213 protein-coding genes, 2 tRNA genes, 1 other RNA gene and 1 pseudogene (2 of these 217 cut by a window edge) are annotated in these 230686 nt (G+C 59.8%); 125 read left to right on the top strand and 92 right to left on the bottom strand.

From position 1 onward, the window contains the following. A protein-coding gene (gene purL / locus ABD806_RS00540) for a phosphoribosylformylglycinamidine synthase (RefSeq protein WP_344953502.1) crosses the window boundary here: on the top strand, positions 1-2988 show its 3' portion. 903 nt of this gene lie to the left of the window's left edge; only the last 2988 of its 3891 coding nucleotides appear in the window; its start codon lies off the left edge, out of view; the stop codon is at positions 2986-2988. 173 nt (positions 2989-3161) lie between these two features. Further along, on the top strand, positions 3162-4913 hold the full coding sequence (locus ABD806_RS00545; protein WP_344953504.1) for a putative bifunctional diguanylate cyclase/phosphodiesterase: 1752 nt from the start codon (positions 3162-3164) through the stop codon (positions 4911-4913). Between the two features lie 421 nt (positions 4914-5334). On the opposite strand, the gene ABD806_RS00550 is transcribed toward ABD806_RS00545, so the two are convergent. Next, on the bottom strand, positions 5335-5877 hold the full coding sequence (locus ABD806_RS00550) for a YceB family lipoprotein (RefSeq protein ID WP_344953507.1): 543 nt from the start codon (positions 5875-5877) through the stop codon (positions 5335-5337). A gap of 70 nt (positions 5878-5947) precedes the next feature. Between ABD806_RS00550 and cls the strand changes: the two genes are divergently transcribed. Beyond that, a complete protein-coding gene (cls, locus tag ABD806_RS00555; protein WP_344953510.1) occupies positions 5948-7405 on the top strand; it encodes a cardiolipin synthase in 1458 nt (485 codons plus the stop codon). Positions 7406-7469: 64 nt separating this feature from the next. On the opposite strand, the gene purU is transcribed toward cls, so the two are convergent. The 3 genes from purU to ABD806_RS00570 form a co-directional block, all read right to left on the bottom strand. Further along, positions 7470-8306, bottom strand: coding sequence for a formyltetrahydrofolate deformylase (purU, locus tag ABD806_RS00560; RefSeq protein WP_344953512.1), 837 nt, complete (start codon positions 8304-8306; stop codon positions 7470-7472). 32 nt (positions 8307-8338) lie between these two features. Next, a complete protein-coding gene (locus ABD806_RS00565) occupies positions 8339-8809 on the bottom strand; it encodes a YchJ family protein (RefSeq protein WP_344953515.1) in 471 nt (156 codons plus the stop codon). A 107-nt stretch (positions 8810-8916) separates the two neighbouring features. Beyond that, positions 8917-9870, bottom strand: a complete 954-nt coding sequence (locus tag ABD806_RS00570) for an OmpA family protein (protein WP_344953518.1) — start codon at positions 9868-9870, stop codon at positions 8917-8919. A 429-nt stretch (positions 9871-10299) separates the two neighbouring features. Between ABD806_RS00570 and ABD806_RS00575 the strand changes: the two genes are divergently transcribed. The 7 genes from ABD806_RS00575 (at position 10300) to carB (ending at position 18813) form a co-directional block, all read left to right on the top strand. Then, positions 10300-10560 (top strand): helix-turn-helix domain-containing protein, encoded by a 261-nt coding sequence (locus tag ABD806_RS00575; protein ID WP_116473631.1) that lies wholly within the window; start codon positions 10300-10302, stop codon positions 10558-10560. 49 nt (positions 10561-10609) lie between these two features. Next, entirely contained in the window at positions 10610-11446 is an 837-nt protein-coding gene (locus ABD806_RS00580) for a M48 family metallopeptidase (RefSeq protein WP_344953523.1), read from the top strand. A gap of 9 nt (positions 11447-11455) precedes the next feature. Further along, positions 11456-12367 (top strand): ROK family protein, encoded by a 912-nt coding sequence (locus ABD806_RS00585; RefSeq protein ID WP_344953526.1) that lies wholly within the window; start codon positions 11456-11458, stop codon positions 12365-12367. 64 nt (positions 12368-12431) lie between these two features. Next, entirely contained in the window at positions 12432-13043 is a 612-nt protein-coding gene (gene bamJ / locus ABD806_RS00590; protein WP_344953528.1) for a BamJ family beta-barrel-assembly machinery protein, read from the top strand. A 161-nt stretch (positions 13044-13204) separates the two neighbouring features. After that, complete coding sequence (dapB, locus tag ABD806_RS00595) at positions 13205-14017, top strand: 4-hydroxy-tetrahydrodipicolinate reductase (RefSeq protein ID WP_344953530.1); 813 nt, start codon at positions 13205-13207, stop codon at positions 14015-14017. A 415-nt stretch (positions 14018-14432) separates the two neighbouring features. Continuing rightward, the gene (carA, locus tag ABD806_RS00600) at positions 14433-15569 is read left to right on the top strand and encodes a glutamine-hydrolyzing carbamoyl-phosphate synthase small subunit (protein ID WP_344953532.1); all 1137 of its coding nucleotides are present in this window, start codon (positions 14433-14435) and stop codon (positions 15567-15569) included. Positions 15570-15585: 16 nt separating this feature from the next. Further along, positions 15586-18813: a carbamoyl-phosphate synthase large subunit gene (gene carB / locus ABD806_RS00605; protein ID WP_344953535.1), complete on the top strand. Its 3228-nt coding sequence runs from the start codon at positions 15586-15588 to the stop codon at positions 18811-18813. 80 nt (positions 18814-18893) lie between these two features. Here carB and ABD806_RS00610 read toward each other — a convergent pair whose 3' ends face one another. Further along, complete coding sequence (locus ABD806_RS00610; protein WP_344953538.1) at positions 18894-19871, bottom strand: AraC family transcriptional regulator; 978 nt, start codon at positions 19869-19871, stop codon at positions 18894-18896. 303 nt (positions 19872-20174) lie between these two features. Here ABD806_RS00610 and antA point away from each other — a divergent pair, with 303 nt between their 5' ends. The 22 genes from antA (at position 20175) to ABD806_RS00720 (ending at position 42703) form a co-directional block, all read left to right on the top strand. Further along, positions 20175-21563 carry an anthranilate 1,2-dioxygenase large subunit gene (antA, locus tag ABD806_RS00615; protein WP_344953541.1) on the top strand — a complete coding sequence of 463 codons (1389 nt, stop codon included), beginning with the start codon at positions 20175-20177 and terminating at the stop codon, positions 21561-21563. Between the two features lie 3 nt (positions 21564-21566). Continuing rightward, positions 21567-22052: an anthranilate 1,2-dioxygenase small subunit gene (gene antB / locus ABD806_RS00620; protein WP_344953544.1), complete on the top strand. Its 486-nt coding sequence runs from the start codon at positions 21567-21569 to the stop codon at positions 22050-22052. A 16-nt stretch (positions 22053-22068) separates the two neighbouring features. Then, positions 22069-23082 carry an anthranilate 1,2-dioxygenase electron transfer component AntC gene (gene antC, locus ABD806_RS00625; protein WP_344953547.1) on the top strand — a complete coding sequence of 338 codons (1014 nt, stop codon included), beginning with the start codon at positions 22069-22071 and terminating at the stop codon, positions 23080-23082. Positions 23083-23223: 141 nt separating this feature from the next. Beyond that, positions 23224-24132, top strand: coding sequence for an acetaldehyde dehydrogenase (acetylating) (locus tag ABD806_RS00630; protein ID WP_344953550.1), 909 nt, complete (start codon positions 23224-23226; stop codon positions 24130-24132). A 12-nt stretch (positions 24133-24144) separates the two neighbouring features. Then, positions 24145-25167 carry a 4-hydroxy-2-oxovalerate aldolase gene (dmpG, locus tag ABD806_RS00635; protein ID WP_344953553.1) on the top strand — a complete coding sequence of 341 codons (1023 nt, stop codon included), beginning with the start codon at positions 24145-24147 and terminating at the stop codon, positions 25165-25167. Next, positions 25167-25958: a 2-oxo-3-hexenedioate decarboxylase gene (dmpH, locus tag ABD806_RS00640; RefSeq protein WP_344953556.1), complete on the top strand. Its 792-nt coding sequence runs from the start codon at positions 25167-25169 to the stop codon at positions 25956-25958. Before dmpG ends, dmpH begins: the two co-directional genes overlap by 1 nt. A gap of 12 nt (positions 25959-25970) precedes the next feature. After that, positions 25971-26162 (top strand): 2-hydroxymuconate tautomerase, encoded by a 192-nt coding sequence (locus tag ABD806_RS00645; RefSeq protein ID WP_344953559.1) that lies wholly within the window; start codon positions 25971-25973, stop codon positions 26160-26162. A 269-nt stretch (positions 26163-26431) separates the two neighbouring features. After that, a complete protein-coding gene (locus ABD806_RS00650) occupies positions 26432-26752 on the top strand; it encodes a 2Fe-2S iron-sulfur cluster-binding protein (protein ID WP_344953562.1) in 321 nt (106 codons plus the stop codon). Positions 26753-26761: 9 nt separating this feature from the next. Beyond that, positions 26762-27685: a catechol 2,3-dioxygenase gene (locus ABD806_RS00655; RefSeq protein WP_344953565.1), complete on the top strand. Its 924-nt coding sequence runs from the start codon at positions 26762-26764 to the stop codon at positions 27683-27685. 112 nt (positions 27686-27797) lie between these two features. After that, complete coding sequence (locus ABD806_RS00660) at positions 27798-29258, top strand: 2-hydroxymuconic semialdehyde dehydrogenase (protein ID WP_344953568.1); 1461 nt, start codon at positions 27798-27800, stop codon at positions 29256-29258. 353 nt (positions 29259-29611) lie between these two features. Next, a complete protein-coding gene (gene dmpE, locus ABD806_RS00665; protein WP_344953571.1) occupies positions 29612-30397 on the top strand; it encodes a 2-oxopent-4-enoate hydratase in 786 nt (261 codons plus the stop codon). A gap of 116 nt (positions 30398-30513) precedes the next feature. After that, positions 30514-31500: a TRAP transporter substrate-binding protein gene (locus tag ABD806_RS00670; RefSeq protein WP_344953573.1), complete on the top strand. Its 987-nt coding sequence runs from the start codon at positions 30514-30516 to the stop codon at positions 31498-31500. Positions 31501-31558: 58 nt separating this feature from the next. Next, positions 31559-32107 (top strand): TRAP transporter small permease, encoded by a 549-nt coding sequence (locus ABD806_RS00675; RefSeq protein ID WP_344953576.1) that lies wholly within the window; start codon positions 31559-31561, stop codon positions 32105-32107. Then, complete coding sequence (locus ABD806_RS00680) at positions 32104-33363, top strand: TRAP transporter large permease (RefSeq protein WP_344953579.1); 1260 nt, start codon at positions 32104-32106, stop codon at positions 33361-33363. The genes ABD806_RS00675 and ABD806_RS00680 overlap by 4 nt, the downstream gene beginning before the upstream one ends. A gap of 365 nt (positions 33364-33728) precedes the next feature. Further along, the gene (locus ABD806_RS00685; RefSeq protein ID WP_344953582.1) at positions 33729-34172 is read left to right on the top strand and encodes a MarR family winged helix-turn-helix transcriptional regulator; all 444 of its coding nucleotides are present in this window, start codon (positions 33729-33731) and stop codon (positions 34170-34172) included. A gap of 33 nt (positions 34173-34205) precedes the next feature. After that, on the top strand, positions 34206-34643 hold the full coding sequence (locus tag ABD806_RS00690) for an acyl-CoA thioesterase (protein ID WP_344953585.1): 438 nt from the start codon (positions 34206-34208) through the stop codon (positions 34641-34643). 70 nt (positions 34644-34713) lie between these two features. Next, positions 34714-35235 carry a TRAP transporter small permease gene (locus tag ABD806_RS00695; protein ID WP_344953588.1) on the top strand — a complete coding sequence of 174 codons (522 nt, stop codon included), beginning with the start codon at positions 34714-34716 and terminating at the stop codon, positions 35233-35235. 11 nt (positions 35236-35246) lie between these two features. After that, positions 35247-36551, top strand: a complete 1305-nt coding sequence (locus tag ABD806_RS00700) for a TRAP transporter large permease (RefSeq protein WP_344953590.1) — start codon at positions 35247-35249, stop codon at positions 36549-36551. Positions 36552-36600: 49 nt separating this feature from the next. Then, entirely contained in the window at positions 36601-37566 is a 966-nt protein-coding gene (gene dctP / locus ABD806_RS00705; protein WP_344953593.1) for a TRAP transporter substrate-binding protein DctP, read from the top strand. A gap of 189 nt (positions 37567-37755) precedes the next feature. Further along, complete coding sequence (locus ABD806_RS00710) at positions 37756-38928, top strand: alpha-hydroxy acid oxidase (protein WP_344953596.1); 1173 nt, start codon at positions 37756-37758, stop codon at positions 38926-38928. A gap of 5 nt (positions 38929-38933) precedes the next feature. Beyond that, on the top strand, positions 38934-41096 hold the full coding sequence (locus tag ABD806_RS00715; protein WP_344953599.1) for a thiamine pyrophosphate-dependent enzyme: 2163 nt from the start codon (positions 38934-38936) through the stop codon (positions 41094-41096). Continuing rightward, entirely contained in the window at positions 41096-42703 is a 1608-nt protein-coding gene (locus ABD806_RS00720) for an indolepyruvate oxidoreductase subunit beta family protein (protein ID WP_344953602.1), read from the top strand. Before ABD806_RS00715 ends, ABD806_RS00720 begins: the two co-directional genes overlap by 1 nt. 367 nt (positions 42704-43070) lie before the next feature. On the opposite strand, the gene ABD806_RS00725 is transcribed toward ABD806_RS00720, so the two are convergent. Next, positions 43071-44066, bottom strand: coding sequence for an AraC family transcriptional regulator (locus tag ABD806_RS00725; RefSeq protein WP_344953605.1), 996 nt, complete (start codon positions 44064-44066; stop codon positions 43071-43073). A gap of 344 nt (positions 44067-44410) precedes the next feature. Here ABD806_RS00725 and ABD806_RS00730 point away from each other — a divergent pair, with 344 nt between their 5' ends. The 5 genes from ABD806_RS00730 to ABD806_RS00750 are packed head-to-tail and all read left to right on the top strand — an operon-like array spanning position 44411 to position 49254. Next, entirely contained in the window at positions 44411-45646 is a 1236-nt protein-coding gene (locus ABD806_RS00730; protein ID WP_344953608.1) for a dienelactone hydrolase family protein, read from the top strand. 3 nt (positions 45647-45649) lie between these two features. After that, positions 45650-46513 carry an SDR family oxidoreductase gene (locus ABD806_RS00735; RefSeq protein ID WP_344953611.1) on the top strand — a complete coding sequence of 288 codons (864 nt, stop codon included), beginning with the start codon at positions 45650-45652 and terminating at the stop codon, positions 46511-46513. Further along, entirely contained in the window at positions 46510-47751 is a 1242-nt protein-coding gene (locus ABD806_RS00740; protein ID WP_344953614.1) for a styrene monooxygenase/indole monooxygenase family protein, read from the top strand. The genes ABD806_RS00735 and ABD806_RS00740 overlap by 4 nt, the downstream gene beginning before the upstream one ends. A gap of 1 nt (position 47752) precedes the next feature. Beyond that, complete coding sequence (locus ABD806_RS00745; RefSeq protein ID WP_344953617.1) at positions 47753-48292, top strand: flavin reductase family protein; 540 nt, start codon at positions 47753-47755, stop codon at positions 48290-48292. A 53-nt stretch (positions 48293-48345) separates the two neighbouring features. After that, positions 48346-49254: a SphA family protein gene (locus ABD806_RS00750; protein ID WP_344953620.1), complete on the top strand. Its 909-nt coding sequence runs from the start codon at positions 48346-48348 to the stop codon at positions 49252-49254. A 58-nt stretch (positions 49255-49312) separates the two neighbouring features. On the opposite strand, the gene ABD806_RS00755 is transcribed toward ABD806_RS00750, so the two are convergent. After that, positions 49313-50245, bottom strand: coding sequence for a LysR family transcriptional regulator (locus ABD806_RS00755; RefSeq protein ID WP_344953623.1), 933 nt, complete (start codon positions 50243-50245; stop codon positions 49313-49315). Between the two features lie 103 nt (positions 50246-50348). On the opposite strand from ABD806_RS00755, the gene kynA reads away from it, so the two are divergent. From kynA to ABD806_RS00780, 5 genes are all read left to right on the top strand, one after another. After that, positions 50349-51206: a tryptophan 2,3-dioxygenase gene (gene kynA, locus ABD806_RS00760; protein ID WP_344953626.1), complete on the top strand. Its 858-nt coding sequence runs from the start codon at positions 50349-50351 to the stop codon at positions 51204-51206. A 172-nt stretch (positions 51207-51378) separates the two neighbouring features. After that, positions 51379-52011, top strand: a complete 633-nt coding sequence (kynB, locus tag ABD806_RS00765) for an arylformamidase (protein WP_344953629.1) — start codon at positions 51379-51381, stop codon at positions 52009-52011. Beyond that, on the top strand, positions 52008-53249 hold the full coding sequence (gene kynU / locus ABD806_RS00770; protein ID WP_344953632.1) for a kynureninase: 1242 nt from the start codon (positions 52008-52010) through the stop codon (positions 53247-53249). The genes kynB and kynU overlap by 4 nt, the downstream gene beginning before the upstream one ends. A gap of 133 nt (positions 53250-53382) precedes the next feature. Continuing rightward, positions 53383-54792, top strand: a complete 1410-nt coding sequence (locus ABD806_RS00775) for a sodium-dependent transporter (RefSeq protein WP_344953635.1) — start codon at positions 53383-53385, stop codon at positions 54790-54792. Positions 54793-55042: 250 nt separating this feature from the next. Continuing rightward, positions 55043-55246: a cold-shock protein gene (locus tag ABD806_RS00780; RefSeq protein ID WP_116473585.1), complete on the top strand. Its 204-nt coding sequence runs from the start codon at positions 55043-55045 to the stop codon at positions 55244-55246. A 92-nt stretch (positions 55247-55338) separates the two neighbouring features. Here the strand turns inward: ABD806_RS00780 and ABD806_RS00785 are convergent, their stop codons facing one another. The 11 genes from ABD806_RS00785 to metK all read right to left on the bottom strand — a co-directional run bounded on the left by ABD806_RS00785 (position 55339) and on the right by metK (position 62918). Beyond that, positions 55339-55776 (bottom strand): nucleoside deaminase, encoded by a 438-nt coding sequence (locus tag ABD806_RS00785; protein ID WP_344953641.1) that lies wholly within the window; start codon positions 55774-55776, stop codon positions 55339-55341. 35 nt (positions 55777-55811) lie between these two features. Continuing rightward, the gene (locus ABD806_RS00790; RefSeq protein ID WP_344953644.1) at positions 55812-56126 is read right to left on the bottom strand and encodes a DUF3303 family protein; all 315 of its coding nucleotides are present in this window, start codon (positions 56124-56126) and stop codon (positions 55812-55814) included. A 196-nt stretch (positions 56127-56322) separates the two neighbouring features. Further along, positions 56323-56790 (bottom strand): DUF695 domain-containing protein, encoded by a 468-nt coding sequence (locus ABD806_RS00795; protein ID WP_344953647.1) that lies wholly within the window; start codon positions 56788-56790, stop codon positions 56323-56325. A 317-nt stretch (positions 56791-57107) separates the two neighbouring features. Then, positions 57108-57530 carry a Holliday junction resolvase RuvX gene (ruvX, locus tag ABD806_RS00800; protein ID WP_344953650.1) on the bottom strand — a complete coding sequence of 141 codons (423 nt, stop codon included), beginning with the start codon at positions 57528-57530 and terminating at the stop codon, positions 57108-57110. Next, positions 57527-58084, bottom strand: a complete 558-nt coding sequence (locus ABD806_RS00805) for a YqgE/AlgH family protein (protein WP_344953653.1) — start codon at positions 58082-58084, stop codon at positions 57527-57529. The genes ruvX and ABD806_RS00805 overlap by 4 nt, the downstream gene beginning before the upstream one ends. A gap of 46 nt (positions 58085-58130) precedes the next feature. Then, positions 58131-59078, bottom strand: a complete 948-nt coding sequence (gshB, locus tag ABD806_RS00810) for a glutathione synthase (protein WP_344953656.1) — start codon at positions 59076-59078, stop codon at positions 58131-58133. After that, a complete protein-coding gene (gene rsmE / locus ABD806_RS00815; RefSeq protein WP_344953659.1) occupies positions 59075-59806 on the bottom strand; it encodes a 16S rRNA (uracil(1498)-N(3))-methyltransferase in 732 nt (243 codons plus the stop codon). Before rsmE ends, gshB begins: the two co-directional genes overlap by 4 nt. Beyond that, positions 59784-60488 (bottom strand): endonuclease, encoded by a 705-nt coding sequence (locus ABD806_RS00820; protein ID WP_344953662.1) that lies wholly within the window; start codon positions 60486-60488, stop codon positions 59784-59786. Before ABD806_RS00820 ends, rsmE begins: the two co-directional genes overlap by 23 nt. Before the next feature lie 192 nt (positions 60489-60680). Then, positions 60681-61154 carry a peroxiredoxin gene (locus ABD806_RS00825; protein ID WP_344953665.1) on the bottom strand — a complete coding sequence of 158 codons (474 nt, stop codon included), beginning with the start codon at positions 61152-61154 and terminating at the stop codon, positions 60681-60683. A 76-nt stretch (positions 61155-61230) separates the two neighbouring features. Then, positions 61231-61719 carry a SprT family zinc-dependent metalloprotease gene (locus ABD806_RS00830; RefSeq protein WP_344953668.1) on the bottom strand — a complete coding sequence of 163 codons (489 nt, stop codon included), beginning with the start codon at positions 61717-61719 and terminating at the stop codon, positions 61231-61233. Between the two features lie 47 nt (positions 61720-61766). Beyond that, positions 61767-62918 (bottom strand): methionine adenosyltransferase, encoded by a 1152-nt coding sequence (gene metK / locus ABD806_RS00835; protein WP_344953671.1) that lies wholly within the window; start codon positions 62916-62918, stop codon positions 61767-61769. A gap of 227 nt (positions 62919-63145) precedes the next feature. Between metK and tkt the strand changes: the two genes are divergently transcribed. The 15 genes from tkt to proX all read left to right on the top strand — a co-directional run bounded on the left by tkt (position 63146) and on the right by proX (position 85071). Further along, positions 63146-65143, top strand: a complete 1998-nt coding sequence (gene tkt / locus ABD806_RS00840) for a transketolase (protein ID WP_344953674.1) — start codon at positions 63146-63148, stop codon at positions 65141-65143. A gap of 260 nt (positions 65144-65403) precedes the next feature. Beyond that, the gene (gene epd, locus ABD806_RS00845) at positions 65404-66426 is read left to right on the top strand and encodes an erythrose-4-phosphate dehydrogenase (protein WP_344953677.1); all 1023 of its coding nucleotides are present in this window, start codon (positions 65404-65406) and stop codon (positions 66424-66426) included. A gap of 43 nt (positions 66427-66469) precedes the next feature. Beyond that, complete coding sequence (pgk, locus tag ABD806_RS00850; protein WP_344953680.1) at positions 66470-67633, top strand: phosphoglycerate kinase; 1164 nt, start codon at positions 66470-66472, stop codon at positions 67631-67633. Between the two features lie 74 nt (positions 67634-67707). Continuing rightward, positions 67708-68787, top strand: coding sequence for a class II fructose-bisphosphate aldolase (fbaA, locus tag ABD806_RS00855; protein WP_344953683.1), 1080 nt, complete (start codon positions 67708-67710; stop codon positions 68785-68787). 175 nt (positions 68788-68962) lie between these two features. Then, positions 68963-71107 carry a type I secretion system permease/ATPase gene (locus ABD806_RS00860; protein ID WP_344953685.1) on the top strand — a complete coding sequence of 715 codons (2145 nt, stop codon included), beginning with the start codon at positions 68963-68965 and terminating at the stop codon, positions 71105-71107. Further along, positions 71100-72506 (top strand): HlyD family type I secretion periplasmic adaptor subunit, encoded by a 1407-nt coding sequence (locus ABD806_RS00865; RefSeq protein ID WP_344953688.1) that lies wholly within the window; start codon positions 71100-71102, stop codon positions 72504-72506. Before ABD806_RS00860 ends, ABD806_RS00865 begins: the two co-directional genes overlap by 8 nt. A 21-nt stretch (positions 72507-72527) precedes the next feature. Further along, a complete protein-coding gene (locus tag ABD806_RS00870) occupies positions 72528-73853 on the top strand; it encodes a TolC family outer membrane protein (RefSeq protein WP_344953691.1) in 1326 nt (441 codons plus the stop codon). 17 nt (positions 73854-73870) lie between these two features. Next, positions 73871-74464 (top strand): OmpA family protein, encoded by a 594-nt coding sequence (locus tag ABD806_RS00875; protein ID WP_344953694.1) that lies wholly within the window; start codon positions 73871-73873, stop codon positions 74462-74464. After that, the gene (locus ABD806_RS00880) at positions 74464-75171 is read left to right on the top strand and encodes a transglutaminase-like cysteine peptidase (protein ID WP_344953697.1); all 708 of its coding nucleotides are present in this window, start codon (positions 74464-74466) and stop codon (positions 75169-75171) included. The genes ABD806_RS00875 and ABD806_RS00880 overlap by 1 nt, the downstream gene beginning before the upstream one ends. Before the next feature lies 1 nt (position 75172). Further along, on the top strand, positions 75173-77083 hold the full coding sequence (locus ABD806_RS00885; protein WP_344953700.1) for a bifunctional diguanylate cyclase/phosphodiesterase: 1911 nt from the start codon (positions 75173-75175) through the stop codon (positions 77081-77083). Positions 77084-77212: 129 nt separating this feature from the next. Next, positions 77213-80665 (top strand): retention module-containing protein, encoded by a 3453-nt coding sequence (locus ABD806_RS00890; RefSeq protein WP_344953703.1) that lies wholly within the window; start codon positions 77213-77215, stop codon positions 80663-80665. Positions 80666-80680: 15 nt separating this feature from the next. Then, on the top strand, positions 80681-81208 hold the full coding sequence (locus ABD806_RS00895) for a hypothetical protein (RefSeq protein ID WP_344953705.1): 528 nt from the start codon (positions 80681-80683) through the stop codon (positions 81206-81208). A 55-nt stretch (positions 81209-81263) separates the two neighbouring features. Next, positions 81264-81959, top strand: coding sequence for an SIMPL domain-containing protein (locus ABD806_RS00900; protein WP_344953708.1), 696 nt, complete (start codon positions 81264-81266; stop codon positions 81957-81959). Positions 81960-82106: 147 nt separating this feature from the next. Then, a complete protein-coding gene (serA, locus tag ABD806_RS00905; protein WP_344953711.1) occupies positions 82107-83336 on the top strand; it encodes a phosphoglycerate dehydrogenase in 1230 nt (409 codons plus the stop codon). Between the two features lie 712 nt (positions 83337-84048). Next, a complete protein-coding gene (proX, locus tag ABD806_RS00910; RefSeq protein WP_344953714.1) occupies positions 84049-85071 on the top strand; it encodes a glycine betaine/L-proline ABC transporter substrate-binding protein ProX in 1023 nt (340 codons plus the stop codon). Positions 85072-85143: 72 nt separating this feature from the next. Here the strand turns inward: proX and ABD806_RS00915 are convergent, their stop codons facing one another. Both ABD806_RS00915 and rimK read right to left on the bottom strand, forming a co-directional pair. Continuing rightward, positions 85144-86163, bottom strand: a complete 1020-nt coding sequence (locus ABD806_RS00915) for a succinylglutamate desuccinylase/aspartoacylase family protein (protein ID WP_344953717.1) — start codon at positions 86161-86163, stop codon at positions 85144-85146. After that, entirely contained in the window at positions 86163-87065 is a 903-nt protein-coding gene (gene rimK / locus ABD806_RS00920) for a 30S ribosomal protein S6--L-glutamate ligase (RefSeq protein WP_344953720.1), read from the bottom strand. Before rimK ends, ABD806_RS00915 begins: the two co-directional genes overlap by 1 nt. Before the next feature lie 358 nt (positions 87066-87423). Here rimK and acnA point away from each other — a divergent pair, with 358 nt between their 5' ends. Beyond that, entirely contained in the window at positions 87424-90153 is a 2730-nt protein-coding gene (gene acnA / locus ABD806_RS00925) for an aconitate hydratase AcnA (RefSeq protein WP_344953723.1), read from the top strand. Positions 90154-90168: 15 nt separating this feature from the next. On the opposite strand, the gene ABD806_RS00930 is transcribed toward acnA, so the two are convergent. Beyond that, positions 90169-90954, bottom strand: coding sequence for a TOBE domain-containing protein (locus tag ABD806_RS00930; RefSeq protein WP_344953726.1), 786 nt, complete (start codon positions 90952-90954; stop codon positions 90169-90171). Between the two features lie 188 nt (positions 90955-91142). Between ABD806_RS00930 and modA the strand changes: the two genes are divergently transcribed. From modA to modC, 3 genes are read left to right on the top strand one after another with little or no spacing between them, the layout of a single operon-like run. After that, complete coding sequence (gene modA / locus ABD806_RS00935) at positions 91143-91910, top strand: molybdate ABC transporter substrate-binding protein (RefSeq protein WP_344953728.1); 768 nt, start codon at positions 91143-91145, stop codon at positions 91908-91910. Positions 91911-91919: 9 nt separating this feature from the next. Beyond that, complete coding sequence (gene modB, locus ABD806_RS00940; RefSeq protein WP_344953731.1) at positions 91920-92603, top strand: molybdate ABC transporter permease subunit; 684 nt, start codon at positions 91920-91922, stop codon at positions 92601-92603. Next, positions 92600-93664 (top strand): molybdenum ABC transporter ATP-binding protein, encoded by a 1065-nt coding sequence (gene modC / locus ABD806_RS00945; protein ID WP_344953734.1) that lies wholly within the window; start codon positions 92600-92602, stop codon positions 93662-93664. The genes modB and modC overlap by 4 nt, the downstream gene beginning before the upstream one ends. Before the next feature lie 207 nt (positions 93665-93871). Here the strand turns inward: modC and rpiA are convergent, their stop codons facing one another. The 5 genes from rpiA to zapA all read right to left on the bottom strand — a co-directional run bounded on the left by rpiA (position 93872) and on the right by zapA (position 96092). After that, a complete protein-coding gene (rpiA, locus tag ABD806_RS00950) occupies positions 93872-94531 on the bottom strand; it encodes a ribose-5-phosphate isomerase RpiA (protein WP_344953737.1) in 660 nt (219 codons plus the stop codon). Between the two features lie 68 nt (positions 94532-94599). Further along, complete coding sequence (locus ABD806_RS00955; protein ID WP_344953740.1) at positions 94600-95178, bottom strand: 5-formyltetrahydrofolate cyclo-ligase; 579 nt, start codon at positions 95176-95178, stop codon at positions 94600-94602. A 34-nt stretch (positions 95179-95212) separates the two neighbouring features. Then, entirely contained in the window at positions 95213-95446 is a 234-nt protein-coding gene (locus ABD806_RS00960; protein ID WP_344953743.1) for a VF530 family protein, read from the bottom strand. A gap of 84 nt (positions 95447-95530) precedes the next feature. Then, positions 95531-95713, bottom strand: a non-coding RNA gene (gene ssrS / locus ABD806_RS00965) — 6S RNA. Between the two features lie 82 nt (positions 95714-95795). Beyond that, positions 95796-96092, bottom strand: coding sequence for a cell division protein ZapA (gene zapA / locus ABD806_RS00970; protein ID WP_344953746.1), 297 nt, complete (start codon positions 96090-96092; stop codon positions 95796-95798). Positions 96093-96246: 154 nt separating this feature from the next. Between zapA and ABD806_RS00975 the strand changes: the two genes are divergently transcribed. From ABD806_RS00975 to gcvP, 6 genes are all read left to right on the top strand, one after another. Further along, complete coding sequence (locus tag ABD806_RS00975) at positions 96247-96813, top strand: UPF0149 family protein (protein WP_344953749.1); 567 nt, start codon at positions 96247-96249, stop codon at positions 96811-96813. A gap of 26 nt (positions 96814-96839) precedes the next feature. Next, on the top strand, positions 96840-98030 hold the full coding sequence (ubiH, locus tag ABD806_RS00980) for a 2-octaprenyl-6-methoxyphenyl hydroxylase (protein ID WP_344953752.1): 1191 nt from the start codon (positions 96840-96842) through the stop codon (positions 98028-98030). Between the two features lie 3 nt (positions 98031-98033). Further along, the gene (locus tag ABD806_RS00985; protein ID WP_344953755.1) at positions 98034-99239 is read left to right on the top strand and encodes an FAD-dependent monooxygenase; all 1206 of its coding nucleotides are present in this window, start codon (positions 98034-98036) and stop codon (positions 99237-99239) included. Between the two features lie 320 nt (positions 99240-99559). Beyond that, the gene (gcvT, locus tag ABD806_RS00990; protein ID WP_344953758.1) at positions 99560-100663 is read left to right on the top strand and encodes a glycine cleavage system aminomethyltransferase GcvT; all 1104 of its coding nucleotides are present in this window, start codon (positions 99560-99562) and stop codon (positions 100661-100663) included. A gap of 32 nt (positions 100664-100695) precedes the next feature. After that, the gene (gcvH, locus tag ABD806_RS00995) at positions 100696-101085 is read left to right on the top strand and encodes a glycine cleavage system protein GcvH (RefSeq protein ID WP_344953761.1); all 390 of its coding nucleotides are present in this window, start codon (positions 100696-100698) and stop codon (positions 101083-101085) included. A gap of 222 nt (positions 101086-101307) precedes the next feature. Next, positions 101308-104190 carry an aminomethyl-transferring glycine dehydrogenase gene (gene gcvP / locus ABD806_RS01000; RefSeq protein WP_344953764.1) on the top strand — a complete coding sequence of 961 codons (2883 nt, stop codon included), beginning with the start codon at positions 101308-101310 and terminating at the stop codon, positions 104188-104190. A 169-nt stretch (positions 104191-104359) separates the two neighbouring features. Here the strand turns inward: gcvP and ABD806_RS01005 are convergent, their stop codons facing one another. Beyond that, on the bottom strand, positions 104360-104584 hold the full coding sequence (locus tag ABD806_RS01005) for an MDR/zinc-dependent alcohol dehydrogenase-like family protein (protein WP_344953767.1): 225 nt from the start codon (positions 104582-104584) through the stop codon (positions 104360-104362). Between the two features lie 74 nt (positions 104585-104658). Between ABD806_RS01005 and ABD806_RS01010 the strand changes: the two genes are divergently transcribed. Further along, complete coding sequence (locus ABD806_RS01010; protein ID WP_344953770.1) at positions 104659-104808, top strand: hypothetical protein; 150 nt, start codon at positions 104659-104661, stop codon at positions 104806-104808. Continuing rightward, a complete protein-coding gene (locus ABD806_RS01015) occupies positions 104805-105113 on the top strand; it encodes a GNAT family N-acetyltransferase (protein ID WP_344956398.1) in 309 nt (102 codons plus the stop codon). Before ABD806_RS01010 ends, ABD806_RS01015 begins: the two co-directional genes overlap by 4 nt. 15 nt (positions 105114-105128) lie before the next feature. On the opposite strand, the gene ABD806_RS01020 is transcribed toward ABD806_RS01015, so the two are convergent. Then, a complete protein-coding gene (locus ABD806_RS01020; protein WP_344953773.1) occupies positions 105129-105971 on the bottom strand; it encodes a DUF2279 domain-containing protein in 843 nt (280 codons plus the stop codon). Positions 105972-106327: 356 nt separating this feature from the next. Between ABD806_RS01020 and ABD806_RS01025 the strand changes: the two genes are divergently transcribed. From ABD806_RS01025 to ABD806_RS01040, 4 genes are all read left to right on the top strand, one after another. Next, positions 106328-106801: a hypothetical protein gene (locus tag ABD806_RS01025; RefSeq protein ID WP_344953776.1), complete on the top strand. Its 474-nt coding sequence runs from the start codon at positions 106328-106330 to the stop codon at positions 106799-106801. Positions 106802-107138: 337 nt separating this feature from the next. Further along, positions 107139-107456: an ElaB/YgaM/YqjD family protein gene (locus ABD806_RS01030; protein ID WP_344953779.1), complete on the top strand. Its 318-nt coding sequence runs from the start codon at positions 107139-107141 to the stop codon at positions 107454-107456. Between the two features lie 101 nt (positions 107457-107557). After that, positions 107558-107953 carry a phage holin family protein gene (locus ABD806_RS01035; protein ID WP_344953782.1) on the top strand — a complete coding sequence of 132 codons (396 nt, stop codon included), beginning with the start codon at positions 107558-107560 and terminating at the stop codon, positions 107951-107953. Positions 107954-107957: 4 nt separating this feature from the next. Then, on the top strand, positions 107958-108200 hold the full coding sequence (locus ABD806_RS01040; RefSeq protein ID WP_344953785.1) for a hypothetical protein: 243 nt from the start codon (positions 107958-107960) through the stop codon (positions 108198-108200). Between the two features lie 31 nt (positions 108201-108231). On the opposite strand, the gene ABD806_RS01045 is transcribed toward ABD806_RS01040, so the two are convergent. The 7 genes from ABD806_RS01045 to ABD806_RS01075 form a co-directional block, all read right to left on the bottom strand. Continuing rightward, positions 108232-108717, bottom strand: coding sequence for an Lrp/AsnC family transcriptional regulator (locus ABD806_RS01045; protein ID WP_344953788.1), 486 nt, complete (start codon positions 108715-108717; stop codon positions 108232-108234). 377 nt (positions 108718-109094) lie between these two features. Beyond that, a complete protein-coding gene (locus ABD806_RS01050) occupies positions 109095-110522 on the bottom strand; it encodes a carbon starvation CstA family protein (protein ID WP_344953791.1) in 1428 nt (475 codons plus the stop codon). 143 nt (positions 110523-110665) lie between these two features. Further along, positions 110666-111382 (bottom strand): two-component system response regulator BtsR, encoded by a 717-nt coding sequence (gene btsR / locus ABD806_RS01055; protein ID WP_344953794.1) that lies wholly within the window; start codon positions 111380-111382, stop codon positions 110666-110668. Beyond that, positions 111379-113055, bottom strand: a complete 1677-nt coding sequence (locus ABD806_RS01060) for a LytS/YhcK type 5TM receptor domain-containing protein (protein ID WP_344953797.1) — start codon at positions 113053-113055, stop codon at positions 111379-111381. Before ABD806_RS01060 ends, btsR begins: the two co-directional genes overlap by 4 nt. A 375-nt stretch (positions 113056-113430) precedes the next feature. Further along, positions 113431-114945 (bottom strand): tripartite tricarboxylate transporter permease, encoded by a 1515-nt coding sequence (locus ABD806_RS01065; protein ID WP_344953800.1) that lies wholly within the window; start codon positions 114943-114945, stop codon positions 113431-113433. Between the two features lie 22 nt (positions 114946-114967). Next, positions 114968-115441 carry a tripartite tricarboxylate transporter TctB family protein gene (locus ABD806_RS01070; protein WP_344953803.1) on the bottom strand — a complete coding sequence of 158 codons (474 nt, stop codon included), beginning with the start codon at positions 115439-115441 and terminating at the stop codon, positions 114968-114970. 50 nt (positions 115442-115491) lie between these two features. Then, positions 115492-116499, bottom strand: a complete 1008-nt coding sequence (locus ABD806_RS01075; RefSeq protein WP_344953806.1) for a tripartite tricarboxylate transporter substrate binding protein — start codon at positions 116497-116499, stop codon at positions 115492-115494. A 218-nt stretch (positions 116500-116717) separates the two neighbouring features. On the opposite strand from ABD806_RS01075, the gene ABD806_RS01080 reads away from it, so the two are divergent. After that, a complete protein-coding gene (locus tag ABD806_RS01080; RefSeq protein ID WP_344953809.1) occupies positions 116718-116924 on the top strand; it encodes a dodecin in 207 nt (68 codons plus the stop codon). 8 nt (positions 116925-116932) lie between these two features. Here the strand turns inward: ABD806_RS01080 and ABD806_RS01085 are convergent, their stop codons facing one another. The 4 genes from ABD806_RS01085 to ABD806_RS01100 form a co-directional block, all read right to left on the bottom strand. Beyond that, positions 116933-117640, bottom strand: a complete 708-nt coding sequence (locus ABD806_RS01085) for a response regulator (RefSeq protein ID WP_344953812.1) — start codon at positions 117638-117640, stop codon at positions 116933-116935. Continuing rightward, entirely contained in the window at positions 117637-119277 is a 1641-nt protein-coding gene (locus tag ABD806_RS01090; RefSeq protein WP_344953815.1) for an ATP-binding protein, read from the bottom strand. The genes ABD806_RS01085 and ABD806_RS01090 overlap by 4 nt, the downstream gene beginning before the upstream one ends. 90 nt (positions 119278-119367) lie before the next feature. Further along, positions 119368-120213: a DnaA ATPase domain-containing protein gene (locus ABD806_RS01095; RefSeq protein WP_344953817.1), complete on the bottom strand. Its 846-nt coding sequence runs from the start codon at positions 120211-120213 to the stop codon at positions 119368-119370. Beyond that, positions 120197-120871: a DnaT-like ssDNA-binding domain-containing protein gene (locus tag ABD806_RS01100; RefSeq protein WP_344953819.1), complete on the bottom strand. Its 675-nt coding sequence runs from the start codon at positions 120869-120871 to the stop codon at positions 120197-120199. The genes ABD806_RS01095 and ABD806_RS01100 overlap by 17 nt, the downstream gene beginning before the upstream one ends. A 136-nt stretch (positions 120872-121007) precedes the next feature. On the opposite strand from ABD806_RS01100, the gene ABD806_RS01105 reads away from it, so the two are divergent. Then, entirely contained in the window at positions 121008-122000 is a 993-nt protein-coding gene (locus ABD806_RS01105; RefSeq protein WP_344953821.1) for a response regulator, read from the top strand. 154 nt (positions 122001-122154) lie between these two features. On the opposite strand, the gene galU is transcribed toward ABD806_RS01105, so the two are convergent. The 5 genes from galU to ABD806_RS01130 form a co-directional block, all read right to left on the bottom strand. Next, positions 122155-123060, bottom strand: a complete 906-nt coding sequence (galU, locus tag ABD806_RS01110) for a UTP--glucose-1-phosphate uridylyltransferase GalU (protein ID WP_344953823.1) — start codon at positions 123058-123060, stop codon at positions 122155-122157. Positions 123061-123138: 78 nt separating this feature from the next. Further along, positions 123139-123435 carry a ComEA family DNA-binding protein gene (locus ABD806_RS01115; protein WP_344953826.1) on the bottom strand — a complete coding sequence of 99 codons (297 nt, stop codon included), beginning with the start codon at positions 123433-123435 and terminating at the stop codon, positions 123139-123141. Between the two features lie 172 nt (positions 123436-123607). Continuing rightward, a complete protein-coding gene (locus tag ABD806_RS01120; protein WP_344953831.1) occupies positions 123608-123907 on the bottom strand; it encodes a YciI family protein in 300 nt (99 codons plus the stop codon). 4 nt (positions 123908-123911) lie between these two features. Next, a complete protein-coding gene (locus ABD806_RS01125; protein ID WP_344953834.1) occupies positions 123912-124463 on the bottom strand; it encodes a septation protein A in 552 nt (183 codons plus the stop codon). A gap of 97 nt (positions 124464-124560) precedes the next feature. Then, complete coding sequence (locus ABD806_RS01130) at positions 124561-125589, bottom strand: sensor domain-containing diguanylate cyclase (RefSeq protein WP_344953837.1); 1029 nt, start codon at positions 125587-125589, stop codon at positions 124561-124563. A gap of 135 nt (positions 125590-125724) precedes the next feature. Between ABD806_RS01130 and miaE the strand changes: the two genes are divergently transcribed. Then, positions 125725-126483, top strand: a complete 759-nt coding sequence (gene miaE / locus ABD806_RS01135) for a tRNA isopentenyl-2-thiomethyl-A-37 hydroxylase MiaE (protein WP_344953840.1) — start codon at positions 125725-125727, stop codon at positions 126481-126483. Between the two features lie 76 nt (positions 126484-126559). Here the strand turns inward: miaE and ABD806_RS01140 are convergent, their stop codons facing one another. Genes ABD806_RS01140 through pspF form a run of 6 tightly spaced genes read right to left on the bottom strand, consistent with a single transcriptional unit; the run spans position 126560 to position 132853 of the window. Continuing rightward, positions 126560-127369, bottom strand: a complete 810-nt coding sequence (locus ABD806_RS01140) for a peptide ABC transporter ATP-binding protein (protein WP_344953844.1) — start codon at positions 127367-127369, stop codon at positions 126560-126562. Then, positions 127366-128367 carry a peptide ABC transporter ATP-binding protein gene (locus ABD806_RS01145; protein ID WP_344953847.1) on the bottom strand — a complete coding sequence of 334 codons (1002 nt, stop codon included), beginning with the start codon at positions 128365-128367 and terminating at the stop codon, positions 127366-127368. Before ABD806_RS01145 ends, ABD806_RS01140 begins: the two co-directional genes overlap by 4 nt. Next, entirely contained in the window at positions 128367-129260 is an 894-nt protein-coding gene (gene sapC, locus ABD806_RS01150) for a putrescine export ABC transporter permease SapC (RefSeq protein WP_344953850.1), read from the bottom strand. The genes ABD806_RS01145 and sapC overlap by 1 nt, the downstream gene beginning before the upstream one ends. After that, the gene (locus ABD806_RS01155; protein ID WP_344953853.1) at positions 129244-130209 is read right to left on the bottom strand and encodes an ABC transporter permease; all 966 of its coding nucleotides are present in this window, start codon (positions 130207-130209) and stop codon (positions 129244-129246) included. Before ABD806_RS01155 ends, sapC begins: the two co-directional genes overlap by 17 nt. 34 nt (positions 130210-130243) lie before the next feature. After that, positions 130244-131842, bottom strand: a complete 1599-nt coding sequence (gene sapA / locus ABD806_RS01160) for an ABC transporter substrate-binding protein SapA (protein WP_344953856.1) — start codon at positions 131840-131842, stop codon at positions 130244-130246. Positions 131843-131851: 9 nt separating this feature from the next. Continuing rightward, complete coding sequence (gene pspF, locus ABD806_RS01165) at positions 131852-132853, bottom strand: phage shock protein operon transcriptional activator (RefSeq protein WP_344953859.1); 1002 nt, start codon at positions 132851-132853, stop codon at positions 131852-131854. Between the two features lie 188 nt (positions 132854-133041). Here pspF and pspA point away from each other — a divergent pair, with 188 nt between their 5' ends. Genes pspA through ABD806_RS01190 form a run of 5 tightly spaced genes read left to right on the top strand, consistent with a single transcriptional unit; the run spans position 133042 to position 136709 of the window. Further along, positions 133042-133707, top strand: a complete 666-nt coding sequence (gene pspA, locus ABD806_RS01170) for a phage shock protein PspA (protein WP_344953862.1) — start codon at positions 133042-133044, stop codon at positions 133705-133707. Beyond that, entirely contained in the window at positions 133707-133940 is a 234-nt protein-coding gene (gene pspB, locus ABD806_RS01175; RefSeq protein ID WP_344953865.1) for an envelope stress response membrane protein PspB, read from the top strand. The genes pspA and pspB overlap by 1 nt, the downstream gene beginning before the upstream one ends. Then, a complete protein-coding gene (pspC, locus tag ABD806_RS01180; protein WP_344953868.1) occupies positions 133925-134314 on the top strand; it encodes an envelope stress response membrane protein PspC in 390 nt (129 codons plus the stop codon). The genes pspB and pspC overlap by 16 nt, the downstream gene beginning before the upstream one ends. Then, positions 134311-135714, top strand: a complete 1404-nt coding sequence (locus ABD806_RS01185; RefSeq protein WP_344953872.1) for a YcjX family GTP-binding protein — start codon at positions 134311-134313, stop codon at positions 135712-135714. Before pspC ends, ABD806_RS01185 begins: the two co-directional genes overlap by 4 nt. Continuing rightward, positions 135711-136709, top strand: coding sequence for a TIGR01620 family protein (locus tag ABD806_RS01190; protein WP_344953874.1), 999 nt, complete (start codon positions 135711-135713; stop codon positions 136707-136709). The genes ABD806_RS01185 and ABD806_RS01190 overlap by 4 nt, the downstream gene beginning before the upstream one ends. 26 nt (positions 136710-136735) lie before the next feature. Here the strand turns inward: ABD806_RS01190 and ABD806_RS01195 are convergent. Both ABD806_RS01195 and ABD806_RS01200 read right to left on the bottom strand, forming a co-directional pair. Then, positions 136736-136811, bottom strand: a tRNA-His gene (locus ABD806_RS01195). Positions 136812-136820: 9 nt separating this feature from the next. Further along, a tRNA-Arg gene (locus ABD806_RS01200) sits at positions 136821-136897 on the bottom strand. 181 nt (positions 136898-137078) lie between these two features. Between ABD806_RS01200 and folD the strand changes: the two genes are divergently transcribed. Together folD and ABD806_RS01210 are read left to right on the top strand one after the other, a co-directional pair. Next, positions 137079-137936: a bifunctional methylenetetrahydrofolate dehydrogenase/methenyltetrahydrofolate cyclohydrolase FolD gene (gene folD / locus ABD806_RS01205; protein ID WP_344953877.1), complete on the top strand. Its 858-nt coding sequence runs from the start codon at positions 137079-137081 to the stop codon at positions 137934-137936. A gap of 12 nt (positions 137937-137948) precedes the next feature. Then, a complete protein-coding gene (locus ABD806_RS01210; RefSeq protein ID WP_344953879.1) occupies positions 137949-138782 on the top strand; it encodes an ion transporter in 834 nt (277 codons plus the stop codon). Between the two features lie 38 nt (positions 138783-138820). Here ABD806_RS01210 and ABD806_RS01215 read toward each other — a convergent pair whose 3' ends face one another. Continuing rightward, the gene (locus ABD806_RS01215) at positions 138821-139189 is read right to left on the bottom strand and encodes a hypothetical protein (RefSeq protein ID WP_344953881.1); all 369 of its coding nucleotides are present in this window, start codon (positions 139187-139189) and stop codon (positions 138821-138823) included. A gap of 423 nt (positions 139190-139612) precedes the next feature. Then, on the bottom strand, positions 139613-140992 hold the full coding sequence (gene cysS / locus ABD806_RS01220; RefSeq protein ID WP_344953884.1) for a cysteine--tRNA ligase: 1380 nt from the start codon (positions 140990-140992) through the stop codon (positions 139613-139615). Positions 140993-141138: 146 nt separating this feature from the next. On the opposite strand from cysS, the gene ABD806_RS01225 reads away from it, so the two are divergent. The 7 genes from ABD806_RS01225 (at position 141139) to ABD806_RS01255 (ending at position 149335) form a co-directional block, all read left to right on the top strand. After that, positions 141139-141636: a peptidylprolyl isomerase gene (locus tag ABD806_RS01225; RefSeq protein ID WP_344953887.1), complete on the top strand. Its 498-nt coding sequence runs from the start codon at positions 141139-141141 to the stop codon at positions 141634-141636. A gap of 249 nt (positions 141637-141885) precedes the next feature. Further along, positions 141886-142617, top strand: a complete 732-nt coding sequence (lpxH, locus tag ABD806_RS01230) for a UDP-2,3-diacylglucosamine diphosphatase (RefSeq protein WP_344953889.1) — start codon at positions 141886-141888, stop codon at positions 142615-142617. Between the two features lie 45 nt (positions 142618-142662). Then, the gene (locus tag ABD806_RS01235) at positions 142663-143337 is read left to right on the top strand and encodes a response regulator transcription factor (RefSeq protein WP_344953892.1); all 675 of its coding nucleotides are present in this window, start codon (positions 142663-142665) and stop codon (positions 143335-143337) included. Next, positions 143330-144601 (top strand): sensor histidine kinase, encoded by a 1272-nt coding sequence (locus ABD806_RS01240; protein WP_344953895.1) that lies wholly within the window; start codon positions 143330-143332, stop codon positions 144599-144601. Before ABD806_RS01235 ends, ABD806_RS01240 begins: the two co-directional genes overlap by 8 nt. Before the next feature lie 256 nt (positions 144602-144857). Next, positions 144858-146489 (top strand): phosphoethanolamine transferase, encoded by a 1632-nt coding sequence (locus ABD806_RS01245; RefSeq protein ID WP_344953898.1) that lies wholly within the window; start codon positions 144858-144860, stop codon positions 146487-146489. 474 nt (positions 146490-146963) lie between these two features. Next, a complete protein-coding gene (locus ABD806_RS01250) occupies positions 146964-148940 on the top strand; it encodes an LTA synthase family protein (protein WP_344953901.1) in 1977 nt (658 codons plus the stop codon). 11 nt (positions 148941-148951) lie between these two features. After that, positions 148952-149335 carry a diacylglycerol kinase gene (locus ABD806_RS01255; protein WP_344953904.1) on the top strand — a complete coding sequence of 128 codons (384 nt, stop codon included), beginning with the start codon at positions 148952-148954 and terminating at the stop codon, positions 149333-149335. Here ABD806_RS01255 and tyrR read toward each other — a convergent pair. Next, positions 149295-150851, bottom strand: coding sequence for a transcriptional regulator TyrR (gene tyrR / locus ABD806_RS01260; protein ID WP_344953907.1), 1557 nt, complete (start codon positions 150849-150851; stop codon positions 149295-149297). The two genes, ABD806_RS01255 and tyrR, sit on opposite strands and share 41 nt — an antisense overlap. Before the next feature lie 346 nt (positions 150852-151197). Here tyrR and ABD806_RS01265 point away from each other — a divergent pair, with 346 nt between their 5' ends. From ABD806_RS01265 to ABD806_RS01275, 3 genes are all read left to right on the top strand, one after another. After that, positions 151198-151758, top strand: coding sequence for an acyl-CoA thioesterase (locus ABD806_RS01265; protein ID WP_344953910.1), 561 nt, complete (start codon positions 151198-151200; stop codon positions 151756-151758). Positions 151759-152063: 305 nt separating this feature from the next. Continuing rightward, on the top strand, positions 152064-153275 hold the full coding sequence (locus ABD806_RS01270) for a M24 family metallopeptidase (RefSeq protein WP_344953912.1): 1212 nt from the start codon (positions 152064-152066) through the stop codon (positions 153273-153275). Positions 153276-153625: 350 nt separating this feature from the next. After that, positions 153626-155095 (top strand): sodium:solute symporter family protein, encoded by a 1470-nt coding sequence (locus ABD806_RS01275; RefSeq protein ID WP_344953914.1) that lies wholly within the window; start codon positions 153626-153628, stop codon positions 155093-155095. Between the two features lie 47 nt (positions 155096-155142). On the opposite strand, the gene ABD806_RS01280 is transcribed toward ABD806_RS01275, so the two are convergent. After that, positions 155143-156483 (bottom strand): sensor histidine kinase, encoded by a 1341-nt coding sequence (locus ABD806_RS01280; RefSeq protein WP_344953917.1) that lies wholly within the window; start codon positions 156481-156483, stop codon positions 155143-155145. Continuing rightward, a complete protein-coding gene (locus ABD806_RS01285) occupies positions 156464-157138 on the bottom strand; it encodes a winged helix-turn-helix domain-containing protein (RefSeq protein WP_344953920.1) in 675 nt (224 codons plus the stop codon). The genes ABD806_RS01280 and ABD806_RS01285 overlap by 20 nt, the downstream gene beginning before the upstream one ends. A gap of 166 nt (positions 157139-157304) precedes the next feature. Between ABD806_RS01285 and ABD806_RS01290 the strand changes: the two genes are divergently transcribed. Continuing rightward, a complete protein-coding gene (locus ABD806_RS01290) occupies positions 157305-157784 on the top strand; it encodes a GlcG/HbpS family heme-binding protein (protein ID WP_344953923.1) in 480 nt (159 codons plus the stop codon). A 38-nt stretch (positions 157785-157822) separates the two neighbouring features. Here the strand turns inward: ABD806_RS01290 and ABD806_RS01295 are convergent, their stop codons facing one another. Then, positions 157823-158680, bottom strand: a complete 858-nt coding sequence (locus ABD806_RS01295; protein ID WP_344953925.1) for a LysR substrate-binding domain-containing protein — start codon at positions 158678-158680, stop codon at positions 157823-157825. A 173-nt stretch (positions 158681-158853) separates the two neighbouring features. Here ABD806_RS01295 and ABD806_RS01300 point away from each other — a divergent pair, with 173 nt between their 5' ends. The 4 genes from ABD806_RS01300 (at position 158854) to ABD806_RS01315 (ending at position 162002) form a co-directional block, all read left to right on the top strand. Continuing rightward, positions 158854-160272: a glycine cleavage T C-terminal barrel domain-containing protein gene (locus ABD806_RS01300; RefSeq protein ID WP_344953928.1), complete on the top strand. Its 1419-nt coding sequence runs from the start codon at positions 158854-158856 to the stop codon at positions 160270-160272. Positions 160273-160371: 99 nt separating this feature from the next. Next, complete coding sequence (locus ABD806_RS01305; RefSeq protein WP_344953931.1) at positions 160372-160863, top strand: cupredoxin domain-containing protein; 492 nt, start codon at positions 160372-160374, stop codon at positions 160861-160863. 2 nt (positions 160864-160865) lie between these two features. Continuing rightward, on the top strand, positions 160866-161492 hold the full coding sequence (locus tag ABD806_RS01310; RefSeq protein WP_344953934.1) for a LolA family protein: 627 nt from the start codon (positions 160866-160868) through the stop codon (positions 161490-161492). 27 nt (positions 161493-161519) lie between these two features. Then, positions 161520-162002 carry an SRPBCC family protein gene (locus ABD806_RS01315; RefSeq protein ID WP_344953937.1) on the top strand — a complete coding sequence of 161 codons (483 nt, stop codon included), beginning with the start codon at positions 161520-161522 and terminating at the stop codon, positions 162000-162002. A gap of 23 nt (positions 162003-162025) precedes the next feature. Here ABD806_RS01315 and ABD806_RS01320 read toward each other — a convergent pair whose 3' ends face one another. The 6 genes from ABD806_RS01320 to ABD806_RS01345 all read right to left on the bottom strand — a co-directional run bounded on the left by ABD806_RS01320 (position 162026) and on the right by ABD806_RS01345 (position 168289). Continuing rightward, a complete protein-coding gene (locus ABD806_RS01320) occupies positions 162026-163075 on the bottom strand; it encodes an NADP(H)-dependent aldo-keto reductase (RefSeq protein WP_344953939.1) in 1050 nt (349 codons plus the stop codon). Between the two features lie 64 nt (positions 163076-163139). Beyond that, positions 163140-163943 (bottom strand): biofilm regulation diguanylate cyclase SiaD, encoded by an 804-nt coding sequence (siaD, locus tag ABD806_RS01325; RefSeq protein WP_344953943.1) that lies wholly within the window; start codon positions 163941-163943, stop codon positions 163140-163142. Further along, on the bottom strand, positions 163936-164322 hold the full coding sequence (gene siaC / locus ABD806_RS01330; protein WP_344953946.1) for a biofilm regulation phosphoprotein SiaC: 387 nt from the start codon (positions 164320-164322) through the stop codon (positions 163936-163938). Before siaC ends, siaD begins: the two co-directional genes overlap by 8 nt. A 20-nt stretch (positions 164323-164342) precedes the next feature. Further along, positions 164343-164885 (bottom strand): biofilm regulation protein kinase SiaB, encoded by a 543-nt coding sequence (siaB, locus tag ABD806_RS01335; RefSeq protein ID WP_344953949.1) that lies wholly within the window; start codon positions 164883-164885, stop codon positions 164343-164345. A gap of 117 nt (positions 164886-165002) precedes the next feature. Then, positions 165003-166976, bottom strand: coding sequence for a biofilm regulation protein phosphatase SiaA (siaA, locus tag ABD806_RS01340; protein ID WP_344953952.1), 1974 nt, complete (start codon positions 166974-166976; stop codon positions 165003-165005). A gap of 410 nt (positions 166977-167386) precedes the next feature. After that, complete coding sequence (locus ABD806_RS01345; RefSeq protein WP_344953955.1) at positions 167387-168289, bottom strand: LysR family transcriptional regulator; 903 nt, start codon at positions 168287-168289, stop codon at positions 167387-167389. A gap of 154 nt (positions 168290-168443) precedes the next feature. Between ABD806_RS01345 and ABD806_RS01350 the strand changes: the two genes are divergently transcribed. From ABD806_RS01350 to ABD806_RS01380, 7 genes are all read left to right on the top strand, one after another. Beyond that, positions 168444-170201: an acyl-CoA dehydrogenase family protein gene (locus ABD806_RS01350; protein WP_344953958.1), complete on the top strand. Its 1758-nt coding sequence runs from the start codon at positions 168444-168446 to the stop codon at positions 170199-170201. Next, positions 170198-171379, top strand: coding sequence for a CaiB/BaiF CoA transferase family protein (locus ABD806_RS01355; RefSeq protein ID WP_344953960.1), 1182 nt, complete (start codon positions 170198-170200; stop codon positions 171377-171379). The genes ABD806_RS01350 and ABD806_RS01355 overlap by 4 nt, the downstream gene beginning before the upstream one ends. Positions 171380-171417: 38 nt before the next feature. Further along, on the top strand, positions 171418-172548 hold the full coding sequence (locus tag ABD806_RS01360) for a TAXI family TRAP transporter solute-binding subunit (RefSeq protein WP_344953963.1): 1131 nt from the start codon (positions 171418-171420) through the stop codon (positions 172546-172548). 105 nt (positions 172549-172653) lie between these two features. After that, the gene (locus tag ABD806_RS01365) at positions 172654-174618 is read left to right on the top strand and encodes a TRAP transporter permease (protein WP_344953966.1); all 1965 of its coding nucleotides are present in this window, start codon (positions 172654-172656) and stop codon (positions 174616-174618) included. Positions 174619-174731: 113 nt separating this feature from the next. Then, positions 174732-175502 (top strand): enoyl-CoA hydratase, encoded by a 771-nt coding sequence (locus tag ABD806_RS01370; RefSeq protein WP_344953969.1) that lies wholly within the window; start codon positions 174732-174734, stop codon positions 175500-175502. 1 nt (position 175503) lies between these two features. Further along, positions 175504-177048: a 3-hydroxyacyl-CoA dehydrogenase gene (locus ABD806_RS01375; protein ID WP_344953972.1), complete on the top strand. Its 1545-nt coding sequence runs from the start codon at positions 175504-175506 to the stop codon at positions 177046-177048. Next, positions 177041-178243 (top strand): 3-oxoadipyl-CoA thiolase, encoded by a 1203-nt coding sequence (locus ABD806_RS01380; protein ID WP_344953974.1) that lies wholly within the window; start codon positions 177041-177043, stop codon positions 178241-178243. Before ABD806_RS01375 ends, ABD806_RS01380 begins: the two co-directional genes overlap by 8 nt. 245 nt (positions 178244-178488) lie before the next feature. On the opposite strand, the gene ABD806_RS01385 is transcribed toward ABD806_RS01380, so the two are convergent. Genes ABD806_RS01385 through ABD806_RS01395 form a run of 3 tightly spaced genes read right to left on the bottom strand, consistent with a single transcriptional unit; the run spans position 178489 to position 180744 of the window. Continuing rightward, positions 178489-178671, bottom strand: a complete 183-nt coding sequence (locus ABD806_RS01385; RefSeq protein WP_344953977.1) for a YbhB/YbcL family Raf kinase inhibitor-like protein — start codon at positions 178669-178671, stop codon at positions 178489-178491. Positions 178672-178715: 44 nt separating this feature from the next. Beyond that, positions 178716-179738: a DUF2157 domain-containing protein gene (locus tag ABD806_RS01390; protein WP_344953980.1), complete on the bottom strand. Its 1023-nt coding sequence runs from the start codon at positions 179736-179738 to the stop codon at positions 178716-178718. 28 nt (positions 179739-179766) lie between these two features. Further along, positions 179767-180744, bottom strand: coding sequence for a LysR family transcriptional regulator (locus ABD806_RS01395; RefSeq protein WP_344953983.1), 978 nt, complete (start codon positions 180742-180744; stop codon positions 179767-179769). Positions 180745-180923: 179 nt separating this feature from the next. Between ABD806_RS01395 and ABD806_RS01400 the strand changes: the two genes are divergently transcribed. The 6 genes from ABD806_RS01400 (at position 180924) to ABD806_RS01425 (ending at position 185996) form a co-directional block, all read left to right on the top strand. Then, complete coding sequence (locus ABD806_RS01400) at positions 180924-181859, top strand: sodium-dependent bicarbonate transport family permease (protein ID WP_344953986.1); 936 nt, start codon at positions 180924-180926, stop codon at positions 181857-181859. Between the two features lie 8 nt (positions 181860-181867). After that, positions 181868-182362, top strand: a complete 495-nt coding sequence (gene purE / locus ABD806_RS01405) for a 5-(carboxyamino)imidazole ribonucleotide mutase (RefSeq protein ID WP_344953989.1) — start codon at positions 181868-181870, stop codon at positions 182360-182362. Further along, a complete protein-coding gene (gene purK, locus ABD806_RS01410) occupies positions 182359-183426 on the top strand; it encodes a 5-(carboxyamino)imidazole ribonucleotide synthase (protein ID WP_344953992.1) in 1068 nt (355 codons plus the stop codon). The genes purE and purK overlap by 4 nt, the downstream gene beginning before the upstream one ends. 127 nt (positions 183427-183553) lie before the next feature. Next, the gene (locus ABD806_RS01415; RefSeq protein WP_344953994.1) at positions 183554-184135 is read left to right on the top strand and encodes a DJ-1/PfpI family protein; all 582 of its coding nucleotides are present in this window, start codon (positions 183554-183556) and stop codon (positions 184133-184135) included. Between the two features lie 166 nt (positions 184136-184301). Continuing rightward, a complete protein-coding gene (locus ABD806_RS01420) occupies positions 184302-185018 on the top strand; it encodes a helix-turn-helix domain-containing protein (RefSeq protein WP_344953996.1) in 717 nt (238 codons plus the stop codon). A 102-nt stretch (positions 185019-185120) separates the two neighbouring features. After that, positions 185121-185996 (top strand): EamA family transporter, encoded by an 876-nt coding sequence (locus ABD806_RS01425; protein ID WP_344953998.1) that lies wholly within the window; start codon positions 185121-185123, stop codon positions 185994-185996. 49 nt (positions 185997-186045) lie between these two features. On the opposite strand, the gene ABD806_RS01430 is transcribed toward ABD806_RS01425, so the two are convergent. After that, a complete protein-coding gene (locus ABD806_RS01430) occupies positions 186046-187209 on the bottom strand; it encodes a Na/Pi symporter (protein WP_344954000.1) in 1164 nt (387 codons plus the stop codon). A gap of 346 nt (positions 187210-187555) precedes the next feature. Here ABD806_RS01430 and ABD806_RS01435 point away from each other — a divergent pair, with 346 nt between their 5' ends. Beyond that, entirely contained in the window at positions 187556-187909 is a 354-nt protein-coding gene (locus ABD806_RS01435; protein ID WP_344954002.1) for a DUF1428 domain-containing protein, read from the top strand. A 62-nt stretch (positions 187910-187971) separates the two neighbouring features. On the opposite strand, the gene ABD806_RS01440 is transcribed toward ABD806_RS01435, so the two are convergent. The 3 genes and pseudogenes from ABD806_RS01440 to ABD806_RS01450 form a co-directional block, all read right to left on the bottom strand. After that, positions 187972-188454 carry a GNAT family N-acetyltransferase gene (locus tag ABD806_RS01440; protein ID WP_344954004.1) on the bottom strand — a complete coding sequence of 161 codons (483 nt, stop codon included), beginning with the start codon at positions 188452-188454 and terminating at the stop codon, positions 187972-187974. A gap of 211 nt (positions 188455-188665) precedes the next feature. After that, the gene (locus ABD806_RS01445; protein WP_344956400.1) at positions 188666-189061 is read right to left on the bottom strand and encodes a cell wall hydrolase; all 396 of its coding nucleotides are present in this window, start codon (positions 189059-189061) and stop codon (positions 188666-188668) included. After that, positions 189035-189220, bottom strand: a pseudogene (locus tag ABD806_RS01450) (antibiotic acetyltransferase); the annotation flags it as partial. The pseudogene ABD806_RS01450 and the gene ABD806_RS01445, both read right to left, overlap by 27 nt. Before the next feature lie 298 nt (positions 189221-189518). Between ABD806_RS01450 and ABD806_RS01455 the strand changes: the two are divergent. Then, entirely contained in the window at positions 189519-191252 is a 1734-nt protein-coding gene (locus tag ABD806_RS01455; protein WP_344954006.1) for a potassium/proton antiporter, read from the top strand. 25 nt (positions 191253-191277) lie between these two features. On the opposite strand, the gene ABD806_RS01460 is transcribed toward ABD806_RS01455, so the two are convergent. The 6 genes from ABD806_RS01460 to ABD806_RS01485 form a co-directional block, all read right to left on the bottom strand. Next, entirely contained in the window at positions 191278-191637 is a 360-nt protein-coding gene (locus tag ABD806_RS01460; RefSeq protein ID WP_344954008.1) for a rhodanese-like domain-containing protein, read from the bottom strand. A gap of 124 nt (positions 191638-191761) precedes the next feature. Further along, positions 191762-192211: a YtoQ family protein gene (locus ABD806_RS01465; RefSeq protein ID WP_344954010.1), complete on the bottom strand. Its 450-nt coding sequence runs from the start codon at positions 192209-192211 to the stop codon at positions 191762-191764. 82 nt (positions 192212-192293) lie between these two features. Next, positions 192294-193376 carry a PQQ-dependent sugar dehydrogenase gene (locus ABD806_RS01470; RefSeq protein WP_344954012.1) on the bottom strand — a complete coding sequence of 361 codons (1083 nt, stop codon included), beginning with the start codon at positions 193374-193376 and terminating at the stop codon, positions 192294-192296. A gap of 84 nt (positions 193377-193460) precedes the next feature. Further along, positions 193461-194369, bottom strand: a complete 909-nt coding sequence (locus ABD806_RS01475; protein ID WP_344954014.1) for a transglutaminase family protein — start codon at positions 194367-194369, stop codon at positions 193461-193463. A gap of 37 nt (positions 194370-194406) precedes the next feature. Continuing rightward, positions 194407-197010 (bottom strand): circularly permuted type 2 ATP-grasp protein, encoded by a 2604-nt coding sequence (locus ABD806_RS01480; RefSeq protein WP_344954016.1) that lies wholly within the window; start codon positions 197008-197010, stop codon positions 194407-194409. Positions 197011-197066: 56 nt separating this feature from the next. Next, positions 197067-200396, bottom strand: a complete 3330-nt coding sequence (locus tag ABD806_RS01485; protein ID WP_344954018.1) for a transglutaminase family protein — start codon at positions 200394-200396, stop codon at positions 197067-197069. A 646-nt stretch (positions 200397-201042) separates the two neighbouring features. Between ABD806_RS01485 and ABD806_RS01490 the strand changes: the two genes are divergently transcribed. After that, the gene (locus tag ABD806_RS01490) at positions 201043-202488 is read left to right on the top strand and encodes a circularly permuted type 2 ATP-grasp protein (RefSeq protein WP_344954020.1); all 1446 of its coding nucleotides are present in this window, start codon (positions 201043-201045) and stop codon (positions 202486-202488) included. Between the two features lie 11 nt (positions 202489-202499). Further along, positions 202500-203474 (top strand): alpha-E domain-containing protein, encoded by a 975-nt coding sequence (locus tag ABD806_RS01495; protein ID WP_344954022.1) that lies wholly within the window; start codon positions 202500-202502, stop codon positions 203472-203474. 40 nt (positions 203475-203514) lie between these two features. On the opposite strand, the gene ppnP is transcribed toward ABD806_RS01495, so the two are convergent. Both ppnP and ABD806_RS01505 read right to left on the bottom strand, forming a co-directional pair. After that, positions 203515-203829 carry a pyrimidine/purine nucleoside phosphorylase gene (ppnP, locus tag ABD806_RS01500; RefSeq protein WP_344954024.1) on the bottom strand — a complete coding sequence of 105 codons (315 nt, stop codon included), beginning with the start codon at positions 203827-203829 and terminating at the stop codon, positions 203515-203517. 71 nt (positions 203830-203900) lie between these two features. Beyond that, on the bottom strand, positions 203901-204593 hold the full coding sequence (locus tag ABD806_RS01505; RefSeq protein ID WP_344954026.1) for an aspartate/glutamate racemase family protein: 693 nt from the start codon (positions 204591-204593) through the stop codon (positions 203901-203903). A 252-nt stretch (positions 204594-204845) separates the two neighbouring features. Between ABD806_RS01505 and ovoA the strand changes: the two genes are divergently transcribed. Next, a complete protein-coding gene (ovoA, locus tag ABD806_RS01510) occupies positions 204846-206960 on the top strand; it encodes a 5-histidylcysteine sulfoxide synthase (RefSeq protein ID WP_344954028.1) in 2115 nt (704 codons plus the stop codon). Positions 206961-207061: 101 nt separating this feature from the next. Here the strand turns inward: ovoA and ABD806_RS01515 are convergent, their stop codons facing one another. Continuing rightward, positions 207062-207229, bottom strand: coding sequence for a hypothetical protein (locus tag ABD806_RS01515; protein WP_344954030.1), 168 nt, complete (start codon positions 207227-207229; stop codon positions 207062-207064). An 11-nt stretch (positions 207230-207240) separates the two neighbouring features. Next, the gene (locus tag ABD806_RS01520) at positions 207241-208380 is read right to left on the bottom strand and encodes a porin (RefSeq protein ID WP_344954032.1); all 1140 of its coding nucleotides are present in this window, start codon (positions 208378-208380) and stop codon (positions 207241-207243) included. A 499-nt stretch (positions 208381-208879) separates the two neighbouring features. On the opposite strand from ABD806_RS01520, the gene ABD806_RS01525 reads away from it, so the two are divergent. Then, complete coding sequence (locus tag ABD806_RS01525; protein WP_344954034.1) at positions 208880-209368, top strand: prolyl-tRNA synthetase associated domain-containing protein; 489 nt, start codon at positions 208880-208882, stop codon at positions 209366-209368. Positions 209369-209374: 6 nt separating this feature from the next. On the opposite strand, the gene ABD806_RS01530 is transcribed toward ABD806_RS01525, so the two are convergent. After that, positions 209375-211330, bottom strand: a complete 1956-nt coding sequence (locus ABD806_RS01530) for a PhoX family protein (protein WP_344954036.1) — start codon at positions 211328-211330, stop codon at positions 209375-209377. A gap of 95 nt (positions 211331-211425) precedes the next feature. Between ABD806_RS01530 and ABD806_RS01535 the strand changes: the two genes are divergently transcribed. Beyond that, on the top strand, positions 211426-211776 hold the full coding sequence (locus ABD806_RS01535; protein WP_344954038.1) for a hypothetical protein: 351 nt from the start codon (positions 211426-211428) through the stop codon (positions 211774-211776). A gap of 57 nt (positions 211777-211833) precedes the next feature. On the opposite strand, the gene ABD806_RS01540 is transcribed toward ABD806_RS01535, so the two are convergent. Further along, a complete protein-coding gene (locus ABD806_RS01540) occupies positions 211834-212667 on the bottom strand; it encodes a PhzF family phenazine biosynthesis protein (RefSeq protein WP_344954040.1) in 834 nt (277 codons plus the stop codon). A gap of 102 nt (positions 212668-212769) precedes the next feature. Between ABD806_RS01540 and ABD806_RS01545 the strand changes: the two genes are divergently transcribed. Next, positions 212770-213726, top strand: a complete 957-nt coding sequence (locus ABD806_RS01545; protein ID WP_344954042.1) for a LysR substrate-binding domain-containing protein — start codon at positions 212770-212772, stop codon at positions 213724-213726. A 37-nt stretch (positions 213727-213763) separates the two neighbouring features. Here ABD806_RS01545 and ABD806_RS01550 read toward each other — a convergent pair whose 3' ends face one another. The 4 genes from ABD806_RS01550 to ABD806_RS01565 form a co-directional block, all read right to left on the bottom strand. Further along, entirely contained in the window at positions 213764-214441 is a 678-nt protein-coding gene (locus ABD806_RS01550) for a Dph6-related ATP pyrophosphatase (protein WP_344954044.1), read from the bottom strand. 196 nt (positions 214442-214637) lie between these two features. Further along, positions 214638-215213, bottom strand: coding sequence for an LEM-3-like GIY-YIG domain-containing protein (locus ABD806_RS01555; protein ID WP_344954046.1), 576 nt, complete (start codon positions 215211-215213; stop codon positions 214638-214640). 112 nt (positions 215214-215325) lie between these two features. After that, on the bottom strand, positions 215326-215889 hold the full coding sequence (locus ABD806_RS01560; protein ID WP_344954048.1) for a cysteine dioxygenase family protein: 564 nt from the start codon (positions 215887-215889) through the stop codon (positions 215326-215328). A 147-nt stretch (positions 215890-216036) separates the two neighbouring features. Next, positions 216037-217143 (bottom strand): peptidase C39 family protein, encoded by a 1107-nt coding sequence (locus ABD806_RS01565; protein WP_344954050.1) that lies wholly within the window; start codon positions 217141-217143, stop codon positions 216037-216039. Between the two features lie 137 nt (positions 217144-217280). Between ABD806_RS01565 and ABD806_RS01570 the strand changes: the two genes are divergently transcribed. From ABD806_RS01570 to ABD806_RS01580, 3 genes are all read left to right on the top strand, one after another. Beyond that, positions 217281-218747: a RimK family protein gene (locus ABD806_RS01570; protein ID WP_344954052.1), complete on the top strand. Its 1467-nt coding sequence runs from the start codon at positions 217281-217283 to the stop codon at positions 218745-218747. Positions 218748-218784: 37 nt separating this feature from the next. After that, positions 218785-219522, top strand: a complete 738-nt coding sequence (locus tag ABD806_RS01575; RefSeq protein WP_344954054.1) for a 5-oxoprolinase subunit PxpA — start codon at positions 218785-218787, stop codon at positions 219520-219522. Between the two features lie 151 nt (positions 219523-219673). Continuing rightward, positions 219674-223663, top strand: a complete 3990-nt coding sequence (locus tag ABD806_RS01580) for a bifunctional diguanylate cyclase/phosphodiesterase (RefSeq protein WP_344954056.1) — start codon at positions 219674-219676, stop codon at positions 223661-223663. 14 nt (positions 223664-223677) lie between these two features. Here the strand turns inward: ABD806_RS01580 and ABD806_RS01585 are convergent, their stop codons facing one another. Together ABD806_RS01585 and trhO are read right to left on the bottom strand one after the other, a co-directional pair. Continuing rightward, entirely contained in the window at positions 223678-224025 is a 348-nt protein-coding gene (locus ABD806_RS01585; protein WP_344954058.1) for a carboxymuconolactone decarboxylase family protein, read from the bottom strand. Positions 224026-224206: 181 nt separating this feature from the next. Beyond that, positions 224207-225193 (bottom strand): oxygen-dependent tRNA uridine(34) hydroxylase TrhO, encoded by a 987-nt coding sequence (gene trhO, locus ABD806_RS01590; RefSeq protein WP_344954060.1) that lies wholly within the window; start codon positions 225191-225193, stop codon positions 224207-224209. 217 nt (positions 225194-225410) lie between these two features. On the opposite strand from trhO, the gene ABD806_RS01595 reads away from it, so the two are divergent. Continuing rightward, positions 225411-226667 carry an MFS transporter gene (locus tag ABD806_RS01595; protein WP_344954062.1) on the top strand — a complete coding sequence of 419 codons (1257 nt, stop codon included), beginning with the start codon at positions 225411-225413 and terminating at the stop codon, positions 226665-226667. A gap of 15 nt (positions 226668-226682) precedes the next feature. Here ABD806_RS01595 and ABD806_RS01600 read toward each other — a convergent pair whose 3' ends face one another. Next, positions 226683-227555, bottom strand: coding sequence for an oxygenase MpaB family protein (locus ABD806_RS01600; protein WP_344954064.1), 873 nt, complete (start codon positions 227553-227555; stop codon positions 226683-226685). A gap of 232 nt (positions 227556-227787) precedes the next feature. Here ABD806_RS01600 and ada point away from each other — a divergent pair, with 232 nt between their 5' ends. Both ada and ABD806_RS01610 read left to right on the top strand, forming a co-directional pair. After that, complete coding sequence (gene ada, locus ABD806_RS01605) at positions 227788-228861, top strand: bifunctional DNA-binding transcriptional regulator/O6-methylguanine-DNA methyltransferase Ada (RefSeq protein WP_344954065.1); 1074 nt, start codon at positions 227788-227790, stop codon at positions 228859-228861. A gap of 66 nt (positions 228862-228927) precedes the next feature. Further along, positions 228928-229836, top strand: a complete 909-nt coding sequence (locus ABD806_RS01610; protein ID WP_344954066.1) for a DNA-3-methyladenine glycosylase family protein — start codon at positions 228928-228930, stop codon at positions 229834-229836. Positions 229837-229861: 25 nt separating this feature from the next. Here ABD806_RS01610 and ABD806_RS01615 read toward each other — a convergent pair whose 3' ends face one another. Further along, positions 229862-230206, bottom strand: coding sequence for a DOPA 4,5-dioxygenase family protein (locus ABD806_RS01615; protein ID WP_344954067.1), 345 nt, complete (start codon positions 230204-230206; stop codon positions 229862-229864). 203 nt (positions 230207-230409) lie between these two features. Beyond that, on the bottom strand, positions 230410-230686 hold the 3' portion of the coding sequence (msrB, locus tag ABD806_RS01620) for a peptide-methionine (R)-S-oxide reductase MsrB (protein ID WP_344954069.1). 194 nt of this gene lie beyond the right edge of the window; the window shows 277 of its 471 coding nt (coding positions 195-471); the start codon falls outside the window, past its right edge — the gene reads right to left on this strand; its stop codon occupies positions 230410-230412.

Here is a 230686-nt window from a genome sequence, read left to right on the forward strand (position 1 = left end):
ATTTCTCCCTATCCGGGTGCGGCCACCGGCTCGGGCGGCGAGATCCGCGACGAAGGCGCCACCGGCCGTGGCTCCAAGCCGAAGGCCGGCCTGGTCGGCTTTAGCGTATCCAACCTGAGGATCCCCGGCTATGCCCGCCCCTGGGAGCAGGATTTCGGCAAGCCCGAGCGCATCGTCAGCGCCCTGGATATCATGCTGGAAGGCCCGTTGGGTGGTGCCGCCTTCAACAACGAATTCGGCCGTCCGGCGCTGCTCGGTTATTTCCGCACCTATGAAGAGCAGGTGAGCAGCTTCAACGGCGAGGAAGTGCGCGGCTATCACAAGCCGATCATGATCGCCGGTGGCCTGGGCAACATCCGCGGCGAACACGTGGAGAAAGGCGAGATCGCCGTCGGCGCCAAGCTGGTGGTGCTGGGTGGCCCGGCGATGAATATCGGCTTGGGCGGCGGTGCGGCATCGAGCATGGCGTCCGGCCAGTCCAGCGAAGATCTGGACTTCGCCTCGGTGCAACGGGAAAACCCGGAAATGGAGCGCCGCTGTCAGGAGGTGATCGACCGCTGCTGGGCGCTGGGTGAAGACAACCCGATACTGTTTATCCACGATGTGGGAGCCGGCGGCCTGTCCAACGCCATGCCCGAGCTGGTCAACGACGGCGGCCGCGGTGGCCGTTTCGAGCTGCGCAACATCCCCAACGACGAGCCGGGCATGAGCCCGCTGCAGATCTGGTGTAACGAATCCCAAGAACGTTACGTGATGGCGGTGGCCAGCAGCCGGATGGCCGAGTTCGAGGCTATCTGTCGCCGGGAGCGGGCGCTGTTTGCCGTGCTGGGCGAAGCGACCGCCGAGCGTCACCTTAGCCTGCACGACAGCCATTTCGACAACCAGCCGATCGACATGCCGCTCGATGTGCTGCTGGGCAAACCGCCCAAGATGCAGCGGGATGTCACCACTGCCAGCCATCAGAGCCCGGCGCTGGAACTGCACGGCATCAACCTGAAGGAAGCGGCCGAGCGGGTATTGACCTTGCCGACCGTGGCCGATAAGGGCTTCCTGATCACCATAGGGGACCGCAGCGTGACCGGCCTAGTGGCCCGGGATCAGATGGTGGGTCCCTGGCAGGTGCCGGTGGCTGACTGTGCCGTGACCGCCGCCGCCTTCGACACCTATGCCGGCGAAGCCATGTCGATGGGCGAACGGGCGCCGGTGGCGCTGCTCGACTTCGCCGCCTCCGCCCGACTGGCGGTGGCGGAAGCCATCACCAACATCGCCGCCACCGAGATCGGCGAGCTGAACCGCATCAAGCTGTCGGCCAACTGGATGTCCGCCGCCGGCCATCCGGGTGAGGATGCCGGTCTGTACGAAGCGGTGAAAGCCGTGGGCGAGGAACTGTGCCCGGTATTGGGGCTGACCATTCCGGTGGGCAAGGACTCCATGTCGATGCAAACCCGCTGGTCCGATAACGGCGAAGACAAGTCGGTGACGGCGCCGATGTCGCTGGTGATCTCCGCCTTCGCCCGGGTCACCGATGTGCGCGCCACCGTGACCCCCTGGCTGCGTACCGATCTGGGGGAGACCGATCTGATCCTGGTCGACCTGGGTAACGGTAAGCACCGCCTGGGTGCCTCCTGTCTGGCCCAGGTGTATCGTCAGCTGGGCAACCAGCCCGCCGATCTGGACGATGCCGAGCAGCTGAAAAGCTTCTTCTACGCCATTCAGGCGTTGCTGGCCGACAACAAGCTGCTGGCCTACCACGACCGGGGTGATGGCGGCCTGTTCGTGACCCTGACCGAAATGGCCTTCGCCGGCAACACCGGCCTGGATATCGAGCTGGATCTGCTGGGCACCGATCTGTTGGCCTCCCTGTTCAGCGAAGAGCTGGGTGCCGTGCTGCAGGTCCGTCGTGAAGACAAGGAAGCCGTACTCACCTGCCTGGCCGGCCATGGCCTGGCCGCCTGCAGCCATGTGCTGGGCAGCCCCAACGCGGACGATCAGCTGCGCTTCTTCCATGACGGTAACGAGGTCTTCGCCGAGTCCCGCAACCAGTTGCGCAAGCTCTGGTCTGAAACCAGCTACCGGATGCAGGCGTTGCGCGATAATCCGGACTGTGCCCTGTCCGAGTTCGAGGCCAAGCAGGATGCGACCGATCCGGGGCTGTCCGTGTCGCTCAGCTTCGATCCCAAGGAAGACATAGCCGCGCCCTTTATCGCCAAAGGCGTACATCCCAGGATGGCCATCCTGCGCGAGCAGGGGGTCAACTCCCATGTGGAAATGGCGGCCGCCTTCGACAGGGCCGGCTTTACCGCCGTTGATGTGCATATGAGCGATTTACACAGCGGCCGCTATCGTCTGGACGAATTTGCCGGCCTGGTGGCCTGTGGCGGTTTCTCCTACGGGGATGTGCTGGGTGCCGGCGGTGGCTGGGCCAAGTCAGTGTTGTTCAACGAGGCTCTGCGCGCTCAGTTCGCGGCCTTCTTCGAGCGGCCCGACAGCTTCGCCCTGGGCGTGTGTAACGGTTGTCAGATGTTGTCCCGCCTGCGCGAGCTGGTACCCGGCGCCGCGCACTGGCCGGACTTCGTACGCAACACCTCCGAACGCTTCGAAGCCCGCTTCAGCCTGGTGGAAGTGCAGGAATCGCCCAGCCTGTTCCTGTCCGGCATGGCGGGCTCCCGCCTGCCGATCGCCGTGTCTCACGGTGAAGGGCGGGTACAGCCGGTACACGCGGATATCAAAGCCATCGAGGCCAGCGGCACGGTGGCACTGCGTTATGTGGACAACCAGGGTCGGGCGACCGAGCGTTATCCGTTCAACCCCAACGGCTCGGCCAACGGTATTACCGGTCTGTCGAGCCAGGACGGCCGGGTGACCATCATGATGCCGCACCCGGAGCGGGTATTCAGAACCGTGGCCAACTCCTGGTATCCCGCGAGCTGGGGAGAGGACGGCGCCTGGATGCGGATCTTCCGCAACGCCCGCCGCAACCTGGGGTAATTTCCCGGATTTTAGAAAGCCCGCCGCGATGCGGGCTTTTTATTTTCCGTTTGAGTCTATATGATGAGGATGCCCGAAAAATAACCAGTCACGCCAAGCAGGTGTGTCGATTAATAAGCATGGGTGGGCAATGCATAGTGAACCTTCCTTCATTTCACTTATAGAGCATGTACATGGATGAATCCTATTTGCCGTCGGTAAGCTACTGCGATTTGCAATCGGATTATGCCGAAGACCTGTTGGCAACAGCTTCTGCCGAAATGGCCCTGACCGAACACATCATGACCCATACCCGGGAAGGGATAGTGGTGATGGATGCCCGGGGTATGGTCGAACGGGTCAACCAGGCTTTTTGCAGCCTGAGTGAACGGACGGCGGATGAGGTCCGGGGGCGGCACATCACCAGCATAAATCATGATCTGCATGAGCGGCGCTATTACCGCCGGATCTGGCTGCAACTCCAGGAGCAAGGCCATTGGCAGGGAGAGGTTCAGCATAAGACCAAGCAGGGACGCCTGGCGACTCACTGGTTGATGCTGCGGCTGATAAAAAACCATCGGCAGCAGGTGGTGAACATCATCGGCATATTGGATGATATCAGCCGGCTACGCCAATCCGAGGCCCGGCTCAGTTTTCTGGCGCATCATGATGCGCTCACCGGTACCGCCAACCGTACCCAGCTGCTGGCATGGTTTGCCAAAACCAGCACCGTCCTGCCTGTCGGTCAGCAGTTGGCCCTGCTGTTTATCGATCTGGATCGTTTCAAGCCGATCAATGACAGCTTTGGCCACGGGGTGGGCGATCGGGTACTCAGGACCCTGGCTCAGCGACTGCTCGGGCTGGTCGGCGACGATGAACTGGTAGCTCGGATCGGCGGCGATGAGTTTGTCATGGTTTGGCAGGGGGAGCATACAGAAGCTTCCCTGTTGCACAAGGCGCAACAGTTGCTTGAGCAGCTGGAAGTACCGGTCCCGGTGGATGACTACGAGCTGAGCGTGGGCGCCAGCATCGGTGTGAGCCTGTATCCCAGACATGGGCTGGAGATAGAAACATTGCTGCGCTACGCGGACACCGCCATGTATGAGGCCAAAAAACTGACCAGTGCCAAGGTCTGCGTGTTTGACAAGGCACAGTTCACCCGCCTGGAGCAGCAATACCTGCTGACCAGTGAGTTCCGGGAGGCGATCGAGCAGGAACAGTTGTTCCTGGAATACCAGCCCAAATTCGTACTGGGCGCCAGTCATACCAACGGCCTGGAGGCTCTGCTCCGTTGGCATCACCCCCGCCTGGGTATCCTCTACCCCGAGCAGTTTATGCCGGCGGCCCAGAATGCTGGCCTGCTGTGCCGGTTGGCGGAGTGGGTATTGTGCCAGGCGGTCCGGCAGGTCGATGACTGGCAGCGGAACCACGGCTGGCAGGGCACGGTTAGCCTCAACCTGACCGGGTTGGAGCTGGAGCAGCATTGGGCCTCGCGTCTGTTGCAGTTGCTTGAACAGGAACGGATCGCACCGGAGACGTTCTGCCTGGAATTAAGCAGTGATTTTATCATGCGGCGCTGCGAGTCGCTGGGGGCGGCCCTGGCCATGCTGCGTCAGGCCGGCCTCTCCATCTACTTGGATAATGTAGGGATAGGCAGGATGAGCTTCGACAAGCTGAGGCAACTGCCGTTGGACGGCATCAAACTGGACCGGAGCCTGTTTTCCGATCGTTTCGATGCCAGTGACCAGGCCCTGGTGAAGGCGTTGATGCTGCTGTCAGATTCCCTCGGGCTGGATGTGGTGGCCTGTGGCATTGAAACCCAGGAACAGCTGGCCTTCTTGCAGCGTCATGGTTGCCGTACCGCGCAGGGCTGGCTGCTGGCCAAGCCGATGGCGGCACATCGGGTGATCACCTTCTATGCGGATGGTGACCACCATCCTAGTTGAATGGCCGGATACCTGTCACTCTAAACATATGATCATATTTGGGCCATCGTTTCAGAAGCAACACAGCCGTCTCCCACGACACGCCATAAACCATCCCTGGGGCTCGGGAAATGCCGTCTGACCGCCAGGATGGCGGGAATGCCGAAACGGCAGGAACATTTCCGGCCATGGCATTTCACGGTCGTGGGAGGCGGCTGTGTTGCCTTTTCTGGAGCAGCGAGTTGCCTGCAGACAGCAGCAACAGGCGACGCCGGAGTATCAAGAAGAACAAAGGGATCTGCTCAGCCGACCATCCGTGTTACCGATGGCACGGCTGAGCCTTCAGGGAGGATGCACGGCGAGTCGGCGGAGCTGGCCCTTTGTTCAAGATTGATATGACAATCAAACAGATCGATTTTTAATGGGATCGGTATGATAGCCCCTAATCGCTCCCCTGCAGGATCAATCGGCCCGGCTGGACCTCAAGCCGGACCAGTCGCTGTTTGATTTGGGCCTGCAAGGGATCGGCTTCATCGAGCACATACACCGGATAGCGGGACAAATACTGCGCCAGCCCCTGTAGCAGATAGGGCATGAACATGCTGGCCTTGGGTTGTGAACTGTTTTCGAGGCGATATTCCAACAGCTCGAATTCGTCCAGGAACAGGGCGCCCTGCTGGTTGTCGTAACGGGGCCTGGCGGAGAAATTGCCGTCTAGCAGCCAATTGTAGCGGGTATCTGGTTGGGCAAGCTGGATCCAGAGCTTGCCGCTGACCCGGACTTTGTCGGCCTCGGGCTGACCCAGCGTCATGGCAATCTGCTGCAAACGCATGTCCGCACTCAGCCAGTCGCCTAAGGTAAAGGGGTATTCCTTATTCAGGCTGGCGTTCAGCCGTTGATTCAGTTGCTGCTCGGTCAGGATAAGGGTTTGTGCCTGGGTGAGCTGACTTATCCCAAAGACAACTAGAAACAGTATAATTTTCATAAGCCTATATAACCCATATTGGTTCAGTCATGTCGGGGACTATAACCCGGCCAAGAGGAGCAAGGCATCATTGAGTGATTATCTTTACACATTACTGGGGTGGTTGCTATTTCTTGCCCATACCAGCCTGGTGATAGGTGTGACGCTCAGAGTCATCATGAAGCGCCGGCCCGTCGGGGTATCCCTGGCCTGGCTGGCGCTGATTTTCGCTATTCCCATCCTGGGGGTCGCCACCTATATCCTGTTTGGCGAGGTGCGGCTGGGTCGTAAGCGGGCGGAGCGGGCCAAGTCCATGTACCGGCCTCATGCCGACTGGATCAACGTGCTGGTGTCCCGTTTTCCCGGCCAGCAGTTTCAGGTCAATGAGCAGGTCAAGCCCATCCATGAACTGGTGAAGGCTCGCCTCAACATGCCGATGCTGAACGGCAATGAGATGAGCCTGCTGCAACAGCCCCATGCCATACTGGCCTCCCTGCTGGCCGATATTTCCTGGGCCCACAGCTCCTGTTATATGGAATTTTATATCTGGCACCCGGGCGGGCGGGCCGATGATATCGCTTTTGCCCTGATGGCGGCGGCGCGGCGCGGCGTGGACTGCCGGCTATTGCTGGACTCGGTCGGCAGCGCCGATTTTTTCCGCAGCCGCTGGCCAAAACGGCTGCGTGATGCGGGTGTCAAGGTGGTGGAGGTGCTGCCGGTGGGTGCCTTCCGGGTGCTGTTGGAACGGCAGGATCTGCGCATGCACCGCAAGCTGGTGGTGATCGATGACGATGTCGCCTACACCGGCTCAATGAACCTGGTCGATCCGGCCTGTTTCAAGCAGGACGCTGGGGTGGGCCAGTGGGTGGACATTATGCTGCGTATTCGCGGGCCCATAGTGCCAATCATGTGGTCGCTGTTTGTGTGGGACTGGGAGATGGAGACCGGGGAACGACTGCTGGAGCAGCTGGAATATCACCCGGTGTCTTTCCTGGACAAGCAGCTCAAGCTGCAGCTGTTACCTTCCGGCCCCTTCATGGGCGGTGATGCCATCCAGCAGAGCCTGCTGACCGCCGTGTATCAGGCCCGGCACCGGCTGGTGCTGGTTACCCCCTATTTCGTACCCGATGACCCCCTGGTGGCGGCGTTGTGCTCTGCGGCGGATCGGGGAGTGCAGGTGCAGCTGGTGCTGCCGGCCAGAAACGACTCGCGCATGGTGAATTACGCCTGCAACGCTTTCTTTGACGAGTTGCTCAGCGCCGGGGTTGAGATCCATCTCTATGCCACCGGCCTGCTGCACGCCAAATGCGTGCTGGTTGATGAGCAGTTCGCCCTGGTCGGCACGGTGAACCTGGACAGGCGCAGCCTGTGGTTGAATTTTGAGATGAGTCTGCTGATCGACGATGGCGACATGGTCAGGAAATTGCTGTGGCTGGCCGATACCTACCTGGCCGAAGCCGAGCCGGTATCCTGGCTCAGCTGGCGACAGCGACCGCTGCGCCAGCGGGTGCTGGAAAACCTCTTCTACCTGCTCAGTCCCTTGCTGTAACTTTTGGGAATAGGGAGCTTATCCCACTCCCCACTCCCCACTCCCCACTCCCGGTGATGGCGGGTTATTTAAACACCACGGTGCGATTGCCGTAGACAAACACCTTTTCTTCCAGTACTAGGGCCAGGGCCCGGCTCAGCACCGACTTTTCCACATCCCGTCCCGCCTTGGCCATATCCTGGGCCGAGAAGGTGTGATTCACATGGGTCACATCCTGTTCGATGATAGGACCTTCATCCAGATCATCGGTGACATAATGAGCGGTGGCGCCGATCATCTTTACGCCGCGTTCATAGGCCTGGCGGTAGGGGCTGGCGCCGACGAAGGCGGGTAAAAACGAATGATGGATATTGATCAGACGCTGACGATAGCGGGCCACGAACTCAGGGCTCAGGATGCGCATGTATTTGGCGAGGATCACATAGTCAGGTTGGTAGCGGTCAATGGCTTCGGCCAGCTGCTGCTCATGCTCGACCCGGTTCAGGCCCTCATGAGACACGGTATGAAACGGGATATCGAACTTTTCGGTCAGTGATGACAGCACATCATAGTTGCCGATCACGGCGGCGATATCCAGGTCCAGGGCCCCGGCATAGCGTTTCATCAGGATGTCGCCCAGGCAATGAGCCTCCTTGGTCACCAGGATCACGATACGCTTGCGGCCAGCCGGTACCAGGCGCCGTTGGCTGCCGGTCGGCAGGGCGCTATCCAGATCGGCCAGCAGGGTGTGCTCATTGAAATAGCCTTCCAGCTCGGTGCGCATAAAGAAGTGGCCATTGTCGTAATCGACAAACTCATCATTACGCATGATGTTGAGCTGATGCTTGTAGCAGATATTGGTGATTTTCGAGATCAGTCCCTTGGCATCGGAACAGTGGGTCAACAGTACTTTTCTTTCCATGGTGGCGGTCTGATTAAATTAAAAAGTGGGGATCATGCCCGGCGCTGGGCACAGCATTGTTTATATTTTTTATGGCTACCGCAGGGGCAGGAGGTATTTTTGCCGATCTTCGGCGGACTAAACTGGCCTGAATGATACGTCCAGCGACCCTGGGAGCGGAGAAATAAAGAACGTTCATGGAGTTGCTGAATGCGGCCCTGAACTTTATAGCGCGCCTTGAACTCTACCTCACCCCGTTCGTCATCCGGTCCGCCCCGGGAGTAGACAATCTCCAAGCTGAGCCATTCGCTGTTCAGGCCGGACTCGGTGAGCAGTTCCGGTGTCAGTTCGCCGCGGGTCTCCGGGTGCCAGGTTTGATACAGATACTCGCCCAGGCCCAGCCGATAGGCGCTATAGCGGGAACGCATCAGCGCCTCCGGGGTAGCGGCCTTGGCCTGGCCTCGCAGCAGGGGCGCGCAGCATTGTTCGAAAGCGGCTGAACTTTGGCAATAACAGGGTTGCATATCAGATACCTAACCTGGGAGCCAGCCAGTATGCCATGGCGGCAGGCAAAGCGAAAAATAAAAAAACGGCTCCGTGGAGCCGTTTTATACACCGTATTCAGGCTGGATTACTGGGCCATTTCAACCTGGATGGTTGCCTGCGCCTTGGCATCGACCCGACGGTCCAGCTGACGCTCGGCGTCGGTGACGCCCTGGGCCAGCTCGTTACCGTACCAGGCGGTTTGGATGTTTTCACCGGCTACACCGCGCTGCATCAGGTATTCACGGGCGGCCATGGCACGACGCATGGACAGGTCACGGTTGTATTCGGCGCTACCGATACGGTCGGCGTAACCGGCCAGTTCAACCTGGTACTCAGGGTTGTCCTGGGTGAAACGGGCTACTTCGTCCAGGGTGGCCCGGGATTCGGCGGACAGATCCGATTTGTCGAAACCGAAGTAGATAGCGGCATCGGCAGTCACGGTACGGGTTTCGTAGGTGGTTTCAGCCTGGGGCTGGGGGGCTACCGGCGCAACAGGGGGAGGGGCTGTGTCACCACGGTTGGGGTGCAGCACCAGCTCCAGCATCAGGTTGTTGACGTCGGTTTCAAAACCGTTGTTTTGCAGATCGCCCAGGTCTTCGATACGGCGATAGCGTGCCTGCACGTCCACCAGGTCGGAAACCTGGTAGGTCAGACCCAGGCCAGCCAGGGGGGCGACACCGTCATCACCGGCTTGGGCGTCGGAGTCCCAGCCCAGGGCGCCCAGCTCACCAAACAGGGAGACTCTCTGGCTCAGGGGCAGGCGGCCGATGGCTGACAGGTTGAGGGCATTGGTGTCTACAGCACCGCGGTATCTGTTAACGCCCAGTTCGGCACCGACGTACTGGTTGAAGTTGTAACCGCCGAACATGCTGACGGCGGCCTCATCGTTATCGGCATCAGGCTGGTCACGTTTGATATCTTCGTACTGAGCATAGCCCGCGCCCGCGCCCAGATACCAATCGTTAGCCTGTACATGGGTTGCTACACCGGCCGTTGCCAGGGCAACGGCGATCAGAGAAGGAGCCACTGTCTTTTTCATATCGTCTTCCTCATTTATGAAAATTCGGCAATGCCGAAATACATGTCACACCCCACCATGGGTTTCGATGGCGTTGGTGTAATGCGGGCGAGTCCTTTTCTTATCTTTTTAGTATAACCGGGAGTGTCCATCATGCTGCTAACGCCCGACCAGTGTACCCGCATGAGACTTAGACTAGCGGTTTTGGCTAGGCCGGACAAGAAATGGATTGAGGGCCGGGGCTAAATTTGTCGCAGGTTTTGCCGGTTCCGGCTCGGCGGCAGGGAATATCTGGCCTGGGTATTGATTCAGATAGCGCTTCATACGAAGCTTTTTTACCGTAAGATGACAAAATTTGTCCAGTTCATAACGAGTCTCTTTGTCAAATATTAACTAGAATAAAAAAGAAGCGATAATGTTCTCGGTATCCCCTATAGGAGTAGCTAGGTTATGAATCCTGATACCAGTCTGGTCGGAAAGAAAATCCGGCAAATCCGCGAGACCATGGGACTCAGCCGCCCTAAGTTTGCTGAGCTGCTCCAGGTTCCACCCACCACCCTGAAAAATTATGAATTGGGATACAGGGAGGTGGGAGGGGCCTTTTTGGTGGCTCTGGCCCAGCACCCCGAGCTGCATAAATATACCCTGTGGCTGTTGTCCAATAAGACCCTGAGTGAAGTCGGGCAGGTGAGCCCGGAACAGTTACACTGAGCCGTAACCGGATCAGGGGCTGCCTTCATCACCTGCTTTATGCTAAAAGATGCAGCATGCTAATTTTTCGCAGCTGAGGTGTGTTGTGGGTATCATCCGTTCAATATCTGTCATTTTTGTTTCAGGGCTGCTTTTCTCCTGTACCCAGTCGCCTACCGGCAGGAGTCAGGTGCTGTTGTTTTCCGAAGCCGAAATGGCTTCCCTGGGGCAGTCTTCATTTGAACAAATCAAGGGGCAGGAAAAGGTCAGCACCAGCAGTGGGGACAATGCCTATATCCAGTGTGTGACCAACCAGCTGGTGACCGTACTGCCCCCCTCCTATCGCCAAAGTCCGTGGGAAGTGGTGGTGTTCGACTCTCCTGAGGTGAACGCCTTCGCCTTGCCCGGCGGTAAGATCGGGGTTTACAGCGGCCTGTTGAAAGTGGCCAAAACCCAGGACCAGCTGGCTTCCGTGATTGGCCATGAGATGGCGCATGTGTTGGCCAAACACAGCAATGAGCGGGTTTCCCGCACCCAGCTGACCAACATGGGACTGGGAGTTGCCGATGCGGCCCTGGGACAGTCGGGGCTGCGCGAACCGGCGATGGCGGCCTTGGGGCTGGGGGTCCAGGTGGGCTACCTGCTACCCTATGACAGGCAGCAGGAAGTCGAGTCCGATCGCCTGGGTCTGGAGTTGATGGCCCAGGCCGGCTTCAGGCCGGAAGAAGCCGTCACCATGTGGCGCAATATGTCGGCGGCCTCATCGGGACAGCAGCCTCCCGAACTGTTGTCCACCCACCCCTCTCACGGCTCCCGTATCCAGGAGCTGAATGCCCTTATGCCCCAGGCGCAGTCTGTCTATCAACAAGCGCACAGCCAGGGCAAAGTGCCTTCGTGTCGTCGTTAAGGCCGGTTCATGTATTACGGTTTTGATATTGGTGGCACCAAGGTTGCCTTTGCCGTCTTCGACGATGATTTTAACGAACGGGAGCGGGAGACCTATGCCACTCCTGGCGAGGATTACCCGGCGTTTGTTGCGCAGATCGGCCGACGGGTTGCCGCCGCCGACAGCCGGTGGCACTGCCGGGGGCGAGTCGGGCTGGGCTTTCCCGGTGTGCTCAGGCCGGACGACAGCCAGGTGCTGGCACCCAATGTGCCGGTGATCCACGGTCGGGCGTTACTGGCCGATTTGCAGCAACGCCTGGCGCGGCCTATTTTTGCCGGTAATGACGCCAACTGTTTCCTGCTGTCGGAGTATCACCAGGGGGCGGCAGCCGACATCGACTTGGGTCTGGCCCTGACCCTGGGTACCGGTGTGGGTGGTGCCCTTATCCATCAGGGGCGCCTGCTCGCCGGCCGGCACGGCGGTTGTGGTGAATTCGGCCATGGCGGTATTAACGCGACCCTGTTGCGGCGCTATCCTGAATTGCCGCTCTTTGCCTGCGGCTGCGGTCGGCAGGGGTGTCTCGAGACCTATGTTTCGGGTACCGGCCTCAGCCGGCTTTATCTGCACTGCAGCGGCCGTTCCCTGCCGGGGCAAGAGATTATCCGGGTCTGGCAGCAACAGCAGCCGGAGGCGGCTCGGTGTCTGGACATGTATCTGGATATTCTGGCTGCGGGAATAGGTGACTTGGTTACTCAGTTGGATCCGGGGCGGGTAGTGCTGGGGGGCGGGTTAAGTGAATACGACTGGTTGTATCGGCAGCTGGCAGAGCGACTGCCCGGCTATTTGATGAATGGCGTCCGGCCTCCGGCCATAGTAGCCCCCCGCTTTGGTGGTGCCGGTGGGGTCCGTGGCGCCGCATTATTGGCCAAGTACGCCGCTTAAGCGTTTAGCTAGCCCCGTTAATTTGTTAACATGACTTTTTTTGTACCCAAACAGAGGGAATGTCATGTCGTCATACGAGACTATTGAGCAACAGGCGAGCTACGGAATTGGTCGTCAGATTGGTGATCAACTGGCCCAGCAATCATTTGAAGGGCTGGATATTGCTTCCGTACAGCAGGGTCTGGCCGACTCCCTCAATGGGATCGACTTTGCGGTATCCCGTGAAGACATCAATGCGGCCTTCCAGGTGATCGGTCAGCGCATGCAAGAGCAGCAGGCGGCCCAGTCTGCCAAGGCACAGGAAGAAGAAGCGGCGTTCCTGAGCGCCAACGGCGAGCGGGCTGAAGTACAGCAAACCGCCTCCGGCTTGCAGTACGAAATTCTCAGCGAAGGTACCGGTGCCAAGCCTGCCGCTACCGATACCGTGCGCGTGCATTATCACGGCACCTTTATCGACGGCTCCGTGTTCGACAGCTCCGTGCTGCGTGGTGAGCCCGCCCAGTTCCCGGTAAACGGTGTGATCAAAGGCTGGGTAGAAGCCCTGCAGCTGATGCCCGCGGGCTCCAAGTGGAAGCTGTATGTGCCTTATGAGCTGGCCTATGGCGAACAGGGGGCCGGCTCCATCCCGCCCTGCTCCACCCTGGTATTTGAAGTGGAACTGCTCGAAATCGCATAAATACCCAAGCCGGCAACCGCCGGCTTTTTAATGAGTGGGGCTGGGGATGTCAGCCTTCGCTTATCCCCGGTACCCATTGCGGCCAGAGAATTTGCAAGCCTCGGCTTATCTGGCAAACTTTGGGTCTATTCTTCATCAAAAGTAAGTGAAAGGAAAACAGCATGACAAATCCGGTTCGCATTGCCGTGGCTGGCTGTAACGGACGCATGGGTAAAGTCCTGGTGGAGTCGGTCAGCAATACCCCTGGTGTGTTACTGACGGCCGCCATCGAACATGCCGGCTCGAGTGTGCTCGGTGCCGATGCGGGTGAGCTGGCCAATGTGGGCAAGCTGGGCGTGATCGTTCGTGACGATCTGGCGGCCATCATCGATGATGTTGATGTGATCATCGATTTTACCCGTCCCGCAGTGACCCTGGGCAATATTGCCCTGGCCAGGCGACACGGCAAGCGACTGGTGATCGGTACCACCGGCTTTGATGAAGCCCAGAAGGCCGAAATCCATGCTGCCACCCAGGAGACCGCCATGGTGATGGCGTCCAACTACAGTGTGGGTGTGAACCTGGTGTTCAAGTTGCTGGAGCAGGCCGCCAGGGTGATGGGCGATTACACCGATATCGAAATCGTCGAGGCCCATCACAGATACAAGGTCGATGCCCCATCCGGCACCGCACTTAGCATGGGTGAGGTGATTGCCGACACCCTGGGACGGGATCTGAAAGCATGTGCCGTCTATGGCCGTGAAGGGATCACCGGTGAGCGAGATCGCAATACCATCGGCTTTGCTACCGTGCGGGCCGGCGACATAGTGGGCGAACATACCGCCATGTTCGTGGATATTGGCGAACGGGTTGAAATCACCCACAAGGCCTCAAACCGGCTGACCTTCGCCAATGGTGCCGTACGGGCCGCGGCCTGGATTGCCGGCCAGCAACCTGGCCTGTATGACATGCAAGATGTGCTTAACCTGAAGTAAACTGCAAATATTCACTGAGACAGGTCATGAATTCAGTTATTCAGCGATGAAAAAACGTTTTTGTGGCCTGATGTGTTTTATTTTTAATTTTTAATGCTTTGTTTTTGTTATAAAAAACGATCGCTTTTTCATTTTTATTGATTTTTTCGTAAGGTTTGAGTCAATAACATCTTTTTTGTCTTCAATTAGAGTTTTTTGACTTTTTATGCTGCATTTATGAATTGTAATTCAGATAAGCTATTGACCTTGCACCGGAAAACAGTAAAGTGCGAAAAAGTTTGTCGAAAACACGGCTTTTATATAAAATACGCAGAATTTGCCCAGTATTAGGCCGAGATGCAGTAAATTTTTTTTGTCTGTAACTCGGGACAGCCAGGTAAATTGTTGATTTATAAGAATTAACTTGGAGGTTGTCTTGACTCATTCAGCGCTGCTCGTATTGGAAGATGGTTCCGTCTTCCGCGGTACAGCAATCGGTGCCGACGGTTGTTCCGTTGGTGAAGTGGTATTCAATACGTCGATGACGGGATACCAGGAAATCCTCACCGACCCATCATATTCCCGTCAAATTGTAACTCTTACTTATCCACATATAGGCAATACCGGCACTAATGCTGAAGATGAAGAGTCAGATCAGGTTCATGCCCAGGGTCTGATTATCCGCGATCTCCCCATTATCGCCTCCAACTTCCGTAATCAGCGCTCCCTGTCCGATTACCTCAAAGCCCATAACATAGTGGGTATTGCCGATATCGATACCCGCAAGTTGACCCGCATCCTGCGTGAAAAAGGTGCCCAGGCCGGCTGTATCATCGCCGGCCCGGCGCTTGACGAAGCCAAGGCGCTGAACGAGGCCAAGGCCTTCCCCGGCCTGAAAGGCATGGATCTGGCCAAGGAAGTCACCACCGCCAAGGCCTATCCCTGGTGTGAAGGCAGCTGGACCCTGGACGAAGGCCACAGCCAGCCAGCCGAGGGTGACCTGCCTTACCATGTGGTGGCCTACGATTACGGCGTAAAACGCAACATACTGCGCATGCTGGTGGACCGCGGCTGTCGGCTGACCGTGGTGCCGGCCCAGACCCCGGCGGCCGAGGTGCTGGCGCTGAATCCGGACGGCATCTTCCTGTCCAACGGTCCGGGCGACCCCGAACCTTGTGACTATGCCATCGAGGCTATCAAGACCTTCCTGGAAACCGATATCCCGGTATTCGGCATCTGCTTGGGCCACCAGTTGCTGGGCCTGGCCAGCGGTGCCAACACCGTCAAGATGAAATTTGGTCATCACGGTGCCAACCACCCGGTCAAAGACCTGGACAAGGGGGTCGTGATGATCACCAGTCAGAACCATGGCTTTGCGGTGGACGAGGCGACGCTGCCGGCCAATGTGCGGGTCACCCACAAGTCGTTGTTCGACAACAGTCTGCAGGGTATTCATCGCACCGACAAGCCGGCATTCAGCTTCCAGGGCCACCCCGAGGCGAGCCCGGGTCCGCATGAAGCCGCCGACCTGTTCGACCATTTTATCGATTTGATTAAGCAGTACCGCGCGTAAGGAGTAGGGAAGAGTCATGCCAAAACGTACAGACATACAGAGCATTCTGATCCTGGGCGCAGGCCCGATTGTGATCGGTCAGGCCTGTGAATTCGACTACTCCGGCGCCCAGGCCTGTAAAGCCCTGCGTGAAGAAGGTTACCGCGTCATCCTGGTGAACTCCAACCCGGCCACCATCATGACCGATCCGGAGATGGCCGACGCCACCTATATCGAGCCGATCCACTGGGAAGTGGTGCGCCGGATCATCGAAAAAGAGCGTCCCGATGCCATATTGCCGACCATGGGCGGCCAGACCGCGCTGAACTGTGCCCTGGAGCTGGAAAAACACGGCGTGCTGGCAGAGTTCGGCGTGGAGATGATCGGTGCCACCGCCGATGCCATCGACAAGGCCGAAGACCGTCACCGTTTCGACCAGGCGATGAAAAGCATCGGCCTGGCCTGTCCCCGTGCCGGGATCGCCCACAACATGGAAGAGGCTTACAAGGTACAGGAAGAGGTGGGTTTCCCCTGTATCATCCGTCCGTCCTTCACCATGGGCGGCACCGGCGGTGGTATCGCCTACAACCGGGAAGAATTTGAAGAAATCTGTACCCGTGGCCTGGATTTGTCGCCCACCAACGAACTGTTGATCGATGAAAGCCTCATCGGCTGGAAAGAGTACGAGATGGAAGTGGTGCGCGATCGCAACGACAACTGCATCATCGTCTGTGCCATCGAAAACTTCGACGCCATGGGTGTGCACACCGGTGATTCGATCACGGTGGCGCCGGCCCAGACCCTGACCGACAAGGAATACCAGCTGATGCGCAACGCCTCTATGGCGGTGCTGCGCGAAATCGGCGTGGAAACCGGCGGTTCCAACGTGCAGTTCGGTATAGATCCGAAAACCGGCCGCATGGTGATCATCGAGATGAACCCGCGGGTATCCCGTTCTTCCGCCCTGGCCTCCAAGGCGACCGGTTTCCCGATCGCCAAGGTGGCGGCCAAGCTGGCTGTCGGCTACACCCTGGACGAGCTGCAGAACGACATCACCGGCGGCCTGACTCCGGCCTCATTTGAACCGGCCATCGACTATGTGGTCACCAAGATCCCGCGCTTCAACTTCGAGAAGTTTGCCGGCGCCAACGACCGCCTGACCACCCAGATGAAGTCCGTGGGTGAAGTGATGGCCATCGGCCGCAACTTCCAGGAATCGCTGCACAAGGCCTTGCGTGGCCTGGAAACCGGCCAGACCGGCTTCGATCCTGTGGTCGATCTGAACGATGCGGACAGCCTGTCGCGCATCCGCCATGAGCTGCAAGAGCCCGGCGCCGAGCGTATCTGGTACATCGCCGATGCCTTCCGGGCCGGCATGAGTGTCGATGGCATCTTCAAGCTGACTAATGTGGATCGCTGGTTCCTGGTGCAGATTGAAGAGCTGGTCAAGCTGGAAGAGCAGGTTAAGGAGCTGGGCTTTGCCGGCCTGACCGCCGACTGGCTGCGCACCCTCAAACGCAAAGGCTTCTCCGATGCCCGCCTGAGCAAGCTGCTGGGGGTGGCCGAAGGCGAAGTACGCAAACAGCGTCACCGTCACGAGATCTTCCCGGTCTACAAGCGGGTGGATACCTGCGCCGCCGAATTCTCGACCAACACCGCCTACATGTATTCTTCCTATGACGATGAGTGCGAAGCCCAGCCCACCGACAAGGACAAGATCATCGTGTTGGGTGGCGGCCCCAACCGTATCGGTCAGGGCATCGAGTTCGACTATTGCTGTGTGCACGCCTCGCTGGCCCTGCGGGAAGACGGTTACGAGACCATCATGGTCAACTGCAACCCGGAAACCGTGTCCACCGACTACGACACCTCGGATCGCCTCTACTTCGAGCCGGTCACCCTGGAGGACGTGCTGGAAATTGTGCGCGTCGAGCAGCCCAAGGGTGTTATCGTCCAGTACGGCGGCCAGACCCCGCTGAAACTGGCCCGTGCCCTGGAAGCGGCCGGCGTGCCCATCATCGGTACCAGCCCGGACGCCATCGACCGCGCCGAAGACCGGGAGCGCTTCCAGCAGGCGGTTGAACGGCTCGGTCTGAAACAGCCGGAAAACGGCACCGTCACCGCCATGGAGCAGGCGGTAGCCATCGCCGAGCGTATCGGTTATCCCTTGGTGGTGCGGCCCTCCTATGTACTGGGTGGCCGGGCCATGGAAATTGTCTACGACGAGCAGGATCTGCGCCGCTATTTCAACGAGGCGGTGAGCGTCTCCAACGAGTCACCGGTGCTGCTGGATCGCTTCCTCGACGACGCCACCGAGGTGGACATCGATGCCATCTGCGACGGTAAGGACGTGGTCATCGGCGGCATCATGGAGCATATCGAGCAGGCCGGCGTGCACTCCGGTGACTCCGGCTGCTCCCTACCGCCCTATACCCTGAGCAAGGGCATTCAGGACGAGATGCGCGAGCAGGTGCGCAAGCTGGCCCTGGAACTGGGGGTGGTCGGTCTGATGAACGTACAGTTCGCGGTGAAGGGCAACGATATCTACCTGATCGAAGTCAACCCGCGTGCCGCCCGTACCGTGCCCTTCGTCTCCAAGGCCACCGGTGTGCCCCTGGCCAAGGTCGCGGCCCGGGTGATGGCCGGCAAGTCGCTGGTTGAGCAGGGTGTGACCAAGGAGATCATCCCTCCCTATTACTCGGTGAAGGAAGTGGTGCTGCCGTTCAACAAGTTCCCGGGGGTGGATCCGCTGCTGGGGCCGGAAATGCGCTCCACCGGCGAGGTGATGGGTGTGGGCGAGACCTTCGCCGAGGCTTTCGGCAAGGCCCACCTGGGCGCCGGCAAGGCGGTGCCGAAAGAAGGTCGAGCCCTGCTGTCGGTGCGTCACAGCGACAAGCAGCGGGTGGTCGACTTGGCCGCCAGCCTGGTGGAAGCCGGTTACCAGCTGGACGCCACCCACGGCACCGCTGTGGTGCTGGGCGAAGCTAACATCAACCCGCGGCTGGTGAACAAGGTGCACGAAGGTCGTCCTCATATTCTGGATCGCATCAAGAATAACGAGTACACCTACATCGTGAACACCGCCGAGGGCCGTCAGGCCATCGAGGATTCCCGCCAGCTGCGCCGCGGCGCCCTGAGCCAGAAGGTGTCCTACACCACCACCCTGAACGGGGCCTTCGCCACCGTGATGGCCATGGCGCATGACGCCACCGCTTCTGTTATTTCCGTGCAGGAAATGCACGAGCGGGTCGCCAACGGCAAGTAACAGCGGCCAACCGGCCAAACGAATAAAAAGGCGCCTGCGGGCGCCTTTTCTGTTTGGGTATCAGGAAACTATCGGCTTTATCAATGTTTGCCCTTGAAGCTCTCGGAAGGCAGTTCACCGAAGCGTTGCTGATACTCCTTGGCGAAGCGCCCCAATTGGGTGAAGCCGCAGTCCATGGCGATACTGGAGACGCTTTCATTGGCGGCCGGCTGTTGCAAGCGGGCCCGGACCTGCTGGAAACGCAGGCTGCGGAAATAGGCCATGGGCGAGCAGTCGTAGAAGGTGCGGAAATCCCGATAGAGTTTCTCCCGGCTGACCCCGACCGCCTTCTCGAAATCATGCACCGACAGGGCCTGGTCGAGATGGGTTTTCATCATCGACTCAAGCTCGGACAGATAGGCCGGACGGTTCAGCTGGCGGTCTTCCAGATCGCGGGAATAGTTATGGGGTTGAGCATAGAGCAGCCCCGTGATCAGGGTATCCTGGAAAGACGACCAGACATCGGGAAAATCGAACAGACTGCTTTGGTTCTTCAGCATCCCCTGCAAGGTTGCCACCGTATTCCACCAGTCTCCCATGCCTCCATTCAGACGGATGCCGGGCTCAAAAATAATCGGGGCAGAGATGTCCTTATGCAGCAGGGACGCCAGTTTCTGCTCCACCGCCGTGCGGGAGATGCGCACCAGCTGCTTCCGGCAGTCCGCGCCCAGCGTTAGGCTGACCGGGTTGCCGGGAGAGACGATCAGGCCCGTCTGGGCGTTGGATTCAATCCTGTCTTTTTTATGCTCTATATACTGGGAGCCGGTCAGGGGCAGGCTGATGCTGTAGCTGTGCAACAAGTCCTGAGTCTTCACATGGGCGGGGGTGGAATACTCGATCACACCGAAGGATATCTGCCCCAAAGAAGCCCCCTGATGGCGGAACAGCAGCTCCTGGGGCTTGCTGATCTCGAGGTTGTGGGGACCACATATTCTGCCCATCCAGTCGCGGGCCGAGCCGATGCTGCTCAGCTCTATAGCCAAAAACTGCCTCTGTACCCTGTTACGGTGCTGGTTCATATGCTTCCCTTTCGACAGTGTCCATATCGTCAGCAGCGTCCGCTGTCGTTGATCCGGAAATGGCTCAACAGCATTCGATTCAATATTTTTTACGCCGAATCCCGTGCCGTTCAAGGCGTCGTGCCGGCTCTCCTTCGACGCTTCTGCGGGAGAGTAAGATAATGCGTTTTACCACAAAAAACGATCTGTTAACAAATGGATTACCAGGAAGTGCATATGGTTAACAGGCAAACTGCATATCGACTCTCCTGCTCGGGCGCTAGATTGAACCCATATCAATCAGGCTCAAAAGGAGAGGACCCCATGACCACCCACAGAAGCGTTGCCCAGTGGCAGGAATTTGTCCAGGGCTGTCTCGATTTCAGGCCCGAGCAGGGCGTTTATCGTATAGCTCGGGACATGTTCACCGATAAGGCGCTGTTTGAGCTCGAAATGGAACTGATCTTCGAGAAGCAGTGGATCTTTGCCTGCCATGAAAGCCAGATAGCCAATCCCAACGATTTTATTACCATGCAGGCCGGCCGCCAGCCGATGATCATCACCCGCGACGGCAAGGGCGAACTGCATGCCCTGGCCAATACCTGCCAGCACAGGGGCGCCACCCTGACCCGGGTATGCAAGGGCAACCAGTCGACCTTTACCTGCCCGTTCCATGCATGGTGCTACAAGTCGGACGGCCGATTGGTGAAGGTCAAGGCACCGGGCGAATATCCCGCCGATTTCGACAAGTCCAGCCGCGGCCTGCGCGAGGCGCGCATCGCCAGCTATAAGGGATTTGTGTTTATCAGCCTGGATCTCGAGTCCGATCTGAGCCTGGAAGACTTCCTCGGCGATACCCGGCTGTTTTTCGACATGATGGTCGAGCAATCGGTCGATGGCGAACTGGAAGTGCTGCCCGGCCAGTCCGCCTATACCTTCAACGGTAACTGGAAACTGCAGAACGAAAACGGCCTGGATGGCTACCATGTCAGCACGGTGCACTACAACTATGTGAGCACGGTGCAGCACCGCCGGGAACTGGAGGCTAGTAAACATGGTGCCAGCGGCGACACCCTGGATTACAGCAAGCTGGGTGCCGGCGACAAGGACACGGACGACGGCTGGTTCTCTTTCCATCATGGCCACAGCCTGCTGTTCAGTGACATGCCCAATCCCAAGGTTCGGCCGGGCTATGACAGCGTCATGCCTCGTCTGCTGGATACTCACGACGAAGAGCGCGCCAAGTGGACCATGCACCGGCTGCGCAACCTGAATATCTATCCCAGCCTGTTCTTTATGGATCAGATCAGCTCCCAGCTGCGCATCATTCGTCCGGTAGCCTGGAATAAAACCGAGGTGATCAGCCTGTGCCTGGGTGTTAAAGGCGAGTCGGCCGCCGATCGGGAAAACCGCATCCGCCAGTTCGAGGACTTTTTCAACGTGTCCGGCATGGGGACTCCTGACGATCTGGTGGAGTTCAGGGAATCCCAGCGCGGTTTTGAAGCCCGGATTTCGCCCTGGAGCGATATCTCCCGTGGCTATGAGACCTGGCAATACGGTGAAACGCCCAACAGTAAGGTGCTGGGGATCAAGCCGGTGATCACCGGGGTCGAGTTTACCCAGGAAGGGCTTTATGTGAATCAGCACGGGGCCTGGCAGGAAATGATGTTGCAAGGTCTTGAAAAGAAATCACGGCACTCTGAAGAGGTGTAAGTCATGGAATACCAACACTCACTCGAACAGTTTTTTTATCAGCTTTCGGCATTGTGCGATGATCAGGACTGGGACAATTACCTGGAGCAATTTTCTCCCGAGGCCGAGTTCCATATTCCCCAATGGGAAACGGAGCATCAGCACACCACGGATCCCAAGCGTGAAATGTCCCTGATGTATTATGCGGACAGGGGCGGCATCGAAGACCGGGTATTCCGCCTGCGCACCGGCAAGTCGGCCGCCTCTACACCCATGCCGCGCACCCTGCACCTGATTAATAACGTGCGTTATCAGGAAGAAGCCAATGGTCTGTTTACGGCCCGGGTGAACTGGGTCACCCATTATTATCGCTTCGGTGAGAGCTATCATTTTTTTGGCACCGCCAATTATCGGCTGCGTCGTGAACATGACGGCTGGAAAGTCACCTATAAACAGGCCATTTTGCTCAACGATAAAATAGATTCCGTACTCGATTTCTATCACGTTTAAGCTGACTGGGGTGATTATGTCTTATACCGCCGCTATCGTTTTTCGTGATGGCAATACTCGCTTCGTCGAGGTTAAGGAAAACGAGTTATTAATGGATGCCTCTTTGCGCCAAGGAGTTAATTTACCGGTTGACTGTCGTGAGGGGGTCTGTGCCACCTGTCGCGGTCTTTGCGAGTCCGGTGAGGTTGAACTGGATTATGTGGACGAAGAGGCGCTGAGCGAAAAAGAAATAAAAGCCGGCCATATACTGGCCTGTCAGACCCGGCTCAAGTCGTCCGGTTCTTTTTATTTCGATGTGGACTCCACATTGTGCAGTGTGTCCAGCGAGTGCTTCACGGGCACCGTCACGGTTTTTAAGCAGGTATCCGATGCCGCCGCCCTGATCGAGATCAAGCTCGACGGGGAAGGCAGCCGGTTGCGCTATTTGCCAGGGCAGTATGCCCGCATCCGGATCCCGGATACGGATCAATGGCGCGCCTATTCCTTTGCCAATCATTCGGCGGCGGAAGGTTATGTCCGGTTTTTAATTCGGCTGCTGCCCAATGGTGTGATGAGCGACTATTTACGTTATCGGTGCCGGGTAGGGGATGAAATAACCTTTGAGGCGCCCATGGGCTCTTTTTATCTGCGTGAAGTAGAAAGACCCTTATTGATGGTGGCCGGTGGTACTGGTTTGTCGGCTTTCCTGGGCATGTTGGAAGACCTGGCCGCGCGGGGGGATTGTACTCAAACTGTTCGCTTATGTTATGGCGTGACACAGGATATGGATTTAAGCGAGCTGGACCGGCTCGATTCATTTAAGACGCAGCTGGCCGATTTCGATTATGAGGTCATAGTGATGAAACCGTCTGAATATTGGCAGGGCAAACAGGGGGTGGTTTGCGATCTGTTTGATAAAGATTATCTGCAGCAGCCTTTCGATGCCTATTTGTGTGGCCCTCCGCCCATGATAGACGCGACTCAAACCTGGTTGGAAGTAAATCAGCTGCCCGAATATAAATTGTATTTTGAAAAATTTGTTTCCAGCTGATGCCGAATAACTGTTCCTAATAGTACTGAATAAGTGTCGACGGTGCGCCTGTCGGTTTATGACTTAATGACAACAAAGCATCTCGGCACAGCAGTTATTTATTGGGCGATTAACAGCAAAAAGAATAGGGGAGTGTTCGAAATGACAAAACTCAAGGCAGCCATCATCGGGCCGGGCAACATCGGCACCGATCTGCTGATGAAGATGCTGCGCTCGGACTGGGTCGAGCCGGTGTGGATGGTGGGCATAGACCCCGCATCCGACGGCCTCAAGCGCGCCCGCGAGCTGGGGATCAAGACCTGCGACACCGGCGTCGACGGCCTGCTGCCCCATGTGCTGGAAGACGATATCCGCATCGCCTTCGATGCCACCTCCGCCTATGTGCATGCCGAGAACAGCCGCAAGCTGAACGAGCTGGGGGTGATCATGATCGACCTGACCCCCGCTGCCATCGGGCCCTTCTGCGTGCCGCCGGTCAACCTCAAGCAGCACGCCGAGCAAGTGCAATTGAACGTCAACATGGTCACCTGCGGCGGCCAGGCCACCATCCCCCTGGTCGCCGCCGTCAGCCGGGTGCAGCTGGTGGCCTACGGCGAAATCATCGCCACAGTATCATCCCGCTCGGTCGGCCCCGGCACCCGCCAGAATATCGACGAGTTCACCCGCACCACCGCCGGCGCGGTGGAATCGGTAGGCGGCGCCCGCCAGGGCAAGGCCATCATCATCATCAACCCGGCCGAGCCGCCGCTGATGATGCGCGACACCGTGCACTGCCTGGTCGAGGGTGAACCCGACCAGGACGCCATCACCCGCTCGGTGCTGGACATGGTCGAGCAGGTGCAGCGGTACGTGCCCGGTTACCGGCTGGTCAACGGCCCGGTGTTCGACGGCAACAAGGTGTCGATGTTCATGGAGGTGGCCGGCCTGGGCGATTTCCTGCCCACCTATGCGGGCAACCTGGACATCATGACCGCCGCCGCCCTGCGTACCGCCGAGCTGTTTGCGGAAGAGGCCGCCAGCGGCGCCATTCACCTGCCGGCCCGGGGCTAAGGAGACATCATCATGGATTTACAAGACAAGAAGGTCGTGCTGCACGATATGAGCCTGCGTGACGGCATGCACGCCAAGCGCCACCAGATAAGCCTTGAGCAGATGGCCGATATCGCCACCGGCCTGGATGAAGCCGGCATGCCGCTGATCGAAGTGACCCACGGCGACGGCCTGGGCGGCGCCTCGGTCAACTACGGCTTCCCGGCCCACAGCGACGAGGAATACCTGCAGGCGGTGGTGCCCCGGATGAAGCAGGCGAAAATTTCCGCCCTGCTGCTGCCCGGCATCGGTACCGTCGACCACCTGAAGATGGCCCGGGACTGCGGGGTCAGCACCATCCGGGTGGCCACCCACTGCACCGAGGCGGACGTGTCCCAGCAGCACATCGGCCTGGCCGCCAAACTGGGCCTGGACACCGTCGGCTTCCTGATGATGGCGCACATGGCCACCCCGGAGAAGCTCCTGGAGCAGGCCCGGCTGATGGTGGACTACGGTGCCAACTGCATCTATGTCACCGATTCCGCCGGCTATATGTTGCCCGCTGAGGTGAGCCAAAAAATCGGCCTGCTGCGTGCCGAGCTGCCGGTGGCGCTTGGCTTCCACGGCCACCATAACTTGGGTCTCGGCATCGCCAACTCGCTGGCGGCCATCGAGGCTGGCGCCACCCGTATCGACGGCTCGGTCGCCGGGCTGGGTGCGGGTGCCGGCAACACCCCGCTGGAAGTGCTCTGTGCCGTGCTCAGCCGCATGGGCGCCGACACCGGCATCGATCTGTACCGGATCATGGACGTGGCCGAGGATTTGGTGGTGCCGATAATGGACCAGCCGATCCGTGTCGACCGGGACGCCCTGACCCTGGGCTATGCCGGGGTGTACTCCTCCTTCCTGCTGTTTGCGAAGCGCGCCGAAGCCAAATACGGCGTGTCCGCCCGCGACATCCTGGTGGAGCTGGGGCGCCGCGGTACCGTCGGCGGCCAGGAAGACATGATTGAAGACCTGGCGCTGACCATGGCCAAACAACAAGGACTGAAGTAATGGGAAACCTGAATAAAGAACAGATCGCCAAGCTTGCCGAGCACCTCGAAACCGCCGAGCTGGAAGCTTTTGAGGTGACCAAAATCACCGACGAGTTCCCGGAGATGACCTATCAGGATGCGTTCGATATCCAGTGGGAAATCCGCCGCCGCAAGGAAGCCCGCGGCACCAAAATAGTGGGCATGAAGATGGGCCTGACCTCCTGGGCCAAGATGGCGCAGATGGGGGTCGAGCAGCCCTGCTACGGCTTCCTGGCCGACTACTTCAGCGTGCCGGAAGGCGGCGACATCAAGCACGACGGACTGATCCACCCCAAAATTGAAGCCGAGCTGGCGTTCGTCACCAAGCATGAACTGACAGGCCCGGGCTGCCATATCGGCGACGTGCTGCGCGCCACCGATTTCGTGATGCCGGCGGTGGAGGTGATCGACTCCCGCTACAAGGACTTCAAGTTCGACCTCAAGAGTGTGATTGCCGATAACTCGTCATCCAGCCGCTTTATCACCGGTGGCCGCATGGCCGATGTCGCCGAGCTGGATCTGAAGAATCTGGGGGTGGTGATGGAAGTCAACGGCCAGGTGGTGCAGACCGGCGCCGGCGCGGCGGTGCTGGGTCACCCGGCTGCCTCGGTGGCCATGCTCGCCAACATGCTTGGCGAACGTGGCGAGTCTATCCCAGCGGGCAGCTTCATCATGATCGGCGCCATCACCGCCGCGGTGCAGATGAACAAGGGCGACAGCTTCGTGGTGCGCTATCAGGGCCTGGGTAGCTTAAGTGGCCGCTTTGTATAAGGAGAGCCGGACATGCCGATTGTACAGGTGAACATGATGGAAGGCCGCAGCGACCAACAGAAGGAAGCGGTCATCGAGGAAGTGACCGCCGCGCTGATGCGCAGCCTGGACGCGCCGCGCGAGTCGGTACGGGTGCTGATCAACGAGCTGCCCAGGCAGCACTTCGGCATCGGCGGCCGCTCGGCCAAGGCGCTGGGGCGGTAGTCGACCAACATGCTGGGCAACATCAGGGACGAGGCCAAGCGGCGAAAGGGTTGACTACGCCGGCTCGCCGTAAACCCTCCCTGGGGGCTCAGCCGCGCCCTCCCTGGCGCGGATGGCCGGCTTCGCCAATCCCTTCCTCCGCCCTGCTGGATAGGATGTGAGGTCAGGCTTTTAGCAAAAAATGCTGTAGGTCGGGCCTGGGCCCGACAACCACATAAAACCGTCGCGTAGGTCGGCCCTTGGGCCGACATAAGAACAAGGAGGTCAGGATGACAGCACACCGTATCACCCTGCAACGGGACGGCCAGCCGCCGGAGCAGTTTATCGTACAGCCGGGGCAGACCCTGCTCGCCGGCGCCGAAGCCGTGCACAACCGGCCGGTGCCGGTCGGCTGCCGCGGTGGCGGCTGCGGCCTGTGCCGGGTGCGTATCCTGGCCGGAGACTATCAACGCGGGCGCATGAGCCGCGCCTATATCAGCATTCAGGACGAACAAGACGGTGTTGCCCTGGCTTGCCGGGTGCTGCCGTTAACCGACATGGACATAATGCTGGCGCCACTGACAGTGCCAGCACCGGCGATAACCGCCTAAGGAGACAGCATGAGAAAAGGTGTAATGAGACCCGGTCACGTACAACTGCGGGTGTTGAATATCCAGGACGCGCTGGCCCACTATCGGGACCTGCTGGGACTGATCGAGGTTGAAACCGACGCGCTGGGCCGGGTCTACCTCAAGGGCTGGACCGAAGTGGACAAGTTCTCGGTGGTGCTGCGCGAGTCCGACACCCCGGGCATGGACTTCATGGCGTTCAAGGTACTGAACGAGGCCACCCTGGACCGGCTGCATCAGGACCTGCTCGGCTACGGCGTGGCGGTGGAAGACATTCCCGCTGGCGAACTGAACGGCTGTGGCCGCCGGTTGCGCTTCGTGGCTCCCACCGGCCACCAGTTTGAACTGTTCGCCGAGAAGGAGCAGCCCGGCCGCTACGGCGTGGGTAACCACAACCCGGAAGCCTGGCCGCGCGATCTGACCGGCATGAAGGCCCAGCGTTTCGACCACTGCCTGCTGTACGGCGACGATCTGGACGGTACCTTCGCGCTGTTCAAGGACGTGCTCGGTTTCGATCTGTGCGAACAGGTGTTGACCCCGGATGGCGAGCGGGTGGCCCAGTTCCTCACCGTGTCGATGAAGTCCCACGACGTGGCCTTTATCAAGCACGCGGAGAAGAACAAGTTCCACCACGCCTCCTTCTTCCTGGAAACCTGGGAGGATGTGCTGCGCGCCGGTGACCTGATCTCCATGACCGACACCGCCATCGACATCGGTCCGACCCGCCACGGCATCACCCATGGCCAGACCATCTATTTCTTCGACCCCTCGGGCAATCGCAACGAGGTGTTCTGCGGCGGCGACAGCTTCTACCCGGACCATGCCCCCATTACCTGGGATGCAGACAAGCTGGGCAAGGCGATTTTTTACCATGACCGCCAGCTCAATGAGCGTTTCCTGACCGCGCTGACCTAAGGGCAGGCCAGTGTCGGCCCTTGGGCCGACGGGAGAGGTAACAACGCCAGCGCGGTCAACCGGCAGGCGGAATAAGACAGCCGCCATCAACACGAACACGAGATGAGTAGAGATGAACGAATTCAAACATTTTATCAACGGCGAGTATGTCGCATCCAGAAGCAGCAAGACCTTTGAAAACCGCTGCCCGGTGGACAACAGTCTGATTGGCCGGGTCCATGAGGCCGGTCGCGACGAGGTCGATGCCGCGGTGCGCGCCGCCAGGGCGGCGCTCACCGGCCCCTGGGGCCGGCTGACCCAGGCCCAGCGCATCGCGCTGCTGAACAAGGTGGCCGAGCGCATCAACGCGCGCTTCGACGAGTTCCTCGAGGCCGAGTGCCGCGACACCGGCAAGCCCCACAAGATAGCCAGCTATATCGACATCCCCCGCGGGGCGGCCAACTTCACCGCCTTCTCCGAGACCCTGGCCAACCACTCCACCGAGGGTTTCCGCCTGGATACCCCGGACGGCAAGGGCGCGCTCAATATCGGCCATCGCACCCCCAAGGGCGTGATTGCGGTGATTTCTCCCTGGAACCTGCCGCTGCTGCTGATGACCTGGAAAGTGGGCCCGGCGCTGGCCTGCGGCAACACTGTCGTGGTCAAGCCTTCGGAAGAAACCCCCGCCACCACCACCCTGCTGGGCGAGGTGATGAACGAGTGCGGCGTGCCGCCCGGGGTGTTCAACGTGGTGCACGGTTTCGGCCCGGATTCGGCCGGTGAGTTCCTCACCCGCCACCCGCTGGTCGACGCCATCACCTTCACCGGCGAGACCCGCACCGGCGAGGCGATCATGAAGGCGGCCTCGGTCGGCCTGCGCAATATCTCCCTGGAGTGCGGTGGCAAAAACCCCGGCATCGTGTTCGCCGACTGCGATATCGAAAAAGCGGTCGAGGGCACCATGCGCTCGGCCTTCGTCAACTGCGGCCAGGTGTGCCTGGGTACCGAGCGGGTCTATGTGGAGCGGTCCATCTTCGACCGCTTCCTGGCCCGCATGAAAGAAGAAGTGGCCAAGCTCAAGCTGGGCCGGCCGGAAGACCCGGAGGCCAACTTCGGACCGCTGGTCAGCCAGGCGCACAGGGACAAGGTGCTGTCCTACTACCGGCTGGCCGAGCAGGAAGGCGCCACCGTGGAGATCGGCGGCGGCATCCCGGACATGGGGCCCGAGCTCAACGGAGGCGCCTGGATCGAGCCGACCATCTGGACCGGCCTCGCCGACGACGCTCGGGTGATCCGCGAGGAAATTTTCGGGCCCTGTTGCCACCTGCGGCCCTTCGACAGCGAAGAGGAAGTGGTTGCCTTGGCCAACGACACCCACTACGGCCTGGCGGCGGCGATCTGGACCGAGAACAGCAGCCGGGCGGTACGGGTGGCCGAGCAGATGGAAGCGGGCATCGTGTGGGTCAACAGCTGGTTCCTGCGCGATCTGCGCACCGCCTTCGGCGGCGCCAAGCAGTCCGGCATCGGCCGCGAGGGCGGGGTGCACGGCCTGGAGTTTTATACCGAGCTGAAGAACATCTGCATCAAGTTGTAAGGAGGACAGTGCGGCAATCCCTGCTGCCTCTTTCAAGCCCCGCTGTGGTCTGACAGTCATGCTGGCAGGCGGCACTGGCGCTTTGGGGAGGGCGAAGGGGGCTGCTCTACCGACCCTCCGCGCCTGGGATGGCACGGCGGAGCCTCCAGGGGCAGCGTGCTGCCTGCACCAAGTTGGGTGACGGACCGAACATTCAGTGAATGTTCGCAGCCGTTATCCAGCGAAGGTGGCCTTAGACCACGGCGTGTCGGCGGAGCAGTGCGTTTTGGCCGGATACGCCACGTTAACACTGCGAGTCGGCGTGCGGCTTCCGGCAGACCCGTATTTCGATGGACCATATAGCAGGAAATACTATGAACCAAGAACAGATTATCCAGTGCGGCAACGAGCTGTATCAGGCGCTGCGCCAGCGCGAAACCCTGGCACCGCTGACCGACCGCTTTGCGGACATCAGCATGGATGACGCCTACAGCATCTCGCTGCAGCTGCTCAACCGCCGGCTGGCGGACGGCGAGCGCATCATCGGCAAGAAAATCGGCCTCACCTCCAAGGCGGTGCAGACCATGCTCAAGGTCGACCAGCCCGACTTCGGCTACCTCACCGACGCCATGGTTTACAGCCAGGGCCAGGATGTGCCGGTCAGCGAGCTGCTGATCCAGCCGCGCGCCGAGGGCGAAATCGCCTTTATCCTCAAGAAAGATCTGCTGGGCCCGGGCGTCACCAGCGCCGACGTGCTGGCCGCCACCGAATGCGTGATGCCCTGCTTCGAAGTGGTCGACTCGCGCATCGACAACTGGCAGATCAAGCTCCAGGACACCATCGCCGACAACGCCTCCTGCGGGGTGTTCGTGCTCGGCGACACCGCCGTCAGCCCGCGTCGGGTGGACCTGGCCACCTGCGGTATGGTGGTGGAGAAAAACGGCCAGCTGCTCAGTACCGGCGCCGGCGCGGCGGCGCTGGGCAGTCCGGTGAACTGCGTGGCCTGGCTGGCCAATACCCTGGGCAGGTTCGGCATCGGCCTGAAGGCCGGGGAAGTGATCCTGTCCGGCGCCCTGGTGCCGCTGGAGCCGGTCAAGGCCGGCGACCATATGACGGTGTCCATCGGCGGCATCGGCAGCGCCTCGGTGCGGTTTATCTGAGCGGGGATGCCAGCCCCGCATAGACAGTGACCGCAGGGTCGGAAGGTGGCATCGGTCACCGCCGGCCCGCTTCTGGTTAAGCAATGAATGGATTGACCATAACAATGGAGTTGAACATGACCACACTTAAACACCTGCTGATTGCCGCCACCGCAACGACCCTGGCGCTGTCCTCGCTCACCGCCCAGGCCCGGGACTTCCGTCTGGGGTTGATTACCCCGCCACCCCATATCTGGACCCAGGCCGCCAACGACTTTGCCCAGGAACTGAACGAAAAATCCGCCGGCCAGCATAAGGTAGCCGTCTTTCCGGCCCAGCAGCTGGGTAATGAGGCGCAAATGGTGCAGCAGTTGCAGACCGGCGCCCTGGATATGGCCTTTTTGACCATCGCCGAAATCTCCAACCGGGTACCGGATTTCGGTGCCCTCTATGCCCCCTACCTGGTGGATGACATCGATCAGGCCGCGGCGCTGTTGCGCTCCGACACCGCCACCCGCTTGCTGGACCAGTTGCCGGGCGGGGTCGGCATGGTTGGCATCGGCTACGGCATGGCGGGCATGCGCCAGGTGTTGAGCCGGGAAGCGGTGGCCAGTCCGGCCGCGTTGCAAGGCAAGAAGCTGCGCATCACGCCATTCGAGCCGATCCGTGACTTTTATACTGCCCTGGGCTCGGCACCGACCCCGCTGCCGTTGCCGGGTGTCTATGATGCCCTGGCCAATGGTCAGGTCGACGCCATCGACATGGATTTCGATTCCATCCTGATCCTCAAGTTTTATGAGCGGGCCAATAACCTGCTGATCTCCAACCATATGATGTTCCCCATGGTCGGGGTGGTGTCGGGCCGGGTATGGCGCGAGCTGAGTGCCGACGACAAGACCCTGGTGCGGACCCTGATGAAGTCCCATCTGGATTCGGTTATCGACCGATTCCAGCAACAGGAAAAAAGTCAGGAGCAGGAGCTGCGCGCGCTGGATATCCAGATCACCGAAGCCGACCGCAGCACCTTTGCCGACGCCATCGATAGCTGGGAAGCCACCTGGTCCAAGAAAGCTGGCTCACTGGGCGACTTGCGTCAGGCTGCGGCCGACGTCAAAGGCAGCTGATCACTCATCGATAGGGGAGGGCCCCGGTGCCTTGGGCAGCGGGGCCGGAGGGTATTTGATGTTTAAGCGTTTATCGAATGCGATTGCCTCGGTGGAGATGTTTGTTGCGGCCCTGCTCGCCGCGGCCGTGACCCTGCTGGTATTGCTGAACATTGTCAGCCGGGCCATGGGCCAGGCGATTTACTGGGTGGATGAGCTGGCCATCTACAGCATGGTGTGGATGACCTTTCTGGCCACCTCCACCGTATTGAAAAAACGCCAGGGTGTCTCCGTCACTATCTTGACCGACTGCCTGCCGACCAGGAGCCGGCACTGGTTGGCGGTGTTCAGCGACCTGATGATACTGGTGTTTGCGGTCGCCCTGTTCGCCCTCTGTTGGCGCTGGTACAGCCCGGTGGCCTTATGGCAGGCCGGTTTCGACTTTCAGGCCTTCCAGGCCGAAACCTTCAATTTTATGTACTCCGAGAATACCAGCACCATAGGGATCAAAAAGTTCTGGGTATGGCTGGTGTTGCCGGTGTTCGCCCTGTCCCTGGCCGTGCACGCCCTGATTAACCTGTATGACAGTATCCGGACAGCCGGATCCGCGGCGGGAGAGCCGGTATGACCTTGCTGATTTTTTTATTGCTGCTGTTTACCGCCGTACCCATTGCCCTGGTGTTGGCGCTGACCGCCATCTGGTATATAGGCTCATCGGGGAATACCGTACTATTCGAGTCTTACCCCCAGCAGCTGTTCGGCGCCATCGAAAGCTACGGCCTGCTGGCCATCCCGCTGTTCATGCTGGCCGGCGAGCTGATGAATGAAGGGGGTCTGACCAGGCGGCTGATCGATCTGGCACGGATCCTGGTGGGTGGTTTTCGCGGCGGCCTGGCCTACATCAACCTGGTGGCCAATATGATGATGGCCGCCATCATGGGCTCGGCCGCTTCCCAGATCGCCATCATGTCCCGGGCCATGGTGCCGGCGATGGAAAAAGAGGGCTACGACAAATCCTATTCGGCGGCCATTACCGCCGCCGGCGGGCTCTTGTCGCCCATTATTCCGCCGTCCATGCTGTTTGTGCTGTTCGGCGTGCTGGCCCAGGTGCCGATCGCGGAAATGTTTATCGCCGGTATCATTCCCGGCCTGCTCATGTCCCTGCTGTTTTTTCTCACCATCAGCCTGATGGGGCTGGTGCATCAGTACCCGAAAGGGGAGTGGCCGACCCGGCGGCAGGCCTGGCACTTTTTGCTGATGGGCATTCCCGCCGGTTTCATTCCCCTGGTGATCATCGGCGGCATCCTCACCGGACTGGCGACCCCGACCGAATCGGCGGCCATGGCGTCGCTGGGCGCCTTGCTGATCGGCAAGTATGTGTACAAGGATCTGCAGTTTTCCCACCTGTTCGGCATCTTCAAACGTACCGCCATCAACTCCGGCATGGTGATCATGCTGATCGCGGCGGCCGGGGTGTTCGGCTGGGTGATCGTCTTCGAACAGATACCCCAGAATGCCGCCGCCTGGATTGCGGGGCAGACCTCGGATCCCTTTGTATTCCTGCTGATGGTGGTCGGTATCCTGCTGCTGGTGGGCATGGTGATCGACGGCATAGCGGCGCTGATCCTGGTGGTGCCTATCCTGTTGCCCATCGCCCAGTCCCAGTTCGGCATCAGTCCCTTCCAGTTCGGGGTGGTGGTCTGCCTGACCCTGGTGATGGGCCTGTTGACCCCCCCGGTCGGGGCCGGGCTGTTTATCGCCTCGTCCATGACCGGCGCCTCGCCCATGCGCATTTTCCGCTCCCTGCTGCCTTTCCTGGCCGCCACCCTGATCACCCTGGTGCTGTTGAGCTGGCAAGGCGGGCTGGTGACCATGTTGTTATGAAAAAGGCCCGGCAGCGGAGCCCTGTTCCGCCGCCGGTTGCCCGCGTGCAACCGGGAAGAATGGCTCTCGGGGAGGAGGAACTCATTCCCGGGATGCCGGTTGGCTTGTTTTTACACTGATGAACCGGAGCGGCTGGGATGGCCGGCCCAGCCGTTTGCTTTGACCAGGCATGAGGCCATGGACACAATAGGTCTCAGGTGAGTTATGAAAAATAAATGTTAATTTTATGTATAAATGTTTTAAGTATGAAATATATTGGTGTAAAGTAAATCAACTAAAAGACTCCCGTGCCAGGTACAACCGCCTGCGCAACGAGGAGGCCAAAGCAAGCGGCAATCTGTGTTTCGAGGGTAAGTGGTAAAGATATGAAAGACGAAATCGCACTCAAGGCCTGGTTCAGGATGTTGTCCAACACGGCACTGATTGAACAGGAATTACGCACGCTGTTTATACAGAAATTCAATGTCACCCTGCCGCAGTTCGACCTGATGGCGGCATTGCACCATGCGGGCGGGACGGAAAAGATGTCCGCCCTGTCCCAGCGGATGAAGGTATCGAACGGCAATATTACCGGCGTGGTGGATCGCCTCGAGCGTGACGGCCTGGTGGAGCGGCAAGCCCAGCTCGAAGACCGGCGGGTCAAGCTGATCAGCTTGACGAGCCTGGGTGCCGAGACCTTTGCACTCATGGCCTCGGCCCATAAAAGCTGGATTTCAGAGGTGCTGGCGGAAATGAGCGCCGAAGATCTGGATGTCCTGTATCAGCAATTATTTAAAATGAGCAGGATCCTGAAAGAGAGAGCGAAATAACATGGTGTCGTCGATAATCCGTGGGGTGAGGTCATGGTTTTTCATAAAGAAGAGATAATACGATTCAGACACTGCGATCCGGCCGGTATTGTTTTTTATCCAAGGTACCTGGAGATTCTCAATGATATGGTTGAGGACTGGTTCGAGGCAATGGGGTATCCATTTGATGAAATGGAAAGTTGTTTGGGGGCTGGGGTGCCTACCATCAATCTTAATATCACTTTCATGCATCCCTGCCGGCAAGGTGAAACACTTTCACTTACATTGCGCTGCTTGAAAATTGGTGACAGTTCTTTTGAAATTAAAATCAGTGGTGAGCGAATGGGGCAGCCCATTCTTGAGGCGCAGATAGTACTCTGTTTTACCACCATAGGACGACAGGTAAACAAGTTATCCATTCCGGATGGAATCAGAAAGAAAATGCTGGAATATAACACGGAGCAAACGACAGCAACCATCTTAATATCATAACTAGCCTGATGGCGCGTTCGGCGTCCATCAATCGAAATAATGGAATAGAAATAATTGAATGGAGTCATTCATGGATAAGGTAATTGATATTCCCAATACCGTTGCATTTGACCGCTATTACCATTGCCTATTAACCGGATGTGGCCTGCTTGCGGCAATTATGTTTGCCGGTATGGCGGTACTGGTATGCAGCGATATCGTATTACGTAACCTGACTGATATTTCATTAGCCTGGACCACCGAGGCCTCGGAGTATCTGCTGATGTCGGCGACCATGCTGGCCGCTCCCTGGCTGTTATATTGCGGCGACCATATCCGCATAGATATCAGCTTGCGGATGATGCCGCCCCGTTGGCGGATGTTTTTTGAACGGGGCAGTGATCTGTTAGGCAGTATTATTTGTGCCGTGCTGACCTGGTATAGCGTGATGGTAACCCTGGACAGCGCCGAGCAGGGCGGCTTGATATTCAAGGTGCTGGTATTTCCCGAATGGTGGCTGAACCTGCCGATGATATTCGGCTTTACCCTGCTGACGCTGGAATTTATGCGCCGGTTACTGAAGCAGCCTGACGTCGAGCCGGAGGATCAGTGATGGAATGGTATATGGCGTTACTGATCATGCTGGGCTCCCTGTTTGGCTTGATGCTGGTCGGGGTACCGGTGGCGTTTAGTTTTCTCAGCGTGAACCTGCTGGGTGCCTGGTTATTCATGGGGGGAGAGGCCGGCATAAGCCAGCTGGTGCGCAATTCGGTCGGCTCGGTCGCCAGTTTTTCACTGACGCCTATCCCGCTGTTTGTGATGATGGGCGAGCTGCTGTTTCATACCGGACTGGCATTTCGTGCTATTTCCAGCATCGAACGCCTGATAGCACGGGTGCCCGGCCAGTTGTCGATCGTATCTATTCTCGGTGGCACCACCTTTGCCGCCCTGTCCGGCTCGACCATCGCCAATACGGCGATGATGGGCAGCGCCCTGTTGCCGGAAATGCTCAAGCGTGGCTATCACCCCACGCTGGCCATGGGGCCCATCATGGCCGTCGGCGGCATCGCCATGCTGATCCCGCCTTCGGCGTTGGCGGTGATGCTGGGCAGCCTGGCCGGCGTTTCCATTACCGGCCTGCTGGTCGGGGGCATAGTGCCCGGCCTGCTGATGGCCATCGGTTTTCTCGGCTATGTGGTTATCCGTTCGTCCCTGGGCAAAAACGATACCGGCGAGCAGCAGGAAGAGCCGCAGTTGACGCGCCGGCAGCGCTGGTGGCCTTTCTTCCGTGACGTGGTGCCTTTGCTGGGTATCTTCGTGGCGGTGGTCGGCAGCATGCTGGCCGGCTGGGCTTCGCCCACCGAGTCGGCGGCGATCGGTGCCCTGGCCGCGGTGCTGGCCACCCTGGCGTATCGGGCTCTGACCATCGAGAACCTGGTCCGCTCATTGCTGGAAACCGCCCGCATCTCGGTGATCATCCTGTTTGTGCTGGTGGCATCCACCGCCTTTTCACAACAGCTGAGTTTTTCGGGCGCGACCAGCGGCTTGCTTTCGGTGGTGTCCGATTACGGCTTGACCCCTTTCTGGCTGGTGATCGGCATGCTGGCAATTATCCTGCTGATGGGCTGCGTCATCGACCAGGTCAGCATGATGATGATCACCCTGCCGTTCTTCATGCCGCTCGCCAATGCCGCCGGCATAGAGCCCATCTGGCTGGGGGTGATGATGCTGATCACCATGGAGATGGGCTTGCTGACCCCGCCTTTCGGCCTGCTGTTGATGGTGATGCAGAGCGTCGCGCCCGCATCTGTTCGTTTACCGCAAATCTATGCCTCCGCCGTGCCTTTCCTGCTGATTGAAGGCGTGGTGCTCGCTTTTATTTTATTGCTGCCATGGTTGGCAACCGGGCTTCCCGGCCTGATGGGGTAATGCGCTCCGCCCCTAACGGTGAGCGGTTAAAATCATATGGAGAAGGCTAATGAATAATCAGTTTAAGAAGATAGTCGCCGGCGGTTTCCTGACCCTGACCCCCTGGTTGGTGCTGGCGGAGGAAATTACCCTGAAGGCGGTTACCGCATTTGGGCAGGACACCTATTTCAATCAGCGCTTCAAGCAGTTTGTCGAAAAGGTCAATGCCGAAGGAAAAGGACTGGTTCAAATCAAGGTGATCGGCGGGCCTGAGTCTATGCCGCCCTTTGAGGTGGGCAATTCGGTACGGGCCGGTGTGGTTGATATGGCCAACACCACAGGGGTATTCCACGCCAACATGGTGCCGGAAACCTTGGCGATGACCTTAACGGACAAGCCGATGTCCGAGCTGAGGGAGAATGGCGGCTACGCGCTGATGGATAAAATTCATCGGGACAAGGCCAATATGGTCTGGCTGGCGCGTCTGTCCGATGGCCTCGAATATCATGTCTATACCAACAAGAAAGTGGACTCGGCTGATTTCTCCGGCCTGAAATTAAGGGGCGTCCCCGTATACCGCTCTTTCTTCCAGGCATTGGGAGCAACGCCATTACAGGTAGCGCCGGGAGAAGTCTTTACCGCCCTGGAACGGGGAGTGGTGGACGGCTATGGCTGGCCCGCCGTGGGTATATTTGATTTGGGATGGCAGGAGAAAACCCGGTATCGGGTTGAACCGGGTTTTTACAATGTGGAAGTGAGCCTGTTTATGAACCAGAACGCCTGGGAGAAACTGGATAACGCCCAGCGTGAGTACCTGAATAAGCAGGTGGCCTGGGTCGAATCCCTTAATGAAGGTGCGGCGGCCGATGCCGAAGCGGAGAAACGGCAGCAGGCTGAGGCCGGTATCGAGGCCATCGCCCTGTCTGCCGAACAGGCAAGCCGTTTCCAGACGCTATCACAACAGGCCGGCTGGCAGGCGGTGGAGCAATTGAGCCCGCAATTTGTACAGCAGCTGAAAGCCAGCTTCGGCGGTTAACAGATCCCGTTAACCGGTATTAACCACAGCGGCTGTTAAGTCACTGATCCTAATTATGTCACCGAAGTCAGGGCTGAATGCAGATGCGCAGCCGGCAGTCTGTTTACCGGCCCCTGACGCCGTACAGCCATCCGCTAAATGTAGCGGTATGAACATCGGTTATTTAACGCCGGGCCAATGGATGTGAGCATGTCTGATAAAGCCTTGATGCGGCGATTTCCTTCGTCGAGCTACCTGGAACAGCGGGCGGCGGCGCGGCTGCCCAACTTTGTGTTTGATTACCTGCAGGGCGGCAGCGGCCGTCAATGCAGCCTGGGCCGCAATATCACGGCGTTTGAACAACTGACCCTGACGCCGCGCTATTTCAACGACTGCGAGGCGGTGAGTCTGGGTACCAGGTTATTCGGACGCCATTACCAGTTGCCGTTCGGTATCGCCCCCATCGGCCTGGATGGGCTGATCCGGCCCGGTACCGTCGAGTACTTGGCGCAGGCGGCCAGGCGGGCCGGCTGTCCGGTGACGGCCAGCACCTTCGCGACCAGCAGCCTTGAAGAGGTGGCGCGGCTGGCCGGGGAAATGGCCTGGTTCCAGCTCTATCCCTTCGATGACGGCGAGATAGAACAGGACATGATGGCGCGGGCCGGCGCCGCCGGCTACCGGGTGCTGATGGTGACCGTGGATGTACCGGTCGGCGGGCGACGCGAACTGGACATGCGCAATGGCCTGTCGCTGCCGCCCCGGCTGGGCGGCCGTACCCTGCTGGATGTGCTGCGCCATCCCGGCTGGGCATTGCGCCATGCCCGCCGGGGGATGCCCGGTTTCAAGAACCTGCAGCCCTATCGCCGCCATTCGAATGACTTTCTGCCGGCCAGGATCTCGGGGCGGGTGCCCTGGGCGCGGCTGGCGCAATACCGCAAGCGCTGGCCCGGGCGGCTGCTGGTGAAAGGGGTGCTGCGCGGGGAAGACGCGGTGCGCTGCAGGGAGCTGGGTATAGACGGCCTGGTGATTTCCAATCACGGCGGCCGCCAGCTCGATGCCTGCCCCTCGACCCTGGCGGTGCTGCCGGAAATCCGCCGGGCGGTCGGTGACGACTTCCCGCTGATCATCGACAGTGGCCTGCGTTCCGGCCTGGATGTGGCGCGGGCCATCGCCCAGGGTGCCGACTTTGCCCTGCTGGGGCGGACCTTTATATATGGGGTGGCGGCCCTGGGCCAGGCGGGGGCCGGGCATGTGATAGAGATGCTCAGGGATGAACTGGAAAACGCGATGCAGATGCTGGGTTGCCCGGATATAGCCGCGCTGAAGTGCTGGCACAAGGGCGACGCGGCACTGCCAGATTATCGTCATGGCGAGGGAGAATAGCGGTTATGGCAGAACGTTCGTTTGCAAAGGAAGTAAAAAAGCTGCACGCCGGCCGGGGGGAGGTGTTTCACGGCGAGGGCATACTGGCCGTGACCAAGGCGCTGCTCCAGTCGGGGGTGTCCTATGTCGGCGGTTACCAGGGGTCGCCTATCTCGCATCTGATGGACGTGCTGGCCGATGCCAAGGAGGAGATCCTGGATGAGATGGGCGTCCACTTTGAGACCAGTGCCAGCGAAGCGACCGCCGCGGCCATGTTGTCCGCATCGGTCAACTATCCGTTGCGCGGGGCCGTGACCTGGAAGTCGACGGTGGGCACCAATGTCGCCTCCGATGCCCTGGCGAACCTGGCATCGGGCGGGGTGACCGGCGGTGCCGTGATCATCATCGGCGAGGACTACGGCGAGGGTTCCTCCATCATGCAGGAGCGCACCCACGCCTTTGCGATGAAATCCCATATCTGGCTGCTGGACCCGCGGCCCAGCCTGCCGAGCATAGTGGACGCGGTCGAAAAGAGCTTCGAACTGTCCGAGGCGAGCAATACCCCGGTGATGGTGCAGCTGCGCATTCGCGCCTGCCATGTGCACGGCCAGTTTACCGCCAAGGACAACGTCAAGCCGGGCTTCACCCTGCAGCAGGCGTTGAATAACCCCAGGCGGGATCTGAGTCGTATCGTGCTGCCGCCGGCCACCTTCGAACATGAAAAGGAAAAGATCGAAGGGCGGTTGCCGGCGGCGATCGCCTTTATCAAACAACATAAATTGAATGAGTTTTTTGCCGGGGAGCGGGGCGATGTGGGCATCATCGTCCAGGGGGGCAGCTATAACACCGCCATCCGTGCCCTGGAGCACCTCGGCCTGGCCGACGCTTATGGCCGTTCCCGGCTGCCGCTGTATGTGATGAATGTCGCCTTCCCGCTGGTGGAGGACGAATTGCTGCAGTTTGCCGCCGGCAAGTCGGCGGTGCTGCTGATTGAGGAAGGCAATCCCGAGTTTATCGAACATGAACTCAACAGTATTTTTGTGCGCTCGGGCTGCGAGACGGTGCTGTGCGGCAAAGCCGTGCTGCCGCGGGTGGGCGAATATACCTGCGATGTGCTGAAGCAGGGGATACGCACTTTCCTGCAGCAACACACCCGGGATCTGCTGCAGGACGAGCTCGCCATTTCCTTTGTCCCCCGCCAGCCGCTGTCGGTGGCGGCATTGACCGGGGTGGTGCCGGCGCGTCCCGCCGGTTTCTGTACCGGCTGTCCGGAGCGGCCGATTTTTTCCGCCATCAAGCTGCTGGAAAAAGAGCGGGGCGACTTTCATATCAGCTGTGATATCGGCTGCCACCTGTTTTCGATACTGCCGCCCTTCAACCTCGGCGCCACCACCATGGGCTATGGCCTCGGCGGTGCCTCGGCCTCGGCCTTCAATGTCGAGTCGGACAAGCCGCCCATCGCCATCATGGGCGACGGCGGCTTCTGGCATAACGGCCTGACCAGCGGCATCGGCAATGCCGTGTTCAACAAGAGTAACGGCGTCAACCTGATCATCGATAATGCCTACACGGCGGCGACGGGTGGCCAGGATATCCTTTCCTCCAAGGCCAGCAACCCGAACCGGGCCACCAATAATCCCATCTCCCGGGCGGTGGAGGGGGTGGGGGTCAAGTGGGTGAAAACCCTGACCCGGACCTATGATGTCTCCGCCGTGCTCAATACCCTGCGTGAGGCGGTCACCACCAAGGGCGTGGGTCCCAAGGTGGTAGTGGCCCAGTCCGAGTGCATGCTCAATCGGGAGCGGCGGGAAAAGCGCGGCCGCCGGGCCGATATCAAGGCGGGAAAGCGGGTCACCGAAGCACGCTTTGCCATCGATGAACAGACCTGCACCGGGGACCGGGCCTGCATCCGGCTGTCCGGCTGTCCGTCGCTGACCATCAAGCCCAATCCGGATCCCTGGCGTGCGGATCCCGTTACCCGCATCGACAACAGCTGCGTCGGCTGCGGCCTGTGCGGTGAAAACGTCCATGCGGATATCCTGTGTCCGTCCTTTGTGCGGGTCGAGGTGGTGCATAACCCGGGGCGTTGGGAAACCGTCAAAAGACGGATATCACAACGCATCATTCACTGGCTGCAACGGCGCGCCCTGAAACGCCATGCCAACTATCAGCTGCAGGAAGCAATCTGATGAAGATGACCGAGCAAAAAAGGATCAATATCGCGATCACCGCCATGGGCGGACAGGGCGGTGGCGTGCTGGCCGACTGGATAGTCGGCATGGGCGAGGCCGCCGGCTGGCAGGTACAGTCATCGTCGGTGCCGGGGGTGGCCCAGCGCACCGGGGCCACCGTCTATTATCTGGAGCTGTTCGACGGCTCTCGATCGGCAGGGGAGCCGGCTCCCGTGTTGTCCCTGTCCCCGGCCAGCGGAGATGTCGACTTGGTGGTGGCCGCCGAACTGATGGAAGCCGGTCGCGCCATCCAGCGCAAATTCGTGACTCCCGAGCGCACCACGCTGATCGCCTCGGCGCACCGCGCCTATGCGGTGTCCGAGAAAGAGGCCATGGGCAATGGCGTCGCCGATTCCGAGGCGGTACATGCGGCGGCGCGGGAAATGGCCCGGCGTTATATCAGTTTCGATATGGCGGCGGTGGCGGAGCAGACCGGCAGCGTGATCAGTGCCGTACTGTTCGGCGCCATCTTCGGCAGCGGCGCCCTGCCTTTTCCCCGCGAGGCGTTTGAACAGGCGATCCGTGAGGGTGGCATAGGGGTCGACAAGAGCCTGGCTGCCTTTACCGCAGGCGCGGTGCAGGCTCAACGCCCTGATGTTGTGGCCGCTCACGAGCCTGTGGCGGAAGAAGCGCCTTGCTGGCAATACCGAGGTGACGATGCCGGGGTACAACGGCTGTTGCAAGACATTGCTCAGGACTTTCCCGATGCCCTGACGGCCACTGTGTTGGAAGGGGTGCGCAGGATGCTGGATCACAGCGATCTTCGCTATGCCCGGCTCTATGTCGAGCGGATGCTCAGGCTGCTGGCCCTGGAGTACGGTCACGCGGGCGGTGACAAGACGGACTGGCGCTTCAGCCGGGAGGCGGCACCCAAACTGGCGTTGTGGATGGCCTATGAAGACACCATCCGGGTCGCCGATATCAAGACCCGCTCCCGGCGCTTTGCCCGCCTGTACCAGGAAGTGGGCATAGATGCGGACAAGGTGTCCTACTTTACCGAGTTTCTCCATCCCCGCCTGGAAGAAGTCGCCGAAACCCTGCCGGCCGGACTGGGGCGTTGGGTGTTGCGCACCAGATGGGCCGGCCGGCTGCTGGAAATGCTGTTTGCCGGGCCGAAAAAACTGTCCACCCAGAGCCTGCCGGGCTTCCTGTCATTGTACCTGGTGGCCTGCCTGCGCCCGTTGCGTCGCTATTCATTAAGGGATTCGCTCGAACAGCTCCGGATTAATGACTGGCTGCAGCAGCTGGAGGAAACGGTGCCGGTGGATTATGAACTGGCCTGCGAGCTGGCGGCACTGCCGGAGCTTATCAAGGGCTACAGTAAAACCCGTGAGCGGGGCCTGGGTAACTTCAATCTCTTGGCTGCCGCGGCCAGGGCGTTGAGTGGCAGCCTTGACAGTGCCGATATCTTGCGTCAGCTGAAAGCGGCTGCGCTAAAGAGCGAGCGGGGCACCGAGCTGGCCGCCGCCCTGGCCCGCCATCATCTGGCTCACCTGCTACAGCCGGAGGCCGGTAGCGCAACGGCAGCGACAGAAAAGATGGCAGTGCTGTCCTGCGCCGAATAACCCCTGTTGATTGTGCCATGGCCCCGGAGCCTGATAGTCAGGCCCTGGGGCTGCCCTCAGTAGCGTCCGCTATAAAAATGCCGCTCCGGAAACCCCGCCGTTCGGGCTAACACTGTTCAGTAAGGGGGCTCATCATCTACTAAGCCGACCGTTGGCGTCATGGCCGGAAAATGCTCCTGCCGTTCCGGCATTCCCGCCATCCATGGCGGTCAGTGACGCCGCCGAGCCCCCAGGGATGGGATTTCGGCGAGTCGGCGTGTGGAGGAGGACTCCCCTTTTCTGCTTAAGTGAACGGCATTAGCCGCTCGGGCGGAGTTTCCGGAGAGGCTGACGGCAGCATAGGTCCCACGCGGGCGACGACGATAGCCTAATATTTGCGCTTGGTTTCGCTGGGTTTTTCGCCAAACAGCCGGCGGTATTCCCGGCTGAAACGCCCCATATGGCCAAAGCCCCAGCGGGTGGCGACCTCGGTCACCGATCGCTCAGGAGCTTGCCGACACAGGTCTTCCCTGACCCGCTGCAGCCGTACACTGCGCAGATATTCCATCGGGCTGACATCCCTGAAGTCTTTGAAGCCGGCATAGAGGGTGCGCAGGCTGACCCCGGCCAGTTCGGCCAGCATGGCGGGGGTGATCGCCTCATCCGCATGGGCCTGAATGTATTCTTCGACCCGTTTTACGTGCCGGGGCGCCAGTCGCTTGTGGTCGCTCTCCAGTGCCTGGGAGTAGCAGTGGGGCTGGACATTCAGCAGGGTGCCGATCACCAGCTGCTCCAGTTGCGGATACAGCAGGTGGCCGGGTGTTGCCTGGGTCAGCATCTGACTCAGATAGGTCATCATGCTGTACCAGTGGGGGTTGGCCTGCCATGCCAGCCCCAGCTCGAATACCACGGGTTTTTTTATCGGTCGCCCCAGGTAATGGCTGCAGGTCTGCTCCAGAGCCTGTCGGTCGATCCTGAGGATCAACTGATCGCAGACGGTATTCCAGCACATATCCAGGGTCTGGGTGGGGTTGAGCACCGAGGCGGTACCGGCCATCGAGCGAAGCGGCTTGCCATCGCTGATAATATGCGCCTCACCCTGGAGCGGCATCTGTACCAGATAAAAATCCTCCAGGCGCTCCGGCCTGATCCGGACTTCGCCCCCGTATTTCAGGCGGTTGAACGACACCTGGCCGATGGGCACATGATGCAGGCGGGAGTGCAGCCTGGTCGAGCCATCGGTGATCTCGAGGCGATGGGGCTTGAATATGGAAGATACCTCTCCCTCTACTTCCCTGAGGTCCCGAGAGGTAAACAACAGCCGCTCATCATTGTCCAGCAGGGACAAGGCCAGCGCCGAGTGTGGATGACTGAGTGATGACACTTATATCTCCATGTGCATGTTGCTTGCGAGCGTTAACTACTGCTGCGTCAGCAATGTCCTGGCATCAATATATGTTTCCTGTTTGTTAATTAGAATGGTTTTTTGTTGACGCGGGTCATGGCGGACATATTTTTTCTCACTCACCGGATCCTCGTTGCACTAAACGGATAATGCCGGCACTCCTGTCTGTCCCTGTCGTTCCGTTCCCGCTGTCTGCGGGCATCTCCGAGCCACCCAAATAGTTGCGCGCATCGGATAGTCGCCGCATTGGGCGGTGCGACGCCCCGGCCGTTCCTTGTCTAGCATGGCGTTACATCAGCCCAAAGGTGACAAGGAGAAGCAAGATGGGAAGTTCAATTCAGATCAGTGCCCGGGACGGCAGCGGGGTATTCAGCGGTTACCTTGCCGTGCCTGCCTGCGGCTCGGGCCCCGGCCTGGTGTTGCTCCAGGAAATTTTCGGGGTCAACGCCAATGTACGCGAGATCGCCGACTACTATGCGGAAGAAGGCTATGTGGTGCTGGCTCCGGACCTGTTCTGGCGACAGCAGCCGGGGGTTGAGCTGGGTTACAGCGCCCAAGAGTTCCAGCAGGCATTCGGCCTCTATCAGGGCTTCGATCAGGATAAGGGCATAGACGACATAGACGCCGCCCTGGGGGTGCTGAGAGAGTGGCCCGAGGTAAATGGCGGGCTGGCGGTGCTGGGCTTCTGCCTCGGTGCCCGGCTGGCGTACCTGAGCGCCTGCCGCTGCGATGTCGATGTCGCCATCGGCTACTACGGCATGGGCATGGAGCATCACCTCGACGAGGCCGACCACATAAAGGGCCGCCTGGTGCTGCATTTTGCCGGCGCCGATGAATACTGCCCGGCCGCCGCCCGTGAGCGGATTTATGCCGGGCTGGCAGCGCGTGACAATGTCGAGCTTTATCTTTACCCGGAAGTCGATCACGCCTTCGCCCGGGCCGGCTCGCCGCATTTCCACAAGCCATCGGCGTTGATGGCCCACCAGCGCTCGGTCACGGCGCTGCGCCGCCGGATCGGCCCCCATTACGATCTGTCGGCCTTGTGGGACAAGCACTGCGAGTATGAGTTCGATACCCGCAATGTCGAGGACACCATGGCGACCATGGTCGGCGAGCCCTATGTCAACCACATCCCGACCATGACCGGCGGCGTCGGCTACCGGCAGCTGTATCGCTTCTACAAGCACCACTTCGTCGACAGCAATCCGCCCGATACCAAACTGACGCCGATTTCCCGCACCGTGGGTGACACCCAGATAGTGGATGAGCTGTTGTTCAGCTTTACCCACAGCTGTGAGATCGACTGGCTGTTGCCCGGTGTGGCCCCGACCGGGCGTTTCGTCGAAATTCCCCTGTTGGCAGTGGTCAAGTTCCGTGGCGACAAGCTCTATCACGAGCACATCTACTGGGATCAGGCCTCCCTGCTGGTGCAGGTCGGCCTGCTCGACCCGACCGGGCTGCCGGTGGCCGGGCGGGAAACGGCGGCCAAGCTGCTGGATGAGTCGCTGCCATCCAACACCCTGATGGCCAGCTGGGCCGGCAGTGCGGATAAGGAGTGAGCGATGGGAGAGGCAGTGATGAAAGAACTCGACAACCGTACCGCCCTGATCACCGGCGGGGCCACCCTGATAGGCCAAGCCGTGGCCGACAGCTTTGTCGCCGTCGGTGCCAATGTGGTGATCCTGGATATCGCCGCCGGACCGGGCTCGGCGCTGGCCCGGCGCCTGGGCGACCAAGCCCTGTTCCTGGAGGTGGATATTACCGATGACCGGCAGCTGGGAGATGCGGTGCAGCAGGCCGAAGCCCACTTCGGCGGCATCGATTACCTGATCAACCTCGCCTGCAGCTATCTGGACGACGGGGCCGACTCCGACCGGGCCGCCTGGCTGAGCGCCCTCGACGTCAACCTGGTCAGTGCGGTGATGGCCGCGAGGGCCGTGCTGCCGGCGATGTGCCGGCGTGGGGGCGGCGCCGTGGTCAACTTCACCAGTATCTCGGCCAAGGTGGCCCAGACCGGGCGCTGGCTGTATCCGGTCAGCAAGGCGGCCATGCTGCACCTGACCCGCAGCATGGCGCTGGATTTTGCCGCCGACCGGGTGCGGGTGAACTCGGTGTCGCCGGGGTGGACCTGGTCCCGGGTGATCGAGGAAGTCAGCGGTGGTGATCGTGCCAGGGCCGACCGGGTGGCGGCGGACTACCACCTGCTCGGGCGCCTGGGAGAGCCCCGGGAGGTGGCCAATGTGGTCCGCTTCCTGTGCTCGGAGCAGGCCAGCTTCGTGACCGGCGCCGACTATGCGGTGGATGGCGGCTATGCGGTCATGGGTCCCGAGCAGCAGCTCCCGGCCATTCCCCGGCTGGCGGAGCAGCAAACCGTCAGTGAACAGATAGATCAATCATCGCCAAGAATGACATGGAGACAGTTATGACCCGACGTATTGCCATAGTGGGGGCGGGCCAGTCCGGCCTGCAGACAGCCATCGGCCTGCTCGACCAGGGCTATCAGGTTACCCTGATGTCCAATCGCACCGGCGAGGAGATCCGCAACGGACGCGTGATGTCCAGCCAGTGCATGTTTAACAACGCGCTGCAGACTGAGTGTGAACTGGGACTGAACTTCTGGGAGCAGGACTGCCCGCCGGTCGAGGGTATCGGCCTGACGGTGCCGTATCCGGGTAACCCGGATGCCAGCCTGATCGACTGGGCGGCGCGGCTAAACAAGCCGGCCCAGTCGGTGGACCAACGACTCAAGATGCCCAGGTGGATGGAGGTATTCAAGCAGAAAGGGGGTGAGCTGATCATCAGGGATGCGGGCCTGGCCGAGCTGGAAGAGCTGGCGGCGTCCCATGATCTGGTGATGCTGGCCGCCGGCAAGGGGGAGATAGTCCGGCTGTTCGAGCGCGATGCGCGGCGCTCCGCCTTCGATAAGCCCCAGCGAGCCCTGGCGCTGACCTATGTACAGGGCATGACCCCCAGTGAATCCTTTTCCCGGGTTGCCTTCAACCTGATACCGGGTGTGGGTGAGTATTTCGTGTTCCCGGCGCTGACCGTCAACGGTCCCTGTGAAATCATGGTGTTCGAAGGGATCCCGGGCGGCCCCATGGACTGCTGGCAGGATATCAAGACACCCCGGGAGCATCTGCAGCGCAGCCTGGAGCTGGTGCGCCGCTACGCGCCGGAGCAGGCCGAGCGTTGCCGGCATATCGAGCTGACCGACGACAACGGCGTGCTGGCCGGTCGCTTCCCGCCCACGGTTCGCAAGCCGGTGGCGCGACTGCCTTCCGGACGCTGCATCTTCGGCATGGCGGATGCGGTGGTGGTCAACGATCCCATTACCGGCCAGGGTTCCAACAACGCCGCCAAGTGCAGCAAGCTGTATCTGGACGCCATAGTGGCGCACGGCGAGCAGGATTTCGGTGCCGACTGGATGCAGCAAACCTTCGAGCGCTACTGGCATTACGCCGGTGACGTGGTGACCTGGACCAACAGCATGCTGCGGCCGCCCGAGCCCCACCTGCTTGAACTGCTGGGCGCGGCCCAGGCTTCTCCCGAACTGGCGGCCACCATCGCCAACGGTTTCGATAATCCGCCCGATTACTTCCCCTGGTGGGTGTCCCCCGATGCCTGCCGTTACCTGATTGGCCAGCATCTGAAGAAGGAGGCATAAGATGAGCTCAGCAACGACCGTACTCAGGCAAGCCGAGCAGGTGACCGAACTTGCTCCCCCTGTGGACACCAGGGCATTACGCAACGCCATGGGACACTTCGCCACTGGCGTCACCGTGGTGACCGCTCCCGGCGAGGGGAACGCCATGGTGGGGATTACCGCCAATTCCTTTTCATCCCTGTCCCTGGAGCCGCCGCTGGTGCTCTGGAGCCTGGCATTGAGCTCGCCCAACCTGGCCTCGTTTGTGGAAGGCAAGCCGTTTGCCGTCAATGTGCTCGGCCAGGGGCAGGAAGCGGTGGCGATGCAGTTTTCCGGCGCCCGAGACGACAAGTTTGCCGGCATCGACTACCGGCTCAATCAGCAGGGTGTGCCCTTGCTGGCCAGCACCCTGGCCCGATTCGAGTGCCGGGTGGAATTTACCCGACGACTGGGCGATCACCTGCTGATTGTGGGGCGGGTCAAGGATTTCAGCACGGATGAAGGGGAACCCATGCTGTTCTACAAGGGCCGCTTTGGTGCGTTGGACGCCGCAGCGTCCTGACCTCCTCACCGGCCGGCGCTGCCGGCCATCCCTATCTGAACAAGGAACCTCAGATGAATACCCAAGCAACGCATCAATCCCACCTGCTATCGGGCATTGCCCTGGCTGCCGGCCTGTCCCTTTCGGCCGGTGTTACGGCGACCGAAGGTGGCGGCTCCATCTACCCCATGGGGGCGGAAAACTTTGGCATGGGCGCGCTGCCGCCGGCCGGTGTTTACCCGCTGCTCTATGCCAGCAGTTACAAGGCCGACCGGCTTAATGACGCGAATGGCGACGCCTTGCCGGTGGACTTCAAGCTGCGGGCCAACGTCATTGCCCCCAGGCTGTTATGGGTCACCGAACAGCAACTGCTGGGTGGCCAGCTGTTCAGCGCCTTGCTGCTGCCGCTGGTGGATCTGGATGTGACCGTCAACGGTATGCACCAAAGCAAGCGGGGATTGGGTGATATCGATCTTACCCTGGGGGTGGCCTATCATCACAACCCCTATCTGCATACCGCCTTTTCCATCGACGTTTTTGCACCCACCGGCCGTTACCATCCTAACGACCTGGCCAATATCGGCCGCAACTACTGGACGGTACAGCCGGTGTATGCGGCCAGCTACCTGGATCCGCATGGCTTCAACGCGGATATCAAGCTGATGTACGACTATAACTTCGAAAATCCGGATACCGACTACCGGTCGGGGCAGGAGTTTCATTTTGACTATGCGCTGGGTTACTGCCTGACCCCGAACTGGGTAGTCGGGGTCGGCGGTTACGGCTACAAGCAGCTCACCGATGACGAGCGTAACGGCATGACCGTCGCCAACAACAGGGGGCAGGCTTTTGCCCTGGGGCCCTCGGTGAAATATGACAGCGGCAAGGGCTTTTCCGTCAACCTGAAATATCAGCATGAGTTTGCTGTGGAAAACCGCCCCGAGGGCGGTGCTTTCTGGGTGAAGGCGGTACTTCCGCTCTAGATGCTTGGTTCCACCATGTTGATGCGCCTTCAGGCGGCCGCTTTGGTGTGCTGCCTGTTTATTGTGTGGCAGGCTGGGTTGTTGCGGGCCCGGACCCTTGATAGAGGCCGGCCAGGCAGTCCGAGAACTTGCCGGTGGGGGAGTCCGCCCGTTCATCCTTGCGGCTCAGCAGATGCCAGTCGATATAGAGTCCTTCTTCGGTGACCCGGGCCGTGGTCAGCCCCCCCTGCGCCAGATAGGGTTGCAGGGTCCAGCTCGGCATGATGGTCAGCCCGAACCCCTCCCGTACCAATGCGATCACCGCCTCGGTCACCCCGGCCCGCAGCACCCGTACCGGCAGCATCCGGTAGCGGCTGAACAGCTGCTCGTATTCCCGACCCTTGCCGGGGGTGGTGTGGTAGGTCACATAGGTGCCGGCTGCCACCTCTGCGGCGTCGACCCAAGGCTTGCCTGCCAGGGCATGGCCTTCGGGCATCACCAGCCGCAGCTCGTCACGAAACAGCAGGCGATGTGCAAAGCCCTCGGGAGGGTGTCCGCCGGAGACCAGCGCCAGGTCGATGCGACCGCTGCGCAGGGCAGTGCAAGGGTCCAGGGACACGTCCGGGATGATCTCCACACTGATGCTGGGATAGTCCCGGCTGAAGGCGGTCAGGCAGGCGGGCAGCCAGTGATAGCCGCCGTAGGATTCATTGCCCAGGCGAACCACATGCTCGATGCCGACCGACAGCTTGTTGATGTCCTGTTCGGCCCGCTCGATTTCGCCCAGTACCAGCCGGGAAGAGTGCAACAGCCGTTTTCCGGCACTGGTCGGCGCCAGTTTCTTATGCTTACGGTAGAACAGCTCCGTGTTCAGCAGCCGCTCCGCCTCCTTGATCCTGTGGCTCAGGGCCGACTGGGTCAGGCCGAGTGTCTGTGCCGCCTCGGCGACGCTGCCCGCATCGGCGATGGCGACCATCATCTGCATATGGCGGGTGCTTATTCGGGTGCTCATGTATTAATAAATTTCATCAAAAACTTGATTTTAATGAAATTTACACCGGGATATGTCCCAAGTAAACTCATTTGCAATCGACTGGTTAATGGGGTGTTTTAAAATGGTTAATCGCGGATCGGATAAAACAACCGGCAGCATGGTGGATCTGGAAGGCGAAGGGGTGCACTGGGAGCAGGACATGAGCTATGGCCAGTACCTGGCCCTGGAGCGGCTGCTGGATTGCCAGCATCCCAGATCGACCCAGCACGATGAAATGCTGTTCATCGTGATCCATCAGGTGTCGGAATTATGGATGAAGCTGTGCCTGCATGAGGCCTACGCCGCCGCACGGCACATAGAGCAGGACCACCTCCAGCCCGCTTTCAAGATGCTGTCGCGCATCGCCCGTATCCAGGAGCAGTTGATCAAGGCCTGGGAAGTGCTGGTGACCATGACTCCGGCGGATTATGCCAGCTTCCGTGACGCCTTGGGCCAGAGCTCCGGCTTCCAGTCCTACCAGTACCGGGAACTGGAGTTCCTGCTCGGCAACAAGAACCCCAGGATGGTGGAAGCGCACCGGGCCCATCCCCAACACTACCAGCACCTGACCCGGGTGCTGCATGCCCCCAGCATCTACGACATCAGCCTGCAGCTGCTCAAGCGGCGCGGCTTCGACATTCCCGATCATTGCCTGGAGCGGGATTGGTCCCAGCCCTATCAGGCCTGTGCCGAGGTGGAGCTGGCCTGGTCCCGGGTCTACCGGGAGACGGATGAACACTGGGATCTCTACGAGCTGGCGGAGAAGCTGGTCGACATGGAATACAACTTCCAGAAATGGCGCTTCAGCCATATGAAGACGGTCGAGCGCATCATCGGCTACAAGAAGGGCACCGGCGGTACCGGCGGCGTTTCCTACCTGGTCAAGGCGCTGGATCTGCAGTTTTTCCCCGAACTCTGGTCGGTCAGGACCGCCATCTAACTGATTTTAAGAACGGTACATACAACTGACGATAGACAGAGGTCAGGTCTGATAAGCAGACCCTCCGCGCCAGGGACGGCGCGGTGGAGCCCCCATGGATGGGTTTATGGCACGTCTGCGTTCGGAGCTGACCTCTGTTGCACGATTAGGATCTGTCATTTAGGAGACGATGATGAGCAAGATCTGGGACATCTCACAGACCCTCAGGCCCGGCATCCCGGTCTGGCCCGGCGATACCGAATACCGGGCCGAGCCCAACTGGGTGCTGGAAAACGGCTGTCCGGTCAACGTGGCCCGTTTTCAGCTGTCGACCCACACCGGCAGCCATGCGGATGCGCCCCGGCACTATGATGCCGAGGGCAAGGCCATCGCCGATGTGGAGCTGACCCCCTACATCGGTCCCTGTGTGCTGATCGATGTGACCCAGGCCCGTTGCCTGGTGCGGCCCGAGCATGTGGCGCCTTTTTTGCCGGCGCGGGTCGAGCGGGTGCTGTTTAAAACCTACCAACAGTTTCCCCATGACCGGTGGCGGACGGATTTTACCGCGGTGGCGGCCGACACCGTGGCCCTGCTGGCGGAACGCGGCGCAATGCTTATCGGCATCGACAGTCCTTCCCTGGATCCCCAGGACTCGAAAACCCTGGCCGCCCACCAGATGGTGCGCCGCCATGGCATGGCGATTCTGGAAGGCCTGGTGTTTGACCAAGTGGCTGCGGGGCACTACGAACTGATCGCCCCACCGCTGAAACTGGCACAGCTGGACGCGTCCCCTGTGCGCGCATTACTCAGGAGTATTGAACTATGACCCCATTGACTCGCGATGCCCTGGCCCGGCTGGATCAGGACGATGCCTTATCCCTGTTCAGGGAGCTGTTCGAGCTGGAAGACGGGCTTATCTATCTCAACGGCAATTCCCTGGGGGTCCTGCCCAAGGCAGCCAAGGCCAGGGTGGCCGAGGTGGTGGAGCGGGAATGGGGCCAGGGCCTGATCCGTAGCTGGAATACCCATGACTGGATTGCTCTTCCCGAGCGGGTGGGGAACAAGCTGGCCACCATTATCGGGGCGGATGCCGGGGAAGTGGTGGTGGCCGACTCCACCTCCGTCAACCTGTTCAAATTGGCGGCGGCGGCGGTGCGCATGCGCCCGGGACGGCGCAAGATAGTTTCCGAGCCGGGTAATTTCCCCACCGATCTCTATATCCTGCAGGGGCTGGAGGGTTTCCTGGGAGGGGAGGTGCGCCTGGAAACGGCCCCCCGTGAACGGCTGGAGGAGATCATCGACGAAGATACCGCCCTGGTGGTGCTGACCCATGTGCATTACAAGTCCGGCAAGATGTTCGACATGGCGGCACTGACGGCCCGGGCCCATGAGGTGGGCGCCCTGATGCTGTGGGATCTCAGCCACAGCGCGGGGGCGGTGCCGGTGGCGCTGAACGCCGTACAGGCCGACTTCGCCGTGGGCTGCGGTTACAAGTATCTCAACGGCGGCCCGGGGGCCCCCGGCTTCCTGTTTGTGGCCAAACGCCACCAGGCCGAGTTCCGTCAGCCCCTGAGCGGCTGGTTCGGCCATGACAACCCCTTCGCCATGAGCGATATCTATGAGCCGGCGACCGGGATCAAGCGTGGCCTGTGCGGCACCACGGGGATACTGGCGACCAGCGCCCTGGAAGTGGGGGTGGATATCATGGCTTCGGCCGACATGGCGGCGATCAGGGCCAAGTCCCGTCAGCTGGGCGATATTTTCATCGCGCTGATGGAGCAGTACTGCGCCGGTTACGGTTTTACCCTGGTTTCCCCCCGGGAGGCGGGCCTGCGCGGCAGCCAGGTATCCCTGGCCCATGAACAGGGCTTCGCCATCATGCAGGCGTTGATCGCCCGCAATATCATCGGTGATTTCCGGGCGCCTGATATCCTGCGCTTCGGTTTTACCCCGCTGTATACCCGTTATGTGGATCTGTGGGACATGGTCCAGGCCCTGGCGGAGATCATGGCCAAGGGGGAGTGGGACAGGCCCGAGTTCAAGAGGGTGACCGCGGTGACCTGAGTCATATCGTCAGCACGGCAGTCAACAAGGGCCGGCGGAGTCTGCCCAGGTATGCTGCGGCGATAGCGCCCGCGGTGGTAGCCAGGGGGCAGGAGTGCTCCCCGCAGTTTGGTTTTTATCAGGAGTCTAGGTTATGGAAAACACACGAATGGTGGCTGGCGGTGATACCGTGGCCGGCGTGAGCCAGGAGCTCAAGGGACGTCCGGCGCAACTACAATGGTCCGGCCGCCTGACTTTTATCCTGGCCGCGACGGGATCCGCCGTCGGCCTGGGTAATATCTGGAAGTTTCCCTATATCACCGGGGAGCACGGCGGCGGCGCCTTCGTACTGGTCTATCTGGCCTGCATCCTGGTGATCGGGCTCCCGCTGTTGATGGCGGAGGTAATGATCGGTCGGCGCGGCAAACAAAACCCTGCGAATTCGATGGCCAACCTGGCCCGGGAATTCAAGGTGTCCCGCCACTGGCGACTGCTGGGCTGGCTGGGAGTGGTCTCCGGCTTCCTGATCCTCAGTTTCTACACGGTGGTGGCCGGTTGGGCCATTTCCTATATTTTCATCTCGGCCCAGGGCGTCTTCGACGGTGCGTCCGGCGAACAGGTCGGCGCCCATTTCGGCCAGCTGTTGGCCGATCCCTGGGCGCTGATCTTCTGGGGGACCCTGGTGCTGATGATCACCCTGCTGGTGGTGGCGCGGGGGGTCAAGCAGGGGCTGGAGAAGGCGGTGAACGCCATGATGCCCGGCCTCTTCGTGCTGCTGCTGGTGTTGGTGGGATACGCCATGACCACGGGGTACTTTATGCAGGGGCTGAATTTCCTATTCAACCCGGATTTCAGCAAGTTATCCGGCACCAGCATACTGGTGGCCCTGGGCCATGCGTTTTTTACCCTGAGCATCGCCGGCGGTGGCATGATGACCTACGGCTCCTACCTGCCGCAAAAGGTGTCTATCGCCAAAACCGCCATTACCATCGGTATCCTGGACACCCTGGTGGCCCTGCTCGCGGGCATGGTGATCTTCCCCCTGGTATTCGCCAACGGCCTGGAACCGGGTTCCGGCCCCGGCCTATTGTTTGTGACCCTGCCGATCGCCTTCGGCCAGATGCCCTTCGGCGGCCTGTTCGGCATGATCTTCTTTATCATGCTGTCGGTGGCGGCGCTGACGTCGGCCATATCGTTGATCGAGCCGGCGGTGGCCTGGATGACCGAGAGGTATCGGATCTCCCGGTTCAAGGCCTGCCTGGGGTCCGGCTTGGTGATGTGGGTGCTGAGTCTGGGAACCGTGTTTTCCTTCAATATCTGGGAGAGGCACACCCTGTTCGGCAAGACCTTCTTCGGGGTACTGGATTACCTGACTTCCGGCTGGTTCCTGCCCCTGGGAGGCCTGTTTATCGCTATCTTTGCCGGGCGAGTCATGAGCCGCAAGGCCACGGAAGAAGAGTTGGGCAAGGGGCTTGGTTACCGGCTCTGGTATTACACCATCCGCTATGTCAGCCCGGTCGCCATCGTGGTGATGTTCCTCAATGCCATCGGCGTCATAGGGTAAAGTGCCCAAATATTAATGAACCAGGCGCCTGCGGGCGCCTTTGTTGATTCTGAGATAAATTGATTAATTTTTGATAAGGTTTGACCTGGAGCTCGGCTTCACGTATTGTACCTGCAGCACGATTTTCAAGTTAGCGCGGCCCTCGTATATTGTTGGTTCCTTACGGTACTTCAGTCACTTAGCTTCCCTTCTTTGATTGTTATTGTGTATTTCCGAGCATTGCTCATTATTTAAAAAAGGTAGGATTAAAATGGCTAACGGTACCGTAAAATGGTTCAACGAAGCGAAAGGTTTTGGATTTATCACTCCGGCTGACGGCGGCAAAGATCTCTTTGCTCATTTCTCCGAAATCGTCGGCGGCGGTTTCAAAACCCTGGCCGAAGGTCAACAGGTCACTTACACCCCGGCTGAGGGTGCCAAGGGTCCGCAGGCTTCACAAATCCAGGTAGTCTGAATCCGGTTCATTCCGTATTCTGAAAAAGCCCCGCATAGCGGGGCTTTTTTTATGCAGAATATGTTGGTTGAGCGAATATGCTCGAGGTTCGGTTATTCCCCTATATCCTCGTTCCAGAGCTCTGGCTTCGTACTGATCAATTCGTTCATCAGCTCTTTGCATTCCTGGCTGTCAAGAACGATCAGTTCTACTCCCCGCGACTTCACATATTCCTCCGGCCCCTGGAAGGTTTTATTTTCACCTATCACCACTTTCGGGATACCGTAAAGCAGCACGGCACCGCTGCACATATCGCAGGGGGACAAGGTGGAATAGAGTGTGGATCTTTTATAGTCAGCCGCCGTTAAACGGCCTGCATTTTCCAGGCAATCCATTTCCGCATGGAGCACAGCGCTGCCTTTCTGAATACGCTGATTGTGGCCGCGGGCGACGATTTTTCCATCAAGAACCAGTACCGAGCCGATGGGGATGCCGTTTTCGGCCCGGCCTTTCCTGGCTTCTTCGATGGCGGCATCCATAAACTTATCCATTTAATGCTCCTTAGGTTATTCGGTTCCCGGCATGACTATCGTCCGTAACTGTTGACGGCTTGCTCGATCGCAGGTCCGGCATTGGCGAGATCGGCCGGGATCATGACCGGATGGAGTTCAATACTGGCGTTGAAGGCGAGAAACCAGGGTTCGGCAATTGCCGGGATCTCGGCGGCGTCCTGCATCTCGAACACGATAAATCCGGCCCGCTGGCCGTTGTTGTCGGTGAAGTAGGCGGCCTCCGGTTTTAAATCCGCCAGGATGGACTGGATGGTGGCGCCGAGTGTTCCCGCCTTTGCCGCCGTGTTTCCGGCCTCGACAGGAATATTAACCTTCAACAGGAAGCGCATGATTCATCTCCTTATGTGGATAGCGGCTGGATCACGCGGCGTCGGCTAACGGCTAAATCCAGTTGCCTACCCGCAGCAGGGCGGGATGGAACCAGTGTAGACGGTATTGAATGAGGGCGCCAAACCTGGGCCAGCCGGGCTGCTTACTATCTGGTATGTCCATCAAACGGGGGATCATCGGCATCCGCTGGCTGTGTTAGGAGTCAACTGCCTGGATAAACCATGTGGCCTTTTCCCAGTGCTCATCAGGATCTATATGGAACTCAAATGGTCGTGAATTATTTTCTGATTGTATTAAACTCTGTAAATAATTGTTCAGCGGTTGGGGGTCGTATATACGATAAACCAATTCGCGCCAACCGTTGTGAGTAACGCGAGCCAGGAACAAGGCATTGCCATTGGCTTTTATATTTGGCTCTATCTCATCCTCGAAGTCATAAAGCATCTTCTGCTCATGAGGTGTTGGCATCCTGTAATCGCCAAGCTCTTTGGCCTCGACCATGATGGACAGGTGCCAGGCAAACGCCTCCTTGGGCTCGAAACTGACCAAGGCGGAATTAATGGTCGCGACGCCCGGCAAGTCATTTTTGCTGAATTCAGCCAGGGTATGAGTTTCCTCCGGAATAACCACCTGGTATCCCTTCACATTTGCAGAATGTGTCATCGGAGCTCCTAAGACATGCTACCGGAAATGCTGATGAACCGGTTTATTGGCCACAACAACCTGGTTATCGGGCAGAGGATACTGCTGTCCTTTTCCTGCCTGGATTGAACAGGACTAGTTTGGCGCTATTTTAGTCAAAGTTCAATACTAATACTCGTTGGATTGGGATAGCTGGGGAATGGTTCAGCAGGAGTCAAAGCCGGGTTACGGGAGGAGCCGGTATTGGCCGCAGCTGAAGAGCCATGGTCCGGCACGGACAGGGTAGGGGCCACGAACGGAAAGCGCCGACAGCCCCTATTGATATATAAAAGGCTGGGTTAATACCGGCTTTCCATCCACGACTCGATGATCAACTGGGCGGAGACCGCATCCACCGCATCCTTGCCCAGAGCTTTGTAGCCGCCGGCTTCAAACAGGCGGGCGCGGGCATCCGTGGTGGTTAGCCGTTCGTCCTGCAACTCGACCGGCAGGCCAAAGCGACCGTGCAGGCGGTTGGCGAACTTGCGGGCGCGGCGGCTGATTTCCTGCTCGGTACCGTCCATATTGAGCGGCAGGCCGACAATCAGCAGCTCCGGTTGCCATTCCTTGAGCAACTTTTCAATCTGCTGCCAGTCGGGTATGCCGTCATTGGCCTTCAGCGCCAACAGTGGGCGGGCCGAGACGGTGATTTCCTGGCCGATGGCGACGCCGATGCTTTTCAGGCCATAGTCGAAGCCGAGCAGGGTGCGGCTGCCACTCATGCGTGTCCCACCTGGGAGGACAGCTGGCGGGAGTCGATACCCAGCCGACCAATGGCTTCATGCCAGCGCTGGGCCAGGGGAGTATTGAAGATCAGATCGGTGTCCGCCGGTATGGTCAGCCAGCTGTTTTCCACCAGCTCCTGCTCCAGCTGTCCCGGCGTCCAGCCGGCGTAGCCCAGGGCCACCAGATATTTCTCCGGCTGTTGCTCGGTGCCCAGTGCTTCCAGCACGTCCCTGGAGGTGGTGATCATCAAGTCCTCTGCCAGCTGCTGGCTGGAGTTGAAGCCATCCAGTGGACTGTGCAGCACAAAGCCCCGGTCGGCGGCCACCGGGCCACCCTGTAGTACGGGCTTTTCCTTCAGCTCGGGATTGTCTTCCGGCTCCAGCTCCAGCTGGTCAAGCAGCTCCAGCACCTTCATATCGATGGGGATATTGATCACCAGCCCCATGGCACCCTCTTCGTTATGTTCGCAGATATAGGTGACGGAGCCGGCGAAAAACGGATCCTTCAGCGCGGGCATGGCGATAAGAAAATGATGTTGGAGTGATTCCATAGTGTCTCGGGGTCTTGGTTTCAGTTTGTATCGGGGCGCCGGCTTGTCAGGCCAGGCGCTTTTCAATGGCGTCCATCAGCATGCCGGTGATATTGACCGGGAAGGCGGCTTCTATCTCACGCACACAGGTGGGGCTGGTGACATTTACCTCGGTCAGCTTATCACCGATGATATCCAGCCCGACAAAAATCAGCCCTTTTGCCTTGAGTATAGGTCCCAGCGTCTCGGCGATGCGGCGATCGCTGTCGCTTAGGGGGCGGGCCTCGCCCCGGCCACCGGCGGCCAGGTTTCCGCGGGTTTCACCGCCTTGGGGTATGCGCGCCAGGCAATAGGGTACGGGTTCGCCATCCACCACCAGCACCCGCTTGTCTCCGTCGGTGATCGCCGGCATAAAGACCTGTGCCATGCAGTAACGGCTGCCGTGTTCGGTGAGGGTTTCGATGATAACGCCGACGTTCGGATCGTCTTCCTTGATCCGGAAAATGGAGGCCCCGCCCATGCCGTCCAGTGGCTTGAGGATGATGTCCTTGTGCTCCCGGTGGAAGGCTCGGATATCAGTAGCACTGCGGGTCACCAGGGTGGTGGGGGTGAACTCCGGGAACCAGGCGGTATAGAGTTTTTCGTTGGCGTCGCGCAGGCTCTGAGGCTTGTTGACGATCAAAGTGCCCTTTTCTTCGGCCTGCTCGAGCAGGTAGGTCGCGTAGATATATTCGGTATCGAAGGGCGGATCTTTGCGCATCAGGATCACGTCCAGCTCGGCCAGCGGGCGGGAAGCGGCGGGCTCCAGGGTAAACCATTGGCTGGCGTCTTCCTTGACCGTAAGCCGGGCCATGCGGCCGAGGGCCTCACCCTGCAGCATGCTGAGATCGCTCATTTCCATGTACCAGAGTTCATAGCCCCGGCGCTGGGCCTCCAGCAGCATGGCGAAGCTGGTGTCTTTCTTGATATTGATGGACTGAATGGGGTCCATCACGATTCCCAATTTAATGGTCATGCGAGATCTCCGAAACGGCATTGCAAGGCGGTGATGGCGGTCATGGCCGCGGTTTCTGTTCGTAATACCCGGGGGCCCAGCAGCATATCGACAAACCCCTGTCCGCGGGCGAGGGCGATTTCCTGGTCGGACAGGCCCCCCTCGGGCCCTACCAGCAGCCTAACGCCCCCGCTCGGCGGCGGCAAGGTGTTGACACTGAATTGGGCTCTGGGATGCAGATTTAATTTCAGCTCAGCGGTCTGCTCACTCAGCCATTGCTCCAGGGGACGGGCCGGGCGGATCTCGGGAATACGGTTGCGGCCGCATTGCTCACAGGCGGCGATGGCGATTTTCTGCCACTGGTGCAGTTTTTTCTCCAGTCGTTCGCCGCTGAGCTTGACGCCACAGCGGCTGGAAAACAGCGGTGTTATCACATTTACTCCCAGCTCGACGGACTTCTGGATGGTGAAGTCCATCTTGTCGCCCCGGCTGACTACTTGACCGAGGTGAAAATGCAGGGGGGACTCCACTTCCCTGTTCTGAAAATCGCCCACTTGAACCGTCACCGACTTTTTATCCACGGCGGTAATGGTGGCCGGATACTGGCCGCCATTACCATCGAACAGGACCAGGGCTTGGCCGGGTTGCATGCGCAGCACCCGGCCCACGTGGTTGGCGCCATCTTCCGACAGCGGCAAGGTGCGACCCGGAGTTAAGGGGTGAGGCTCATGGATGCGGGGTATACGCATAATGTTCGCATTGCTCCTTGACGAAGGGGTTAGGGTTGCCCTGCAGCTCATTGATGCGATGGTTCCGCTCGCATTCCCAGTCGGTGGGCGGGTGCATGCGGTTCCATGCTTCAAACAGGCGCAGCTGCTGTTTGGCTATGTTCAGCTTATATTGCTGCTGCATATAAAGATAAGTCCGGGCTATGGTTCCCCGGCTCTGTGCCGGTGGTTGCACCTTGCGGCCCTTGAAGTCGACCAGCATCTGGCAGCGGCCATACTGGTTGGGCCTGCCGTTCCATTCGGAAAAGCGGTAGTTGGAACGGTCTCCGTTGACCTCGCCGATGGCCGGAACCAGGTTGTGCAGATCACCTTCCATCTGTTTGAACTGCGCATCGGTGCGGGCACAGTTTTTGCGGCCGCCCAGCTGCCAGCATTGACGCTGGTGACCCAGCTCCCAGGCGGGCACTATATGCTCCCATTCGACACGGCTGGCCCGGCGTTGCTGTTTGCGTACCTGATAACCGCAACTGGCCAGGTCGGGCACCAGTTGCTTGCCATTCTGCTTGATATCACAGCCACAGTAAAAGGTGACGGGGTTACCCTGATAAATCCGTGGGGCAACCTTCTTGGCCTGCCGAAAAGACAGCGGCTCGGCCTGGGTAACCCATGAACACAGGCCCAGTAAAATGATGATGTAGCGCACGACTCATTGTTCTTGTTAATGATTTATAGGCGACGCAAGCTTACCATCCAGAGCCGCAGAGGCAAGGGGTGAGGGACTTGGGATTAGGGATTGGGGACCAGAGATGGCAGTCGTGCCCAGTCCCTGTTCCTGAGTCCCCGTACAGATGACAGAGGCGGGTCGGGCCTTGGCCCGACACATGGATAGACGGGGTCAGACCAGTTGCAGCAGGGTCTCGGCGTCGGACACTTCGAACTTGCCGGGTGCCTCTATCTTCAGTGCCGTCACCACCCCGTCTTCTGCCACCAGGGCGAAGCGCTGGGCTCGCAGCCCGCCGAACTCGCCGGTGTCCTTGGCCAGTCCCAGCGCCTGGGTAAAGCTGCCGGCGCCGTCGGCAAGCATGGTGATGGCATCGGCATTCTGGTGTTGCTGCCAGGCACGCATCACGAAGGCGTCATTGACCGACAGGCAGCAGATGGTATCGACACCCCTGGCCTTGAACCGGTCGGCCTGCACCACGAAGCCGGGCAGGTGGCTGTTGGAACAGGTGGGGGTAAAGGCGCCGGGCACCGCGAACAGCACCACCTTCTTGCCCTTGAACAGCTGCTCGCTGGTGGCGGTGGTTTTACCCTCGTCGGTGAGGATGGTGAATTCGTGGGTGGGCAGGGGGGAGCCTATCTTGATCATCTTGTTTTCCTCGATAAATGGATAAAACAGCTTGGGTGGCGCTGGGTGTTGGCATCACGATTTCAGCGGAAAAAACCTATTCAGCCAGGGTCAGCAGTTTGCCACAGTGCATGCATAAATACCGGCTCTGGCCGCGTTGAATTTTATTGTGCCGCCTCAGGCTGAGTCTATGCAGCCGGCAGCCGCAGTCGTAGCCGAAGGTCGGCGCCACCTTGTGGGTGTCCAGGCGGTGTCGGGTGCTGGGTTCGAGGCCGAAGACCGAGCGCATCACGGTTTGCCATTCCCGGCCGTGGGGCCTGACCTTGCCGTAGCGGGCGAATACCACCAGGTGCGCCACCTCATGGGGAATGATCTCGGTGATAAATGCCCCGACATTGTCCGCCAGCAAGACGGGGTTGAACCTCAGTTCCCAGCGCTCCAGCCAAGCGGAGCCGGCGATGCGGCCACCCTGGTTGAAGCAGACGCGGGGAGGGGGGAAATCATCGCCGAGTCTTTGCCCGGCCAGGGATAGGCAGTCGGTGACCCTGTCATTGACCTGGATAATCAGGGCGGGGGGGAGCGTCATGTACGCGGAGGTAAAAAAGGGGAAGCGAATGCTTCCCCTCGAACCGGTTATTTCAGGCCGGCGGCGTCGCGCAGCAGCGCGGCCTTGTCGGTCGCTTCCCAGGGGAATTCTTCCCGACCGAAGTGGCCGTAGGCGGCGGTGGGCTGATAAATGGGACGGTTCAGGTCCAACATCTCGATCAGGCCATAGGGGCGCAGGTCGAAGTGCTCGCGCACCAGGGCGTCGATCAGTTCTTCCGAGACCTTGCCGGTGCCGAAGGTTTCCACGCTGATGGAGGTCGGCTCGGCCACCCCGATGGCGTAAGACACCTGGATTTCGCAGCGGTCCGCCAGGCCGGCGGCGACGATGTTCTTGGCCACGTACCGGGCGGCGTAGGCGGCGGAGCGGTCAACCTTGGACGGATCCTTGCCGGAGAAGGCGCCGCCACCATGACGGGCCATGCCGCCGTAGGTGTCGACGATGATCTTGCGGCCGGTCAGACCACAGTCGCCCATGGGGCCGCCGATCACGAAGTTGCCGGTCGGGTTGATAAAGTACTTGGTATTCTTGGTCAGGAACTCGGCGGGCAGCACCGGCTTGATGATATGCTCCATCACCGCTTCGCGCAGGGTTTCCTGATCGATGTCCGGGCTATGTTGGGTAGACAACACCACCGCATCGATGGCCACCGGCTTGCCGTCGTCGTAGACAAAGGTTATCTGGGATTTGGCATCCGGGCGCAGCCAGTCCAGTTCGTGGCTCTTGCGGATATAAGCCTGACGCTTGACCAGACGGTGGGCATAGGTGATGGGGGCTGGCATCAAGACATCGGTTTCATTTGATGCGTAACCGAACATCAGGCCCTGGTCGCCGGCGCCTTGCTCCCTCGGGTCTTTACGATCCACACCCATGGCGATATCGGGAGACTGCTTGCCGATCGCATTGAGTACGGCACAGCTGTCACCATCAAAACCCATGTCGGAGCTGGTATAACCGATATCACGTACGGTTTTGCGGGCCAGATCCTCGATATCAACCCAGGCGCTGGTGGAAATTTCACCACCGACGATCACCATGCCGGTTTTAACATAGGTTTCACAGGCGACGCGGGCATTGGGATCCTGAGCCAGGATGGCGTCAAGAACGGCGTCGGAGATCTGGTCTGCAATCTTGTCCGGATGACCTTCGGATACGGACTCGGAAGTAAACAGTCTGGCCATGGGTGCTTCGGTTTCCTACATTACGGGCCACAGGCACCAGTTGCGTGTGGCGGTATTAACATCTGGATGGCTATTTTAGAGAGCGTCCCGGTCGATTGCCAGAAAAAAGTGGCAGAATTTTAATGAAATAGAATGACAGGATAATAGATTTGCGCTCCCCCCCCAGTCTTTGGGACAATACGCCGTCATTTAACCCCTTTGAAGAATGTGATCCCCAGGAGATGTCGATGCCTTCTCGTAAAGAGCTTGCCAATGCTATTCGCGCATTGAGTATGGATGCGGTGCAAAAAGCCAATTCCGGTCACCCCGGAGCCCCCATGGGTATGGCGGATATTGCCGAGGTATTGTGGCGTGATTATCTGAATCATAACCCCGCAAACCCCAACTGGGCCGACCGCGACCGTTTTGTGTTGTCTAATGGCCATGGTTCCATGCTGCTCTATTCCTTGCTGCACCTGACCGGCTACGAGCTGTCTATCGAAGACCTCAAGCAGTTCCGTCAACTGCATTCCAAGACCCCGGGCCATCCCGAATACGGTTATGCGCCGGGCGTGGAAACCACCACGGGTCCCCTGGGGCAGGGCATCACCAATGCCGTGGGCATGGCTATCGCCGAACAATCCCTGGCGGCCCAGTTCAACCGGCCCGGACACCAGGTGGTGGATCACCATACCTATACCTTCCTGGGTGACGGCTGCCTGATGGAAGGTATCTCCCATGAAGCCTGCTCCCTGGCGGGCACCTTGGGGCTGGGCAAGCTGATTGCCTTCTGGGATGACAACGGCATTTCCATCGACGGTCATGTGGAAGGCTGGTTCACCGACGATACACCTGCGCGTTTCGAAGCCTACGGCTGGCACGTGATCCCTGCGGTAGACGGCCACGACGCCGCCGCCGTGGCGGCCGCCATCGACGCCGCCAAGGCGGAAACCGGCAAACCCACGCTGATCTGCTGCCGTACCATTATCGGTTTTGGCGCGCCCAATAAGGCCGGCAGCCATGACTGCCACGGTGCTCCCCTGGGGGATGCGGAAATCGCCGCTACCCGTGAGCAACTGGGCTGGAATCATGCGCCGTTCGAGATCCCCGCCGACATTTATGGCGAGTGGGATGCCAAGGCCAAGGGCCAAGCCGCCGAGCAGGCCTGGAATGAAAAACTGACCGCCTATGCCGCCGACTATCCCGAGCTGGCCGTTGAGTTCAAGCGCCGTATCGAAGGCGAGCTGCCGGCCAACTGGGCCGAGCAAAGCGCCGACTTTATCAATACCCTGCAGGCCAACCCGGCCAAGATCGCCACCCGTAAGGCCTCCCAGAATGCCCTAGACGCCTACGGCGCCATCCTGCCCGAGCTGCTCGGCGGCAGTGCCGACCTGGCTCCCAGCAACCTGACCATGCACAAGGCTTCTCAGCCGATCTCGGCCGCCGATGCCTCCGGCAATTATCTGCACTACGGGGTGCGCGAGTTCGGCATGAGCGCCATCATGAATGGCATCGCCCTGCATGGGGGCTTTATTCCCTACGCCGGTACCTTCCTGATGTTTGTGGAATATGCCCGTAACGCGGTGCGCATGGCGGCGCTGATGAAGCAGCGCTCCATCTTTGTTTACACCCATGACAGCATAGGCCTGGGTGAAGACGGCCCGACCCACCAGCCGGTGGAGCAGATCGCGTCCCTGCGGCTGACCCCGAACATGAGCACCTGGCGTCCCTGTGATCAGGTGGAGTCTGCCGTTGCCTGGAAAGCCGCTATTGAGCGCAAGGACGGCCCCAGTGCGTTGATCTTTTCCCGTCAAAACCTGGGTCAGATCGAACGTAGCACAGCACAACTGGCCGATGTGGCCAAGGGCGGCTACGTGCTGAAAGATTGCGACGGTACTCCGGAGCTGATTATCATCGCCACCGGTTCCGAGGTTGAACTGGCCATCTCTGCCGGTGAGCAGCTGAGCGCCGAAGGGCGCAGGGTACGGGTGGTATCACTGCCCTGTACCGATGTGTTCGATGCCCAGAGCAGCGAATATAAAGAAAGCGTACTGCCCGCCGCCGTGACTAAACGGCTGGCGGTCGAGGCCGGCATCGCCGACTACTGGTACAAGTACGTGGGCTTTGGCGGCGATATCATCGGCATGCGTACCTTCGGTGAGTCGGCGCCCGCCGGCGATCTGTTCAAGTTGTTCGGTTTCACCGCCGATAATGTGGTTGCTAAAGCCAAGGCGCTGCTGGGCTAAGCCTGACAAGCAGCTGAGGCTCTTGTCGGGGTAACGGGTATGCCCCGTTTTTCTAATCCGCCAGGATATTGCTCAGTCAAAAAGCCGGCTCTTGATAGCCGGTTTTTTTTATGGGTGTTTTGGCTCGGGGTGCCGTCAGGGGAAAGCATTCCCCTGACCCCCAATCCCCGTTAGACTTGGGCCATAACGGCGATAGATGGAGGCATATCTGATGCGACATCATCAGCCCAATTTGCACAGCGAGCAGGAACCTTAATTTCATGATCCGAGTTGCCATCAACGGCTACGGCCGTATTGGACGTAGTGTTTTACGGGCCTTCTATGAAAGGGGCCTGGATAAGCAGATGAAAATTGTGGCCATCAATGAACTGGCAGAGCCGGATGCCATCGCCCACCTGACCCGATATGACTCCAGCCATGGTCGTTTTCGCCATGAGGTTAGCCTGGTACCGAGCGGTCTTGAAATTGCCGGGGATAGCATTCGTCTGTGTCACGAGCCGGACGCGGCCAGGCTGCCATGGGCCCAGCTGGACGTGGATCTGGTGCTGGATTGTACCGGCGTGCTGTCGAGCCGGGCCGATGCCGAGTTGCATCTGCAGGCGGGGGCCCGCAAGGTGTTGTTTTCCCACCCCGCCGATGCCGATGTGGACGCCACCATCGTCTATGGGGTGAATCACCAGCTGTTGACTGGAAATGAAGTCATTGTGTCAAATGCCTCCTGTACCACCAACTGTGTGGTGCCGGTAATTGAGACCTTGCACCGGGTTTTTAATATAAAATGTGGTAATATTACTACCATTCATTCAGCCATGAACGATCAGCAGGTGATCGATGCCTACCATTCGGATCTGCGCCGGACCCGTGCCGCTAGCCAGTCCATCATCCCGGTGGATACCAAGTTGGCCAAGGGAGTAGAGCGCATCTTGCCCCATTTTGCCGGGAAGTTCGAAGCCATCTCGGTACGTGTCCCCACCATCAATGTGACGGCCATGGACTTGAGTGTGATCGTGGAAAATAAGGCCACGGTTGATGAGGTTAACCGGGTGTTGAGGCAGGCGGCCGAAGGGGCGCTCAAGGGGATCCTCGACTATACCGAAGCGCCGCTGGTGTCGGTCGATTTCAATCATGATCCCCATTCCTCGATCATCGACGGTACCCAGACCCGGGTCAGCGATGCCAACCTGATCAAGATGCTGATGTGGTGTGATAATGAGTGGGGGTTTGCCAATCGTATGCTGGATACCAGCCTGACCTGGATGGCGGCGGGAAACAATCAGCGTTAATCGTTTTTTTACAACACTTTGTACTTACAGGAAGAGGACACATATGTCTGTAATCAAAATGAATGAGTTGGATCTGGCCGGCAAACGGATACTGATCCGGGCCGATCTCAACGTACCGGTGAAAGACGGCAAGGTGACGTCCGACGCCCGTATCCTGGCTTCCTTGCCGACCATAGAGGCCGCCCTGGCCCAAGGCGCCAAGGTGATGGTGACCTCTCATCTGGGACGCCCTACCGAGGGCGAATATGCCGAAGAGTTCTCCCTGCAACCGGTGGTGGCCTACCTCAAGGACAAACTGTCCGTTCCCGTACGCCTGGCCAAGGACTATCTGGACGGGGTCGAGCTTGCCGCCGGCGAGCTGGTGGTGCTGGAGAACGTACGCTTCAACAAGGGCGAGAAAAAAGACGATGAGTCCCTGGCTAGGCAATACGCCGCCTTGTGCGACGTGTTTGTGATGGATGCCTTCGGCACCGCGCACCGTGCCCAGGCTTCGACCCATGGTGTCGCCCAATTCGCCCCCGTGGCCTGTGCCGGACCCTTGCTGTCGGCCGAGCTGGAAGCCCTGGCCAGGGCACTGGATAACCCGGCCCGCCCTCTGGTTGCCGTGGTTGGTGGTTCCAAAGTGTCGACCAAGCTGACCGTGCTGGAGTCTCTTTCCGGTATCGCCGATCAGCTGGTAGTCGGTGGCGGTATCTCCAATACCTTTGTGGCCGCTGCCGGTCACAACGTGGGCAAATCCCTGTACGAGGCGGACTTGATCCCCGAGGCCAAGCGACTGATGGCCAAGTGTGACATTCCCCTGGCCACCGATGTGCGTACCGCAGCCGAGTTTTCCGAGACCGCCCCGGCCACCCTCAAGGATGTCTCCGAGGTGACCGACCAGGAGCAGATCCTGGATCTGGGCGATGCGTCCGCCCAGCGGCTGGCCGAGATCCTGAAAAGCGCCAAGACCATTATCTGGAATGGTCCGGTCGGCGTGTTCGAATTTGAAAACTTCCGGCGTGGTACCGAGATCGTGGCCAAGGCCATCGCCGAGAGCGATGCCTTCTCCATTGCCGGCGGTGGTGACACCCTGGCGGCCATCGATCTGTTCGGCATCAAGGATCAGATTTCCTATATTTCTACCGGTGGTGGTGCCTTCCTTGAGTTTGTCGAAGGCAAGACCCTGCCGGCGGTGGCCATGCTGGAGCAAAGAGCCCAGGGCTAATTGAAACGATTGATTTAATTCAACCGGCCACGCATTCTGGCCGGTTGTGGAAATAAAATAACAGGAGCGAGATAATGTCTCAGAAGATTTTTGATGTGGTTAAGCCGGGTGTCGTCAGTGGCGATGATATGCAAACCATTTTTGCCATCGCCAAGGCCAACAAATTCGCCCTGCCGGCGGTCAATGTGGTGGGTACCGATTCTGCCAACGGGGTGATGGAAGCCGCCGCCAAGATGAAAGCACCGGTCGTTGTCCAGTTTTCCAATGGTGGTGCCGCCTTCTTCGCCGGCAAGGGCCTGAAACTGGAAGGCCAACAGGCTGCCATCCTGGGTGCCATTTCCGGTGCCCGCCATGTGCACGCGCTGGCAGAGGCCTATGGCGTTCCTGTTATCCTGCATACCGACCACGCCGCCAAGAAGCTGCTGCCCTGGATCGACGGCCTGCTGGATGCCGGCGAGAAGCACTTTGCCGAGACCGGCAAGCCGCTGTTCAGCTCGCACATGATCGATCTGTCCGAAGAAAGCCTGGAAGAAAATATCGAGATCTGCGCCAAGTACCTTGAGCGGATGAGCAAGATCGGCATGACCCTGGAAATCGAACTGGGTTGTACCGGTGGCGAAGAAGACGGCGTCGACAATACCGGTATGGACAGCTCCATGCTGTATACCCAGCCGGAAGACGTGGCCTACGCCTACGAGAAGCTGAGCGCCATCAGCGACAAGTTCACCATCGCCGCTTCCTTCGGTAATGTACACGGCGTGTACAAGCCGGGTAACGTTAAGCTGACTCCGAAAATTCTCGACAACTCCCAGAAATATGTGTCCGAGAAGTTCGGCCTACCGGCCAAGTCCCTGAACTTCGTGTTCCACGGCGGCTCCGGCTCTTCCGCCGAAGAAATCGAGGAGTCCATCGGCTACGGTGTGGTCAAGATGAACATCGACACCGACACCCAGTGGGCCACCTGGGCCGGCGTGATGAACTATTACAAGGCCAAAGAAGGCTATCTGCAGGGCCAGATTGGCAACCCGGACGGCGATGACAAGCCCAACAAGAAATACTACGATCCGCGAGTATGGCTGCGCGAAGGCCAGACTGCCATGATTTCCCGCCTGGAGCAGGCCTTCACCGAGCTGAACGCGGTCAACGTGCTTTAATTACAACTGCGGCATCGGCTGTTAATGGATACCGGCCTCAGGGCCGGTATTTTTTGACCGTTAAACCGCGCGGGTTTCCCTCTTTTCCTTGCCCTGTCCGATCAAAATTTGTCTTATAACTCAATATCTCTGACTAGACTTAGGTTTAACGTAAGGGACGTGAGCGTGGACAGGGATGAAGGAACTCCACATCGATTGCCAGGATCCGCTGCTGGAAAGCCTGGTGTTTGTGACCAAATATTACGGCCATCCCCATCAGGGCGAGGCGCTGACCGCCGGCCTGCCCCTGGCCGACGGCAAGCTGACCCCCTTGTTATTGTCCCGGGCGGCGGAGCGAGCCCAATTATCGGTTCGTTTTAATCATCAGCCCCTGGCCGAGTTGTCTGAGCTGCTACTGCCCTGTATTTTACTGCTGAACGGCGGCGATGCCTGTGTCTTGTTGGCCCTGGAGGATAACAAACGGGCAAAGGTGAGCTTGCCTGCGACGGGCGAAGGCGAACAGTGGCTGGCGTTTGAACAGCTGGAGCAGTGCTATAGCGGCAGCCTGTTTTTTATCAAGCCCAAATTTCGTTACGACGAGCGTTCCCCCCAAAGCCTGCGTCATCATGACGGCCATTGGTTTTGGGGGATCCTCTGGCAATCGGCCTCGATCTATCGGGATGTGCTGATCGCCTCCCTGTTGATCAACCTGTTTGCGGTGGTGGTGCCGTTGTTCACCATGAATGTCTACGACAAGATAGTGCCCAACCTGGCCTTCGACTCCCTCTGGGTGCTGGCGACAGGGGTCTGTTTTGTGCTGTTGTTTGATTTTTTAATGCGCATGCTGCGCAGCTACTTTATCGATATCGCGGGTAAGAAGTCGGATGTGCTGCTGTCGGCCAATATCTTTTCCAAGGTCATGGGCATGAGGATGGAGGCCCGACCGCCCTCTACCGGCGCCTTCGCCAGGCATTTACAGGAATTCGAGACTGTCAGGGATTTTCTAACATCGGCGACCGTCTCCGCCCTGGTGGATATTCCGTTTGCCATGCTTTTTTTACTGGTTATCTGGATCTTTGCCGGCAACATGGTGCTGGTCCCCATCATCGCCATCCTGGTACTGGCCTGCTACGGCTTGCTGGTGCAAAGACCCTTGAGCAAAAGCATAGAAGAAGGCGCGCGGCTGGCCTCGCAAAAAAATGCCAACCTGGTGGAGGGCATCGCCGGCCTTGAGACCATCAAGTTATTCGGTGCCCAGGGTACTTTTCAGCACAGGTGGGAGCAGGCGGTCAGCCATATTGCCAGCTGGGGCATCACCACCCGCAAACTCACCAATTCGGTCTCCACCCTGGCCAGCATCACCCAGCAATTCGGTACCGTGGCGCTGATCCTCTACGGTGTTTATCTTATTGCCGAAGGTAGCCTGTCGATGGGGGGACTGATTGCCTCGGTGATGCTCAGCGGCCGGGCCATAGCCCCCATGGTGCAATTATCCGTGTTATCCACCCGTTATAACCAGGCGAAGTCGGCGATGGGCATACTCGAACAGATCATGGCCTCGCCCGATGAGCAGGAGCCGGGGCGCCGCTACATCCATCATCCCCAGTTCAGGGGGGATATCCGGTTTAACAAGGTGTCCTTTACCTATCCGGGCAGCGAGCACAGGGTTATCAATCAGGTTTCTCTGCAGATCAAGGCAGGGGAGAAGGTAGCCATTATCGGGCGTATCGGTTCCGGCAAGACCACCCTGGAGCGCTTGTTGGTGGGCCTGTATCAAACCACAGAGGGAACCATACAGGTAGATGGTATCGATATCGGTCAGCTGCAACCGGCGGCATTGAGGCGTAATGTGGGCTGCGTCCCCCAGGACGTAACCCTGTTTTATGGTTCCATTCGCGACAATATAGTGATAGCCAACCCCCTGGCCGATGAGAGCAGGGTGCTGCGTGCGGCCCAGCGAGCCGGGGTAACCCTGTTTACCAACCAGGACCCCGAGGGGCTGGATCGCCAGGTGGGTGAGGGCGGCAGGCAATTATCCGGTGGGCAGCGCCAGGCCATCGCCATCGCCCGAGCCTTGTTGAATGATCCACCGATCCTTATTTTCGATGAACCCACCTCGAATATGGATAACCGCTCCGAGTTTTATATCCGTAAAGAGCTGGCCAAGGTGGTGCCGGAAACCACCCTGATCCTGATCACCCACAGGACCTCAATGCTGGAAATCGTGGACCGGCTTATCGTATTGGAGCAGGGGGCCATCGTCGCCGATGGCCCGAAAGAGCGGGTATTGCAGCAGCTTAGGTCCGGTAAGGTCAGAGCTCAGGAGGTGAGCAATGGCTAGGCAGAAGGTGAAGGTTAAACAGAAGAGAATTCCTCCCGAGCTGCTTGATTACAGCAATGATACGGCGGCGGCGGTGTTGCTGACCACCCCCAGGGGCGCCCGGGTGCTGCTTTGGTGCATCCTGCTGTTTGTCGCCGTTGCCATTGGTTGGGCGCATTTCGCTTATCTGGACGAAGTGACCTCCGGAGAGGGGACCGTTATCCCGTCGCAACAACTCCAGGTGGTTTCCAACTTGGAAGGGGGTATAGTGCGCGAACTCTATATTCACGAAGGTCAGCAGGTAGACAAAGATCAGCCCTTGTTGTTGATCGACGATACCCGTTTTCGTTCCGATCTGCGCGAACGGGGGCAGGAAATCGCCTCCTTGCAGGGCGATATCATCCGGCTGCAGGCCGAGGTAAACAGCATCGGTGTTTCCGATGATGCCAAACTGGCCTGGCGTGAACAGGTCAAGCTTACCCGGCAGCCGCTGGTGTTTAGCGAGGTGTTTCAACGGGACTACCCGGGGCAGGCTGAGGTGCAGCAGGCGGTATTCAGCGAACGCGTCGATTATCTCAACAACCAGTTATCCATTTTCGGACAGCAGATAGCCCAACGAGAGCAGGAACTGATTGAAACTAATTCCCGGATAAGAACCTTGCAACGCGGCGTGTCCCTGGTGGCCCGGGAAGTGAATATCACCCGCCCTCTGGCGCGGGAAGGAGTGGTTCCCGAGGTCGAGATACTGCGGTTGGAGCGACAGTTGAACGAGCTGCAGGGAGAGTTGGAGTCGACCCAGCTATTGTTGCCCAAGCTGGATGCTTCCCTACGGGAGAATATCTTCAAGCGCAAGGAAGTGGCGCTGACATTTAGATCCGATGCTCAAAAAGAGCTGAGTGAGCGCCGTAGCCGCCAGGCTCAGCTGCAGGAGGGGGCCGTGGGTTTGCAGGACAGGGTGAAGCGTACCCTGGTGACCTCTCCACTTAAGGGCACGGTAAAAACCCTCAGTGTGAATACGGTGGGAGGGGTGATTCAGCCGGGAATGGCATTGGTGGAAATAGTGCCTTTGGAAGACACCCTGTTGATTGAGGCACGGCTTTCACCGAAAGATATTGGCTTTTTACGACCGGGGTTGGAGGCAATGGTCAGATTCACCGCCTATGATTTTACTATTTACGGAGGTTTGAAAGGGGAAGTTGAAAAAATAAGTGCCGATTCTATCCAGGACGAAGAAGGGAACACCTTTTACCTGGCAACGATCCGTACCTATGAGAGTTTTTTGGGTGCCGAGGATGCGCCATTGCGGATTATCCCGGGAATGCAAGCGGGAGTAGATATTATTACAGGTAAAAAAACGGTATTGGATTACTTGTTGAAGCCTATTTTAAGAGCGAAGCAAAGTGCCTTGAGAGAACGCTAAAAATAAAAAGGAGTTTAAGATATGAGAAAATACTCTATCGTCGCTGCTGTGGTGGTAACAGCTCTATGGCTGCCAGGCCAAGCACGGTCTCAGACCTTGGAAGAGGCGGTGAGCCAGACCCTGACGACTCACCCCAGGGTCAAAGATGCCTTTCACCTCTACCAGTCAAGACAATATGAACAGGATGCGGCGTTTGCCGGTTATTTACCAAAAGTGGATGCCGATGCCGGCATAGGCTATGAATATACCGACAGTCCAGGTGTTCGTGATGGCAACCCCCGTAGTGACAAAACCCTGACCCGAGAGGAGTTGGGCATATCCCTGCGGCAGATGCTGTTTGACGGCTTCAAGACTCCCAGCAATGTGCATCGAACCCAGGCCGAGGCCGATGCCCAGCGTTATGCGCTCTTGGCCACCGCCGAGGATATAGCCTTGAATGTATCAGAGGTGTATCTGGATCTGTTGCGGCATTCGGAAATCGTCAAGTTGTCGCGGCAGAATTTGGAAACCCATGAACAGATCATGGCGGATATTCAAAAACGCACGACCTCGGGACTCGGTTCCAGTGCCGATCTTACCCAGATCCGGGGCCGGGTCGCACGGGCCTACTCTAATATGACTGCGGCGGAAAATAACCAGCGTGATGCCGAGAGCCGTTTCATCTCATTGGTGAATCAGGCTCCGTCGGAGTTACGTCAGCCCAAACCCGATGCCGACTATATGCCGGCTAGCTTGGATGATGCCTTGGTCAGAGCGCAAGAAAATAATCCGACTGTCATATCGGCGGTGTATGACGCAGAAGCGGCCCGTTATCAGCATCAAGATGCCAAGTCTGGCTTCTATCCCAATATTGCCATCGAGCTGGATCAAAACTGGGATGAAGACATTGACGGGGTTCGCGGGCATTACGAAGATTTTACCGCCATGATTCGCTTGCGCTACAACCTGTTTAACGGCGGCGCCGATTTGGCCCGTAGTCGTTCAACCTCGGCATTGGAGATGCAGGCAAAAGACATTCATATGAATGCCCTCCGTCAGGCGAACGAGGGAACTCGCCTGGCCTGGGTTGCTTATGAGACATTGGGCCTGCAGAAGGAGTTTTTACGCCAACATGTTGAGTCCGGTTTTGATACCGTGGGTGCTTATAAGAAACAATTCAGCCTGGGTAGTCGAACCCTTTTGGATGTGCTGAACACCGAAAATGAACTGTTTGAAGCCCGTCGTTCCTATATTAACGCCGAGTACGATCAGCTGCTCGCAGAATATCGTATCATGAATGCAACCGGACAGTTGTTGGAGTCGCTGCGGTTTACCCAACCCGAACAATGGTTAGCCAGCAAGGAATAAGCAGAGGGAGAATTGCGATGAAATCATGGATACTAATGTTGCTCTTGTTACCATTGACCGGTTGCTCTTTGACCGCAGAGCCAGAACGGGAAACGGTTTCCGCCTTTGATTTAACAGATCCAGACTGGGATGGCGTTATTAATGCGAGGGAGCAGTGTGGCGATTCGCCAAATGGTGCCGAAGTCGACAATGTCGGTTGTCATGAAGGCATGAGTCAGGTATTAAAGCAAGATCTTCTGGTGTTGTTCGCTCATGACAGTTCCGCGATCAAGCCGGAATACAGATCAGTGATCAATGACATGGCCAGATTTATGGAGCAAACACCCGGCAAGTTGCTGTTGATTGAAGGCCATGCCAGTAAGGTGGGTAGCGAGGAATATAATCTGGCGCTTTCCAAGAGGCGGGCCGAAGCGGTACGTGCGGAGCTAATAAAAGGAGGTATTTCCGGAGACCGACTCGATATCATCGGCTTTGGCGAAAGCAAACCGTTAATCATGGTGGAAAATGAAGAAGACGAGGAGTCTGCGGCTGCAAATCGCCGGGTAGTAGGGGCTCTGGCCGACTCGAGAGAGGGCATCAGGATGCGTTGGACCGTCTATAGTATGGAATAATGACCCTCTGTCGCCGCAAGGATGACGTCCGCTGTATTGCATACCTGGGTGGTTTTTTTATCAGTTTATTGCTGATATTACCCGCCCAGTCGCTGACATCAGAAGATGATGCTATGGTCGCTGCGGTGCGGGAATTTTATGGAGAGCGGGCCGGTCAGCGAGCCCGGGCTTGGCGACAGCTGGTACGTGAAGGGCAGGAGTCTGGCTGGAGCGAAAAAGAAGTCCTGAGCCGGGTGAACAGCTTTTTTAATCGCTACCATTTTATTGATGACATCAAACTATGGGGCAAGGATGATTATTGGGCTACGCCGCTAGAGATGTTGGGGGCTGCGGGAGGCGATTGCGAAGACTTCAGTGTCGCTAAGTATTTCTCTTTACTTGAGCTGGGTATCGCGGATGAGACGCTGAGATTGGTCTATGTAAAAGCGTTGCGTCTGAACCAGTTTCATATGGTCGTTGCCTATTACCCCACCCCCAGCTCGGTTCCCTTGATCCTGGATAACCTTGAAAACACTATCCGTCCGGCAACCCAAAGAACGGATCTGGTACCAGTGTACAGTTTTAATGGTCAACATCTTTGGTTGATGAAAGAAAGAGGCAGGGGGGAGTTAGCCGGACAGGCTTCGCGTTTATCCTTGTGGAATGATTTACGCAGCCGCTTTGGTGTCAATCGACTTAACAGACCCAAAATGAATCTGGAACTATAATATGACATTATATCGGCAGCTCCTGATTACTATGCTATTTCTTTTCACAGTGTTGTTTCTTACCGCTTATTTTGCGCTTTTTAACTCTACTCGTGATTACTTGGCTGAGCAGCAATACACTAATGTGGTGAATACGGCCACCTCATTAGGATTAGCACTCACGCCTTATTTAGAAACCAGTGATAAAGTAGGTGCTGAATCCGTTATTAATGCTGTTTTTGATGGCGGTTTTTATCGTAGGGTGAGGCTGGATTTACTGGCCGCAGATGATCATATTTTACGAGAGAATCTCAATTATCCACTGAGTGTGCCGGAATGGTTTGTCGGGCTTGGCCTGTTCAAGACAGTCAGTTACGAAGCGGTGTTGACATCGGGGTGGCTGCAATTAGGTAAGCTATATATAGAGGGGCATCCTAATCAAGCGTATCATGAATTGTGGAATGGCATGAGTAGACTGGCAAGCTGGTTTCTGTTCTTTTTTGTTATAGCCTGGATATCGTTAATTATTTCTTTACGCTATTTGCTCAAACCACTGTTTATGATTCGATATCAGGCTAAGGAAATAGAGCGGCATCATTTTGGCAAGACGATTCCCTTACCGCCCACCCGGGAGTTGAGAGATGTGGTCAGTGCCATTAATAACATGTCTGCAAAGCTAGAAGTTCAGTTTAACGATCAGGCTAAGGAAGTAGAACGGTTAAGGCAGAAAGCATTTTTTGATGAGACCTCTGGATTAGGGAATAGATCCTATTTTGTCTCTCAGGTATCGTCTTGGATAACGGAGGGGATACGGAGTGCTGTAATATTGGTGTCTGTTGATATACTCGATAAAATTTATCAAGAGGAAGGTTTTTCATCCCGTGATGATATGGTAAGAGTTATTGCCGAAAGGTTACGTAAGATTTGTCATCGTTATCATGAGTTTGCATTGTCACGTATATCCGCTAAAGAGTATGCCTTGCTATTACCAGAAAATGATGGTGATAATTTAAAAATATTGGGGAATGAAATAAATCAGACCATATCCGAATTGGTGGTCAATCCGGTAGAAGGTGATGACTTTTCTGTAGTGGGTGCCAGTATCCTTTATGAAGGGGCGACCGTTTCTAACTTGTTGGCAAGTGCTGACAATGCACTTAACAAAGCCAGGATGGAGAGCCTTGGCACCGTAGTTGTTGAGCAGCAAGCTTTATCAAGTGAATTGGGACGCCTGGCATGGAAAAAGATGCTTGAAGATGACATTAGAAATGATCAACTCTTGTTTTCCTCCCAAAGTGTACAAATTTTTAATGGTTCCACTTATCATCGAGAACTCTTTACCGCTATAAAAAGAGATGATAGTCACTTTAATGCAGGAGAGTTTATAAATATAATTGAGCAATTTAATCTCGGTGCTGAATTTGATAAGCACATTATTGACAAGGCTTTGGAGAAGCTGGAGGAAGACATTTCATTAAAATTGGCGGTTAACCTGACTCAGCAAAGTTGTCATAGTGAAATTTTTTGGCATCAACTGTCGTTTACTCTGGCTAAACATAGCTCAGCCGCAGAGCGACTCTTCCTGGAAATACCTGAAAGTATTTTTGCTCATGGCAAACTACCCCTAGAGGATCATCTTGCCAAACTGAATGTAAAGTGGGGCATAGATCATTTTGGCCGTCACTTCGATATACTGGGTAAACTTGCCAGGCTGCGCCCTGTTTATGTCAAGATTGATCATGCCTATACCAATCAGATACTCGAGCCGGATTACGATGATGCGTTTTTGGCGGCTGTATGCCGGGCGGCTCATAACATAGGTGCCATCGTCATCGCCACCCGGGTTGAGAATATGGCCCAGTTGGATACCTTATCCCGGCTGCATATGGATGCCTATCAGGGCTTTGTTAGTCCGATTGAATCCCTTACTTGATTATTGTTCTATTTTTTAGGTTGAAAAGGTGATTTAATAATCAGCTTTAGCCTATTTTTTGTACGTGATGATTCTAACCCCCACCCCTAAGCTTTAGTAAAAGGAACAGTTAAGGCGAAGGGGAATGCCATGGAAACTATCACTATTAATGCCCCAGTACGGATCTCCAGCCTGGAGGGGGCTGCCTACATTGTGTTGCAAGACGGTACTCAGCAACCGGTCAAGCAAGGGCAGATATTGCCGGCGGGGACTGTGTTGCTGGTCGATACCAACACCCAGGTCGAGTATATTCCCGTTGCAGATGGGGTGGCCGAGGCTCCGCCCATCGCCGATAGCCCGACCCCGCTCGGCGAGATCAGTGAGTTGCAGGCGGCGATACTGGCCGGGTTTGATCCGACCGAGCTGTTTGCGGCGCCCGCTGCTGGCCAGGGGACCGATGGTCCTGTCGGACAGGGCAGTGGTAATGGTGGGTTTATCGCGATCGACCGGATTGGTGGTTTTACCCAGCCGGTGGCCGGCTTTGATACCAATTTCAACCCCATTCTGTTCGATAATATTGATCTGATCCAGCCGGAAGAAAGCGACTCTATTCCGGAGCTGGTGATCATTTTCGATCCTTCCCCGACCCCGTCAGGTGGCCAACCTCAACTCCCTGACGGCGGCACCTTTGTGGAGGAAAGCGCCTTGCCCGGGGGGAGCAATGCCGCCAGCGACAATGAGTGTGCGACCGGCCGTTTTGATATCGATACTGGCACGGATAAGCTGGCTAAGCTCGAGATCAGGTTGGCCAATGGCGAGTGGGTCGATGTGACCGGAGGCGGACAGGTTGCCGGTCAGTACGGCACCCTGGAGGTAACCCTGGTCGATGGGGTCTATCAATGGCGTTATGAGCTGAACGGGCCAGCGGATCATCCCGGTATCGATAAAGTAGGCGAGGACGATATCCTCAAGGATTTGTTTGAAGTGCGGGTCACGGACGATGACGGTGACCAGGCCTCGGCGGGCATGACGGTTAATATTTTAGATGACGGTCCCGTCGCCAACGACGATAGTTTCCAAGTCAACGAAACCGGGCTGCCCAATTGTAACTTGGTATTGGTGATCGATACCTCGGGCAGTATGGGCTGGATCATCGGAGGTCCCGGCATTCCGGGTGAGACGGGGGTCAATGGTTCACCGAACCGACTTGAGTTGGCCAAGGAAGCCCTGATCAACCTGATCAACAGCTACCAGGGAATTACCACAGAACTGAATATCACCGTGATTGATTTCGGCGGCTCGGTAAAAAACACGGTGGTGAATATGACTGCCGAGCAGGCCATTGCCCATATAAATTCATTAACGGCCGGGGGCACGACCAATTATACCGATCCCCTGGAAGATGCTCAGGCTATTCTGGATCAACAGCTTGACAGCCTGCCGGGTTATGAGCACAAGGTGTATTTCCTGTCCGACGGCTTCCCCAACGAAGGCTCGGCGCCCGCCGGCTGGCAGGTATTTGTCGATGCCAATGGCATCGATGTTATCGCCGTAGGGATCAGCATCCCCGAATCCGCGGTCGCGGAGCTGGATAAGGTTGGCAACAGCGGTGACACCACACTGGTTATCAATGACCCCTTTGAGCTGGACGATGCCTTGCAGGATACGGTGCCCACTCCCACTCAGCTTTCCGGTAATGTGCTGGACAATGATGTGTCCGGTGCGGATGGTTTTAAAGGGGTGATCTCCGTTGCCATAGTGGTCAAGGATCCCTCTGACTATGAGGGGCAGGCTGGTGTTACCGTTGAGGGACAGGGTGACGGTACTTTCCTCGTTACCTACGCGGTTCCCGAGTCGGGCACGGTCGACGTGATCACCGAAAACGGCGGCACTCTGACCATAGGGCGCGACGGTGCGTTCAGCTACAGTGGCCCGGGCGATGTCGATGAAGATACCACCGAAACATTCGTCTACACCATGGCAGATCAAGATGGCGATACCAGCAGCGCCAGGCTAGAAATAACCATCAAGGATAAGGACGGCGATACACCTCCTCCCGGTGGTGATCCCGGTGATAACGGTGGGCACGAACCTCCTCCCGGTGGTGACCCTGATGATAACGGCGGGCACCATCATTGTCCTCCCATCACGCATTCGGTGGACAGTCTGAGTGTGGCCAATGCGGCTGCCTCTTTCCTGGGACACTGGCACTATACGGCCGGTGCGGCCGGCCTGTTGCTCGACATAGATGGTGTCGATGGGGGTATCAACCTGTCACTGCTGACCGGACTGGAAGGTATTATTCTTGAACGGCAGGACAGATATAGCGATGAAAGCTATCTGGGAGAAAGACTGACGGCCCATATCGACAGGGATCATGACGGCGTGATAGGCGATGACGATGCCATTTTCTTTACCTTGGATATGAACGTCGACGGCAGCTATGACTTTAACCTGGTCACCCCCCATCCGGTGATGACAGAGTCGTTGTTTTTCAATGAGCAACTGCCCGGTAGTTTCGAAGAGCTATGGGCAGAGCAGATATTAGAGACAGATCTTACCACCGATATTCGTTTCAGCGGCAGCGGTAAGGTCAATCCCAGTCAGCAGGGCATAGGCGTGGGCAGTAACCTGTTCGATAGTGGTGAAACATTAAAGCTCGAGTTTTTCCAGGGAGATAAAGACGCAAAAACCGCTACCCACCCGACCCTGCAAAAGGAAATTGACAAGCTGACCCTGTCCTTTAAGTTCGGCGGCAACGGCTCCAGTGCCAATATGCAGTTTTTATTACTTTCTGCCGCCGGGGTCGTGCTGCATGACTTCCAGCAGACAGTGAATGCAGAAGGGGGAGGCCTTGGCTCCATTACCATAGATGCCGGCATCATCCAGAATGTGGATGGTTTCTACGCCGTTCAAATCAAGCACCTCGGCGGCGATGATGTCCGCCTCTATAGCACCGACACTTCGGTTAGCCTTCTGCCCGATGACCAGCTGCTGGAATTTGATGTCACCACCATCGATTGTGCGGGTGACAGCGTCTCCAGCCGGTTTAGCATAGTGATTGATGGTAATACCCAGCACCTGGCCGGTACTATCGGCAGTGATGAACTCCATGCATCGGTCAGCAGCAAGGCTTACATTCAGGGCATGGGCGGCAATGATATCTTGATTGGTGGCGGTGAAAACGATGTGCTGGTAGGCGGGGATGGCGATGATCTGCTGCAGGGAGGGGGTGGAGACGATATCCTGATCGGCGGGCTGGGTAATAATATACTGACCGGGGGCGAGGGGGCCGACATCCTGGTCTTTAATCAGGCCCAGGCCGGCTCCCTCAATATCATCAGCGATTTTGAAAAAGGCGTAGACATCCTGGATCTGCGCGATCTCCTGGTCGGCGAACAAAACGGGGTCATTACCGATTATATCAGTGTCACCTTGAGTGGCAATGATACCCTGCTTACCCTGTCTCCTAACGGAGATGGGAGTCAACAGCAGCAGATACAGCTGCAGGGAGTGGACCTGATGAGTATGTATGGCGCTACCGACAGTGCGCATCTACTGCAACTGATGCAGGAAGATCAATCATTGATCATCGATAAGTAAGCCGAGGGCAGCCAGATGGCTGCCCTGCTTGTCTTCGGAGCAGATAACATGGCCAGGATCAGTGTGGTACAGCTTCAGGGGGTAGATTATCGTTGGGATGGTCAGGATATATGGGTGCAGGCCGGTCTTGGGAGTGATTGGCGACTGGCCGGCCCCCAACTGGAGCGAATTGAAATCCTGGATGAAGATGGCGAGGTAGCCGGGTTTTTTTCGATCGACTTCGAGCGTCAGAGCTGGTCTTACCATGGTGATCCGGACCCTGATGATATCCGATTGATTGACGATAACGGAGACCTTGTCCCTTTGGGGGGCTTAGTTTCGGCACATGACATCCTCGGTGACGTACACGCCCTGTTTGAACAGGATAACTTGAACATAGAGTCAGTTCTTGACGTGGTGGTCGCGGATCCCCTGGACGATTTATTAGGGGAGGAAAAGCCGCTGCTCGCCTTGCTGGACTATGGTCACGAGCCACCGCCTTTGGGTGATGAGGTGATCAATGATGTTATCAGCTGGCTGGACTTTTACTCCCATTATGAATGAAGCTATTGGTGTCTTTCAGGTCTTATCTCGCCACCTTCTATCACGGGAAAACACCATGCGTTCATTTAAACTTGCCCTCTTACCCCTGTTGTTCAGTTCCGCCGGCTTTGCCATCAGTGTACCGGATGCCCCCCATCTGGTAACGCAGGGCGAGGCGGAAATCAAGGTCGCCCCCGATATGGCAACCTTGTCGGTGGCGGTGACCGCCGTAAAAGAAGACAGCCGTACCGCGAAAGAAGAGGTGGATACCAAGGTCGCGGCCTTGTTCAGTGGTTTAAGTGCGCTCGGTATTAACAAGGAGGATGTGGACGGAGGTAATCTGGTGACTCGTCCGGATTATCACTACCCCAGGGAGGGGAAACCGGAACTGAACGGTTATCTGGCCGAACGCAATATCACTATCCGCTTGTACCAGCTGGAACATTTAAGCCAGGTTCTGGATCTGGTATTGGAGCATGGGGTACAGAACATCCAGCAGATTACCTATGGTTCCCGGGACGCCAAAGGTTACCAGCAGCAGGCCAGGGCGGCGGCGATAGAGCATGCGAAAGCCATCGCCACCGAATTGGCGGCGGGTTTTGATCATGAGCTTGGGGATGTTTATGCCATTGAATATCAAAACCCATCTCCCTCCCTGCCTCGGCATTATGGCGTTGCCAAGATGGCGATGGCGGATAGCGCCGATACCAGTTATGTACAGAATGAAATTCATTTTAAGGACAATGTGCAGGTGGTTTTTCAACTCAACTAAGGCGTTTTTTCCGACTTGTCTCCGGCGGCAGCCGTTAAAAAAAAATTTATAACTTAAAAAAACTTGAGTTTAACCACAAAAATTTCCTAAAGCCGCCGTTTTTGATACTTTATATCTAGTCTCGCAGTTGTCATAAAGGATCAGGTAATGGCTAGTTATTCTTTAGAAAAGGATAAAATAAAGGTTTTGTTGCTGGAAGGTGTTCATCCTGGAACAGTTGAGTCTTTCAAACAGGCTGGTTACAGCAATATCGACTATATAAAAACATCCCTGAGTGATGCTGATCTGAAAGAGCGGATCAAGGATGTGCACTTTGTCGGGATCCGCTCCCGTACCCAGCTGACCGATTCGGTGCTGGACGCTGCCGAGAAATTGGTCGCTATAGGTTGTTTTTGCATAGGTACTAACCAGGTAGACCTCGAAGCCGCCGAAATACGTGGTATCCCGGTGTTTAACGCCCCCTTCTCCAACACCCGCAGTGTAGCGGAACTGGTATTGGGTCAGTTGCTGCTGTTGTTGCGCGGCATTCCCGAGCGTAACGCCCTGGCCCATCGCGGCATCTGGCAAAAAACCGCTACTCACTCTTTCGAGGCCCGCGGCAAGAAGCTGGGTATTATCGGCTATGGCCATATCGGCACCCAATTGGGCATTATCGCCGAAGGTATCGGCATGCAGGTGTTCTACTACGATATCGAGAACAAACTGTCTCTGGGTAACGCTACCCAGATAGCCAGCCTGGAAGAGTTGCTGAATATGTCCGATGTGGTGTCCCTGCATGTGCCCGAGACCCCGCAGACCAAAAACATGTTTGGTGCCGCCGAACTGGCCATGATGAAGCCGGGCGCGATCCTGATCAACGCCTCCCGAGGGACAGTCATCGACATCGACGCCCTGACCGAGTCCCTGGTCAGCAAGCATATTGCCGGTGCCGCCATCGATGTGTTCCCGGTTGAGCCCAAGTCTAACGACGAAGAGTTTGTCTCTCCGCTGCGGGCCTTTGACAATGTCATCCTGACTCCCCATATCGGTGGCTCAACCCAGGAAGCCCAGGAGAATATCGGCTATGAGGTGGCCGGCAAGTTGATCAAGTATTCCGACAACGGTTCTACCCTGTCGGCGGTTAATTTCCCCGAGGTGTCGTTGCCTGAGCATTCCGGCACCAGCCGCCTGCTACACATTCACCATAACAAGCCGGGTGTGCTGAGCCAGATTGCCCAGGCGTTCGCCGGTGACAATATCAACATCGCCGCCCAGTACCTGCAAACCACGCCCAAGATTGGCTATGTGGTGATCGATGTGGAAACGGCGCAAAGTGAACAGGCGCTGGCCAAATTGAAGGCCATCAGCGGCACCATCCGGGCCCGGATCCTGCACTGAGCATTGCTTAATGGAAGGGGCGAAAGCCCCTTCATACCTGCTCTGGTAGTTCCCTTCCTACAGGGTAATGGTTGCGAACAGGCAATCCTTGCCGAGACGTTGCCTCAAAATCTTCACTGTGGCCGCATGGCCGACGCTCACGGCTACCTGGGCCAGGCTGGAACAGTTTGTCTCGGCCAGATAGATTTCCCCGTTACCGATAAGGTTGTTACCTCTCCTAAATAACTGTTCCTAATACTGCTACATCAATCGAGTAGCACACGCAGACACGCCACTCGATGTTTCAACCCACAGCGAACATTCACTGGATGTTCGGTTGGATTAAAACACCTCGTCACGGCGAGCAAGCTCGCCCCATGTGGGCTCCGCTACGCCATCTGACCATCATGGTTGACTGAAATGCCGGAACGGCAGGAGCATTTTCCGGCCCTGGCGCAGAGGGTCTGCTTAGCGATACCCGGTTGTTGTCTCGAGTGACCTACTATTCGGAACAGCTGTTTATTCGTTCGTTACTGGTGGCATGATGATGCCAGATTGATTTCAAGCATGTGTCGTGGCTGATTAACCACAGGTCGCTGGCGTATAACCCATGAGTCATTCAATAAGAAACTATAGCCGTTGAACGGGACTCACGATGGTCTCAAATATGATGGTGATGGGCCGCTATTCAGCACCACACCATGGAAGGCAACCTCATAAGGAACATGCAAGGATGCAGTTAGGTATCAAATCTTTATCGACGAAAGTCCGGGCGCTGGGCGCAATATCTTTACTCACGCTGTCCCTGGCCAACGGCGCCAATGCGACCAGTCAACCGGGCAACGGAACCTTAATCAGGCCGATTTTCTCTTCTGTGGTTGAAGAAAGATTTCGTGGTGAAATAGCCATGGCTGGTCTGCAGGAGCTGGGTTACCAGGTTGCAGAGCCGAAGGAAACCGAATATGCCACCCTTATGCTGGCCATGGCATTTGACGAGGCGGATTTCAGTGTACATCTGTGGGATATCCTGCACGACGGCTTCTATCAGAAAGCCGGTGGTGACGCCAAACTGGTCAAAGTGGGTGAGGTTATCCCAGGGGTGTTGCAGGGGTATCTGATTGACAAAAAAACCGCGGACGATTACGACATCCGTTCGCTGGACGATCTGAAAAAACCGGAAATCGCCCGGCTGTTCGACATCGATGGCGACGGCAAGGCGGATCTGAGCGGTTGTAATCCGGGGTGGGGTTGCGAACCGGTTATCAATCATCATATCGCCAGCTACGGGCTGGATAAGACCGTCAGCCACCATAGAGGCCCTTATTTTGCACTGATGGCGGATACCATTTCCCGCTACCAGGCCGGTAAGCCCATCCTCTATTTCACCTGGGTTCCGCAGTGGATTTCCGGCGTACTGGTACCGGGCCAGGATGTACAATGGCTGGAAGTGCCCTACAGCAGTCTGCCGGATGGCAACAAGGGGGTGAACACCACCTTCGAGGGGAAAAACCTGGGCTTTGCCATCGACAAGGTCATGGCGGTGATGGGGCGTGATTTTGCCGCACAGAATCCGGCGGCGAAAACCTTTCTGTCATTGGTTCAGCTCTCTGCCGGGGAGGAGAGCGCGCAGAATCTGAAGGTAAAGCAAGGCGAAGTTTCTCCTGCGGATATTAAGCGCCATGCCCAGGAGTGGATTTCGGCCAACCGGGACACCTTCGATGGCTGGCTGGAGCAGGCACGGGCGACCATCAACTGAGTGGGTATTTAAGAGGCGTCTCGGTATCCGCCACCACGGTGGCGGAGCCCTGCAGGCTCCGGCCTGAACCGGTTATATCGCTTCCGGACGGATATCCAGCTCGTCGACAAAACGCTCGACACTCAGCTCCGCCTGTTTCACTTCGTCGAAGGTGGCGATATGGAGGACGGCGTCGCCTTCGTTCACCAAAGGCATGGTCAGGCAGCCGATCACTATGCCGGCCTTGGGGGCGATCACTTCACAATGGGCCACGCCTAAAGGTGCGTTGATGGTACCAAGGCACTGGCCTTTTACCACCCGCTCCCCCAGTTTTGTCTTAAGCTGCAATAGTCCATCCTGCTCGGCCCGGATCCAGCTGCTGGACTTGGCAATCATGGGCACAGAGCGGGCCTTGGTGACCTGGCTCTTGATCATTTCCAGGCGGCGCATCACATTGAGGATACCCCGGACACCGGCCTTGATCGCCAGGGGATCAAAACGCAGCGCCTCGCCCGCTTCATAGAGAATAACCGGCTGCCCCCGGCCTTCTGCCACCGCCCTGAGTGAGCCGTCGCGTATGCTGGCGTCGAGTATCACGGGGGCCCCGAACGCCTCGGCCATCTGACGGGTGATCTCGCAGTCCAGTTTGGCCCGTACCTGGGGCAGGTTGGCCCTGTGTATGGCTCCGGTATGCAGATCGATGATGTGGGTGCACTTGCTGACCACTTCATCGATAAAAAAATGGGCCACCCTGGAGCCTAACGAACCTTTTTCCGAGCCGGGAAAGCAACGGTTGAGGTCACGCCGGTCCGGCAGGTAACGGGACTTATGGATAAAACCGAAGACATTGACGACCGGCACGGCCACCACTGTGCCCCTTAGCCGCACCGGGTTGATCTTGGCCAGCACCTGATTGACCACTTCGATGCCGTTGAGCTCATCGCCGTGGAGGGCGGCACAGATCAACAACACGGGCCCCGGCTGTTTACCGTGTACCACCTCCACCGGCACCGTCAGGGGGGATTGGGTGTAGAGCTGTGCCAGGGCCAGCTGCATGATCTGACGCGAGCCCGGGGGGGTATGGGTATTGGCAATTTCAAAGGCCTGCACCATCAACCACGCTCCCAGGTTTTGGTTTTTTTGTGATGATGGCTTTCTATGTGCTGGATAAGCAGATCGGCCACATCTTTGCCGGTGGCAACTTCAATGCCTTCGAGGCCGGGGGAGGAGTTGACCTCCATGACCAGCGGGCCCCGCTTGGAGCGCAGCATATCAACGCCAGCCACGCTCAGGCCCATGGCCTTGGCTGAGGCGATGGCCGTTTTACGTTCTTCCGGGCTGATCCTGATCAGTTGGGCCTTGCCCCCCCGATGCAGGTTGGAGCGAAACTCACCTTCCTTCGCCTGTCGTTTCATGGCGGCGATCACCTTGTCGCCCAGTACGAAACAGCGGATATCGGCGCCCTTGGCCTCATCGATAAATTCCTGCACCATGATATTGGCTTTCAGGCCCATAAAGGCCTCGAGCACGCTTTCCGCCGCTTTACGGGTTTCGGCCAGCACCACACCTATGCCCTGGGTGCCTTCCAGCAACTTAATGACCAGCGGGGCACCGCCCACCATGTTGATCAAGTCCGGTACATCGCCCGGTTTACAGGCAAAGCCGGTGATCGGCATGCCCACGCCCTTTCCGGACAGCAGTTGCAGGGAGCGCAGTTTGTCACGGGCACGGCTGATGGCGGCGGAGCGATTGAGGGTATAACAATCCATCATTTCCAGCTGGCGTAGCACGGAGCAGCCATAAAAGGTGACCGAGGCGCCGATGCGGGGGATGATCGCATCAAACTGTTCCAGCTCCTCGCCCTGGTAGTGGATCGACGGCCTGCTGGCATTGATGTTCATGTAGCATTTCAATACATCCAATATCCTGACCTCATGACCCCGTCGTTCGGCCGCTTCTTGTAAGCGGCGGGTGGAGTAAAGGGATGCGTTGCGGGAAAGAATGGCAATTTTCATGATACTGGTTCGGCTCTCTGATTCTATCGGCCTGTTTTAGGCTATGTCTGTGAAAAGGCACACTATCTACTGGATATAGCGTCGTTTCACCAACGAGAAAAACCCGCCGTGAAGTCAAAAAATTTAATCCGTTACCCTTAAGCGTAGTGCAAAGGTATTGGCCAGAGGGTCATGGCCGGCGCTAGCCGCAGTGACCGATGCTCGACCAGCCGGTGCCGAGGTGGGGGAGTCGGCCGGACAATGTTTAGCCAATGGCTTTCCTTGTGCGTGTATCTATGCCTAAATAGTTGATCTCAGGGCTTGCAACGAGCCGGTGGTTTGTTTGTAAGTCCAACGCCCACGATACAGGAGGAATCTCATGTCTTCCCCAGTCAATAGTCCCTTCAGTGATATCCTCACCGTCGGTGATCAGCACTACCGCTATTTCAGCCTGCAACGATTACCGGACCAGCAGGCGCTGAGCCGGCTGCCCAAATCCCTCAAGGTGTTGACCGAAAACCTGTTGCGCAACCTGGATAATGACGGCGTGGTGATGGCCGATATCCAGGCCATGCATGACTGGTTGAAGGCCGGCCGGACGGAGCGGGAAATCGCCTTCCGCCCGGTACGGGTGCTGATGCAGGACTTTACCGGTGTGCCGGCGGTGGTGGATCTGGCCGCCATGCGCGATGCGGTCAAACGCCTGGGAGGGGAGGTGGAGCGGGTCAACCCCTTGTCGGCGGTGGATTTGGTGATTGACCACTCGGTGATGGTGGATGCCTTCGCCAGTAAAGACTCCTTTGCCACCAATGTGGATATGGAAATGGCCCGTAACCAGGAGCGTTACGCCTTCCTGCGCTGGGGCCAGCAAACCTTTGCCAATTTCCGGGTGGTGCCACCGGGCACCGGCATCTGCCATCAGGTTAACCTGGAATACCTGGGCCAGGCGGTCTGGCAACAGCAACAGGATGGCCTCACCGTCGCCTGTCCCGATACCCTGGTGGGCACCGACTCCCACACCACCATGATCAACGCCCTGGGCGTGCTCGGCTGGGGGGTTGGCGGCATAGAGGCGGAGGCGGCCATGCTCGGTCAGCCGGTGTCCATGCTGATCCCCGAGGTGGTGGGCTTTAAACTGACCGGCAAGTTGCGGGAAGGCATTACCGCCACCGATCTGGTGCTGACCGTGGTGCAGATGCTGCGTGAGTATGGGGTGGTGGGCAAGTTCGTGGAATTCTATGGTGACGGCCTGGCCGATCTGCCATTGGCTGATCGGGCGACCATCGCCAATATGGCACCGGAATATGGCGCCACCTGTGGATTTTTCCCGATAGATGAGGAAACCCTGCGCTATATGGCGCTCACCGGCCGCGAGCCGCAGCAGCTGGCGCTGGTGGAAGCTTATGCCAAGGCCCAGGGACTATGGCGAAATCGAGGCGATGAGCCGGTCTTTACCGGCACCCTGGAGCTCGATATGGATGAGGTGGTGGCCTGCCTGGCGGGGCCGAAACGGCCCCAGGACAAGGTGGCCCTGGCCAAGGTGCCCGCCGCCTTCGAACTGGCCATGGGCCAGGACGGCAGGCAGCCGGATCAGCTGCAGGAGGAACACCTCGATGAGGAGGGGGGCCAGACAGCCATCGGCGCCGAGAATGCGGTCAAGGGTGTACGCTTCGAGCTGGACGGCGAGCATCACCATTTGGAGGAGGGGGCCGTGGTGATCGCCGCCATTACCTCCTGCACCAATACCTCCAATCCCAGCGTGCTGATGGCTGCGGGCCTGCTGGCCAAGGCGGCGGTGGAAAAAGGCCTGACCCGGGCACCCTGGGTCAAGAGTTCGCTGGCACCCGGCTCCAAGGTCGTCACCGATTATTTAACCAAAGCCGGCTTGATGCCCTACCTGGAGCAACTGGGCTTCTACCTGGTCGGCTATGGCTGCACCACCTGTATCGGCAACTCGGGTCCGCTGCCCGCACCGATAGAAGCGGCCATCAATGAAGAGCAGGTGACGGTGGCGGCCGTGTTGTCGGGCAACCGCAACTTCGAGGGCAGGATCCACCCCCTGGTGCAAACCAACTGGCTGGCGTCACCGCCGCTGGTGGTGGCCTATGCCCTGGCCGGTAACATGAGTGTGGATCTGACCCGGGATCCCCTGGGCACGGACCAGCAGGGCAAGCCCGTCTACCTCAAGGATATCTGGCCGAGCCAGGGCGAGATCAACCGGGCGGTGGCCCAGGTACAGAGCGAGATGTTCAGCAAGGAATATGCCGCCATTTTCGACGGCGACGCCCGCTGGCGGGGGATCAGCGTGCCTTCGTCCAGCACCTATGCCTGGCAGCAGGACTCCAGCTATATCCGGCATCCGCCTTTCTTCAGCGAGATGGGCAAGCAGCCCGAGGCGATAGAGGACATTAAGGATGCCCGTCTGCTGGCGTTGCTCGGTGATTCGGTCACCACAGATCATATTTCCCCGGCCGGCAACATCAAGGCCGACAGCCCGGCCGGCCACTATCTGCAGTCGCTGGGGGTGGCGATCGGGGATTTCAATTCCTACGGTTCCCGCCGCGGCAACCATGAGGTGATGATGCGCGGCACCTTTGCCAATATCCGCATCCGCAACCTGATGTTGGATGGGGTTGAAGGCGGGGAGACCCGCCATTATCCCAGCGGGGAGCAGCTGTCCATCTATGATGCGGCCATGCGCTACCAGCGGCAGGGAGTGCCGCTGGTGGTGGTGGCCGGCAAGGAATACGGCACCGGTTCCAGCCGCGACTGGGCGGCGAAGGGCACCCGCCTGCTGGGGGTGCGCGCGGTACTGGCCGAATCCTTCGAACGCATTCACAGATCCAACCTGATCGGCATGGGGGTGGTGCCGCTGGAGTTTACCCGCGGTGACAGTGCCAGCATCCTGGGATTGAAAGGTGATGAGCTGATCAGCATTACCGGTCTGGATGAGCTGGAGCCGGGCAAGCTGCTGGCGGTCCAGATTGTCGGAGCCGAGGGTAACAAAAATACCATCCGGGCCCGTTGCCGTATTGATACCGGCAACGAGCTGAGCTACTACCGGCACGGCGGCATACTGCATTATGTGATCCGGGGTATGCTGGAGTAACGGGACACACCCTAATCAGTTCAGGGTGGCCAGTATCACCTGGGAGGGGGCGAACCGGGCCCAGGCTCGCTCGCCCCGCTTAATTCGCAGGCTGGCGCTGGTTTCCTTGGTCAGCAGGGCACAGAGGTTTTCCCCCTGTTCCAAGCGCAACAGGTATTCATCAAACTCCTCGCCCGGGATGATGTCGGTGATGGTCCCCGCCAGTTGGTTGTCACCGACAGCCGGCGTCGGTTGGCCGGTGAGCCCTATCCAGGGCGCCTTGATCAGCGCCAGCACCTCCTTGCCCGGTTCAAGCTTGAGCCGCCGGCAACTGGACTCGGTAATGTCCGCATAGAGGGGGACGCCTCCGGCCATGCTCAGGGTGACCTTGCGGCTGATGTCGGTGGGATCCAGGCTGACAACCCGGGTAAAAAACTGGTTGCGGGCACTGGTCTGCAGCGAAAAGCGGGCGACCACCGCCAGTAGGCTGTCGAGCGAGGCGTTGTCATCCTGCAGGGCGGTGACCGCCATGCGTTCAATTTGGCCTAGTAAATCGTATATTTTCAGCAGGCGCAGGCCGTAGGGAGTGAGTTCGGCGCCGCCGCCGCCCTTGCCGCCGGTTTCGCTGCTTACCACCGGCTGCTCCGCCAGCTCGTTCATGGCTTTTATCGCATCCCAGGCGGATTTGTAGCTGATACCCGCGGCCCGGGCTCCCTGGCTGATCGAACCATGCTCCCGGATCTGCTCCAGCAGGCGGATACGCTTGGGGTTAACGAACAAGGTGTCCCGGCGGTTGAGGCTGAGCAGTATGTCCAGATCCATCGGAAGGGTCCTCTGAGAAACAGCGCCTATTGTGGCGCGACTGGGCGGCCAGTACAAATGGCAATGGACCCGTCATCAATCGTTGTATTTTTTTATATATAGCGATAGGGTGTCAGCATTACTGGCGGGTAAGGCCCGCCGCTATCGTTATATAACTAAATACACAAGCCTTAAGGACGAGCCTTCACATGAAAAAAATATTCCTGCTGAGCTGCCTGCTGGTTTTCTCCGTCCCGTTGGCGGCGGATGAGCTCAGGGTCGCGGTGGCGACCAACTTTATCGAGGTAATGAAGCAGCTGGTCAAGGCCTTCGAACAGCAAAGCGGCCACAAGGTTGTCCTGTCCTCGGGAGCGACCGGCAAACTCTATGCCCAGATCAAGAATGAGGCGCCTTTCGATCTGTTCTTTGCCGCCGATGAACAGCGCCCCCTGCTGCTGGAGCAGGAAGGCATCGCTGTGCCGGCCAGCCGCTTTACCTATGCCCTGGGCAAACTGGTGCTATGGAGTCCTGATGCCGGCTATATCGACGACAACCTGACGGTGCTGAAAGGGCAGCGGTTCCGTTTCCTGTCCATCGCCAACCCGGCGACGGCCCCCTATGGGCGGGCGGCCCAGGAGGTACTGGAAAAGCTGGGGCTGTGGGACGAGCTGCAGGGCCGGATGGTGCGCGGCGAGAATATCGGCCAGGCCTATCAGTATGTTTACAGCCGCAATGCCCAGCTTGGTTTTGTGGCCAAGGCCCAGGTGTTCCGGGGCGGAGAATTCGACGACGGCTCCTATTGGCAAGTGCCCGATGACTTCTATTCGCCCATCATTCAGCAGGCGGTGTTATTGCAGGACTCCGCCGCGGCCCGTGCCCTGATCGAGTATGTGCGCAGCCCCGATGCCATCGCCTTGATTGAATCCTACGGTTATGATGTGGCCGGGGATAGCCCCCTGCTTTCCCGGCATGAGTAAGGGGGGAGCATGTCGTTTTCCCCCCAGGACATGGCGGCGCTGTGGCTGACCTTGCGGCTGGCCGGCGTGACCGTGCTGCTGTTGCTGGTGCTGGGTACACCACTGGCCTGGTGGTTGAGCCAGAGCCGCTGCCGTTTCAAAACCGTCATCGAGGCTATGGTGGCCTTACCCCTGGTGCTGCCGCCTACCGTCCTGGGCTTCTACCTGCTGCTGGCGCTGGGTCCGAATGGCCCTCTTGGCGCCTTGTCCCAGGCCCTGGGTAGCGGCTCTCTGGCCTTTACCTTCACCGGTTTGGTGATCGGCTCGGCATGCTATTCCCTGCCGTTTGTGGTGCAGCCGCTGCAGGGGGCCTTTACCACCATCGGGCGGCGGCCGCTGGAGGTCGCGGCCACCCTGCGCGCCTCAAAGCTGGACTGCTTCTTTACCGTGGTCATACCGCTGGCCCGCAATGGTTTCCTGACTGCCATCGTGCTGGGTTTTGCCCATACCCTAGGGGAGTTCGGCGTGGTGCTGATGATAGGAGGTAATATCCCCGGACTGACCCAGGTCATTTCGATTGCCATCTACGACCATGTGGAAACCCTGCAATATGTCGAGGCCCACCTGTTGTCGGGCATGCTACTGGCGCTGTCCTTCAGCATACTGATGGCGGTCTACATGCTTAACCGGCGCTTCTCGGTGGTGCATCCATGACCATTCAGGCCGCTTTCTATCTGCAGCGCCGCAACTTTGTGCTGGATGTCGATATGGAACTGCCGCTTGAGGGGGTGACGGCGTTGTTCGGTCCTTCTGGGTGCGGCAAAACCAGCCTGTTGCGGGCCATGGCCGGGCTGGAACGGTGCCGGGGCCGGCTCCGCCTGGGCGAGCAGTGCTGGCAGGATGATGGCTATTTTATGCCAACATACAAAAGAGAGCTCGGCTATGTGTTCCAGGAGGCCAGCCTGTTCGCGCATCTGTCGGTCCAGGGTAACCTGGAGTACGGCTGGAAACGGCTGCCGCCCGCTGCCCGCACGGTGGCGCAGGCGGATGTGATCGACTGGCTGGGACTGGCTCCCTTGCTGAAACACAGGGCGAGTGAGCTGTCCGGCGGCCAGCGGCAACGGGTAGCCATAGGCCGGGCGCTGCTGACCAGCCCGAGGTTGTTGCTGCTGGATGAACCGCTTTCCGCCCTGGATCGTCAGGCCAAGCGGGAGATACTGCCGCTGCTCGAAGGCCTCGCCGCCCGTACCCGGGTGCCCATCTTCTATGTGACCCATGCGCCGGAGGAGGTGGAGCGGCTGGCCGACCGGGTCGTCTTTATGCGGGACGGCCAAATCCGCCATATCGACAGCCTGCGGCAGGCCCTGTCCCGGCCCGACTCTCCCCTGTTCGTGGATGAAGGGGCGGTCAGTATCATAGAGGGGACTGTGGGCGAAAGCCTGCCCGATGGCCGTACCCCCTTCACCTTCAACGGCCTCTGCCTGTGGCTGGTAAAGCCTTTGCGCCAGCCCGTTACCCGGGCCCGGCTGCGGATCCTGGCCTCGGATGTGAGCCTGTCGCTGCACCCCCTGCCCGATGTGTCCATTCTCAACCAGCTGGCGTTGACCATCATCCGGGTGTATCCGGCACGGGAGGGCAGGGTACTGGTGGCGGGGAAGCTCGCCGACGGCCAGCCGCTGCTGGCGGAAATCTCGGCCTATTCGGCGGTACTGCTCGGCTTGGCGGAGGGGCAGCAGGTCTACGCGTTGATCAAGGCGGTTGCCCTGCTGACCTGAAGCGGCCATAAAAAAGCCGGGCCCAGGCCCAATGCCGTTCACTTAAGATGCAAAGGGGAGCCCTCCTCCACACGCCGATTCGCCGAAATCCCATCCCTGGGGGCTCGGCGGCGTCATCCATGACGCCAACGGTCGGTTTGGTAGATGAGGGCTCCCCTTAACTGAACAGCATTTGGGTCTGGGCCCGGCTGGTGTGGATGATGGGGCTTAAACGCCCTGGCGGACCACACCGGCAGGAGAGCCAATCAGCAGCACATCGGCGCCTCTGTGGGCGAACAGGCCGCTGGTGACTACGCCGACGATGGCATTGATACGGGTTTCCAGCGCCTTGGGATCGGCTATCTTCAAGCCGTGCACGTCCAGGATATGGTTGCCGTTGTCGGTGACCACGCCTTCCCGATACACCGGCTTGCCGCCGAGTTTGGTCAGCTCGCGGGCCACGTATTCCCGCGCCATGGGGATAACCTCAACCGGCAACGGGAAGGTACCCAGTACATCTACGGTCTTGGAGCCGTCGACGATACAGACAAAGCGGTCGGCCACCGCCGCGACGATCTTTTCCCGGGTGAGGGCCGCACCCCCGCCCTTGATCATGGCCATGGATGCATCGATCTCGTCGGCGCCATCCACGTAGACCGCCAGTTCACGGATGTCATTGAGATCGAACACCGGGATCTCCAACGCCTGCAGGCGGGCGCTGGATGCCTCGGAGCTGGATACTGCCCCTTTGATCTGGTCTTTGATGGACCCCAAAGCGTCGATAAAATGGTTAACGGTCGAGCCGGTGCCGACGCCGACGATGGTGCCCGGGGTCACATAATCCAGGGCGGCCCAGCCGGCCGCCTTCTTCATTTCATCTTGTGTCATGACTGTCTCCTGCAAAATTGTCGGCATTATAGCAAAGGGCCACCGCCTTGCATGTGCCTTTTACCAGCTTACCAGCGCCAGTGTCGGCCTGGGGTGATCAGCTCGGGCAGGGGCACGTCCCAGCTGTCTACCGGTATTGAGTCAACCTGCTGACAATTATGGGCCAGCCCCACCGGCTGTGGTCCCGGCCCGTTGCGCCAGCCGGCCAGGGTTCTGTCGTAGAAACCGCCGCCCATGCCCATGCGATTGCCTTGGGCATCAAACGCCACCAACGGGGTGAAGATAAGCTCGAGCTCAGACTTGGGCAGGATCAGCCGTGAATCGAGCCTGGGTTCGGGAATGCCGAAGCGATTGGCTTGCAGTGGGGTGTCCGGAGTGTAATGCAGAAACAGCAGATGGCCCGGGCTGAAGGGATGCAGCACCGGCAGGTACACCCGGGAGCCCCGGGACCAGTACCATTCGATCAGCGGGTGAGGGTCCAGCTCGCCGTCGTTGGCCAGATAGAGGGCCACGGCCCGGGCCGAACTGAGGTGGTCGGCCCGGCGTACATGGTCGATTACGGCCTGGGCGGCGTCATTTTGTTGCTGCGTGGACAGCTGGTTACGGCAGTGGCGGATGTGCCGGCGCAGTGTGAGTCTGTCTGTCATCCATCTAGCTCTCGTGAAATGGGTCAGGATAAGGTCAGCGGTTCCAGGGGCTGTTCTTGAGTCGCAGGTAGAGTTCTTCCACTTCTTTACGGGCCCAGGGGGTGCGACGCAGGAACTTCAGGCTGGACTTGATGCTGGGATCCGACTTGAAGCAATTGATATTGACCCGGCGCGCCAGCTCGGGCCAGCCGTAACGTTGCACCAGTTCGGTGAGCAGGGCTTCAAGGGTAATACCATGCAGGGGATTATTGGGCTGTGATGGAGGCATCCTGATTCCTGGGTCATTGTTTGGGCACAATTGTACCGCCTTGCGCCGGCGAGAACAGGAATATTCGACAGGATATAAAGAGTGGGGGTCCCCAGGATGCCGTTGCAGGTGTTAGTCCTTGAACCCGTTGGTTCAAGGCGGAAATCCGGTATTAACCGCAGGCGTCTCGGTCGGGCCGAGCATGCTCAATAGTTGATAACGCGGCTTTCCTGTGCTGTTGATATCGGCTCAGGGACGCCACCTTACTGACGAACATCCCAGGGAAAACGGGTATATAAATCTTCTACCCGGGCAGTCTAACTAAAATGGTGCCCGGCGTGTAGCGTTGAGTTCAAAAATTTCGACAAATTTAGTTTGCGCTGGCCAAGGCTGCTTCTATGGTGTGTTGCAGCATCTTGATGCGTCTGTCCATGGCATCAGCATATTGATGATTCTTGTCCTTTTCAAGCTCCAGCTCGTGGCAGACGTTCAGTGCCACCATGATCGCCATCTGCTCGTTGGCGGAAGACTTGCCGCCTTTTTTCATGGTATTGATGCGCTCGTTGAGCATCTCAGCCGCCCGCTGTAATGCCGCTTCTTGTCCTGGAGGACAGGCTACCTTGTAGGGGCGCCCGAGAATAACGATGTCGATTGCCGCTCTGGTCATGTGTTCCTCAGGTGGCGTGCACGATGGGGCGAAAAAGTTCTGGCGACTATATAGCGGCCTATTAGAAGTTTCAAGGGGTTGTACTGGTTTGGCGGGGGTTGCGGTGCTAGGATCAGCGATATTCCGGACAGTATTCTGCATATTCGAGTAAATAATGAACGACAAGGCCCGACTTGATTACGATGCATTCTCCGACCTGCTGGAGCAGCACAACATGGTCGTCACCCCCGCCGAGGTGCATGGCGTCCTTTGCGGTTTGATCTGCGGTGGCATGGCCAAGGATGATGTGCGTTGGCAGGAGCATTTCAATGCCTTGCTCAACGACGACTTCGGCCTGCCGGCGGAGCTGAAAAAAGCGGTCAACCTGCTGTTTTACCGTATCTATGACGAGCTGCTGAGCCAGACTCAGTTTGAGCTGTTGCTGCCCCAGGACGATACCCCCCTGGATGAACGCATCGATGCCCTGATTGAATGGGCCGGTGCCTTCCTGGCCGGTTTCGGCGTGGTGCAGCAGGAGTTGAACAAGGCATCTCCCGAACTGCGGGAAATGATCCAGGACATCAGCGGTATCACCCAGCTGTCTTCCGAGTTCGATCAGGAAGACGAAGAAAACGAAGCCGCCTTCGTGGTCCTGTACGAACACCTGAAACTGGGTGTCACCCTGGCCTTCGAGGAATTCGGCAAGGGTCAGCCGGTACCCAAGCGTCCGACCTTGCACTAAGTTTCACCCCGGTATTCCGCTCGCTTATGTCTCAATATGATGTGGTTATCAATGGTGCCGGCATGGCCGGTGCCATACTGGCATTAAGCCTGTCCAGGCTTATCCGGGCCGATGGCCGGCCGTTACAGGTAGCCGTGATTGAAACGGCCTCCCCTGATTTGGCTGCTCATCCGGGCTTTGATGCCAGGTGTATCGCCTTGGCCTGGCATAGCAGGGAGCTGCTCGACAGCCTGGGACTCTGGTCCCGGCTGGCGGAGCTTGCCACACCCATCACCCATATCCATGTCTCGGATCGAGGCCATTTCGGTCAGGTTCAGATGCAAGCCGGAGAATACCGGCTGCCGGCCCTGGGCTATGTGGTGGAGCTGCACCCGGTGGGGGCCCTGCTCTATCGGGCCATGGCCGAGACGGCCAATATTCACCTTTATTGTCCCGCCCAGATCGACGAGCTTGAACAGCAGCCACAGCGGGTCAGGCTGGTGCTGAGCGATGGCCGGAAGCTGTCTGCGGGTCTGCTGGTGGCGGCCGACGGGGTCCAGTCGCCTGTCCGGCGGCGGCTGGGGCTGCAAAGTGAACGCCTGGATTACGGCCAGAGTGCGGTGATCGCCAATATTGAAACCGGCATCATGCCGGACGGGCGCGCCTTCGAGCGTTTTACCGAGCAGGGGCCGGTGGCGCTGTTGCCCATGTCCGGCGGGCGCAGCTCCCTGGTATGGTGTGCCCACCCGGAGCAGGCCGCGGCCATTATGCAGCTGCCGGATGACGCCTTCTTGGCCCGCCTGCAGCAGCTCTTTGGCTACCGGCTGGGTCGTCTCAAGCGGGTAGGGCAGCGACACCTCTATCCCCTGGTGCTCGATCAACTGCTCAAACCCTGGCATCACAGATGCGTATTGGTGGGCAATGCCGCCCACCTGCTGCATCCCATCGCCGGCCAGGGCTTCAACCTTGGCCTGCGGGATGTGGCCGATCTGGTCGACTGCCTGGGCAAGGCCCTGGCCCGGGGGCAGGATATCGGCAGCTATCCGGTGCTGAGCGCCTATGGGGCCAAGCGGCAGGCGGATCAAGCCATCACTACCCGGCTGACCACCGGGCTGGCGCTGATGTTTTCCAATAATCACTGGCCGCTGGTGGCCGGTCGCAACCTGGGGTTGATGGCGATGGCCGGTATCCGGCCCTGGAAAGACAAGCTGGCGTGGCGCGCCATGGGCAAGAGGTAATTCATGCAAGCAGTAGATGTGATTATTATCGGCGGCGGCTTGGTCGGTCTGACCCTGGCACTGGCCTTGAAAGACACCGGATTGACGGCGGCGGTGGTCGAAGGTCAGGTGCCTGATGACCAGTTGCCCGAGATCCCCGACAACCGGGTCAGCGCCATTAACCTGGCGTCCCAGACCCTGTTCGAACGGCTGGGCGCCTGGCCCGGCGAGCGGCTCGGCCCCTATACCGAAATGGAGGTCTGGGAAGCGGACAGTTTCGGCCGCATTCATTTCTCCGCGCAAGACGTGCAGCAACCCAGGCTCGGCCATATCGTCGAAAACAGCCTGCTGCAACAGTCACTGCTGGCGGCGGCTCGGGCCAGCGCCCACATCCGGCTGCATATGCCAGCCCGGGCCAGCAAGATGGCGGCGGGGGAGCAGGGTGTATTCGTGCTGCTGGATGACGGCACCCCCATTACCGGTCGCCTGCTGGTGGGGGCGGACGGCGCCCGCTCTTCGGTGCGCGAACAGCTTAATCCCGGGCTGGTGGAATGGGATTATGATCATGCCGCCCTGGTGGCCACCATCCATACCGCCGAGCCCCATGACCAGACCGCCCGGCAAATCTTCCGTGGCCAGGAGATCCTGGCCTTCCTGCCCCTGGCCGATGCCCATCAATGCTCGATCGTCTGGTCCTGCCCGCCGGAGCGGGCCGAGGCTCTGACCCGGATGGATGACGCCGAATTCAACAAGGCCCTGTCCCACGCCTTTGATCTGCGCCTGGGTTTGTGCTGGGTGCTGGGGCCGCGGCAGAGCATCCCGCTGCGGGCTCGTTACAGCAAGCAATTCTGCGGCCCCCGCTGGGCGTTGGTAGGCGATGCGGCCCATACCGTACACCCGCTGGCGGGGCAGGGTGTGAACCTGGGCTTGCTGGATGCGGCCGCCCTGGCGGAAACCCTGGGCAAGATCCAGGCGCAAGGGGGCGATATCGGCCAGTACGAGCAGCTGAAAAGCTTCGAACGTTGGCGCAAGGCCGAGGCCGCCACCCTGCTGGCGGCCATGGAAGCGTTAAAACGCCTGTTCGGGCTGCGCCTGCCCCTGGCTCCGGTGATCCGTGGCCTGGGCCTGGGGCTGACCAACCGTTTGCCGCAGGTTAAACGCGTCTTTGCCGAGCATGCCCTGGGGACGAGCGGGCAGCTACCCGGGCTGTGTCAGCCTGAAAAAAACTAATCCGATGATGTTTTTTGATTAGTTTATCTTGGGCTTTTTCAGGCAGTTTGTCTGCAAATCAATCTGTGTTTCGCCTGTTTTTGTGTGATTTATTTTGTTTATAGAGCGATTTTACGGGGGTGATTAGTTATTTAAACCAAATGTTATGTTTTTTATGGCTTAAGATGTTGTTGTTTCATTTGTCACATACTTTTAACCTTCAGGTAATGATTAGTTTTTTTTGAGTGCTCCCCGGTTCTATCGGCGGTCCGCTTGAGTATAATCAAGGGGCAATATCGGATTATCGCTTACAGGCCGGGCCTGAAGAAAAGGATAGAGCCATGACTCAGCAAACAGTTTTGCATCCCCAGCACCTGGAAGCCGGTGCCAAGATGGTGGATTTTCACGGTTGGGATATGCCCATCAACTATGGTTCCCAGCTTGAGGAACACCATGCGGTCCGTCAGGATGCCGGCATGTTCGACGTCTCCCACATGACCATCGTCGACGTCAAGGGCAGCCAGGCCAAAGCCTTCCTGCAACGACTGCTCGCCAACGACGTGGCTCGCCTAACCCAGCCCGGCAAGGCCATCTACAGCGGCATGCTCAACGAACAGGGCGGCGTCATCGATGATCTGATCACCTATTACTTCGCCGACGACGACTATCGCATGATAGTGAACTCCGCCACCCGCGACAAAGATCTGGCCTGGATGAGCAAGCAGGCCCAGGGCTTTGATGTCATCCTCACCGAACGCCCCGAACTGGCGATGATCGCGGTACAGGGCCCCAACGCCAAGGCCAAGGCCGCCCAGGTGTTCACCGCCGAGCAGAATGCCGCGGTGGAAGGCATGAAACCCTTCTTCGGCGTGCAGTCCGGCGACCTTTTTATCGCCTCTACCGGTTACACCGGTGAAGACGGCTACGAGATCGTGGTTTCCGCCAGCGCCGCCGCCGAGCTGTGGAATGCCCTGCTGGCCGCGGGCGTGCGTCCCTGTGGCCTGGGCGCCCGGGATACCCTGCGCCTGGAAGCGGGCATGAACCTCTATGGCCAGGACATGGACGAAAGCGTGTCTCCCCTGGCCGCCAACATGGCCTGGACTGTCGCCTGGGAGCCGGCGGAGCGTGACTTTATCGGTCGTGCCGTGCTCGAAGCCCAGAAAGCCGAAGGCAGCCAGCCCAAGCTGGTTGGCCTGGTCATGAAAGAGAAAGGCGTGTTGCGCGCTGGCACCCAGGTGCGTTTTACCGACGAACAGGGTAATGAGCAACTTGGTGTTATTACTTCCGGCACCTTCTCGCCTACACTGGGACACAGCATCGCCCTGGCGCGGGTTCCCCGCAACATAGGTGCCGATGCGGAAGTCGAATTGCGTAAAAAATGGCTGCCGGTTTCTGTGGTCAAGCCCTCATTTGTCCGGTTCGGTAAAGCAGTCGCCGAATTTTAAGAACCAGTTTAAGCATCAAGAGGAACAACGAAATGAGCAATATCCCCAGCGAATTGAAATATGCCCAGTCTCACGAATGGGTTCGGGTTGAAGAGAATGGCGAAGCGGTGATCGGTATTACCGAGCATGCTCAGGACCTGTTGGGTGACATGGTGTTCGTTGAGCTGCCCGAAGTCGGCCGTAGCGTCGATGCCGGTGAAGATTGCGCCGTGGCCGAGTCCGTCAAGGCCGCTTCCGATATCTACTCCCCGGTCACTGGCGAAATCCTTGCCGTTAACGACGCGCTGGAAGACAGCCCCGAGCTGGTCAACTCAGATCCGTTCGGTGACGGCTGGTTGTTCCGCATCAAGCTGGCCGACGCGTCCGAGCTGGACGAGCTGCTGGATGCGGCCGGCTACGAAAACAGCATCGACGAAGAATAAGCACAAGCCCCCGAACAGGGGGCTTTGTTGATGTTTATTCATCCGGCGGCATTCGCTGCCGGATGGACGGTAAGGAGACCGCTTCTGCCACGACATGTCGGCGAAGCAAGTCCTTTGACCGACGCGCAACAATCCAATGTCAGACCTTGCCGGTAACTGAATCCCCCTGGGCCGGTTGTCTGTATGCCTCCAGGCTGCTGGCCTGTTAAGGAAGTGAATAAAATGACCCAGTCTTTGTTTGAACTTGAGCAGAATAATGAATTTATCGGTCGGCATATCGGCCCGTCCGAGCAGGATGTACAGGCCATGCTGGCCGTGGTCGGCGCCGAATCGCTGGACGACCTGATCCGCCAGACGGTACCTGCCAATATCCTCAACGACCAGCCCTTGGGCATCGGTGCCAGCCGCACCGAGGTAGAGGCCCTGGCTTACCTGAAATCCCTGGCCCGGAAAAACAAGGTCAACAAGAGCTATATCGGCATGGGGTATCACGACACCCATGTACCCCTGGTGATCCAGCGTAACGTGCTGGAAAACCCGGGCTGGTATACCGCCTATACCCCTTATCAGCCCGAGATTGCCCAGGGTCGCCTGGAAGCACTGCTCAATTTCCAACAACTGACTCAGGATCTGACTGGCCTGGATCTGGCCAGCGCCTCGCTGCTGGACGAAGCCACCGCCGCCGCCGAAGCCATGGCCCTGGCCAAGCGGGTCAGCAAGAACAAGAAAGCCAATATCTTCTTTATTGCCGATGACGTGCACCCGCAGACCATAGACGTGGTCAAGGAGCGTGCCGAGCACTACGGCTTCGAGATCAAAGTCGCCCCGGCCGACGCCGTGGTGGAGCACGAGGTATTCGGTGCCCTGTTCCAGTATCCGTCCACCACCGGCCAGGTCCGCGACATCAAGGGCCTGATCGAGAAGGTACAGGAGCAGAAAGGTATCGCCTGTGTGGCCGCTGACATTCTCTCCCTGGTGTTGCTGAAGGCCCCGGGTGCCCTGGGTGCCGATGTGGTACTGGGCAACGCCCAGCGCTTTGGCGTGCCCATGGGCTACGGTGGCCCGCACGCCGCCTTCTTCGCCACCCGCGACGCCCACAAACGCTCGCTGCCGGGCCGTATTATCGGTGTGTCCAAGGATACCCGTGGCAAGCCGGCCCTGCGCATGGCAATGCAAACCCGCGAGCAGCATATCCGCCGCGAAAAGGCCAACTCCAACATCTGTACCGCCCAGGTGCTGCTGGCCAACATGTCCAGCTTCTTCGCCGTGTACCACGGCCCCGAAGGCCTCAAGCGCATCGCCAACCGGGTTCACCGCCTGACCGATATCCTGGCGCTGGGCCTGCAGTCCAAGGGCGTTGCCCTCAAGCACGACACCTGGTTCGACACCCTGACCGTGGTGACCGCGGACAAGGACGCCATCATCAAGCGTGCCCTGGCCAAAGGTGCCAACCTGCGTACCGATCTGGACGGCGCCCTGGGCGTGTCGCTGTCGGAAACCACCACCCGTAATGATGTGGCCGAGCTGTTCGACATTTTCCTGGGTGAAGGCCATGGCCTGGATGTGGACGCCCTGGATACCAAGGCCGCCGCCGGCACCGATTCCATCCCGGCCGAGCTGCAGCGCGACAACGCCATCCTCGTCCACGAAGTGTTCAATAAGTATCACTCCGAAACCGAGATGCTGCGTTACATCCACAAGCTGGAAATGAAGGATCTGGCGCTCAACTACGGCATGATCTCCCTGGGCTCCTGTACCATGAAGCTCAACGCCACCGCCGAGATGGTGCCGGTGAGCTGGCCCGAATTTGCCCAGATCCACCCGTTCGCGCCGCTGGACCAGACTCAGGGTTATCAGCAGATGATTGCCGAGCTGGAAGACTGGCTGGTGAAGGTCACCGGTTACGACGCCATCTGCATTCAGCCCAACTCGGGCGCCCAGGGCGAGTATGCCGGCCTGCTGGCGATCAAGAAATATCACGAGTCCCGTGGTGAAGGGCACCGCGACATCTGCCTGATCCCGAGCTCCGCCCACGGCACCAACCCGGCCTCTGCCCAGATGGCCAACATGAAGGTGATCGTGGTGGCCTGCGACAAGAAAGGCAACGTCGACATGGCCGATCTCAAGGTCAAGGCGGCGGAAGCGGGCGAGAACCTGTCGTGCATCATGGCGACCTATCCGTCTACCCACGGCGTATACGAAGAGAGCATCCGCGAGATCTGCGAGATCATTCACAGCTACGGCGGCCAGGTGTATATGGACGGCGCCAACATGAACGCCCAGGTGGGGATTACCTCGCCCGGCTTTATCGGCTCCGATGTGTCTCACCTGAACCTGCACAAGACCTTCGCCATCCCCCATGGCGGCGGCGGCCCCGGCATGGGCCCTATCGGCGTCAAGGCGCACCTGGCACCGTTTGTGGCCGGCCATGCGGTAGTGAAAACCGACAAGGACAGCCGTGACAACGGCGCCGTGTCTGCCGCGCCGTTCGGCTCGGCCAGCATACTGCCGATCAGCTGGATGTACACCGCCCTGCTGGGCGACGAAGGCCTGAAGCGCTCCACCCAGCTGGCGATCCTCAATGCCAACTACCTGATGAAGAGTCTGGCCGAGGATTACTCCATCCTCTATACCGGCCGTAACGATCGCGTTGCCCACGAGTGCATCGTGGATATGCGCCCGCTGAAAGAGTCCAGCGGCATCAGCGAGCTGGACGTGGCCAAGCGCCTGAACGACTTTGGGTTCCATGCACCGACCATGAGTTTCCCGGTGGCCGGTACCCTGATGATTGAGCCGACCGAGTCCGAGTCCAAAGCCGAGATCGATCGTTTCATCAATGCCATGAAGCAGATCCGCGAAGAAATCCGTCAGGTGGAGAACGGCACTTGGACCCTGGAAGACAACCCCCTGGTCAACGCGCCGCATACCCAGGATGACGTGATGGACAACGAGTGGAACCGGGCCTACAGCCGCGAGCTGGCGGTGTTCCCGTCTGATGACGTGCGTCGCTCCAAGTTCTGGCCCACCGTCAACCGCATCGACGATGTGTTCGGCGACCGTAACCTGTTCTGCAGCTGTCTGCCCACCGAAGCCTACGGCGAGTAAGCGGATCACGGTTAGTTAAATCGGAAACCAAAAGGCCTTGCATCAAGCAAGGCCTTTTTTTGTTGGTACGCCAGCCTGGCGCTGTTCCGGTAAGTATGGCGGCGGCCGGATAATGTGGTAGTGCAAGTCCACTACCGGCCCGTCAAGAGAAAAGAGGCATGAGCCTATATCATTGCGGCGGCACCAGTAGAAAGTTTCCGAAATGTATTTTTTTCAGAAACTCCTGTTGCGCAATCGCGAGATCTTTAGGTTCGTAGGTTTTCGCCAGCAAGGGTTTGATTTCGCCTTTCTCAATATATTCGATCAGGTTTGGAAAGACAGGTTCATCCCATGCGATGCAACCGTTCAGGCTCAAATCCTTGAGATAGAAATCGCGCATATCCATGGTGACCATGGGGCCGGGTGCCTGCATCGGATGGGCAGGCGTTGCTTGCCCGGGACTTTGCCGTTTGCCTGGAGTAACAGGCGATGCACCTGAGTTTGTCTGACCGGGTGGTTGAGCCACGGGATGAATTGCAGATCAGGCCGATGACCGCCTCCGGGCAAATAGCCGGCTGGACCCAGGTCTGCAGCCGGGCCTTCGGCTACGCCATAGACGAGACCGTGATCCGGCGATAGCCGGGGAGCCCGAGGTTCGCCTGCGGCTGGCCGAACGCGAAGGGGAGGCGGTGGCCACCGCCTTGCTCAACAAGACGGGGGAGGTGATCGGTGTGCACCAGGTGGGGGTACCGCCGGAGCATCGGGGTAAGGGCATTGCCAATGGGCTGATGCAACGGCTGATTGCTGCCTGTCAGGATTGGGGAGACCGGCATATCACCCTGCAGGCCTCGGGCGCCGGCGAGGACTTGTACCGGCGGCAGGGTTTCGAGCCCAGGTTCAGGATCAAGAGTTACCGACGCCGCGAACCGATGCAGCAGGCCTAGTTGAGGCGCGGGTTCTTAGTCAGACAGCTGTTTCTCGGTGGTGATATAGGTGCCGGGGGCCTGGTAATAGTTAAATAGGGTGGCAGTTTTGTGATGTCCGGTCTGGCGGAACAACTCCGACAGGCTGAGCCCCACGCCCAAATAGAGGCTGCGTTCGTTGATCTGGGTCGGATCCGAATAGCCCCTTGCAAGATACCCGAGATGCAGCTCGCCGTATTTCAATACCCCTTGCTTGAAGGCATCGAAGCCGCTGAGCTTTAGCGCGACCAGGAATTTCGAATTCTGGTAGTCGGTGATGAAATCGGCCTGTTGTGGCTTAACTCCGTATTCCCAGCGGATGTCTATTTTTTCGGCCAGCTCCGGGTAAATGCTCAGATAATAGCTGGCGGTGCTGCCCACCCCATTGGCGATAACATCTTCATAAGAAAAGCCAAAGTCGCTGAACGAATCACCCACTTCCATATAGCCGAACACCGCAAACGCGCTGAGGGCGCCATAGAGGGCGGCATCCCCGGGCGTGAAACACCATTGTTCATAGAGGTAGCCAAGTCCCTGTGACGCGGCGTAAACGCTGTATAGGTGTCCCAGTTTATCGGCACCGCCCTCGTTGGTGTGCTGACCAAACCAGCCTTCCGACTGCGCATGGGGGACCCGGCTGAAATAATCCCAGTTGGCCACTCCCCACAGGGTAATCAGGCCGGTACCGGCCAGCAACACGGTTTGCAGCTTTTGCTGCTGTTGGGCCCCAGGCAGCACCTGCTCGCACGCAGCCTGGGCGTTGTTGGTGCAGGCCCAGGAAAACAGCACAGGCACCAGCGGTAAGGCACCCAGCCGCCTCTTGTCGGTCAGCAGTGTCACGTCAATCCATCATTCGTCGGTAACATGCTAGAAGGTTAGCAGGCTGGTGCCACCTTGGAATGTATTGTCCCGGGTCTAGGGTGTGTCCCGTTACCCTGCATTCATGTCGCCGAGGCTGTGGCGCTCCGGGGCAAGGCGCTTAGCGTGCCGTTTGGTGGGCCCACATCAGCGGTAAGCTCGCGGCCACGAAACGGCACAGCCTCAGCCCTTCGGGTCGCGGTCCAAAAGGCAAGGCCAGACCCAGGCTTGCCGGATACCGGCCGCGAGACCGGTATTTTTTTGCCGCTTGTCCCGGTCATTGTCATTAAGGTCCGTTATGGTTCGGATCTGAGCCGGATATCATTGAGGTAAATACAATGAACAAACTCCTTTTTTCCCCTTTTTTACGCGCGAGTGTCTGCTCACTGGTGTTGGCCCTGCCCGTTGTCGTGCAGGCCGAAGCACCCGAGGTCATCGAGCTGACTCAGACCGGCTGTCAATTTGTCGAAAGCGAGAATGGTGTTGATCACGGCTATACCACCAGGACCAAGGCCGACTGCGAGCGGATCAATGCCCAGACCGCCGATGAGCGGCTGATGCAGGCCCGGACACTGGAGCTCGAACCCGGTCGCTATATCTTCAGGGTGACTAACAAGAATGTGTCCTATGAGCTGGGGTTCTGGTTGCGGGGCGCCAGCCTAGTGGACCGAGCCTTGTTGCCCAGCGTCTCCGGCGGAGGCCTGGTAACGGGAACCAGCCAGGACTATGAAATCGAGCTTGAACCCGGCGAATATCTTTATTCCTGTCCGCTGAATACCACCCCCGACTACCGGCTGAGTGTCAAAGGCTAGGGTGTGTTCCGTTACTGCGCATTAATTACGCTTCGGGGTAAGGCGCTTGCCGTGGAGTTTGGTGATCCCACATCAGCGTTCAGCAACGCGGCAACGGAGCGGCCCGGCCTCTCGGCCCTTCGGGTCGCGCCCTGTCGGGGCGGCGACGACATTATGAACAGTACCGGGACACAGCCTAGGCCGTCTCTTACCGATGTGATTTAAACAAGACCAAGGGAGGGGTCTTGTTTTTTTGCCATGCACGGCCAGATCATGACCTATTGACGTTCTGCGTGCCGGATGCGGTTGCGTAACGCCGACTATACTCAGCGTTTCAACCGTAACGTCAGGAGTCACCATGAACCGGAATTATGAAGCAGAAAGGGCCGCACTGCTGGAGGATGTGAAGCAGGTACTCAAGGATGCTGAAGCGCTCTATAAGGCGGCCGTCGATGATGGCACCCAGGAAGGCAAAGAGCTGAAGGAAAAGCTGAAGGCACAGTTGCACAGGGCGCAGCAGCAGTTTTCAGAGCTGGAAAGCTCGCTGGTGGAGCGAACCCGACAAGCGGCGGCACATACCGACGATCTGGTGCACAAGAATCCCTACCAGGCGATGGGCATAGCGGCCCTGATCGGCTTGGTGCTGGGGGCCTTGCTGAGCCGTAATGGCCGCTGAGTCGGCAGGATTACGGGGTGCCGTTGGCCGGCCGTCGAGGCTGCAACGGGAGCGACATCCTCGGCTATCATGGTCACTATCTTACTCAGAAGGACGGGTCTATGAGCGGTCAGATCAATTCGCTGAAGGAATTGTTGCATACCATTACCGAGTTGCTGTTTGTCCGCTTTAAGATGGCTCGCATCGAGTTTGTGGCACAGAAAGAGCGCATGGTGCAGTTGGGCATACTGGCGGCTTCGGCGGTTTTCTTATTCTTTATGTCCTACATCAGCCTGTTATTCGGCCTGAACCTGGTGCTTTCGCCTTCGGCCAGGATCTGGGTGTTTTTCGGACTGGCGGCGGGCTTGTTGCTGATGATGTGCTGGGCGCTCTGGGCCATTCACAGGAATCTTGCCGGTCAGAGACAATTCCTGGCCGAGACGCTGCGTGAGTTACAGGAAGACGTCGCCTATATCCAGGGTAAAAAGACCATGTCGGATCTGTCTTTGAAGGAGTGAGCCGATGCATAAATCATTGCGGCAGGAACGGCAGTTACTCCAGCTACAGGCAGAGGCGCTGCGGCTGAAGCTATTGACCAATCAACTGCGCCGCCAGCAACAGCAGGCGAAGCCGGATTTGCTGGAGCTGGTCAGCAAACTGCCGCAGGCCGGGATGCTCTGGCGGCTGGCCAACATGCCCCGCAAATTGCGCAACAAGCTGCTGCTGGGCGCCGCCTTGCTGGCGGTTATTTATCTGCGTTCCTGAGCCCCTGACAATGTTCTGACCTCGGTATGCCTTAACCCAGGTGTTCCAGGGGCAGGGCGGTTTCCCGCTTGATCCGGCGCAGCACGAAGCTGGAGCGGACCCCGGTCACCCCTTCCAGGCGGGTCAGCTTGCCCAGCAGGAACTGCTGGTAGTGCTCCATGTCGCGCACCACCACCTTCAGCTGATAGTCGGCATCGGTGCCGGTGATCAGATCACACTCCAGCACCTCGGGAAAATCGGCCATGGCCTTGTCAAATGCCTCGAAGCGATCCGGGGTGTGGCGATCCAGGGAGATATGAATGTAGGCCTGCAGGCTCAACCCCAGCCGAGCGGCATCGAGCAGGGTCACATGGTCGGCGATCAGGCCGGCTTCCTCCAGTGCCTTGACCCGACGGGAGCAGGGGGAAGGGGACAGACCGACCCGCTCGGCCAGCTCCAGGTTGCTGATGCGGCCATTACGCTGCATCAATTCAAGGATCCGGCGATCGGTACGGTCGAGTTGTAATGGGTTGCTCAAATTTACATTACCTGGCAATAGTTGTTTTAATTTAATTATAAATGGAGTGAATGATTGCTAAAAGAATGTTTTTTAAGGTTATCTTTGCAACCACTCCCCCGGCATTGTTGGTTATCATGTATCCATCTTCTGGGAACAGGCAGGCCGATATCCTCGGATTCTGCCGCAAGCCGGACTACCCGACCGGCAAGCACCCCGAACGCCTTTCGCCTAATCCGGCGCCGGGCAGGGAGCCAGGGCCAAAAGCCCGGGCCCAAAGGAAGACACAAGGCAGCAGCAGCCAGAAACAACAAGAGCGCCAATCGGCGCTCTTGTTGTTTCTGGCTGCTCTATTTAAGGAAGGTCCAATGGACCCGGCAGTCGCCGGAGCCGGACGGTCAGGCACTTTCCCCTTGCGCCGTCGCCACCTTGGCGGGGCGGAACTTGAGCAGGAAGGCGACGGTAAACACCAGGGTGACCGCCAGGCCAATATAGGTAGCCGGCTGCAGGGCCAGGCCGAAGCCGATTTCCGCATTGGCTAGGTAGGTGAAGGTCACCGCCGTCATAAAGATGGCGGGAATGGTACATACCCAGTGCAGCTTGCCTGCTTTCGCCAGATAGGCGGCGGCGGCCCAGAGCATGATCATGGCGGTGGTCTGGTTGGCCCAGCCGAAGTAGCGCCAGATCACACCGAATTCAGCCTGGGTGATCAGGTAGCCGACCACGAACATGGGCACGGCGATCAGCAGACGCTTGGGCAGGGCCTGTTGTCCCAGCTTGAGGAACTCGGCCACGATCAGCCGGGCACTGCGAAACGCGGTATCGCCGGAGGTGATCGGCAGTATCACCACCCCCAGGATGGCGAGCACGCCGCCGACGGTGCCCAGCAGGTTGGTGGACACCTCATGGACCACGGCCGCCGGACCGCCGCTGGCGAGGGTGGCATTCAGCGCATCGGTACCTTCATAGAAGGACAGGCCCAAGCTGCACCAGATCAGTGCTATCACGCCTTCGCCGATCATGGCGCCGTAGAAGATGAAGCGGCCGGAGCGCTCGTTCTGCATACAGCGGGCCATCAGCGGTGACTGGGTGGCGTGGAAACCGGACACGGCACCACAGGCGATGGTGATAAACAGCAGCGGCCACAGGGGCAGGCCTTCGGGATGCAGGTTGGCGAAATCGATACCGGTCTGGTAGAAGCCCTTGCCGCTAAAGGCCTGGCCGAGCAGCAGGCCGACCGACATAAATACCAGCAGGGCACCGAACAGTGGATAGAAGCGGCCGATGATCTTGTCGATGGGCACCAGGGTGGCCAGTATGTAATAACCGAAGATAATGGCGACCCAAATGGTGACCGCCATGCCGGACAGGTTGCCGAGCAGCTTGGCCGGGCCCAGCACGAACACCACGCCCACCAGCAGCAGCAGGATCACCGCGAAGATATTCATGAAATGCTTGGCGATACTGCCCAGCTGCTCGCCCACCACGGTCGGTACCGAGGCACCTTTGGCGCGCACCGACAGCATGCCGGAGAAATAATCATGGACGGCGCCGGCGAAGATACAGCCGAAGACGATCCACAGCATGGCTACGGGGCCGTAGAGAGCCCCCAGGATGGGGCCGAAGATGGGGCCCAGGCCGGCAATATTGAGCAGCTGCACCAGGTAGATTTTTTTATCCGACATGGGCACATAGTCGACGCCGTCGGCCATGGTGATGGCCGGGGTATCCAGTTCCGGACGGGGCCCGAATAACCGCTCGATAAACTTTCCGTAGCTGAAGTAGCCGGCGACCAGCAGGCCGGTACAGAGTAAAAACCACAACATAAGCGCAACTCCTTGGCTGAATGGGTGTGTCGTGGTCAGTGTAGGGAGTCGCTTAGAAAAAGCCCGCCCTGTTTGGGTAAGCGGTCATATAGGATGTTAAGCGGTTGTAAGTAACCTGTGAGCGACGGGTGTCGTGATCCGGGTCACGGCAGCTGCAGACCCAGCCGGCTTTTCAGTGTCTTCAGGTAGCGTCGGCTGACCGGCAAGGTATGGCCCAGCTGGGTTTCCAGCTCGGCGCTATGGTTATCCCGCAAGGTGATTTCCCGGATGGCATCCGCCTTCACCAGGTACTGGCGGTGGACCCGCAGCAGGGCGGTGCGCTGCTCTAGCACCTTGAGGGTCAGCTGGGTATGGTATTCCCCTTCCCGGGTGACCAGATGGACCCCGCCCAGATCGGAATAGATGTATTCCACTTCTGCCAGCGGCACCAGCCGGATGCGTTGTTGCTGATAGCCGGGGATGGTGGTTAGGGGCGGGGTCACGGGACCCAGATCCTGGGGGGGAAGCGTTTGTTTGAGGCGGTCCAGGGTCTTCTGCAGCCGGGGCTTGGACACCGGCTTGAGCAGATAATCGAAGGCATTGTCCTCGAAAGCCTGGATGGCATATTCATCGTGGGCGGTGACGAACACCACCCGGGGGATCTGCTTGGGATCCAGCATCGACAGCAGTTCCAGGCCGCTGATCTTCGGCATCTGGATATCGAGGAAGACCACCTCGGGTCTGTGTTGTTGCAGCAGCGCCATGGCTTCCAGGGCGTTACCGGCCTCGGCCAGGACGGTGACCCCGCCCAGCTCGCGCAACAATTCCGCCAGCTCGGCGCGGGCATAGGGTTCATCATCGACGATCAGGGCGCTGATCATGTGCGGGCCTCCTGCTGGGGAAGTGAAACGGTCACCTGGGTCCATCGTTCGGGCTCCACCCTGATGTCGACCCCGAAGTGCGTTCCGTAGAGGCACTTCACCCGTTTGTCGACCAGGCTCAGGCCCAGGCCGTCGCCGTCGGCCCTGGCCTGATAGGTGCCGGCATTGTCGGTGACCCTGAGCTTGACCACGCCGGCTTCGATGCCGGCGGTGACCCGGATCTGCCCCTGCTCGAGCAGGGTGGAAACACCGTGTTTGATGGCGTTCTCGATGATGGGTTGCAGGGTAAAGGTAGGCAGTCGCAAGCCGAGCAGCGGCTCGGGAATATCAAAGCTCACTTCCAGCCGGTCGTTGAAGCGGGCCTGCTCGATGGCCAGATAGGCAACCACGTGTTCCAGCTCTTCGGCCAGCGTGGTTTGCTCGCCGGATCGCTTGAGGTTCTTGCGGAAGAAATTCGACAGATGCAGCAACAGCTCCCGCGCCTTGTCCGGTTCCCGACGGGTGATGGCGCCTATGGTGTTGAGGGCATTGAACAGGAAATGGGGGTTGACCTGGGCATGGGCCAGCTTGAGTTCGGATTGGGTGAGCAGCTGTTGCTGCTGCTCGAGCCGGCCGGTCAGCAGCTGGTGGGCCAGCAGGCTGGCGATGCCTTCGCCCAGGGTGCGGTTGATCTTCAGGAACAGGCGCTTCTTCGGCTCATAGAGTTTGATGGTGCCGAGGATGCAGGTTTCTCCCCGAATGGGGATCACCAGCACCGAGCCGAGCTGGCAATCCTCGGCCAGGGAGCAGGCATAGGGCACTTGGTAGCCGTCGGCAAATTTGACCTCATGGTCACGGATCGCCTTCAGGGTCAGGGGAGAGGAAATGGCGGCGCCGGGCCTGTGGTGTTCATGACCCAGGCCGGTGAAGGCCAGGAGCCGTTCCCGGTCGGTAACGGCCACGGCGGCGACCCCGGTTTCTTCATGGAGGATACGGCAGATCTGTTGGGCGGACTCGCTATTCAGCCCTTTGGCCATGATGCCGACGGTGCGCTGGGCTATGTTCAGGGCCCGGGCGGAAAAACTGCTGGAGAATTTTTCGTACATGGTCTTCTGGTCGCGGATCATGCTGATAAACAACGCGGCACCGGTGGCGTTGTTTATCAGCATGGGCGCGGCTATCACCTGTACCAGGGCCAGGGCCTGCCCGAAGGGCTTGGCCACCAGCAGTATGGTGGCCATCTGCAGGGTTTCGGCCGCCAGGGTAGTGGCAAACGCCACCCAAGGGGAAAACAGTCTGGCCATCTCGCCCCGCTTGACCAAGCGGTAGTGGACCAGGCCGCCCAGCAGGCCTTCGAGGGTGGTGGAAATGGCACAGGCCAGATCGGTAAAGCCGCCCATCGAATAGCGGTGCAGGCCGCCGGTCAGGCCGACCAGCAGTCCGGTGACGGGGCCGCCCAGCAGGCCGCCGAGCACGGCACCCACCGCCCGGGTATTGGCGATGGCATCCTGCACTCCCAGACCAAAATAGCTGCCCATGATACAGAAGCCGGAAAACACCAGATAGATGACCATCTTGTGCGGCAGGCGGATGGAGTAGTTCACCATCGGCTTAAACAGGGGGGTTTTCGACAGCAGGTAGGCGATGACCAGAAACACGCTCATCTGCTGCATCAGGGAAAAAATTAACGACATCGACAGGATCCCGGAGTGCTTCCAGCGCCGCCGCACCGGCAGGTACAGCTCAAAATATGGCCGCTGGTGAGCCGTTAGGGTAGGGCAACGGTGGGGCGGGAGCAAGATGTGTGTTATCGGAGCAGGGCAGTTGTTGATGTAAAAAAGCGCCGTATGGCGCTTAAATAGGTAACCTTGATACCGCTAACTTATTGTTGTAAAGACAGGAGCCAGGAGCGAATGCAGACTCGTCATCAACCCATCCATGGGGGCTCCACTGCGCCATCTGACCGCCAGGGATGGCGGGAATGCCTGAACGACAGGAGCATTTCCCGGCCCTGGCACAGAGGGTCTGCTTATCGGCTCCTGACGTCGGTCAGAAACGGTTATTACTGCTCAAGCGGTTTTGGTTTGGCCGGCAGGGCGCATCATCCTGATGGCCTTTTTCACCAGCGGCAACAGCAGGGACAGTCCGGTGAGGATCAGCAGCCACATGGAGATCGGCTTGTCGACAAAGGTCATCCAGTCACCGCCGGAGATCTGCAGCGCCCGGCGCATGGATTCTTCCATCAGCGCACCCAGGATCAGCGCCAGGATCAGCGGTGCCGAAGGAAAGCCGAACAGCCGCATGCCGAGGCCCATCAGCCCGAAGCCGAGTAACAGCAACAGGTCGAATACGTTAAAGCTCATGCCGTATACGCCTATCATGCAGAAGATCAGGATCATGGCCAGCAGCAGCGGTTTGGGCATGTCCAGGATGCGGGCGATATAGGGGATCAGCGGCAGGTTCAGCACCAGCAGGAAGATATTGCCCACATACATGCTGGCGATCACCCCCCAGAACACATCCGGGCGCTGCTCCAGCATCATGGGACCCGGGGTCACCCCCATGACCAGCAGGGCGCCGAGCAGCACTGCCGTGGTGCCGGAGCCGGGTACCCCCAGGGTGAGCAGGGGCACGAAGGAGCCACCACAGGCGGCGTTGTTGGCCGCCTCGGGGGCCGCGACCCCCTTGATGTTGCCTTGGCCGAAGCTGTCGCCGTCTTTGGCCAGACGCTTTTCCAGGATGTAGCCCAGGAAGGAGCCGACGGTGGCGCCGGCGCCGGGCAGCACCCCGACCAGGAAACCGAGCACCGAGCTGCGCCCGACCGGACCGGCGATGTCCTTGACCTCTGATTTGCTGAGCCTGAGCGACCCTATTCTGTTACGGGGCTGCTCTTTGGCGCTGCCGCCCTTGAGCAGCATATAGAAGACTTCCGCCAGGGCGAACACCCCGAGGGCGACCACCAGGAAGTCGATTCCGTCGATCAGCTCCAGGCTGCCGAAGGTGTAGCGTTCGGTGCCGGTCTGCAGATCGATGCCGACGATGGAAATCATCATGCCGATCACGGCGGCGATCAGGCCTTTTATCAGGGACTTGTCCGACAGGCTGATCACCGCGGTCAGGCCCAGTACCATCAGCGCGAAATATTCCGCCGGGCCGAAGCTGACCGCGACCCTGGACAGCAGCGGGGCGACTAGCATCAGGCCAATCACCGAGACGGTGCCGCCGACGAAGGAGGCATAGGCGGCAATGGCCAGCGCCTTGCCCGCCTGGCCTTTCTTGGCCATGGGGTAGCCGTCGAAGGAGGTGGCGACAGTGCCCGCCACGCCCGGGGCGTTGAGCAAAATGGAGGAGGTTGAGCCGCCGAAGATGGCGCCGTAATAGACACCGGCCATCAGGATCAGGCCGGATGCCGGATCCATGCTGAAGGTGATGGGGATCATCAGTGCCAGGGCACTGATGGGACCCAGGCCGGGCAGCATGCCGATAATGGTGCCGGCGAACACGCCGACAAACACATAAAAGATATTCATCGGGTCCAGGGCGATGCCAAAGCCGTAAACCAGACTCTCAAAAGAATCCATCATAGTCGTAAACCTCGTTCCCTGATCAAAAGGGCAGCACGCCGCTAGGCAGATGCACGTCCATCACGTAGCTCATCAGCAGATAGAGCGACAGCACCACCCCGGTGGATACGGCCAGATTAATCAGATGATGACGATAGCCATAGTAACTGGCCAGGCCGAAGCAGAGGCCGGTCGAGGCCAGCACAAAGCCCAGGGGCTGCAATAAAAAGGCGTAGCCGGCGATGGCCACGGAGGTGACCGTCACCCGCATGGGCGGGCTGAAGAAAAAGGGGCCGGGCTGGGCCTGGGTCTCTTCTTCCACCGGTTGCCCGGTTTTTTCAAAGAACAGCAATACCGCCAGTATCAGCAACGACAGCCCTAGAACCTTGGGGAACAGCTCGGAGTCTACCGGCCGGGGAAGCGGAAAGGTGGGAATATGGAAGGCCATCCACACATAGCCCGCCGCCAGCAGGCCGATGATGATGGCCAGTCTTTGATTGAGATTAAGTTTTTGCATACTAATACCTGTCTGCCTGAGGGCGGCGGGCATGGCCCACCGCCTGCCGGTTAGCGCTTCAGTAATCCTAGATCGCCCAGGACCGAGCTGAACTGTGCCTGCTGTTGATCGAGGAAGGCACCGAACTCGGCACTGTTCTGGTAGGCGTCGAGCCAGCCCAGCTGAGTGCTGGCTTGTTTCCAGGAGTCGGTTTCCATCATGCGGGCGAACAGTTTCTCGTAATAGGTCCGGGCCTCGGCAGAGATGTGCTTCGGCGCCATCACCCCGCGCCAGATATCGAAGGTGTAGTCATAGCCCTGTTCCTTGAAGGTGGGCACATCGGCCAGGGCCCCGGTCAGACGCTCCGGTGACGACACCGCAATGGCGCGCAGCTCGCCACCCTGCAACTGGCCGACCGATTCGCCGGCGCCGCCGATTACCGCTTCAACATGTTTGCCCATCAAGCTGATCATGGCCTCGCCGCCACCGGAAAAGGCGATGTAGTTGACCTGGCGGGGCTCCAGGCCCGCCTCGGCCGCGGCACCGGCGATAGCGATATGATCCATGGAGCCCGCCGCCGAGCCGCCGCCGACACTCAGGCCCGGGTTGGCTTCGATGGCCGCGAACAGATCACCTATGGTCTGATAGGGGGAGTCTGCGCGTACCAGCACGATGGAGTAATCGGTGCTGATGCGGGCGATGGGGGTAAAGTCCTTGTGGCTGAAACGGGAAGTCCCGGCCAGTGGCACCAGGATAATGGGCGGGCTGGTGGCGAACAATTTGTTGTCATTCTTGTCGTCCCGGGCAATCTGGGCCCAGGCCACGGCGCCGCCGCCGCCGGGGATATTAATGGCGGCAAAGCTCTGTTCGGACAGCTTTTCGGCGCGGATTACGTTGGCCATGGTGCGTACCAGGGTATCCCAGCCGCCGCCCGGATTGGCCGGGGCTATGTATTCCACCGCCCGGGTGGGTTGCCAGTCCTGGGCCTGGGCTGCCGAGGTGCCACCGAGGGCCATTGCGGCCAGGGGCAGGGCCAGCAGGGACCAGTGTTTGAAGGGTTTGCGCAATGGTTGGAACATGCAGTACTCCTTGGTTCGTCCTTGTTAAGTTTCAGTGACAAAATAAGCGCGACCCTGTTAACGGACAATATTTCCGCCATAAGTTGAAAAAACGGCATTAAGGAGATTTTGTTTATATTGTTCACGGGGGCGGGAGGGCTGCCGAAAGGGAATCGACGAACCGGGCGGGGGCTGCTATTGCTTAAGGGTTAACGGTCATTCTGAAGATGAGGTATGCCATGTCCAGTCATGTCTACAAGCTGATAGAAGTTGCCGGTACATCCCCCCTTGGCTACGATGATGCCATCAAGCAGGCGGTAGCCAAGGCTGCCGAGACGGTGGATCATCTGGACTGGTTCGAGGTCATGGAAATGCGTGGCCATATCAAGGACGGCCAGATCGCCCATTTTCAGGTGGTGCTAAAAATCGGTTTCCGGCTCGATTGAGTCTATGGTCAGCCTTTAAGCCGGTAGCGGCGCTCGGGGCGGCCGACTTCCCCGTAGTCCTGCTCGGCACAGGCGATGCCCTGGGCGACCAGGTATTCCAGGTAGCGGCGGGCGGTGGAGCGGCTGGCGCCGATGGCCTTGGCCAGGTTGACCGCCGTCTGCGGCGACCCGGCCTGCTCCATGGTGCCAACGACGGTTTCCAGGGTCAGCTTGTCTATGCCCTTGGGCAAGACGGCGCCACCCGCTCGGGGGGCGGCTGGCGTGGTCTGATGCCGGTTCAACGCCTGATCCAGCTCTTCCTGGCTCATTTCCTGTTTCTGTTCGAGCAGGGTCCGCTCCTGGCGAAAACGGCTGAGCATATGGGCCATGCGCTCGCTCTGGGTGGGCTTGATCAGGTAGTCGAACACGCCGCCGCGCAGGGCCTCCTGAATGGTGTCTACCTCCTTGGCGGCGGTGACCATGACGATATCGATATGGCGGTAGTGCTGGCGGATTTCCCACAGCAGTTCCAGGCCGGTGGCATCGGGGATATAGGCATCGAGCAACACCAGGCTGACCTGCCCGCCCTGCTGCCCGAGAAAGGCGAGGGCCTCGGCCCGGGTCTTGGCGGTATGCAACACCCTGAATCCCGGGGTTTGCTCCACAAACTGCCGGTTGATGTCGGCAATGCGAAAATCGTCTTCAACGATCAGCACACCGTATTGTTTCAAGGTCATGGTGCCTTGTCCTCGTTCAGGGCCATCCGGGTCTTGGCCAGGGTCACAATAAAACAGGCGCCGCCCAGATCGCCGTCTTCCAGGCTGATATCGCCGCCGTTTTCCAGGCACAGCTGGCGCACCAAGGCCAGTCCAATGCCTCGGTGGCGGCCGGGCTTGGTGGAAAAACCATCTTGGAAGATATGGGCCATCAAGGCCGGATCCACACCCGGACCATTGTCTTCAACCTCGAACAGCAGTTGTTCACCCAGATCGGTAAAGAACAGCCGGATCCTGGACTGGTGCTGGCCACCCTGCAGGGCGGCGTCGACCGCATTGTTGAGCAGGTTGCCCAGTACCGAGATCAGCACATCCTGGCCCCGACCACTCAGCCGGGTATGGAGCGCGCTGTCCTCGACCAGCTCGAGCCGTACCCCCTTTTGCTCCGCATAGGCCATCTTGCCCAGCAGTATGCCGCCGACCAGGGGATCGGCGATATGCTCCAGCACGGTGGCCAGCCGGGCCTGCTCCCGGTCGGTTTCCTGGCGGATCAGGGACAGTGCCTGTTGCGGTTTGTTCAGCTGCAGCAGGCCGGAAATGGTATAGAGTTTGTTGGAAAACTCATGGGCCTGCACCCGCAGGGCATCCATGTCCTTGTTCACCGTCTTCAGTGCCAGAGACAGCTCGAGGATCTCCTGACGGCTGCGAAAGGTGGCCACGGCGCCTTCTATCTTGCCTTCGTGCACGATAGGGACCCGGTTGACCACCACTGGGTGTTCGCCTATCCACATTTCCTGATTGAACTGGCGCTCGCCGCTGGACAGTACCTCCCGCATCTTGGAGTTGGGCACCAGTTCCTGTACCGGTCGGCCGAGTGTGCTGGATTCATCCGGTAAATCGAGCAGTCGTCTGGCCGCTTGGTTGAGGAGGGTGATGTGGCCTTCTTGATTGACCGCCACTATGCCTTCATGAATGGAATGCAGTATGGCGTCTTTTTCCATCACCAGGCGGGCGATTTCGTGGGGTTCTAGCCCGAGGATCACCTTTTTGAAGTGATGGGCCAGCCACCAGGCACCGCACAGGCCCAGCAACAGCATCAAGCCAATCAGGCCCCAGCTGAGGGCCAGGTAATTATCGATGTCGACATCGACCTTTTCCAGCATAAAGCCCACCGACACCAGGCCGATGATCTCGCCTTGGGCATTGACCACCGGGGCCTTGCCGCGGATGGCCTCGCCCAGGGAGCCTTCGGCCTGGGAGAAATAAGCTTCTCCGCCGAGCAGGGCCCGTTCGTTGTCGCCGCCCACCATCGGCAGCCCCAGGCGCTCGGGCAGGGGATGGGCGTAACGAATACCCTCTTGGTTACCCACCACCACGTAGCGTGCGCCGGTGGCGATGCGTACCTGTTCGGCCAGGGGTTGAATGACGCGGGCGGGGTCGGGGGTATCAAACGCCTGGATCAGCTCCGGCATCAGCGCCACCGTCTGGGCTACCATCATGGCGCGCAGGCCCATCTGCTCGGTGATGATCTGCCCCTGGCGGTGGTTGAGGTAGGCGCCTTGTACCAGCAGGGTGGCCACCACCAGGGTGCCGACCAGCAGCAGTACCTGAGTGCGAAAAGCCAGCGGCTTGAATAAAAAAAGGTTTTTCTGTGACACCCGGTTACCGCCTGACTGAATACTGACAGCCCAGTTTAACAGCCGGTGTGCGGCTGCCAACACCGGCAGGCAAAGAATGTGCACCGCACCTCAGCTGCGGTAGTCGCCGATATCGGGACGACGACTGGGGCCGTTCAATGCCAGATCGACCGGATGAAAGGCCTTGAGCGCTTCGTAGCAGAAATCACCCACGGCCCGGTGCAGGGCCTGGGGATCATGATTGGTAATGATGATCACGCTTTTGGACAGGTTGCGCCGCCGGCGCAGCAGGTGCCCGAGGAAGCTGGACTGGCTTTCGGCGAGCTTGCTGCGGTTGGCGGCGACTTCATCCAGGATCAGCAGGTCGACTTCCTCCAGTGCCCGTCGGTACTGGTTGCGGCTGTCCTGATCTTCGATCACCCCGAAAAACAGCCGATCCACCACCGAGGCCCACTGCTGGAAGATCACCGACTTCTGATGGCGCTGGATCAGCTCGTGGGCGATGGCGCCGGCCAGGGTGGACTTGCCGGTGCCGAAACTGCCATAGATCAAAATGGCGGTGCCGCCTTTCTGCTCCCAGTGATCGAAGGCATTGATAAAGTGGTGCGCGGTTTCGATATGGTGGGCCAGTACGGGATCCCTGTGATCCATGTTGTTGAAGGTCCAGTCCGGATTCATGTCCGCCTGGGCCAGCAGGCGTTCGGTGCGTTTCTGGCGGGCTTCTGCCTGGGCCAGACGCACCTCTTCGTTGGCCTGCTGTTCATAGTGTTTTTTGAGGGTGTCGTAATCGTAGTGCGGCAGGCGCCCGTCGGCACGCAGCCGCTGGATCCGGGCCAGCAGCCCGTGCACCTGTCCCTGGCTGACGGCGTCCGGTGACAAGTCTTTCTGCGGGCGTTGGCGACGGCGACGGGCGATATCGGCCAGATCGGCGGCAATTTCTTCAGGCGTCTTTTTCATTGCTGTCTCCATCGGCCTGGCCACTCAGACGGCGGGCCTCTTCAATCATTTGCCGGGCGCGCTTGCTGGGCTCGGCATCGGCTTTGGCAGGCTGTTGCTGATAGCCGTCGGTGACGGCCGGCGGACGCTTGATGCTGCGCTTGTTTTTCAGGGTACGCACAAACTTCAGGGTCCACTGGTGCTGGTTTTCAAATACTTCGGGCCGTCCCAGCCAGTAGGCGATAAATTCTCCCAGCTCGGGTTCATCGAACCGGCTGTCGAGCAGGCCGCACAACTTGGCCAGCCCCTCAAACTGCGGGTCCGGGCGCCAGTCGCCATGCATGGCAAACTGCCGGGCGGGCAGGGGAGCAAGCCCACTCATGTCCTTGAGCGGCAGCTTGAAGCGGGCGCCGTGATAATGCTGGGCTCGAGGTTTGTCCACCAGCTGCAACAAGCCTGCCTGTTGTAACTCTTCGAGCAATGCGGTCAGCGCGGCGGGCGTTACCCGATAGCGATACTCGCCGTCGGCACTGATCGCCAGGGCCTTGCCCAGCTGCGGATAATCCAGCGGTTGGGTCTGGTCGCCTCGTGCCATGTGTCTGAGATACAGGATATACAGGCTGCGGGCCGGGTGAGCAAGCCGGGGTGAGGTCAGCGCTTGGTATTCTGCCGGGGTCATAAAGCCAGTGTGGGTGCATGGGACCGCCATTATCCAATAAAGCGGCGGCAGAATACAGTAAACCGCCTTCAAGCTTTCGCTCCGGCCATAATCGGCTAGGCTCAGGGTATGACTTTAACAATATGAAGCCCGATCGATGTTTGACTCCGCTCCCCTGATATTACTGATAGAGGATGATCCCGTTTTCCGTCGTTTGATGGTGGCTTACCTCGAGCTGTGGGGAGCCAGGGTGATGGAGGCCGAAGACGGAGCCGAAGGGCTGAACATGGTGGCCAGACAGCGGCCCGATCTGGTGCTGAGCGACTTATTGATTCCCGAGTTAGACGGCCATGAGATCGTCGCCAGCCTCAAGCAGCAGTATCCTGATTTGCCGGTGATCGTGATTTCCGGACAGCAAAAAATGGCGGATGTGGCCCGGGTGTTACGTTCCGGAGCAGAGGATTATCTGATTAAGCCGATCAGAAACTGGAGCATGGTGGCCGAGGTGATCGCCGCCAGCCTGCGACCCGAGCAGGGACGGCTGATCGCCGAGTTCAGCGATCATCTGGCCTATTATCGTCGCCAGGATATCGCCGCCAGCCGGCTGTTGCTGTCATTGCAGCCCAATCAAAATTTTCAAATGGGTCCTTGGCGTCTGAACTGCCAGCAAAGCTCTCCCTGGGTACTGACCGAATGCGTGGTGCTCAACAACAACCTGCTGTTGCTGCTGGCGGAGTTCGACCCCCTGAATATGGATACGCCGGTGGTGATGACCCTGGTGACCTTCCTGCTCAACGGCCCCTTGCGCCAATACCAGCGCGGCGAACACCGGTTGCTGGATAGCCCGGCCCAAACCCTGGAATATATCAACTGCCTGATCCTGGACGCCGGCTTGGATACCCGGGTCAACCTGGTATTGATCAAGCTGGATGCGGACAAGGGCATTGCCAATATCGCCAATGGCGGCATGCAGGGCACCGACTGGCTGGAGGCATGCAATGCGGGGCCCCTGGGGTGTCCTCGGCTGGTCGCCAGCCAGAGCAATCGGCCTTTTGCCCTGCCCTGGAAGCTGACCATGACCGGCGGCTTTGGTAGTGAAATCCAACTGACCGCCAGCCACCAAAGCCTGCCTTATGCCAATGCCGGCTAGCGGTCTAATGCCTGTCTCTTAGTCACCAATCGTCGGCATCGCCTGCGAAGCCAGGCATCAGCAGGGTTGCCTCCTCCGACACGCAAAGCACCTTGCCCCGAAGCGGCACCCACTTACTCCCAGGGCACCAACGCTTGCCTTATGCCAATGCCGGTTAGCGGGGAGGGTACTGCGCCAGGAAGCGGGCAAAGTCGGCTCCCAGTTCGGGATGGCGCAAGCCATATTCCACTATGGCCTTGAGATAGCCAAGCTTGCTGCCGCAGTCGTGACTCTTGCCCTTGATATGGTGTGCGACCACCCGTTCCTGTTCCATCAGCAAGGCGATGCTGTCGGTCAGCTGAATCTCATTGCCGGCCCCCAGCGGCGTCGTTTTCAGCAGGGGCCAGATGCCTGCCGACAGCACATAGCGGCCGACCACGGCCAGGTTGGAAGGGGCCTTACCCAGGGGCGGTTTTTCTACGATGGAGTGGAGCTGGGCATGTTCCCCCTGCATCAGGGTGATCCCCTGCATATCGACGATGCCAAACTGATCGACCTGGGAGGCCGCTACCGGCTCCACCAGGATCTGGCTCTGACCGGTTTCGCCAAAGGATCTGATCATGGCGGCCAGGTTATCCCGTTGCAGGCTGGCACTGGTGTCATCGAGCAATACATCAGGCAGCAGCACGGCAAAGGGGGCATCGCCGACCAGCGGCTGGGCACAGCAGATGGCGTGGCCCAGGCCCTTGGCCTCTCCCTGACGCACATGCATGATGGTGACATCGGGTGGGCATATACCCTGTACTTCGGCAAGCAGCTGACGTTTAACCCGCTTTTCCAGGGTGGCTTCCAACTCGAAACTGGTGTCGAAATGGTTCTCGATGGAGTTTTTACTGGCATGGGTAACCAGGATAATTTCCTTGATGCCCGCCTGAATCGCTTCGTTGACCACATACTGGATGAGGGGCTTGTCCACCACGGGAAGCATTTCCTTGGGAATGGCTTTGGTGGCCGGCAACATGCGGGTGCCCAGGCCGGCGACGGGAATAACGGCTTTCTTGATGATTTGCTGGTTTGGCATGACAGGGACCTGGATATAAAGGGTGCCCTATCATAACCAAAGCAGCCCCATCCGGCCATGGCCGGTGGGGCCGGAGCATCAATGACTCAACAGGTGTCTGTTTTTTTCAACCGTTGCCTCACCTATCCCCTTGACCTTGACCAGATCATCGATCGACACAAAGGGTCCATTGCTCTCCCGGTATTGAACTATCGCCGCCGCCTTGGTAGAACCGATCCCAGACAACATCGCCAATTGCTCATTGTCGGCGGTATTGATATTAATACTGGTGATCGATACCTCTTTAGTTGATTGCGTGGGTGACTCTTCGCTCATTACGGGGCTGCTGACGGCTAAGACACCGGCCAGCAGTGCGGTTAACAAGGGTTTGTTCATTCCCGTTTCTCCTTGTTGTTGGGAAATACTCGTCCTGTCACCAGGACCATAAAAGCCTTGGATACAAATGGGAACTTATCAATGGTGAGGGGAGGCGTTCACCCGTATGGGTGAAAAGATAGGACTGACTGGCCAGGTTTGGGCGGTGGGCCGGCCCGTGGGCCGGCGGATGTTAAGGCAGGACTTTCTTAAAGGGTTTGATGGTGACCGAAGCATAGACGCCGGCGGCCACATAGGGATCGGCATCGGCCCAGGCCTGGGCGGCGGCGAGGGAGTCGAATTCGGCGATGACGGTGCTGCCGGTAAAGCCGGCCGCGCCCGGATCTTCCGCATCTATGGCCGGATTGGGACCGGCGACCAGCAAGCGGCCTTCATCGGCCAATGCCTGCAGGCGAGCCAGGTGAGCGGGCCTAGCTTGTTGACGCAGGGCAAGGCTGTCGGCAACATCTTCGGAATAAATCAGATACCACATGCAATTATCCTTTTAAGTTGGTTTTATCTGATGCCGGCATATGCCGGTATAAATAGAGGGCGGTGGCCAGGGTGAAGAGGAAGGTCAGACCCAGCAGGCCGAATACCTTGAAGTTGACCCACACCTCCTGGGACAGGCTGAAGGCAACATAGATATTGAGCAGGCCACAGCCGGTAAAAAATCCGACCCAGGCCAGGTTGACCCTGTCCCAGATGCCGTCCGGCACCGTCATTTCCTTGCCCAGCATCTGCTGGATCAGGTTCTTGCCAAAGCCGTAACGGCTGACCAGCAGGGCCAGCGCAAACAGGCCGTTGACCGCCGTCACCTTCCACTTGATAAACGCATCATTCTGGAAAAACATGGTCAGGCCGCCGAAAAAGAGCACCAGTACCAGGGTTACCAAGTGCATTTTTTCCAGCTTTTTATGCCTAACCCACTGGATCAACAACTGGATACAGGTAGCGGCCATCAGGGCGCCGGTGGCGGCGTAAATATCGACGGTTTTATACACCACAAAGAAGACGATGAGGGGGATAAAATCGGCAAATTGCTTCATAAGGCTTAAACCTGAACTGAAAATGTGTGCCCAGTTTACCCGTCAGGCTGTCACCAGGCAAAAGATTGCGCTCGCTCGGGGGCAGACAGCCGGCTCATTATGTGCAGATCACCCGGTTACGCATCTGTTTGGCCAGATAGAGGCAGCTGTCCGCTTTTTCGATCGCATGGTGGATGTCATCTCCCGGACGGCAGTCGGCAATGCCAAAGCTGCCGGTCAGCCGGATATCGTGGCAGAAACGTGCCTGCTCCAGGGCCAGTCTCAGCCGCTCGCTGATCTGCAAGGCATTGGTTTTGCTGGTTTCCGGCAACCAGACGATAAACTCTTCGCCTCCCCAGCGGGCCAGGACATCCTGATTGCGTAGATGGGACTTGAGCAGGGAAGGGATGGCCTGCAGCACCAGGTCGCCCACCGGGTGCCCATAGCGGTCATTGACTTCCTTGAAACGATCCAGGTCCAGCAGCACTATGGCGCATTCCTGCCGCGGCGGCATTATTCTGTGTTCGCCGATCAGGTGCTCAAAATAACGGCGATTAAACAGCCCGGTCAGGTAGTCGGTCTGGGCCTGTCGGCTGTAGAGGCTGACCTGGCGTGTCAAGGCGGCATTGGCTTCGGCCAACTCCCGGGTGCGTGCCTCGACTTTGGCTTCCAGCTCCCGGTTCAGTTGCTCGAGACGAGCCTGGTAGTTGCGTTGTTCCTGTTCGGCCTGCACCTGTTGCTGGATGTCATGGTGGGCGCCCAGCATGCGGATGGGATTGCCCTGCCCATCGAACGCCACGAACTTGGCCCTGTCATGCAGCCAGATGTAGTGGCCATCGGCTTTTTTAAAGCGGTAACGGGCACTGAACAGCTCGGCCTGGCCATCGAGATAACGCTGCATGCGGGAAACGGTGCCGTCATAGTCATCGGGATGGATCAATTGCAGCCAGGTGTCCACGGTCTCCGGCAGGCTGAACGGCTCGTAGCCCAGCATTCGGTACCAGTGCGCATTGCGTTTGACGACCCCGGTCACCCGATCCCAGTCCCAGATGCCGTCACTGACCATATCCAGCGCCATATGCAGCGTTTTTTCAAGAGACCGCAGCCGTTCCAACTCCTGCCGAAGTTCGCTGTTCGCGTCTGTCATGGGCTATCCTTGGCTCCGTATTTTAGATTCTCTCGATGGATTTTTTGGCTGTCGTGGCGGAGGTGAGTTGATAAAATACCCCGCCTCTGGCTCCGACACGGGCCTTTACAGAATTAATTTTTGGAATCCACTCCATTGCATACAGAGTTTAGCCAGTTGCTGGCGCCCATCCACAAGTTTTTGCATTGTGCAACACCCGCTGCCTGGATCGAACAGGCCAGGCAGCCGGAATACCTGTCCTTACTGCTGGTGGATCACGCCAACTGCGAGATGAAGGCGGCGATGAGCGCCCACAGCCTGGTGCGCCGCTATTGCCTGCCCAAGGAAAAGCGCAGGTTGCTGCCCAACCTGGACTTTTATAAGTCTCTTGAGGCATTGCCCGACAAGGCCGAGGTGCTGGGCAAGCATGTGCTGACCGAGGACAGCCAGCGGGTATTCGATGAGCTGGAAAAAAATGCGCTGCTGGTCAAGATGGTACGGCTGATCCAGGAAGAGCTGCACCATTTCGAGCAGGTACTGGAAATCATGACAGCCCGTGGTATCGAGTACAGCACCCTGTCGGCTTCCCGCTACGCCCAGGGGTTGTTGCGGCATGTGCGGACCCATGAGCCGGCGGCGGTGGTCGACCGGCTGATCATCGGCGCCTATATCGAAGCCCGCTCCTGCGAGCGTTTCGCCCGGCTGGCGCCCCACCTGGATGAGGAGCTCAATCGCTTTTATGTCTCCCTGTTGCGCTCAGAGGCCCGCCATTACAGTGACTACCTGGCCTTGGCCGCCGATTACAGCGATCGGGATATCGGTGAACGGGTGGCGTTTTTTGGCGCCCGGGAAGCGGAACTGATCCAGGCTCCCGATGAGGTGCTGCGCTTCCATAGCGGCGTGCCGGCTGGTTAACGCTCGGCCTGCCACCGTTTCTGGAGGCAAGGGATTCCCGGGTGGCGCGCAGGTGCTTTCTGGCCGAGCCGCCGGATCAATAATGTTTGCTGCCGGGCGCATGCCAGCGGAATTCATTGCTGTAGCTCTGCAGCAGGCGCAGGCCCTGTTCGCTCTGGGGTGCGGCCAGCACCTTGGTGGTGGGGCCGGCTTCGACCACGTGCCCCTCGTGCATCAGTATCACCTGATCGCTGATATGGCGCACCACCCCCAGATCGTTGGCCACGATAATGTAGGACAGGCCCAGGGTACTCTGCAGGCCGAGCAGCAGGTTGATGATGTGCGAGCGGACCGATACGTCCAGATCGGAGATGGCTTCATCGGCGACGATGATCTTGGGCGAGAGGATCAATGCCCGGGCCAGGGCGACCCTCTGTTTCTGGCCGGTGGAGATCATCCGCGGGTAAAAATGGATATGGTCCGGCAGAAGGCCCACCATGCGCAGGGTGTTCAGCACCAAGGCCTCCCGCTGCTCCGCGCTCAATTCGGTATTGAGCAACAGGGGGGTTTCCAGTATCTGGCCGATGCGGCTACGAGGGTTGAGCGAGGTATTGGGATCTTGAAAAATCATCCGCATCAGCTGGCAGCGCTTGCGGTCATCGCCCGGCTCGATTTTTTCGCCATCGATATAGACGCTGCCCTGGGTCGGCGGTAATACCCCGGCCAGCACCTTGGCCAGGGTGCTCTTACCCGAGCCGGCTTCGCCCATCAGCGCCAGGGTCTGGCCCCGTTCCAGGGTGAAGGACAGGGGATAAAAGGCGGTCTTCTTCTGACGCCGGAACAACCCGGTCTGGTTGATGAATACCTTGCTGAGATTATCGATCTTTAGCAGGGGAACCTGGCTCACTTGGTCTTACCTTTTTTCATATTCAGCGGAAAATGACAGTAGTAAACGTGTCCCTTGACCTTGGCCAGCGGCGGGGTGATCACGCATTGTTTCTGGGCATTGGGGCAACGGGGTCCCAGCCGGCAGCCGATGGGCAGGTTCTGCAGCGGGGGGATCACCCCGGGCAGGGTGTTCAGTTTGGACTTGTGGGGCAGGTTGCCGTCCAGATCCGGCATCATCTGCAGCAGGGCGGCGGTATAGGGATGATGGGGGCGGGTCAGGATCTGCTCCCGGGTGCCCGATTCTACCGTCTGGCCACAGTACATGATATTGATATGGTCGGTCAGCCTGGCGATGGCGGTGATATCCGTGCTGATCAACAGTATGGTGGTGTTGGACAGCTTGTTCACCCGCTCCAGCAGCTTGAGTATCTGCGCCTGGTTGCTGGCCTCCATCGCCGTGGTGGGTTCGTCGGCCACCAGTAACTTGGGCTGGTTGGCAATGGCCATGGCGATCATCACCTTCTGGCAGACGCCTTCGGACAACTGGTAAGGGTAGGCGCTCATCACCGACTTATGGTCACGAATGCCCACCCGGTGCAGCAGGGCGATGGACTGCTGCCGGCGCCACTGCCAGCGCTGCCACCATTTCCCCTCGAAGGCCCAGTCGGGCACCGCTTCTTCCAGCTGGGCACCGATGGTTTCGGACGGGTCGAGACAGCTGGACGGCTCCTGGAACACCATGGCGATATCCCGGCCCATGACGCGCCGGCGTTCCTTCGGAGAAAGGCTTAACAGGTCGATGTTGTTCAGGTGCATACGGTCGGCGGTAATGCGCCAAGTGTCTTTTTCTATGCCGACTATGGTCTGCGCCACCAGGCTCTTGCCCGAGCCAGACTCACCGATCAGGCCGCGGATCTCGCCTTCCGCCAGGGTCAGGCTGAATTTGTCGATGGCCTTGATCGTCCCCTGGGGGGTGTCTATTTCGATGGTCAGGTTGCGGATATCTAACAGCGGCATCAGCTCATTACCTCGTTGATTGCCTGGCGCAGGCCTTCGCCTACCATGTTGATCACCAGCACACTGAGCACGATGGCCATGCCCGGCAGGGTCACGGTCCAGGGGGCCAGGTACACCAGATCGATGGCATGGGACAGCATGGCGCCCCATTCCGGTTTGGGGGGCTGGGCGCCCAGACCCAGAAAACCGACGGCGGTAATATCCAGGATGGCGGAGGAGAGTCCCCGGGTGGTCTGACTGACCAGGGTATCGCTCAGGTTGGGCAACACCCCTAGTTTAAGTATATGCCAGCGGTTGGCACCATCGAGCCGCAGGGCGGTGATGTATTCCTTCTGCATCTCATCCGACACGGCGTTATAGGTGGCGCGGACAAACTGAGGGATCAGCGCCAGGGTGATCGCCATCAGGGTATTGAACAGGCCGGGTCCGAGGATGGCGACGAAGATGATGGCCAGCAGCAGGGAGGGGATCGACAGCAGGGTATCGAGCAGATGATTGAGGATACTGGACTTCAAGCCCTTGCTCATGCCGCCCAGGATGCCGATAGTGCCGCCGAGTAGCAGGGCGACCAGCACCACCAGCACGGCGTTGCCGACGGTCAGGCGGGCGCCGCCGATCAAACGGGAGAGCATGTCCCTGCCCAGATCATCCGTGCCCAGGAAGAAATCGATATTGCCTTGCTCCGACCAGGAAGGGGGGAGCAGCAGGGCCTGGGTGAATTGCTCGGCGGGATGATAGGGTGCCAGCCAGGAGCCAAACAAGGTCAATATGGCCAGGATCAACAGCCCCCAGAGCCCGACCATGGCCATGAAGTTGTTCTTGAACAGCTGCCAGGCCAGCTCCAGGGGGGTGAGGACCCGGATTTCGGGATAGATATTAGCCCTGTTTGACATAAAACGCCTTTCTGCGGGTGGGGTAAATCAGGGTGGAGACGATGTCCGTCAGCACGCTGGCCGTCACGGTAAAGGTGGCGATGGCCAGGGTGCCGCCCCTGATGGCCATATAATCCTGCTGCGCTATGCTGGTCAGCAGCCAGCGCCCCAGTCCGGGCCAGTCGAAGACGATTTCCGTCATCATCGCCGAGGTCAGCACGGGGCCCAGCTGCAACCCTAGGGTGGGCACGGCCAGCGGAAAGGCATTGCGCAGCCCATGGCGCAGGGCGACCTGAGTCTTGCTCAAGCCCTTGGTCAGGGCGGCACGGATATAGTTTTGCTTGAGTACCTCCACCAGGGCATTGCGGATCTGGCGGATCATCTCGGTGGTGGGCACGATGGACAACACCAGGGCCGGCAGGATCAAGTGGCGCAGGGCGTCCAGGAAGGCGGACACCCGGTAGTCGCGGTCGGCCAGCAGGGTGTCGATCAGCATGAAACCGGTTACCGGGGGAATGTCGTAGAGCAGGCTCAGCTGGCCGGATACCGGCAACCAGCCCAGGTTGAGCGAGAAAAACATCACCAGCAGCAGCCCCAGCCAGAATACGGGGATCGAGTAGCCCAGCAGGGTGCCCGAGAGGATCAGGGTATCCTGCCAGCGGCCCTGACGCAGGGCGGCCAGGGTACCGACGGGGATCCCCACCAGTAACGAGATGATAAAGGCAGCCAGGCACAGCTCGAGGGTCGCCGGAAAATACTGGTTCAGGGCCTCCAAGACCGGCATGCCGGTGGCGCTGGAGATACCGAAATTACCCTGCAGCAATTGCCGCATAAAGGCCAGGTAACCGTTCCAGAAGTCATCGCCGGCCCCCTTGGCCAACAGATTATATTCAAGCACATAGGCCAGCAGGGTGAGTACCAGCAGGGTGGTCACCAGCAGGTTGAAGCGGCGCAAGATATAGTTCAGCATAGGTACGCCCTATGGATTGATGGGCAGCGCATGGTTATTCCTTATGAACCAGATGGAAGTCAACGCCCCCGAAGGGGGGCAGGCGTAAATCCTGTACCTGCCTGCGATAGGCCTGTAGTTTCAGGCTGTGGATCAGGGGGATCACGGGGACCTCCTGATGTACCAATTGCTGGGCTTGCCGATAAAATGCTATCCGCTCGGCCAACAGCGGTGTCTGCAGTGCCAAGTCCAGGCGTTGCTCAAATATCGGCTGACACCAGCGGCTGGTATTGGTGCCGGCCTGTATGGCTTGGCAACTCAACAGGTTACGCAGCATATTATCAGGGTCAGGTGAATCCGCATCCCAGCCGGTCAGCACCGCATCCTGATCGCCCTCGGCCAGTCGGCTGCGCATCACCTGTTCTTCCAGTGGTACCAGCCTGACCCGAATACCCAGCTCGCTCAACTGACTCTGGATCAGCTGGCCGGTTTTGACCCCGTCGGGATTAAAGGAATGGGCGGCGGCCGACACCCACAGTTCCATGTCAAAGCCTTCGGCCAGGCCCGCCTGCTCCAGTAACCATTGGGCGCGGGCCAGATCCGGTATCGGTGCCAGCAGGTTGGGGTGATGGCCCCAGGACACTGGGGGCAATACGGCCTCGGCCATGGAGCCCACGTCAAAATACACCGCATGCAGGATATCCTGCCGGGATAATGCCAGGCCGATGGCCTTGCGGACCCGGATATCATCGAAGGGCGGTTTTTCGGTATTCAGGCTCAGCAAGGCCACATTCATGCTGGTTTCCTGATTGAGCCGCAACGCAGGATCCTCCTCTATCACAGGCAACTGGCTGGCGCTCGGGTAGGCCATCACATCGCATTCCCCGGTTAATAACTTGGCCAGCCGTTTGGATGACTGGGGGGTGATATCAAACACCAGCTGTTCCAGCCGGGGGCTGCCCTGCCAATAGTCGGGGTGGCGCAGGTAACGGATATATTCGTCCGAGCGATATTGGCTGAGCTTGAACGGGCCCGTGCCCACCGGTTGCTGATCCAGCTGCTCGGGCGTACCCCGGGCAAGCAGCTGTTGACCATATTCCGCCGACAGTATCACCGCATAGTCGGTGGCCAGATAGGTCAGGAAGGAGGCATCTGGGCGGGTGAGTTCAAATACCACCTGATAGTCATCGAGCGCCCGCACATCCTTGATCAGTCCCGCCAAGCCGATGCTGCCGAAGTAGGGATAGCCCCCGCCGATGTCATGGTAGGGATGGCGGGGGTCGGTCAGGCGTTTGAAGGTGAACAGTACATCTTCGGTGGTCAGCTTGCGGCCCGGGTTGAACCAGTCGGTCTGATGAAAGGCGACGTTCTGGCGCAGGGTGAAGCGATAGCTCAGACCATCCGGGCTGCGTTGCCAGGCGCTGGCCAGCGCCGGTATCGGCTGCAGGTTATCCAGATCCAGGTCCAGCAACCTGTCATACAGCTGGTGGGCGGTCGCATCCAGGGTGACGCTCGAGGTAACCAATTGGGGATTAAAGGTCAGCGGGGCGCCCTCGGCACAATAGAGCAGGCTCTGTTGTGCCAACTGGGTGTTGCCTGTATCACAGCCGCTTAGCAGGGTGGTCAGCAGCAGGCAGTGAAGCCATGAACGCATGGTGAGTCCTTAATCTTCAGATCCCTCGCCCGACGGCAGGCGGGTGGAGTATTTACGTAACAGGCCGCGCAACTGGTGATAACTCAGGCCCAGCAGCTCCGCCGCCTGCCGCTGATTATACCGGGCCTGGGTGAGGGCCGCCTTAATAAAAGCCACTTCCTGAGCGGCCAACTGCGCCCTGAGATCGGTCGGCAAACTGAGTTCATCCGCCGGGGCCTCCATGTTGTCGGTGGCGGGGCGCCAGGGGGAGGCAAAAGGATCCAGACAGAGGCTATCCAGAGGCTGCCCTGGATTTCCCTGGCGGTACAGGCTGCGTTCCACCACATTTTTCAGCTCCCGCACATTGCCCGGCCAAGCATGGGCCAGCAATTGACGGCGCACCTCTGCGCTGAAACCGGCAAACAGGGACCAGCCCAATTCGGTGCACATCTTGATGGCAAAGTGTTCGGCGAGATGCAATATGTCATGTTCCCGGGCGCGCAAGGGCGGCAATGTAACCACATCAAAGGCCAGCCTATCAAGTAAATCGGGTCGGAATTCCCCGCGCGCGACCAGGGCCGGCAGGTCCTGGTTGGTGGCGCAGATCAGCCGCACATTGACCCGGATGGCCTGGCTGCCGCCGACCCGCTCAAATTCACCGTACTCGATGACTCGCAACAGCTTCTCCTGTACCCGGCTGCTGGTGGTGGCCAGCTCATCGAGGAACAGGGTGCCGCCGTCGGCCCGCTCGAAGCGGCCCTGATGGCGCTTCTGGGCCCCGGTAAAGGCACCCTGCTCATGGCCGAACAGCTCACTTTCCAGCAGGTTTTCCGCTAGGGTGGCGCAGTTGATGGCAATAAACGGCTGCTGCCAGCGGGGCGACAGGTAATGCAGGCGGTGGGCGATCAGTTCCTTGCCGGTGCCGCGTTCACCCACCAACAGCGCGGGTTTATCGAGTGGTGCCAGCCGGGAGACCTGCTCCAGGGTGGACAGCAGGCTGTTGGACTGGCCGATAAGCTCATTGTCTGTCATAAGGGCGCAAGGCGTGGTGAAATTTACCAAATATTAGTCTTTCTGTTTACATGCGCCAACGGCTAATCCTGGCATAAACTATTTTTATATATAAATATCAATAGATTAGTATTATCTGAACGGTTGGCATATAACTTGACAATGGTTACGGGGAAGCAAGATTCACAACCCTAAAACAGGAGACGATGATGAGTATCTTTTCACGCCTGGCCGATATTATTAATGCCAACCTGAATACCCTGCTGGACAAGGCCGAAGATCCGCCCAAGATGGTGCGGTTGATCATCCAGGAGATGGAAGATGAGCTGGTGCGCGAGCGCTCCAACCTGGCTCGCTTCCTGGCCGAGAAAAAAGATCTGCTGCGCCAGACTGAGCGCCATCAGGAACGGCTGGATGAATGGCAGAACAAAGCCGAACTGGCCCTGACCAAGGGGCGCGAGGATCTGGCCCGGGCCGCGCTGCTGGAGAAAAGCAAACAGGCCGGGCTGCTCAAGGCCCTGGAGCGGGAGCAGCGGGCGGTGGAGGAGGGCATGGACAAGCTGGCCGAGGCCATCGGTGCGCTCGAGGCCAAGCTGGCCGATGCCCGTGCCCGTCAGCAGGCCATGCAGCTGCGTGAACGCAGCGCCCAGAGCAGGATCAAGGTGCAGGAGCAGGTGCGCCGCAGCGAAAGCCAGTCGGCTATCGATAAGTTCGATCACATGGAGCGAAAGATCGACGAGCTGGAGGCCAAGGCCGATCTCTACAGCCAGAGCAGGGGCCTGGATCAGGCCTTTGCCGAACTGGAGGTGGATGACGCCATCAACAAGGAGCTGGCTAAATTAAAAGCCAAGATGAACAAGGGTGGGGATAGCTGATGTCAGAACTGGCCTGGGCCCTGGTGGCCCCTTTGAATATCTTCCTGTTTCTGGTGGTGCCCATCTGGCTGGTGCTGCATTACCGCAGCAAGCGGCGGCTGGGAGAGGGGCTCGATGAGTCGGCCCGCCAGCGCCTGGAGCAGGCCCTGACCGAGGCCGATCGACTCGCTCAGCGCATAGAAACCCTGGAACGGTTGCTGGATGCGGAGGTACCCGGATGGCGTCGACCCTGATCAACCTCTATCGTGATAAAAGAAACGGCAGGCTGGGCGGCGTCTGCGCCGGACTCGCCCACAGGCTGGGCGTCGAGCCCTGGCTGGTGCGTATCTTCGCCCTGACCGGGCTTGTTTTCGCCAGCTTCCTGACCCTGGTGGCCTATATCGCCGCCTGGTTGCTGCTGGACACCATGCCCGACGAGGCCGAACCTTCGCCGGCGCATATCAAGACCACCGGCTGGCAGTCCGGCCTGTCTCCCCAGGAGGCGCTGCAGGCACTGGAGCAGAAACTGCGGGCCCTCAACGGCCGGGTCGCCGAGCTGGAGCAGCTGGTGGTGTCGCAGGAATTCAGGCTGCGCCGGGAGTTTAACGACCTACGCGAGGGTAAATGAGCAAAGCAACACTCGAGCAGTGGCGCAACAAGGCTGGGGCCTGGGTGCAGCGGGGGCTGGATCAGCGCCTGAGGCTGGCGGTGACCGGCCTGAGCCGCAGCGGTAAAACCGCCTTTATCACCAGCCTGGTTAACCAGCTGGAACACGCCGGCCTCGACGCCCGGCTGCCCCACTGGGAGCCAGCGGCCGAAGGGCGGCTGCTGGGCATCAAACGGGTGCCTCAGCGCCATCACCATATTCCCGCCTTTGGCTATGAGGCGGCGCTGAGCCAGCTGGCGGCCGCGCCGCCCCGCTGGCCCGAGCCGACCAAGGGCATCAGCGAAATTACCCTGGCCATCAAATACCGGCCCAGGAGTCGGCTGAAGCGTCAACTCAATGACAGCGCCACCCTCTATCTGGAAATCGTCGACTACCCGGGCGAATGGCTGCTGGATCTGCCGCTGTTGGGCATGAGCTATGCCCAGTGGAGCCGTCAGCAACAGGAGCTGGTGAACGAACCGGTCTCTGGCGGGCCGGCCGACGAGTGGCGGCGGTTGGGGGCGGATATTGCGCCCGACAGCCCCGCCGATGACGCCCGCATCGCCCCGCTGGCTGAGTCCTATACCCGTTGGTTGCATGCCATCAAGCAGGAAGCGGGCGCCTACCTGGTTCAGCCCGGGCGCTTCGTGCTGCCGGGGGAATACCAGGGGGCGCCCATGCTTCAATTTGTGCCCTGGATTTGGGGGGAGGTTCCCGCCGGCCTCGACGAAAGCCATCACTACGGCATGATGGCCACCCGCTTCGAACACTATAAAAAATATCTGGTACAGGGCTTCTACCGGGAATATTTCTCCGGTTTCGATCGTCAGATAGTGCTGGTGGACTGCCTGACGCCCCTCAACCAGGGGGCCGCCAGCTTCGACGATCTGAAGCGGGCGCTGACCGCGATCCTGTTGAGCTTCCAGTACGGCAAGAGCCGCTGGTGGCACCGGCTGTTTTCGCCGCGCATCGACAAGCTGCTGTTTGCTGCCACCAAGGCGGATCACCTGACACCGGAGCAACACGGCAGGCTGAACCGGCTGCTGTCGACCCTGGTCAAGGGCGGGCACAAGCATGCGCGCCTCGCCGGTATCGATATCCATACCCTGGCACTGGCGGCGATCAAGGCCACCCGCTCGGGCCAGGTGGCCTATCAGGGTGAACGGCTCCCCGCCCTGCAGGGGGTACGCCTGGCCGATGGCGAGCCGGCCACCCTGTTTCCCGGCGAAGTGCCGGAACATCTGCCCGGCCCCGAGTTCTGGGGCCAACAGGGCTTCGATTTTACCGAGTTCGCTCCGCCGGACTGGCATAAGGAAGAGCCTCTGCCTCACCTGCGCCTGGATCAGGCACTGGCGTTTTTACTGGGAGACAAATTATTGTGAAATTAAAAGGCAAGGTAGTGCTGGATTCCTCCCTGGAGGGCCCGGCGGCCGATCCCGTCAGGGCAGCTCAAGATTTCAGCGCGGATGATTTTATCAGGGTAGACGAAGCCGGGCCTGTGCTGCCGGGCGATCTGAGGCCCGGGCGTCGTCACCTGCTGTGGTGGGCCGGCCTCGGCCTGATGCTGGGGTTGTTGGTGCTCCATTCCGCCATCGGCCTGTGGCAGACCTGGCAGCAGAGTCAGCTGCTGGGGGCGGCCTGGAGCCTGGCGTTGGGGCTGTTGGCAATGGCGGCCCTGGGGGCCGTGATACGGGAGCTGCGGCTGTTGCGCCGCCTAGCCCGGGTATCCCGGCACCGGGAGCGTGCCGAGCAGCTGTTGCAGCAACAGGGGGAAGGTCGGGCGCGGACGTTTTGCGAGCAACTGGCCCGGGAGGCAGGCCTGGACAGTACCGACGCCTATCAAGGCTGGCAGGCGGGCCTGGCCGGGCATGAACTGGATGTGGAAGTATTGACCCTGTACAGCCGGCAGGTGCTGAGTGTGCAGGACCGGCAGGCCCGCGGCCGGGTGCTGAAGTGGTCCGGCGAGGCGGCGGTGATGGTCGCCGCCAGCCCGTTGGCGGTGGTGGATATGCTGCTGGTGCTGTGGCGCAACCTGAAGATGATAGAAGATATTACCGGTTGCTACGGCATTCGCCTGGGTTACTGGAGCCGGCTGCGGCTGCTGCGCCGGATACTGCATCATATGCTCTATGTGGGGGTGAGCGAGGCGGCGATCGATATGGGCATGGATCTGCTGGGGCTGGAGTTGGCCGGCCGGCTGTCGGCCCGGGCCGGGCAGGGGGTGGGTGCCGGTTTGCTGACCGCCCGACTCGGGTTGCAGACCATAAGCCTGTGTCGCCCGGTGCCCTGGCAGGGAGACGAGAGAAAACAGTTGGGTGGCATCCGCAAGGCTTTGTTCGACAAGGTCAGCCGGATGTTGACCGGCAACAGGGGATAACAGAAAGAAGATAAAAGGGGGAATAATGGGGTGACCGACGGGGCTCGAACCCGCGACAACCGGAATCACAATCCGGGACTCTACCAACTGAGCTACGGTCACCACAGCAAATGGCGCGCCCTGCAGGATTCGAACCTGCGACCATCCGCTTAGAAGGCGGATGCTCTATCCGACTGAGCTAAGGGCGCTTTTTCTTGCAACGGGGCGGGATAATACCGATTTGATGCTATGGGGTCAACGGCTTTATCCCGAACCGGGTCCGGCCCGTACAGGGAGTAAACGGCAATTAAACACCGGGTCCCCAGCTTATCAAGACCACGAAAAAATGCGACAATCCGCGCAGGTTTATCAAGGTGAGAATTAACGCAGATGTCAGCTCAAATAATCGACGGAAAAGCGATTGCGCAAGCGGTACGTAACCAGGTGGCCGACCGGGTTGCAGAACGGGTGAGTCAGGGAAAGCGCGCCCCGGGCCTTGCGGTTATCCTGGTGGGAGCCAATCCTGCCTCTCAGGTATATGTGGGCAGTAAGCGCCGCGCCTGTGAAGAAGTGGGCTTCGTGTCCAAATCCTACGATTTACCCCAGGAAACCACCCAGCAACAGTTGCTGAGCCTGATCGATGAGCTGAACCAGGACGCAACTATTGACGGCATCTTGGTCCAGTTACCCTTGCCGTCTCATATCGACAGCACCCTGATCGTCGAGTCCATCCACCCTCATAAAGACGTGGACGGTTTTCATCCCTACAATGTCGGCCGCCTGGCCCAGCGCATCCCGGCCCTGCGTCCCTGTACTCCCAAAGGCATCATCACCCTGATCGAGCGCAGCCATATCAAGACCCATGGTCTGAATGCGGTGGTGGTGGGCGCGTCCAACATCGTGGGGCGTCCCATGACCCTGGAACTGTTGCTGGCCGGTTGCACCACCACCACCTGCCACCGCTTTACCGAAGATCTGCAAGGCAAGGTCGCCCTGGCCGATCTGCTGGTGGTGGCGGTTGGCAAGCCCAATTTTATTCCCGGTGACTGGATCAAGCCCGGTGCCGTGGTGATCGATGTGGGAATCAACCGCCTGGATGACGGGCGCCTGGTGGGGGATGTGGAATATGCGGTGGCCGCCGAGCGGGCATCCTATATCACCCCCGTTCCCGGCGGCGTGGGTCCCATGACGGTGGCCTCCCTGATTGAAAACACCCTGATCGCCTGTGAACGGTATCACGACAGCTAAACAGGAACAGGCATGATGCGATGGCCCGACAAGGATGTGCTGTATACCGTTATTTTTGGAACCGAAACCCCGGCGGGCCGTCGCTTCGATCTTCTGCTGATTGTCACCATACTGTTATCCATAGGGGTGTTGTTTCTCGATTCGATTGGCTGGATCCGGGAAAAGTACGGGCTGTTGCTGTCTGCCCTGGAATGGTTTTTCACCCTGTTGTTCACCCTTGAATACGGGGTGCGGATTTATTGTTCGCAGAACCGTCCTGCCTATATAAAAAGCTTTTACGGCATCATCGATCTATTGGCGGCACTGCCTTCCTACCTGATGCTGCTGATGCCGGGCGCCAGTTATCTGATGGTGGTGCGGCTGTTGCGGGTATTGCGTATTTTCCGCGTCCTGAAGCTGATGCGCTACGTCAGCGAAGCCCAGGTGTTGATGCGTTCCCTTAACCAGAGCCGGCGTAAGATACTGGTGTTTTTCAGCGCCTTGTTTACCCTGGTCACCCTGTTCGGTTCTCTGCTTTATATGGTGGAAGGCCCGGAAAACGGCTTTACCAGTATTCCCACCAGTATTTATTGGGCCATCGTCACCATTACCACCGTGGGCTTTGGTGATATTACCCCGCAAACTCCACTGGGCCAGGGAATCGCCGCCATTACCATGCTGATGGGCTACGCGATTATTGCGGTGCCGACCGGTATTATTACCGCCGAGCTGGGGCGTGAGATCCGCCGCGAGTATGACTTTCGCCATTGTCCCCAATGCGACCGCAGCGGTCATGACAGGGATGCCAAGTTCTGCAAACATTGTGGTGGGGAAATGGAAAACCCCGCTCAGGACAAGCAAGGATAAGAGAAGGGAGCCGAAGCTCCCTTTATTTTTATGTCGGGTTATTGGTCCGTGGTGTCTTCCATTATTTCGTCCAGCCGCTGTTCGGCTTCTTCGGCAACCTCATCCATCGACTCTTTCATTTCCGCCGCTTTCTCTTTTGTTGCATCCATGGCGTCACTGGTATTTTCCTGCAGCTCTTCGATGGCCTCGTCCATGTTTTCGCCCATTTCCTCCATGGTACCTTGCTCTTCAACTCCCATGCTCTCCTGGGCATCGTCGGCCATTTGTTCGCCTTGTTCTTGTGCGGCTTCGACGGTCTCATCTATCTGTTCGCCGGCTTGCTCCGCAGGACCCTTGTTGTCACAGGCCGCCAGACCAAAGGCGGCGACAGAAGAAAACAGCAGGGCTTTAAGCAATGACTTGTTCATACGGACTCCTTAATGATACCGCAACGGCGTAGTTGCCGTTTTATTGAGATTTACCTCTATCAGTAATAGCCCAGCGGGAAATAAAAATACAGGGGGGGAATGTCGGAGAAAAATAAGTTTTTAAAATTTTATCTTTAAAAATCAAATAATAATAAGATTTCGCGAAGCATCTTGACGTGATGAAACAAGGCTTTGCTATGAAAGATATGTCTAACCCTGTCATTGAGTGAACAAAAAAGAGGCGACCGCCTAATGCCGTTCACTTAAGCAGAAAAGAGGAGCCCTCCTCCACACGCCGACTCGCCGTAAACCCATCCCTGGGGCTCGGCGGCGCCATCCATGACGCCAACGGTCGGCTTAGTAGATGATGGCTTCCCTTAACTGAACGGCATTAGGCACCGCCCTTTGTGTTATTAGCGTATTTTACTTACGGCGCCAGCGGGTGCCTTCGGGGCCGTCTTCCAGCTCTATACCCATCTGGTTGAGCCGATCCCGTGCGGCATCGGCGGCGGCCCAGTCCTTGGCCTTACGGGCGTCCAGGCGGGCCTGGATTAGGCGCTCGATCTCGGCGACATCATCAGCGCTGCCGCCGTCACCGCGCAAGAAGGCTTCCGGATCCTGATACAGCAGCCCCAGCACCCCGGCCAGTTCGCGCAGGCGGCCGGCCAGGCCGGCTGCCTGGGCCTGGTCCGTGGTTTTCAGCCGGTTGATCTCCCGTGCCAGATCGAACAGCACCGAGTAGGACTCGGGGGTATTGAAGTCATCGTCCATGGCGTCCTTGAAGCGCACCACAAATTCCTCACCGCCCCGGGCGTCGACCACCGGCAGGTCACGCAGGGCGGTATAGAAGCGCTCCAGGGCCGTACGCGCCTTGTTGAGGTTGTCGTCGGAGTAATTCAGCTGGCTGCGGTAATGGCCGGACAACAGGAAATAACGGATGGTTTCGCCGTCATAGTGCTCAAGCACATCGCGGATGGTGAAGAAATTGCCCAGGGACTTGGACATCTTTTCCTTGTCCACCATCACCATGCCCGAATGCATCCAGGTATTGACGTAAGGGCTGTGATTGGCGCAGCAGCTCTGGGCGATTTCGTTCTCGTGGTGGGGGAACTGCAAATCGGAGCCACCGCCGTGGATGTCGAAGTGCTTGCCCAGGTGCTTGCCGTTCATGGCCGAGCATTCGATATGCCAGCCGGGACGACCCGCTCCCCAGGGCGATTCCCAGGAAGGCTCGCCGGGCTTGGACTGTTTCCACAGCACGAAATCCAGCGGGTTGCGCTTGGCGCTGTCCACATCCACCCGGGCGCCGGCCTGCAGCTGGCTCAGGTCCTGGCCGGACAGCTTGCCGTAGTCGGCAAAGCTGTTTACCTCGAACAGCACATCACCATTCTCGGCGACATAGGCATGACCGTCTTTAAGCAGATTTTCCACCATGGCGATAATCTCGGGAATATGCTGGGTGGCTTTGGGCTCCAGATCGGGACGGGCGATATGCAGGGCATCGAAATCCCGGTACATCTCCGCCGTCAGGCGTTCGGTCAGGGCATCGCAGGATTCGCCGTTTTCGGCGGCCCGCTTGATGATCTTGTCGTCAATATCCGTGATGTTGCGGACAAAGTTCAGATCATAGCCGAGGTAGCGCAGGTAACGGGTGACCACGTCGAAGGCCACGAAGGTACGGCCATGACCGATATGACAGAGATCATAAATGGTGACACCACACACATACATGCCGACCTTGCCGTCTGTCAGGGGTTTAAAGGTTTCTTTCTGTCGTGTCAGGGAGTTATAAATTTTCAGCATGGTCTTCTGTCTTGGTAGTGAGTGTGAACCAGTGCGTATTGAACCTTCATTGGGAGTTTGGTGCAAGCCTTGGCACGACAGGGTTTTGTTAAAGGGGCCGCTTAGGCTAGAATCAGGCTCTGATTTTTATTTTCGGGTAACTCAATATGGTCACACTGCACACCACTCACGGCGACATCACCCTGACGCTGTTTGCCGACAAGGCGCCGGAAACCGTAGCCAACTTCCTGCAATACTGCCGCGACGGCCACTATGCCAACACCCTGTTCCACCGGGTGATCGACGGCTTCATGATCCAGGGTGGCGGCTACGGTCCCAATTTCGAAGAAAAACAGACCCGTGCGCCGGTCAAGAACGAAGCGGACAACGGCCTGACCAACAAGGTCGGCACCATTGCCATGGCCCGCACCATGGAGCCCCATTCCGCGACCGCCCAGTTCTTTATCAACGTCAATGACAACGATTTCCTGAATTTCAAGGCCGCCAACGCCCAGGGCTACGGCTACTGCGTATTCGGCGAAGTGACCGCCGGCATGGACGTGGTCAACAAGATCAAGGGTGTGGCCACCGGTACTCGCGGCCATATGCACCAGGATGTGCCGGTTGACGATGTGATCATCACCGGCGTGACCGTTAGCGAATAAGTTTTTCTCCTTTTGCTCCCGCCTCGGCGGGAGCATCTGTGCGGTGATGCTGAAATGGAGGCGGTCAGCAACGCACCGGCCGTGATGTCCACTCGAGCAGCCATCCTCGCGAAAGCCGGTCTTGCTCCTATGTCGTCATCCTTATGGAGACGGGGATGAGACAGCCGCGTAATATGGGTAAGTCGCACCTGCCCCGGATACTCACTAGCCTGTTTTGATATTAATCCTCCGTGAATTAAGAGTTTCCCCTTGAATCAGACCACCCTGTTTATTGCCGACCTGCATTTGAGCACCGGACGTCCGGATATTACCGCCGCCTTCCTGCGTTTTATGGCCGAGGAGGCTCCCCGGGCCGATGCCCTCTATATACTGGGCGATCTGTTTGAATTCTGGATTGGCGACGATGAGCCGAACCCGCTGCACGCCTGCGTCGCCGAGGCCTGTCGGGCCTGTGTGGGGCAGGGCACACCCGTCTATTTTGTGCACGGCAACCGGGACTTCCTGCTGGGCCGGGACTTCGCCGGGCGGGCCGGGCTGACCCTGCTGCCCGAGCATACAGTGGTCGAGCTGTACGGCAAACCGGTGCTGATCATGCACGGTGATACCCTCTGTACCGATGATCGGGACTATCAGCGTTTTCGCCGTATCACCCACTGGCCTTGGCTGCAGTGGCTGTTCCGGCGTTTGCCCCTGAGCTGGCGTATAAAGGTTGCCGACGGCATGCGCAATAAAAGCCAAAATGCCAACCAGGCCAAATCCATGATGCTGATGGACGTCAGCCAGCTCGAGGTGGAGCGGCAGATGGCGCAGCATAAGGTCGAGCTGTTGATCCATGGCCATACCCACAGGCCCGATATCCATCAGCTCACCCTTGACGACAGGGCTGCCCGGCGTATCGTGCTCGGTGACTGGTATACCCAGGGCAGTGTACTCAGGGTGACCCCCGAAGGGGAGCGGCTGCAGCGGCGGCAGTTGGGATAAAATACAGGTGGTCGACACCTGAATATCGAGAGGCAGGGGAGCCGTATGCGCATTCTGGTGGTGGAAGACAATCAGGACATCCTGGTCAATATCGTCGATTATTTAACCCTGAAAGAGTTTGTGGTCGATGCCATGCACAATGGCGCGGCCGCCCTGGCGCAGGCTAGCCGGGCAGAATACGACCTGATCGTGCTCGACTTATCCCTGCCGGGCCTGGACGGGGTTGAGCTGTGCCGGCGGCTGCGTCAGGAGCAGAGCATGGTGCCGGTGATCATGCTCACCGCCCGGGATACGCTGGACGACAAGTTGCAGGGGTTCGATGCGGGTGCCGATGACTATCTGGTCAAGCCGTTTGCCCTGTCCGAATTATTGTCCCGTATCCAGGCGGTGCTCAAGCGCAGCCAGAAACAGCTGTTCAGGATCCTGCGGGTGGCCGATCTGGAAATGGATCTCAATACCCTGCAGGTACAACGCCAGGGCAAGGCCATCAACCTGAATCCCAAATGCTTCAAGCTGCTCGAAATATTGATGAAGCAATCGCCCCGGGTGGTCAGCCGCGAGACCCTGACCAGCCAGCTGTGGCCCGACGATCCCCCCGACAGCGATGGCCTCAAATCCCATATTTACCTGCTGCGCAGCCAGGTAGACAAGCCCTTTGGCCATCCGTTGCTGCAGACGGTGCATGGCGTTGGCTACAAGCTGGCCGAGCCGCATGATTAATTTCCGCCGTCCTATCCGCCAGCGGCTGCTGCTGGCCCTGAACCTGGTGATCGTCGCCAGCAGCACCCTGTTCGCGGTGGGCATGGTGTTGCTGATCGTCTGGTTTGAAGACACCCTGTTCTACAATCACCTGCAGAGCGATCTGGCCGATCATATCCGCAGCTACCAATCGGTCGGTGAACCCCTGGTGCTGCCGATGACGGATACCACCTACTACAAGTTGCCGCTCGATGATCTGAGCCGGTTGCCATCCTCGTTCCGGGATTATCCGGTGGGTGCCCACGAGGTGTTGTTGTCCGACCACGCCTACAACCTCTTTGTGCGGCACGAGGGGCGCTGGGCCCATATCCTGGTGCAGGATCAGAGTGAATTTGAACGTTACGAGCTGATGGTGTTTGCCGGCGTCGTGTTCGGTATCGTGCTGGTCTGGACCGGCGGCTATTGGCTGTCCCGGCGGCTGAGCCGGCAAATCCTGATGCCGGTGTCCCGGCTGGCGGAGGAGGTGGTCCGGTTTCAGCTGCAGAGCGGCGAGGCGCCCCGTCTGGGCGGCCAGTACCCGGATGATGAAGTCGGCCTGTTGGCGAACACCCTGGAGCACTACGCCATGCGGGTACATGAGTTGCTGGTGCGCGAACAGCAATTTACCGCCAATGCCAGCCATGAACTGCGTACTCCCATGATGGTGATCCAGGGGGCGGTCGATATGTTGCGGGAAACTGGGAGGGGGACTGCCGCGGAGCAGCGCCAGCTGGTCCGCATCGAAGGGGCGCTGAAAGACATGCAGCAGCAAATAAGCCTGTTTCTACAGCTGTCCCGGACCCCGGATTCCCTTTCCCAGAGCGATACCATGACCAGTCTGAGTGCCGTGGTCGAACGGCAGATAAGCCATTGGCAGCCGCTGGCCCGGCAAAGGGGACTCAGCCTGACCATGGTTGCCGAAGGTCATGCCGATGCTCAGGTGCCGGCGACTATGATGGCGGCTATCCTCAACAACCTGCTGCGCAATGCCATCAATCATACCGCAGAGGGCGGCATCCTCGTCGAGTTTAACGGCCGCTGGCTGGCGGTGAACGACACGGGTAGCGGTATTCCTCCCGAGGCGCTGGCGCAGGTGCTGGCACGGGGCGTCAGCCTGAGACCGGGGGGGAGTTCGAGCTTCGGCCTTGGCCTGGCCATAGTGCAGCGTATCTGTGAACACCAGGGCTGGACCATCACCATAGCACCCAATCATCCGGCGGGCACCCGGGTCAGTATCCATTTTTAAATAACAACAGCGTATAAGACGAAGAGGAGCGCACGCAGACAGGCTGTCAACTTTTCCGCAGGTGCTTAAACGGCGCCACCGATCATCAATATTTTGACCTTTTTTTTACCAGCGGGCGTTTATCCTGGGTCTGGCCAATCAACGACGGTTGTTTTGCAAACTGGGGGGAGGGCAAAGTGTTTTCGTGCCTCCAGGATAGCTTATTGTCCAGCTGTGCCGGGCCGCCGGCGACCGATATTTTTTGATGGTGGTGGTTATGTTGTTCGACCGACGCATGTGTATCTCGTCTCTGGGGTTTGTATTTTTGCTGTCGCTGTATTTCTTTTTTGTGCTGAATATTCCCCTGATAGCCAAGCTGGTCGATATCCTCGATCACCTGGAACGGGTCAAGCTTGGTTTTATCATCTCCATTCCCTTTTTCTTTGTCGCCTGCCTGAATATCATCTTTACCCTGCTGGCTATCAAATACATAGAGAAGGGCCTGTTTATCATACTGGTGCTGCTTTCATCATCGGTGAGCTACGCCATGTACAATTATGGCGTTATTTTTGACAGGGAAATGATAGTCAATATCCTGCAGACCCATTCGGGAGAGGCCAAGTCATACCTGAATTTCTCGTCATTTCTCTGGTTCCTGTTGACCGGCGTGATACCTGCTGTGGTGATCTTCAGAACCGATATCATCCATGGCGGGCTGCTGAAAGGGTTATTGTGGAAGGTTTTTTCCATTCTGGCGTCGCTGCTGGTCATCGCCGTGATCGCCCTGTTTTATTACAAGGATTATGCCTCGGTCGGGCGTAACGAGAGCTATATAAAGAAGCTGATCATCCCCACCTACTATGTTTCCAGTGCCGGTGGTTATTTTTATGATGCCTACCTGAAGGAAGCACTGCCTTATCAGACCCTGGGTGAAGATGCGGTATCTGCAGCACCCAGCGAAAATGGCAAGCATACCCTGTTGGTACTGATGATAGGCGAAACTGCCAGAAGCATGAACTTTGCGTACAACGGCTACCCGCGCGACACCAACAGCTTCACCAAGGAGCTGGGCTTTATCTCGTTCAGGGATGTCTCATCCTGCGGCACGGCGACCGCGGTATCCGTGCCCTGTATGTTCTCACACCTATCGAAAGCGGATTTCTCGCCTGAACAGGCCGACCATCAGGACAACCTGCTGGATGTGCTCAGTCATGCGGGCATAGATATCCGCTGGTACGAAAACGACGGCGGCTGCAAGGGGGTATGCAGGAATATAGCGACTGTCGAGTTCAGGCCCGAAGACGGCGGCCCCTTATGCGACGGCGACTATTGCAAGGACGGAGTATTGCTCGGGGCGCTCGAGCAGGCTATCGAAAAAACCAAAGACAAGGATACGGTACTGGTGCTGCATATGGTCGGCAGCCATGGCCCCACTTATTATCAGCGATATCCAGATGAATTCGCTCATTTCAAGCCGGACTGTGCCCGCAGCGATATTCAGAACTGCAATGCCAGGGAGCTGATGAATACCTACGACAACACCATTTATTATGACGACTACATCATCGGTGAGGTGGTGAAGGCGTTAAATAACCGCCATGACCATTGGAATACGGGTCTGGTTTATATCTCCGACCATGGCGAGTCCCTGGGAGAAAGTGGCCTCTATTTGCATGGCATGCCCTATGCCATGGCCCCCGAGCAGCAAACCCGGGTGCCCATGCTGGTCTGGCTTTCCAGTGCCTTGGCCGAAGAAAAGAAGCTGGATAATGCCTGCCTGAAACACAAAGCTGAAACCGGCCGGTATTCCCACGATAACCTGTTTGATTCGGTATTGGGCTTGCTGGATATATCAACCGGCCTCTATCGACAGGAACTGGATATCTTCAGTCCGTGTCGTCATTCATAGTGGTGCACGGGGATTTAAATAGCTGTTCCAAATAGTAGGTTACTCGAGACAGTGACCGGGTAGCGCACGCAGACACGCCATGGACTAAGGCCATCTTCACTTGGTAACGGCTGCGAATATTCACTGGATATTCAGTCCGCTACCAAGCTCGATGCAGGCAGCAAGCGGCCCCCTGAGAGCTCCGCTGCGCCATCTGACCGCCATGGATGGCGGAAATGCCGGAACGGCAGGAGCATTTTCCGGCCCTGGCGCAGAGGGTCTGCTTAGCGATACCCGGTCGATGCAGCGGTATTAGGAACAGTTATTTAACCTTGGAAACATGACCTTCAACGCCTTGCCTGTTGTGGCTCGGCGTTTTGTCTGCTTCAGGCCGTTCGGCCCTGGATATTTTACCTTTTTTTCACCTGCTGCCAGCTAAGGTGCCAGCTGTTGACATTTTTACGCCCTTGCTCAGGGCGGTGTTCTGAGGTGAATATGTCCCGTTTAAAGGCGTGCTTGGGCCCGTTCTGGCCTTTTTTCTGTTTTATCCTGCTTAACCTGGCGCTGCTCAGCGCCAGTCGCCTGGGGATGGCTCTGTGGCAGGCCGAGCGGGTAACTCATGCCCAGGGCTGGTGGCCGGTGCTGTTGCAGGGCGTGAGGGTGGATCTGTCGACCTTGTGCTGGTTGTTTGGCGTACCGGCCATGCTGACCGTACTGTTGGCCGGGCATGGTACCCTGGGCCGGGTCTGGTGGTGGCTGATCCGGCTCTGGCTGACCGCAGGCAGCGCTTTTTTGCTGTTGATGGAACTGAGTTCCCCGGCCTTTATCGATACCTATGATCTACGCCCCAACCGGCTGTTTGTGGAATATCTTATCTACCCGAGGGAAGTGTTCGGCATGCTGCTGCAAGGTCATTTGCTGGCACTGGGTATGGTGGGCCTGCTGTTGCCGCTGGCAGGCTGGGGGCTATGGCGGTTATCCGCCCGGGTCTGCCGGGGCATAAGTATACCTCGCTGGTATTGGCGACCACTGCTGGCGGTGCTGATCCTGGCGCTGGGTTTTGCCGGTGCCCGCTCAAGCCTGGGACACCGGGGGTTGAATCCGGCCATGGTGGCCTTTTCATCGGATCCGCTGGTCAATGCCCTGGTGCTGAATTCCAGCTACTCCCTGGGCTTCGCGGTCAAGCAGCTGGGCAAGGAAGAAAATGCCGCCGCCTTTTATGGCGCCATGGCGGAGCAGGAGATCATCGAGACCCTGCGTCTGGCCCAGGGCCGTCCGGTCGCCGATTATGTCTCCGACGAACTGCCGACGCTCACGGTCAACCGGGCCAGCTACCGGGGCAGGCCCAAAAACCTGGTGATCATCCTGGAGGAAAGTCTTGGCGCGCAATTTGTTGGTGCCCTGGGCGGCAAACCCCTGACCCCCAACCTGGATCGGCTGGCGCAAGAGGGATGGATGTTCGAGCAACTCTATGCCACCGGCACCCGTTCAGTGCGGGGCATAGAGGCGGTGATCACCGGCTTCACCCCCACCCCGGCCCGGGCCGTGGTCAAGCTGGACAAAAGCCAGACCGGCTTTTTCACCATCGCCCGATTGTTGAAAAACAAGGGCTATCGCACCGGGTTTATTTACGGCGGCGAGAGCCACTTCGACAACATGGCCAGTTTCTTCCTGGGTAACGGTTTTGAGCACATCATCGATCAGGACGACTACCGCGACCCGGCCTTTACCGGCTCCTGGGGGGTGAGTGATGAAGATCTGTTGAGCAGGGCGCATCAGGAGTTTCAGCGGCAGCACGCATCGGGCCAGCCCTTCTTCAGTCTGGTGTTCAGCTCCAGCAACCATGATCCCTTCGAATTTCCCGATGGTCGCATCGAACTGTATGATCATCCCAAGAACACCCGCAATAACGCCGCCAAATACGCCGACTATACCCTGGGTAAGTTTTTCAGCCAGGCGAGGGCGGCAGATTACTGGCAGGATACGGTGTTTCTGGTGGTGGCGGATCATGACTCCCGGGTCTATGGCGCCGAACTGGTGCCGGTCGAGCATTTCCGTATTCCCGGTGTGATCCTGGGCGAAGGCATCACGGCCCAACGGGATACGCGGCTGGTCAGCCAGATAGATTTGGCACCCACCCTGTTGTCGCTGATCGGCATCGACAGCGAAAATCCGATGCTGGGCAGGGACCTGACCCAGGTGGGCGACGATTATCAAGGGCGGGCCCTGATGCAATATGACAAGAACTTCGCCTTGCTGAAGGGAGATCAGCTGGTGGTACTGCAGCCCGAGCGGCCGGCCCAGGGCTTTCGCTATGATGTCCGGAGCCATGGCCTGACGGCGAATGAGCCGACGGCGGCCATGGTGCAGGAAACCCGGGGCTACGCCCTGTGGGGCAGCCTGGCCTATAATCGGGGTCTTCACCGCCTCAGAGAGGCGAGTGAGTCTCTGGCCCTTAACAACGACGAGTGACAGCAACAGCGATGAAACCACAAAATACGGGACTGGTGAGGATTTTACGAGCCGGGGGTTATTCCTGGCAGGGTATCAAGAGTGCCTTCCGGCATGAGGCGGCGTTTCGCCAGGAGTGCCTGCTGGTATTGCTGCTGCTGCCCGTCGCGCTGTTCTGGCAGGTGACGGCGGTTGAAACAATTATCCTGATCGGCAGCCTGCTGCTGGTGCTGATCGTGGAGCTGCTCAATTCCGCGGTGGAGGCGGTGGTCGATCGCATCGGTGCCGAGCACCATGAGCTGGCCGGCCGGGCCAAGGATATGGGCTCGGCGGCGGTGTTGCTTTCTTTGCTGTTGATGGTGCTGGCCTGGGGGATTATTTTGCTCGACTATGTTTCCCGATCCCATACTCCCTGAGCTTGTTGGCGATGGCGGTATGGGAAATATTGAGCCGTCTGGCCAGCTGGCGGCTGGAAGGGTGCTGGGGATAGAGCCGCTCCAGCAGCATGCGCTCAAAGCCCTTCACCGCCTTTTCGAGCGAGCCGTCGCAGAGGGCGTCCAGCTCCGGCAGGCCGGCCTGTTCGGGGAGCGCCAGATGGATCAGGGTGAGCTCGTCTCCCTCCAGCAGACTGATGGCGCGGTACAGGCTATTCTTCAGCTGGCGTACATTGCCCGGCCAGGGGTAATGGCACAGGTAATCGGTCAGTTCCCTGGCCAGCCGGGGACGGGGACGTTCCAGCTCGGCGGCGAACTGACCGCAAAAATGCAGGCTCAGGGGTAAAATATCCTTCTGCCGTTCCCGCAGCGGCGGGAGGCGCAGGTTCAGCACATTCAGCCGGTAAAACAGATCCTGGCGGAACAGCCCCTGTTGCACCAGGGCCGCCAGATCCTGTTGGCTGGTGCAAATCACCCGGATGTCCACCTTGACTTCCTGCTCGTCGCCAAGGCGGCGGAACACCCCATCCTGCAGCACCCGCAAAAACTTGAGCTGCAACAGTGGTGACAGCTCGCCTATTTCGTCCAGCACCAGGGTACCGCCGTTGGCCTGTTCCAGCACCCCGCGCTTGCCGTCCTTGTTATGGCCAAAGGCACCGGGCCCATAGCCGAACAGCTCATTTTCGGCGGCCTCGTCGGGAATGGCGGCGCAGTTGAGCAAGATAAAGGGGCCTTCACCGCGTAGGCTGGCGGCGTGGCAGGCTCGGGCCAGCTGCTCCTTGCCGGTACCGGTTTCCCCCTGGATCAGCAAGGGAGCATCCAGGGTGGCGAGCCGGCGGGCTTCCTTGAGCAGCAGGGCCATGGTCGGGCTCTGTTTGATAAAGCCGTCGAAATGCGGACTTTCCTTGCTGCGCATGACCTTGAAGTGCTGGCCAACCCGGTGGGCCGACTTGAACACCACCACGGCGCCGGCCAGGCTCTGCTCACCGCTTTCGTCGGCAACCCAGATAGGCAGAAAGTCGGCCAGGTGGGGTTCACCGGCCATCACCACTTTTTCGCTGAGCGGCTTGGGGTCGGCCTGCTCCAGCCAACGGGTGACATGCACCCCCTTCAACTTGGGTCCCAGGGGCTGGTGCTGCAGGCTTGCCTGGTTCTCCGCCAGCAGGCTGCAGGCCGCATCGTTGGCCAGGGTAATGCGGCCCAGGGTATCCACCGCTACCACCGCATCGGGCAGGGCGGTGAGCAATGCCATGATGGCGTTGTGTTCCCGCTCCGAGGGCATGCAGGGAATGGTCTTGACGTCATGCACCCCGGGAATGCGGCGGATGGCCGGCATCAGGTGCTGCAGGGTGGCAAAATCGAGGGTGGGAAAGTTAAGGTAGATGATGCCGCTGATGTCGATTTCTATACCGCGCAGGTCTATCTGGTGCTCCAGCAGAATATCGAGCAGCTCCCGGGTCAGGCCCAGGCGATCTTCACAATTTACCTTTAAACGCATCTATCCCGCCTCGATATGCAAAGTGTAAATAATACCTTACAGTAGGCGCGGATTCGAGCCTGTCGTCACTAAGCGTTTGCAGAAAGCGATAAAGTCATACATCCTAATCACAAATTGTTTAAATAGCGCCTTTGGGTTAATGCTTGTCAGTTAAGCGTCAAACGGGATTAATTAGCTTCCCGCCGACACGCCGTAAACCGATCCTTGGGGGCTCTGCTGTGTCATCCCTGGCGCCGAAGGTCGGCTTGAAAGCCAATCAATCCCGTTAACTGAGCGGCATTACGCCTTTGGGTGCAATTTGAGTCACCAACGCCCATAAAATATAAAGAGTGAATATCAGAAAACCATGAACGAGCCGAGCTTCAGAACAGTCAAGTCTTCTCAAGTTATCCTGAAAGAGCTGATGGTGCCTTCCTACGCCAACTTCGGTGGCAAGGTGCACGGTGGCGTGATCCTGTCACTGATGGATAAAATTGCCTACACCTGCGCCGCATCCCACGCCAAGGCTTATTGCGTGACCGCCTCGGTCGATTCGGTGGACTTTGTCAACCCGGTGGAAGTAGGCGAGTTGCTGACCCTGTACGCCTCGGTCAACTATGTGGGCACCAGCTCGATGGAAGTGGGCATCAAGGTCGTGTCGGAAGACTTTAAGAACGGCATCGTCAAGCATACCAATACCTCCTATTTCACCATGGTGGCGGTAGACGAAATTACCCGCAAACCCGTGCCGGTTCCCGGGCTGATCCTCGAAGATGACCAGGAAATCAAGCGTTTTGCCGTCGGCAAGCTGCGTAAGCAACTGAACCGTAATCATCGCCGGGAAATGAGCGAAGCCAGGCAGGCGATCGATTTTGCCCAGGAAATACGCATGCTCAAGGGCGAGAACTGCCAGATCGTCCGTAGCTGAGTCCCCCTAAATCTGCTTCCCGGTTCCCGTGCAACCGCATGGGAACCGCTTTCCACCTTTCTCTTGCATCCTCCGGCTGATATAGCGACTCCCGTCGGCGGAGCTCCATCCATTTGAAGTCCGCTTGCACCTGTGCAAGAGAATCCCTTGTGTCTAAACATGGCATTAATATAGTTAATGATCTTATTTAAAGTATTCATTTTTGTTATGTGATGGCCGGGATTAGCATCAGGGTCATGCGTTAATCCGGAAGACGGTTTCAACCGGACGCATTGATTCAGTCTCAACAAGGAAGGAGTGTTACGATGCAAATGCCACAGACCCTGACCATTCCCAATGGCGACAAAGTACAAGGCATGTTTTCCAAAGCAGAGATGGCGTCACGCCAGTCCAAATTGCGCAGCTACATGGCCGCCAACGACGTGGACGCTGTGCTCTTTACTTCTTACCATAACATCAACTATTTCAGTGACTTCGTCTACTGTCGCTTCGGTCGGGACTATGGCCTGGCGGTGACCCAGGACATCCATACCACCATCACCGCCAACATCGACGGTGGCCAGCCCTACCGCCGCAACGCCCTGGGCGACAACCTGGTGTATACCGACTGGCAGAAAGACAACTTCTTCCGCGGTGTGCAGCAGCTTATCGGCGGGGCCCGCCGCGTGGGTGTGGAGTTCGACCACCTGAGCCTGCAAAACCTGGACAAGCTGAAGGCGGCGTTGCCGGATGCCGAGTTCGTCGATATCGGCGTGCCCACCATGAAGATGCGCATGATCAAGTCGGCGGAAGAAATCCAGCTTATCAAGCAGGGTGCCCGGGTGGCCGATGTGGGTGGCGCCGCCATCCGTGACGCCATCGCCGTCGGCGTACCCGAGTACGAAGTGGCGCTGGCCGGCACCCAGGCCATGGTGCGCGAGATTGCCCGTACCTTCCCCCATGGCGAACTGATGGACACCTGGGTCTGGTTCCAGTCCGGCATCAATACCGACGGTGCCCACAACCCGGTGACCAGCCGCAGGATCGAGGCCGGCGATATCCTCAGCCTGAACACCTTCCCGATGATCGGCGGTTACTACACCGCCCTGGAGCGCACCCTGTTCAGCGAGCATGTCTCCGACCGTCACCTGGCGCTGTGGGAAATCAACTGCAAGGTGCACCGTCGCGGCCTGGAGCTGATCAAGGCCGGCAACCGCTGCAGTGACATCGCCGCCGAACTGAACGAGATCTTCGCCCAGCACGACGTGCTGCAATACCGCACCTTCGGCTACGGCCACTCCTTCGGCACCCTCAGCCACTACTACGGCCGCGAGGCCGGCCTGGAGCTGCGCGAGGATATCGACACCGTACTGGAGCCGGGCATGGTGGTGTCCATGGAGCCGATGCTGATGCTGCCGGAAGGCCTGCCCGGCGCCGGCGGCTACCGCGAGCACGACATCCTGGTGATCAGCGACAGTGGGGTCGAGAACATCACCCGCTTCCCCTTCGGTCCCGAGTACAACATCATCAAAGGATAATCCTCCTCAAGCCCGCCGTGACGCGGGCTTTTTAACAGAACGGCACAGAGGTGCCGACGCAATTAGACGGAACATTAATTGCCGCACTGCTTTCGGCGAAGCCGACCCGGTTAAGCAGCTGCACTCAAGGAACAACAGGCCAGTCTTTATAGGGACTGCTCCAAGAGGTAGAAGTCATGTTATTTGAATCATGGACCATGGAATGGTTTAGCTATCTGAACGCCGCCATTATCGGCTGGGCCGTACTCGTTTATTGCTATCGCGAATTCGTGAAGAGGGATGCGGACTGTTGAATACAGATACCGGTGCGCTTGCCACGTCATAACAAGGACAGAGACAAGGATTACATAATGGAAAATTATGAATGGTTAAACTGGACCCTGTTGCTGGGGTCGTTCGGAATATTGATCCTGATCGGCTATCTATCCAGCCGGGTGATCAAGGACAGCGATGCCGCCGGCTTCCTGGTGGCCGGCCGCAGCCTGGGTCCCTTTGTCGGGGCGGGCACTATAGTGGCCACCGGCTTCAGCGGCTGGGGTTTTATGGGCTCTCCCGGCGTGGCCTATGAATTCGGTTCCATTGAAGTGCTGGGCAACTTCTTCTTCGCCCCGGCGATGGTGATCGCCGTACTCTATTTTGCCAACTTCCTGCGCAAGCGGGCGGACGAGCTGGGCAGCTGCACCATTCCCGAATATGTGGCCCAGGTGCATGGCGAAGGCCTGATGGCGCGCTGGGTCAAGGGCGTGGCCGCGGTCATTACCATAGTGTTGCTGCTGGTGTTCCTGACCAGCCAGATCAAGGCGGTCGGCCTGCTGGGCGCATCCTGGCTGGGCATTTCCCTGAATGACAGTGCCCTGTTGATGATTTCCGTGATCATCCTCTATACCATGCTGGGCGGACTGGCGGCGGTGGCCTGGACCGATACCCTGATGGTGTCCGGCATGGGCATCGGCGCCCTGGTGATGATGGTGCAGATCTTTACCGATATCAGCCCGCTGGAACTGATTGACCGGCTCAACGCCATCGATCCCGAGCTGCTCAACCCCACCACCTCGGCTCCCTATGGCGAAAGCAAGGGGTCCGTGTTCCTGGTGCTGCCCTATGCCTTCCTGTTTACCGCGGTACTGCCCTATATGGCGGTGCGTTTCCTGGCCTTCAAACCGACGGTCAAGATGCATCAGGTGGCGATCTGGGTCGCCCCCATGGGCTGTCTGTTGAGCCTGGTGCCGATCGTGGGCATGTATGTGCGTGTTGCCCATCCCGAGCTGGCGCAGGCGGATCAGGCGATGCCTGCGTATCTGTCGACCTTCCTGCATCCCGCCCTGGCCGGGGTGATCACCCTGTTTATCCTGTTCGCCATGAAGTCGACCGCCAACTCCCTGTTGCACACGGTATCGAGCGCCGCTTCTCATGACTTGAGGACGGCGCTGTTCCCCGACAGCAAGGCGTCCAACAGCCGGATCCTGTGGATCAACCGTAGCTGGGTGGCCATCCTGGGCCTGGTCGGCTTCCTGATGATGCTCTATGCGCCGCCCTTTATGCTGTCCTGGCTGGGTATCCTGGGCTCAGGCACCCTGCTGGCGGTGATGATTGGCCCGGTGTTTATCTCTTCCTTCTGGCGTGGCAACAGCTACGGCGCCCTGGCGGCCATGCTGACCGGCCTGGTGACCAGCGGCAGCTTCCTGCTGTTCACCCAGGTCGGCTGGGTCGAAGGTCCGCTGTATGGCTGCCTGGCATCCTCGGTAGTTTATGTGGCCGTCAGCAAGCTGACCGCATCTTCCACCGCTACCCAGCCGGTGGGAAGATACCGGCTCAACTGAATAAGCCATCGGTGTCATGGTCTTCAGCCCGGTTTATCCGGGCTTTTTTATGCCTGAGCGGTGGGCAGCCAGCATTCCACCCGGGTGCCGGAGGGGTCCGTAAATACCTCGATGCGCGCCTGGTGCGCCTCCATCACCGCCTTGACCAGGGCCAGCCCCAGGCCGTGGCCCGGACTCTGCCGGCTGAGATCGCCCCGATACAAGCGCTCGAAGATATGCGGCAAGTCCTGCTCGGCAATGCCGCAGCCCGAGTCCTGCAGCCGGATCCGGCAACCGCCGTCTTCCGCCATGGCACTGAGCACAACCCGGCCACCGGGGGCGGTGTATTTGATGGCGTTATCCAGCAGGTTGGCAAAGGCCTGACGCAGGCCCTGCGCGTCGGCGTTCAGGCACAGCTGCGGGTGGATGTCGGTCACCAGTCGTATGTCCTTGTCCTCGGCGGCCAGCTCATAGAGGTCGGCTACCTCATGCAGGATAGGGCTCAGTTCGCAGGGCCGCTTGCGGTTGGCATCCAGGCCCTGCTCGGCGGCGGTAATGGCCAGCAGATAATCGATCAGCTCGCCCATGCGCTGGTTTTCCTCGGCGCAGTCGAGCAGGCTCTCCCGCCACTGTTCGGGAGTGTCCTGGGCCAGGGCCTGCTCTATGCTCAGCCGCTGACGGGTCAAAGGGGTGCGCAGATCGTGGGCGGCACTGTCGAGGGCATGGCGCAGGCTGGATACCAGCTGGTGAATGCGGCCCATCTGCCGGTTGAACAGCAGGGTCAGCTGGCCCAGCTCGCTGCGCGGTGACGCGGTCAGAGGCACGGGCTGATCCAGGCCGTCCTGCAGCAGCCGCTCGACGCGGCGGATCAGGCCGCGCAGCGGGCGCAGGATGCGATGGTTAAGCAGGGCGACCAGCACCAGGCTGATCAGCAGCATGGATACCATCAGGGTGAGCATGGTCTGCCGGTAACGGGCCAGGTCTTGCTGGCGGGCGTCCGCGGCCAGGGCCACCTGCAGCCGGTGGCCGTCCAGGGTCAGGGTTCGGCTCCAGCTGCCGTCGTCGAGCAGGCCGCCGGCCGGGGGCGATTCGGCCGGCGCCGTCCCGGACTGGAACCGGGTTTTGCCGTCCATGCCGGTCAGGCGCACCCGGTAGTGGCTGAGCTGCAGAAAATCGCGATCCCGGTCGAGTACATGACCCAGCTTGTCGATGCCCGCATCCCGGCTGATGCGGGCATAGTTGTCGACCAGGGTGTCGACCAGCGCCCGGTCCTTTTCCAGCAGGCGCTTGCCCAGCATATGGTCGCCGGCCAGCAGCAGGCCGCCGGTGACCAGGGTCATCAGTAGCAGATACCAGATGGTCAGCACCCGGCCGGTGGCCGGACGGCGTTTACTGAACACGAAGGACATAGCCGATACCTCGCAGGGTGTGCAGCAGTTTGGGGTCGTGATCCCTGTCAATCTTGTTGCGCAACCGGCAGATCAGTACATCCACCACATTGGTCTGGGGGTCGAAGCGAAAGTCCCAGACCTGCTCCAGGATCTGGGTACGGGACACCACCCGTCCCTGATTGCGCAGCAACAGCTCCAGCAACACATATTCCCGGGGTTGCAGGCCGAGCTTCTGCCCGGCCCGCCAGGCCTGCTTGCGTGCCGGATCCAGACGCAGATCGGCGAGACGCAGCTCGGACTCGGACATGCTGGTCCGGCTGCGGCGCAGCAGCACCTCGACCCGGGCCAGCAATTCGCTGAAGGCGAACGGCTTGGTCAGGTAGTCGTCGCCACCCAGGCGCAGCCCCTGCACCCGGTCGTCCACCGAACGTCGGGCGCTCAGCAGCAGGATCGGCATGGCTACTCCCTGGCCGCGCCATTGGCGAACCAGGCTCAGACCGTCCCGGCCCGGCAGCATGATATCGACGATGGCAAGGTCGAAATCCTGATCCAGTACCTGATCTTCGGCCTCTTCGGCGCGCTGGCAATGGACCACGGCGAACCCCTGCTCCCTGAGTCCCCGACTCACGAAGGCGGCGATCTTGGGGTCGTCTTCCACCAGTAATAAATTCATGAATACTCCGTGCATGGGCCGGCTCGGCGGTGACATTGTATCAAGGGGGAAGGAGTCCGGGCGCAACCTTTCCATCTTGTAATCTTATGGCAAGGTGGAAGCAAGGTTTGGCACCTATAGTTATCGGCATTCGAGCAACAGCGGTTTATCCACTCAGGAGATGACGATGATGAAGAAATATCTGGCTACCCTCATTTTGACCGGCGCGACCATGACTGCCCAGGCGCAAACGGTAGATACCCCGGTATTGACCACAGACACTGCCCTGAAACTGGTCGGCGAAGGTCTGGCCCAGTGCGCCAAGGACGGTTACCGGGTGAGTGTGGCCGTGGTCGATCGTGCGGGCGGGCTCAAGGCCTTTGCCCGCCATGAGCAGGCCGGTCCGCACACGGTGGAGAGTGCCCGCAAGAAGGCCTTTACCTCCGCCTCCATGGGCGTGGTCACCGCCGATCTGGCCAATAATATTGCCGACAAGCCGGCCCTGTTTGGCCTGCGTGAAATGCACCCGGACATGCTGATCCTGGGTGGCGGCATGCCGATCAAGGTCGCCGATCAGCTGGTGGGCGGCATCGGCATCGGTGGCGCACCGGGCGGCCACCTGGATCAGGCCTGTGCCGAAGCCGCCCTGGCCGCCGTGCTGAAGTAATACCGGCGTGAACCCGCCCGGCAAGGGCCGGGTTCTGCCTACAACTTGTTCAATCCGGCCTTTAAATAATCCAGCAGCCTGCGCGAAGCGGGGGTGAGTTCGGCCCCGTTGTAGCAGAATCCCACCGAGGCGCTGCCCAGGCTGGGACAGCCGTTGTATTCCATCGAGGCTTCCAGCCCTTCGGGCACCGTACTCTTGGCCAGGGCGCTGATACCGAGGCCGGCCTTGATCGCCGCCTGGATCCCGAGCAGGCTGGCGGTGCTGTAGACGATACGCCAGGGGATGTTGGCGTCAGTCAGGGCGCGGATAATCGACTTGCGATACAGGCAACCCTTGGGATAGAGGATCAGCGGCAGGGGGGCATCCGGCGCCAGCACCAGGTTGCTGCTGCGTACCCACACCAGGGGCTCCAGGATAAAGTCGCTCAGCTGGCTGTTTTCCTGATTACTGTCTTCAATCGCCATCACCAGATCGTATTCCCCTTTTTTGTAATCATGCAGCAGGTTGACGCTGATGTCGCTGCTCACATCCAGGGTGACATTAGGGTAGGCCTGGGCAAAACGGCCCAGGGTGGTGGCCAGGAAAGACACCTCAAAATCATTGGGGATCCCCAGTCGCACCGCGCCACTGACCTTGGGCGAGTCCAGTCGGGATACCACGGTATCGTTTAGATCCAGCATCTTCTGGGCATAGCTCATCAGCAGCTGGCCTTCCTCGGTCAGTTGCAGGCCGCCGGTACGGTTAAACAGGCGCACATTGAGCAGTTCTTCCAGGCGCTTGACCTGCAGGCTGATGGCGGGCTGGGAGCGGCCGAGCAGCTCGCCGGCCTGGGTAAAGCCGCCCAGCTGATTGATGGTGACAAAGGTACGCAACAGATCCGTCGGCAGGTTTTTCATCCAGTAACCCCATCTTTATTTATTTTATTAATGATTACATTGTCCATATTAATTTAACAAATATAAAGCCTTGCCTTACGCTTCTTTGACATCGATGGGATTGTTACATGGGATCGCTCAGGCTTAGCGGCGTCATCCCGCTTCGCTGCCAGCCAAGAGGAACAGGTGACCGCATGCCAAAGCATTCAAAAAATCCGCAAGTTCACCTGGCCGGTGATGCCGGCTCCAAGCCGGATTGGTGGGACGCCCTGATCGGTGTCGTGCCCGGCGTCACCGCGTGGCGGCCACTGCTGCTGGACAGGATACAGGCCAGCGATGCCTTGTTCGCGGCGCCTGCGGCCGGCCCGAGCCTGAACAACATCATTTCTGACAGAGGCACTACCCCGCGTCGTCCCGACACCCCCCCTGCGACCTTCGGGATCCGGGCCGGGCGCGATACGGGCAACTTGTTCGAACCGGCGCGTGTTACTCCCATACATGCCTGGCATGCCAGACAGGGCGCCGAGTTTGAGGAGCTGGGGCCGTGGCGGCGCCCCTGGTTTTATCCCAAGCCGGGCGAGAACCTGCATCAGGCGGTCGACCGGGAATGCCTGGCGACCCGCCATGGCGTGGGGATCATGGATACCTCGCCCTTGGGCAAGCTCGACATCCGGGGCGCGGACGCCCGGGAATTTCTCAGGCGCATCCATACCCATGGCTGGACCAAGCTGGGCGTGGGCAAGTGCCGCTACGGCCTGATGTGCGAGGAAGACGGCACTGTCTTCGCCGATGGCCTGCTCGCCTGCCTCGGCGACGACCACTTCATCATGACCACCAGCGGCGGGGCGGAAGGCGTGCTGCAGTGGCTGGCGCTGTGGCACCAGACCGAATGGCCGGAGCTGGAGCTGTACATGAGCGGTGTGACCGAGCGGTGGGCGGCCATGACCGTCTCGGGTCCCAACAGCCGTAAGGTGCTGGAAAAGGTCTGTGAGGGCGTGGATCTGTCCGGCGAGGCGTTTGCCTTCATGGACTGGCGGCCGGCGACGGTGGCCGGGGTGGCGGCGCGCATCTTCCGCTTCTCTTTTACCGGTGAGCTGAGCTTCGAAGTCCAGGTGCAGGCCAGTTATGGCTTGCATGTGTGGGAAGCGCTGATGGACGCGGGGGCCGGGCTCAATATCACCCCTTGCGGCACCGAGGCCATGCAGGTGCTGCGGGCCGAGAAGGGCACTGTCATCGTCGGCCAGGACAGGGACGGCTTTGTGACCCCGGACGACACTGTGATGGCTCGGTCGAGCGACAGAGGCTCCCGGTCGCGCTCCGCGCCCAAGCAGCTGATCGGCCTTAGGGCTAAGGATCCCCGGGTGCTGATCCCGGAAGGGGCGCGGATAGCGCTGGATCCCGAGCCTGCCAGCCCGGCGCAGATGGCCGGCCTGGTGTCGGCGAGCCATTACAGCGCCTGCCTGGGCCAGGCGATTGCCCTGGGCCTGGTGAAAGGCGGTTCAAGGCGCCTGGGTCAGACGGTGTATTGCCTGCCGGGCAACGGCCGCGTGCTGGAGGCGGAGATCACCAGCCCCATTTTCTATGATCCCAAAGGAGAGCGCCTGCATCGCTAAGGTCACCACCAGGCCTGCCGAGTCCGTAAGCCGGCGGTGCCGGGCAGCCGACATGACGGGATGACTACTATCGGCATCCGCCGTCTCCCGGTCATTGCTATGCTGAAGGTACATGATGGAAAGCCTGCCCCGGTAACGGTGATGCCGGAAGCGGGCCAGGGGCCGGGTAGCGGTATGGCGAAATTGAAGGGCTGGTTACTGGGAGTGCTGCTGTTTGCGGGCCCGAGCCTGCCCCTGTCCGTGGCTCAAGCGCAGGATACCTATCTGGCAACGATCGCCGGTGACGGGGTGCAGCGTGTGCGCATCGAGGGGGGGAATTATTTATTCAACCCGGAGCACATCGTCGTGAAAGTCGGTGTGCCGGTGGAGCTTATTGTCAGCAAGGAGCCGGGTCTGGTGCCTCACAGCCTGATTATCTGGTCGCCTCGGGCGGGCATAGATGTCGATGTGGCCCTGGATGAAAGGGAAAAAACCGTGAGCTTTACTCCGCGGGCCTTGGGCAGGATCACCTTCTATTGTCGCGAAAAGCTGTTGTTTTTTGCCAGCCATAAGGAAAAAGGCATGGTCGGGACGCTGGAGGTGGTGGAGTAACCATGTTGACAGAGCTGTTACTGGTGATGACCCTGGGGGTGGTGGATGCCGATCCAGTGGCCGAGGCGCGGGTGCGCTTCGAGCGGCTGTCATCCTACCGGCTGACGCTGCGCAGCCTGGGCCCGCGTGACATGCAGGTCATGCGTTATGGCTATCGCAAGCCCGGTTTCGTACGCATGGATCTTATCTCGCCGTTCAAGGGCGCCGTGCTTATCTACAGTCCGCTTAGCCGCCGGGTTCGCTTGTGGCCGTTTGGCTCACCCCATCGTCATCCCGGTTTTTCCCTCAGCCCGGATAATCGCCTGGTGCGCAGTGCCAAGGGGCACAGGGTCGATCAGTCCGACGTCGGTACCCTGCTGGCCAACCTGCAGGCGTTGCAACGGCAGGGAGAAACCGGGCTGCTGGGAGAAACGTCCATCGGCGAGAAAAGTGCCCTGCACCTGATTGTCGATGGCATGGGGCGGGCGACGGTGGGCGAGGTGGCCCGCTATGAAGTCTGGCTGGACAGCGGCAGCCTGTTTCCGCTCAAGGTGGTCAGCTTTGGCCGGCAGGGGCAGGAAATCGAGACTGTCCTGCTGGAGAATATCGAACTTGATCCCCGGTTACCCGATGATTTTTTTACTCCCTGAGTCTGGCGGTCAGGAAAGGCGGCGTTGATGGCGACATTCAGTATGGTGAGCATCTGGCAGATAGCCGCCCCCATCGAGGAGGTATACAGGGTGATCCGGCATTCCTCACACTGGCCGGCCTGGTGGCGGGGACTGGAGCGGGTTGAGCAATTGAACCCGGGTGACGATAACGGTATCGGCAGGGTATACAGATACCACTGGAAAAGCCGGTTGGGTTACCGTCTCTGCTTTGATATACGAGTGGTCCGTCATCGGTCACCCCGGCTGATAGAAGGGATCGCCAGCGGTGACCTGCAGGGGACGGGGCGCTGGCAGTTATCCGAGTTGGGTGAGACCACCCAGGTTCGCTACGAGTGGCGGGTGCGCACCACCCGGCTGTGGATGAACCTGACGGCACCCATCGCCCGGCCGATATTTGTATGGAGTCATAATGCGGTTATGGCCGACGGCGCCATGGGTCTGGCGCAACGGCTCAATGCGCGGTTAATCGGTATGGCGCATGATGAATAGCCGCCTCATTAGATCGCTCGAGGTCAGATACAGGGGTTGGGCCGTTCCAGGTGGATGGCCTCGATGGCCTGCAGCAGTTCGTCGCTCAGCTCCAGGCTGATACTTTCGAGATTTTCCTGCAACTGCGCCAGGCTGGTGGCGCCGATCAGGTTGCTGCTGACAAAAGGCCGGCTGTTGACAAATGCCTGGGCCAGCTGGGCCGGGCTGAGGCCATGCTCCCGGGCCAGAGCCGAATAACGTGAGCTGGCCGCCCGGGCCCGGGGGTCCAGATAGCGGGCAAAGCGGCTGTACAGGGTCAGCCGGGCGTGAGCGGGCAACGGGTCGTGATCATATTTTCCGGTGAGCAGGCCGAAGGCCAACGGCGAATAGGCCAGCAGGCCCACCCGCTCGCGCAGGCTGAATTCGGACAGGCCGATCTCGAAGGTACGGTTGAGCAGGTTGTAGGGATTCTGGATGCTGACCGGGCGGGGCAGGCCATGGCGTCCGGCCTGCAACAGGTACTGATGCATACCCCAGGGGGTCTCGTTTGATAGCCCGAAGTGACGGATTTTTCCGCTTTGTTGCAACGCCTGCAGTGCCTCCAGGGTTTCTTCGATAGGCACGGTCTGCTCGTCCGCCAGGGTCTGAAAGCCCAGCTGGCCGAAGGTATTGGTGGTGCGATCGGGCCAGTGCAGCTGATACAGATCGATGTAATCGGTGTTCAGCCGGCGCAGGCTGCCTTCTATCGCCTGGAACAGGTTCCGCCTGTCCAGTTTGGCCTGGCCGTCACGGAAATAGGAAGGGCGCCGGGGGGTCCTTGATGGCCCCACCACCTTGGTGGCCAGTACCAGTTGATCCCGTTTACCGGAAGCGCTCAGCCAGTTGCCTATCATCTGCTCGGTCGCACCCTGGGTGTCTCGGCTTGGCGGTATCGGGTACATCTCTGCGGTATCGATCAGGTTGACGCCGTAGTCGAGCGCCATATCCAGCTGGGCATGGGCGTCCCTTTCGTTGTTCTGCTCTCCCCAGGTCATGGTCCCCAGGCCTATCAGGCTGACCTTGATGTCGGTGGTACCCAGTTGTTGGTATTTCATCGGCATATGTCCCTCATCGTCGGTGAGCGTATTGTGTGCGTGTGGATCGGGTGGCGGTCCCGCGTCAGGCCACTTCGATACGGTCGCGCCCCTCGCGCTTGGCCCGCAGCAACGCCTTGTCTGCCCTGTCTATGGTCTGGGTGTATTCCTCCTGGCCCCGGTAGGGGGTCAGGCCGATACTGGCGGTGATATTCAGTGTCTGGCCGGTCTGCGCCAATTTGACACCGGCCAGGGCCTTCTGCACCCGTGCACAGATATCCCTGGCTTCTGTCAGGCCGGTGTGGGGCAGCAGTATCATAAATTCCTCGCCTCCCCAGCGGGCCCCGAGATCATAGTTTCTCAAGTTGCTGTTGATGGCATCGGCGATGGAACATAACACCCTATCGCCCAGTTCATGGCCATAGGTATCATTGATTTGCTTGAAATAGTCCACGTCCAGCATCGCAAGGGTAAAGTCGGTGTGCCGACGCCTGGCCCTTTCCTGCTCTTCTTCTATGCGTTCGATCATCATTCGCCGGTTGGCCAGGCCGGTCAGGGGATCCCGCAGGGCGGCACGCCTGAGTTGTTCATTCCATTCGAGCAGTGATTGTTGGTAGCGATCCGAGATCCGGCTGATTTTTTCGAGGCGGCGTATCTGTTGATTGCTGTGCTTAAGCAGAGAGTCGGTCTCGGCCCGGGCCAGGGCATAATAGCCGTCGGAGATGCGCAGCAGGCGGTTAAGGCGTTTCTTGTGCTCCCGATCGCGCCGGCAGAGCAGTTGCAGGGCCGGCAGCAGGGGATTATTGCTGTTGGCCGGATCCACGATCAGGGTTTCGAGCCAGGCGTCTTGTCCGGCATCGTCTTCGGGTATGGGTTGGTGATTACTCATCGACGCTGCTGATGGTAAAAGGGAAAGTTAAATCTTCCCTGAACTCTTCCGCCAGTTCAACCACCCGTTCATTTTCCGGATCGTAATACCAGTGGACGGCGACCTCTCTTCCCTGCCGGTGGGCGTCTTCGAGCATATCGAAGATATCCATCATCGCCTTGACGCTGCTGGTGTTCATATAGATCAGGTACAGCTCCAGCACCAGGGGGTGGGTGGTTTCGACTAGGTATTGGGCTACCCAGTCGATCAGCCCATGAAAAAACTCGAACGAGTTTTCCGGGTAGGCGTCCCCCCGCATGGAAATCACCCCGGTATCGGCATTGCAGAGGATCTGGGGTGTTGAGCGGCTACCTTCGATATTGAGAGAGTTCATGGTCATGGCTAAATTCCGTTGTACTTTCATATGACGGCCAGCAGGCTGAAAAAGGCTTTGTCGTCTCCGGTTTCAATCAGTTTGGAGACCAGGGGTTGAGAGGTCTTGCGGGCGACATCCAGCAGACCCAGTCCGGCGCCGCTGTGTTGGTCAGCGTCCCTGGGGCGGCGCAGCTGGGCCTTGTAGGCGGCCTTCAATTCGGCCTTGTCCATGGTGGCCATGGTGGTCACTCTGTCGCACAGTGCCTGGCCATCGGCACGCTCCACCAGGTTGCCGGCAAGCACCTGGTAACGATTGTCTTGATCCTTGGCGACCACCACGGTGGCGGCGCTCTCTATTTCACTGTAGCCCCGGCTTTGGGCGTAGTGGCGGATATTCTGGGTCAGTTCGATATAGACGCCGAATACGTCCATGGCCGCCGACGGCTTGGCCTGGTCTTCATGCAGGTAATTTTTCAGGGCATTGCCTATTTCTTCAATCAGACTGCGGGAGATGGCGCCGTTGAAACAGAGCAATATCTGGTTTTGGTTAAATTGTTCTCGTAACGAGAGAAGATCAATATGATGCATGACATGGTTCCAGGGTGTGTCCCGTGATTGTTCATGATTTCGTCGCCGTCCCAACAGGACGCGATCAAGGCAGCAGGTGCACCGCATAGTGGGCCTATGGGTAAGCGCATCCTGCGCTCATACCGCCCTGAAGGCGAGCAGGGTAATGTCGTCCCGTTGGGGGTAAGCGCCGCTGTATTCATCCAGTGCCTGTTTCAGTGCTTCCGCCTGCTCCGCCAGTGGCTTGGCGGCATGGGCCTGCAGTAATTGGCGGAAGCGGCTGTTGCCCAGGCCAAAGCCTTTGTCGCCGCCGGCCTGGTCCAGGTATCCGTCTGTGGTCAGGTAATAGATGCGCTCGGGTCTGAGTTCGAGGCTGATGTCCTGATAGTCGCCACTCTGCCGGCCCACCAGGGACCTGCGGTTGCCCTTGATTTCCTCCACCCGCCGGCCATCGCTCCAGTAGAGGGACATCCTGGCTCCGGCGAACACCAGCCGTTGTTGTCCGGGGGCCACGAAGGCCAGCGCCGCATCCATGGTGGTGGCCAGGCCCCGTGGCAGCTCGCAGTCCTGCAGCATGCCTCGCAGGGTGAGATCCGCCTGTTTCAGCACGGCCGCTGGTGACTGGATACCGGTTTGGGAGATGGCATGCTCCAGGGCTGCCCGGGCCAGCATGGTCATCAGGGCGCCGGGCACACCGTGGCCCGCACAGTCCACCAGGCCCAGCAGGAAACGGTCTGCTTCGCGCTGGAACAGGTAAAAATCACCGCCCACCACGTCCCTGGGGCGCCACATGACAAAGTGCTGTTCCCCCAGCACCTGGGTCAGTTGGCGATCGGGCAGTATGGCCCGCTGCAGCAGGCTGGCATAATCGATGGAATCATTGATTTGCCGATGGCTTTTTTCCAGTTCCCGGGTACGGGCGATGACCTTCTCCTCCAGCTCGGTCCTGTGCCGCTTTACCTTCTCGGCCATCACCCCGAAGGCTTGGCTGAGATCACCGATTTCATCCTTGGAGGGTGGCGGCAGGCTGACATCGGAGCGACCTTCGGCGATGGCCGACGCCGAGCCCTGTAGTCGCCGCAGCGGATTCAGCAACAGTCTTTCCACCGCATAGACCAGGGCAAACAGCAGCAGCGCCAGCATCAGCACCAGGGTGAACAGCGCCTTGTGCAGCCAGGGGTGCTCCAGGATGTGGGCGACAGCCACATCCACGGCGGTGACCACATGCCACCGCAGTTCGGGAATATAGGCCAGCGCCAGCAGCTGGCGCTGGCTGTTGAGGGTGACCCACTCCAGCACTACCTGATCGGGGGACTGTTCGGCGCGCACCAGGGCCTGGCGCAGGCGGCTTTGGTCTTGTTGCTGATCAACCATGGCGAACAGATGACGCCCCCGCAGATCGGCTCCCGTGGTGGCCCCGAAGGCGATGGTGCTGGCATCGGGATGGGCCTGTATGGCACCTTGTATATCGATAATCATCGGCGTTACCCCCGGTTCCTCGGTACGGATGAACTGCTCGATAAAGTTACTCAGGTCCATGCCGGTACCGGCCATTCCCAGCGGTTGCTCACCGTCTTTGATCAGCACATTAATCCACACCCGGGTCAGCCCGAGCCGGGTATCCTGGTTGACGTTGATGTTGTAAGGGGCGTTGCCGGCCATGGAGTTGAAAAACCAGCCGTCGTCCTCCTTGGCCGGATCCAGCCGGTAGCGGGGGGCCGTGCTGAAGGCCTGGCCGGGATCGTTGAAGTAATACTGGTTCGAGCGGGCGCTGATAATAAAGTAGGAATGGCTGCGAAAATCATCGGCATAGCCCCGGGCCTCTTCGAAGAAGACGGCGGATTTCTCGGGGTTGGTTTCATCCCGCAGCCAGTGCCGGGTGACCACGGCGCCGGCCAGCCGCCGTGCCAGGGCCAGCTCTCGGGACACGGGGGCCAGTATCTGCTGGCGGCTGAGCCGGGTGAAGTTGCGGGCATAGGCCTTGCCGAAATGGTCCTGCACGGCACCGAGTACCTGCCAGCCGATCAGACCCGAGGGGATCAGGGCCACCAGGCAGGCAATCAACAGGGCCATGATGGATTTTGCCCTGAGACCCAGTCCCCACGTCGCCATTCTTGAAGTTCCTTATCTTATGATGTTCGGCATAGATGTTCATTGTATGGGTGCCATATGCACCCGGAAGCGGCTAATTTATCCTTTAGCCTTATAAATTGCACTGTTATTTTCAGGACTGATGGCAGGGTGAAGGATTCCGGTGCAGGTGCCTGGTCGGAACACAAGCGGTTGTACGAGGGCGGCAGCGTGAATCGTAAGCAAGACGCTGGGGTTATCGAGAGTGAGGGCCGGCGTCGGGGAGCGGCATTGAAGACGAACATCTCCAGGGCAGTAGGGCGCCGGTCCGTATAATTACCAGATTCACCTGCGGTGGATAGCGCAGCATACCCGAGAGCCGGGTCTCAACCCCGAACTGTTGGTCGCGGCTGGCAACATTTTCGCCCGCTATTGAAAATGGTCGATCCTTCTCAGGAAAACAACTCGCCACCGAAGCGGGTGCGGATACAGTCGAGCAGGAAGTCCTTGCCCAGGCTTTTCGAGTCGCGCAGCCAGATGCAGCAGGAGGTGTAGCGGGTATCCACCTCGGCCAGCGGCACGAAGCGGACCTTCTTCATGCCGGACCATTCCAGCGACTGCGGCACCAGCGAAATGCCCATGCCGAAGGAAGTCAGCGCGACCACCGTCTGCCAGTGGGACGCCTCGTGCTTGACGCTGAATTCGACATTCTTGGAGCGAAAGATATTACGAAAGTGCTGGTAGTAATGTGGTGCCAGCGTGCTGTTGAGCATGATAAGCGGTTCATGCTCGATATCGTGCAGGTGGATGATCTTGCGCTTTGAGAGCGGGTGGTCGGCGGGCAGGCAGCAGACGAACTCGTCGACGCCGACCGGCAGTGAGTCGACTTCCGGCGGCAGCGGGATGGAGTTGATAAAGCCGATATCGATGCGGCCGCGACAGACCGATTCTACCTGGTCGAGGGAAAACTGCTCGAACAGCTGGATGCCGACGCCGGGATAGAGATCCTTGAACTCCGTCAGCAGCGGCGGCAGGCCGCGGTAGATCATCGCCGGGGTGGAGCCGATGCGAACCACTTCGTACTCCGATTCGGCGGCACGCCGGATCATCTGCTGGGCATCGTCGAGCTGGCCGAGCATCAGCCGCGCCTGGCGCTGGAACAGCTTGCCGGCTCGGGTGAGGGCGACATGCTTGCTGTCCCGCTCCAGCAGCTGCACCCCAAGCGCCTCTTCGAGTTGCCGCAGGCTGTTGCTCAGCGGCGGCTGGGAAATGTGCAGGCGATGGGCGGCATTGCCGAAATGCAGCTCTTCGGACAGCACCAAAAAATAGCGCAATTGCCTCAACGTTAACGCCATAACGACCTCTGTGATGGTGGGATTCTGTTACGGGGTTCGGAGAGTATATCAATCATTCAGAAAAGTGTATCGTTGGCCATTTATATAGTATTGGGCGCTACCTCCGGGCTTCTATAACATTAAAACAACAAAGCCATAACGAACGGAGGTAATCATGTCCTTTGACATTCATCGCAATATACCCGACAGCCGGGGCCATAATGCCTATGCGACGGATCCGGAGTTCGCCCGCCTGCTGCGGCTCTACGCCAGTGATGAGCTAGTCGAGCATGTCGAGCCGCGCCTGAGCGAACTCGGCGCCCTGGTCGGCGATGAGCTCGAACAATTGGCCCTGACCGCCGACAAGAATCCGCCAACTCTCAGGCTGCGAGCGCGTAACGCCAGCGAATTACAGCAGATCGACAAGCATCCGGCTTACCGCCGGCTGGAGCAGTATGCTCTCTCCGAGTTCGGCCTGGCGGCGATGTCGCATCGGTCCGGCGTTTTCGGCTGGCACGACCGGTTGCCGCCAATCGTCAAGTATGGTCTGACCTATCTTTTCGTTCAGGCCGAATTCGGCCTGATGTGCCCGGTCAGTATGACCGACTCCCTGACCCGGACATTGCGCAAGTTCGGTACACCGGAGCTGGTCGAGCGATTCATCGGCCCGCTGACCTCCCTGGACTTTGACGACCTTTACCAGGGCGCCATGTTCATGACCGAGCAGGACGCCGGCTCCGACACAGGTGCCACCACCACAGAGGCGCGGCTCGAGAACGGAGTCTGGCGACTCTATGGCGACAAGTGGTTCTGCTCCAACCCGGACGCGGAGCTGGCGATGGTGCTGGCACGCCCGGCTGGTGCCGAAGCGGGCATCCGTGGCCTGACGCTGTTCCTGTTGCCGCGCCGGCTGGCCGACGGCAGCCTCAACCATTACCGCATCATCCGTCTTAAGGACAAACTCGGTACCCGCTCGATGGCCAGCGGCGAGATCCTGCTCGAAGGGGCCGAGGCCTATGTCGTCGGCGAGCAAGGCAAGGGCTTCAAGCACATGGCCGACATGATCAATTCGTCCAGGCTTTCCAATGGTGTGCGCTCTTCCGGCCTGATGCGCCGTTCGCTGAACGAGGCGCTGTTTATCGCCCGCCATCGCAGCGCCTTCGGCAAGCGCCTGATCGAGCTGCCTCTGATGCAGCGCCAGTTGATCAAGATGATGGTCAGCGCCGAGCAGGGCCGTAGCATGGTGTTCCATACCGCGGACTGCCTGAAGCGTGCCGACGGTGGTGATACCGATGCCGCCAAGCTGATGCGCATCCTGACCCCACTGATTAAGTTCCGCACCACCCGCGACGCCCGCAAGGTAGCCGGCGATGGCATGGAAGTGCGTGGTGGCTGTGGTTATATCGAGGAGTGGTCCGACGCCCGGGTGCTGCGCGACGCCCATCTGGGGTCGATCTGGGAGGGAACCAGCAATATTGTCGCGCTTGATGTGTTCCGTGCCATCCGCCGCGAAGGCACGCTGCCGGTGCTACAACGCTACCTGCACGCGCTGCTCGACGAGGCTGCGTTGCCCGAACACAGCAGCCTGCTGCTCACCTCCCTGGTCGACCGGGTTGCCGGGCGCGCGCTCGGGCAGGCGGACGTTGACGCCGACGACAGTGATGTGCGTCAGATTGCCGGAACGCTCTACAACATCACTTCGACAGTGTTCCTGGCCTGGGAAGCCTCGAAGATGGGCGGCAACTGGCGGCGGCTGGCCCTGGCCCACCTGGTGATCGGCCACAAGCTGCTGCCGCGCGACCCGCTCGGCTCGAGCCGGCCGGCCGATGCGGCACTGGTCCAGGCACTGCTCGACGAGCAAAGCCTGGGGTTGGAGCAGGCGCTCGAACTCTGTCCCTCCGCTCAACCGCAGGCCGAGGAGGTGCTCTCATGAGTAGCGCACTGGACGGACTCCGCGTCATCGATCTGAGCCGGGTGCTCGGCGGTCCTTATTGTGCCCAGTTGCTGGGTGACCATGGCGCCGATGTGATCAAGATAGAACCGCCGGCCGGCGACGAAACCCGTGGCTGGGGACCTCCCTTCATCAATGGTTCTGCTGCCTACTACCAGGGGTTGAACCGCAGCAAGCGTGGACTCGCGTTGGATTTACGCCACGAAGAGGGACGGGAAGTGCTGTTGAAGTTGTTGGCAGACGCCGATGTGCTGGTGGAAAATTTCAAAGCCGGCACGCTGGAAAAATGGGGCATCGGCTATGAACGCTTGCACCGGTTGTTCCCCCGGCTGATCCATTGCCGGATCAGCGGCTTCGGTGCCGATGGCCCGCTCGGCGGCCTGCCCGGCTACGATGCGGTGGCCCAGGCAATGGGGGGACTGATGAGTGTTAACGGTGAAAAGGGTGGCGATCCGCTGCGGGTCGGCCTGCCGCTGGTCGATATGGTGACCGGACTCAACGCGGTTGCCGGCATCACCCTGGCATTACACGAGCGTACTCGCAGTGGCGAAGGGCAATTCGTCGAGGCGGCATTATTCGACTCGGCGCTGGCGCTGATGCATCCGCATTTTCCCAATGTGTTCGCCGGTGGGGCCGAGCCGCAGCGTATGGGCAATGCCCATCCGAATATCGCCCCCTATGATGCCTATGCCACGGCGACCCAGAATATCTTCCTGGCGGTGGGCAATAACGCCCAGTTCGCTAAGTTGTGCACCGTGCTGGAAAGTCCGGAGATCCTTGAAGACCCACGTTTTCAGGATAACGGTAGCCGACTGGCACATAGTGCCGAGCTGCGCATCGCACTTGAGACAGCATTGAGCCGGCATGGCGGTAGCGAGATCGCCGAGCGACTGATCCGTGCCGGTGTGCCCTGCGGACCGGTGCTGGGGGCAAATGAGGTGCTGCGCCACCCCCATACGGCTCATCGTGGCATGCTGGTCGAGATCGGGGCATACAAGGGGACCGGCACGCCGGTCAAACTGGGGCGCACTCCAGCCAGTTACCGTCGGGTGCCACCGGCTTTCGCTGAACATTCAACAGAGATCCTCGCCGAGCTGGGCCTGAACGAAAACCAGATACGGGCGCTACGCGAAAGCGGTGTCGCACCGGATTCGCTCTGACAACAAAAAGCCATCAATAACAACGAGAGAACAGAACCATGGTTACTATCAAATCCATCACGTGCCGCAGTCTGGCCCTGTCGCTGCTGCTGGCAGCAGCAGGCACCCAGGCCCAGGATTTGCCGAAGAGTATGATGTGGACCTCCTACGACGTCGGTTCGGCCGGCTATGCTGATGCTTCCGCCATCGCCGATGCCTTCGGCAAGGAATATGGCACCCGGGTGCGGATTCGCCCGTCCAGCTCGCCGATTGGCCGCCTGCAACTGCTGGTGTCCGGCCAGGCCGAATACGGCTTCCTCGCTACCGAATCCTTCTTCTCGTCGGAAGGCACCTACGATTTTGCCGATCGCCACTGGGGGCCGCAGAATCTGCGTACCTTGGGTGGGCGTCCCACGACGACCGGCCTGGTCACCGCTGCCGATGCCGGCATCCACAGCCTGGATGACGTGAGGGGCAAGCGGGTCGCTTATGTGGTCGGCAACCCCTCGCTCAACGTCAAGTGTGATGCTTTGCTCGCCTTCGGACAGCTGTCACGCGAGGATGTCGATATCCGCATGTTCCCGACCTATTCGGCGGCGATGAGTTCGCTGGCGCAGAACCAGGCCGACGCCGCCTGTACCACCCCGACCACCAGTCAGCTGTACGAATTGGCGGAGTCGCCGCGGGGCATTCACTGGGTGGATATCCCGGTCGACGATAAGGACGGCTGGGAGCGGGTCAAACAGGTGGCACCCTTCTTCAAGTCTTATCCGGAAACCATCGGCGCCGGCCTGTCCGAGGAGCAGCCGGTGAACATGCTGGCCTGGCGTTATCCGGTGCTGGTGACCATGGCAGATCGGGGTGCCGACGAGGTTTACAACTTTATCAAGGCGCTCGACAACACCTACGGTCTCTATAGCAAGGCCACCTCGTCGATGTCGCGCTGGTCTCTTGACGGTGCCGGCACGCCGCCGATCGATGTGCCCTTCCACGAAGGCGCCATTCGCTACCTGAAGGAGAAGGGCATTTGGACCGATGAGGCCCAGGCCTGGAACGATGCCCGCCTGGCACGCCTCGAGGCGTTGCGCGGCGCCTGGGAGCAGGCCCTGGCCGAGGCGGATGGCAAGAGCGATGAGGAGTTTGCCGCCATCTGGGAGCGTCATCGCACAGAGGCGGTGGCCGCCCTTTGACCCTCTGCTCTGTCAGCTCCCCGATGGTGGGGAGCTGACTGCTCTGCCTGACTTGAGTCCGGCGTATGATTGACCGGCCAAAACAACAAATGGAGTGATTGAGTCATGTCTTCAACAGCTGAAGCCACCACCGGGAAGGAGTCCCCGGATAGCCGCAATGGCAGGATGCAGGGGATGGCCCATGGCGCCGTGCTTTGCCTTGGTGCGGCGGGCCTCCTGCTTACCATCAACCAGACGTTCAACCTCGGGCTGCTGGGATTCCAGCCCCTGGGCAACTCCTTCCTCTACTATCTGATCGGCCTGTTCCTGGCCGCAGCCTTCCTCTGTTTTCCTGCCCGTGGCGACACCGGCCGCTCGGCCGCCTGGTACGACTGGATGCTGGCGCTGGCGGCGCTGACGGCGGCGGCCTACCTCGGCATCAATGGGCAGAGGATTATCCAGGAAGGCTGGGAATACAGCGCGCCCACCGCCGCGACGGTCGCCTCCGGCGTGATGTTGCTGCTGGTGCTTGAAGGGGTGCGGCGCTGCGGCGGCGGGCTGTTGCTGGCGGTGGCGCTGTTCTTCGGCGCCTATCCGCTGTTCGCCGAACACATGCCGGGCCTGCTCTGGGGCACCGGATTTGGCTTCGGCGACCTGATCCGCTCTCATGTCATCGGCATGGAGAGCGTCATCGGCATACCGATGCAGGTGGTCGCCAATCTGGTGATCGGCTTCGTGGTGTTCGGCACCGCCCTGACCGTGACTGGCGGCGGCCGCTTTTTCATGGAGCTGGCCATCGCACTGATGGGACGCAGTCGCGGCGGCCCGGCCAAAGTTGCGGTGCTGTCGAGCGCCATCATGGGCAGCCTGTCCGGCAGCGTCATTTCCAATATCCTCACCACCGGCACCATCACCATCCCGACCATGAAGAAGTCGGGCTATCCGGCCCACTACGCCGCAGCCATTGAGGCCTGTGCCTCCACCGGTGGAACCCTGATGCCGCCGGTGATGGGAGCAGTAGCCTTTATCATGGCCTCCTTCCTCGGAGTTGCCTATGCGGATGTGATGATTGCGGCCTTCCTGCCGGCGGTGCTGTTCTACCTGGCGCTGCTGTTCCAGGTCGACAACTATGCTGCGCGCAAGGGGCTCAAGGGACTGCCGGCCTCGGAGATCCCGAAGCTGGGCGCCACCCTCAAGGATGGCTGGCCCTATCTGTTCAGCCTCGGCATGCTGATCTACATGCTGCTGTTCATGCGCCTGGAATCCTACGCACCCTACTATGCTACTGTAGTGCTTCTGGTCATCGCCTCGTTCAGGCGCCGCTCGCGACTGAATCTCAAGCGTGGACTGCAACTGCTGCATGAGCTGTCCAGCAGTGTCGCCAATCTGGTGGCGATCCTGGCCGGCATCAGCCTGGTGGTCGGCGGCCTGTCCTATACCGGCGTAGCCGGCGCCTTTGCCCGGGAACTGCTGCAATATGCTGACGGTAGCGTGCCACTGATGCTGGCGGCCGGGGCCATCACCAGCTTCGTTCTGGGCATGGGGATGACCGTCAGTGCCTGCTATATCTTCCTGTCGATCCTGCTGGCACCGGCGCTGGTGGAAGCCGGGCTGAACCCGCTGGCAAGCCATCTGTTCATCCTCTACTGGGGCATGCTGTCCTATATAACACCGCCGGTATCGCTGGCCGCGATTACCGCCGCGGGGATCGCCGACGCCAAACCCGGCAAGACCGGCATTTTCGCCATGCGTCTAGGCAGTATCCTGTTCGTGCTGCCCTTCGTGTTTGTCATCAATCCGGCACTGGTGCTGCAAGGCGAGCTCGGTCAAATACTGTTCGCCGCCGCCACCGCGATGATGGCGATGTGGCTCGCAGCGTCGGCGCTGGAGGGATATCTCTATCGCGTCGGCCTGCTCGGCTGGCCACTGAGAACCCTGACGGCGCTGGCCAGCATGGCACTCATTTATCCCGAACCTTTCAGCGATCTGGCCGGCGTTGTACTGGTGGCGCTGATCTATATCGGCCACTGGTTGCGATCTAACCATTGTGGCGGCCAGCGAGCAGCCATTACACCAGGCAAAAACGCCTGAGTCAGGCTTCAGTATCACATGTAACAGAGCCGTTTTTTCTTTGGTTTACGAGTGACCCAACCGATGGCTTGGCCGTCGGTTGCGGGTTCACTCAACTTTAAATGGATACCATTATGAGCGAAATCATCGTCGAGGAGCGGGGCGAGGGCATCGTGTTGCTCCGACTCAACCGGCCGGAGCACAGAAATGCCCTGAGCCAGTCCCTCAAGCAGCGGCTGGCACATCAGTTCGACACCCTGGGGATGCGCCCGGACGTGCGCTGCATCATCCTCACCGGCGGGTCCGAGGTGTTCGCCGCCGGCGCCGATCTCAAGGAAATGATCGACCAGGGCGCCATCGAGATGCTGCGTAACAGCAGCCACCCCTGCTGGCAGGCGATCGCCCGCTGTCCGAAGCCGGTGATCGCCGCGGTGAACGGCTTCGCCCTGGGTGGTGGCTGTGAGCTGGCGATGCACGCCGACATCATCGTGGCCGGCGAGAGTGCCCGTTTCGGCCAGCCCGAGGTGCGCGTCGGCATCATGCCCGGTGCCGGCGGCACTCAGCGCCTGACCCGGGTGCTGGGCAAATACAAGGCCATGCAACTGCTGCTGACCGGGCGGCCAATCGAGGCTGCCGACGCCGGGCGGCTGGGCCTGGTGAGCGAAGTGGTGCCGGACGCAGAGGTGCTGCCGGTGGCATTGAAGATGGCCGCCGAGATTGCCGCCATGCCGCCGCTGGCAGTGCAGCAGATCAAGGAGGTGGTGCTGGCCGGCCAGGATGCGTCGCTGGACAGTGCGCTGATGCTGGAGCGCAAGGCGTTCCAGCTGTTGTTCGATTCCCGTGATCAAAAGGAGGGGATGCGTGCCTTCATCGAGAAGCGTCATCCCCGTTACGAGGGGCGTTGAGATGACGTTTTCTCCGGAACAAAGCCAGCTGCGGCTGGGCATCGTCGGCTGCGGCGCAATGGGGCGGGGAATCGCCCAGATTGCGGTGGCCGCCGGTCTTGAAGTGTTGCTGTGCGACAGCCGCGAGGGTGCGGCAGAGGAGGCGAAAACCTTCGTCATACAGATGCTGGAGCGGACGGTCGCCAAGGGGCGCATGACCTCGCAGGAGCTCGAACGGGCTCAGCGCGATCTCCGGGCCGTGTCGGGGCTAGAGGCCCTGGCTGACTGTGATGTGGTGGTCGAGGCCATCATTGAACAGCTGGACGTCAAGCGACAACTGTTTACCCGGCTTGAAGAGCTGGTGCGGGACGACTGCGTGCTCGCTACCAATACCTCGTCGCTGTCGGTGACCCTGATCGGCGCCGGTTGCCGGCGGCCGCAGCGCCTGATCGGCTTCCATTTCTTTAATCCGGTGCCGCTGATGAAACTGGTTGAGGTGGTACCCGGCGTACGCACAGACCCGCCGGTGGTCGAGGCAATGCTGGCGCTGGGCCGGCGACTTGGCCATACAGTGGTGCGCGCCAGCGATACGCCCGGCTTTTTGGTCAACCATGCCGGGCGGGGCTTCGGCACCGAGGCCAGCCGTATTCTTTCAGAAGGGATTGCCGGCGTTCACGACATCGATCGGGTCATGACCGGCAGCGCGGGTTTTCGTCTCGGTCCCTTTGAGTTGATGGATTTAGTCGGTCTCGATGTTACTCAGGCAGTGATGGAGTCGGTTTATGACCAGTACTATCAGGAGCCGCGCTTTCGTCCGAGCCTGAGTACACGCCAGCTACGCGATGCCGGATTACTCGGACGCAAAAGCGGCCAGGGGTTTTATTGCTATAACGATGGCCAGCAGCAGCTGCTGCCGGAGCCACCTGTGCCCACCCTGGATCAGCTTTCGGGCCGGCCGGTCTGGGTCAGCCAGCGTCACCCCGAGGCGGTGGCAACCCTGCGGGCACTGCTGGAGCAGGCGGGCGCGAGGCTAGAGAACGGCGAACGCCCTTCGGCACAGGCGCTCTGTCTGGTGACTCCGCTGTACCAGGACTGTACCGGGGCAGTGCTGGACGAAGGGCTCGATCCGGCCCGGACCCTGGCCGTTGATACCTTGTTCGGGCTCAAGGGGAGACGCACCCTGATGTGCAACCCGGCGACCGCGACCGGGTACCAGCAACTGGCCTTGGCATTGCTCGGCCTAGATGGCGTGCCGGTGACCCTAATCAACGACAGCCCCGGCTTCGTGGCGCCGCGCATTCTGGCGGTGATCGTTAATATCGCCTGTGAGATCGCCCAGCAGCGCATCGCAACCCCCACCGATATCGATCGCGCGGTGGAACTCGGCCTGGGTTACCCGCAGGGGCCGTTGGCGCTGGGTGACCGGCTTGGACCGTCCCGGCTGCTCGAGCTGCTGGAAGGACTTTATCGCTTCTATGGCGACCCCCGTTATCGCCCCAGCCCCTGGCTGCAACGTCGTGTCCGACTGGGACTTTCACTGACCACAGAGGAATTTCAACATGCTTGACGCTTATATCTACGACGGTCTCCGTACCCCCTTTGGCCGCCATGCCGGCGCGCTTTCACCGGTCCGCCCCGACGATCTGCTGGGCCAGGTGATCGCCCGGTTGCTGGCGCGCAACGCCTTCGAACCGGAGCAGTACGAAGACGTGATCGCCGGCTGCACTAATCAGGCCGGCGAGGATGCGCGCAACGTTGCCCGCATGGCTTCCCTGGTGTCAGGGCTGCCGGTTGGAGTTGCCGGCCAGACGGTCAACCGTCTTTGTGGCAGCGGCCTGGCGGCAATCGTCGATGCGGCCAGGGCCATCCACTGTGGCGAAGGCCAGCTGTTCATCGCCGGTGGCGTCGAGAGCATGAGCCGAGCGCCACTGGTACTGGGCAAGGCCGAAACGGCCTTCAGCCGCAGCACCGAGCTGTACGATTCGACCATCGGTGCCCGTTTTCCGAATCCGGCGGTGCTGCGTGATTTCGGCAGTGACAGCATGCCGCAGACCGCTGACAACGTGGCGTGGGAGTTGGGCATTGGGCGTGAAGAATGCGACCGCTTCGCACAGACATCCCAGGGCCGCTATGGCAAGGCCCAGCAGCAGGGCTTCTTTGCCGGCGAGCTTATGGCTGTATCTGTGCCTCAGGGACGCAAACAGCCAGCGCTCGATGTCGTTTGCGATGAGCATCCGCGTCCCGACACCACGCTCGAGAGCCTGGCGCGGCTGCGCCCGCTCGAGGAGGGCGGGGTGGTTACCGCCGGCAATGCCTCCGGCATCAATGACGGCGCCGCGGCTCTGGTGCTGGGCAGCCGGGCGATTGGCGAGCAGGCGGGTGTGGCCCCACGCGGGCGGCTGCTGGCGGCAGCGGTGGCTGGCGTCGAACCCCGGCTGATGGGGCTCGGGCCGGTGCCGGCCATTCGCAAGGCGCTGGACCGCGCCGGCCTGACGCTGGCCGATATGGACGTGATCGAACTCAACGAGGCGTTCGCGGCCCAGGTGCTTGGCTGTGCCAGGCAGCTCGTTCTGGATCCGGCCGACTGCCGTCTCAACCCGAACGGCGGCGCCATCGCCATCGGCCACCCCCTCGGTGCTTCCGGCGCCCGCATTGCCCTGACCGCGCTGCGTCAGCTCGAAGCGAGCGGTGGGCGTTACGCGTTGGTGTCCATGTGCATCGGTTTGGGGCAGGGAATCGCGGTTGTGATTGAATGCGTTTGATGTATCCGGACCCTTCTATCCAACCGGCAACTAAGCCGGTTGAGGCATATTGATATGTGCAAATTTTGAACATGTGCAACACGCCAGCCGGCGTGTCCAAATGGGCGCAATTAGGGCGGGCGTTTGGGCTGAGCGATTGAAGAAGCGACCGGGGAGGGGGTAGCACGCATCGGGGCGTAAAAACTGCCGGGCCGGTCGGAGTGAAGGCCCGGTAGTTTTTCGTGAGCCGGTTCAGGCGGTTTGGGTTAATCGCGCCGGTATAACGCCTCTATGGTGCTCGAACCCAGCGAGTGCGTATTCACCATGTAATCCACCAGCGCCCCGGAGGGATTGTCGGACAATTCCAGCTTTTTCGTCAAGGCATTGCCTTGCCGCCGATCACCCTGGTCACGCAGCGAGCCCCTGGCTATTTGGTGTGCTCTGGCCATATCCGATATAGGCACAGCGGCAACGCCAATCGGCTGCCCGTCCACTAATCCCGCCTCGCCAGCAATTCGCGTAACTCTGCGGGCAGGTGCCGTTGCAGTCGTTCGGTCAGTCGCCGCTGGTGACGTTGCCAGAGGATGCCGAGCCCCATCATCGCCAGGCCGATGGCGGTCAGTGCCAGCGGGAACAGCAGGCTGTCTGCAAATACCTCGTAGGCCAGATACCCCAGATACCAGGCGGTGCCCAGGCCGCCCAGCATCACGAACACGTGCCGTACTAACAGGGTACCGAGCAGGATCATCAGCAGGTTAAGTGCCAGATAGCCGGGGTGCGGTTCATTTCCGTCCAGCTGGATCAGACTCAGCCCGGCCCAGAAGGCGGTGGCTCCCCAGATATACAGCCAGAAGGCAAAGTCCTGGCGTTGGCCCGCGGCCAGCTCGACCCGGATGGCCGCGGCGGTCATCAGCAGGCCGAACCAGAGCGAGGTCCACCGTTGTACCTCCAGGCGTTCGTCCAGCAACCAGGCGCCGGTGTCCAGGACGAAATACCAGAGGGCGGCGGCCAGGGGCAACACCAGGAACGACAGTTGGTAACGCCACAGCATGATGGCGGCAACGGCCAGGGTCGCCAGTTCCAGGGAGAGCAGGCGCCAGTGGCCCGAGCCGAACAACAGCGGATAAGGACGGCCGGGCTCCCACCAGCCCAGGGCGTATTGCCAACCGTAGAGGGTGAGGGGAGTGAGCACCACCACCAGGGCGGCACAGATACCCGCCGGGATAAACAGGCGGCGGGCCCTGAACCACTCGGTCAGTCCTAGCCCGGTCAGCGCGTACAACAGGCCTATGGTCACCAGCGCCCAGCCGCCAAACTGCTGCCAGCCCAGGGTCATGAATAGGCTCATGGCGCCGATGGCCATCAGCCCGCCCAGATAGTAGAGAATATGGGAAAACTGAAACCGGGCCTGCCGCGGATCCTGCGCCGTTAAAAAACGCCACAGGGGCTCGACCTGTTCGGGCCGCAGCAGGCCCCGGTCGGCGGCGCGGTTCAGCTTGTGTTTGTCCAGATGCATAGGGTCGGGTCCTGCGTTGTCACCCTGATCAGGGGGGGGCGGACTTGCTGCTTTGTCCGGCGATATGCGCCAGCATGAGCTCCAGCTCGTTGCGGATATAACGCGGGTCGATGCAGAGCGCCAGATTATCATTGATATAGTGCACAAAGTTGGCGGCTGCATAGGGAAGCCGGCGGTTTTTGTGACAGACCAGGTACCAGTGGCTGTGGAGCGGAAATTCGTCCAGTGCCAGCACCGCCAGCTGCTGCCGGCCTTCGGCCAGGGTATGCTCGGACAGCACCGCCAACCCCAATCCCTGCTCCACGCTCATGCGGATCACCTCGTTGCTTTCTATCTGCATCAGCCGGGTCAGCTGCAGGTTTCGCTCCCTGAGCCACTCTTCAAACACCATGCGGGTGGCGCTGCCGGGCTCGCGCAGCAAAAACCGCTCCTGCAGCAGCTCACTAAAGCGGCTTGGCGGCCGGTAGGCGGCCCAGTGATCCGCCGGCGCTATCAGTACCAGCGGGTTGCGGATAAAGCGGCCGCTCAGGGTGTGCTCCCCCGCCGGCGGATGGCTGAACAGGTAAAGGTCGTCCTGCTGGTGCTGATGCCGCTGCAGGATATGACCCCGGTTGCCCACATGGATGGTGACCTCGACCCCGGGAAAGTGGCGGTTAAAGGGCCCCAGCAGGCGGGGAAGTATGTATTTGGCGGTGGTGACCACGCCGATGCTGAAGCTGCCGCGAATGCCCTGGCGGGCATCGCTCAGGAAGCTGCCGAAATCATCAAAGCGGGACAGGGCATCCAGGGCCGCATGATACAACTCGGTGCCAACCTGGGTCGGACCGAGCTTGCCGTCCTTGATATCCAGCAGGGGCTCGCCGATCGCTTCGCTCAGACGCTTGATCTGCTGGGATACGGTCGGCTGGGTCAGGTGTAGCTGGTCGGCCGCCCTGGAAATGGAGCCCAGGCGGACCACGGCCACATAGACCTGTAACAGGCGGAAGGTGAGATGGCGGATATTCATAGATGATTATCTATAGTGATTGTTATTAACATTTATTGGTAACTATAGCGGGTCGGCGCAACAATGTCCGCCGTAATTTGGCCGGCCGGGCCCGGCACGGGTTGATGACATCCTGTCATTACCCGAGTGGGGAGCCCGGGGGCCTTCTGATAACGTATATAAAAGAACAGGATACAGACATGCCGGATATCGTAGTGGCGTTTTTTGCATTGGGGGTGGTGGCCGGGCTCGCCAAGTCGGATCTCAAGGTTCCGCAGGCCGCCTACGACACCCTGAGTATATTGCTGATGTTGACCATCGGCTTCAAGGGCGGCCTGGCCCTGCACGGCCATATGAGCTGGCGGCTGGTCCCCGAACTGCTGGTGATAGCCGGACTCGGGGTGCTGATCCCGCTGCTGTGTTATCCCCTGTGCCGCAGATTGCTGCGCCTGGACCCGGCCAACAGCGCCAGTATAGCCGCCCATTATGGTTCGGTCAGCGCCGGCACCTTTGCCGTGGCCCTCGCCTATGTTGAAAGCCGGAGCATGACGATTTCGCCCCAAACCACCCTCTATCTGGTGCTGCTCGAACTGCCCGCCATCGTGGTGGCCATCTATCTGTATAAGCGGTTGTCCGGGCGACAATCCGCGGCATCGAACGGCCATATCTGGCATGAGGCATTGACCAGCCGGGGTGTAGTGCTACTGACTGGAGGGGTATTGATCGGTTATTTTTACGGGCCCGAGGCGGCCCCGGTCAGTACCCTGTTCCTGACCGTATTCAAGGGCCTGCTGGCGCTGTTTTTGCTGGAGATGGGGTTGTGCGCCGCCAAGGCCCTGAGGCCAGTACCCTGGCGACACTGGCGGCTGATGCTGTTTGCCGTCATCGCCCCCCTGGGGTTGTCACTGATCGGCATCCTGGCCAGTGCCGCGCTGGGTTTACCCCTGGGGACGGCACTGATATTGACCGGCCTGACCGCCAGCGCCTCCTATATAGCGGCACCGGCCGCCATCGGCGGGGCGATAAAAGAGGCGGATATTGGCCTGGCGATGTTGGCGGCACTAGCGGTGACTTTCCCCTTTAATGTTATACTGGGCATCCCCCTGTACCACCAAATCTTGAATGTTGTTTACTAGGAGTTGTCATGCAAGCAAAAGTCGCCGTCATCATGGGCTCGAAAAGCGATTGGCCCACCATGCAGGCCGCCGCAGAAATCATGGATAAGCTGCAGGTGTCTTATGTCGTGGACGTGGTGTCGGCCCACAGAACCCCGGACAAACTGATGCAATTCGGCGAGCAGGCGGTCGACCGCGGCTTTGAAGTGGTTATCGCCGGTGCCGGCGGTGCCGCCCACCTGCCGGGCATGGTCGCCGCCAAGACCCGGCTGCCGGTGCTGGGTGTTCCTGTGCAAAGCAAGGCATTGAGCGGCATGGACAGCCTGCTGTCCATCGTGCAGATGCCCAAGGGCATCGCCGTGGGCACCCTGGCCATCGGCACCGCCGGCGCCTTCAATGCCGGCCTGCTGGCCTGCCAGATCCTGGCCAACAATGATCCGGCCCTGGCCGCGCGTCTGGAAGCCTTCCGTAAAGAGCAGACCGATGCCGTGCTGGAGCAGGCGGATCCACGGGAGGAAGCATGAGTCGTATCTGGGTACTGGGTGCCGGCCAGCTGGGTCAGATGCTGGTTCATGCGGGCATGCCGCTGGATCTGCAGGTCTGCCCGGTCGATATCGAATCGCAGGATACTCTGCCGTTGCAGCCCCATGAGCAGGTGACCGCCGAACGGGAGCAATGGCCCGATACCCCGGCGACTCGCCAGCTGGCCAGCCACCCGGGCTTCGTCAACCTGGGGACTTTTCCCACCTTGGCCGATCGTTTCAGCCAGAAGAGCCTGATCGACAAGCTGGGCCTGGCCACCGCGCCCTGGCGCCTGGTGGAGGATGAGATGGACGCCGCCGAGCTGCACCAGGCGCTGGGCGAGCGGGTGCTGCTCAAGCGCCGCAGCGGCGGTTATGACGGCCGGGGCCAGCACTGGCTGAAGGCTGCCGAGCAGAGCGCCGTGCCCGAGGGCTGGCATGATCACTGCATCGCAGAGCAGGCCATCAATTTCGATGAAGAAGTGTCCCTGGTTGGCATGCGCGGCGACGATGGCCGGTGCTTCTTTTACCCGCTTACCCTCAACCTGCACGTCAACGGCATACTGCTGGCATCGGTCGCGCCCCTGGCCCGGCTGTCTCCTCTGCAGGCGGAAGCCGAGCAGATGCTGGGCAAGCTGATGGACTCCCTCGACTATGTGGGGGTGATGGCCATGGAATGTTTCCGGGTCGGCGATCACCTGCTGATCAACGAGCTGGCGCCGCGGGTGCACAACAGCGGCCACTGGACCCAGGCGGGTGCCAATGTCAGCCAGTTCGAGAGCCATCTGCGCGCCGTGGCCGGCTTACCGCTGGTTGCCCCTGCGGTGAAAAACACCTGCTTCATGGTCAACCTGGTGGGGGTGGAACGGGACAACGCCTGGCTGTCGGTACCCGGCGCCGAACTGTACTGGTACGGCAAGGAAGTCCGTCCCGGCCGCAAGGTGGGGCATATCAACTTCTGCCTGGGCACCGCCGCCGAGATCAAACAGGCCCTCGCCCAGCTGGACCCTCTGCTGCCGGACAACTACGGCGAAGTGCTGGCCTGGATAGGTAACGAGCTGGCCTGATGCCACCGGTTGCCCGGCTGTGTCCGGGCAACCGGCTCCTTTCATCCAAAACATCATCTTGCCGTCATCTTGTGACTGTCACTCTCTGCTATCTTTAGGAAGCTTTTTACCTAAGGGAGACGGGAACATGAGTGCGAAAAAAATTCTGATGCTGGTGGGCGATTACGTCGAGGACTATGAGGTCATGGTGCCGTTTCAGGCGCTCGCCATGGTCGGCCATCAGGTGCATGCGGTGTGTCCCGACAAAAAGGCCGGGGAACAGGTACGCACCGCCATCCACGATTTCGAGGGCGACCAGACCTACAGCGAAAAGCACGGCCACAACTTTACCCTGAATGTCAGTTTCGACGAGGTCAAGGAGGCGGAGTACGACGCCTTGCTGGTGCCGGGCGGTCGCTCGCCGGAATATCTTCGCCTCAATTCCAGGGTGCTGGAAATGGTGCGCCATTTCGCCGCTGCCGATAAACCCATCGCCGCCGTCTGCCACGGTCCCCAGCTACTGGCCGCCGCCGGCGTGCTCAAGGGCAAGTGCTGTTCCGCCTATCCGGCGGTGGCGCCGGAGGTGGCCCTGGCCGGTGGCGAGTGGCAAGAGATCCCGATAGATCAGGCCCATGTGGACGGCAATCTGGTCACGGCGCCCGCCTGGCCCGCGCACCCGGCCTGGCTGGCAGCCTTCTTGCAGGTGCTGGGAACCCGAATTACCCCCTGATGCCGTTGCCTCCCACCCTTTCCGGTGGGAGATGGTGCAACAATCTTCCTCCGTGACCTTGAGAGTGTGCCTTCAGCCCCGCAAGCACCATTGCCATAAGGGTTGGCAAAGCGCGTGGCTGGCCTTAGTCTGACTGGGCCGATATCCATCTTTCGAGGAAGTCCCCTTGGCAGTCGCGCCCGAACCCGGTTTTTCCATCCGTTCCTACACCCTGACCCTGAGCGCCCATCGGCACGCCTATGCGCAGCTGGTGCTGCCGTTGCGGGGGCACATCCGTATCGAGCTGGCTGGGCAGCGCGGGCGGGTGGGGCCGTCCCAATGCGTGGTGATCCCGGCAGGCGAACTGCACAGCTTTGCCGCCGAGCGGCAGGCGCGCTTCCTGGTGGTGGACTTGCCTGTGTTGCCCGCCGGCATGCAGCGGCTCGATACCCCCTTTGTGGAACTGCCAGCGGGCCTGCAGCGCTACAGCAAGTTTGTGGAAGCCCAGTTGCAGCAGCAGAGCAACCCGGACCTGGCCCGGGACATGGGCCGACTGTTCTACCAGCTGCTGGAGGCGCAGGACTGGCAACCTCGGCTGGACCCGCGTCTGCAGCGGGCGGTGCAGCATCTCAAGCAGGACTTGGCGCACACCCCCAGCCTGAACGAACTGGCGGCGGTCAGTTTCCTGAGTGTCAGCCAGTACAAGAGCCTGTTCAAACAACAGCTGGGCATGAGCACCGGCCAGTACCTGCTCCGGCTGCGCATGGAGAAGGCCCGGTCGCTGCTGGCCTTTACCGATATTCCCATCGGCATCATCGCCGAACGGGTGGGCTTTCAGAATGCCTCGGCATTCAGCCGCCGCTTTCGCGCCCATTTCGGCCTGCCGCCGCGCCGACTGCGCTGAGCAAAGCACCCTCCCGGGCAACTCTGCCGGCCTTTGGGCACAATCGAATGGACCATTACCCGATATACTCTGCAGCCATACATGTCTATCGAGGAAAGAGTTATGGCTACATTGCAAGGAGTAATGGCAATCAGCCTGTGGAGCCTGCTGGCGCTGCTGGGTGCCCTCACCACCGCCATACCAGCTTTTCAGCTGCTTTTTATCTGTTTCAGCATCTCGGCGCTGCTGATGTTCACGGGGCGAGCGCTGCGGAAGCGGCCGTTGCTGAGTCGGCCCGCCTTGAGCCCGAGTCAGTGGCTGGTAGGCATCACCGGCCTGTTCGGCTTTCACTGGTGCTACTTTGCCGCCCTGAAACGGGCGCCAGCACTGGAGGTTAGCCTGATCGTGTATCTGTGGCCGCTGCTGCTCAGCCTGCTGGTGGCCGGATCAGGGCGGCGCCATCTCGCCGCCCTGGGGGGCCTGCTCGGCTTCGGCGGGGTGGCGATGCTGATTGCTCCCTCCGGTGAGACTGTCCTGAATAGTCGCACCTTGGTGGGCTACGGGCTGGCGTCGTGCTGTGCGCTGCTCTGGGCCGGTTATTCCTGGCATTTGTCCCGCTCCCGGGGCAAGGTCGAGGACATCGGCTGGGTGTCGCTGGCGGTGGCTCTGTTGTCGCTGCTGGTGCACCTGGCCACCGAGCGGGGGCACTGGTCGTTCTCGGCCCTGGAAGGGCTGGGCGCACTGCTGCTGGGGCTGGGCCCGGTGGGCGGCGCCTTCTACCTGTGGGATCGGGGCCTGAAGCAGGGCAACCGGCCACTGCTGGCTTCCTTAAGCTTCGCCACACCGCTGCTGTCGTCCGTGGTGTTGGTGCTGGCGGGAGTCAATGACTGGCGGCTGGCCACGGGCGTGGCGTTGGTGCTGATCATGCTGGGAGCCGGGGTGGCCAACTTCAAGCCGCGTTTGCCGGCGGCGGTAAAGGAGGGGGATGTCTCCGGGTGAGACGACTGCCTTCGCTGATATTGTCGAAGGCAGCCGGCGAGGGGAAGCCTTAGAGCAGCCGGCTGACGCCGACCATCATCAGCGGCAGGGCGAAGAAGACGCCGCCGATATAGGCCACCACATAGCCTTTGTTGTGCTGGGCTTGGCTGGCCAGGGTCTCGGCCATGCGCACCGGTAGCTGGCGCAGCACCGGCAGCACGTAGATCAGGCCGATCGCCAGCAGGTTGAACAGCAGATGCACCAGGGCGATTTGCAGCGCCACCGTGGCCGCGGCACCGTTGATGGCGGTGGCGGCCAGCAGGGCGGTGATGGTGGTGCCGATATTACTGCCCAGGATGAAGGGATACACCTGCTTCAGGGAAAATACCCCGGTGCCGGCCAGGGGCACGATCAGCGAAGTGGTGGTGGAGGACGACTGCACCAGCACCGTGATCAGGGTGCCGGAAGCCATGCCCGAGGCGGGGCCACGGCCCACGGCGGTGTGCAGTATGTTCATGGCGCGACCCACCATCAGGGTGCGCAGCACCTTGCCTATCTGAGTGACTACCAGCAGGATCAGGCCGATGCCGATCAGGATCAACGCCACGCCGGACCAGATGCCGGGCAGCCAGGCCACGCTGGCCTTCAGTACATCGGAGGCGGGCGAGAGCAGCACTTTCATAAAGTTCATGCCGCTCATGCTGACGCTGGTGTCGCTGACCAGCAGGCCGGCGAGCAACTCGGAGGCGGTGGCCAGGGGGCTGAACAACAGCTCCAGCGGCAGCAGTATGGCGACGGCGAGGATATTGAAGCTGTCATGCACGGTGGCGGCGGAGAAGGCCCGCCTGAATTCTTCGCCATTGCGAATATGACCCAGGCTGACCAGGGTGCTGGTGAGCGAAGTACCGATATTGGCGCCCATCACCATGGGAATGGCGATGGCAATCGGCAAGCCGCCGGCGACCATGCCGACGATGATGGAGGTGACTGTGCTGGAGCTCTGGATCAGGGCGGTGGCCACTACCCCGATGATCAGCGCGATGGCCGGGTTTGAGGCGAAGGCAAACAGCTCCTGGGCATTGCTGCCGGCGGCGGCCTTGAAGCCGGCGCCGATGGCGCCCACGGCGGCCAGCAGCACATAAATCAGGAATGAAACCAGCAGCCAGGACAACCAGTTGGACTGGGCGCTGCTCTCACTGGCGGGCCTGGGAATGGCGGTGGATTCAAGGCTCATAATGCATCCTCATCTCAAAGTTGGCGCCACTATGCCCAGTAAATATGACGGTTTTATTACAATACGACAGTTTTATGACAATGAATGGAGCCCATGAACGGCTTCATCGCCATCAGAATCCCGTCATGTGGCCTAGAATAAAACTCCCCCCTGTGGAGTGGGCTCTGCTACGGATGTCATCGACACACTTAATGCCCTTTATCAGCAGCATTGCCGCCGGGTGCTGCGGCTGCTGGGGATGTTGAGCTGGCGGAGGAAGCCGGATACCGCCTGCCCGGCTGGGCAGCATAGAGGTACGCCCGGTGCGCACGTTGCCGCCAAGGGCTGATTAAAGAGGAGCATTATCATGAACTACGTAGATGGATTCGTGGCCGCGGTGCCCACCAAAAACAAGGAGCTGTATATTCGCTATGCCAGGGACGCAGCCCTGGTGTTCAAGGAGCATGGCGCCCTGAAACTGGTGGAATGCTGGGGCGATGACGTACCGGAAGGCAAGCTCACCTCCTTCCCGATGGCGGTGAAATGCCGGGAGGACGAAACCGTGGTGTTTTCCTGGATCCTGTGGCCTTCCCGCGAGGTGCGCGACCGGGCCATGCCCAAGGTGATGGAGGATCCGCGCCTGCAGGCCGAGGCTAAGCCCATGCCCTTCGACGGCAAGCGGCTGATCTACGGCGGATTTGCCATGGTGGTGGACGAATAGCGTATGCAAGGCGCCCCCGGCGGCAAGTGCCCGGGGTGTTTGCGATATGCTCGCCATGCCTGTTACAGGTTCAGCCGCATGGCCCGGGCCTCGCCGTAACTGCTGCACAGTTCGGCCTGGGGCCGCGGGTTAAAGCCAAAGCGGGTCCAGAAGCCTTCCGAACCCTGCACCGATACCAGCTCTATACGCTCAAGCCCGGCCGCGCGGGCCCTGTGCAACAAGGCTTCCACCAGCCGCTGACCCACCCCCATGCCGTGGGCATGCTGGCTGACCGCCAGATCGTGCAGGTACAGGGAGCTGCAGGGGCCGTCAATCTGATATTCCCGATGCAACGCCGGCAGTGTCTGGTGCGGCCAGGGGTGGCTGAGCAGATAACCCAGCACCCTGCCTTGGCCGTTGACACACTGCAGGCTGGTGGCGGGGGAGGCGTGCCATTTGCTGCGCAGCACGGCTTCGCTCTCCGGCACCACATCCTGATAAGACTCGGACTGGATGTGCATAATCTGCGGCCAGGCGGCATCGGTAATGGCGGTAATAAGCATCATCTACTCGCGTTCTGGTGATAGTGGGCGACGATCATTATACCCCTCCGGTTCGAGGGATGCGTTCGCCGGTTTTGTTGGCCGACAGGCGTCAGCTCATTTCGTTATTCAGGCGTGCCGGGTGATAGCCACCGTCAGCTTGTTAAGTCGTTATCCGTTAGCATGGTCTTATCGGAATGATAGATTGCAAATGAAGCCGAGCTGCATGCATAGGTTATTGTGCCGCACCGTCCCGAGGCTTGTAGAAGATAAACTCGCCGAGTTCGACTGTCTTGATGTATTCCGCAGACCAGGCGGGGGTTACGTTACGCTGATGGAAATACAAGGCGCCACCGGTTCTGTCCCGGAGTTGCCGATTGAGGGCTTTTCGAGCTATTTCCTGGGCGAACGCATAGGATTCATCCTCTCCTGCGTCATCCGGGAGGCCGTCGCACCACCAGGAGAACTGACAGGCACCCTGTTCGCGGCCTTGCGTGACAAGGTTACAAATGGTGTTCGAAAAGCCCTCATGGCCCAGCCGGTTCATCATCACATTGGCGATGGCTTTCTTGCCGGCAGCTTCCTCGCTCCTGGCCTCCCAGTAGAAGCTGCTGATGATTAGATTGTGCACATCGTCCCGGTCGGGCATCAGGTAGCGGGCGCAATCATCGAACGAATGGCCGTGGTAATAGCCGGAATAATAGCTGAAGCGACCGATCCGGATATTGGGATTGGTCACCTGCTCTGCAAGGGGAATGCCCTTGAAGGGGCTGCTGAAATAGTTGTTCATGGTGCTGATCCGCTGTCATCAAGGGCCATCGTGGGCAGTGCCGCCGCCCGTTGCAATCACCGGATAAGCGCGTTCCGGATTGATTTTCGTTTGAAACCATTCTGGTTATCTGCTATGGGAAGCAATGACCAAATGCACATTTTGCGATACGGCAGCAGAGGGCGATGGGTCGGGTAGGCGCCGTCGACCTCTTTGCATATATATAGGTTTTTTTTAAATAAAAATTCACTATCATCTGGAGGGGGGAAATGTGATATAACTTTCATACTTAAAAGCTCAAACCCTGCCGGAATTTCCTTTGACGAATATTGAACATCTGTTTTTGCTCTCCGGGGTTTTACTGTGTCTGAGTGTGCTGGCCACCTTGCTGTCGGCCCGCTCCGGTATTCCTATCTTATTGATCTTCTTGTTTATAGGCATGCTGGCGGGTGAAAGCGGCCCGGGCGGCATAGAATTCGAGAGTTATGCCCTGGCCCATGGTATAGGCAACCTCGCGCTGGCGATCATCCTGCTCGATGGCGGTATGCGCACCCGCATGGAAACCTTCCGCGTGGGCCTGCGGCCGGCTCTGAGCCTGGCCACCCTGGGGGTGCTGATCACCAGCGGGGTGACCGGGCTGCTGGCGGTGTGGATCCTGGATTTAAGCTGGCTGCACGGCCTGCTGCTCGGCGCCATTGTCGGCTCGACCGACGCGGCGGCGGTATTTTCCATGCTCAGCGGCAAGGGCGTGCACCTCAACCAGCGGGTCGCCGCCTCCCTGGAGATAGAGTCGGGCACCAACGATCCCATGGCCATCTTCCTGACCCTGACGCTGATCGGCATGATCACCGGCGAGGTGGAAGGCCTGGCCGATGCGCTGGTGTTTTTGCTGATGCAGTTCGGTATCGGCTCGGTGGCCGGCCTGCTCGGTGGCTGGTTGCTGATCCATCTGATCAAGCGGGTCGAATTGGCCGCCGGTTTGTATCCGATCCTGGTGACCGGCTTCGGCCTGGCGCTGTTTGCGCTGACCGCCAGCCTGTCGGGCAGCGGTTTCCTGGCCATCTACCTGGCGGGACTGGTGCTGGGCAATGCCCGATTGCGGCATATGGAGTCGATCCTGCCGATGTTTGACGGCATGGCCTGGCTGAGCCAGATCGGCCTGTTCCTGGTGCTGGGCCTGTTGATCTCCCCAACGGAGATGTGGGCCATGGCCATACCCGCCACCCTGATCGCCCTGGCGCTGATCTTTATCGCCCGGCCGCTGGCGGTGCTCGCCTCGCTGCTGCCGTTTTTCCGGTTCAACGTACGCGAGCTGGGCTTTATCTCCTGGGTCGGGCTCAGGGGGGCGGTGCCCATAGTGCTGGCGATTTTTCCGCTGATGGCGGGGATCCCCGAAGGCGGCATGCTGTTTAACGTGGCCTTCTTCGTGGTGTTGATTTCACTGTTGGTGCAGGGCTCCAGCCTGCCGCGGGTCGCCCGGCTGCTGGATCTGGAGGTGCCGCCAGAACCCGCCCCCAAACGCCGCTCCATGCTGGGGATCTTCTCCGAAGATGATTTCGAGATGTTCCTCTACCGGGTAGAAAGCGAGTCCATCGACGGCGTGGTGGTGCGTCAGCTGACGTTTCCGCCCCACTGCCGGGTGGCGGCGGTGTTCAGGGGAGAATACCTGTTGCCGGCGTCGGGCAGTACTCGTTTGGCGTTAAATGACACCCTGTGTGTCATCGGTCGCAGCAACCACCTGAAGACCCTGAACAATATGTTCGGCGGCGACCTGGATGCGGCGCGCAGCAAGGCCCGCGCCTTCTTCGGCGACTTTATCCTGGATGCCAAGGCCGGCATGCAAGATGTGGCGCTGATGTACGGGGTGGATGTGGATGACAGTGAGGCGGGGCTGACCCTGGCGGAGTTTATGCAGCGCCACAACAGCGGTCACCCGGTGGTCGGGGATCACTTCGCTCGTTACGGTATGGTCTGGACGGTGGCCGATGTGGATGGCGATCAAATACTGAAGGTCGGCCTGCGGGAGCAGGAAACCGACAAGCCGGGGGACTGAGCCCCGGGGGCGGAGGCCATCCCGTCTAGGGCTGGGTGGCCAGGGCCTCTGCGTTGACCAGGCTGCCCTCGGTGGGCATGCCCGCCTGTTTCAGCTGCTCGAGCCCGCCCCTGTTCACCACCTTGGTATAACCCAGGGCCTGCAGTGCCTCGGTCGCCAGCTGCGAGCGACGGCCGCTGCGGCAATACAGGTTGAGCGGCGTATTCCTGTCCGGGTAGCGCTTGCTGATGCCTTTGGCTATCTGGGTATGGGGAATATGGATGGCCCCGACCAAGTGCTCCTGCTGAAATTCCTCTGTGCTGCGCACATCAATCCAGATCTCGTCGCCGGCCCAGGCCAGCGAGCTTAGGCACAAGAGCAATAATGCGGATATCCACGAATACATGTCACTTCCTCCGGTTGTCGATAACCCGAGTGTAACCCAGCCGTGGCCGAGATTTCGAACCGAAATTGGGGAGGGGAGACAGGGTTTGCCGCAGTCGGGAGCCGGTGTCCGGCTCCCGCAGGTGTCAGGAAACCAGGTAGGAGAGGATCTCCACCACCTGCTCCGGATGGCGGCAGGTGGCCTTGGCGGCTTCGTCCACTTCCTTCAGCGCGTGATCGTGCTCGGCGTCGTGCAAGGTGATGATGGGCTTGCCCGATGCCACGGCAAAACCCGCATCGAAGGCGGCATTCCATTGTTTGTATTTGGGCCCGAAACGCACCACCACCAGATCGGCCAGCCTGATGCTGGTCGAGGTGCGGATGCTGTTGATGCCAGACGCCTTGCGATCGCGCCAGAAAGGATCTTCTTCCTGGCCTAGGATATTCACCCCGACCATGTCGCTGGCATCGTGATCGGTTACCGCCGAGCTGAAGCTGACCGGCAGGTTACGCTCCCGGGCACCGGTGATGATGCGCTCGCGCCAGTCGCTGTGGATCTCGCCGGAGAGATAGATTTGCCATATTTTTTGAGACATGAAACCCTCGTTATTGTTTACAATTTAACTTGTCAATTTAAACAGTTTTAACAGGGTAACTCAAACTTTCAAAAAGTTCAGCCTATTGCGCCGGTACCAGCCTCAGCAGCCGGCCATTCTCTTCATCGGTCAGTACATAGAGGGCGCCGTCATGTCCCTGGCCGACGGTGCGGATCCGGGCGCCGAGTTCGGTCAGCAGATGGTTTTCCTGGACTATGGTGTCGCCGTCCAGGGTCAGACGCACCAGCTTGCGGCCGGTGAGGGCGCCGATAAACAGCTGGCCACGCCACTGGGGGAACAGCTCACCGGTATAAAACAGCATGCCCGAGGGGGCGATCGAGGGCACCCAGACCCACAGGGCATCCTCCATGCCGGCCATACGGCTGCCGAGGCCGATCTTGCCGCCGCTGTAGTCTTCGCCGAAGGTCACCAGCGGCCAGCCGTAGTTGGCGCCTTTCTTGATAAGGTTGACCTCGTCACCGCCCCTGGGGCCATGCTCATTGATCCACAGGGTCCCGCTCTGGGGATGGATGGCCGCGCCCTGTATGTTGCGATGGCCGTAGCTCCAGATCTCCGGCAGGGCGCCCACCTGATTGACGAACGGGTTATCCTCCGGCACCCGGCCATCGTCGTGCAGCCGGATTATCTTGCCCAGGTGATTATCCAGCTGTTGGGCCTGGTTGCGGGCATGGACGCGTTCGCCGGTGGTGATAAACAGGAAGCCGTCCTTGTCGAAGGCCAGCCGCGAGCCAAAATGGCCTCTGCCACTGAGCTTGGGGTGCTGGGCAAACAGCAGTTTCCGGCTGATCAGGCGGTTTTCGACCAGCTTGGCACGGGCCACGGCGGTACCGGCGCCACCCGGACCCGGCTGGCTATAGCTGAAATAGATCCAGGGGTGATTGGCAAAGTCCGGGTGCAGGGCCAGGTCCATCAGGCCGCCCTGGCCGCCGACGGCGATCCTGGGCAGTCCGGTCACCTCGGCGCGGGCCCAGTCTGGACTGATGCGCCACAGCCGGCCGCCCCGTTCGCTGACCAGCATGTCGCCATTAGGCAGCTCGACCCAGCCCCAGGGATGGGACAAGTGGTCGGCGACCACTTCCACCCGGTAGTCCTGGGCGAAGGTATTCAGGCAGAGCAGCAGGAGCAGGCTGAAGAGGATGCGCATAAGGATCTACCCGTGGTGTGCATAAGCGGTTAACGACTCATGTCATTCACTATAGCCGTGGTGAGGAAGTCGGGGAAAGCCCGCCTACTGGTCGTCCTCGCACAAGGGGATGACGTCGACGGCAACCTCGGGATGATCGTTGCCGCCGCCGTGCATCACGCCTTTGAGCGGGGTTACATCGGCGAAGTCCCGTCCCCAGCCGAGGATGATATAACGCTGGTCCGGCAGGCTGCCGTTGGTGGGATCGATTTCCAGCCAGCCCCAGCCCGGGATAAAGACCGCCAGCCAGGCGTGGGTGGCATCGACCCCCTGCAGCTTGGGTTTTCCCGGCGGCGGCAGGGTTTCCAGATAGCCGCTGACATAGCGCGCCGCCAGCCCGAGCGAACGCAGACAACCGATGGCCAGATGAGCGAAATCCTGGCAGACCCCCCGGCGGCTTTGCAGCACATCCAGAATGGGGGTAGCGATGGTGGTGTGTTCGGGATCATAGGCAAATTCGGTAAACAACTGCTGATTGAAGGCAAGCACCGCCTCCACCAAGGGGCGTCTGGCAGTGAAGCTGTCGCGGGCATAGTTGGCCAGGGCCGGATCCTGGCGGATAAAATCCGAATCCAGCCTGAACAGGCGGGCTTCCAGCTCATCCGCCACGGCGGTGGGAGGCGCTTGCAGCTTGCCGGGCGCGCCTATATTGGCCGCCGTTTCCCAGGGGGTCGGCCGGGCCGGATCCGGCTGGGGGCGGGAGGAGGTGGTGATCCGGCTGGTGGCGATCACTTCCAGGCTGGTATGCAGCTCCTGAATGGAGAAATAGCTGACGTGATTGCCAAAAAAGTCGCGCCGGGCGCGCAGGCGTGCCGGCAGGGGGGAGATCTCCAGCCGCATCTGCCTGCTCTGCTGCCAGGGCAGCTCCCTCGGTTGCAGGCGGGCCTCATTGTGGCTCAGGGTCACGGCTCCCGAGTAGCCGTAGCGGGTGGTATGGCGCAGTTGATACTTCATAAGGTGGCTGCCTGCAGAAGATGGGGATAAGGGCGCATCATGGCAGGGGACTCTGCATGGTCACCAGTTGCCTCGGCGCCTCAACATGGCTGAAATGACTGTGGGAAACGGCATTGGACAGCTCCGACAGCGGGGATATCAGCTGATCGAGCAGGCTGCTCAGGGCTTGCTGGGCATCTTCCGAACACGCCAGGTTGGTCAGCAGGTTGATGTCGGTCAGGTGCAGGGCGCTGCTGGCCTGAATGACGAGGCGGGTTTCCTGATTGCGATAGGGGCTGTTATCCAGCTTGGGCAGGTGTTCTATCTGGCGCTCCAGGCGCCTGAGCATATAGCCCACGGAGCGGGGATTGGTTTCATCGAACAGCAACAGGTCCAGGATGGCCGCGGGGTGCAGCTGTGAGCGGTAGCGGCGGCGGTAAACGGTGAAGTTGTCGGTGGTGGCCAGCACCACTTCCCACAGCGGGATTCCCGGACGGCGCGCCGTCAGTAGCGCCAGCTTGAGCAGTGCCAGGGTACAGAGGATGCGCTCGATAAAACGGCCGAGATCGAGAAAGCGCCAGCCATAATGGTGGGGCATAGTTTCGTTGCACAGGCCGAAGAAAGCCGCCAGATCGGTGACAACACCCTCCAGATGGCGCTGCCCTCCCGCCGCGCCTTGGGATTGGGGCATGTCGTTGAATTTTTGCCGCAGGCTGTTCACGGTGCGCCAGGCATCATCGCCCAGATGATCGCGCACCGCCCGGCAGTTGCGCAGGACATGGCTGAACAACCAGGGCAGGCCATCCGGATGATCCTCGGCAAACAGCGCCAGCAGGCGGTTGCGCAAGAGGATGTATCCTCGCTTGTAGTGGTTGCCGTTGTCCTGCTCCCGGACCGGAGCGGTCATGTCTTCCGCTTTCGGATAGGTCAGCTCCAGTGCCGTGAACAGATCCGGTAGCAGGCTGGCTTCCGTCTCTTTCAGGTCTTCCTGCAGCAGGCAGGCGAAGGCCTCGCGCAACAGCCGGGAGCGGATATCCAGCCGTTCGCCGTAACGTCCGATCCAGAACAGGCTGTCCGCCACCCGGGAAGGCAGATCCATGCCGTCCCGGGTCACCACTATGGGGCCGTGGGCCTGGCGCAGCAGGCTGATATGGGGCTGGGGTACCGGCGCCAGTACCCAGATATCTTTGACGATACGGCTTTCCATCAGCGGCGTGCCGGCATCCCCGACCCAGGCCAGTCCGCCCGGCATGATACGGTATTGCCGCGCCAGCGGTGCTTTCTTGACATCCTCCGGCTCAACCAGGCTGAACAGGCGCAGGTTGACTGGCCGGGGGACGAGCCGGCGGGTGTTGGTGTCGAATACGGGGGCGGTGGCGGTACATGGACGGGCCCTGGCCACAAACAGGTAGGGCTGCTTACCGATGCGCTGATAGAGCGCCTTCTGTTCCTGGCTGGACAGGGTTTCCGGCTTGATCAGGATGGCCGGCGCTCGGATATCGTGCAGCAGCCAACGGCCGGTTTCTGCCAGCACCTGCTTGAGGTGCTCGGGCTGGCCACACCAGAGGATGGCGAGGCCCTGCAGCAACAGCTCCTCGCCCAACAGGTGTCGGCACAGTTGCGGCAGGAACAGGGCCAGGGCTGGATGCTCGAGAATACCGGTACCCAGCCCATTGGCAATTTCCACCTCCCCGTTGCGCGCGGCCTGCATCAGCCCGGGCACACCCAGCAGGGAATCCCCGCGCAGCTCCAGAGGATCGCACCAGGGGTCGTTGATCTGGCGCAGGATAACGTCTACCTGCTGGAGGCCGCCCAGGGTGCGCATGGCTACCTGGCCGTCGCGGACCACCAGATCGGCCCCTTCTACCAGGGAAAAGTTCATATAGTTGGCCAACCAGGCATGTTCAAAATACCCCGGGCTGCCGGGGCCGGGAGAGAGCAGTACTATGTTGGGTTGTTCCCGCGGACCGTTGCACAGGGCGGCCAGGCAGCGATGCTGGGCCTGCAGGAAACCGGCCAGCCGCTTGAGCGGTGCTTCTCGGTAGAGGTTGGGCAGGGCGCGGGCCAGGGTGATGCGGTTTTCCAGGGCATAGCCGGTGCCGGCAGGGGACTGAGTCCAGTCACCCAGCACCTGCCATTGGCCGTCGGCATTGCGGATCAGGTCGGTGCCGGAAAATATCACCCGGGGGCGCGTCTGCGCCGGGGGGACGTCGGTTGCGGGAAACAGAAAACTGGGGTGGGTGTAGATAAGCTCCGGCGGCAGCAGGCCCTCATGTATCGTTTGCCGCTCGCCATAGAGATCCTCTACCAGGACCTCCAGCAGGCGGGCCCGCTGGGCAAGCCCCACTTCCAGTTGTCGCCATTCTTCGGTGCCGATGACGAAGGGCAGGCAATCCAGTTGCCAGGAGCGCAGCTTGCCCGGGTCATCCTCATAGGTGTTGAAGGTCACGCCGTTTTCGTGGAGCAGGTCCTGCGCTTCTTCACTGCGGCCCAGCAAGGCGTCCATACCCAGCTGACCGAGCTCGTCGAGTACCGGCTGCCAGTGGGCAGGGATCTGCCCATCCCGGCTGACCATCTGGTCATGGGCAGGGGGCTGGAGTTTACCGGCATAGTCGGCCAGCAGGGCCTGAATTTCGGCGCTGAGACTGTGGGGATCTATCATCCGGATTACCCTTATGGCTGACCAATGCCGCCAGCACTGAACATGAGTGTATGAAATTATATGTCAGCATCGTCGCCAGGGAGGTGGTAACGACGCAAATCCAGGGTGTGGGGATATTCCCCGGGCGGGGTTTCCGGCGGAATGCTGAGCGGACCCTGGGTATGGCCCTGAGCCCAGAAGCGGCTCAGTCGGCGGGCCTCGGCCTCATTGGCGTTGACCGGGAAGCGTTCATAGCTGAGGCCGGCCGGGTGTACCACATGATAGGTACAGCCGCCCAGGGAGCGCAGATGCCAGCTATCGACAAGATCGAACACCAGCGGGGCCTGCACCGGGATCAGTGGGTGCAGGGCGGAGGGCGGCTGCCAGGCGCGGTAACGGACCCCGGCCACCGCTTCGCCAGTGGTTTCCGTGGGCTGCAACGGTACCCGCCGGCCATTGCAGGTCAGTACATGGCGGGCCGGATTGTAGCCGAACACTCGCACCTGCAGGCGCTCTACCGAGGAGTCCACATAACGAGCCGTGCCACCGCCCCTGACCTCCTCGCCCAGCACGTGCCAGGGCTCAATGGCCTGGCGTAGCTCAATCTGCACCTGGTCGTAGCACACCTGGCCATACAGCGGGAAGCGGAATTCCAGGAAAGGGGAGAACCATTGCGGTTTGAAATTCAGTCCATGACGGCGCAGATCCCCTAGTACATCCAGCAGATCGGCCCACAGATAGTGGGGCAGCAGCCAACGATCATGCAGCCCGGTGCCCCAGCGCACCAGGGGCTTGCGGTAAGGAGCGGCGGCAAAGCGGGCCACCAGGGCGCGGATCAGCAGCTGCTGCATCAGGCTCATGCGCGCGTGCGGCGGCATTTCAAAGCTGCGCAGTTCGACCAGGCCAAGTCGGCCGCGGGGGCTGTCCGGCGAGTACAGCTTGTCGATACAGAATTCGGCCCTGTGGGTGTTGCCGGTGATGTCGGTAAGCAGGTTGCGCAGCAGCCGATCCACCATCCAGGGTTGCGGTACTTCTCCCGCCGGCATCTGTTGTAGGGCGATTTCCAGTTCGTAGAGGGCCTCGTGGCGGGCTTCGTCGATACGCGGCGCTTGGCTGGTCGGTCCCATGAACAAGCCGGTGAACAGATAGGACAGGCTGGGGTGGTGCTGCCAGTAGGTGAGCATGCTGGCCAGCAGATCGGGACGGCGCAGGAAGGGGGAATCCGCCGGGGTTTCCCCGCCCAGGGTAACATGATTGCCGCCGCCGGTGCCGGTATGGCGGCCGTCGAGCATGAACTTTTCCGTACCCAGCCGAGACTGCCGAGCTTCCTCATACAGGCGCTGGGTATGGTCGACCAGCTCGCGCCAGCTGTGCGCCGGCATGATGTTCACCTCGATCACCCCCGGATCCGGGGTGATCATGAATTTTTCCAGGCGCGGATCGGATGGGGGGGCATAGCCCTCTATACAGACAGGCATGGCCAGCCCGGAGGCGGTCTGCTCGATACAGGCCAGCAGCTCCAGGTAGTCCTCCAGCTTGGCCAGCGGGGGCATGAACACGAACAGCTTGCCGTCGCGGGGCTCGATACAGAGCGCGGTATGGATGATGCCCGGCTGGCTGTCCAGGCTCTGTTCCTGCCACTCCTGGCCCGGCGTCTGCCGATGGTGGCCATCCAGGCGTTGCTGTTGCCAGGCGCTGTAGCGGCTGGCCACCTCGCCATGCAGGTCGGGCAGGGGCGGTCGGGGCTCGAATAGGGAGGCGGGCTGCGGCTGCTCGTCCCGCCCGGCCAGCGGCAGGGCGGAGAGCGGCAGGCGTAATCCCATGGGGGAATCCCCCGGGATCAGATACAACTGCTCCCGTCGTACCGGCCAGCAACCGGAGCGCCAGCAGTTACGGCGCAGATCCCGCCCCAGGGGCAGGGCGAAGCCGGTGATCTCGTCCAGTCCGCGCTCAAGCAGCCGGACCAGGCGACGACGGTTGTCTTCGTCTTTCAGATCCTCGCCCCGTAGGTCGATATCCACCGGTTGCTGGCGCTCCAGCCACAGGTAGTAGTAGGCGTCCTCATAGCAGGGGATCAGCCAGCGGCTGCCGACCCCCAGGCGATGGGTCAGCGCCTCGGCAAACTGCCGTGCCTGTCCTGTGGTGATGCCATACTCCCGTTCGACGTCGGCCAGCAGTGCGTAGTCGCGCCACACGGGCAGGCCGTCCTTGCGCCAGTAGCAGGCCAGCTCCCAGCGGGGTAACGGCTCGCCCGGATACCATTTGCCCTGCTGATAGTGGAGCAGGCCACCGGGCGCGAAGTGGGGGCGCAGGCGCCGGAGCAGCACTTCCGCCAGGCGGCGCTTGTGGTCCCCCAGGGCGGCCAGGGTCCATTCCGGGGATTCCATGTCGTCAATCGAGACGAAGGTGGGTTCACCGCCCATGGTCAGGCGCAGATCCTGCGCCTGGAGCCGTTGATCGACCCGCTCGCCCAGGGCATGGATTTCCTGCCATTGGGCGTCCGTGTAGGGCTTGGTCACCCGCGGGTCTTCATGGATGCGGGTCACGCTCATCTCGACACTGAAGTCCACCTCGCAGGGGTCGGTGAAGCCGGTGATGGGGGCCGCGCCCGAGGGGTCGGGGGTGGCGGCCAGGGGCAGGTGTCCTTCGCCGGCAAAGAGGCCCGAGGTCGGGTCCAGGCCAATCCAGCCGGCACCGGGTATATAGACCTCGGTCCAGGCATGGAGATCGGTGAAATCCACCTCGGTGCCGGAAGGGCCGTCCAGCGCCTTCACATCGGCGGTAAGCTGGATGAGATAGCCGGACACAAAACGGGCCGCCAGCCCCAGGTGGCGCAGGATCTGCACCAGCAACCAGGCGGTGTCGCGGCACGAGCCCCGACGTTTTTCCAGGGTCTCTTCGGCGGTCTGTACCCCGACTTCCAGGCGGATGCTGTAGTCAATGTCTTGCTCGAGCCGCCGATTCAGGCTTACCAGGAAATCCACCACCCGCTGTGGTGTGTTGGACACGCCCCCGAGCCAGGCCTTCAGCAAGGGACCCGACTCGGCCAGCTCGAGATAGGGCGCCAAATCCTTTTTCAGGGCGTCTGGATAATGAAATGGAAAAGACTCGGCGTACTGTTCCGGAAAGAAGTCGAAGGGATTGATCACCGTCAGGGGGACTATCAGCTCCACGTCCACCTGCAGACGGGACAATTTTTCCCGAAACACCAGACGGGCCAAGTGATTGCCGAAGGGATCCTGCTGCCAGTTGATAAAGTAGTCGCCGCCGGAGACCTTCAACGAGTAGGCATCGATCGGAGTCCGGCAATGGGGGGCCGGCCGCAAGCGGATCAGATGGGGTGACAGGGTCACGGCTTGGTCAAACTCGTAGCGGGTTGAATGCTTCAGTGCAACGCGAATAGTCATGGTTCCGGATCCGGCTAAAGTACGTGAATGCTGTTCACCTGGATTGGGGTGGTAATGGCGATGCCATCCATACCTTTATAGTCGGATTTGTCCGCGACGGTATGATTGATTTGTAAGCTGCGACGGCAGGGTGAAGTCGGCGACCTTTCCTCTTAACTGTTTGATATCGGGGCTAGGCCACCATGCCTGAATAACGGTGCCTCATTGTGCTGCAAGGACCAGATCGAATGCAGACTTTAGGGTAGTCGGTGGGAAAGTCATTAATCTCGTTTTACGCTTAACTGATAAGTATGAGGGTGTGTTCCGATACTGCTCATGATGTCATCGCCGCCCCAACAGGGCACGCGCAAGGCAGCAGGCGCAAGGCATAGTGGGCCTACGGTCAGGCTGCTAACGCAGGGCGCGCCCTGTTGGGCCATGACCCGAAGGGCTGAGGCCGTGCCGCCCCGTTGCGGCGTTGCTTACCACTGATTTGGGCCCACCACACTGCGTGGTGCGCGTCTTGCCACGACGCGGCACAGCCTCAGCCGCAGTAACGGAACACACCCTAGGGCTAAGCTGCAGTATATGGCACAGCAGTTGGGGTGCCAGGGGCGAGCGCAGCCGGGGAAAGAGCCATGCCTTAAGCAACCCAGGAAACCAGGCGATGAGCAAACTGAACTGGCATGACTATGCCGGCGATCGATTTTACGACGAGCTGATTGCGACTTCCGGCGATCCTCGTCCGGCCGCGAAAATGCTGTGCGAGTATCTGGCGGAGCTCGACTCCGATGAGCTGGCCGAGCACAAGGCCGCCGCCGAGGTGGTGATCCAGGCCATGGGCATCACCTTTACGGTTTACAGCGAAGGCAGCATGATCGACCGGGCCTGGCCGTTCGATATAGTGCCGCGGGTGATGCCGTTGCCGGAGTGGCGAACCACCGAAGCCGGCCTGAAACAGCGGGTGCAGGCGCTGAACCTGTTTATCGATGATCTCTATCAGGAGCAGCGCATCGTCAGGGATGGGGTCTTGCCGGCCGAGGTGCTGGCCCAGTCGGCCAACTTCCGGCCCCAGTGTGTGGGCATCCGCCCGCCGCACCGGGTATGGGCCCATATCTGTGGCTCGGATCTGGTGCGCGACGGGGACGGCACCCTCTATGTGCTGGAAGACAACCTGCGGGTGCCCTCCGGGGTGTCCTATATGCTGGAAAATCGTAATGTCACCAAACGGGTATTGCCCGAACTCTTTGCCACCGGACGCATCCAGCCCCTCGATGACTATACCGCGCAACTTTATGACATGCTGGCGTCCATGTCGCCGCGCGCGGGGGACGAGCCGCAGATAGTGGTGCTGACCCCGGGGATCTACAATTCGGCCTATTTTGAGCACTCCTACCTGGCCCAGCAGATGGGGGTCGAGCTGGTGGAAGGCTCTGATCTGGTGGTATTGGATGATGACTGTGTCTATATGCGCACCGTGGATGGGCTGAAGCGGGTGGATGTGATTTACCGACGCATCGACGATCTGTTCCTGGATCCCGAGGTGTTTCGCCCCGATTCCACGCTCGGGGTGCCCGGGCTGATGCGTGCCTGGCGCGGCGGCAAGGTGGCGTTGGCCAACGCCCCGGGGGCCGGTGTGGCCGACGACAAGGTGATCTATGCCTTCGTGCCGGACATCATCCGCTATTACCTGGGCCAAGAGCCCTTGTTACCCAATGTGCCCAGCTATCTGTGTCTGTTCGAAGAGGATCGTAATTACGTGCTGGCCAACCTCGACCAGCTGGTGGTGAAACCGGCCAATGAATCGGGCGGCTATGGCATGTTGATCGGGCCGCACGCCAGCCGGGAAGAACGGGCAGCCTTTGCCAATCTGATCAAGGCTAATCCGAGAAACTATATGGCGCAGCCGACCCTGACCCTGTCGACCTCGCCGACCCTGTGTGAGCGGGGCATGGAGCCCCGCCATGTGGACTTGCGGCCATTTATCCTCTCGGGAGAGAGCACCTATGTCACCATGGGTGGGCTGACCCGGGTTGCCTTGAACAAGGGCTCGCTGGTGGTGAATTCTTCCCAGGGCGGGGGCAGCAAGGACACCTGGATTGTGGATGTGTAGGGAGGCGAGGCATGTTGTCGCGAGTGGCCGAGAATATCTACTGGCTGGCCCGCTATCTGGAGCGGGTGGAAGATACGGCAAGGCTGATCAGCGTGAACAGTCATCTGCTGCTGGATTTCCCCAAGGCGTCCGGCCTGGGCTGGTCTTCCCTGGTGACCATCACCGGCAGTGAGGCGCTGTTTAACACCCATTACAGCCAACATGATGAAACCAGTGTGCTGTGCTTTCTCTGTGGTGACCGGCGCTATCCCGGCGCCATTATTTCCTCCCTGGCCGCGACCAGGGAGGCGCTGCGCAGCACCCGCGATGTGATGCCCCCCAGCGTCTGGGAAGAGGTCAACCAGCTCTACATCTCGGTTTGCAAGCAGGTGGGGCGGGGGAGCATACCGCGCAATCGCGATGCCTTTCTCAACGGGGTGATCCGCAGCTGCGAAACGGTCAACGGCATGATCGCCGGCACCCTGAGCCATACCCAGGTGCGTACATTTCTGACCTTGGGGCAGCAGCTTGAACGGGCGGATATGACCACCCGCATCATAGATGTACGCTCGGCGAACCTGCTGCCACGCGGCACCGAAGAAATCATGCCGTTTGAAACATTACAGTGGATGAGCGTGCTGAAATCACTCACCGGCTATCAGATGTACCGCCAGCAGGTCAAGCTGGGCGTCAAGGGCCCGGATGTGCTGCGTTTCTTGCTGCAGGACAAGCGTTTCCCCAGAGCCGTGGCCTGTTGCCTGTGGCGGCTGTCCAACAAGCTCAGAGAGCTGCCCCGGCATGCCCCCGCCCTGACCGCCGCCAAGCGTTGCCTGGCCCATGTGACCGGGGCCCGGGTCAACGAGCTGGCCAGAGAGCCGGACCTACTGAATGCTTTTATCGATCGGGTCCAGATTGACCTGAATGAGCTGCACGGGGAGATCGGCCACAGCTGGTTCACCTCTTTCGAGTGCGTTGACTCACAGGTGCAGGAGCAGAAGCAAAGCTGACGCCTTGGATTCCGGCCCCATGCGGGGGCCGGCAGGTTGCTCAATCGAAATAAGAGCAGCAGTAGTCGACCAGGCTGTGGACCTTCAGTTTGAAGATGGCGTTGGCGGGCACATTGAAGGACTCGCCGCCCTTGACGGCCTGCCAGTCTTCGCTGCCGGGCAGCTGCACGTCCAGTTCACCGTCGAGGATTTCCATCAGTTCGGCGGCGGCGGTGTCGAAGGTGTATTCGCCGGGCAGCATGATCCCTAAGGTCTTGCGGCTGCCGTCGGCAAACTTAACAACCCGGCTGGTGACTTTGCCACCGTCGTAGACGTTGGCTTTCTTGATGACGGTAACGTTGTCGAATTGAGTCATGATACTTCCTGTATTGATGCGAAAAACGGGCTCCGTTTATAGCACAAAGCCTGCCGGCTGAAACCGATTTTTTAATCGCCCAGTGCCAGCCGGACTGCCGCCTGGGCATGGATGCGGGTGGTATCGAACAGCGGCAGCCGGGTATGGGAGGGCTCCACCAGCATGCCGATTTCGGTGCAACCTTCCACTATGCCTTCGGCTCCGGCCTGCTTGAGCTCGGCCATCATATAGAGCAGTTCCCGGCGTGACGGGTCGGTGAAGTTGCCCAGGCACAGCTCTTCAAAAATAATGCGGTTGAGCCGGTCCTGGGCCGCCGGTGTTGGCACAACTACGCTCAGGCCATGGGCCGCCAGCCGGTTGGCATAAAAGGGGTCCGTCATGGTGGTGCGGGTGCCGAGCAGGCCTACCGAGGTCAGACCCTGGGCCTTGATCGCCTCGGCGGTGACGTCGATCAGATGCAGCAGGGGGATATCGATGGCGGCGGCGATATCGTCGGCCACCTTGTGCATGGTGTTGGTGCCCAGCATCAGGAAGTCGGCCCCGGCTGCTTCCACCTGCTTTGCCGCCCGGCACAGCTGGCGGCTGACGGCATCCCAGTCGTCCTCCTGCATCCATCTGGCCAGGGGATCGAAGTCGACACTGATCATGGCGATGGGAGCCGAGTGCAGACCGCCTCTGGCCGCCTTGACGCCTTCGTTGAGCAGTTTGTAATAATGGCCGGTGCTTTCCCAGCTCATGCCGCCGAGTAAACCTATGGTTTTCATTGTTTTGCCCTCTGTCGGTACCGACCATCGGCACCGCGTGAATGTGATAATAAGCCTTGGGGCAAAACCGGAAAAAACAAGCCGGTATTCCCGATTTATCGCATGCGTTCACGAGGGCGGCTGAGGATGAGAGAAGATAATAGCGGCGGTCCGGCCCTGTTCGGCCTCATCCACGGCCGCATTTTTTCTCTTCAAATCGGCACCGGGGCACGGTAGTTTATTTTTATATCAGCGGATATCAGGGATGTGCATATGGAACAGCTTGCCCGGATAGTGACCAAGACCCCCCTGTTGACCGGCACCTCGGTCGACGCCAAACGGGAAGAGCTGCGTCGCTATTTCCACCAGACTTGCGATCTTTACGAGGCCTTGTTCGATTGCCTCAGCGGTGACGAGGCTTTTTATATCCGGGCCGAGCCGCTGCGCCACCCGCTGATCTTCTACTTCGGCCATACCGCGGTATTTTTTATCAACAAGCTGATGCTGGGCAGGTATGTCACCGAGCGGCTGGACGAGCGGCTGGAGTCCATGTTTGCCATCGGTGTGGACGAGATGTCCTGGGACGATCTCGACAGTGCCCACTACGACTGGCCGACGGTGGCCCAGACCCGCAGCTACCGGCGGCGGGTACGGCAGCGGGTTGACGAGGTGATAAGCCAGATGCCCCTGAGCCTGCCCATCACCCCGGATTCACCCGCCTGGGTGGTGCTGATGGGCATAGAACACGAGCGTATTCACCTGGAAACGTCATCCGTGATTATGCGCATGCTGCCGTTGCAGTACCTGCGGCCGCATCCGCTGTGGACGGCCTGTCCCGACACCGGCCCCGCCCCGGCAAACGGGCTGTTGGCGGTGGCCGGGGACAGCCTCACCCTGGGTAAGCCGGCCGATGCCAATACCTACGGCTGGGATAATGAATACGGCCGGAAAACGGTGGAGATCCAGCCATTCAGGGTGGCCCGTTATCTGGTGTCAAATGGAGAGTTTCTGGCCTTTGTGGAGGCGGGCGGCTACCGCAGGCCGGAACTCTGGACCGAGGAGGGCGCCCGCTGGCTGGCGTATAGCAAGGCGACCATGCCCCGTTTCTGGTGTCGGCACCACGGAGAGTATTATCAACGCAACCTGTTGCAGCAGGTCCCCTTGCCCCATGACTGGCCGGTGGAGGTCAATTATCTGGAAGCCAAGGCATTCTGCCACTGGAAGGCGGAACAGAGCGGCACCTTTGTGCGGCTGCCGACCGAGGCCGAATGGACCCTGCTGCGGCAGCGGCTGAAGCAGGATCAGCCCGACTGGCTCCGGGCCCCGGGCAATGTGAACCTGGAGCATTACGCCTCTCCCTGCCCGGTCAACCGCTTCGAAGTGGACGGCATTTACGATCTGCTGGGCAATGTGTGGCAGTGGACCGAAACCCCGATCGACGGCTTCCCCGGCTTCGAGGTGCATCCCTTGTATGATGATTTCTCAACCCCGACCTTCGATGGCCGCCATAATGTGTTCAAGGGCGGCTCCTGGATCTCCACCGGCAACGAAGCCACCCGTCATTCCCGCTATGCGTTCAGGCGGCATTTTTTCCAACATGCGGGGTTCCGCTATGTTGAATCCGACTCAGACGAGGTACCCGTGGAGCCAGTCAACAGCTATGAAACCGATGAACTGGTCGCCCAGTATCTGGAATTCCACTACGGCGCCCAGTACTTCGGGGTGGCCAACTATCCGGTGGCCTGTGTCGATACCCTGCTGGCATTGATCCCCGATCTCAACAAGGCCAGGGCATTGGATCTGGGCTGCTCGGTCGGTCGTGCCAGCCTGGAGTTGGCGCGTACCTTTGCGCAGGTGGACGGCATCGATTTTTCCGCCCGCTTTATCCAGCACGGCTTCCAACTCAAGGAAACCGGCCAGACCCGTTATGCCATTCCCGCCGAAGGGGAGCTGGTGGAATTCAGGGAGGCCAGCCTGGTGGATCTGGGCTACGACGGGCTGGAACACAGGGTCAACTTTGTGCAGGGCGACGCCTGCAACCTCAAGCCCTGCTTTACCGGCTATGATCTTATCTTCTGCGGCAACCTGATTGATCGGCTCTATGATCCGGCACTGTTTCTGGGCCAGGTGCACGAGCGGCTCAATGAAGGCGGATATCTGGTACTGACGTCGCCCTATACCTGGCTGACGCAGTACACGCCCAAAGAGAAGTGGCTGGGCGGCATCAAGATCAACGGCGAAAACTTCACCACGCTGGATGGCCTCAAGTGCATCCTGGATTGCCGGTTCGAGCTGGTGGATGTACTCGATCTTCCCCTTGTGATCCGCGAGACCCGGCGCAAGTTTCAGCATACGATCGCCGAAATGACTGTCTGGAAGTTGAAATAAGGGGGGACATGGCAAAGGGTGGGCGCCCTTGGTGCATTGACAAATGCCCCATGGCGCCCACCGTTTTCGTTATTGATACGGCCAAGCCGCATCTGGATTAACTATTTCCCTCCGGTGTCGGCCGGCGCATGGCCGAAGACGCCATCGGGGCCGCTTAACAGGCCCGGCCCTTCGGGGATTTCCCTGTCACTGTGGTATCGCACCGGTGTTCCGTTACAGGCAGCGAGCGATAGCATCAGCGACAGGGCCAGGATGGTTTTTATTCTCATGAATTCTCCTGTTAAAACTTGACCCGGGCACCGGCGATGACCGCGTCGACCTCATCCAGCGGGGCGCCCGCACGCTCGAGATCATAGTTGCGGTAACCCACATAGACTTCGGTCGCCCAGGCATCGACGTTCTGCACCATCTGCACACCGATGGATTTACCCTTGTCGCCTCTCAGTTCCGCATGGTTGGTCACGTGATAGTCGGCCGACAAGGCAGTGGTGCCTGGAGTGAACCACTGGTTCTGGTAGCCCAGCTTGCCGTACACGAAGTTGGGATCCTGAACGTTGTCCCGCTCCCCGGCCGCCAGGGTCAGGCTGACTCCGCTGTTGTGCAGGAAGGAGGCTGAGCCGTTGAGCTGGCCGCTGTTGTTTTTCTGATCGGAATAGGCGATGGCACTGGCCAGGCTACCCATGCCGTAGTCGGCGGAATAGGTCAGGGCCGTATCCCAGGCGCCGTCTTCCACCGAGCTGGCCGCGAGCTTGGCACCGGCAAATGACGGTGTGTCATAACGCAGGCGGTTTTTGCGCCCCAGGCCGTCCAGGTTGATAAAGGTATCGCCCACCGTGCTGCCGGTCAGCATGCCGGCACCATCCCGGAATTTCATGCCGCCGGCTATATCGGCGGTGGATGAATAGCCGGCCAGGGCGGTGCCTGACAGATCCATCTCGGAGCTGTCTTCACTGGCGGTCCAGCCTTTACCCATCCACAGCTTACCGGCCCGGTCGTGGTCAAAATAGACTTCCAGACGACGATCGGAAACGCTGTCGCCACTCACGGACTCACGATCCTGGCTGACATCGAAGGATGAATTGGACTCCAGCTGCAGTTCGATGGCGGTACCCACTGTCAGTGCGGGGCTGACGTCACCTTCACCTATTACGCGTACCCGGGTGGATGAACTGTCGTTGTCGACGTGGTATACATCGGTTTCTTCGCCGTCATCGACGACCAGTAACGCCCGGTTGACATGGCCGGACACGGAAACCCGGATCTTGTCATTACCCGAACTGACGGCGGCGGCAGGGGCCATGGACGAGCCCATGGCATCGGCCCTTGCTTCCGCGGCTTCGGCCCGCGCCTCGGCATCCTGTGTCTTGGCTTCAAGCTGCTCGACCCGCTCGAGCAGGGTGCCGAGCTGGCTCTTCAGCATTTGTAATTCCTGGGCGTCGGTCTGGGCTAAAGAGGGAGTGCTTGCCATCGCACAGACAACAGCCGTTGCCAATAGTGTTTTTTTATGTGCCATGATTGTTCTCCTCTTCTCTCCACTGCAATCTGAAATACCACATACCGGCCACCGAATATCGGTTGTGGCCGGTGTTTTCTGAGGCGTTGTACAGGGCAGCTGATGTCAGAGTTGTAACTTGGTTTGCTCCTCTTGATCGGGTTGGGTTGCTACTTTTGGTTATTTTTTGTACAGCACCTTCACGTTAACCATAGTCAAGTACAGATCGGATCACCACTGTGTATTGTTGTTTTTTAGAAAAGTTCAAAAAATATTAAAAAAATCAAGATGTCGCCAAAATCCGTTATTTACCGCCGTGAGCCCGCCGTATCAACGAGGCGAGCGGCAGGCTGTGCCGTCAACCATTCACGAGTGCCGGAAGCTTTGGTTAAGATAGGGAAAGGAACAGGCCCAGGGGAAAACAAGCATGGATATTATGGCCCGGCTGGCGCTGTGGCAGATCAATCCGCCATTGATCGAACACCCGCCCCTGTTCACCTGTGCAGATGCGGACCGCCTGCTGGTGGACCGGCCGGGCACCCGCATCAAGAATCTGTTTCTGCGGGACAATTATGGCCGGCGGCATTTTCTGTTGCTGACCCGGTCCGACAAGCAGGTGGATTTGAAGGCGTTGTCGGTACAGGAGGGGATTTCCCGGCTGGGCTTTGCATCCGATGAGCGGCTGAGCCGGTACCTGGGGATCGAGCCCGGCCATGTGTCGGTGTTGGCATTGATCAATGATGTGCAGGGGGAGGTGGCCTTGTGGCTGGACGAAGACTTGAGCGCGGGGGACGATTTTCATTGCCACCCCCTGCGCAACACCGCCACCCTGCTGCTGAGCCGGGCCGATCTGCTGCATTTTGCCGAACAGACCGGCCATCAGCCCCGCTGGTTGACCGTACCGGAGCTGGGTTAACCGCTATCAGGCACCGATCACGCCACCGTCTATGCGAGTGATCATCATCACGCTGGAGCGGGGGGTGCTGTCACCGCCCAGGGGGAAGTGAGACGGCGCCAGCTCTTCACCCGGGTGCTGGACGCCGACGAACAGGGTTTTCTGATCTGGGGTAAAGGCCATGCCAGTGATTTCACAGGCCACCGGGCCGGTCAGGAAACGGCGGAGTTCACCGGTCTTGGGGTCGGCGCACAGCATCTGGTTGTTGCCCTGGCCGGCGAAGTCACCCTCGTTGGAGTAGTTGCCGTCGGTCTGGATCCACAGGCGTCCGCCCCGATCGAAACAGATGCCGTCCGGGCTATTGAACATGTTGTCGGCATTGAGGTTGTCCGAGCCGGCGTACAGGCTGTCCTGGTGCACGGTCGGGTTACCGGCCAGCACGAACAGATCCCAGTCGAATTCGCGGGCGCTGTGGCTGCCCGAGGCCGGCACCCAGCGCAGGATCTGGCCGTAGTGGTTGTCGGCGCGGGGGTTGGGGCCGCCCACCGGCTGCTGGTCGTTGGTGCCCCGGTTCTTGTTGTTGGTGAGGGTACAGAATACCATGGGCTCGGTCGGGTGAGCCGCGACCCACTCAGGCCTGTCCATGGTGGTGGCGCCCACCTGAGTGGCCGCCAGGCGGGCATGGATCAGCACTTCGGCCTGGCTGTTGAAGCCGTTTTCGGCGGTGAGGCCGTGCTTGCCGAAGGTCAGCTCCAGCCATTCGCCCTTGCCCTTGATGCCGCCCGTGGCACCATCATAAAATTTGGCCACATAGAGGGTACCGTTATCCAGCAGCTCTCTGTTGGCGGCCATGTCATCCGGGTTGTATTTGCCTTCGCTGACAAAGCGGTACAGGTGTTCGCCGCGTTCGTCGTCGCCCAGATACACCACCACATGGCCGTCTTTGTTTACCACCAGCTCGGCGTTTTCATGCTTGAAGCGGCCGAGGGCGGTGCGCTTGACGGGAGTTGACGCGGGATCCTTGGGATCGATTTCTACCACCCAGCCGAAGCGGTTCGCCTCGTTGGGTTCTTTGCTCAGATCGAAACGCTCGTCAAACCGGTGCCACTGATAACCGGCATCGATCGCGCCCACGCCGTAGCGGGCCAGGGCTGGGGAGATCTCGACCTGTTCTCCGGTACCGAAATAACCGTTGACGTTTTCTTCGCAGGTTAGGTAGGTGCCCCAGGGCGTCATGCCGTTGGCGCAGTTGTTGAAGGTACCCAGTACCCGCTCGCCCTTGGGGTCGGCCTTGGTCTTGAGCAGCGCATGGCCCTTGGCCGGACCGCTGATGAACATGGGGGTATTGGCATCGATGCGGCGATTGTAGCGGCCGTCTTTCACAAAGCGCCAGCCGTCGGCCTGCTGTTTGAGGGTGAGCACGGAGACACCGTGCGCCGCCTGGGCTTTCTTGACATCGTCGGCGGTCAGTTGCCGGACGGGAGTGGTGGTTTCCTGCTGGTCGCCTTCGGCAGCCGGTGGCGGCGCCAGCGGAGGGAACAGCAATTCGTAGTTGGTGTATTCGTTATTGACGGCCAGGATGGCGGTGTTGTCATCCACCATAAACAGGCTCATGCCGTCGTTGTTGTCACCGAACTGGCTGGCCTGCTCGGTCGCCGAGTTGCCGCCGCCGTTGATAAACTCGGCCACGTCGGAGAACAGGGGATCGCCCCAGGAGATCAGCCGCTCCGCCCGGTAGCCTTCCGGCACTATGAACCTGTCGGCGGTGCTGGTCGGCACGGCCTTGAAGCCCAGCAACGGGCTGTTGCCGGCGGCGGCCAGCGCGCGGGAAACCGGAGACAGGCTGAAAAAGGCGGCGGCCCCCAGGGCGGCGGCGCCCCCCAGGAAGCGGCGGCGGCTCAGGCCCTGTTCCACCATCTGGGTAAACTCGGGAACCTGGGTTCGCGGATTATTCAGTTCATCCCGTTGTTCAAACTGGCTCATTTTAACTTATCCTTTGCTCACATGGGGTTAGGTCGCCGCCATGCTAGAGCCTGCGGATGGCAGTTTGATAACGATTGGATGAAGGGAATAAGACAATGCGCAGAGAAACCGCCGATACCATCGCCAAGCTGATCATCGGCCTGCAGGCGGTGTTGGTCAGTATCATGCTGCTGGGCATGGGCTGGATGATGCACAGCGGCCAGATGCAGGGCATGCCCGGCCCCGCCATGCAGGGCACCAGCCTCTGGCTGCTGATGGTGGCGCTCGCCCTGGCCTGGTTATGGTTGTGCCGCCGAGCCTGGGATGGCTACCTTGCCGCCGGGGGGTTGAAACAGCAGTGGCCGTTTTGGCTGCTGGTGGTGATCCAGCTGCCGTCCTTCCCGCTCGGCACCCTGATGGGGGCGGGGCTGATCTACCTGAAGCTCAGGTTTCATCCCCGACAGTAGGCGAGGCCGGCTGTATTTGCCGGCGTGCCGAGATCGGTGCGGATCTCGGCAAGGTGCTTATATATCGACGGCGTCGCCGGTCACCACTATGCCCCCGTCGGCGGGGATCTCGACCCGCAGCAGGCTGGGGCGGCCCATGGCCTCGCCCTGGCGGATCAGCAGGCTCATCGGCGTTGTTACCAGCCCTGCATCGCGCAGGTAGCCGCCCAGCGCCGCCGCCGCCGCGCCGGTGGCGGGGTCTTCGATCACGCCGCCGACTGGAAACGGATTGCGGGCATGGAACAGTTGCTCCCGCTTCCGGTATACCAGCTGCAGCGTGGTCAGCCGCTCCCTTTGCATCAGCGCCTTGAGCCGTTCGAAGTCGTATTCGAGGCGATTCAGCCGCTCCTCCGTGGCCACCGCCAGCACCAGGTGCCAGGCCCCCCCATAGGCCCGGGCCGGGGGCAGGCCAGGGTCGAGATCATCCCGGCTCCAGCCCAGGCAGGCCAGCACCTCGGTCAGCAGGGCCTCGGAGACCGGCTGATGCCGGGTGGCCACGGACACCAGCGACGCTTCCAGTTTCCCCTCCCGCTCACGCACCGTTACCGGCACAGTTCCGACCGTGGTCGACAGCTGGTAGTCGCCCGCACCGGTAGTACGGCCGAGCACCACCCCGGCGGCGATGGTCGCATGGCCGCAGAAGCTGACTTCCGCCTCCGGACTGTAGTAGCGGATGGTTCTGGCCGTGCCGGTGCGCGGGGCGATAAAGGCCGTTTCGGAATAGCCGACCTCGGCCGCGATACGCTGCATGGTGGCGGCGTCCGGTAGCCGGTCGCCCAGCCAGACGCCGGCCGGATTGCCGCCGGAGGGATGGGTGGTAAACGCCGCCAGGCGATACAGGGTGCTGTCCATCTTTTTTACCTCTGTTGTGTATTTACAATGGGGCCATTTTGTCATTAGCATGACTAATGGCAACGGATATTAATTTAGCCATAGGCTTACTTATATTTACCCATGAACCGACCACGAACGCCCTCACTCAATAGCTTGCGCGCCTTCGAGGCGGCGGCGCGCCACGGCAGCTTTGCGGGCGCCGCCGGCGAGCTGAATGTGACGGCGGCGGCCGTCAGCCACAGGATCAAGGAGCTGGAAGGCAGCTTAGGTGTAGCCCTGTTCGTCAGGCAGCCGCGGGGGGTGGCGCTCACCGAGGCCGGTCGCCGCTATCGGGACAGTGTCGCCTGCGCCTTTCAGATCATAGAACGGGCCACCGCCGGCATCGAGCGGGGTTCGGTCGACGGGCCGCTTATCGTCTCTATCCCGCACTCCTTCGCCCAGCTGTGGCTGGCGCCCAGGCTGGAGCGGCTGGTGCGTCGCTTTCCCGGGCTGGAGCTGAGCCTGGTGGGAGACAGCCGGCTGGCTGACTTACGTCAGGGCCAGGCCGATCTGGGGGTGCGCTTTGGCGGCGGCGGTTATCCTGGCCTGTTGGTCGAATATCTGATGGGCGACGCGGTCGCGGTACTGGCCCCGGCCCAGGCTATACCCGAACTGTCCGACAGCCGCCCCCGGACCCTGATGCGGACCATGACCCTGCTGGAGGACATGGGGGTCTCGGCCGCGGAACCCTGGAGCGGCTGGCCGCCCTGGCTGCGCGAAGCCGGCCTGCGTCCGCAAGGGCTGCAGAAGATCCGGATGTCGGACAGCAGCATGACGGTTTCTGCCTGCAGCCGGGGCCTGGGCCTGTGTATCGGCCGCCTGTCGCTAAGCGTTGAGCTGGTGCAGGAGCGCCGCGTGCAGGCCCTGCTCCCCTGGCGCAGCACGGAATACGGTTATTATCTGGTGAGCCGCCCCGCCGAGCAGGACAACCCCAGGGTGATGGCGTTCAGGAGCTGGCTGCTGGAAGAAATAGACACCTATGTGGCCCAGGTCAAAAGCACTATGGCCATCGAGCTGGGCCGGCCGGTGCCGGAGTAAAAGTGGGAGGCATCCGGTTAATGGGCGACATCGGCCGTCACCCGGCATGTTCCATCAATGCCAACTCATGGATGTCCATATAGGCCAGTGCATCGGCGCTGCGCCTTGAGTAGGCAAGGATGTCGATGCCCTGCGTAAACCCTGGTCCGTCAATGACCATGGTGTGATATTCACCCTGCTCACCGCACAGATCCAGCTCGCCCTGCTCACCCAGGATGCGTAGCTCGGCAATGGCCGTTTCATTCAACTCCCGGCCAACCCAGCTCGCATTCAGCCAGCGGGTATTGACGCAGGAAAAACGCACCCTGAAGCCCAGCTCCACAAACCGTTGCAGCAAGCCGTGTCGATCGCGCCCCCACAAGGGGGTATAGACTTCCATGCCGACGGGGCGGCTCCGCTCACGTATCCAGTTGGGACTGCCGCCCACCGCCGCTATGTCGCCGGTGACCACGCAGTCGATGCACATTTCCTCTTTCAGCCTGCGCAGGCCGGCCTCGTAACTTTGCTCAAACGGTGCGTTGATGGTCAACACATGATGGGGCAGCCCCAAGGCCTGAGCCTGCATCCTGATGAGTTCCAGGGGGTGGGCCAGGAACCTGGGCTCCGGTGGCGCGAAGGTGACCAGGCAACGAATGTGATAACCCTTCTGGGCTGCCTCGTACAGTGCCATCGCGGAATCCTTGCCGCCGGTCCAGAGTATTGCTGCATTTCGCATGGTATTAACCTTGGTAATGATGCCTGATGTTTGTCAGTTAAGCGTAAAACGGGATGAATTGGCTTCCCACCGAGACGCCGTAATCCCATCCCTGGGGATTCTGCTGCACCGTCCCTGGCGCAGAAGGTCGGCTTGAAAGCCAATCCATCCCGTTAATTGACTGGCATTGTGTCTGATGCCTTGTTTTATTAGATGTTTACTCTGACTTTGCTACATGCTTCTTTTTCTCATTGCGCATCATTCGACCTTCTTTCATTAGTATGCCGAGGATGCTATAGCTCAAATAATCTTTAGAACCGCCCCCGTAATCCGATTGCAGGCCAAGGTATTTTGCTGCATCGGAGTTTTTAATTCCCTCGGGGTTGGCTTTAGCCAATTCCATGACCGCTGACTTTAGGATGCCCAAGCCCATCTGTGCTTTTTCATAACAGCCATCTGGAATGTTTACCTTGATGCGCTTTGAAATATTATTCGGATTTGGCTTAACCTTGTTAGTAAGCAAGCCACCTTGAGATCGAATGCCGAAACCAGCGATAAGCTCTGCTTCAATTTTTAGTGATTGTTCCTCGGTTAGGTTGTCGGCAATTACCGTATGCAGAACCGACAGGCCAGCATCGTGAATTTCCTGAATGATTTTACCTTTATCCGAATCATCAACTTGTGTTTGATGCTCCCAAGCTCGATTGCCCGTACCTTTGCCGATGTAAAAGGTCTTGGCAGGCTTCACCCTTGGGTCTTTTAGGGCATAAACATAAAATGGATTATGTGCCATGTTTTTCCTTACACCTAACAGTTATGGACGCCCCATTCCACTCAGAATCTATGTATTCTTACCCGGGGTTTGCGATCCGTTCTGGTCGTTGCCGCTAGACTGGCTGAAGCGTTTAGCGGGTTTCTATGATAAAGGGGATCTCCCGGTGGTGCTCGACATCGAACTGGGAGCGGCCGGTATGGTTCAGGTGACGGCCGTAGACGTGAAAGGACAGGGTGGTTTCAATGCCGTCGTTGACCACACTATGGATGGCGCCGGTGGGCATGGTGACGACTTCTCCTGCCGATACCGTCTGTTCCCGCAGCCAGCGTAATCTGGCGTGGCCTTGTTCGGTGCCGTCGTCGACCCGCTCCCAGAAGGTATTTCTTTCCGGTCCGGTCACCGCCACCACCACCGCCCAGGTGCCGTGATCGTGCGGGCGGACGCCGCGTCCGGGCAACCAGCTGTCGACCACGATAAACAGGGAATGATCCGGCTGGGCATGGAGCAGGGTGGAGCCAAAGCCGAGCTCGAGGTTGGCGAGATACATCTCCGGCGTGCGCCAGCCCTGCTCGGCGGCGGCGCGCTGGGCCAGGGGGGCCACCTCGGCCAGGAGGGCGGCTTCATCCTGGGTGCGGGACATGATGCGCAACACATCCTCGACAAACCGGGGGATGGAATAGGGCGCTGTGTTCATATAGGTCTGTTTTATCCTGTGAATGTTCTCTGAAGCATCTCGGCTTATGGTGTCAGGGGATCCCCCAGACTCGGCGGCTGCACCCGTTATCGCTCGAACTCGCTGTGTCGAAGGTCATCACCCGACGCCTCCATTTCACCATCCCATTTAATTTTTGTATACCCACACTAGGGTGCGTAGGCCGTTCTGGCCGTAGCGGGCCGAGCGGTCGAAGCGGCTGCGCTCGATGGGCAGATATTGTTTATCTACCGGGCTTTCGCCCGCGTCGTCGTCGATGTCCGGATCGTGGATATAGACGAACTCCTTATCCATGGCGCACACCAGCACCCAGTGGGGCGCCTTGCGGCCATCCAGGTGATAGGTGCTGATCAGCACCAGCGGCAACCGGTTCTGGGCCAGACCCTGCTCCAGGTCGCCAAGAGTAAAGCTGCCGTAATGGGGCTCGATGCCCAGCAGCGCCATCTGTGCCAGGAATTGGCCATGGACCCGCTCCAGGATCCGCTTCTTGTCCGGGGTGCGCACGCTGTTGACGAACAGCGGGCCCGGCTGGTTGATCATCAGCGCCACCCCGAAGCCACGCCGGCGGGCGGCCAGTGCCAGGCCGTGGGGACCGCAGCCGCCGTGACCCTGGGTCATGAAGATGGTGGTGGCTTCACGCCACAGCTGCAGCTCTTCATCGATTTCCGGCTGATAGTCCGGGTTCAGGGCGCTGACCGCCATCATCAGCGAGGCGGGGCCGCAGGTGAATTCGGTGGTCTGGCGGTAGTAGGGCACCTCCTTGGCGCCGGTCAACGGATGGTAGCTGTGGATCCGTTTCTGAAAGCGCAGGGCGTCCTGATGATCTTCATAATAGTCGTGATGCACGCCGAACTGGCGGTAGCCCAGCTGTTGATACAGGCCCTGGGCCGCCAGGTTGTCGGCGCGCACTTCCAGGCGCATAAATACCGCGCCTTTTTCCACCGCACCGGTTTCGGCGGCCAGCATCAGCTCCCGGGCGATGCCCTGGCCACGGGCACCTGGGTCTACCGCTATGGAATATATCCGGGCCAGGCGGGTATTGCGGCGGAACAGCACCAGGATATAGCCCAGCAGTTGTTGCTCCCGCTCGGCGACCAGCAGCAGATCCCGGGTGTGTTCAATAAAGCGTTGAAAGCTGCGTCGGCTGATTTTGTCCTGGCTGAAGCAGTGATGTTCGAGTGATTCCAGCGCCGGCAGATCGGTCTTGAGGGCGGGGCGCAGTGCAAGATCTGACATATTCGACCTTTGAGCCAGATGGGTCACTCCAACATACGTCAAAAAAAAACCGACGGCGAGTGAATTTCCATGATTTGAACCTGACTTTGAGTATAGTGTTAGCCTATTGCCGAGACGTTGTTGACTCAGGAACCGTCATGACACAGCTGATACTGGTGGTGGATGAATTAAGCGCGTGGGAGCCCTATTTTCCCAGCGACAATCTGGTGGATTTTCAAACCTATCTTAAACAGAGTACCGGCAAGGATGCACCCCGCACCCGGGTGATCAACCTCTGCAGAACCGACAAGTATCTTTCCAACGGCTATTACTGTTCGCTGCTGGCCGAGGCCAGGGGCCAGCACGTGATCCCCTCGGTCGCGACCCTCAACAGCCTGCGCAACAAGGCGCTGTTCGCCTTCGGCTTTGACGGTGTGGGCGAGGCACTGCAGCGGCTGGCGGAGTCCGGCAATGAGCCGGTACGCGAGCTCAAGGTCAAGAGTTATTTTGGCCAGTGCGCCCTGCCGGGCCTGCTGCCCCTGTGCCGGGAGCTGTTCGAACGACTGCCGAGCCCGATCATGGAGCTGAGCTTCAAGCTGCGCAGCCGCTGGGAGCTGGCCGGGCTGAGCACCCTGTCGCCCAAGGAACTGAAAGGGGAGGAGGAAGACCAGTTCGCCCAGGCGCTGGAAACCTATTCCCGCATCATCTGGCGCAAGCCGAAATCGGTGAAGCGCTGTCGTTACGATCTGGCGATGCTGGTCAACCCGGATGAATCGCTGCCGCCGTCCGATCCCAAGGCGCTCAAGCGCTTTATCAAGGCCGGCGAGCGGGCTGGGGTCAATGTGGAGATCATTACCCGCAAGGACTATCAGCGGTTGGCGGAATATGACGGCCTGTTCATCCGTGAGACCACCGCCATCGACCATCATACCTTCCGCTTCGCCCAGAAGGCGGAGCACGAAGGCCTGGTGGTGATGGACTCGCCCACTTCCATCCTGCGCTGTGCCAACAAGGTATTCCTGGCCGAGAGCTTTACCAAGCACGGGGTGCCCACCCCCAAGACCCTAATGGTCAGCCCCAGGCAGAAAGACGCCGCCGACTGGCTGGAGCGGGAGCTGGGTTATCCGCTGGTGTTGAAGATCCCCGATGGCGCCTTTTCCCGCGGCGTGTACAAGGTGCAGGACAGGGCCCAGCTGCAGGATACCCTGGCCAAGCTGCGCAAGGCGTCGGCGCTGGTGCTGGCCCAGGAGTATTTTTTTACCGAGTTTGACTGGCGCATCGGGATTTTGAACCATCAGCCGATCTTCGCCTGTAAATATTTTATGGTAAAAGGACACTGGCAGATCTACCGCCATAATGAAGAGAAGGAGGCGGATTCCGGCGCCTTCGTCACCCTGCCCACTTACGAGGTGCCCAAGGCGGTGCTCAATGCGGCGCTGAAGTCGGTCAAGCCCATCGGCGACGGCCTGTACGGGGTGGACATCAAGGAGGGCAAGGGCCGGGTGGCGGTGATCGAGGTCAACGACAACCCCAATATCGACCACGGGGTGGAAGACGTTTTTCTCAAGGACAAGCTCTACGATATCGTCATCGAGGACTTTGTACGCCGTTTCGAGGCAGCCTGAGTGAGCCTGCGCGGGAAGAGTGAAAGAGGGAAGAACAATGCCGCATAAACTATTGTTGAACTGCGATCTGGGCGAGGGCTATGGCTCCTGGACCATGGGCCGGGATGAGGCCCTGATGCCCTGGCTGGATCAGGCCAGTATCGCCTGCGGTTTTCACGCCTCGGATCCGGATACCATGGCCCGCACCATAGCGTTGGCCAAGCGGCATCAGGTCACCATCGGCGCCCACCCCGGTTACCATGATAAGGAAGGGTTCGGACGGCGCAGCATTCCCCATAGCCCGGCCGGCATCACCCACCTGGTACTGTATCAGGCCGGTGCCCTGACGGCGTTGGCCGAGTTGCCCGCGCTCGACTATGTCAAGCCCCACGGGGCCCTGTATAACGATATGATGCGCGATGAAGCCATTTTTCGCGCCGTGCTGGAGGCGCTGGTTCGCCTGCCCGGGCATCCCCGGCTGATGCTGCTGGCCACCCCCAATCACAGCCATTACACCCGGCTGGCGCAACAGGTCGGCGTCGACCTGCTGCGTGAAGCCTTCGCCGACAGGGCCTACCTGGACGACGGCGGCCTGGTGCCCTGGCAGTTGCCCGGGGCCGTGCTGGACGATGTGGAGCAGATCCGCGAACGAGTGCGGCACTTGCGTGACACCGGCGAAATATTGAGCGTGACCGGCAAGGTGCTGAAGCTGGCACCCGATACCCTGTGCGTGCATAGTGATCACGCCCAAGCCGTTGCCATCGCCCGGGCGGCCCGGGAGGCGTTGTCGGCCTGAGGCCGGAGCTGAAAGCTCCCTCGTTCGATCTGGCTTCAAACGGAGACCTAAGCCATGGTATCAGCCGCTCCGGGCTGTTACTATCCTGTTTAATCATGTGCTTCCGCGCATCAAAACAGGTCACTGAGCCGACGGCGGAATGCCATCAAAGATGAAGAGTACAGGGATGCAACTCGACACCAAGCTTATTGCCCGCCAGGCCTACCTGCTAATGGCCATCGGTTCCTGCATTATCATGGGGCTGACCGGTGTGCTGGCCGGGATAGTGATTTCTGCCGATAACCCGCTGAGCCTTATCGTTTCCTATGATGGGGCGCTGGCCGCCATTTTTGCCGGATTGGGCCTGTTGTTCGCCGTGACGGGACGGCGGTGGCCGGGGCGATTCGTCGCCGTGGTTATTCTGGTCATCGCCGGCAACAGCCTGAGCGATGGCCTGCCGGCGGGTGCCGGCGATTACAGCCGTCTCTATCCCCCCGTTGCCGCCATATTCATGTTGATTGCCCTCTGCCTGTTGCTGGGCAGGGAGCACCCCGTCGCCCGGCATGGCTGGCGGGTCACGGGGGCAAGCTTGCTGCTCGCGGGCCTGGCGCTGGTGGTGGCGCACTGGTTTACTGAGGTTTTTTCTTGGCTCGGACCCCATCCCGCTGCCGCCACCATCACCAGCCTGTTTATGGTGGTATTCGGGCTGGCATTGTTGCTGGCGGCAGAATGGCCTGCCGGGCAGCCGCTGATGCTGGGCCGCGATTCCCTGATGGCCGGCCTGTTCGGCATTCTTTTGTCCTGTCTGAGCTGGTATCAGCTCAGCCTGGATCACAATCAGAGCCTGCGCCAACAGGGCGAATATACAGTGGCGAATATTAAGGCTTCGGTTTCGCAACGCCTGGCAAGCCAGGTTCAGCTGTTGCAGCGCATGGCCGATCGTTGGCAGTCTTTCGAGCGCATGCCGCCGGCAAACCTGCTGCAGGCCGATATCCGTTCATATCTGCGCGACATACCCAGTCTCGAGAGCCTGATGCTGTTGGACTCACAACACCGGCTGCTCTGGGAGCAGTCGCGAGACACAGATGGGCGGGGCGAACAGTGGTTGTTGAACGAGCCCGAGGTGCAAGGCTGGCTGGCACTGTCGCCATCCCAAACGCGGATGATGATCCCCGACTCAAGTCATCGGCATGATAACAGGGTACTTTCTCTGGTGGCGCTGCCGCTTGCCGGGCTGGACTCCGAAGTCAGCTACCTGGTCGGCATCGTCAATCTCGATATGCTGTTGCAGCCCCGGATGCAGCTTTCCCCCTTCATGGTGTTTACCTCTCTGGTCAACCACCCGCTGATTGAACGGGGGGAAACACAGCCTCAGGGGCATCACCTGCTGATCACCGAAACCAGCGCACAGCTGCCCTATGGGCCCGAGCTGCGCAGTGTCGGTTACCTTGGCGATTTTCAGGCGCTGAATCGTTCTGCGAATCTGCTTTTGGGGATGGCGCTGATCGGGTTTACGCTCAGCCTGTTGCTGGTGATCTGTCTCGAGCTGATCAAGCTGACCCTGGCCCGCAGTCGTGACCTGAGCGCGGCCAAGCTGCACCTGCAGAGTCAGCAGCAGATCCAGGACATGATCGCCCGTGATATGCCCCTCAAGGGCACCCTGGAGGCCATCTGCCAGCTGGTCGAACAACAGCTGCCCGACTCGCTGTGCTCTATCCTGTTGCTTGACGGCAATGGCCAGACCCTGAGCCTGGCGGCCAGCATCAGCCTGCCGCCCGGCTACCAGCAGGGACTGAACGCCATTCCTGTGGGGGCCGGTATCTGCGGCAGTGCCGCCTATCACAGGGCCCCGGTGATCTGCGAGAACATAGCGACCGATGCACGCTGTACAGAGTATCGCGAACTCGCCCTGGCCCACGGCATGCGCGCCTGCTGGTCGCATCCGGTGATTGCCACCGACGACAGGGTGCTGGGCACCTTCGCTCTTTATTATCGACGACCCGGCTCACCCGGCGAACCAGAGCGGCGGTTGATTGAAAACGCGGCCAGCCTGTGTGCCCTGACGCTGGAGCGATATCACTACCGCCGCCAGCTGGCCGAGAGCGAGCAGCACTACCGTTCCCTGTTCACCTATAATCCCGACGCGGTATTCTCCCTGGATCTGAACGGTGTCCTGGTCACCGTCAATGGGATCGGCTGCGAGCTGCTCAACCTTCAGGAGGAGGAGATTATCGGCCGGCATTTCTCCGAGCTGGTCGAGGACGACCCCTTGCCCGACGGCGAGCTGATGTTCAGGGCCTTTATGTCCGGCACGCCCCAGCGCCACGAGCTGCGCAGCCGCGTGCGGGAAGGTGAGCAGAGGATACTGGATGTGACCAGCCTGCCGATCGTGGTTGATGGGCGGATCACCGGTATCTATGGCATCGCCAAGGACATTACCCGGCGCAAACGGGACGAAGCCTGGTTGCAGATCCTGCAGCGCAGTGTGGAAGCCAGTATCAATGGTATCGTCATTGCCGATGCGCGCCGGCCGGGCTTGCCGATCGTCTATGCCAATCCGGCGTTCGAGCGCATCAGCGGCTATTCTGAAGCGGAAGTCCTCGGGCAGAACAGCCGTTTCCTGCAAGGCCCCAACACCGATTCCCGGGAGGTGGCAAAAATCCGCCAGGGCCTGGCGGCGCAGCAGGAGATCCATACCACATTGCGCAACTACCGCAAGGACGGCACCCCGTTCTGGAATGATCTCTATATCGCGCCGGTGCGGGATGAACAAGGGCAGCTCAGCCACTTTATCGGGGTGCAGAATGATATTTCCGATCGCAAGGCGCAGGAAGCCCAGTTGGCCCATCATGCCAATCACGATGCCCTGACCGGCCTGCCCAATCGTTCCCTGCTGGAAGACCGCCTGGAGCAAAATTGCCAGTTGGCCCTGCGTCATGGCAGCCACCTGGTGGTGTTGTTTATCGACCTGGATGGTTTCAAACCCATCAATGACAGCCTGGGGCACATTGTGGGTGATCAGCTGTTGATCGAGGTTGCCGGGCGGCTGCTGGCGCTGATGTCTCCGGGAGATACGGTGGCCCGCTTCGGCGGTGACGAATTTGTGGTGCTGCTGACGGATCTCGCCGATCCTGCCGAGTCGGTGGTGGTCATCGAGCGTATCCTGACGGCACTCGCCCGTCCTTACCTGATTGAGCGGCACGAGTATTCGATCACGGCCAGCATAGGGGTCACCGCCAGCGGCGGCAATCATCTCAATCCCATGCAGTTGATCCAGCAGGCCGATATGGCCATGTACAAGGCCAAACGGCAGGGCCGCAATCATTACCAGTGGTATACGGATGATATCAATAAAAAGTTGGGTCAGCTGGTGGTGCTGCGTAACGAGCTGCAGGAAGCCATCGACCATCACCACTTCGAATTACACTATCAGCCACTGATACGCCGGGACGGCCGGGTGTGCAGTTTTGAGGCCTTGCTGCGCTGGCGACATCCGGTCAAGGGCTATATCTCCCCGGCCGAGTTCATTCCGCTGGCCGAGGACACCGGCCAGATCATCCCGATCAGCCAGTGGGTGCTGGAGCGGGCCTGCCGCGATACCCGGACCCTGAGCCCGGATGGCGATTATCGGGTGGCCGTCAACCTCTCTCCGCTGCAATTCCACCGCTCCAATTTCCTGGACGCGCTGCAACACACCTTGCACGGTACCGGCCTGCCGGCTTGCTGCCTGGAGTTGGAGCTGACCGAAGGGATCCTGATGGATAATACCCAGTATGCCATCGGTGTCTTGCAGTCTCTGCGGGAAATGGCGGTCAGTGTGGCCATCGACGACTTCGGCACCGGCTTCTCCAGCCTCAGCTACCTGAAGAACCTGCCCATCGGCAAGATCAAGATAGATCGCAGCTTTATCCAGGAAGTGACCAGCAATCCCCATGATGCCGCCATCACCCAGGGCATCATTGCCATGGCCCATCAGCTGGGGCTAGAGGTGGTGGCGGAAGGCATAGAAACCCAGGAACAATACCAGTTCCTGCAACGCCATGGCTGTGATCTCTTCCAGGGGTTTTATTTTGCCAGGCCCATGCCCCTGGAACGGCTGCAGGCCTTCCTGGGTGAGCGGCAGGCCGGCAGCCTGAGCGCCGCCGGTCACCGGGTGTCATAGCATCTCGGCTCGCCTTAGGGCGAGTCGATATGCTCTACCGGTGGAATACGCCCTTCCATCACATCCTGGGCCCAGCTGAGTGCGGCCATTACCGCCGGAAAGCCGATGGTGCTGGTGAGCAGGATCAGCGCGTGGCAAATGTCCTCTTTGGTCGCGCCCGCTTCCATGGCACGTCGGGTGTGGCTGTGTACGGCGCCTTCCGAGTGGCTGGCCGCGGCTCCCGCCAGCTGAACCAGCTGGGCCTGTTTTTCATCCAGCGGTCCGGCCTGCCTGGCCGCCAGGCCCATGGCTTCGAGTGCCGAAAACAGGGCCGGGTATTGTTTTTTTATCTTGAGATACTGGGGGGAGGGTTTGCTGCTCATGGTCATCTCCTGCTGAAGCTTTAGGCCGTGTGCCGTTACCCTGTATTGATGAACGGTAACGGCATACATCCTACTGACTATGGCCGATTGGCAGGAGCTTGCCAGCGAAGGTGGGGATTTGTGCGTGCCGAGGGGGGCTTCCCCTGCCCGGGCGCCGGGCAGGGCGCCGGCCGGATGGGTCTCAGGCCGGCTTTTTATGCTGCTGGGCCTGCTTGCGGGCCCGTTTTTCCGCCCGGCGCTGCTCGGCCGTCTTGACCGCATCGCTGCCGATATGGACTTCGCCCCGGGCCCTGGCCAGCTGCAGCTGGTGTTCCCGCTCCGCATAGCGCTGGCGCTGCTCCGGGGTCTGTTGATCATGGCAATGCGGGCAGCTGACGCCGTGCTGGTAGTGGGCCGATTGCTTGTCTTCGGCGGACAGCGGCATGCGGCAGGCGGAGCAGAGTTCGTAGCGGCCCGGCTGCAGCGCGTGATCGACGGTGACCCTGTTGTCGAACACGAAGCACTCGCCCTGCCACAGGGACTGCTCCTCGGGTACGTCTTCCAGGTACTTGAGGATGCCGCCGTGCAGATGATAAACCTCGTCGAAGCCCTGCTCCTTGAGATAGGCGGTGCTTTTTTCGCAGCGGATGCCGCCGGTGCAGAACATGGCGACCTTCTTGTGTTTGGCCGGGTCCAGATGCTCTTTAACGTAAGCGGGAAACTCCCGAAAGCTGTCGGTCTTGGGGTTGAGCGCGCCCTTGAAGGTGCCTATGCCCACCTCGTAGTCGTTCCGGGTATCGACCAGTACCACCTGCGGATCCGAGATCAGCGCATTCCAGTCCTTGGGTTCGACATAGGTGCCGACTACCCGCAGGGGATCTATGCCTTCGACGCCGAGGGTGACGATTTCTTTTTTCAGCTTGACCTTGGTGCGGTAGAAGGGCTGTTCATCGCTGAGGGACTCTTTGTAATCTATTCCGGCAAAACGCGGATCATCGGCAAACCAGGTTTTCAGCCGGTCGATGGCCTGACGGGAGCCGGCCACGGTGCCGTTGATGCCTTCGCCGGCGAGCAGCAGGGTGCCGCGGATCTGCTCGGCTTCGAGCAGTTCGGTCAATGGCTCGCGCAGGGCGGTGTGGTTTTCCAGAGTCACGAATTTATACAGGGCGCAGACGACTATTTTGGTCATATTTCCTCCAGCACCGGAGACCTTGGCCTGGCGCTGACTTGATTAACTGGGGTACGGATACAGGGCGGCGATCATAGCAAATTTTCAGCGGGTGCGCATGGCCGTTGCAGATCGGGTGTCTGCCGCCCGCCGGCGCCGCCGATCATGACATGGCGGGGCTCAGCGCTTACACTGCATGGCCTTATGATGGATGCGCAAAACAACGATAGGTGTGTCAATGAGTTCTGAATCGTCTGTCAGCCCTGACCGGCCCCAACACCGCGGCGTACTGCAAGAGCGCGGATTCTTGCCCTTCTTGATCGCGCGGCTGGCGGCGGTGTTCGCCATGCAGATCCAGGCGGTGGTGGTGGCCTGGCAGGTGTATGACATCACCCGGGATCCCCTGTCGCTGGCCTATGTCGGCCTGGCGCAGTTTGTGCCCATGGTGCTGTTGCTGTTGCCGGCCGGCGATCTGGTCGATCGCTTTTCCCGCAAGCGTATCCTGATCTTCAGTTGGAGCCTGCAGGCCGGCTGCAGCGCCTTGTTGCTGGGGCTTTCCTGGCGTGGGTCACCCGATATCAATCTGTATTACGGGGTATTGGTGTTGTTTGGCTGTGGTCGGGCCTTTACCGGGCCCACCCTGCAGAGCCTGCTGCCGCAGATTGTGCCGCGAAGCCAGCTGGCGAGGGCGATCGCCGTCAACAGCATGATCATGAAAATCGCGGTGATCGGCGGCCCCCTGCTCGGCGGCATCCTCTACGCGGTCGGGGGCAGCCTGGCCTATGGGGTCTGCCTGGGCTGCTTTGTGCTGGCACTGTTACTGCTGGGCCGGGTGCCGGTACCCTATGCAGAAACATTCACCCCTGTGGAAAACTCCGCCTGGCGGCGTTTCACCGCGGGCATCGTCTATATCCGCTCCCGGCCCATTATTCTTGGCGCGCTTTCGCTGGATCTGTTCGCCGTGCTGCTGGGGGGCGTGGTGGCCCTGCTGCCCATCTATGCCCAGGAGGTGCTGCACGTCGGGCCGGAAGGGTTGGGGGCGCTGCGCAGCGCGGTGGCGGTGGGGGCCTTGCTGATGGGCCTGTATCTGAGCGTGCGGGCCATCACCCGCCATGTGGGCCTGATCATGTTTATCGCCGTGATGGTGTTCGGGGTGGCCAACCTGGTGTTCGCCTTCTCGACGATGTTCTGGGTGTCTTTTGTGGCGCTGCTGGTCGCCGGGGCGGCGGATATGATCAGCGTCTATGTGCGTACCACCCTGATCCAGCTGGCGACGCCGGACGCGATGCGCGGCCGGGTGAACGCGGTGAACATGCTGTTCATCGGTTCATCCAACGAGCTGGGCGAATTTCGCGCCGGCACCAGTGCCGCCTGGTTTGGCACGGTGCCGGCGGCGGTGCTGGGCGGGGTCGCCACCCTGGCGGTGGCGGGGGCCTGGATGTGGGGCTTTAAGACCCTGCGCCGGGTCGACCGGTTCAGCGAGGTGGAAGCTTAGCCGCCTTGCCCATGCTTAACCCTGGACACCCACGCGCCGCCGGGCGCGATGGGAGGCGCCGTTGCGTATCGACCATCTCAGCACCGGGGCGACGCCGTTCATGCCCAGGCGTACCAGCCGCCGCCGGCCGTTGCCGAGCCGCAGCCCGGCCCGGGCGAGTGCCCAGGGGGGCAACAGCTCGATGCCGGCGTGGGCCATCAGTCGCCCGACCGGCCTGGTCAGCAGGTTTGGCGAGGGGGCCTTCAGCAGCAACTTGAACAATTCGGCGGTACGGGCATCGAAGACCAGCTGCGGCCGCATCTGGTCCAGGTAGGCCGCCACCGCCCGGCGAGAACGCGGTACATCCCGGGCGCCGAGTGCCTCGGCGATGCGCGCCACCTCGTCATAGTAACGATCCTGGGCAACACCACTCAGCTGCGGGTTGCAATAACGCAGGTGCGAGGCGAGAAAGCAACGCACCTCGACCACATGTACCCACAGCAGTAATTCTGGGTCACTCGCCGCGTAGGGGCGGCCATCGGGGGCGGTGCCGGCCACCTTTGAGTGGATGTTTTTGACCCTGTCTATCAGCCGCCAGGCATCGGCGGTGGGAGCGAAGGTGGTACCGGCGATAAACTGGCTGGTGCGGCGCAGCCGGCCCAGCATGTCGTTGCGAAAGTTGGAGTGCTCCCAGACCCCCGCCAGGGCCAGGGGATGCATCATCTGCAGCATCAGGGCACTGATGCCGCCACACAGCATGGAGGGGAAATCGCTGTGTACCTGCCAGCAGATGCTGTGCGGACCGAACAGGCCGGGATCGCCCAGGGGCCGTTCGTAATCGATGCCGCCCAGCGCCAGACCGGTCAGGCCCATCACCTGCTGCTCGATGTGTTGTCGAATGACTTCCATACGCAATGATAACCGAAAGGGGAACGGGATTAAGCCTGCCTCAACCATTCAGCGGGACCGCTTTCTATTAGCGCCGCCGAAGGGCGATGATGTAAGCATATCCCTATCTTTCCGACGGCCGCAATGTCGGGGGTGGCGGTCGAGGGAGTTCAAAAGCAAGCACCGGGATGCCTGAGTGCGCGCGAGGCGCTATATTGGCGTGGTCTTCAGCAGATGTCGTAAGGAGCAGGATATGGTCACCAGAAGTGATATGCGTGCCGAGGCAACCCTGGCCGATCCCCGGTGGCCACTGGTGGTTGCCCGGGATCCGCACGCCGACGGCAGCTTCGTCTACGGGGTGACAACCACGGGCGTCTACTGCCGCCCGTCCTGCCCCTCCCGTCGGGCCCGGCCCGAGCATGTGGCATTTTATGGGACCGCGGAGCAGGCGGAGGGCGCGGGCTTCCGGCCCTGCCAGCGTTGCAAGCCGGAGCAGCTTTCCCTGGCGCGGCGGCAGGCGGCCATGGTGGCGGAGCTATGCCGTTATATCGAGACGGCGCCCCATCCCCCGACCCTGGTCGAACTGGCGCAACGGGCCGGGCTCAGCCGTTATCATCTGCACCGCCTGTTCAAGGCCGTCACGGGCCTGACCCCCAAGGCGTACGGCACGGCGCACCGGGCCAGGCGCGTCAGGCGGGAGTTGAGCGGGAGCGGGACCGTCACCGACGCCATCTACAGCGCCGGGTATCAGTCCAGCAGCCGGTTTTACGAGCAGGCCGACCAGGTGCTGGGCATGAGCCCCGGCGACTACCGGGCCGGGGGCGCCAACACCGAGATCCGCTTCGCCATCGGTGAGTGCTCGCTCGGCGCCATCCTGGTGGCACAAAGCGGGCGCGGGGTGTGCGCCATCCTGCTGGGTGACGATCCGGATGCCCTGGCCCGGGAGCTGCAGGACAGCTTTCCCGCCGCCACCCTGCTCGGGAACGACGCCGGTTTTGAACGGCGGGTGGCACAGGTGGTCGGCCTGGTGGAACACCCGCGCCTGGGGCTGGATCTGCCACTGGACGTGCGCGGTACCGCCTTCCAGCAACGGGTATGGCAGCTGCTGCAACAGATACCGGCGGGCGAGACCGCCAGCTACGGCGAGCTCGCCCGGCGCCTGGGGCAGCCCAAGGCGGCCCGGGCGGTGGCGCAGGCCTGCGCGGCCAACACCCTGGCTGTGGCGATCCCTTGCCACCGGGTGGTGCGCACCGACGGCGGCCTGTCGGGTTATCGCTGGGGGGTGGCACGCAAGCGGATGCTACTGGCGCGGGAGGCGGAAAAATGAGATGGACAGCGGTAATGGGCGCACCGGTATGTGGCCCGAGATATTTCGCGCCGGAGCCATGATCCCATGCAGACCAAGCACAGCACACTGAACTGTACCCTTGCGCTACCCGCTCATTTTCGGGCCGGGGAGCTGCTCGACTTTTACCGGCGCGATCCCCTGATGCTGGCGGAGCGGGTGGAGGGCAATATCCTGCAAAAGGGTCTGGTATGGGAGGGGCATGCCGCCTGTATTACCCTCCAGCTGGGCGAGGACCAGGTTAACGTCGAACTGACCATCGATGGGGCCGTGAGCGGTAACACCGGGTCGCTGGCATCTATGGTGCGGCGCATGTTGGGCTTGACCCAGCCAGTTGAGGCCTTCGAACAGGCTTATCGGCATCATCCGCAACTGGGCCCCCTGATCGCCAGGAATCCGGGGTTAAGGGTGGCGGTGGCAGCCACCCCCTTCGAAGCGATCAGCTGGGCGATCACCGGCCAGCAAATCAGCATGGCCGCCGCCGTTTCCATCCGGAGGAGGCTGATCCAGGCGGCGGGTCTTCGTCATTCCGGCGGACTCTGGTGTTATCCCGATGCCGAGCACCTCGACCGGCTGGATGTGCAGCGGCTCGGGCAGGCGGGACTTTCCCGGGCCAAGGCGGCGACCTTGTGCGAGCTGAGCCGACTCGTCCGGGGCGACAGGCTGCCGCTGGATGCCTGGACCGAGTCATTGCCGGTGGATGAGCTCCGCATGCAACTGCTGGGCGTGCGCGGTATCGGTCCCTGGACGGTCGACTATGCCCTGCTGCGGGGGTTCGGCTGGTTGGACGGCTCGCTGCATGGGGACGCGGCGGTGCGCCGTCATATGCAGTCACTGCTTGCCCGTGCGGAAAAGATCACCGAACGGGAGGCGCAGCGCTGGCTGGCCGAGTTCTCCCCCTGGCGTGCGCTGGTCGCCGCCCATCTCTGGGCCATGCAATCTGCGGCTGGTTACTAAATCCTCGGCTCCGGGGGAGGGATGCTTATTTGAACACATCCAGCCTGAGCGGGCAGGGCTCGCCCAGCCAGTAGGCGTAGCGGGTGTGATCGGCCAGATCATCGCCGGTCCTGCCGTGGATCAGGATATTCAGGCCGTTGCGGTGGTGCTCCAGCCAGGGAACGAGTTCGTCGAACTGGGCACTGTCGAAGGACAGCTGGCAGCTCCAGGAGAGATGAGGGCCGACCAGCTTCCGATGCAGGCGACCGACGGTGACGCGGAACAGCTCTCCCGCTTGCCTGCACAGGGCATCGGCTTGTCCCGCGGTGGCGTCATCGAAGTAGATATGGGCATGATAGTGTTCATGCACATTGGTGGGGTGTTGTGACATCTTGAGTTCCGGTGCTTGCTCTTAATATGCGCATGACGGATGCGCTTTCCTGTGGTTCTTTCATCGTAGCCATACCGCGCGGCATTGAACATCAATATCAATCCGTGGGGTGAGCGGGCCCGGCGTAACGAGGAACTGCCGAGGTCGTCGGCCTGTCCGTGCGCGCCGCCGGCTGGCGGCAGCACGGCGGCCTGCGTCAAGGCTTACAGGAATCCGGTTTCGCCCCGGTTAAGGGGATCGGGTTTTTCTTCATTGCTGGGGCAGAAGCTCAGGGAAGCGGAGTTCAGGCAGTAGCGCAGGCCGGTGGGGGCGGGACCGTCGGGGAACACGTGGCCCATGTGGCCGTCACAGCGGCCACAGCGGATCTCCACCCGGCGCATGCCGTGGCCGGTGTCGATCAGCTCGCGGATATGATCCGGGTGGTAGGGCACATAGAAGCTGGGCCAGCCGGTGCCGGACTCGAACTTGCAGGCCGAGGAA

Source organism: Zobellella aerophila (genome assembly GCF_039539325.1).
Classification (GTDB): domain Bacteria; phylum Pseudomonadota; class Gammaproteobacteria; order Enterobacterales; family Aeromonadaceae; genus Oceanimonas; species Oceanimonas aerophila.

Bases quoted from the DNA above. Each gene is read 5' to 3' on its own strand.
- ABD806_RS00545 (WP_344953504.1), top strand. From the start codon at position 3,162: ATGGATGAATCCTATTTGCCGTCGGTAAGCTACTGCGATTTGCAATCG.
- ABD806_RS00550 (WP_344953507.1), bottom strand. From the start codon at position 5,877: ATGAAAATTATACTGTTTCTAGTTGTCTTTGGGATAAGTCAGCTCACC.
- purU (WP_344953512.1), bottom strand. From the start codon at position 8,306: ATGGAAAGAAAAGTACTGTTGACCCACTGTTCCGATGCCAAGGGACTG.
- ABD806_RS00565 (WP_344953515.1), bottom strand. From the start codon at position 8,809: ATGCAACCCTGTTATTGCCAAAGTTCAGCCGCTTTCGAACAATGCTGC.
- ABD806_RS00570 (WP_344953518.1), bottom strand. From the start codon at position 9,870: ATGAAAAAGACAGTGGCTCCTTCTCTGATCGCCGTTGCCCTGGCAACG.
- ABD806_RS00575 (WP_116473631.1), top strand. From the start codon at position 10,300: ATGAATCCTGATACCAGTCTGGTCGGAAAGAAAATCCGGCAAATCCGC.
- ABD806_RS00580 (WP_344953523.1), top strand. From the start codon at position 10,610: ATGCAGCATGCTAATTTTTCGCAGCTGAGGTGTGTTGTGGGTATCATC.
- ABD806_RS00585 (WP_344953526.1), top strand. From the start codon at position 11,456: ATGTATTACGGTTTTGATATTGGTGGCACCAAGGTTGCCTTTGCCGTC.
- bamJ (WP_344953528.1), top strand. From the start codon at position 12,432: ATGTCGTCATACGAGACTATTGAGCAACAGGCGAGCTACGGAATTGGT.
- dapB (WP_344953530.1), top strand. From the start codon at position 13,205: ATGACAAATCCGGTTCGCATTGCCGTGGCTGGCTGTAACGGACGCATG.
- carB (WP_344953535.1), top strand. From the start codon at position 15,586: ATGCCAAAACGTACAGACATACAGAGCATTCTGATCCTGGGCGCAGGC.
- ABD806_RS00610 (WP_344953538.1), bottom strand. From the start codon at position 19,871: ATGAACCAGCACCGTAACAGGGTACAGAGGCAGTTTTTGGCTATAGAG.
- antA (WP_344953541.1), top strand. From the start codon at position 20,175: ATGACCACCCACAGAAGCGTTGCCCAGTGGCAGGAATTTGTCCAGGGC.
- antB (WP_344953544.1), top strand. From the start codon at position 21,567: ATGGAATACCAACACTCACTCGAACAGTTTTTTTATCAGCTTTCGGCA.
- antC (WP_344953547.1), top strand. From the start codon at position 22,069: ATGTCTTATACCGCCGCTATCGTTTTTCGTGATGGCAATACTCGCTTC.
- ABD806_RS00630 (WP_344953550.1), top strand. From the start codon at position 23,224: ATGACAAAACTCAAGGCAGCCATCATCGGGCCGGGCAACATCGGCACC.
- dmpG (WP_344953553.1), top strand. From the start codon at position 24,145: ATGGATTTACAAGACAAGAAGGTCGTGCTGCACGATATGAGCCTGCGT.
- dmpH (WP_344953556.1), top strand. From the start codon at position 25,167: ATGGGAAACCTGAATAAAGAACAGATCGCCAAGCTTGCCGAGCACCTC.
- ABD806_RS00645 (WP_344953559.1), top strand. From the start codon at position 25,971: ATGCCGATTGTACAGGTGAACATGATGGAAGGCCGCAGCGACCAACAG.
- ABD806_RS00650 (WP_344953562.1), top strand. From the start codon at position 26,432: ATGACAGCACACCGTATCACCCTGCAACGGGACGGCCAGCCGCCGGAG.
- ABD806_RS00655 (WP_344953565.1), top strand. From the start codon at position 26,762: ATGAGAAAAGGTGTAATGAGACCCGGTCACGTACAACTGCGGGTGTTG.
- ABD806_RS00660 (WP_344953568.1), top strand. From the start codon at position 27,798: ATGAACGAATTCAAACATTTTATCAACGGCGAGTATGTCGCATCCAGA.
- dmpE (WP_344953571.1), top strand. From the start codon at position 29,612: ATGAACCAAGAACAGATTATCCAGTGCGGCAACGAGCTGTATCAGGCG.
- ABD806_RS00670 (WP_344953573.1), top strand. From the start codon at position 30,514: ATGACCACACTTAAACACCTGCTGATTGCCGCCACCGCAACGACCCTG.
- ABD806_RS00675 (WP_344953576.1), top strand. From the start codon at position 31,559: ATGTTTAAGCGTTTATCGAATGCGATTGCCTCGGTGGAGATGTTTGTT.
- ABD806_RS00680 (WP_344953579.1), top strand. From the start codon at position 32,104: ATGACCTTGCTGATTTTTTTATTGCTGCTGTTTACCGCCGTACCCATT.
- ABD806_RS00685 (WP_344953582.1), top strand. From the start codon at position 33,729: ATGAAAGACGAAATCGCACTCAAGGCCTGGTTCAGGATGTTGTCCAAC.
- ABD806_RS00690 (WP_344953585.1), top strand. From the start codon at position 34,206: ATGGTTTTTCATAAAGAAGAGATAATACGATTCAGACACTGCGATCCG.
- ABD806_RS00695 (WP_344953588.1), top strand. From the start codon at position 34,714: ATGGATAAGGTAATTGATATTCCCAATACCGTTGCATTTGACCGCTAT.
- ABD806_RS00700 (WP_344953590.1), top strand. From the start codon at position 35,247: ATGGCGTTACTGATCATGCTGGGCTCCCTGTTTGGCTTGATGCTGGTC.
- dctP (WP_344953593.1), top strand. From the start codon at position 36,601: ATGAATAATCAGTTTAAGAAGATAGTCGCCGGCGGTTTCCTGACCCTG.
- ABD806_RS00710 (WP_344953596.1), top strand. From the start codon at position 37,756: ATGTCTGATAAAGCCTTGATGCGGCGATTTCCTTCGTCGAGCTACCTG.
- ABD806_RS00715 (WP_344953599.1), top strand. From the start codon at position 38,934: ATGGCAGAACGTTCGTTTGCAAAGGAAGTAAAAAAGCTGCACGCCGGC.
- ABD806_RS00720 (WP_344953602.1), top strand. From the start codon at position 41,096: ATGAAGATGACCGAGCAAAAAAGGATCAATATCGCGATCACCGCCATG.
- ABD806_RS00730 (WP_344953608.1), top strand. From the start codon at position 44,411: ATGGGAAGTTCAATTCAGATCAGTGCCCGGGACGGCAGCGGGGTATTC.
- ABD806_RS00735 (WP_344953611.1), top strand. From the start codon at position 45,650: ATGGGAGAGGCAGTGATGAAAGAACTCGACAACCGTACCGCCCTGATC.
- ABD806_RS00740 (WP_344953614.1), top strand. From the start codon at position 46,510: ATGACCCGACGTATTGCCATAGTGGGGGCGGGCCAGTCCGGCCTGCAG.
- ABD806_RS00745 (WP_344953617.1), top strand. From the start codon at position 47,753: ATGAGCTCAGCAACGACCGTACTCAGGCAAGCCGAGCAGGTGACCGAA.
- ABD806_RS00750 (WP_344953620.1), top strand. From the start codon at position 48,346: ATGAATACCCAAGCAACGCATCAATCCCACCTGCTATCGGGCATTGCC.
- ABD806_RS00755 (WP_344953623.1), bottom strand. From the start codon at position 50,245: ATGAGCACCCGAATAAGCACCCGCCATATGCAGATGATGGTCGCCATC.
- kynA (WP_344953626.1), top strand. From the start codon at position 50,349: ATGGTTAATCGCGGATCGGATAAAACAACCGGCAGCATGGTGGATCTG.
- kynB (WP_344953629.1), top strand. From the start codon at position 51,379: ATGAGCAAGATCTGGGACATCTCACAGACCCTCAGGCCCGGCATCCCG.
- kynU (WP_344953632.1), top strand. From the start codon at position 52,008: ATGACCCCATTGACTCGCGATGCCCTGGCCCGGCTGGATCAGGACGAT.
- ABD806_RS00775 (WP_344953635.1), top strand. From the start codon at position 53,383: ATGGAAAACACACGAATGGTGGCTGGCGGTGATACCGTGGCCGGCGTG.
- ABD806_RS00780 (WP_116473585.1), top strand. From the start codon at position 55,043: ATGGCTAACGGTACCGTAAAATGGTTCAACGAAGCGAAAGGTTTTGGA.
- ABD806_RS00785 (WP_344953641.1), bottom strand. From the start codon at position 55,776: ATGGATAAGTTTATGGATGCCGCCATCGAAGAAGCCAGGAAAGGCCGG.
- ABD806_RS00790 (WP_344953644.1), bottom strand. From the start codon at position 56,126: ATGCGCTTCCTGTTGAAGGTTAATATTCCTGTCGAGGCCGGAAACACG.
- ABD806_RS00795 (WP_344953647.1), bottom strand. From the start codon at position 56,790: ATGACACATTCTGCAAATGTGAAGGGATACCAGGTGGTTATTCCGGAG.
- ruvX (WP_344953650.1), bottom strand. From the start codon at position 57,530: ATGAGTGGCAGCCGCACCCTGCTCGGCTTCGACTATGGCCTGAAAAGC.
- ABD806_RS00805 (WP_344953653.1), bottom strand. From the start codon at position 58,084: ATGGAATCACTCCAACATCATTTTCTTATCGCCATGCCCGCGCTGAAG.
- gshB (WP_344953656.1), bottom strand. From the start codon at position 59,078: ATGACCATTAAATTGGGAATCGTGATGGACCCCATTCAGTCCATCAAT.
- rsmE (WP_344953659.1), bottom strand. From the start codon at position 59,806: ATGCGTATACCCCGCATCCATGAGCCTCACCCCTTAACTCCGGGTCGC.
- ABD806_RS00825 (WP_344953665.1), bottom strand. From the start codon at position 61,154: ATGATCAAGATAGGCTCCCCCCTGCCCACCCACGAATTCACCATCCTC.
- ABD806_RS00830 (WP_344953668.1), bottom strand. From the start codon at position 61,719: ATGACGCTCCCCCCCGCCCTGATTATCCAGGTCAATGACAGGGTCACC.
- metK (WP_344953671.1), bottom strand. From the start codon at position 62,918: ATGGCCAGACTGTTTACTTCCGAGTCCGTATCCGAAGGTCATCCGGAC.
- tkt (WP_344953674.1), top strand. From the start codon at position 63,146: ATGCCTTCTCGTAAAGAGCTTGCCAATGCTATTCGCGCATTGAGTATG.
- epd (WP_344953677.1), top strand. From the start codon at position 65,404: ATGATCCGAGTTGCCATCAACGGCTACGGCCGTATTGGACGTAGTGTT.
- pgk (WP_344953680.1), top strand. From the start codon at position 66,470: ATGTCTGTAATCAAAATGAATGAGTTGGATCTGGCCGGCAAACGGATA.
- fbaA (WP_344953683.1), top strand. From the start codon at position 67,708: ATGTCTCAGAAGATTTTTGATGTGGTTAAGCCGGGTGTCGTCAGTGGC.
- ABD806_RS00860 (WP_344953685.1), top strand. From the start codon at position 68,963: ATGAAGGAACTCCACATCGATTGCCAGGATCCGCTGCTGGAAAGCCTG.
- ABD806_RS00865 (WP_344953688.1), top strand. From the start codon at position 71,100: ATGGCTAGGCAGAAGGTGAAGGTTAAACAGAAGAGAATTCCTCCCGAG.
- ABD806_RS00870 (WP_344953691.1), top strand. From the start codon at position 72,528: ATGAGAAAATACTCTATCGTCGCTGCTGTGGTGGTAACAGCTCTATGG.
- ABD806_RS00875 (WP_344953694.1), top strand. From the start codon at position 73,871: ATGAAATCATGGATACTAATGTTGCTCTTGTTACCATTGACCGGTTGC.
- ABD806_RS00880 (WP_344953697.1), top strand. From the start codon at position 74,464: ATGACCCTCTGTCGCCGCAAGGATGACGTCCGCTGTATTGCATACCTG.
- ABD806_RS00885 (WP_344953700.1), top strand. From the start codon at position 75,173: ATGACATTATATCGGCAGCTCCTGATTACTATGCTATTTCTTTTCACA.
- ABD806_RS00890 (WP_344953703.1), top strand. From the start codon at position 77,213: ATGGAAACTATCACTATTAATGCCCCAGTACGGATCTCCAGCCTGGAG.
- ABD806_RS00895 (WP_344953705.1), top strand. From the start codon at position 80,681: ATGGCTGCCCTGCTTGTCTTCGGAGCAGATAACATGGCCAGGATCAGT.
- ABD806_RS00900 (WP_344953708.1), top strand. From the start codon at position 81,264: ATGCGTTCATTTAAACTTGCCCTCTTACCCCTGTTGTTCAGTTCCGCC.
- serA (WP_344953711.1), top strand. From the start codon at position 82,107: ATGGCTAGTTATTCTTTAGAAAAGGATAAAATAAAGGTTTTGTTGCTG.
- proX (WP_344953714.1), top strand. From the start codon at position 84,049: ATGCAGTTAGGTATCAAATCTTTATCGACGAAAGTCCGGGCGCTGGGC.
- ABD806_RS00915 (WP_344953717.1), bottom strand. From the start codon at position 86,163: ATGGTGCAGGCCTTTGAAATTGCCAATACCCATACCCCCCCGGGCTCG.
- rimK (WP_344953720.1), bottom strand. From the start codon at position 87,065: ATGAAAATTGCCATTCTTTCCCGCAACGCATCCCTTTACTCCACCCGC.
- acnA (WP_344953723.1), top strand. From the start codon at position 87,424: ATGTCTTCCCCAGTCAATAGTCCCTTCAGTGATATCCTCACCGTCGGT.
- ABD806_RS00930 (WP_344953726.1), bottom strand. From the start codon at position 90,954: ATGGATCTGGACATACTGCTCAGCCTCAACCGCCGGGACACCTTGTTC.
- modA (WP_344953728.1), top strand. From the start codon at position 91,143: ATGAAAAAAATATTCCTGCTGAGCTGCCTGCTGGTTTTCTCCGTCCCG.
- modB (WP_344953731.1), top strand. From the start codon at position 91,920: ATGTCGTTTTCCCCCCAGGACATGGCGGCGCTGTGGCTGACCTTGCGG.
- modC (WP_344953734.1), top strand. From the start codon at position 92,600: ATGACCATTCAGGCCGCTTTCTATCTGCAGCGCCGCAACTTTGTGCTG.
- rpiA (WP_344953737.1), bottom strand. From the start codon at position 94,531: ATGACACAAGATGAAATGAAGAAGGCGGCCGGCTGGGCCGCCCTGGAT.
- ABD806_RS00955 (WP_344953740.1), bottom strand. From the start codon at position 95,178: ATGACAGACAGACTCACACTGCGCCGGCACATCCGCCACTGCCGTAAC.
- ABD806_RS00960 (WP_344953743.1), bottom strand. From the start codon at position 95,446: ATGCCTCCATCACAGCCCAATAATCCCCTGCATGGTATTACCCTTGAA.
- zapA (WP_344953746.1), bottom strand. From the start codon at position 96,092: ATGACCAGAGCGGCAATCGACATCGTTATTCTCGGGCGCCCCTACAAG.
- ABD806_RS00975 (WP_344953749.1), top strand. From the start codon at position 96,247: ATGAACGACAAGGCCCGACTTGATTACGATGCATTCTCCGACCTGCTG.
- ubiH (WP_344953752.1), top strand. From the start codon at position 96,840: ATGTCTCAATATGATGTGGTTATCAATGGTGCCGGCATGGCCGGTGCC.
- ABD806_RS00985 (WP_344953755.1), top strand. From the start codon at position 98,034: ATGCAAGCAGTAGATGTGATTATTATCGGCGGCGGCTTGGTCGGTCTG.
- gcvT (WP_344953758.1), top strand. From the start codon at position 99,560: ATGACTCAGCAAACAGTTTTGCATCCCCAGCACCTGGAAGCCGGTGCC.
- gcvH (WP_344953761.1), top strand. From the start codon at position 100,696: ATGAGCAATATCCCCAGCGAATTGAAATATGCCCAGTCTCACGAATGG.
- gcvP (WP_344953764.1), top strand. From the start codon at position 101,308: ATGACCCAGTCTTTGTTTGAACTTGAGCAGAATAATGAATTTATCGGT.
- ABD806_RS01005 (WP_344953767.1), bottom strand. From the start codon at position 104,584: ATGGTCACCATGGATATGCGCGATTTCTATCTCAAGGATTTGAGCCTG.
- ABD806_RS01010 (WP_344953770.1), top strand. From the start codon at position 104,659: ATGCACCTGAGTTTGTCTGACCGGGTGGTTGAGCCACGGGATGAATTG.
- ABD806_RS01025 (WP_344953776.1), top strand. From the start codon at position 106,328: ATGAACAAACTCCTTTTTTCCCCTTTTTTACGCGCGAGTGTCTGCTCA.
- ABD806_RS01030 (WP_344953779.1), top strand. From the start codon at position 107,139: ATGAACCGGAATTATGAAGCAGAAAGGGCCGCACTGCTGGAGGATGTG.
- ABD806_RS01035 (WP_344953782.1), top strand. From the start codon at position 107,558: ATGAGCGGTCAGATCAATTCGCTGAAGGAATTGTTGCATACCATTACC.
- ABD806_RS01040 (WP_344953785.1), top strand. From the start codon at position 107,958: ATGCATAAATCATTGCGGCAGGAACGGCAGTTACTCCAGCTACAGGCA.
- ABD806_RS01050 (WP_344953791.1), bottom strand. From the start codon at position 110,522: ATGTTGTGGTTTTTACTCTGTACCGGCCTGCTGGTCGCCGGCTACTTC.
- btsR (WP_344953794.1), bottom strand. From the start codon at position 111,382: ATGATCAGCGCCCTGATCGTCGATGATGAACCCTATGCCCGCGCCGAG.
- ABD806_RS01060 (WP_344953797.1), bottom strand. From the start codon at position 113,055: ATGTCGTTAATTTTTTCCCTGATGCAGCAGATGAGCGTGTTTCTGGTC.
- ABD806_RS01065 (WP_344953800.1), bottom strand. From the start codon at position 114,945: ATGATGGATTCTTTTGAGAGTCTGGTTTACGGCTTTGGCATCGCCCTG.
- ABD806_RS01070 (WP_344953803.1), bottom strand. From the start codon at position 115,441: ATGCAAAAACTTAATCTCAATCAAAGACTGGCCATCATCATCGGCCTG.
- ABD806_RS01075 (WP_344953806.1), bottom strand. From the start codon at position 116,499: ATGTTCCAACCATTGCGCAAACCCTTCAAACACTGGTCCCTGCTGGCC.
- ABD806_RS01080 (WP_344953809.1), top strand. From the start codon at position 116,718: ATGTCCAGTCATGTCTACAAGCTGATAGAAGTTGCCGGTACATCCCCC.
- ABD806_RS01085 (WP_344953812.1), bottom strand. From the start codon at position 117,640: ATGACCTTGAAACAATACGGTGTGCTGATCGTTGAAGACGATTTTCGC.
- ABD806_RS01095 (WP_344953817.1), bottom strand. From the start codon at position 120,213: ATGAAAAAGACGCCTGAAGAAATTGCCGCCGATCTGGCCGATATCGCC.
- ABD806_RS01100 (WP_344953819.1), bottom strand. From the start codon at position 120,871: ATGACCCCGGCAGAATACCAAGCGCTGACCTCACCCCGGCTTGCTCAC.
- ABD806_RS01105 (WP_344953821.1), top strand. From the start codon at position 121,008: ATGTTTGACTCCGCTCCCCTGATATTACTGATAGAGGATGATCCCGTT.
- galU (WP_344953823.1), bottom strand. From the start codon at position 123,060: ATGCCAAACCAGCAAATCATCAAGAAAGCCGTTATTCCCGTCGCCGGC.
- ABD806_RS01115 (WP_344953826.1), bottom strand. From the start codon at position 123,435: ATGAACAAACCCTTGTTAACCGCACTGCTGGCCGGTGTCTTAGCCGTC.
- ABD806_RS01120 (WP_344953831.1), bottom strand. From the start codon at position 123,907: ATGTGGTATCTGATTTATTCCGAAGATGTTGCCGACAGCCTTGCCCTG.
- ABD806_RS01125 (WP_344953834.1), bottom strand. From the start codon at position 124,463: ATGAAGCAATTTGCCGATTTTATCCCCCTCATCGTCTTCTTTGTGGTG.
- ABD806_RS01130 (WP_344953837.1), bottom strand. From the start codon at position 125,589: ATGACAGACGCGAACAGCGAACTTCGGCAGGAGTTGGAACGGCTGCGG.
- ABD806_RS01145 (WP_344953847.1), bottom strand. From the start codon at position 128,367: ATGCCGCTGTTAGATATCCGCAACCTGACCATCGAAATAGACACCCCC.
- sapC (WP_344953850.1), bottom strand. From the start codon at position 129,260: ATGTCAAACAGGGCTAATATCTATCCCGAAATCCGGGTCCTCACCCCC.
- ABD806_RS01155 (WP_344953853.1), bottom strand. From the start codon at position 130,209: ATGCTGAACTATATCTTGCGCCGCTTCAACCTGCTGGTGACCACCCTG.
- sapA (WP_344953856.1), bottom strand. From the start codon at position 131,842: ATGCGTTCATGGCTTCACTGCCTGCTGCTGACCACCCTGCTAAGCGGC.
- pspF (WP_344953859.1), bottom strand. From the start codon at position 132,853: ATGACAGACAATGAGCTTATCGGCCAGTCCAACAGCCTGCTGTCCACC.
- pspA (WP_344953862.1), top strand. From the start codon at position 133,042: ATGAGTATCTTTTCACGCCTGGCCGATATTATTAATGCCAACCTGAAT.
- pspB (WP_344953865.1), top strand. From the start codon at position 133,707: ATGTCAGAACTGGCCTGGGCCCTGGTGGCCCCTTTGAATATCTTCCTG.
- pspC (WP_344953868.1), top strand. From the start codon at position 133,925: ATGGCGTCGACCCTGATCAACCTCTATCGTGATAAAAGAAACGGCAGG.
- ABD806_RS01185 (WP_344953872.1), top strand. From the start codon at position 134,311: ATGAGCAAAGCAACACTCGAGCAGTGGCGCAACAAGGCTGGGGCCTGG.
- folD (WP_344953877.1), top strand. From the start codon at position 137,079: ATGTCAGCTCAAATAATCGACGGAAAAGCGATTGCGCAAGCGGTACGT.
- ABD806_RS01210 (WP_344953879.1), top strand. From the start codon at position 137,949: ATGATGCGATGGCCCGACAAGGATGTGCTGTATACCGTTATTTTTGGA.
- ABD806_RS01215 (WP_344953881.1), bottom strand. From the start codon at position 139,189: ATGAACAAGTCATTGCTTAAAGCCCTGCTGTTTTCTTCTGTCGCCGCC.
- cysS (WP_344953884.1), bottom strand. From the start codon at position 140,992: ATGCTGAAAATTTATAACTCCCTGACACGACAGAAAGAAACCTTTAAA.
- ABD806_RS01225 (WP_344953887.1), top strand. From the start codon at position 141,139: ATGGTCACACTGCACACCACTCACGGCGACATCACCCTGACGCTGTTT.
- ABD806_RS01235 (WP_344953892.1), top strand. From the start codon at position 142,663: ATGCGCATTCTGGTGGTGGAAGACAATCAGGACATCCTGGTCAATATC.
- ABD806_RS01240 (WP_344953895.1), top strand. From the start codon at position 143,330: ATGATTAATTTCCGCCGTCCTATCCGCCAGCGGCTGCTGCTGGCCCTG.
- ABD806_RS01245 (WP_344953898.1), top strand. From the start codon at position 144,858: ATGTTGTTCGACCGACGCATGTGTATCTCGTCTCTGGGGTTTGTATTT.
- ABD806_RS01250 (WP_344953901.1), top strand. From the start codon at position 146,964: ATGTCCCGTTTAAAGGCGTGCTTGGGCCCGTTCTGGCCTTTTTTCTGT.
- ABD806_RS01255 (WP_344953904.1), top strand. From the start codon at position 148,952: ATGAAACCACAAAATACGGGACTGGTGAGGATTTTACGAGCCGGGGGT.
- tyrR (WP_344953907.1), bottom strand. From the start codon at position 150,851: ATGCGTTTAAAGGTAAATTGTGAAGATCGCCTGGGCCTGACCCGGGAG.
- ABD806_RS01265 (WP_344953910.1), top strand. From the start codon at position 151,198: ATGAACGAGCCGAGCTTCAGAACAGTCAAGTCTTCTCAAGTTATCCTG.
- ABD806_RS01270 (WP_344953912.1), top strand. From the start codon at position 152,064: ATGCAAATGCCACAGACCCTGACCATTCCCAATGGCGACAAAGTACAA.
- ABD806_RS01275 (WP_344953914.1), top strand. From the start codon at position 153,626: ATGGAAAATTATGAATGGTTAAACTGGACCCTGTTGCTGGGGTCGTTC.
- ABD806_RS01280 (WP_344953917.1), bottom strand. From the start codon at position 156,483: ATGTCCTTCGTGTTCAGTAAACGCCGTCCGGCCACCGGCCGGGTGCTG.
- ABD806_RS01285 (WP_344953920.1), bottom strand. From the start codon at position 157,138: ATGAATTTATTACTGGTGGAAGACGACCCCAAGATCGCCGCCTTCGTG.
- ABD806_RS01290 (WP_344953923.1), top strand. From the start codon at position 157,305: ATGATGAAGAAATATCTGGCTACCCTCATTTTGACCGGCGCGACCATG.
- ABD806_RS01295 (WP_344953925.1), bottom strand. From the start codon at position 158,680: ATGAAAAACCTGCCGACGGATCTGTTGCGTACCTTTGTCACCATCAAT.
- ABD806_RS01300 (WP_344953928.1), top strand. From the start codon at position 158,854: ATGCCAAAGCATTCAAAAAATCCGCAAGTTCACCTGGCCGGTGATGCC.
- ABD806_RS01305 (WP_344953931.1), top strand. From the start codon at position 160,372: ATGCTGAAGGTACATGATGGAAAGCCTGCCCCGGTAACGGTGATGCCG.
- ABD806_RS01310 (WP_344953934.1), top strand. From the start codon at position 160,866: ATGTTGACAGAGCTGTTACTGGTGATGACCCTGGGGGTGGTGGATGCC.
- ABD806_RS01315 (WP_344953937.1), top strand. From the start codon at position 161,520: ATGGCGACATTCAGTATGGTGAGCATCTGGCAGATAGCCGCCCCCATC.
- ABD806_RS01320 (WP_344953939.1), bottom strand. From the start codon at position 163,075: ATGAAATACCAACAACTGGGTACCACCGACATCAAGGTCAGCCTGATA.
- siaD (WP_344953943.1), bottom strand. From the start codon at position 163,943: ATGAGTAATCACCAACCCATACCCGAAGACGATGCCGGACAAGACGCC.
- siaC (WP_344953946.1), bottom strand. From the start codon at position 164,322: ATGACCATGAACTCTCTCAATATCGAAGGTAGCCGCTCAACACCCCAG.
- siaB (WP_344953949.1), bottom strand. From the start codon at position 164,885: ATGCATCATATTGATCTTCTCTCGTTACGAGAACAATTTAACCAAAAC.
- siaA (WP_344953952.1), bottom strand. From the start codon at position 166,976: ATGGCGACGTGGGGACTGGGTCTCAGGGCAAAATCCATCATGGCCCTG.
- ABD806_RS01345 (WP_344953955.1), bottom strand. From the start codon at position 168,289: ATGGCGTTAACGTTGAGGCAATTGCGCTATTTTTTGGTGCTGTCCGAA.
- ABD806_RS01350 (WP_344953958.1), top strand. From the start codon at position 168,444: ATGTCCTTTGACATTCATCGCAATATACCCGACAGCCGGGGCCATAAT.
- ABD806_RS01355 (WP_344953960.1), top strand. From the start codon at position 170,198: ATGAGTAGCGCACTGGACGGACTCCGCGTCATCGATCTGAGCCGGGTG.
- ABD806_RS01360 (WP_344953963.1), top strand. From the start codon at position 171,418: ATGGTTACTATCAAATCCATCACGTGCCGCAGTCTGGCCCTGTCGCTG.
- ABD806_RS01365 (WP_344953966.1), top strand. From the start codon at position 172,654: ATGTCTTCAACAGCTGAAGCCACCACCGGGAAGGAGTCCCCGGATAGC.
- ABD806_RS01370 (WP_344953969.1), top strand. From the start codon at position 174,732: ATGAGCGAAATCATCGTCGAGGAGCGGGGCGAGGGCATCGTGTTGCTC.
- ABD806_RS01375 (WP_344953972.1), top strand. From the start codon at position 175,504: ATGACGTTTTCTCCGGAACAAAGCCAGCTGCGGCTGGGCATCGTCGGC.
- ABD806_RS01380 (WP_344953974.1), top strand. From the start codon at position 177,041: ATGCTTGACGCTTATATCTACGACGGTCTCCGTACCCCCTTTGGCCGC.
- ABD806_RS01385 (WP_344953977.1), bottom strand. From the start codon at position 178,671: ATGGCCAGAGCACACCAAATAGCCAGGGGCTCGCTGCGTGACCAGGGT.
- ABD806_RS01390 (WP_344953980.1), bottom strand. From the start codon at position 179,738: ATGCATCTGGACAAACACAAGCTGAACCGCGCCGCCGACCGGGGCCTG.
- ABD806_RS01395 (WP_344953983.1), bottom strand. From the start codon at position 180,744: ATGAATATCCGCCATCTCACCTTCCGCCTGTTACAGGTCTATGTGGCC.
- ABD806_RS01400 (WP_344953986.1), top strand. From the start codon at position 180,924: ATGCCGGATATCGTAGTGGCGTTTTTTGCATTGGGGGTGGTGGCCGGG.
- purE (WP_344953989.1), top strand. From the start codon at position 181,868: ATGCAAGCAAAAGTCGCCGTCATCATGGGCTCGAAAAGCGATTGGCCC.
- purK (WP_344953992.1), top strand. From the start codon at position 182,359: ATGAGTCGTATCTGGGTACTGGGTGCCGGCCAGCTGGGTCAGATGCTG.
- ABD806_RS01415 (WP_344953994.1), top strand. From the start codon at position 183,554: ATGAGTGCGAAAAAAATTCTGATGCTGGTGGGCGATTACGTCGAGGAC.
- ABD806_RS01425 (WP_344953998.1), top strand. From the start codon at position 185,121: ATGGCTACATTGCAAGGAGTAATGGCAATCAGCCTGTGGAGCCTGCTG.
- ABD806_RS01430 (WP_344954000.1), bottom strand. From the start codon at position 187,209: ATGAGCCTTGAATCCACCGCCATTCCCAGGCCCGCCAGTGAGAGCAGC.
- ABD806_RS01435 (WP_344954002.1), top strand. From the start codon at position 187,556: ATGAACTACGTAGATGGATTCGTGGCCGCGGTGCCCACCAAAAACAAG.
- ABD806_RS01440 (WP_344954004.1), bottom strand. From the start codon at position 188,454: ATGATGCTTATTACCGCCATTACCGATGCCGCCTGGCCGCAGATTATG.
- ABD806_RS01460 (WP_344954008.1), bottom strand. From the start codon at position 191,637: ATGTATTCGTGGATATCCGCATTATTGCTCTTGTGCCTAAGCTCGCTG.
- ABD806_RS01465 (WP_344954010.1), bottom strand. From the start codon at position 192,211: ATGTCTCAAAAAATATGGCAAATCTATCTCTCCGGCGAGATCCACAGC.
- ABD806_RS01470 (WP_344954012.1), bottom strand. From the start codon at position 193,376: ATGCGCATCCTCTTCAGCCTGCTCCTGCTGCTCTGCCTGAATACCTTC.
- ABD806_RS01475 (WP_344954014.1), bottom strand. From the start codon at position 194,369: ATGAAGTATCAACTGCGCCATACCACCCGCTACGGCTACTCGGGAGCC.
- ABD806_RS01480 (WP_344954016.1), bottom strand. From the start codon at position 197,010: ATGATAGATCCCCACAGTCTCAGCGCCGAAATTCAGGCCCTGCTGGCC.
- ABD806_RS01485 (WP_344954018.1), bottom strand. From the start codon at position 200,396: ATGACTATTCGCGTTGCACTGAAGCATTCAACCCGCTACGAGTTTGAC.
- ABD806_RS01490 (WP_344954020.1), top strand. From the start codon at position 201,043: ATGAGCAAACTGAACTGGCATGACTATGCCGGCGATCGATTTTACGAC.
- ABD806_RS01495 (WP_344954022.1), top strand. From the start codon at position 202,500: ATGTTGTCGCGAGTGGCCGAGAATATCTACTGGCTGGCCCGCTATCTG.
- ppnP (WP_344954024.1), bottom strand. From the start codon at position 203,829: ATGACTCAATTCGACAACGTTACCGTCATCAAGAAAGCCAACGTCTAC.
- ABD806_RS01505 (WP_344954026.1), bottom strand. From the start codon at position 204,593: ATGAAAACCATAGGTTTACTCGGCGGCATGAGCTGGGAAAGCACCGGC.
- ovoA (WP_344954028.1), top strand. From the start codon at position 204,846: ATGGAACAGCTTGCCCGGATAGTGACCAAGACCCCCCTGTTGACCGGC.
- ABD806_RS01515 (WP_344954030.1), bottom strand. From the start codon at position 207,229: ATGAGAATAAAAACCATCCTGGCCCTGTCGCTGATGCTATCGCTCGCT.
- ABD806_RS01520 (WP_344954032.1), bottom strand. From the start codon at position 208,380: ATGCTGAAGAGCCAGCTCGGCACCCTGCTCGAGCGGGTCGAGCAGCTT.
- ABD806_RS01525 (WP_344954034.1), top strand. From the start codon at position 208,880: ATGGATATTATGGCCCGGCTGGCGCTGTGGCAGATCAATCCGCCATTG.
- ABD806_RS01530 (WP_344954036.1), bottom strand. From the start codon at position 211,330: ATGAGCCAGTTTGAACAACGGGATGAACTGAATAATCCGCGAACCCAG.
- ABD806_RS01535 (WP_344954038.1), top strand. From the start codon at position 211,426: ATGCGCAGAGAAACCGCCGATACCATCGCCAAGCTGATCATCGGCCTG.
- ABD806_RS01540 (WP_344954040.1), bottom strand. From the start codon at position 212,667: ATGGACAGCACCCTGTATCGCCTGGCGGCGTTTACCACCCATCCCTCC.
- ABD806_RS01545 (WP_344954042.1), top strand. From the start codon at position 212,770: ATGAACCGACCACGAACGCCCTCACTCAATAGCTTGCGCGCCTTCGAG.
- ABD806_RS01550 (WP_344954044.1), bottom strand. From the start codon at position 214,441: ATGCGAAATGCAGCAATACTCTGGACCGGCGGCAAGGATTCCGCGATG.
- ABD806_RS01555 (WP_344954046.1), bottom strand. From the start codon at position 215,213: ATGGCACATAATCCATTTTATGTTTATGCCCTAAAAGACCCAAGGGTG.
- ABD806_RS01560 (WP_344954048.1), bottom strand. From the start codon at position 215,889: ATGAACACAGCGCCCTATTCCATCCCCCGGTTTGTCGAGGATGTGTTG.
- ABD806_RS01565 (WP_344954050.1), bottom strand. From the start codon at position 217,143: ATGTCAGATCTTGCACTGCGCCCCGCCCTCAAGACCGATCTGCCGGCG.
- ABD806_RS01570 (WP_344954052.1), top strand. From the start codon at position 217,281: ATGACACAGCTGATACTGGTGGTGGATGAATTAAGCGCGTGGGAGCCC.
- ABD806_RS01575 (WP_344954054.1), top strand. From the start codon at position 218,785: ATGCCGCATAAACTATTGTTGAACTGCGATCTGGGCGAGGGCTATGGC.
- ABD806_RS01580 (WP_344954056.1), top strand. From the start codon at position 219,674: ATGAAGAGTACAGGGATGCAACTCGACACCAAGCTTATTGCCCGCCAG.
- ABD806_RS01585 (WP_344954058.1), bottom strand. From the start codon at position 224,025: ATGAGCAGCAAACCCTCCCCCCAGTATCTCAAGATAAAAAAACAATAC.
- trhO (WP_344954060.1), bottom strand. From the start codon at position 225,193: ATGACCAAAATAGTCGTCTGCGCCCTGTATAAATTCGTGACTCTGGAA.
- ABD806_RS01595 (WP_344954062.1), top strand. From the start codon at position 225,411: ATGAGTTCTGAATCGTCTGTCAGCCCTGACCGGCCCCAACACCGCGGC.
- ABD806_RS01600 (WP_344954064.1), bottom strand. From the start codon at position 227,555: ATGGAAGTCATTCGACAACACATCGAGCAGCAGGTGATGGGCCTGACC.
- ada (WP_344954065.1), top strand. From the start codon at position 227,788: ATGGTCACCAGAAGTGATATGCGTGCCGAGGCAACCCTGGCCGATCCC.
- ABD806_RS01610 (WP_344954066.1), top strand. From the start codon at position 228,928: ATGCAGACCAAGCACAGCACACTGAACTGTACCCTTGCGCTACCCGCT.
- ABD806_RS01615 (WP_344954067.1), bottom strand. From the start codon at position 230,206: ATGTCACAACACCCCACCAATGTGCATGAACACTATCATGCCCATATC.